Origin of the sequence: Bacillus sp. 3103sda1 (assembly GCF_024159135.1) — a bacterium.
Lineage (GTDB): Bacteria > Bacillota > Bacilli > Bacillales > Bacillaceae_G > Bacillus_A > Bacillus_A rhizoplanae.
The window spans coordinates 2,818,843-3,049,528 of the sequence record NZ_JAMYWS010000001.1 but is presented as its reverse complement, the minus strand read 5'-3'; the positions used below and the strand labels follow the sequence as shown (position 1 = coordinate 3,049,528).

General features: G+C 35.4%; 248 protein-coding genes and 10 pseudogenes. 193 read left to right on the top strand and 65 right to left on the bottom strand.

Going from position 1 to position 230,686, the window contains the following annotated elements; genetic code table 11:
• Positions 1–701 precede the first annotated feature (701 nt).
• On the top strand, positions 702–1,106 hold the full coding sequence (locus NKR74_RS15220) for a BsuPI-related putative proteinase inhibitor (RefSeq protein WP_253630142.1): 405 nt from the start codon (positions 702–704) through the stop codon (positions 1,104–1,106).
• 145 nt (positions 1,107–1,251) lie between these two features.
• Here the strand turns inward: NKR74_RS15220 and NKR74_RS24255 are convergent.
• Positions 1,252–1,910 (bottom strand): annotated as a pseudogene (locus NKR74_RS24255) (Tn3 family transposase); the annotation flags it as partial.
• 153 nt (positions 1,911–2,063) lie between these two features.
• Between NKR74_RS24255 and NKR74_RS15210 the strand changes: the two are divergent.
• Positions 2,064–2,636: a hypothetical protein gene (locus NKR74_RS15210; protein WP_253630141.1), complete on the top strand. Its 573-nt coding sequence runs from the start codon at positions 2,064–2,066 to the stop codon at positions 2,634–2,636.
• Positions 2,637–2,754: 118 nt separating this feature from the next.
• Here NKR74_RS15210 and NKR74_RS15205 read toward each other — a convergent pair whose 3' ends face one another.
• Positions 2,755–3,648: an endonuclease/exonuclease/phosphatase family protein gene (locus NKR74_RS15205; protein ID WP_253630140.1), complete on the bottom strand. Its 894-nt coding sequence runs from the start codon at positions 3,646–3,648 to the stop codon at positions 2,755–2,757.
• A 665-nt stretch (positions 3,649–4,313) separates the two neighbouring features.
• On the opposite strand from NKR74_RS15205, the gene NKR74_RS15200 reads away from it, so the two are divergent.
• Positions 4,314–5,567 carry an ATP-binding protein gene (locus NKR74_RS15200; RefSeq protein ID WP_253630139.1) on the top strand — a complete coding sequence of 418 codons (1,254 nt, stop codon included), beginning with the start codon at positions 4,314–4,316 and terminating at the stop codon, positions 5,565–5,567.
• A gap of 415 nt (positions 5,568–5,982) precedes the next feature.
• On the top strand, positions 5,983–6,570 hold the full coding sequence (locus NKR74_RS15195) for a DinB family protein (protein WP_253630138.1): 588 nt from the start codon (positions 5,983–5,985) through the stop codon (positions 6,568–6,570).
• A 208-nt stretch (positions 6,571–6,778) separates the two neighbouring features.
• Here NKR74_RS15195 and NKR74_RS15190 read toward each other — a convergent pair whose 3' ends face one another.
• Positions 6,779–8,128: an APC family permease gene (locus NKR74_RS15190; protein WP_253630137.1), complete on the bottom strand. Its 1,350-nt coding sequence runs from the start codon at positions 8,126–8,128 to the stop codon at positions 6,779–6,781.
• 503 nt (positions 8,129–8,631) lie between these two features.
• On the opposite strand from NKR74_RS15190, the gene ald reads away from it, so the two are divergent.
• The 9 genes from ald (at position 8,632) to NKR74_RS15145 (ending at position 17,112) form a co-directional block, all read left to right on the top strand.
• Positions 8,632–9,744 (top strand): alanine dehydrogenase, encoded by a 1,113-nt coding sequence (ald, locus tag NKR74_RS15185; RefSeq protein ID WP_253630136.1) that lies wholly within the window; start codon positions 8,632–8,634, stop codon positions 9,742–9,744.
• Positions 9,741–10,739, top strand: coding sequence for a bifunctional threonine ammonia-lyase/L-serine ammonia-lyase TdcB (tdcB, locus tag NKR74_RS15180; RefSeq protein WP_098309747.1), 999 nt, complete (start codon positions 9,741–9,743; stop codon positions 10,737–10,739). The genes ald and tdcB overlap by 4 nt, the downstream gene beginning before the upstream one ends.
• Positions 10,740–11,083: 344 nt before the next feature.
• Entirely contained in the window at positions 11,084–11,803 is a 720-nt protein-coding gene (locus tag NKR74_RS15175) for a YebC/PmpR family DNA-binding transcriptional regulator (RefSeq protein WP_253630135.1), read from the top strand.
• 362 nt (positions 11,804–12,165) lie between these two features.
• The gene (locus tag NKR74_RS15170) at positions 12,166–12,966 is read left to right on the top strand and encodes a tyrosine-type recombinase/integrase (protein WP_253630134.1); all 801 of its coding nucleotides are present in this window, start codon (positions 12,166–12,168) and stop codon (positions 12,964–12,966) included.
• A 383-nt stretch (positions 12,967–13,349) separates the two neighbouring features.
• A complete protein-coding gene (locus NKR74_RS15165) occupies positions 13,350–13,490 on the top strand; it encodes a hypothetical protein (protein WP_253630133.1) in 141 nt (46 codons plus the stop codon).
• A gap of 281 nt (positions 13,491–13,771) precedes the next feature.
• Positions 13,772–15,343, top strand: a complete 1,572-nt coding sequence (locus tag NKR74_RS15160) for a T7SS effector LXG polymorphic toxin (RefSeq protein ID WP_253630132.1) — start codon at positions 13,772–13,774, stop codon at positions 15,341–15,343.
• Complete coding sequence (locus tag NKR74_RS15155) at positions 15,327–15,941, top strand: immunity protein Imm33 domain-containing protein (protein ID WP_253630131.1); 615 nt, start codon at positions 15,327–15,329, stop codon at positions 15,939–15,941. The genes NKR74_RS15160 and NKR74_RS15155 overlap by 17 nt, the downstream gene beginning before the upstream one ends.
• A 248-nt stretch (positions 15,942–16,189) precedes the next feature.
• Positions 16,190–16,642: a YrhA family protein gene (locus NKR74_RS15150; protein ID WP_253630130.1), complete on the top strand. Its 453-nt coding sequence runs from the start codon at positions 16,190–16,192 to the stop codon at positions 16,640–16,642.
• A gap of 14 nt (positions 16,643–16,656) precedes the next feature.
• Positions 16,657–17,112, top strand: a complete 456-nt coding sequence (locus NKR74_RS15145) for an SMI1/KNR4 family protein (protein WP_253630129.1) — start codon at positions 16,657–16,659, stop codon at positions 17,110–17,112.
• A gap of 884 nt (positions 17,113–17,996) precedes the next feature.
• Here the strand turns inward: NKR74_RS15145 and NKR74_RS15140 are convergent.
• Positions 17,997–18,473 (bottom strand): hypothetical protein, encoded by a 477-nt coding sequence (locus tag NKR74_RS15140; protein ID WP_253630128.1) that lies wholly within the window; start codon positions 18,471–18,473, stop codon positions 17,997–17,999.
• A 328-nt stretch (positions 18,474–18,801) separates the two neighbouring features.
• Between NKR74_RS15140 and pepT the strand changes: the two genes are divergently transcribed.
• From pepT to NKR74_RS15125, 3 genes are all read left to right on the top strand, one after another.
• The gene (gene pepT, locus NKR74_RS15135; RefSeq protein ID WP_253630127.1) at positions 18,802–20,034 is read left to right on the top strand and encodes a peptidase T; all 1,233 of its coding nucleotides are present in this window, start codon (positions 18,802–18,804) and stop codon (positions 20,032–20,034) included.
• Positions 20,035–20,698: 664 nt separating this feature from the next.
• Entirely contained in the window at positions 20,699–21,145 is a 447-nt protein-coding gene (locus NKR74_RS15130; RefSeq protein ID WP_253630126.1) for a GNAT family N-acetyltransferase, read from the top strand.
• A 369-nt stretch (positions 21,146–21,514) separates the two neighbouring features.
• Entirely contained in the window at positions 21,515–21,940 is a 426-nt protein-coding gene (locus NKR74_RS15125) for a GNAT family N-acetyltransferase (RefSeq protein WP_253630125.1), read from the top strand.
• Between the two features lie 273 nt (positions 21,941–22,213).
• Here NKR74_RS15125 and NKR74_RS15120 read toward each other — a convergent pair whose 3' ends face one another.
• Positions 22,214–23,119 carry a DMT family transporter gene (locus NKR74_RS15120; RefSeq protein WP_253630124.1) on the bottom strand — a complete coding sequence of 302 codons (906 nt, stop codon included), beginning with the start codon at positions 23,117–23,119 and terminating at the stop codon, positions 22,214–22,216.
• A gap of 110 nt (positions 23,120–23,229) precedes the next feature.
• Here NKR74_RS15120 and pdxR point away from each other — a divergent pair, with 110 nt between their 5' ends.
• Positions 23,230–24,621 (top strand): MocR-like pyridoxine biosynthesis transcription factor PdxR, encoded by a 1,392-nt coding sequence (gene pdxR / locus NKR74_RS15115; RefSeq protein ID WP_253631167.1) that lies wholly within the window; start codon positions 23,230–23,232, stop codon positions 24,619–24,621.
• Between the two features lie 268 nt (positions 24,622–24,889).
• Here pdxR and NKR74_RS15110 read toward each other — a convergent pair whose 3' ends face one another.
• Complete coding sequence (locus tag NKR74_RS15110; RefSeq protein ID WP_253630123.1) at positions 24,890–25,402, bottom strand: methylated-DNA--[protein]-cysteine S-methyltransferase; 513 nt, start codon at positions 25,400–25,402, stop codon at positions 24,890–24,892.
• 1 nt (position 25,403) lies between these two features.
• The gene (locus NKR74_RS15105) at positions 25,404–25,958 is read right to left on the bottom strand and encodes a bifunctional transcriptional activator/DNA repair enzyme AdaA (protein ID WP_253631166.1); all 555 of its coding nucleotides are present in this window, start codon (positions 25,956–25,958) and stop codon (positions 25,404–25,406) included.
• Between the two features lie 431 nt (positions 25,959–26,389).
• Between NKR74_RS15105 and NKR74_RS15100 the strand changes: the two genes are divergently transcribed.
• The 3 genes from NKR74_RS15100 (at position 26,390) to NKR74_RS15090 (ending at position 28,946) form a co-directional block, all read left to right on the top strand.
• Positions 26,390–26,695, top strand: coding sequence for a hypothetical protein (locus NKR74_RS15100; protein WP_098311221.1), 306 nt, complete (start codon positions 26,390–26,392; stop codon positions 26,693–26,695).
• Positions 26,696–27,128: 433 nt separating this feature from the next.
• Positions 27,129–27,668, top strand: a complete 540-nt coding sequence (locus NKR74_RS15095; RefSeq protein ID WP_098311219.1) for a DUF420 domain-containing protein — start codon at positions 27,129–27,131, stop codon at positions 27,666–27,668.
• 114 nt (positions 27,669–27,782) lie between these two features.
• Positions 27,783–28,946, top strand: a complete 1,164-nt coding sequence (locus NKR74_RS15090) for an iron-containing alcohol dehydrogenase (protein WP_253630122.1) — start codon at positions 27,783–27,785, stop codon at positions 28,944–28,946.
• Between the two features lie 320 nt (positions 28,947–29,266).
• Here the strand turns inward: NKR74_RS15090 and NKR74_RS15085 are convergent, their stop codons facing one another.
• Positions 29,267–29,509 carry a hypothetical protein gene (locus tag NKR74_RS15085; protein WP_098311217.1) on the bottom strand — a complete coding sequence of 81 codons (243 nt, stop codon included), beginning with the start codon at positions 29,507–29,509 and terminating at the stop codon, positions 29,267–29,269.
• Between the two features lie 194 nt (positions 29,510–29,703).
• Here NKR74_RS15085 and miaA point away from each other — a divergent pair, with 194 nt between their 5' ends.
• Positions 29,704–30,654, top strand: a complete 951-nt coding sequence (gene miaA, locus NKR74_RS15080; protein WP_098311216.1) for a tRNA (adenosine(37)-N6)-dimethylallyltransferase MiaA — start codon at positions 29,704–29,706, stop codon at positions 30,652–30,654.
• A 25-nt stretch (positions 30,655–30,679) separates the two neighbouring features.
• Complete coding sequence (hfq, locus tag NKR74_RS15075; protein WP_000813896.1) at positions 30,680–30,904, top strand: RNA chaperone Hfq; 225 nt, start codon at positions 30,680–30,682, stop codon at positions 30,902–30,904.
• A 374-nt stretch (positions 30,905–31,278) separates the two neighbouring features.
• Here hfq and NKR74_RS15070 read toward each other — a convergent pair whose 3' ends face one another.
• Entirely contained in the window at positions 31,279–32,259 is a 981-nt protein-coding gene (locus NKR74_RS15070) for a collagen-like repeat preface domain-containing protein (protein ID WP_253630121.1), read from the bottom strand.
• Between the two features lie 114 nt (positions 32,260–32,373).
• Positions 32,374–33,336, bottom strand: a complete 963-nt coding sequence (locus tag NKR74_RS15065; RefSeq protein ID WP_253630120.1) for a tyrosine-type recombinase/integrase — start codon at positions 33,334–33,336, stop codon at positions 32,374–32,376.
• 119 nt (positions 33,337–33,455) lie between these two features.
• Between NKR74_RS15065 and spoVK the strand changes: the two genes are divergently transcribed.
• The gene (gene spoVK, locus NKR74_RS15060; protein WP_098311111.1) at positions 33,456–34,412 is read left to right on the top strand and encodes a stage V sporulation protein K; all 957 of its coding nucleotides are present in this window, start codon (positions 33,456–33,458) and stop codon (positions 34,410–34,412) included.
• Between the two features lie 74 nt (positions 34,413–34,486).
• Here spoVK and NKR74_RS23970 read toward each other — a convergent pair whose 3' ends face one another.
• The 3 genes from NKR74_RS23970 to NKR74_RS15050 all read right to left on the bottom strand — a co-directional run bounded on the left by NKR74_RS23970 (position 34,487) and on the right by NKR74_RS15050 (position 35,731).
• Positions 34,487–34,621, bottom strand: a complete 135-nt coding sequence (locus NKR74_RS23970; RefSeq protein ID WP_255258187.1) for a hypothetical protein — start codon at positions 34,619–34,621, stop codon at positions 34,487–34,489.
• A 12-nt stretch (positions 34,622–34,633) separates the two neighbouring features.
• Entirely contained in the window at positions 34,634–34,771 is a 138-nt protein-coding gene (locus NKR74_RS15055; RefSeq protein WP_176524747.1) for a hypothetical protein, read from the bottom strand.
• A gap of 327 nt (positions 34,772–35,098) precedes the next feature.
• Positions 35,099–35,731, bottom strand: a complete 633-nt coding sequence (locus NKR74_RS15050; protein ID WP_098311110.1) for a trimeric intracellular cation channel family protein — start codon at positions 35,729–35,731, stop codon at positions 35,099–35,101.
• 91 nt (positions 35,732–35,822) lie between these two features.
• Here NKR74_RS15050 and hflX point away from each other — a divergent pair, with 91 nt between their 5' ends.
• From hflX to glnA, 4 genes are all read left to right on the top strand, one after another.
• A complete protein-coding gene (hflX, locus tag NKR74_RS15045) occupies positions 35,823–37,100 on the top strand; it encodes a GTPase HflX (RefSeq protein WP_141525103.1) in 1,278 nt (425 codons plus the stop codon).
• Positions 37,093–38,364 (top strand): methionine gamma-lyase family protein, encoded by a 1,272-nt coding sequence (locus NKR74_RS15040; RefSeq protein ID WP_253630119.1) that lies wholly within the window; start codon positions 37,093–37,095, stop codon positions 38,362–38,364. Before hflX ends, NKR74_RS15040 begins: the two co-directional genes overlap by 8 nt.
• 222 nt (positions 38,365–38,586) lie before the next feature.
• Positions 38,587–38,928 carry a MerR family transcriptional regulator gene (locus NKR74_RS15035; protein ID WP_098311113.1) on the top strand — a complete coding sequence of 114 codons (342 nt, stop codon included), beginning with the start codon at positions 38,587–38,589 and terminating at the stop codon, positions 38,926–38,928.
• 48 nt (positions 38,929–38,976) lie between these two features.
• A complete protein-coding gene (gene glnA / locus NKR74_RS15030; protein WP_098311107.1) occupies positions 38,977–40,311 on the top strand; it encodes a type I glutamate--ammonia ligase in 1,335 nt (444 codons plus the stop codon).
• Positions 40,312–40,411: 100 nt separating this feature from the next.
• Here the strand turns inward: glnA and NKR74_RS15025 are convergent, their stop codons facing one another.
• The 4 genes from NKR74_RS15025 to NKR74_RS15010 all read right to left on the bottom strand — a co-directional run bounded on the left by NKR74_RS15025 (position 40,412) and on the right by NKR74_RS15010 (position 43,706).
• Complete coding sequence (locus NKR74_RS15025; RefSeq protein ID WP_253630118.1) at positions 40,412–41,518, bottom strand: site-specific integrase; 1,107 nt, start codon at positions 41,516–41,518, stop codon at positions 40,412–40,414.
• Complete coding sequence (locus NKR74_RS15020; protein ID WP_253630117.1) at positions 41,515–42,000, bottom strand: ImmA/IrrE family metallo-endopeptidase; 486 nt, start codon at positions 41,998–42,000, stop codon at positions 41,515–41,517. Before NKR74_RS15020 ends, NKR74_RS15025 begins: the two co-directional genes overlap by 4 nt.
• A gap of 132 nt (positions 42,001–42,132) precedes the next feature.
• Positions 42,133–43,038 (bottom strand): hypothetical protein, encoded by a 906-nt coding sequence (locus NKR74_RS15015; protein ID WP_253630116.1) that lies wholly within the window; start codon positions 43,036–43,038, stop codon positions 42,133–42,135.
• Between the two features lie 263 nt (positions 43,039–43,301).
• Positions 43,302–43,706, bottom strand: coding sequence for a helix-turn-helix domain-containing protein (locus NKR74_RS15010; RefSeq protein ID WP_253630115.1), 405 nt, complete (start codon positions 43,704–43,706; stop codon positions 43,302–43,304).
• A 194-nt stretch (positions 43,707–43,900) separates the two neighbouring features.
• Between NKR74_RS15010 and NKR74_RS15005 the strand changes: the two genes are divergently transcribed.
• The 24 genes from NKR74_RS15005 to NKR74_RS14890 all read left to right on the top strand — a co-directional run bounded on the left by NKR74_RS15005 (position 43,901) and on the right by NKR74_RS14890 (position 55,720).
• Positions 43,901–44,155: a helix-turn-helix domain-containing protein gene (locus NKR74_RS15005; RefSeq protein WP_309247639.1), complete on the top strand. Its 255-nt coding sequence runs from the start codon at positions 43,901–43,903 to the stop codon at positions 44,153–44,155.
• Between the two features lie 30 nt (positions 44,156–44,185).
• The gene (locus tag NKR74_RS15000; protein WP_253630113.1) at positions 44,186–44,359 is read left to right on the top strand and encodes a hypothetical protein; all 174 of its coding nucleotides are present in this window, start codon (positions 44,186–44,188) and stop codon (positions 44,357–44,359) included.
• A gap of 130 nt (positions 44,360–44,489) precedes the next feature.
• Complete coding sequence (locus NKR74_RS14995; RefSeq protein WP_253630112.1) at positions 44,490–44,765, top strand: helix-turn-helix domain-containing protein; 276 nt, start codon at positions 44,490–44,492, stop codon at positions 44,763–44,765.
• Positions 44,756–45,067 (top strand): hypothetical protein, encoded by a 312-nt coding sequence (locus NKR74_RS14990; RefSeq protein ID WP_253630111.1) that lies wholly within the window; start codon positions 44,756–44,758, stop codon positions 45,065–45,067. The genes NKR74_RS14995 and NKR74_RS14990 overlap by 10 nt, the downstream gene beginning before the upstream one ends.
• Before the next feature lie 288 nt (positions 45,068–45,355).
• Positions 45,356–46,342 (top strand): DnaD domain-containing protein, encoded by a 987-nt coding sequence (locus tag NKR74_RS14980; RefSeq protein WP_253630110.1) that lies wholly within the window; start codon positions 45,356–45,358, stop codon positions 46,340–46,342.
• Between the two features lie 4 nt (positions 46,343–46,346).
• Positions 46,347–46,637 carry an AbrB/MazE/SpoVT family DNA-binding domain-containing protein gene (locus tag NKR74_RS14975; protein WP_253630109.1) on the top strand — a complete coding sequence of 97 codons (291 nt, stop codon included), beginning with the start codon at positions 46,347–46,349 and terminating at the stop codon, positions 46,635–46,637.
• A complete protein-coding gene (locus NKR74_RS14970) occupies positions 46,634–47,080 on the top strand; it encodes an MFS transporter (RefSeq protein WP_253630108.1) in 447 nt (148 codons plus the stop codon). Before NKR74_RS14975 ends, NKR74_RS14970 begins: the two co-directional genes overlap by 4 nt.
• 37 nt (positions 47,081–47,117) lie before the next feature.
• On the top strand, positions 47,118–47,480 hold the full coding sequence (locus NKR74_RS14965) for a cell division protein SepF (protein WP_253630107.1): 363 nt from the start codon (positions 47,118–47,120) through the stop codon (positions 47,478–47,480).
• Positions 47,481–47,579: 99 nt separating this feature from the next.
• The gene (locus tag NKR74_RS14960; RefSeq protein ID WP_253631164.1) at positions 47,580–47,765 is read left to right on the top strand and encodes a DUF3954 domain-containing protein; all 186 of its coding nucleotides are present in this window, start codon (positions 47,580–47,582) and stop codon (positions 47,763–47,765) included.
• Between the two features lie 29 nt (positions 47,766–47,794).
• Positions 47,795–48,046, top strand: a complete 252-nt coding sequence (locus NKR74_RS14955) for a helix-turn-helix domain containing protein (RefSeq protein ID WP_253630106.1) — start codon at positions 47,795–47,797, stop codon at positions 48,044–48,046.
• A 5-nt stretch (positions 48,047–48,051) separates the two neighbouring features.
• The gene (locus NKR74_RS14950; protein ID WP_253630105.1) at positions 48,052–48,573 is read left to right on the top strand and encodes a dUTP diphosphatase; all 522 of its coding nucleotides are present in this window, start codon (positions 48,052–48,054) and stop codon (positions 48,571–48,573) included.
• A 39-nt stretch (positions 48,574–48,612) separates the two neighbouring features.
• Positions 48,613–48,744 (top strand): hypothetical protein, encoded by a 132-nt coding sequence (locus NKR74_RS23965; RefSeq protein WP_301287708.1) that lies wholly within the window; start codon positions 48,613–48,615, stop codon positions 48,742–48,744.
• Positions 48,745–48,990: 246 nt separating this feature from the next.
• Positions 48,991–49,167, top strand: a complete 177-nt coding sequence (locus NKR74_RS14945) for a DNA strand exchange inhibitor protein (protein ID WP_253630104.1) — start codon at positions 48,991–48,993, stop codon at positions 49,165–49,167.
• Between the two features lie 34 nt (positions 49,168–49,201).
• Entirely contained in the window at positions 49,202–49,405 is a 204-nt protein-coding gene (locus tag NKR74_RS14940; protein ID WP_375337673.1) for a hypothetical protein, read from the top strand.
• Positions 49,406–49,524: 119 nt separating this feature from the next.
• The gene (locus NKR74_RS14935; RefSeq protein WP_253630102.1) at positions 49,525–49,686 is read left to right on the top strand and encodes a hypothetical protein; all 162 of its coding nucleotides are present in this window, start codon (positions 49,525–49,527) and stop codon (positions 49,684–49,686) included.
• 31 nt (positions 49,687–49,717) lie between these two features.
• On the top strand, positions 49,718–50,020 hold the full coding sequence (locus NKR74_RS14930; RefSeq protein WP_301287707.1) for a hypothetical protein: 303 nt from the start codon (positions 49,718–49,720) through the stop codon (positions 50,018–50,020).
• A gap of 132 nt (positions 50,021–50,152) precedes the next feature.
• Positions 50,153–50,851, top strand: coding sequence for a hypothetical protein (locus NKR74_RS14925; protein ID WP_253630100.1), 699 nt, complete (start codon positions 50,153–50,155; stop codon positions 50,849–50,851).
• Positions 50,852–50,909: 58 nt separating this feature from the next.
• Positions 50,910–51,032 carry a DUF3983 domain-containing protein gene (locus tag NKR74_RS14920; RefSeq protein WP_253630099.1) on the top strand — a complete coding sequence of 41 codons (123 nt, stop codon included), beginning with the start codon at positions 50,910–50,912 and terminating at the stop codon, positions 51,030–51,032.
• Positions 51,033–51,149: 117 nt separating this feature from the next.
• Positions 51,150–51,320, top strand: a complete 171-nt coding sequence (locus NKR74_RS14915) for a hypothetical protein (protein WP_253630098.1) — start codon at positions 51,150–51,152, stop codon at positions 51,318–51,320.
• 26 nt (positions 51,321–51,346) lie between these two features.
• A complete protein-coding gene (locus tag NKR74_RS14910) occupies positions 51,347–51,832 on the top strand; it encodes an ArpU family phage packaging/lysis transcriptional regulator (protein WP_253630097.1) in 486 nt (161 codons plus the stop codon).
• Complete coding sequence (locus NKR74_RS14905; RefSeq protein WP_253630096.1) at positions 51,829–52,371, top strand: site-specific integrase; 543 nt, start codon at positions 51,829–51,831, stop codon at positions 52,369–52,371. The genes NKR74_RS14910 and NKR74_RS14905 overlap by 4 nt, the downstream gene beginning before the upstream one ends.
• Positions 52,372–52,552: 181 nt before the next feature.
• The gene (locus NKR74_RS14900) at positions 52,553–53,863 is read left to right on the top strand and encodes a hypothetical protein (RefSeq protein WP_253630095.1); all 1,311 of its coding nucleotides are present in this window, start codon (positions 52,553–52,555) and stop codon (positions 53,861–53,863) included.
• A 261-nt stretch (positions 53,864–54,124) separates the two neighbouring features.
• A complete protein-coding gene (locus NKR74_RS14895) occupies positions 54,125–54,916 on the top strand; it encodes a restriction endonuclease (protein ID WP_253630094.1) in 792 nt (263 codons plus the stop codon).
• A gap of 585 nt (positions 54,917–55,501) precedes the next feature.
• On the top strand, positions 55,502–55,720 hold the full coding sequence (locus NKR74_RS14890; RefSeq protein ID WP_253630093.1) for a hypothetical protein: 219 nt from the start codon (positions 55,502–55,504) through the stop codon (positions 55,718–55,720).
• A gap of 49 nt (positions 55,721–55,769) precedes the next feature.
• On the opposite strand, the gene NKR74_RS14885 is transcribed toward NKR74_RS14890, so the two are convergent.
• On the bottom strand, positions 55,770–56,411 hold the full coding sequence (locus NKR74_RS14885) for a hypothetical protein (RefSeq protein ID WP_253630092.1): 642 nt from the start codon (positions 56,409–56,411) through the stop codon (positions 55,770–55,772).
• 127 nt (positions 56,412–56,538) lie between these two features.
• On the opposite strand from NKR74_RS14885, the gene NKR74_RS14880 reads away from it, so the two are divergent.
• The 20 genes from NKR74_RS14880 (at position 56,539) to NKR74_RS14785 (ending at position 75,165) form a co-directional block, all read left to right on the top strand.
• The gene (locus NKR74_RS14880; RefSeq protein WP_253631163.1) at positions 56,539–56,874 is read left to right on the top strand and encodes an HNH endonuclease; all 336 of its coding nucleotides are present in this window, start codon (positions 56,539–56,541) and stop codon (positions 56,872–56,874) included.
• 109 nt (positions 56,875–56,983) lie between these two features.
• Positions 56,984–57,295 carry a P27 family phage terminase small subunit gene (locus NKR74_RS14875; protein ID WP_253630091.1) on the top strand — a complete coding sequence of 104 codons (312 nt, stop codon included), beginning with the start codon at positions 56,984–56,986 and terminating at the stop codon, positions 57,293–57,295.
• Positions 57,292–58,977 carry a terminase TerL endonuclease subunit gene (locus NKR74_RS14870; RefSeq protein ID WP_253630090.1) on the top strand — a complete coding sequence of 562 codons (1,686 nt, stop codon included), beginning with the start codon at positions 57,292–57,294 and terminating at the stop codon, positions 58,975–58,977. The genes NKR74_RS14875 and NKR74_RS14870 overlap by 4 nt, the downstream gene beginning before the upstream one ends.
• Before the next feature lie 20 nt (positions 58,978–58,997).
• Positions 58,998–60,143, top strand: a complete 1,146-nt coding sequence (locus NKR74_RS14865; RefSeq protein ID WP_253630089.1) for a phage portal protein — start codon at positions 58,998–59,000, stop codon at positions 60,141–60,143.
• Complete coding sequence (locus tag NKR74_RS14860) at positions 60,140–60,862, top strand: head maturation protease, ClpP-related (RefSeq protein WP_253630088.1); 723 nt, start codon at positions 60,140–60,142, stop codon at positions 60,860–60,862. Before NKR74_RS14865 ends, NKR74_RS14860 begins: the two co-directional genes overlap by 4 nt.
• A 27-nt stretch (positions 60,863–60,889) precedes the next feature.
• Positions 60,890–62,050 (top strand): phage major capsid protein, encoded by a 1,161-nt coding sequence (locus tag NKR74_RS14855; protein WP_253630087.1) that lies wholly within the window; start codon positions 60,890–60,892, stop codon positions 62,048–62,050.
• Positions 62,051–62,078: 28 nt separating this feature from the next.
• A complete protein-coding gene (locus tag NKR74_RS14850) occupies positions 62,079–62,264 on the top strand; it encodes a termination factor Rho (protein WP_253630086.1) in 186 nt (61 codons plus the stop codon).
• A gap of 5 nt (positions 62,265–62,269) precedes the next feature.
• Positions 62,270–62,557, top strand: a complete 288-nt coding sequence (locus tag NKR74_RS14845) for a hypothetical protein (RefSeq protein WP_253630085.1) — start codon at positions 62,270–62,272, stop codon at positions 62,555–62,557.
• A gap of 1 nt (position 62,558) precedes the next feature.
• Positions 62,559–62,924 carry a phage head closure protein gene (locus NKR74_RS14840; protein WP_253630084.1) on the top strand — a complete coding sequence of 122 codons (366 nt, stop codon included), beginning with the start codon at positions 62,559–62,561 and terminating at the stop codon, positions 62,922–62,924.
• Positions 62,917–63,300, top strand: a complete 384-nt coding sequence (locus tag NKR74_RS14835) for an HK97-gp10 family putative phage morphogenesis protein (RefSeq protein WP_253630083.1) — start codon at positions 62,917–62,919, stop codon at positions 63,298–63,300. Before NKR74_RS14840 ends, NKR74_RS14835 begins: the two co-directional genes overlap by 8 nt.
• A complete protein-coding gene (locus NKR74_RS14830; protein WP_253630082.1) occupies positions 63,297–63,665 on the top strand; it encodes a DUF3168 domain-containing protein in 369 nt (122 codons plus the stop codon). Before NKR74_RS14835 ends, NKR74_RS14830 begins: the two co-directional genes overlap by 4 nt.
• 14 nt (positions 63,666–63,679) lie before the next feature.
• Positions 63,680–64,255: a major tail protein gene (locus NKR74_RS14825; protein ID WP_253630081.1), complete on the top strand. Its 576-nt coding sequence runs from the start codon at positions 63,680–63,682 to the stop codon at positions 64,253–64,255.
• Between the two features lie 73 nt (positions 64,256–64,328).
• Positions 64,329–64,661, top strand: a complete 333-nt coding sequence (gene gpG, locus NKR74_RS14820) for a phage tail assembly chaperone G (RefSeq protein ID WP_253630080.1) — start codon at positions 64,329–64,331, stop codon at positions 64,659–64,661.
• A gap of 2 nt (positions 64,662–64,663) precedes the next feature.
• Entirely contained in the window at positions 64,664–64,837 is a 174-nt protein-coding gene (locus NKR74_RS14815; RefSeq protein ID WP_253630079.1) for a hypothetical protein, read from the top strand.
• A gap of 12 nt (positions 64,838–64,849) precedes the next feature.
• Entirely contained in the window at positions 64,850–69,067 is a 4,218-nt protein-coding gene (locus tag NKR74_RS14810) for a phage tail tape measure protein (RefSeq protein ID WP_253630078.1), read from the top strand.
• Positions 69,067–69,888, top strand: coding sequence for a phage tail family protein (locus tag NKR74_RS14805; protein ID WP_253630077.1), 822 nt, complete (start codon positions 69,067–69,069; stop codon positions 69,886–69,888). The genes NKR74_RS14810 and NKR74_RS14805 overlap by 1 nt, the downstream gene beginning before the upstream one ends.
• Before the next feature lie 12 nt (positions 69,889–69,900).
• The gene (locus NKR74_RS14800) at positions 69,901–71,523 is read left to right on the top strand and encodes a phage tail protein (protein WP_253630076.1); all 1,623 of its coding nucleotides are present in this window, start codon (positions 69,901–69,903) and stop codon (positions 71,521–71,523) included.
• Between the two features lies 1 nt (position 71,524).
• The gene (locus NKR74_RS14795) at positions 71,525–71,716 is read left to right on the top strand and encodes a hypothetical protein (RefSeq protein WP_253630075.1); all 192 of its coding nucleotides are present in this window, start codon (positions 71,525–71,527) and stop codon (positions 71,714–71,716) included.
• A gap of 12 nt (positions 71,717–71,728) precedes the next feature.
• Positions 71,729–72,034 carry a hypothetical protein gene (locus tag NKR74_RS14790; RefSeq protein ID WP_253630074.1) on the top strand — a complete coding sequence of 102 codons (306 nt, stop codon included), beginning with the start codon at positions 71,729–71,731 and terminating at the stop codon, positions 72,032–72,034.
• A gap of 56 nt (positions 72,035–72,090) precedes the next feature.
• Positions 72,091–75,165 carry a right-handed parallel beta-helix repeat-containing protein gene (locus tag NKR74_RS14785; protein ID WP_253630073.1) on the top strand — a complete coding sequence of 1,025 codons (3,075 nt, stop codon included), beginning with the start codon at positions 72,091–72,093 and terminating at the stop codon, positions 75,163–75,165.
• A gap of 48 nt (positions 75,166–75,213) precedes the next feature.
• Here NKR74_RS14785 and NKR74_RS14780 read toward each other — a convergent pair whose 3' ends face one another.
• Positions 75,214–75,927: a hypothetical protein gene (locus NKR74_RS14780; RefSeq protein ID WP_253630072.1), complete on the bottom strand. Its 714-nt coding sequence runs from the start codon at positions 75,925–75,927 to the stop codon at positions 75,214–75,216.
• 56 nt (positions 75,928–75,983) lie between these two features.
• Between NKR74_RS14780 and NKR74_RS14775 the strand changes: the two genes are divergently transcribed.
• The 4 genes from NKR74_RS14775 to NKR74_RS24005 all read left to right on the top strand — a co-directional run bounded on the left by NKR74_RS14775 (position 75,984) and on the right by NKR74_RS24005 (position 77,596).
• Entirely contained in the window at positions 75,984–76,151 is a 168-nt protein-coding gene (locus NKR74_RS14775) for a hypothetical protein (RefSeq protein ID WP_253630071.1), read from the top strand.
• 82 nt (positions 76,152–76,233) lie between these two features.
• Positions 76,234–76,515 carry a hypothetical protein gene (locus NKR74_RS14770; protein WP_253630070.1) on the top strand — a complete coding sequence of 94 codons (282 nt, stop codon included), beginning with the start codon at positions 76,234–76,236 and terminating at the stop codon, positions 76,513–76,515.
• Between the two features lie 2 nt (positions 76,516–76,517).
• Positions 76,518–76,730: a hypothetical protein gene (locus NKR74_RS14765; protein ID WP_253630069.1), complete on the top strand. Its 213-nt coding sequence runs from the start codon at positions 76,518–76,520 to the stop codon at positions 76,728–76,730.
• The gene (locus NKR74_RS24005) at positions 76,730–77,596 is read left to right on the top strand and encodes a M15 family metallopeptidase (RefSeq protein ID WP_309247638.1); all 867 of its coding nucleotides are present in this window, start codon (positions 76,730–76,732) and stop codon (positions 77,594–77,596) included. Before NKR74_RS14765 ends, NKR74_RS24005 begins: the two co-directional genes overlap by 1 nt.
• A 35-nt stretch (positions 77,597–77,631) precedes the next feature.
• On the opposite strand, the gene NKR74_RS14755 is transcribed toward NKR74_RS24005, so the two are convergent.
• The 4 genes from NKR74_RS14755 to NKR74_RS14740 form a co-directional block, all read right to left on the bottom strand.
• Positions 77,632–78,639 (bottom strand): thermonuclease family protein, encoded by a 1,008-nt coding sequence (locus NKR74_RS14755; protein WP_253630068.1) that lies wholly within the window; start codon positions 78,637–78,639, stop codon positions 77,632–77,634.
• A gap of 171 nt (positions 78,640–78,810) precedes the next feature.
• Complete coding sequence (locus tag NKR74_RS14750) at positions 78,811–79,263, bottom strand: DUF4429 domain-containing protein (RefSeq protein WP_253630067.1); 453 nt, start codon at positions 79,261–79,263, stop codon at positions 78,811–78,813.
• A 92-nt stretch (positions 79,264–79,355) separates the two neighbouring features.
• Complete coding sequence (locus NKR74_RS14745; RefSeq protein WP_253630066.1) at positions 79,356–79,820, bottom strand: restriction endonuclease; 465 nt, start codon at positions 79,818–79,820, stop codon at positions 79,356–79,358.
• Between the two features lie 36 nt (positions 79,821–79,856).
• Positions 79,857–80,054 (bottom strand): helix-turn-helix transcriptional regulator, encoded by a 198-nt coding sequence (locus tag NKR74_RS14740; RefSeq protein ID WP_253630065.1) that lies wholly within the window; start codon positions 80,052–80,054, stop codon positions 79,857–79,859.
• A 140-nt stretch (positions 80,055–80,194) separates the two neighbouring features.
• Between NKR74_RS14740 and NKR74_RS14735 the strand changes: the two genes are divergently transcribed.
• The 4 genes from NKR74_RS14735 (at position 80,195) to NKR74_RS14720 (ending at position 82,537) form a co-directional block, all read left to right on the top strand.
• The gene (locus NKR74_RS14735) at positions 80,195–80,497 is read left to right on the top strand and encodes a hypothetical protein (protein ID WP_253630064.1); all 303 of its coding nucleotides are present in this window, start codon (positions 80,195–80,197) and stop codon (positions 80,495–80,497) included.
• On the top strand, positions 80,494–80,676 hold the full coding sequence (locus tag NKR74_RS14730; RefSeq protein WP_253630063.1) for a hypothetical protein: 183 nt from the start codon (positions 80,494–80,496) through the stop codon (positions 80,674–80,676). The genes NKR74_RS14735 and NKR74_RS14730 overlap by 4 nt, the downstream gene beginning before the upstream one ends.
• Positions 80,677–80,793: 117 nt before the next feature.
• Positions 80,794–81,978: an FtsK/SpoIIIE domain-containing protein gene (locus tag NKR74_RS14725; protein WP_253630062.1), complete on the top strand. Its 1,185-nt coding sequence runs from the start codon at positions 80,794–80,796 to the stop codon at positions 81,976–81,978.
• The gene (locus NKR74_RS14720; protein WP_253630061.1) at positions 81,920–82,537 is read left to right on the top strand and encodes a replication-relaxation family protein; all 618 of its coding nucleotides are present in this window, start codon (positions 81,920–81,922) and stop codon (positions 82,535–82,537) included. The genes NKR74_RS14725 and NKR74_RS14720 overlap by 59 nt, the downstream gene beginning before the upstream one ends.
• 106 nt (positions 82,538–82,643) lie before the next feature.
• Here NKR74_RS14720 and NKR74_RS14715 read toward each other — a convergent pair whose 3' ends face one another.
• On the bottom strand, positions 82,644–83,492 hold the full coding sequence (locus tag NKR74_RS14715) for a hypothetical protein (RefSeq protein ID WP_253630060.1): 849 nt from the start codon (positions 83,490–83,492) through the stop codon (positions 82,644–82,646).
• 1,046 nt (positions 83,493–84,538) lie between these two features.
• Between NKR74_RS14715 and NKR74_RS14710 the strand changes: the two genes are divergently transcribed.
• Complete coding sequence (locus NKR74_RS14710) at positions 84,539–84,961, top strand: YfmQ family protein (RefSeq protein ID WP_253630059.1); 423 nt, start codon at positions 84,539–84,541, stop codon at positions 84,959–84,961.
• A 37-nt stretch (positions 84,962–84,998) separates the two neighbouring features.
• On the opposite strand, the gene NKR74_RS14705 is transcribed toward NKR74_RS14710, so the two are convergent.
• Entirely contained in the window at positions 84,999–85,856 is an 858-nt protein-coding gene (locus NKR74_RS14705) for a peptidoglycan-N-acetylglucosamine deacetylase (RefSeq protein WP_253630058.1), read from the bottom strand.
• Between the two features lie 287 nt (positions 85,857–86,143).
• Between NKR74_RS14705 and NKR74_RS14700 the strand changes: the two genes are divergently transcribed.
• From NKR74_RS14700 to NKR74_RS14690, 3 genes are read left to right on the top strand one after another with little or no spacing between them, the layout of a single operon-like run.
• Positions 86,144–86,455 (top strand): PadR family transcriptional regulator, encoded by a 312-nt coding sequence (locus tag NKR74_RS14700; RefSeq protein ID WP_253630057.1) that lies wholly within the window; start codon positions 86,144–86,146, stop codon positions 86,453–86,455.
• Between the two features lie 3 nt (positions 86,456–86,458).
• Entirely contained in the window at positions 86,459–87,004 is a 546-nt protein-coding gene (locus tag NKR74_RS14695) for an HAAS signaling domain-containing protein (protein ID WP_253630056.1), read from the top strand.
• A 5-nt stretch (positions 87,005–87,009) separates the two neighbouring features.
• Complete coding sequence (locus tag NKR74_RS14690; protein WP_098311101.1) at positions 87,010–87,828, top strand: DUF4097 family beta strand repeat-containing protein; 819 nt, start codon at positions 87,010–87,012, stop codon at positions 87,826–87,828.
• A gap of 27 nt (positions 87,829–87,855) precedes the next feature.
• Here the strand turns inward: NKR74_RS14690 and lexA are convergent, their stop codons facing one another.
• A complete protein-coding gene (gene lexA / locus NKR74_RS14685; RefSeq protein WP_098311100.1) occupies positions 87,856–88,476 on the bottom strand; it encodes a transcriptional repressor LexA in 621 nt (206 codons plus the stop codon).
• A 141-nt stretch (positions 88,477–88,617) separates the two neighbouring features.
• On the opposite strand from lexA, the gene NKR74_RS14680 reads away from it, so the two are divergent.
• Positions 88,618–89,274 carry a YneB family resolvase-like protein gene (locus NKR74_RS14680; protein ID WP_253630055.1) on the top strand — a complete coding sequence of 219 codons (657 nt, stop codon included), beginning with the start codon at positions 88,618–88,620 and terminating at the stop codon, positions 89,272–89,274.
• A gap of 45 nt (positions 89,275–89,319) precedes the next feature.
• Complete coding sequence (locus tag NKR74_RS14675) at positions 89,320–89,559, top strand: DUF896 domain-containing protein (RefSeq protein ID WP_098311098.1); 240 nt, start codon at positions 89,320–89,322, stop codon at positions 89,557–89,559.
• 45 nt (positions 89,560–89,604) lie between these two features.
• On the opposite strand, the gene NKR74_RS14670 is transcribed toward NKR74_RS14675, so the two are convergent.
• Entirely contained in the window at positions 89,605–91,188 is a 1,584-nt protein-coding gene (locus NKR74_RS14670) for a bifunctional metallophosphatase/5'-nucleotidase (protein ID WP_253630054.1), read from the bottom strand.
• Between the two features lie 260 nt (positions 91,189–91,448).
• On the opposite strand from NKR74_RS14670, the gene NKR74_RS14665 reads away from it, so the two are divergent.
• Both NKR74_RS14665 and NKR74_RS23960 read left to right on the top strand, forming a co-directional pair.
• On the top strand, positions 91,449–92,183 hold the full coding sequence (locus NKR74_RS14665; protein WP_253630053.1) for a MerR family transcriptional regulator: 735 nt from the start codon (positions 91,449–91,451) through the stop codon (positions 92,181–92,183).
• Positions 92,184–92,730: 547 nt separating this feature from the next.
• Positions 92,731–92,865 (top strand): hypothetical protein, encoded by a 135-nt coding sequence (locus tag NKR74_RS23960; protein WP_301287706.1) that lies wholly within the window; start codon positions 92,731–92,733, stop codon positions 92,863–92,865.
• Positions 92,866–93,050: 185 nt separating this feature from the next.
• On the opposite strand, the gene NKR74_RS14660 is transcribed toward NKR74_RS23960, so the two are convergent.
• A complete protein-coding gene (locus tag NKR74_RS14660) occupies positions 93,051–93,512 on the bottom strand; it encodes a hypothetical protein (protein ID WP_253630052.1) in 462 nt (153 codons plus the stop codon).
• Positions 93,513–94,095: 583 nt separating this feature from the next.
• Between NKR74_RS14660 and NKR74_RS14655 the strand changes: the two genes are divergently transcribed.
• The 13 genes from NKR74_RS14655 (at position 94,096) to NKR74_RS14595 (ending at position 102,898) form a co-directional block, all read left to right on the top strand.
• Positions 94,096–94,383, top strand: coding sequence for a hypothetical protein (locus NKR74_RS14655; RefSeq protein WP_253630051.1), 288 nt, complete (start codon positions 94,096–94,098; stop codon positions 94,381–94,383).
• Positions 94,384–94,511: 128 nt separating this feature from the next.
• The gene (locus NKR74_RS14650) at positions 94,512–94,697 is read left to right on the top strand and encodes a hypothetical protein (protein WP_253630050.1); all 186 of its coding nucleotides are present in this window, start codon (positions 94,512–94,514) and stop codon (positions 94,695–94,697) included.
• 42 nt (positions 94,698–94,739) lie between these two features.
• On the top strand, positions 94,740–94,919 hold the full coding sequence (locus NKR74_RS14645; RefSeq protein WP_253630049.1) for a hypothetical protein: 180 nt from the start codon (positions 94,740–94,742) through the stop codon (positions 94,917–94,919).
• Positions 94,920–95,039: 120 nt separating this feature from the next.
• A complete protein-coding gene (locus tag NKR74_RS14640) occupies positions 95,040–95,501 on the top strand; it encodes an ArpU family phage packaging/lysis transcriptional regulator (protein WP_253630048.1) in 462 nt (153 codons plus the stop codon).
• Positions 95,498–96,040: a site-specific integrase gene (locus tag NKR74_RS14635; protein WP_253630047.1), complete on the top strand. Its 543-nt coding sequence runs from the start codon at positions 95,498–95,500 to the stop codon at positions 96,038–96,040. Before NKR74_RS14640 ends, NKR74_RS14635 begins: the two co-directional genes overlap by 4 nt.
• A gap of 167 nt (positions 96,041–96,207) precedes the next feature.
• A complete protein-coding gene (locus tag NKR74_RS14630; protein WP_253630046.1) occupies positions 96,208–96,483 on the top strand; it encodes a stage V sporulation protein S in 276 nt (91 codons plus the stop codon).
• A gap of 217 nt (positions 96,484–96,700) precedes the next feature.
• Entirely contained in the window at positions 96,701–97,012 is a 312-nt protein-coding gene (locus NKR74_RS14625; RefSeq protein WP_253630045.1) for an AbrB/MazE/SpoVT family DNA-binding domain-containing protein, read from the top strand.
• Positions 97,013–97,076: 64 nt separating this feature from the next.
• The gene (locus NKR74_RS14620; protein ID WP_253630044.1) at positions 97,077–97,841 is read left to right on the top strand and encodes a BppU family phage baseplate upper protein; all 765 of its coding nucleotides are present in this window, start codon (positions 97,077–97,079) and stop codon (positions 97,839–97,841) included.
• A 12-nt stretch (positions 97,842–97,853) separates the two neighbouring features.
• The gene (locus NKR74_RS14615; RefSeq protein ID WP_253630043.1) at positions 97,854–99,095 is read left to right on the top strand and encodes an SGNH/GDSL hydrolase family protein; all 1,242 of its coding nucleotides are present in this window, start codon (positions 97,854–97,856) and stop codon (positions 99,093–99,095) included.
• 34 nt (positions 99,096–99,129) lie between these two features.
• On the top strand, positions 99,130–100,659 hold the full coding sequence (locus tag NKR74_RS14610; protein WP_253630042.1) for a hypothetical protein: 1,530 nt from the start codon (positions 99,130–99,132) through the stop codon (positions 100,657–100,659).
• A gap of 63 nt (positions 100,660–100,722) precedes the next feature.
• Positions 100,723–101,457, top strand: a complete 735-nt coding sequence (locus NKR74_RS14605) for a hypothetical protein (protein WP_253630041.1) — start codon at positions 100,723–100,725, stop codon at positions 101,455–101,457.
• A 126-nt stretch (positions 101,458–101,583) separates the two neighbouring features.
• Entirely contained in the window at positions 101,584–101,844 is a 261-nt protein-coding gene (locus NKR74_RS14600; RefSeq protein ID WP_253630040.1) for a BhlA/UviB family holin-like peptide, read from the top strand.
• 1 nt (position 101,845) lies between these two features.
• Positions 101,846–102,898 carry an N-acetylmuramoyl-L-alanine amidase gene (locus NKR74_RS14595; RefSeq protein WP_253630039.1) on the top strand — a complete coding sequence of 351 codons (1,053 nt, stop codon included), beginning with the start codon at positions 101,846–101,848 and terminating at the stop codon, positions 102,896–102,898.
• A gap of 33 nt (positions 102,899–102,931) precedes the next feature.
• Here NKR74_RS14595 and NKR74_RS14590 read toward each other — a convergent pair whose 3' ends face one another.
• The gene (locus tag NKR74_RS14590; protein WP_253630038.1) at positions 102,932–103,402 is read right to left on the bottom strand and encodes a hypothetical protein; all 471 of its coding nucleotides are present in this window, start codon (positions 103,400–103,402) and stop codon (positions 102,932–102,934) included.
• A gap of 34 nt (positions 103,403–103,436) precedes the next feature.
• A pseudogene (locus NKR74_RS14585) lies at positions 103,437–103,735 on the bottom strand (hypothetical protein).
• A gap of 352 nt (positions 103,736–104,087) precedes the next feature.
• Here NKR74_RS14585 and NKR74_RS14580 point away from each other — a divergent pair.
• The 6 genes and pseudogenes from NKR74_RS14580 to NKR74_RS14555 all read left to right on the top strand — a co-directional run.
• A pseudogene (locus NKR74_RS14580) lies at positions 104,088–104,204 on the top strand (replication-relaxation family protein); the annotation flags it as partial.
• A gap of 270 nt (positions 104,205–104,474) precedes the next feature.
• On the top strand, positions 104,475–106,475 hold the full coding sequence (tkt, locus tag NKR74_RS14575) for a transketolase (protein ID WP_253630037.1): 2,001 nt from the start codon (positions 104,475–104,477) through the stop codon (positions 106,473–106,475).
• A 251-nt stretch (positions 106,476–106,726) separates the two neighbouring features.
• The gene (gene sirA / locus NKR74_RS14570; RefSeq protein WP_253630036.1) at positions 106,727–107,167 is read left to right on the top strand and encodes a sporulation inhibitor of replication protein SirA; all 441 of its coding nucleotides are present in this window, start codon (positions 106,727–106,729) and stop codon (positions 107,165–107,167) included.
• Positions 107,168–107,245: 78 nt separating this feature from the next.
• Positions 107,246–107,467: a YneF family protein gene (locus tag NKR74_RS14565; RefSeq protein ID WP_098309636.1), complete on the top strand. Its 222-nt coding sequence runs from the start codon at positions 107,246–107,248 to the stop codon at positions 107,465–107,467.
• 126 nt (positions 107,468–107,593) lie between these two features.
• Positions 107,594–109,345, top strand: coding sequence for an ABC transporter transmembrane domain-containing protein (locus NKR74_RS14560; RefSeq protein WP_253630035.1), 1,752 nt, complete (start codon positions 107,594–107,596; stop codon positions 109,343–109,345).
• Positions 109,345–111,108 carry an ABC transporter ATP-binding protein gene (locus NKR74_RS14555; protein WP_253630034.1) on the top strand — a complete coding sequence of 588 codons (1,764 nt, stop codon included), beginning with the start codon at positions 109,345–109,347 and terminating at the stop codon, positions 111,106–111,108. The genes NKR74_RS14560 and NKR74_RS14555 overlap by 1 nt, the downstream gene beginning before the upstream one ends.
• A gap of 240 nt (positions 111,109–111,348) precedes the next feature.
• Here the strand turns inward: NKR74_RS14555 and iscB are convergent, their stop codons facing one another.
• Positions 111,349–112,596: an RNA-guided endonuclease IscB gene (gene iscB / locus NKR74_RS14550; protein WP_253630033.1), complete on the bottom strand. Its 1,248-nt coding sequence runs from the start codon at positions 112,594–112,596 to the stop codon at positions 111,349–111,351.
• 260 nt (positions 112,597–112,856) lie between these two features.
• On the opposite strand from iscB, the pseudogene NKR74_RS14545 reads away from it, so the two are divergent.
• Positions 112,857–113,204: pseudogene (locus tag NKR74_RS14545) on the top strand (DUF2238 domain-containing protein); the annotation flags it as partial.
• A 340-nt stretch (positions 113,205–113,544) separates the two neighbouring features.
• Here NKR74_RS14545 and NKR74_RS14540 read toward each other — a convergent pair.
• Positions 113,545–113,751 carry a DUF3903 domain-containing protein gene (locus NKR74_RS14540; RefSeq protein WP_253630032.1) on the bottom strand — a complete coding sequence of 69 codons (207 nt, stop codon included), beginning with the start codon at positions 113,749–113,751 and terminating at the stop codon, positions 113,545–113,547.
• Positions 113,752–113,890: 139 nt separating this feature from the next.
• Here NKR74_RS14540 and NKR74_RS14535 point away from each other — a divergent pair, with 139 nt between their 5' ends.
• From NKR74_RS14535 to NKR74_RS14525, 3 genes are all read left to right on the top strand, one after another.
• Positions 113,891–114,292: an NUDIX hydrolase gene (locus NKR74_RS14535; RefSeq protein WP_253630031.1), complete on the top strand. Its 402-nt coding sequence runs from the start codon at positions 113,891–113,893 to the stop codon at positions 114,290–114,292.
• A 421-nt stretch (positions 114,293–114,713) separates the two neighbouring features.
• Positions 114,714–115,610: an acetoin biosynthesis transcriptional regulator AlsR gene (gene alsR, locus NKR74_RS14530; RefSeq protein WP_253630030.1), complete on the top strand. Its 897-nt coding sequence runs from the start codon at positions 114,714–114,716 to the stop codon at positions 115,608–115,610.
• 166 nt (positions 115,611–115,776) lie between these two features.
• Entirely contained in the window at positions 115,777–117,675 is a 1,899-nt protein-coding gene (locus NKR74_RS14525) for an FtsX-like permease family protein (protein ID WP_253630029.1), read from the top strand.
• Positions 117,676–117,686: 11 nt separating this feature from the next.
• On the opposite strand, the gene NKR74_RS14520 is transcribed toward NKR74_RS14525, so the two are convergent.
• Positions 117,687–118,292, bottom strand: coding sequence for a hypothetical protein (locus tag NKR74_RS14520; protein ID WP_253630028.1), 606 nt, complete (start codon positions 118,290–118,292; stop codon positions 117,687–117,689).
• A gap of 216 nt (positions 118,293–118,508) precedes the next feature.
• Between NKR74_RS14520 and NKR74_RS14515 the strand changes: the two genes are divergently transcribed.
• Positions 118,509–119,072: an FtsX-like permease family protein gene (locus NKR74_RS14515; protein WP_253630027.1), complete on the top strand. Its 564-nt coding sequence runs from the start codon at positions 118,509–118,511 to the stop codon at positions 119,070–119,072.
• Between the two features lie 146 nt (positions 119,073–119,218).
• Here NKR74_RS14515 and NKR74_RS14510 read toward each other — a convergent pair whose 3' ends face one another.
• Positions 119,219–120,127 carry an EamA family transporter gene (locus NKR74_RS14510; protein ID WP_253630026.1) on the bottom strand — a complete coding sequence of 303 codons (909 nt, stop codon included), beginning with the start codon at positions 120,125–120,127 and terminating at the stop codon, positions 119,219–119,221.
• 543 nt (positions 120,128–120,670) lie between these two features.
• On the opposite strand from NKR74_RS14510, the gene NKR74_RS14505 reads away from it, so the two are divergent.
• The gene (locus tag NKR74_RS14505) at positions 120,671–121,378 is read left to right on the top strand and encodes a cytochrome c biogenesis CcdA family protein (protein ID WP_253630025.1); all 708 of its coding nucleotides are present in this window, start codon (positions 120,671–120,673) and stop codon (positions 121,376–121,378) included.
• An 89-nt stretch (positions 121,379–121,467) separates the two neighbouring features.
• Positions 121,468–121,974 (top strand): CcdC family protein, encoded by a 507-nt coding sequence (locus NKR74_RS14500; protein WP_253630024.1) that lies wholly within the window; start codon positions 121,468–121,470, stop codon positions 121,972–121,974.
• A 25-nt stretch (positions 121,975–121,999) separates the two neighbouring features.
• Here the strand turns inward: NKR74_RS14500 and NKR74_RS14495 are convergent, their stop codons facing one another.
• On the bottom strand, positions 122,000–122,431 hold the full coding sequence (locus NKR74_RS14495; RefSeq protein WP_253630023.1) for a DUF2621 domain-containing protein: 432 nt from the start codon (positions 122,429–122,431) through the stop codon (positions 122,000–122,002).
• Between the two features lie 103 nt (positions 122,432–122,534).
• Positions 122,535–122,834: a hypothetical protein gene (locus tag NKR74_RS14490; protein ID WP_253630022.1), complete on the bottom strand. Its 300-nt coding sequence runs from the start codon at positions 122,832–122,834 to the stop codon at positions 122,535–122,537.
• Positions 122,835–123,091: 257 nt separating this feature from the next.
• Between NKR74_RS14490 and NKR74_RS14485 the strand changes: the two genes are divergently transcribed.
• Both NKR74_RS14485 and NKR74_RS14480 read left to right on the top strand, forming a co-directional pair.
• Positions 123,092–123,784: an aspartate/glutamate racemase family protein gene (locus NKR74_RS14485; RefSeq protein ID WP_253630021.1), complete on the top strand. Its 693-nt coding sequence runs from the start codon at positions 123,092–123,094 to the stop codon at positions 123,782–123,784.
• A 70-nt stretch (positions 123,785–123,854) separates the two neighbouring features.
• Complete coding sequence (locus NKR74_RS14480) at positions 123,855–124,445, top strand: AAA family ATPase (protein ID WP_375337672.1); 591 nt, start codon at positions 123,855–123,857, stop codon at positions 124,443–124,445.
• Between the two features lie 55 nt (positions 124,446–124,500).
• On the opposite strand, the gene NKR74_RS14475 is transcribed toward NKR74_RS14480, so the two are convergent.
• Positions 124,501–125,448: a class I SAM-dependent methyltransferase gene (locus NKR74_RS14475; protein WP_253630019.1), complete on the bottom strand. Its 948-nt coding sequence runs from the start codon at positions 125,446–125,448 to the stop codon at positions 124,501–124,503.
• A gap of 215 nt (positions 125,449–125,663) precedes the next feature.
• Here NKR74_RS14475 and hutP point away from each other — a divergent pair, with 215 nt between their 5' ends.
• The 6 genes from hutP (at position 125,664) to NKR74_RS14445 (ending at position 132,367) form a co-directional block, all read left to right on the top strand.
• Positions 125,664–126,104: a histidine utilization transcription antiterminator HutP gene (gene hutP, locus NKR74_RS14470; RefSeq protein WP_098306941.1), complete on the top strand. Its 441-nt coding sequence runs from the start codon at positions 125,664–125,666 to the stop codon at positions 126,102–126,104.
• Between the two features lie 106 nt (positions 126,105–126,210).
• Positions 126,211–127,728: a histidine ammonia-lyase gene (gene hutH / locus NKR74_RS14465; protein WP_253630018.1), complete on the top strand. Its 1,518-nt coding sequence runs from the start codon at positions 126,211–126,213 to the stop codon at positions 127,726–127,728.
• 16 nt (positions 127,729–127,744) lie between these two features.
• On the top strand, positions 127,745–129,403 hold the full coding sequence (gene hutU, locus NKR74_RS14460) for a urocanate hydratase (protein ID WP_253630017.1): 1,659 nt from the start codon (positions 127,745–127,747) through the stop codon (positions 129,401–129,403).
• Positions 129,404–129,415: 12 nt separating this feature from the next.
• Entirely contained in the window at positions 129,416–130,687 is a 1,272-nt protein-coding gene (gene hutI / locus NKR74_RS14455) for an imidazolonepropionase (protein WP_253630016.1), read from the top strand.
• Entirely contained in the window at positions 130,666–131,637 is a 972-nt protein-coding gene (gene hutG / locus NKR74_RS14450) for a formimidoylglutamase (RefSeq protein ID WP_253630015.1), read from the top strand. The genes hutI and hutG overlap by 22 nt, the downstream gene beginning before the upstream one ends.
• A gap of 163 nt (positions 131,638–131,800) precedes the next feature.
• Positions 131,801–132,367, top strand: a complete 567-nt coding sequence (locus NKR74_RS14445; protein ID WP_253630014.1) for an undecaprenyl-diphosphatase — start codon at positions 131,801–131,803, stop codon at positions 132,365–132,367.
• Positions 132,368–132,564: 197 nt separating this feature from the next.
• Here the strand turns inward: NKR74_RS14445 and NKR74_RS14440 are convergent, their stop codons facing one another.
• A complete protein-coding gene (locus NKR74_RS14440; RefSeq protein ID WP_301287704.1) occupies positions 132,565–134,502 on the bottom strand; it encodes a PAS domain-containing sensor histidine kinase in 1,938 nt (645 codons plus the stop codon).
• Positions 134,503–134,943: 441 nt separating this feature from the next.
• On the opposite strand from NKR74_RS14440, the gene NKR74_RS14430 reads away from it, so the two are divergent.
• Positions 134,944–135,318, top strand: coding sequence for a VOC family protein (locus tag NKR74_RS14430; protein ID WP_253630013.1), 375 nt, complete (start codon positions 134,944–134,946; stop codon positions 135,316–135,318).
• Between the two features lie 43 nt (positions 135,319–135,361).
• Here the strand turns inward: NKR74_RS14430 and NKR74_RS14425 are convergent, their stop codons facing one another.
• Complete coding sequence (locus tag NKR74_RS14425) at positions 135,362–136,171, bottom strand: YitT family protein (protein ID WP_253630012.1); 810 nt, start codon at positions 136,169–136,171, stop codon at positions 135,362–135,364.
• Between the two features lie 163 nt (positions 136,172–136,334).
• On the opposite strand from NKR74_RS14425, the gene NKR74_RS14420 reads away from it, so the two are divergent.
• From NKR74_RS14420 to NKR74_RS14405, 4 genes and pseudogenes are all read left to right on the top strand, one after another.
• Entirely contained in the window at positions 136,335–137,138 is an 804-nt protein-coding gene (locus tag NKR74_RS14420) for a protein phosphatase 2C domain-containing protein (RefSeq protein WP_253630011.1), read from the top strand.
• An 11-nt stretch (positions 137,139–137,149) separates the two neighbouring features.
• Positions 137,150–137,617, top strand: a complete 468-nt coding sequence (locus tag NKR74_RS14415; protein WP_253630010.1) for a peptidoglycan recognition protein family protein — start codon at positions 137,150–137,152, stop codon at positions 137,615–137,617.
• Positions 137,618–137,757: 140 nt separating this feature from the next.
• A complete protein-coding gene (locus NKR74_RS14410; protein WP_253630009.1) occupies positions 137,758–138,003 on the top strand; it encodes a DUF2164 domain-containing protein in 246 nt (81 codons plus the stop codon).
• Between the two features lie 18 nt (positions 138,004–138,021).
• Positions 138,022–138,108, top strand: a pseudogene (locus tag NKR74_RS14405) (tryptophan 2,3-dioxygenase); the annotation flags it as partial.
• A gap of 44 nt (positions 138,109–138,152) precedes the next feature.
• Here the strand turns inward: NKR74_RS14405 and NKR74_RS14400 are convergent.
• The gene (locus NKR74_RS14400) at positions 138,153–138,956 is read right to left on the bottom strand and encodes a GNAT family N-acetyltransferase (RefSeq protein ID WP_253630008.1); all 804 of its coding nucleotides are present in this window, start codon (positions 138,954–138,956) and stop codon (positions 138,153–138,155) included.
• A 399-nt stretch (positions 138,957–139,355) separates the two neighbouring features.
• Here NKR74_RS14400 and NKR74_RS14395 point away from each other — a divergent pair, with 399 nt between their 5' ends.
• From NKR74_RS14395 to NKR74_RS14350, 10 genes are all read left to right on the top strand, one after another.
• Positions 139,356–140,639, top strand: a complete 1,284-nt coding sequence (locus NKR74_RS14395) for a phytoene desaturase family protein (RefSeq protein ID WP_253630007.1) — start codon at positions 139,356–139,358, stop codon at positions 140,637–140,639.
• Positions 140,640–140,656: 17 nt separating this feature from the next.
• Positions 140,657–141,529 (top strand): RNA polymerase sigma-70 factor, encoded by an 873-nt coding sequence (locus tag NKR74_RS14390; RefSeq protein ID WP_253630006.1) that lies wholly within the window; start codon positions 140,657–140,659, stop codon positions 141,527–141,529.
• Between the two features lie 542 nt (positions 141,530–142,071).
• Positions 142,072–143,085, top strand: a complete 1,014-nt coding sequence (locus NKR74_RS14385) for a S66 family peptidase (RefSeq protein WP_253630005.1) — start codon at positions 142,072–142,074, stop codon at positions 143,083–143,085.
• A 24-nt stretch (positions 143,086–143,109) separates the two neighbouring features.
• Positions 143,110–143,673, top strand: a complete 564-nt coding sequence (locus tag NKR74_RS14380; RefSeq protein WP_253630004.1) for a GNAT family N-acetyltransferase — start codon at positions 143,110–143,112, stop codon at positions 143,671–143,673.
• Positions 143,674–143,837: 164 nt separating this feature from the next.
• Positions 143,838–145,289, top strand: a complete 1,452-nt coding sequence (locus NKR74_RS14375) for an RNA-guided endonuclease InsQ/TnpB family protein (RefSeq protein ID WP_253630003.1) — start codon at positions 143,838–143,840, stop codon at positions 145,287–145,289.
• Positions 145,290–145,394: 105 nt separating this feature from the next.
• On the top strand, positions 145,395–146,822 hold the full coding sequence (locus NKR74_RS14370; protein WP_253630002.1) for an amino acid permease: 1,428 nt from the start codon (positions 145,395–145,397) through the stop codon (positions 146,820–146,822).
• 93 nt (positions 146,823–146,915) lie between these two features.
• Positions 146,916–148,529 carry a long-chain fatty acid--CoA ligase gene (locus NKR74_RS14365; RefSeq protein WP_253630001.1) on the top strand — a complete coding sequence of 538 codons (1,614 nt, stop codon included), beginning with the start codon at positions 146,916–146,918 and terminating at the stop codon, positions 148,527–148,529.
• Between the two features lie 119 nt (positions 148,530–148,648).
• Positions 148,649–149,209: a biotin transporter BioY gene (locus NKR74_RS14360; RefSeq protein ID WP_098306970.1), complete on the top strand. Its 561-nt coding sequence runs from the start codon at positions 148,649–148,651 to the stop codon at positions 149,207–149,209.
• A 39-nt stretch (positions 149,210–149,248) separates the two neighbouring features.
• The gene (locus NKR74_RS14355; protein WP_253630000.1) at positions 149,249–150,712 is read left to right on the top strand and encodes an acyl-CoA synthetase; all 1,464 of its coding nucleotides are present in this window, start codon (positions 149,249–149,251) and stop codon (positions 150,710–150,712) included.
• A complete protein-coding gene (locus tag NKR74_RS14350) occupies positions 150,705–151,799 on the top strand; it encodes an acetyl-CoA C-acyltransferase (protein WP_253629999.1) in 1,095 nt (364 codons plus the stop codon). Before NKR74_RS14355 ends, NKR74_RS14350 begins: the two co-directional genes overlap by 8 nt.
• A 115-nt stretch (positions 151,800–151,914) precedes the next feature.
• On the opposite strand, the gene NKR74_RS14345 is transcribed toward NKR74_RS14350, so the two are convergent.
• Positions 151,915–153,123 (bottom strand): alanyl-tRNA editing protein, encoded by a 1,209-nt coding sequence (locus tag NKR74_RS14345; RefSeq protein WP_253629998.1) that lies wholly within the window; start codon positions 153,121–153,123, stop codon positions 151,915–151,917.
• Positions 153,124–153,262: 139 nt separating this feature from the next.
• Between NKR74_RS14345 and NKR74_RS14340 the strand changes: the two genes are divergently transcribed.
• Both NKR74_RS14340 and NKR74_RS14335 read left to right on the top strand, forming a co-directional pair.
• Positions 153,263–153,655 carry a hypothetical protein gene (locus NKR74_RS14340; protein ID WP_253629997.1) on the top strand — a complete coding sequence of 131 codons (393 nt, stop codon included), beginning with the start codon at positions 153,263–153,265 and terminating at the stop codon, positions 153,653–153,655.
• A gap of 87 nt (positions 153,656–153,742) precedes the next feature.
• Positions 153,743–154,975 carry an MDR family MFS transporter gene (locus tag NKR74_RS14335; protein ID WP_253629996.1) on the top strand — a complete coding sequence of 411 codons (1,233 nt, stop codon included), beginning with the start codon at positions 153,743–153,745 and terminating at the stop codon, positions 154,973–154,975.
• A 291-nt stretch (positions 154,976–155,266) separates the two neighbouring features.
• Here the strand turns inward: NKR74_RS14335 and NKR74_RS14330 are convergent, their stop codons facing one another.
• Positions 155,267–155,650 (bottom strand): Hsp20/alpha crystallin family protein, encoded by a 384-nt coding sequence (locus NKR74_RS14330; RefSeq protein WP_098307002.1) that lies wholly within the window; start codon positions 155,648–155,650, stop codon positions 155,267–155,269.
• A 159-nt stretch (positions 155,651–155,809) separates the two neighbouring features.
• On the bottom strand, positions 155,810–155,956 hold the full coding sequence (locus NKR74_RS14325) for a small acid-soluble spore protein P (RefSeq protein ID WP_098307004.1): 147 nt from the start codon (positions 155,954–155,956) through the stop codon (positions 155,810–155,812).
• Between the two features lie 206 nt (positions 155,957–156,162).
• Between NKR74_RS14325 and NKR74_RS14320 the strand changes: the two genes are divergently transcribed.
• Entirely contained in the window at positions 156,163–156,426 is a 264-nt protein-coding gene (locus tag NKR74_RS14320) for a hypothetical protein (RefSeq protein ID WP_098307006.1), read from the top strand.
• 91 nt (positions 156,427–156,517) lie between these two features.
• On the top strand, positions 156,518–157,198 hold the full coding sequence (locus tag NKR74_RS14315; RefSeq protein WP_375337703.1) for a polysaccharide deacetylase family protein: 681 nt from the start codon (positions 156,518–156,520) through the stop codon (positions 157,196–157,198).
• Positions 157,199–157,232: 34 nt separating this feature from the next.
• On the opposite strand, the gene sspO is transcribed toward NKR74_RS14315, so the two are convergent.
• Positions 157,233–157,382, bottom strand: coding sequence for a small acid-soluble spore protein O (sspO, locus tag NKR74_RS14310; RefSeq protein WP_098307008.1), 150 nt, complete (start codon positions 157,380–157,382; stop codon positions 157,233–157,235).
• Between the two features lie 285 nt (positions 157,383–157,667).
• Between sspO and acnA the strand changes: the two genes are divergently transcribed.
• A complete protein-coding gene (gene acnA, locus NKR74_RS14305) occupies positions 157,668–160,391 on the top strand; it encodes an aconitate hydratase AcnA (protein WP_253629995.1) in 2,724 nt (907 codons plus the stop codon).
• Positions 160,392–160,795: 404 nt separating this feature from the next.
• Positions 160,796–161,446, top strand: coding sequence for a 2OG-Fe(II) oxygenase (locus tag NKR74_RS14300; protein WP_253629994.1), 651 nt, complete (start codon positions 160,796–160,798; stop codon positions 161,444–161,446).
• Between the two features lie 384 nt (positions 161,447–161,830).
• Here NKR74_RS14300 and NKR74_RS14295 read toward each other — a convergent pair.
• A pseudogene (locus tag NKR74_RS14295) lies at positions 161,831–162,264 on the bottom strand (SMI1/KNR4 family protein).
• A gap of 175 nt (positions 162,265–162,439) precedes the next feature.
• On the opposite strand from NKR74_RS14295, the pseudogene NKR74_RS14290 reads away from it, so the two are divergent.
• From NKR74_RS14290 to NKR74_RS14275, 4 genes and pseudogenes are all read left to right on the top strand, one after another.
• A pseudogene (locus tag NKR74_RS14290) lies at positions 162,440–162,628 on the top strand (IS66 family transposase); the annotation flags it as partial.
• 171 nt (positions 162,629–162,799) lie between these two features.
• Positions 162,800–164,569: a sensor histidine kinase gene (locus NKR74_RS14285; RefSeq protein ID WP_253629993.1), complete on the top strand. Its 1,770-nt coding sequence runs from the start codon at positions 162,800–162,802 to the stop codon at positions 164,567–164,569.
• Positions 164,544–165,284: a LytR/AlgR family response regulator transcription factor gene (locus tag NKR74_RS14280; protein ID WP_098307039.1), complete on the top strand. Its 741-nt coding sequence runs from the start codon at positions 164,544–164,546 to the stop codon at positions 165,282–165,284. Before NKR74_RS14285 ends, NKR74_RS14280 begins: the two co-directional genes overlap by 26 nt.
• Positions 165,285–165,421: 137 nt before the next feature.
• A complete protein-coding gene (locus NKR74_RS14275; protein WP_253629992.1) occupies positions 165,422–166,624 on the top strand; it encodes an L-lactate MFS transporter in 1,203 nt (400 codons plus the stop codon).
• Positions 166,625–166,718: 94 nt separating this feature from the next.
• Here NKR74_RS14275 and NKR74_RS14270 read toward each other — a convergent pair.
• A pseudogene (locus NKR74_RS14270) lies at positions 166,719–166,979 on the bottom strand (IS66 family transposase); the annotation flags it as partial.
• 64 nt (positions 166,980–167,043) lie between these two features.
• Between NKR74_RS14270 and NKR74_RS14265 the strand changes: the two are divergent.
• Positions 167,044–167,205 (top strand): hypothetical protein, encoded by a 162-nt coding sequence (locus tag NKR74_RS14265; RefSeq protein ID WP_253629991.1) that lies wholly within the window; start codon positions 167,044–167,046, stop codon positions 167,203–167,205.
• Between the two features lie 493 nt (positions 167,206–167,698).
• Positions 167,699–168,790, top strand: coding sequence for a DUF3626 domain-containing protein (locus NKR74_RS14260; protein WP_253629990.1), 1,092 nt, complete (start codon positions 167,699–167,701; stop codon positions 168,788–168,790).
• Positions 168,791–169,156: 366 nt separating this feature from the next.
• Here the strand turns inward: NKR74_RS14260 and NKR74_RS14255 are convergent, their stop codons facing one another.
• Positions 169,157–169,684, bottom strand: coding sequence for an HXXEE domain-containing protein (locus NKR74_RS14255; RefSeq protein WP_253629989.1), 528 nt, complete (start codon positions 169,682–169,684; stop codon positions 169,157–169,159).
• 535 nt (positions 169,685–170,219) lie between these two features.
• On the opposite strand from NKR74_RS14255, the gene NKR74_RS14250 reads away from it, so the two are divergent.
• Genes NKR74_RS14250 through NKR74_RS14235 form a run of 4 tightly spaced genes read left to right on the top strand, consistent with a single transcriptional unit; the run spans position 170,220 to position 174,813 of the window.
• The gene (locus NKR74_RS14250; protein WP_253629988.1) at positions 170,220–171,536 is read left to right on the top strand and encodes an NAD(P)/FAD-dependent oxidoreductase; all 1,317 of its coding nucleotides are present in this window, start codon (positions 170,220–170,222) and stop codon (positions 171,534–171,536) included.
• Between the two features lie 13 nt (positions 171,537–171,549).
• The gene (locus tag NKR74_RS14245; protein WP_253629987.1) at positions 171,550–173,022 is read left to right on the top strand and encodes an aldehyde dehydrogenase family protein; all 1,473 of its coding nucleotides are present in this window, start codon (positions 171,550–171,552) and stop codon (positions 173,020–173,022) included.
• Between the two features lie 45 nt (positions 173,023–173,067).
• Positions 173,068–174,486, top strand: a complete 1,419-nt coding sequence (locus NKR74_RS14240; RefSeq protein WP_253629986.1) for an MATE family efflux transporter — start codon at positions 173,068–173,070, stop codon at positions 174,484–174,486.
• A gap of 45 nt (positions 174,487–174,531) precedes the next feature.
• On the top strand, positions 174,532–174,813 hold the full coding sequence (locus tag NKR74_RS14235) for a cupin domain-containing protein (protein ID WP_253629985.1): 282 nt from the start codon (positions 174,532–174,534) through the stop codon (positions 174,811–174,813).
• A gap of 410 nt (positions 174,814–175,223) precedes the next feature.
• On the opposite strand, the gene NKR74_RS14230 is transcribed toward NKR74_RS14235, so the two are convergent.
• Together NKR74_RS14230 and NKR74_RS14225 are read right to left on the bottom strand one after the other, a co-directional pair.
• On the bottom strand, positions 175,224–175,781 hold the full coding sequence (locus NKR74_RS14230) for a TetR/AcrR family transcriptional regulator (protein WP_253629984.1): 558 nt from the start codon (positions 175,779–175,781) through the stop codon (positions 175,224–175,226).
• A gap of 758 nt (positions 175,782–176,539) precedes the next feature.
• The gene (locus NKR74_RS14225) at positions 176,540–178,141 is read right to left on the bottom strand and encodes an amidohydrolase (RefSeq protein ID WP_253629983.1); all 1,602 of its coding nucleotides are present in this window, start codon (positions 178,139–178,141) and stop codon (positions 176,540–176,542) included.
• A 463-nt stretch (positions 178,142–178,604) separates the two neighbouring features.
• Between NKR74_RS14225 and NKR74_RS24155 the strand changes: the two are divergent.
• Positions 178,605–178,727 (top strand): annotated as a pseudogene (locus NKR74_RS24155) (helix-turn-helix domain-containing protein); the annotation flags it as partial.
• A 1,105-nt stretch (positions 178,728–179,832) separates the two neighbouring features.
• On the opposite strand, the gene NKR74_RS14220 reads toward NKR74_RS24155, so the two are convergent.
• The 5 genes from NKR74_RS14220 to NKR74_RS14205 form a co-directional block, all read right to left on the bottom strand.
• Positions 179,833–180,075, bottom strand: a complete 243-nt coding sequence (locus tag NKR74_RS14220; protein ID WP_253629982.1) for a hypothetical protein — start codon at positions 180,073–180,075, stop codon at positions 179,833–179,835.
• 192 nt (positions 180,076–180,267) lie between these two features.
• Positions 180,268–181,092, bottom strand: coding sequence for a class I SAM-dependent methyltransferase (locus tag NKR74_RS14215; protein ID WP_253629981.1), 825 nt, complete (start codon positions 181,090–181,092; stop codon positions 180,268–180,270).
• Between the two features lie 157 nt (positions 181,093–181,249).
• Positions 181,250–181,690, bottom strand: a complete 441-nt coding sequence (locus NKR74_RS14210; protein WP_253631161.1) for a MarR family winged helix-turn-helix transcriptional regulator — start codon at positions 181,688–181,690, stop codon at positions 181,250–181,252.
• A 292-nt stretch (positions 181,691–181,982) separates the two neighbouring features.
• Entirely contained in the window at positions 181,983–182,105 is a 123-nt protein-coding gene (locus tag NKR74_RS23955; protein WP_301287702.1) for a hypothetical protein, read from the bottom strand.
• Positions 182,106–182,435: 330 nt separating this feature from the next.
• Positions 182,436–182,663 (bottom strand): hypothetical protein, encoded by a 228-nt coding sequence (locus NKR74_RS14205; protein ID WP_253629980.1) that lies wholly within the window; start codon positions 182,661–182,663, stop codon positions 182,436–182,438.
• A 250-nt stretch (positions 182,664–182,913) separates the two neighbouring features.
• Here NKR74_RS14205 and NKR74_RS14200 point away from each other — a divergent pair, with 250 nt between their 5' ends.
• The 5 genes from NKR74_RS14200 to NKR74_RS14180 all read left to right on the top strand — a co-directional run bounded on the left by NKR74_RS14200 (position 182,914) and on the right by NKR74_RS14180 (position 187,476).
• Positions 182,914–183,792, top strand: coding sequence for a methyltransferase domain-containing protein (locus NKR74_RS14200; RefSeq protein WP_253629979.1), 879 nt, complete (start codon positions 182,914–182,916; stop codon positions 183,790–183,792).
• Positions 183,793–184,189: 397 nt separating this feature from the next.
• Positions 184,190–184,396 (top strand): DUF3311 domain-containing protein, encoded by a 207-nt coding sequence (locus NKR74_RS14195; RefSeq protein WP_098311182.1) that lies wholly within the window; start codon positions 184,190–184,192, stop codon positions 184,394–184,396.
• A 16-nt stretch (positions 184,397–184,412) separates the two neighbouring features.
• Complete coding sequence (locus NKR74_RS14190) at positions 184,413–185,867, top strand: sodium:solute symporter family protein (RefSeq protein WP_098311183.1); 1,455 nt, start codon at positions 184,413–184,415, stop codon at positions 185,865–185,867.
• Positions 185,868–186,228: 361 nt separating this feature from the next.
• Positions 186,229–186,774: a GrpB family protein gene (locus tag NKR74_RS14185; RefSeq protein WP_253629978.1), complete on the top strand. Its 546-nt coding sequence runs from the start codon at positions 186,229–186,231 to the stop codon at positions 186,772–186,774.
• 27 nt (positions 186,775–186,801) lie between these two features.
• Positions 186,802–187,476, top strand: a complete 675-nt coding sequence (locus NKR74_RS14180; protein ID WP_253629977.1) for an HAD family hydrolase — start codon at positions 186,802–186,804, stop codon at positions 187,474–187,476.
• Between the two features lie 63 nt (positions 187,477–187,539).
• Here NKR74_RS14180 and NKR74_RS14175 read toward each other — a convergent pair whose 3' ends face one another.
• Positions 187,540–187,899 (bottom strand): winged helix-turn-helix transcriptional regulator, encoded by a 360-nt coding sequence (locus NKR74_RS14175; RefSeq protein WP_098311186.1) that lies wholly within the window; start codon positions 187,897–187,899, stop codon positions 187,540–187,542.
• A gap of 145 nt (positions 187,900–188,044) precedes the next feature.
• Here NKR74_RS14175 and NKR74_RS14170 point away from each other — a divergent pair, with 145 nt between their 5' ends.
• From NKR74_RS14170 to tnpA, 3 genes are all read left to right on the top strand, one after another.
• Entirely contained in the window at positions 188,045–189,064 is a 1,020-nt protein-coding gene (locus tag NKR74_RS14170; RefSeq protein WP_253629976.1) for a zinc-binding alcohol dehydrogenase family protein, read from the top strand.
• A gap of 309 nt (positions 189,065–189,373) precedes the next feature.
• Positions 189,374–189,940 carry a hypothetical protein gene (locus NKR74_RS14165; protein ID WP_253629975.1) on the top strand — a complete coding sequence of 189 codons (567 nt, stop codon included), beginning with the start codon at positions 189,374–189,376 and terminating at the stop codon, positions 189,938–189,940.
• A 100-nt stretch (positions 189,941–190,040) separates the two neighbouring features.
• Entirely contained in the window at positions 190,041–190,274 is a 234-nt protein-coding gene (gene tnpA, locus NKR74_RS14160) for an IS66 family insertion sequence element accessory protein TnpA (protein ID WP_098311189.1), read from the top strand.
• A 74-nt stretch (positions 190,275–190,348) separates the two neighbouring features.
• Here the strand turns inward: tnpA and NKR74_RS14155 are convergent, their stop codons facing one another.
• Positions 190,349–191,260: a DMT family transporter gene (locus tag NKR74_RS14155; RefSeq protein ID WP_253629974.1), complete on the bottom strand. Its 912-nt coding sequence runs from the start codon at positions 191,258–191,260 to the stop codon at positions 190,349–190,351.
• A 97-nt stretch (positions 191,261–191,357) separates the two neighbouring features.
• On the opposite strand from NKR74_RS14155, the gene NKR74_RS14150 reads away from it, so the two are divergent.
• Entirely contained in the window at positions 191,358–192,227 is an 870-nt protein-coding gene (locus tag NKR74_RS14150) for a LysR family transcriptional regulator (RefSeq protein WP_098311191.1), read from the top strand.
• 133 nt (positions 192,228–192,360) lie between these two features.
• On the opposite strand, the pseudogene NKR74_RS24250 reads toward NKR74_RS14150, so the two are convergent.
• Positions 192,361–192,522: pseudogene (locus tag NKR74_RS24250) on the bottom strand (IS66 family transposase); the annotation flags it as partial.
• A gap of 150 nt (positions 192,523–192,672) precedes the next feature.
• Here NKR74_RS24250 and NKR74_RS14145 point away from each other — a divergent pair.
• The 6 genes from NKR74_RS14145 to NKR74_RS14120 all read left to right on the top strand — a co-directional run bounded on the left by NKR74_RS14145 (position 192,673) and on the right by NKR74_RS14120 (position 197,111).
• On the top strand, positions 192,673–193,197 hold the full coding sequence (locus NKR74_RS14145; RefSeq protein WP_253629973.1) for a GNAT family N-acetyltransferase: 525 nt from the start codon (positions 192,673–192,675) through the stop codon (positions 193,195–193,197).
• A 99-nt stretch (positions 193,198–193,296) separates the two neighbouring features.
• On the top strand, positions 193,297–193,839 hold the full coding sequence (locus NKR74_RS14140) for a hypothetical protein (protein WP_253629972.1): 543 nt from the start codon (positions 193,297–193,299) through the stop codon (positions 193,837–193,839).
• Between the two features lie 168 nt (positions 193,840–194,007).
• On the top strand, positions 194,008–194,562 hold the full coding sequence (locus NKR74_RS14135; protein WP_098311193.1) for a GNAT family N-acetyltransferase: 555 nt from the start codon (positions 194,008–194,010) through the stop codon (positions 194,560–194,562).
• A 57-nt stretch (positions 194,563–194,619) separates the two neighbouring features.
• The gene (locus tag NKR74_RS14130; RefSeq protein ID WP_253629971.1) at positions 194,620–195,036 is read left to right on the top strand and encodes a YkvA family protein; all 417 of its coding nucleotides are present in this window, start codon (positions 194,620–194,622) and stop codon (positions 195,034–195,036) included.
• Positions 195,037–195,324: 288 nt separating this feature from the next.
• Positions 195,325–196,218 (top strand): mechanosensitive ion channel family protein, encoded by an 894-nt coding sequence (locus NKR74_RS14125; protein WP_253629970.1) that lies wholly within the window; start codon positions 195,325–195,327, stop codon positions 196,216–196,218.
• 527 nt (positions 196,219–196,745) lie between these two features.
• Positions 196,746–197,111, top strand: coding sequence for a hypothetical protein (locus NKR74_RS14120; protein ID WP_098311199.1), 366 nt, complete (start codon positions 196,746–196,748; stop codon positions 197,109–197,111).
• A gap of 679 nt (positions 197,112–197,790) precedes the next feature.
• On the opposite strand, the gene NKR74_RS14115 is transcribed toward NKR74_RS14120, so the two are convergent.
• The 3 genes from NKR74_RS14115 to NKR74_RS14105 form a co-directional block, all read right to left on the bottom strand.
• Positions 197,791–198,009 (bottom strand): helix-turn-helix domain-containing protein, encoded by a 219-nt coding sequence (locus NKR74_RS14115; protein WP_176524649.1) that lies wholly within the window; start codon positions 198,007–198,009, stop codon positions 197,791–197,793.
• 10 nt (positions 198,010–198,019) lie between these two features.
• Positions 198,020–198,505 carry a DUF2975 domain-containing protein gene (locus NKR74_RS14110; RefSeq protein ID WP_098309927.1) on the bottom strand — a complete coding sequence of 162 codons (486 nt, stop codon included), beginning with the start codon at positions 198,503–198,505 and terminating at the stop codon, positions 198,020–198,022.
• Positions 198,506–198,967: 462 nt separating this feature from the next.
• Positions 198,968–200,347 (bottom strand): aldehyde dehydrogenase, encoded by a 1,380-nt coding sequence (locus NKR74_RS14105; RefSeq protein WP_253629969.1) that lies wholly within the window; start codon positions 200,345–200,347, stop codon positions 198,968–198,970.
• A gap of 809 nt (positions 200,348–201,156) precedes the next feature.
• Between NKR74_RS14105 and NKR74_RS14100 the strand changes: the two genes are divergently transcribed.
• Positions 201,157–201,987 carry an alpha/beta hydrolase gene (locus tag NKR74_RS14100; RefSeq protein WP_253629968.1) on the top strand — a complete coding sequence of 277 codons (831 nt, stop codon included), beginning with the start codon at positions 201,157–201,159 and terminating at the stop codon, positions 201,985–201,987.
• Between the two features lie 184 nt (positions 201,988–202,171).
• Complete coding sequence (locus tag NKR74_RS14095; RefSeq protein ID WP_253629967.1) at positions 202,172–202,348, top strand: hypothetical protein; 177 nt, start codon at positions 202,172–202,174, stop codon at positions 202,346–202,348.
• A gap of 69 nt (positions 202,349–202,417) precedes the next feature.
• On the opposite strand, the gene NKR74_RS14090 is transcribed toward NKR74_RS14095, so the two are convergent.
• Positions 202,418–202,756: a hypothetical protein gene (locus NKR74_RS14090; protein WP_253629966.1), complete on the bottom strand. Its 339-nt coding sequence runs from the start codon at positions 202,754–202,756 to the stop codon at positions 202,418–202,420.
• A gap of 276 nt (positions 202,757–203,032) precedes the next feature.
• Here NKR74_RS14090 and NKR74_RS14085 point away from each other — a divergent pair, with 276 nt between their 5' ends.
• The 5 genes from NKR74_RS14085 (at position 203,033) to tlp (ending at position 205,449) form a co-directional block, all read left to right on the top strand.
• Positions 203,033–203,608, top strand: a complete 576-nt coding sequence (locus tag NKR74_RS14085; RefSeq protein WP_253629965.1) for a peroxiredoxin family protein — start codon at positions 203,033–203,035, stop codon at positions 203,606–203,608.
• Between the two features lie 138 nt (positions 203,609–203,746).
• Positions 203,747–204,637: a 3'-5' exonuclease gene (locus NKR74_RS14080; RefSeq protein ID WP_253629964.1), complete on the top strand. Its 891-nt coding sequence runs from the start codon at positions 203,747–203,749 to the stop codon at positions 204,635–204,637.
• A 158-nt stretch (positions 204,638–204,795) separates the two neighbouring features.
• Positions 204,796–204,939, top strand: a complete 144-nt coding sequence (locus tag NKR74_RS14075; protein ID WP_098309921.1) for an FbpB family small basic protein — start codon at positions 204,796–204,798, stop codon at positions 204,937–204,939.
• Between the two features lie 42 nt (positions 204,940–204,981).
• The gene (locus NKR74_RS14070; protein WP_098309920.1) at positions 204,982–205,116 is read left to right on the top strand and encodes an acid-soluble spore protein N; all 135 of its coding nucleotides are present in this window, start codon (positions 204,982–204,984) and stop codon (positions 205,114–205,116) included.
• A gap of 105 nt (positions 205,117–205,221) precedes the next feature.
• Positions 205,222–205,449 carry a small acid-soluble spore protein Tlp gene (gene tlp, locus NKR74_RS14065; RefSeq protein WP_098309919.1) on the top strand — a complete coding sequence of 76 codons (228 nt, stop codon included), beginning with the start codon at positions 205,222–205,224 and terminating at the stop codon, positions 205,447–205,449.
• 17 nt (positions 205,450–205,466) lie between these two features.
• Here tlp and NKR74_RS14060 read toward each other — a convergent pair whose 3' ends face one another.
• Positions 205,467–206,756: a glycoside hydrolase family 18 protein gene (locus NKR74_RS14060; protein WP_098309918.1), complete on the bottom strand. Its 1,290-nt coding sequence runs from the start codon at positions 206,754–206,756 to the stop codon at positions 205,467–205,469.
• 109 nt (positions 206,757–206,865) lie between these two features.
• On the opposite strand from NKR74_RS14060, the gene NKR74_RS14055 reads away from it, so the two are divergent.
• A complete protein-coding gene (locus NKR74_RS14055) occupies positions 206,866–207,285 on the top strand; it encodes an acyl-CoA thioesterase (protein ID WP_253629963.1) in 420 nt (139 codons plus the stop codon).
• Between the two features lie 24 nt (positions 207,286–207,309).
• Here NKR74_RS14055 and NKR74_RS14050 read toward each other — a convergent pair whose 3' ends face one another.
• The gene (locus NKR74_RS14050; RefSeq protein ID WP_098309916.1) at positions 207,310–207,600 is read right to left on the bottom strand and encodes a HesB/YadR/YfhF family protein; all 291 of its coding nucleotides are present in this window, start codon (positions 207,598–207,600) and stop codon (positions 207,310–207,312) included.
• Between the two features lie 108 nt (positions 207,601–207,708).
• Positions 207,709–208,311, bottom strand: coding sequence for a glycerol-3-phosphate 1-O-acyltransferase PlsY (plsY, locus tag NKR74_RS14045; RefSeq protein WP_253629962.1), 603 nt, complete (start codon positions 208,309–208,311; stop codon positions 207,709–207,711).
• Positions 208,312–208,642: 331 nt separating this feature from the next.
• On the opposite strand from plsY, the gene NKR74_RS14040 reads away from it, so the two are divergent.
• The 15 genes from NKR74_RS14040 (at position 208,643) to NKR74_RS13970 (ending at position 227,889) form a co-directional block, all read left to right on the top strand.
• Positions 208,643–210,499 carry an anaerobic ribonucleoside triphosphate reductase gene (locus NKR74_RS14040; protein WP_253631160.1) on the top strand — a complete coding sequence of 619 codons (1,857 nt, stop codon included), beginning with the start codon at positions 208,643–208,645 and terminating at the stop codon, positions 210,497–210,499.
• Positions 210,496–210,948, top strand: a complete 453-nt coding sequence (gene nrdG / locus NKR74_RS14035) for an anaerobic ribonucleoside-triphosphate reductase activating protein (RefSeq protein WP_253629961.1) — start codon at positions 210,496–210,498, stop codon at positions 210,946–210,948. The genes NKR74_RS14040 and nrdG overlap by 4 nt, the downstream gene beginning before the upstream one ends.
• Before the next feature lie 15 nt (positions 210,949–210,963).
• Positions 210,964–211,641 (top strand): response regulator transcription factor, encoded by a 678-nt coding sequence (locus NKR74_RS14030; protein ID WP_253629960.1) that lies wholly within the window; start codon positions 210,964–210,966, stop codon positions 211,639–211,641.
• 173 nt (positions 211,642–211,814) lie between these two features.
• Positions 211,815–213,023, top strand: a complete 1,209-nt coding sequence (locus NKR74_RS14025) for a S1C family serine protease (protein ID WP_253629959.1) — start codon at positions 211,815–211,817, stop codon at positions 213,021–213,023.
• 72 nt (positions 213,024–213,095) lie between these two features.
• The gene (locus tag NKR74_RS14020) at positions 213,096–213,509 is read left to right on the top strand and encodes a CoA-binding protein (protein WP_098309911.1); all 414 of its coding nucleotides are present in this window, start codon (positions 213,096–213,098) and stop codon (positions 213,507–213,509) included.
• Between the two features lie 506 nt (positions 213,510–214,015).
• The gene (parE, locus tag NKR74_RS14015; RefSeq protein WP_253629958.1) at positions 214,016–215,980 is read left to right on the top strand and encodes a DNA topoisomerase IV subunit B; all 1,965 of its coding nucleotides are present in this window, start codon (positions 214,016–214,018) and stop codon (positions 215,978–215,980) included.
• Between the two features lies 1 nt (position 215,981).
• On the top strand, positions 215,982–218,405 hold the full coding sequence (gene parC, locus NKR74_RS14010; RefSeq protein ID WP_253629957.1) for a DNA topoisomerase IV subunit A: 2,424 nt from the start codon (positions 215,982–215,984) through the stop codon (positions 218,403–218,405).
• A 141-nt stretch (positions 218,406–218,546) separates the two neighbouring features.
• Positions 218,547–219,755, top strand: a complete 1,209-nt coding sequence (locus NKR74_RS14005) for a branched-chain amino acid ABC transporter substrate-binding protein (protein WP_098309907.1) — start codon at positions 218,547–218,549, stop codon at positions 219,753–219,755.
• A 67-nt stretch (positions 219,756–219,822) separates the two neighbouring features.
• On the top strand, positions 219,823–220,809 hold the full coding sequence (locus tag NKR74_RS14000) for a branched-chain amino acid ABC transporter permease (RefSeq protein ID WP_098309906.1): 987 nt from the start codon (positions 219,823–219,825) through the stop codon (positions 220,807–220,809).
• A gap of 9 nt (positions 220,810–220,818) precedes the next feature.
• Complete coding sequence (locus tag NKR74_RS13995) at positions 220,819–222,102, top strand: branched-chain amino acid ABC transporter permease (protein WP_098309905.1); 1,284 nt, start codon at positions 220,819–220,821, stop codon at positions 222,100–222,102.
• 10 nt (positions 222,103–222,112) lie between these two features.
• Complete coding sequence (locus tag NKR74_RS13990) at positions 222,113–222,889, top strand: ABC transporter ATP-binding protein (RefSeq protein WP_253629956.1); 777 nt, start codon at positions 222,113–222,115, stop codon at positions 222,887–222,889.
• A gap of 113 nt (positions 222,890–223,002) precedes the next feature.
• Complete coding sequence (locus NKR74_RS13985) at positions 223,003–223,704, top strand: ABC transporter ATP-binding protein (protein ID WP_253629955.1); 702 nt, start codon at positions 223,003–223,005, stop codon at positions 223,702–223,704.
• Between the two features lie 248 nt (positions 223,705–223,952).
• Positions 223,953–225,359, top strand: a complete 1,407-nt coding sequence (locus tag NKR74_RS13980) for an RNA-guided endonuclease InsQ/TnpB family protein (protein WP_253629954.1) — start codon at positions 223,953–223,955, stop codon at positions 225,357–225,359.
• Between the two features lie 167 nt (positions 225,360–225,526).
• Positions 225,527–226,555, top strand: coding sequence for an oxidoreductase (locus NKR74_RS13975; RefSeq protein WP_253629953.1), 1,029 nt, complete (start codon positions 225,527–225,529; stop codon positions 226,553–226,555).
• Between the two features lie 194 nt (positions 226,556–226,749).
• Complete coding sequence (locus tag NKR74_RS13970; protein WP_098309932.1) at positions 226,750–227,889, top strand: branched-chain amino acid ABC transporter substrate-binding protein; 1,140 nt, start codon at positions 226,750–226,752, stop codon at positions 227,887–227,889.
• Positions 227,890–227,920: 31 nt separating this feature from the next.
• On the opposite strand, the gene NKR74_RS13965 is transcribed toward NKR74_RS13970, so the two are convergent.
• Positions 227,921–228,511 (bottom strand): TetR/AcrR family transcriptional regulator, encoded by a 591-nt coding sequence (locus NKR74_RS13965; protein WP_253629952.1) that lies wholly within the window; start codon positions 228,509–228,511, stop codon positions 227,921–227,923.
• A 161-nt stretch (positions 228,512–228,672) separates the two neighbouring features.
• Between NKR74_RS13965 and NKR74_RS13960 the strand changes: the two genes are divergently transcribed.
• Positions 228,673–229,563 carry an ABC transporter ATP-binding protein gene (locus tag NKR74_RS13960; RefSeq protein WP_253629951.1) on the top strand — a complete coding sequence of 297 codons (891 nt, stop codon included), beginning with the start codon at positions 228,673–228,675 and terminating at the stop codon, positions 229,561–229,563.
• Positions 229,560–230,366 (top strand): ABC transporter permease subunit, encoded by an 807-nt coding sequence (locus NKR74_RS13955; RefSeq protein ID WP_098309900.1) that lies wholly within the window; start codon positions 229,560–229,562, stop codon positions 230,364–230,366. The genes NKR74_RS13960 and NKR74_RS13955 overlap by 4 nt, the downstream gene beginning before the upstream one ends.
• The last annotated feature ends 320 nt before the right edge of the window (positions 230,367–230,686 follow it).

Here is a 230,686-nt window from a genome sequence, read left to right as displayed (position 1 = left end):
ACACATTAAGAGTTTTTTAGCCGTTTTCACCATGTTTTAAATTGTGTTGTGTTAGCAATCAATTTAAATATTTTTTCTCATTTTAATGCAACACAAATCAAAAAAGCATGGCAATTTTATGTCATGCTTTTTGTTAGTTATTCGTAATTTATAGGTTCAATGTTTCGTGGTAACGTATAGAGCCTACTAATGGTAGAGTGATTCTTCATGTAGATTGTGACACATTTTAAGCTTCTGTAGAATCTGTATATAATCCATTCCTTTTAGCTATTGCAGACAATCTTAATGTCGCTTTTTTTATCCGATCTCGTTTTTCTTGTTTTCTCAATGGCCATGTGACATTCTGCTCTGTTTAAATGGATAGGGTGTCCTTAATTCATACATTGTTATGGAAGGGTTTCAATGTCTATATAAATTCTTATCCAAGATGGCATCAAAGAAGGAAAAAAGAAGAATTTAGTCATCTATTTTAGAATATTTTTACCATGTAAAAAGAATGATTAAATTGACGATTCGAATTTGTTAACAAACAATGTATAAACTTAAAAAGTCTATGGGGTTTTCATAAAGTAATTAAGCAATACTAAAGGGATACATCTATGAATTAGGAAGGAGTATCACCTTTGAGAATAGCTATCTTTTGTTTTTTGATGATTTTTGTTAGCGGGAATCAATTAATCTTAGCTCAGGAGGTTAGAGACATGACAGATTGGAAATGGGATGTGGATGTCATCGCAGACGCGGAACAAGCCACATTTACTTTTACGTTTAAAAATAATAGTGATCAGCCCATGCTTATAGAGTTTCCAACAAGCCAGTCTTATGATTATACCGTGTATAATGCACAAGGAGAACAGGTGTATCATTTTAGTAAAGGGCAATTTTTTTTACAGGTGATTCAACATAAGTCGTTAAACAGCGGGGAACAAATCCAATGGAAAAGTACGTGGAATTACAAAACGAATGAGGGCAAGAGAGTACCTGCAGGAACGTATACAGTTAAAGCCATATTAAATGTATGGAAAATAAATGACAAACTTGTTCATTCAAAGCCAGTTACTTCCTTTACATTCAATATTCAGCCTGAAAATACAGCCATTCGATAAGTGAAAATTGCAGGAAAAGAATGGAACTATATTGTAACAGGAGAGACCGAGGTAGGGGTACAGCAACGATTCCTTCTTTTTGGAGCCACTCTCAAAGTAAAGCAAGAAAGGAGGTTATATGAATTTTCCTCCTCTCTTGCTTAGATTAACCAGCTACTTCAATTGGAATCGGTGATACAGGTATATCAAATTCAATATCTGGAGGACGTCGATTAGAATCTAGTCGGTATTTTCCAAAGCGGTTCACATAAAGTGAAACTTTAATCAGTGGGGAGTTTCTCCATCCCCCACTGATTATTAGTTGAACCAATCGGGCTTTTACGGGCAGTTTATCTCTCACCTAACTTCTTTGCTTTCGCTGAATTTTGAGGTGGGAGTATTACTGCCCGTTAATGCGGGATGAAATGTTAAATACGGACTCAGATTAGCCAATACTTCCGTATCAATTTTATTTCCCTCTTGTATATATTCATGAAAAATCCGTGTAAGTTGAAATACATTGTAAAAAAATAAGCAATTAGCGATTAAATGGTTATATTTAATGATTTTTCTTTGACGTTCTCGATTATTCTCCGCAATAATTCCTTCTCCATCAAAGAATAACTATTTCGCAAACCCATTAAAAGATTCGCTTTTATTTGTACCTGCTTGAATTGTACTTCTCAATTTTTCATCAGATAGGTAATTTAACAAAAATAAAGTACGAATTGCACTACCCAACTCTCGAAAAGCTTGATATAACCTGTTCTTTTTACTATATGTATTTAACTTATTTAAAATCGTGGAAGAATGAATCCGTCCCATAAATTAAACCTATATAGGCTTAGCTTGATGGGCATGGGGAGTAGTACGCATTCCAATTGATCGAAAAGAATGACTAACAGGTAATACTGCATAAAATATAAGGCAATGAATAGTATAGGAAGTGGCAAATGGGATATTTGAGGGGGGATTTCAATGAAACCGTTTGTTCGTTATTGGTGTCAATCGATGATGGAGATAGGTTCAAATTCTCTTCATGTAAGAAAGATGGCCCTTGCAACCCGGTTGGTAATTACAGCCTTATTGAGTACATTTGCTGCCATGTTTCAATCAGCAGGTGGCTTTATGCCTGGTATAGGCTTTCTGATTAGTATTTTAGCGACATTACCTATTTTTTTAGCTACTTGCTTTTCTATCCGTCAAGGAATCCTTTCTTATACCCTTACGATTTTCCTCTTATTTATTATCCAGCCGAGTGAACTTATTATCTTTCCCTTTACTACAGGTTTATTAGGTGTGACGCTGAGTGTGGCTTTTTTACAATTGAAGAGGAGAATTGTGGTCGTTTCTTTTTCAGCAGCATGTTTACTCGTGGGGATTATGATTATCCTGTACGTATTCCGTTTTCCGGTGTTAGGTCCTACGGTTGATACAACTATGGATCCAAAAGTTATTGCATTCATATTTATATTAAGTTTTCTTTACTGCTGGATTTTCGCAGAGATTTGTAGAATGTTCATAAATAGGTTGTATCAGGGGCTGGCCTAAAATTTGGATGGAGATTTTTTGAACAAATAAGCGTTGTAATAAACTAGAAAAGTCCCTTCAAATCTGAAGGGACTTTTCATTCTTATAATCAGTGTTATCAGTAGTTCCATGTTAGGGATTAGTTGTTGCCTACTCCATTATTAAACGGTGCTTTTTTTGTCAGTACGAGCTCTGCAGTAATTGGTAAATGATCAGATGCAAGAGTATCTATGACTTCTCCAGTACGAATTTTGACATCTTCAGAAGTAAAAATATAGTCGATGCGGCTTGTCGGTTTATCTGAAGGAATAGTATAGTCCTCATTTTGACCGAGTTCGGCAAATACGTCTGTATATTGTGCAGTCATCTTCAGAATTTCTGCGCTTTTAGGGACGGCATTGAAGTCTCCCGCAAAGATTTTTGTTCCTTCTTTTTGTTTTGCGATGTCAAGTATTTCTCTTATCTGCAGATCTCTTTGTTCTGCTCTCCTATGATCAAGGTGAGTGTTGTAGAAGTGAATCTGGTTTCCTTTCACGTTAATCACAGTTTCTAAAAGACCGCGCTGCTCTGTTGGGTTTACTGGATATGGAATATTAGTGAGCAAATGATTTTGGGATGAAAGGATTGGATATTTGCTTAACACGGCCGTTCCATATTGGCGACGGTGGTCTCCTTCTTGTAAAGGTTCATAGTCAAGATTTGCAGCATACGCATAGTGCATTCCTAAATAATTTGCCAACCATTTTGCTTGATCTTCGAAATTACTGCGCTGTGAAAAATGATTATCTACCTCTTGCAAACCGATAATATCAGCATCTGATTGTTTAATAACTTCTGCAATTCTTTTTAAGTCTAAAATAGCATCTGTACCTTCTCCATGATGAATATTATAAGACATGACTTTAATTCCAACTTCATTGCCTCTTTCAAATACGGGAGGTTCTGCCGCAAGCGTTTTACTGTTGTACGAGAACATAGGAATCATCAATAAAATAAAAGCGACAATAAATGATTTTTTAAACAAATTTAACATCCTCTCATTGTTTTTTATTAAATGCCTCTTAAAGAATAAAATATTTTTATTGTCAAAATATAAGAATTTTGTAAAAACATCGTAAAAATTCCTTGAATTTGAGAGATAGAAAAAACTCATATGTAAATAAAAACAATATTATTTTTTAACAGAAATTTTCTAATGAATACCATATACATGTAAGATTTCCATGACATCTCATTATCAGTAGTGAATCCATTTAGAAATATAGAAAATTCTCCTTAGAAAATCTGAAGTGAATTTTCAATTTTACATAAAAAATAAAACCTTCTACAATTTAGCGCAAAAAATGACTGAAAAGATAAAATTTTCTGTTTTTTTGTTGTAACATGACGATTTTCATGTTACTATAAAAGCAATCACACGATAGGTGGTGATATCCCCTTAAAATTAACAGAATATTCAAAAAAAGTTAGTAGTCAAGAGTCGTTATCTTTATTTACTTTCTTCTTGCATTTCTCTACAAAAAAATATTTTCAAGATCCTTTTTGTAGGGAAATAAAAAAACATTCCCTTTAAAGAATGTTTTATTGCCATCAACTCTAAATAAGCAGTAAAAAAGCACTTGAAAAAGTGCTTTTTTACCTTTCACGTAACAAAAATAAACATAAATCTTCTTATAAAGAATTAGGGAGGTATCAAACATGTGGATCTCTACACTACTATTAAATGCATTTATTATTATAATTTGTATCCTTAGTTATCAAGTGTTTTGGTTAGACAAAACTGAAAAAAAAGCACGTAACAATATATTCATTTCTTTTCTTGCATCCATTGCAATTATTCTTTGTATGACCTTCCCAATTCATTTTCACGCTGGGTATATTTATGATCTGCGCTTTATTCCTATTCTTTTAGTTTTACTATATGGAAACACAGGAAGTATAATTTTTATCAGTATTGTATATTTTTCATATAAATTTTACTTAGGTGGAACTGGTTTTTTTTCATCAGTTATTATATATAGTATTTTTATAATTACTATTACAATATTTCATCATTTTCTCCGCATTCATTTCGAAAGAAAAAAAACGGTATTCAACATGCTACTTATTTTAATTTGTACCAGTTTTCTTTCAGTTTTTGCTGTAATAAATCAAATTGAAATAATTGGTAAAATACAATTTGATTTTATTAAATTATTAGCTAATTATATAGTAATTAATATTTTCACAGGATTATTATCTATTTATTTAGTAGAAGGAATGATAGAAAAGTTTAAGATGAAAGAAAAAATTCAAAGAGCAGAGAAATTTTGTCTAATTAGCGAGTTAGCTGCATCTATTGCACATGAAATCAACAACCCAATCACTACTGTATACGGATTCGCTCAATTACTTCATAGAAGTGAAACCTTAAAAGCATCTCAAGATAACTACTTGGAAATTATGTTAGTTGAACTAGAAAAAGTACAGTGCATTATTAATAATTATTTATCTTTAACAAAACCACAAAATATAATAAGAGAATCGATAAATATTAAGCAACTTTTTCATCAAGTAAAAAATAGTATTTTACCACTTGCACTCTCACATAATGTTGAAATAAAAAGCAATATCACGAATTCTATATACATAAATGCTAATCCGGAAAAATTAAAACAATGTTTAATTAACATTGCACAAAACGGAATTGAAGCTATGAAAAATGGTGGAGTATTACAAATTAATATACAAAAAATAAAAAATAATATTGTAATTGATATTATTGATTCAGGAATAGGAATGTCTTCTCAAGAAATGAAAAGAATTGCCATGCCATTTTATTCAACTAAAGAAAAAGGAACCGGACTTGGCACTATGGTCGCTTATAGCATCATTAAAGAATTAAACGGAGATATAGAAATAAAGAGTGAAAAAGGAAAAGGAACCCATTTTTCTATCATTATACCTTGCTAACATAAAACTAAGTTTATAACGTAGAGTAACGATCTAAATCGCATAGGTTTTATACTCGTTTTTTATTGTTTTATTGTGTTTCAACTATCAAAATAGCAGCTGTTAATATGTTAATGATTTCTATTGTCATATTTGAATTGAATGTGTAATTTATGATGTAAATTTAGATATTAAGAATAAGAGATAATAAAAATCAGGAAATTTATGTTAAAATATTTATGAGATTATGAAGATATTAATTCAACAAACGGACAGGATTGTTGAATTAAGTAGTATCGGTTATTGAAGGAGTATAAGTGTATATGAAAAGAGTAGATGTTGCATATGTACTTCTCATTGATGAAAATAAGAAAATTACTGTTTAGAAAGATTTCACTGGAGTAATTCTTATAAAATAAAATGGGGGAGTTAATAGATGAGATCGGAAAGTATGACACACCATTTTCAAACATTAAGACAGCAACGGCATTGTTTTTTTCAAAAAATACAATTTATCTCAAATGATAAACTATGGAATCAAAAAGAAGGAAAATGGTCTATTGGCGAGCACATATACCATCTATATTTAATTTTAAGAATGGTTAAAGTTGCAACAAAATTTTCTTTTGTTCTTATTCCGTATGCAAAAATGAGAAGAAAGAAATCATTTGCTAATCAAATACATGATATTTATGCAGAATATAAAGAGAAACATGGAAGAGGGATGAAAGCGCCTTTCATTTTAGTGCCACCGAAAAAAGTACTTCATACTATGGATAAAGAAGAGTTAAAGAGATTGCTGTTAAATGAAACGGATAAATTGAGAGAGTTAGTTATAAATATTGAAGAAGACATTGCTGGACATATTGTGTTTTTTGATCCAATGGCCAACTATCCTAACTTAATTCAGGCTATTCAACTTTTAGCAATACATGAAGAGCACCATTATAAAATCATTGAAAGTTATTATAGTGACGTAATTAAAGAATGTGGTGCTGAAGATAAGAAAAAGGTACAATTTTGAAATGTTCCCAAAGAAGTAACATAAGTGACGTATATGTATAACATAAGTCGTGAAAACGAATTTTTTCACACCAGCTTTTTTAATCGCTTTAGAAAAATGATTGTGCATATAATCTGGATTGAGAGGACCATCTGTTTCATTTGTTGTGTAACATACAAAACAGCATGGCAGTAAAATACCATGCTGTTTTGTATGAGATAAGGCATTACTAGTCATTATTTTTAACTTGAACATGTTTGTTACGCATTGCAAAGTAAATTGGAAGACCTAAAGCAGTTAAGCCTATACCACATAATGCTAGCAACGTTTGTGTGAAAAGAGTATTAATAACGATAAATGATCCGCCTATAATAGATATCATCGGTATAACAGGATATAGAGGTACTTTGTAAGGACGCACAAGTCCTGGTTCTCTTTTACGTAAAATGAATACCGCTACAAAGGTCATTGTATAGAATATCCATATAACAAACACTAACATATCTGTTAATGTATTAAATCCACCAATCACCATCATGATGATAGAAACGCATAAGATAAATAGTCCAGAATTATAAGGAATTCGACTATTTTTAGATAATGTAGCAAACCACTTACTAAAAGGTAGTTTGTTTTCTAATGCCATTGCATAAGGAATACGCATTCCTGTCATGATATATCCATTGATTGTTCCAAATACGGAAATTAAAATACCGATTGTAACTAATTTTCCACCCATTGCTCCAAACAGAATTGTCGCTACTTCAGATGCAGGGGTATCAGTTCCTGCAAGCGCTGTTGCAGACATAACCATAAGGAAAGCAATATTAATAAGTAAATAAACAACCATAACAGTAGATAATCCGATTACGATTGCTTTAGGTAAGTCTTTTTTAGGATTTTTCATTTCCCCAGCGATATTTCCTACATGAATCCATCCATCATAAGCAAACATTGTTGCAAGTAAGCCAGATCCAAGCGCAGAGATAAATGATTTACCTGGTCCTGCTTCAACTGGAAACAGTTGTAGAGTTACGTCGCCTTTGTGGAATAATCCAAAAATAATAAGCAATGCTAAAGGCAGTAGTTTACATATAGTTGATACAGTCTGAATTCCTCCGGCTGCTTTCGCGCCTAAGAAGTTCATCAAGGTTACGAATGTTGCGGTAACAACAGCAATTCCAATAATCATCATTTTATGTTCATTCGCATTTAATCCAAATAAACTAACTGCTTGTGTTCCGAAAATAATAGCAAGTGCGGCAATATTAGCTGGAAAGTAAATGACTGTTTGTGCCCAGCCCAGTAGGAAAGCAGTTAAGTTTCCATAAGTACGCTTTAAATATGCCATCATTCCACCTGTTTCAGGAATAGCTGCCGATAGTTCAGCAGCAGTTAAACCTGCGCAAACAGTTAGTATTCCACCGATTACCCATGCGAGTAATCCTAAACTCGCTGTTCCGGTTACACTGTATAATGCGGTAGGCTTAAAAAATACACCTGCCCCAATAACGGTACCAATAACAGTGGTTAATGCTGCAAAGAAGCCAATCTCTTTTTTAAGTTGTGTTTGTGACATAATAATCACTCCTGTTTGGAAAAATACATACAATCTCTGATGAATTCATTTTTATTTCAATTTTAATAGTATATCCTCTCATTTTTTTAATAGTGCTTTATGAAAATTTAATTTTGTTTGTGATATAATTCGCAATTTTATAGAAATTAATACAAAGTATTTCTATGTCTATATGTGAAAGAATTCACAAAAATAATTAAAAAAATAAAATTGCATTTCATTTGAATTCATAAGAGATGTTATTCGTGACAAAGTCTAGCATACCTTGAAAACGGATTCAATGCTTATTTGAGCGAAAAAAATTATTTTAAAATAAAAGAAAACATTTTGTGAACTATTTCACAAAATGTTGACTCATCATTTTTCTGAGTGCTATCTTGTAGGTGTAAACAGCTGATTCAGACAAATGAGGAAATATAGAAACGTTTCATATATTCCGCAATTTTATTTGGATCGTATAACAAATAATGTGATTTATATTACATTAAAAAGGATGTGTCAGCATGAAAATTGGCGTAGTAAAAGAAATTAAAAAAGGTGAAGCACGTGTTGGGATGACACCAGAAAATGCTCGGAAATTAATTAAAGCTGGACATGAAGTCTTAGTCGAAAAAGACGCTGGTGTAGGATCAGGTTATACAAATGAAGAATATACAAATGCCGGTGCTACTTTAGTAAATCAAGAACAAGCCTGGGATGTTGATATGGTAGTAAAAGTAAAAGAACCTTTAGCAGAGGAATATAAATATTTTAAGAAAGATTTAATTGTTTGGGGATTTTTACATCTAGCAGCTTCAAAAGAATGTGTTGAAGCGATGAGAAAAGCGGGAACAACCGCTATTGCTGGAGAAACAATTAGTGAAAATGGAGTTTTAACGTTATTAAAACCGATGAGTGCCATTGCTGGGCGCCGGGCAGTATTTATGGGAGCTTATTATTTAGAAAAACAACATCAGGGAGAAGGTATTTTATTATCAGGAATAGATGGTATTCCTGCTGGTAATGTTGTCATTTTAGGCGGAGGCAATGCAGCAATTAATGCTTGTGATATGGCTGTTGGAATTGGTTGTCATGTAACGATTTTAGAGTTAAATAAAACACAGATTACTTATTTACAAGAAAAATATGCAAATGCTCCAGTTGAAATCATGGAATCTAATACTGAAAACTTAGAGAAAACAATTAAAAATGCAGACTTATTTATTTCAACCATTTTAATTCCAGGTTCTAGACCACCAAAAATTGTGAAAGAGTATATGGTTCAGTCTATGAAACCAGGAAGTGTTATTGTTGATATTGCAATCGATCAAGGCGGGACAGTTGAAACGATTGATCACTATACAACACATAATGATCCTATATTTATTAAGCACGATGTCATACATTATGCTGTGCCAAATATGCCTGGGGCAACTCCACGTACTTCTACTATGGCATTAGCGAATGGAAATATTGATTATTTATTAGCGATTGCTAACAATGGTTTAGAAGAGACAATCCAAAATAAACCTGCATTAGCATATGGTATCAATATTTATAAAGGAACCATTACCTATGAAAATTTAGGAACAACGTTAGGGTTAGATTATAAACAATTGAAAGAAGTGTTAATATGATTACTAAAACTTTACCACTAACCATTGTTGATATAAAAAAAGCCAAACAAGTTCTTGATAGAAATGCTCGTAAAACACCGCTTGTTAAATCCTTTTATTTAACAAGCAAGACAGGTGGGGAAATATATTTAAAATTAGAAAATATGCAATTAACAGGATCATTTAAATTTCGTGGGGCGTTTAATAAAATTTCTAATTTAACAGATGAAGAAAAAGCTCGTGGAGTTATTGCTTGTTCAGCTGGAAACCATGCACAAGGTGTCGCACTATCTTCACACTTACTTGGAATTAAAAGTAAAATTGTGATGCCAACTTCTGCTCCAAAGGCGAAAGTTGAAGCAACGAAAGGATATGGTTCAGAAGTTATTTTATATGGTGATACGTTTGATGATGCGAAAGCAAAATGTGAAGAAATTATAAAAGAAACGGGAGAAACATATTTACATCCATATGATGATGTAGAAGTAATGGCAGGTCAAGGAACAATTGGCTTGGATATTCTTGATGATATGTGGGATGTTGATACAGTACTTGTACCGATTGGCGGCGGCGGAATTATTGCTGGAATCGCGGTAGCACTTAAATCTTTTAATCCGTCTATCAATATAATTGGTGTTCAAGCTGATAATGTTCATGGAATGAAAGCCTCGTATGATAAAGGCGAAATCGTAGAGCACTATGAAGCACCTACTATAGCTGATGGGTGCGCAGTAAAAATTCCAGGAACCTTAACTTTTAAAATTGTGAGAGAGTTAGTAGATGATATTGTAACTGTATCAGAAGAAGAATTAGAAGTAGCTATGAAAGATTTATTACAACGTGGAAAAGCTGTTGTAGAAGGTGCGGGAGCATTAGCGACAGCTGCTCTTCTTGCAGGTAAAGTTGATCCATATATAAAAGGGAAAAAAGTAGCAGCGATTATTTCTGGTGGAAATGTTGATTTAACTCGTATTTCTAGTGTGTGTGAGCATTTCTTTGCGAATGAAGTAAAGTAGTAAAATACAAAATGAGACTGAGCGATAGGCTCATAGAATATGAGAAGAGCTAAGAGAGAACCTCTTAGCTTTTCTTCGTAAGAGGGGACACCAATAGTAATTGTAATAGTTCAATATTTTTACATCAACGGATGAGAACTATTTGTCTTTCTTTGATTATTAAACTTGTAATGAGGTATAATACAATATAGTGAATAAATGCGACTTCTTCAATTCATATTGTTTGTCAGTAATGTGAAATATAAAGAACTTTTTATATTTAGTTTGAAAAAGTGTTGAAGAAGCAGCCTATTTCATATTACTATTTTTATGTAGATTCAAAGCTGAAAGAGAGTGAAACAAGTATGGGCCGTAAATGGAACAATATTAAAGACAAAAAAGCGTCAAAAGATGCAAATACAAGTCGTATCTATGCAAAGTTTGGACGTGAAATTTATGTAGCAGCAAAACAAGGGGAACCAGATCCAGAATCCAATCAAACTTTAAGAGTGGTACTTGAGCGTGCAAAAACGTACAACGTACCGAAAACAATTATTGACCGTGCGATTGAAAAAGCAAAAGGTGGTTCAGAAGAAAGCTATGACGAACTTCGTTATGAAGGCTTCGGACCAAATGGATCAATGGTAATTGTAGATACATTAACAAATAACGTAAACCGTACTGCAGCAGATGTACGTGCTGCATTTAGTAAAAACGCTGGTAACATGGGAGTAAACGGATCTGTAGCATATATGTTTGATGCAACAGCTGTAATTGGTCTTGAAGGTAAAACAGCAGATGAAGCACTTGAAATCTTGATGGAAGCAGATGTAGATGCACGTGATATTTTAGAAGAAGAGGAATCTGTTATCGTTTATGCGGATCCTGATCAGTTCCATGCAGTGCAAGAGGCATTCAAAAATGCTGGTATAACTGAATTTACCGTTGCAGAATTAACAATGCTTGCGCAAAGCGAAGTAACACTTCCAGAAGATGCACAAGTGAAATTTGAGAAAATGATTGATGCATTAGAAGATTTAGAAGATGTTCAGCAAGTGTACCACAATGTTGATTTAGGTGAATAATATAAAAAAGCAGACCTTTGTTTTGTAGCAAAGGTCTGCCAGTCTTATTAAATCAACGTATATAATCAAAGTGTAAGTATTTTAAAGTGGTAAAAAGACGTAAAGTATAAACAGTGTTTTTTAGAGTTACGATATACATTTTGAAAATCTCTTGAAAAACCTGTGATAAACTTACCTTTTCCATTTTGAGAAACAAAACACATAGAAACTCACTTTTTGTATGAAAACCATTCATATAAGAGGTGAGTTTTTTGTTATTAGAGGATATTTACAAGGAATTTTTATACGATTTGGAAATAAAAAATTTCTCCATCCGTACAATTAAAGGGTACAGAAACAACAATCGAGCATTTTAAAATTTTTTGAAGAATGAGTTTGATATTGACGAAGTCGATGAAATAACAACTAAACACATTAAAGCGTATCTCATGAACCTGAAAAACAAAGGATTGACTGAATCGTATATTAACGGAATCCACAAAAATATAAGGTCGTTTTTTAGATTCTGTGTTGAAGAGGGATATATTGCCCAAAAGAGAAATCCAGTGCTTGGTGTCAAATGGATGAAAGAACCTAAAGTTATTATTAAGACATTTACTGATGATGAAGTTAAAAAGATGATTAGCGTATACAATGGTAACACCTACTTAGAAATGAGAAACAAATTAATTATTATGTTTTTCGTAGATTTAGGTATTAGAAATTTAGAATTAAGCTCACTAACTCATTTAGATGTCATGGATACTATAATCAAGATACAAGGAAAGGGAAACAAAGAAAGACATCTTTATATTTCACCGCTATTAAAAAAATACATGATTAAGTATGAACGGATTAAAGAAATGTATTTCAAGGACAAGATGATGACGGATTCCAATTACTTTTTATCTCGTAATGGTAAAATACTAACAAATACAGCGGTTGAAATAGTTGTAAAAACAGCAGGTCAAAAGGCGAAAGTTAGAAAGATAATTCGTTGCAGTCCACATACTTTAAGGCATTACTATGCACAAAAACAATTACGTTTAGGCTTGGATGTATATAGTTTAAGTCGATTGTTAGGGCATGAATCAACTATCATTACTAATCGATATTTACAGTCCTTGCAAGATGAAAAAATTATCGAGATAGCAAGGTCAACAAGTCCTTTAATGAATCTCTAAACAAAAAACAAACATATAAAATCAATGTTAACATTTGTTTAATACATTGTTAGTAGATAATATTATCTTTATGTTTAATTTGCAGTTGCAACTCCGTTACCCTGCACTTTCCTTGACAAGCAAAATTGAATGTAAAAAGCCTGTTCCTAATTGGGATGGGCTATTATTATTGTCTAGGCTTTGTTAAAAAAATTTGTTGTTTTTCTTCTTCAATTACAGGACGGTATTACTCAAGAAGAGTTGTTGTTATTCAATTGGTGAAAATACATACAGACCGCATATAGAACATTAATATCTATCCACACGTATTAGTGAGCTTTTACTACTCATAAAGACCCATCCCAAAAATATATATAAGTAAACAATTTGAGGAGTGGTGCTAAATGAGTGAAATTAAGTGTTTGGTTTGTGGAGGAAAGCATTTTCGTAAAGGATACTATGATGTAGATGTAAATGTTGAGATTTACTCCACTGCTTATAATGACGTTGATGTTAGAAGCAGAATAGAATTTAATGGAAATTGACTTTATATATTTCTCAATATTTGTTTGACAATTTGAGTTTTAAATTTAATAGCAAAATACAATTTTTTATAGGGATTTTTATTAATTCTTTGCATTATAGTAAGTTCAAGGGTTTGATACGGTGAAGTAGTTTCATATGGTATAATTTTATTATGAAATAATTGGAAAAGGAGTTACTATATGGTTCAAATGAAGATACCTCCTGAACGTTTAGAAGTAGTAGAAAGTTTAGAAAATGCCCTTTACTATCAACAGCAAAACCTAGTATGGGAGGTCAATTCATGAGTTTAAACATGTATCTAGGAGAAGTACAATCCCAAACAGAAAGTATGAATGCTTTTTGTGTTGCTACTATTCAAGGTATGGAACAAGCCATCAATTCAATTGATGCTTTTGTAGGCGATGCAGTTCTTCAAGGACAAACTTATGACAGTGCAAAAGCCTTCTTTGCACAAACCTTCCGTCCTTTAGCACAAGGAATCATTTACTTGTGTGAAGAACTAATCCGTCAAAATAATGCCTTTCCAAATGATTTTCAATCACAAGTAGCTACAACAGATGTTATTGAACAAGAAATTCGGGAACAAATTCGAGAAATTGACCGAATGAAAGCAGGTATTGAAGGAATTAGTAATGTCCTTCCAGCTATGCAAATTATGATGGGTATTTTTGATACGATGAAACGAAAGCTACAAGAAAAACTAGAACATCTATATGAATTTAATTATACTTCTAGTAGTAACTATGATACAGCACTCCAACTAGCTGCAAGTATTGCTCAAGGTCTTGCGGAAGTTCAAAGTGGGAAAGGTTTTAATACCGCCAGCGGTACATTTAGTACTCAAGGATTGAACATGGAGTGGACGGCACCTATTCAAAAAATTGCAGAAGAGAAAGCCCGTGAAGCTGATAAACTTAAAGCTGATAGTTTGCTTGAAGAAGAATCGGTTGAAAAATCCAACTTAGAGAAATTTTTGAGTGGCGTGTGGGATGGTGCAGGACAAGCTGTTGGAGATACAATAGATGGATTTAAAGCATTAGGTCATTGGGAAACATGGGAGAACATGGGTTATGCTGTAACACACTTGGACGAGACATTACCTGCAATGTGGAATGTATTGTCAGATTCATTTATTAATGATGTAATAAATGGTGATTTAGAAAGTGGTACAAGGTGGTTTAGTTACACCCTAACGCAAATAGGAATAGGAGTGCTTGGTGACAAAGGTCTTAGTAAAGTATCAAAGGTAGCGACATCTGCAAATCTAGCAAAAGGTATGTCCAAAGTAACTAATTCTGCTACGTATAGAAATACATTAAATAATTTTAAGTTGAACACTGGAAACCGTTTTGCTTATGCTGATGTTGGGGGAAGTTCTATAAAATATGAACTTGATGGGGCATACCAAGAAGCGAAAGACTTATTAAATCAATTTGCGGTTTCAAAAGAGGACTATAAAGATTTAAGGAAGAGAACACCCAACGATAGGGTAAGAAAAAACGTAAATACAGATGTACCCAAAGTTGACCCTGTATATGGTTATGAAGTTGAAAAACTTGAAGCTGACCATATTGTTTCAATGAAAGAAATAACGGACATGGAAGATTTTGACCTATTACCGAGAGAACAACAAATAGAAGTGCTTAATATGAATGAAAACTTTGTTGGACTTGGGAAACCAACAAATGCTTCTAAGGGTGCAAAAGATTGGAGTACATGGCCGGGGCATCCTAAATACGGTGAGGTTCCCGAAAATATAAGACTGGAAATGTTAGAACGTGAAGCAGTGGCTAGAGAAGCTTTGAAAAAATCAATAAAAGAGAGGTTGCAGTTCATTGAAAACAATAGTTAAAAATATAGGTGGTAAAAATATAATAGCTACAGCAGAAGAACATTTAAGCCCTCAAATAGAAAAGTTATTATATTTGCTAACTAAAGTAGAAGATAACAAATTAGTTGATGGATTTTCTATACAAGTTGGCTGGTCTATTTTTATTCTATCCAAACGTGAAGATGGGTATCATATTATTGTCCCAGATTATACAAAAAATCCTTTTAAGGATACTACAGAGGATTTAACAATTGCTTTATGGGTGCAATTAGAACAAGTACATTGTTTACGTCAGTTAAATATTGATGGTGAAATGATAAAGTTTAGTGATAAAATAGTGACTGCAAAAAATGTGTTACAACTAGATGAGGTTTATTTACAAAGGGCTAGGGATTGTGAAAAAGGTGATTCTGGTTGGTATATCGGTTCTGTCGATGAAACAGAAGAAACAGAAGGTGAATTAGAAGCATTTTACGCATATCAGCTATTAAAAATTAGACCTTCAATTATTCAAGTTTTAACCTTACCTTATGAATATCTGGTAGTTTTTGAGAAAGATAAAATCAAAGCAATTTTAGATGATAACGATGTCGATGTTTGGAATGGAGTTACAAACTGAGATTGGTTAAATTCTAAAATAATTGATAGGAGTTAACAGCATGGACGCAAAAGCTTCGGAAATTCTAGGAATGTTAGACGATTATGAGGAAAATGAAAAAGTAATTTTTGAAATGATAGAAGCTGAAGCAATGGTTTACATTAACTAGACACTTACAAGATGGAGATAGTGCAGACATAAATTGGCCTATATCCAAATATAATACCTATCCTAAAGGAGAATAAATACTCTTAGAAAGAGGTTTTTATATGTGGAAAAATCTTGTTTTAGAAATTGAAAAAATAGAGAAAAGTTTTAATGATAAATTGAATACACCAGCAACAGATAATGAAGTTCAGAAATTAAGAGAACGTGTGAAAGAGAGTTTTAATGTTGATTTACCGAGTGAATATGAGGAGTTTCTTAAAACTATAAATGGTTTAGATTTTAACGGATTAGTACTTTATGGAATTGACCCTTATTTACTAGAAACAGAAAAAGATGAACAAATTTGCGGATTTATAGAAACGAATGAGATTTGGTATGAGAATGAGTGGCAAAAAGAGTACCTTTTCCTTGGAGATTCAGATATTGCATGGTTTTGTAAAAACCTATCTGAAGGTACTTACTTAGAACTTGATAAACCATCTGGTACAGTGATGGAAACATATAATGATTTCAATACAATGCTTGAGGAATCATTGAAACCAACGCTTCTTTAGTACGGTGTATTAAAATGAACAATATTACATGGTCCTTCATGAGTAAAACACCAATTACAGATGAAGAAATCCAAAGAGTAGAACAATATTTTAATATTAAATTACCTAATGATTTTGTTGAATGCGTGAAGAAGTATGACGGAGGATATCCTCACCCAAAAGTATTTGATGTACCAGGACAAGATGAAAATGTATTCAGTGACCTATTAACCTTTCATATAGAAGATAAATATTCAATTGTTCAAAACTATGAAGGCGTAAAAGATAGATTAGTCGATAAAGTATATCCTTTTGCTAGAGATCCATTTGGAAATTTATTATGCTTTGATTACCGAAATAATCCTGAAGCCCCAACGGTTGTATTTTGGGAACATGAGGAAGAAGAGATGGAAAAAGCAATCTATCCTGTTTGTTCATCTTTTACAGAATTGCTTAATAGCTTACGTGATTTTGAAGACGAGGACGAATAATTAATTATGAGTAACAAAAAGCTTATGTATAACTTGCATAAGCTTTTATGATATAATTGAACTAATTCGTACAGAGTTTAAGCTATTAATATGTGCTATTTATGAATTAAGTAATGCAGTCACATATAAATAGGAAAAAACAAGCTAAATAATATTGTTTTAATCATGTTTTTAGAAAAATTCTATGAGTCGTACAGACCGTATTGCAAAATATAAGGAATAAATGGTCGGATTTGGAACATGTATGAGACAAAGTTACTCCTACTGTAAATAAACATTGTAGGCACTCATAAAGAGTGTCTTTTTGTTTTTAATAAGGAGATACCTTCAAATAATTACGCTAATCTAATAGTTAAATTATGTAATAGCTATATCACTCTCATAACTAATCATGTTGAGAGCTATTGCAGTTAGAAAAAACTAGGGGTAAGAAGGTTGTGGTAAAAAGTGATGTACAAAGATTTTGCAATTGTAAAAGCTCATAAAGTGCGTTACGATATACATATATAAATTCATACAAAAAGTGAGAAATATAAACGTTGATATATTAAATATTCACCTTCAAATTTAGAAGATGTTCAGCAAGTGTACCACAATGTTGATTTAGGTGAATAATATAAAAAAGCAGACCTTTGTTTTGTAGCAAAGGTCTGCTTTTTTAGAGTGTGCATTGAAATTTAAAGGCCCTTTTCGTATAGATTGTTGTTTTTTTGCGATAAAAATAAGACTTCAGATTAAATCTAGGTCTTAGGTATTTATGAACGCTTTCTTCGTATGGTGATATTAATCTTCATCACGATTTCCAAGTCCAAGCAATAACTCAAATAAATGCACAAGATAGAATCTGAAAATCAGCTTCGTGAATGTGAATATTTACTAAAATTCTATTTTTTGTGCACATTCGCATTTAGAATATTTTTACATTTTCTAATTTCTCGTTTGATTTGCCGATTTTCAAAAAAATAAACCTCTGTACCTGCCCAAATAAAAACCCAACACACAATGCTTAATACTCCTGCAGTATAGGCATGAGTGCTTGAAAGCTTCAAGTATATTACCCCAATAATAATCCCAATCACAAACAAAACAATAGCCTTTTTGACATTTCTAGCATATGTATATTCCTCTTCGTTCAAGAGGTTAGAAAAGGTGTTAAATGTGGCAGTCTTCAATGACTTTTCATCAAAATCATTCTGACCTAAAAAAAATATTTCTACTTCTTTTCTTTTGCCACTGTGTAGCTTTGACAAAAGAAAATCTTCAAGGTCAGAGCTTAGGTGAACATCATCAGAGCTATAATATCTTGAAAACGGAGTATCAGTTTCATCTAAATAGATATTTATACTTAATTCATCTTTCATGTTAACCCTCCTTTAACTCCAGTTTACTAGTTGAAAGTCAACCTTTTATCCCGCTATTCGCGGGCAGTAAGACCCTCACCTCAAGATCCAAAGAGAAACGAGGAAGATAAGTGGGGGGCAACTGCCCGTAAAAGCCCGATTTGTTCAACTAACCATCAGTGAGGGATGAAAAAAAACCACTGATGGAAGTTTCACTTTATCAGTATGGTCAAGATAGCAACAATTCTTACGAAAACAGCGAATTTAAAAGATAAAGTCAAAAGAAATAAAAAAATGTGTAATAAGGGCGTATAATAAATAAAGATGTATAAAAAAGGAGTGTAGTAGAATGAAACAGGAAATTATAGAACGCTTTACAAGATATGTTCAGGTGGATACACAATCTGATGCAGAAAGTCATACTGTACCATCAACGCCTGGCCAAATTGAGTTTGCAAAGCAACTAGTAGAAGAGTTGAAGTCGATCGGATTATCAGAAGTAACGATGGATGAGAATGGCTACGTAATGGCAACGCTTCCTGCTAATACGGACAAGCAGGTTCCTGTAATCGGTTTTTTAGCTCATTTAGATACAGCTACAGATTTTACGGGGAAAAATGTTAAGCCACAAATTCATGAAAATTTTGATGGTAAGGCAATTACGCTAAATAAGGAACTTGGTGTTGTTTTAACACCAGAATTATTTCCAGAGCTCCCATCTTACCAAGGGCATACATTAATTACAACTGATGGAACAACACTTCTTGGTGCAGATGATAAAGCGGGAATTACAGAAATTATGACAGCAATGAATTATTTATTACATAACCCACAGATTAAACATGGGAAAATTAGAGTAGCATTTACACCTGATGAAGAGATTGGTCGCGGTCCATCCCACTTTGATGTAGAAGCTTTCGGAGCTTCAGTTGCTTATACAATGGATGGAGGCCCACTAGGTGGATTAGAATATGAAAGCTTTAACGCTGCTGGTGCTAAGCTAATTTTTAAAGGGAATAGCACTCATCCTGGTACAGCTAAAAATAAAATGGTCAATGCAACCAAATTGGCAATAGAATTCCACAGACAACTACCAGTAGAAGAAGCGCCAGAACATACAGAGGGATATGAAGGCTTCTACCATCTTATTTCTCTAAATGGTGATGTTGAGCGAAGTCAATCTAACTATATTATTCGTGATTTTGACCGCGCTCATTTTAATACTAGAAAAGAGAATATAACAGCTATTACAAAACAGATGCAAGAGAAGTATGGTGAGGAAAATATCATTCTTGAGATGAATGATCAGTATTACAATATGCTTGAAAAAATTGAACCAGTGAAAGAAATCGTTGATATTGCTTATGAAGCAATGAAAAATCTAGATATCGAGCCGAATATCCAACCAATTCGCGGCGGAACTGACGGTTCCCAATTATCATATATGGGTCTGCCGACACCAAATATTTTTACGGGCGGAGAAAACTATCACGGTAAATTTGAATATATTTCTGTAGATAATATGGAAAAAGCTGTTCAAGTTATTATCGAAATCGCACGATTATTTGAAGAGAAAGCTTAAGAGAAATAAAGTGAAACTTCCGTCAGTGGGGGGCTTCGTCCCACACTGACGGAAAGCTCTCACCAATCGGGCTTTTACCGGCAGTTATTCCCCAACTATCTTCTTTGCGCTTCTCTGAATCTTGAAGTGAGGGTCTTACTGCCCGCGAATAGCGGGATAAACCCGGATAGCGATCTTTTTTATTTAGGTTCAAGAAATTTGAATCAATCTTTGGTTTAACAAGAATAGACATATAATGTTACACATTATATAAGAATAAAAGAAACGGATAGTGACAGGCAGAATAATTCTGTATGTTCTATCCTTTTTTTGTACCACAAATGACCTCATTTACCACAATATTTGTATTGGCTGTCCACTTGTTATCAAGTTAATGCTCTCATTGGCTTTTATAAGCCTTTTAATGACTTCATCGACCTTTTTGTCTGAAAAATAAACAAAATCACCTCTCGTGATAGAATTAATGTTCTGTGAAGCGGAACAAAAAAACGGGATAGTATTAAATAATATATTCGAATATAATAAAAAAGGAGGAATTAACACCACAGAAGATGTCTTGACACTCTCACCCATAAAAGGGCAAGTTGGCTAACATCAGTGGGATGAAAGTATCGCAAAATCTGTAATAGAGGTAGCAACAACAAAAAATGTGGAGGGGTCCTTAGTGGAGATAAGAAAATATAATTCTGATGACATCAAACAATTTACAGATTTAATGCCAGATTTAGGTTATCCTAGTTCATTAGATGAAATGAAAGTAAGAATGGAACGTATCGAATCTAATCCAAATTATTACACTTTTGTTGCAATAAATAATAATAACTTAGTAGGGATGATAGGAATAACAATTCATACAACGTACACAAACAACGATGAAAAGATTCAAATAACATCGCTAGTTACAAAGAAAGAATATCGCGGTCAAGGTATTGCGAAAGCGTTGATTAAATATGTGGAAGAATGGTCTTTGAAAAGAGGATCTGATTTTATTTATCTTCTAAGTGGAAAAAGTGAAAGAAGGGTAAAAGCACACGAACTATATAAATTCCTTGGTTACGAAGTAACTGGTTATAGGTTTGTAAAGCGTTTTGGAAAAATGAATACTATTTAACAATTGGAGCGAAATTGTTAAATAATTAAATCCCAACTCAAAAAAACTTTTCGACTTCGTCAGTCGTCAGCGGGGGAATAAATTGTCATTCCCAACCCGTTAGCGTGGAACATAGATGATTAGCTATCAATTTCTTGAAATTATACTATGATATGTAAATGATGAACAAGGTGTATATGGGGTGATCCCCTATAAGCTCATCCTTTTTTAAATTTTTTTACGTTTCCTAGCATAGATGTTCCTTCTACTTCAATGAGGGATTATGTTAACTTTTGCATGAATATGATATATACTTAAATCTGAACATTCGGAAGAAAAAGAAGTGCAAAAATGCTAACTTGAAATTATAGAGAGATAGGGGGAGGACTTATGGAAAGACAATATACAATCTCAAATTATGCACCAACATTAGAAGAATATAAATATTTATGTTCAGTTGTGGATTGGGAAGATTATATGAACTTTGATGTTGCCGAAATATCATTAAAAAATTCTGTTTTTGCCGTTACAGTTAAGGATGAGAGTAAGGCCATAGGAATGGGAAGAATTGTTGGGGATGGAGCTATTTACTTTTACATTCAAGATGTGGTAGTTCATCCAGATTATCAAGGAATGGGTATTGGCAAAAAAATTATGAATGCGTTAGTAGAGTATCTAAAAGAAAACGCACCAAATAAAGCGTTTGTAGGATTATTTGCATCAGAGGGAAAAGAAAAATTTTATGAAAAATATGATTTTAAGAATTACTCACCTAATATGACAGGAATGTTTACTGTAATAACGAAATGTGATTAAAAAATTTATATCGGGGTCCCGCCCCATCGCTATCAAGCTAACAAAACAAAATTCCCCCTAAAATGAAAAAAACGCCATCCTTTCTGTATATTTCTACAAAAAGAATAACGCTTTCTATGAATTATGGATATAAATTCCTCTTAGGTTGATAGTAATGTATGGTGACCCCTATAGTCTATATTCCATTTGTTTAAGTGTTCATGCATTCTTGGTCAACAATCTGAGAACCAAATAAATGAGCTCTATTTTCAAGTTCACAAGACTTATTCCTTCTTAATTAGCTCTTTTTAGAGATAATTTCGCATTTTGCTTTCGAGTTCCAAACCCTAATGCGATGGCAGCGCCAGTACAGCTAGAAAAGCAACCAGCAAACAAATACAATGATGGATCTGACTCACCGATTAAAACGGAAGCTATTCCTCCAATTACCGGGAAAAGTGCAACCATATAGCCACTTTGAGCTCCTCCAATTTTTTCTACAAGCTTCAAATAGAATAACCATGCTACAAATGAAGCAACCAGAGTTAAATATAGCAACACAGATAAGTATGAAAACGATGTTGGAAATATAAATTCTTGTCCTTGAAATAATACAATTACTCCCATCAATATACTGCCCACTGTAAATCCAATGGCATTTGCGTAGAGAGGATTCACCTTGTGACTTGCATTTCGTGCTGAGCTGGCATCACCTACTGCTGTAAGAAGCGTACCTAAGATCGCAACCATAATTCCTTTTATGTCATTGGACCCTTGAAAGTTGTTCAAATTCGGATAGATGAGAATACATACGCCTAATACACCCAAAATCCCCCCAAACAAAACGCGTGAATGTAACTTTTCTTTTAAAAAAATCCGGAGAGTAATCGGGGTCAAAATCACCTTTAATGAAAAAACCAATGTTACGATTGCTGCAGAACTCAAAACTGTGGCGTAATAAAGGCATAAGTAGCTTAATGCAAAGTTACATACACCAAAAACTATTACAAATGGGATATCTTTTCTTGTTGGCCTCCCTCTTGGTTGAAGGAACCAAACAAGAATCAAAAATAAAAAGGCTGTCATAACTAAACGATAAGTTAAGGATAATTCCAAGCTGACAGGAGTTCCTTGAATTTTTACTGCTATAAAGTTGAGTCCCCATACAATCAAACAAAATATGTACATAAATATTGTCATAAGTTATCTCCCAAATCAAAATTTTTTCTAAATTCATTATTCATTTATACTGTCATTTCTAAAAGGTACAGTTTACAATAAACACAAATGACAGATGAGGTATTTCAATGATGAATGAACTAATATTTAATATCAATCGAGAAAGTAACACTCCTATGTACCAACAAGTTTATCAATACATACGTACTCAGATTTTATCTGGTAAATTAGAAAGGAATACAAAGTTGCCATCGATTAGACAACTTGCTCTCCAATTAGAGGTCAGCAGAAACACAACTCAGGTAGCCTATGAACAATTGCAATCGGAAGGATATATTCGAAGTGAGAACAAAAAGGGGTTTTTTGTAGAGGCAACTATATCGGATGAGACGCTTAATTATGAACCCATTAGAGAACAGCATCATGAAAAAAATCAAACTGACATAAAAACTATTGACTTTAAGATCGGGACAGTGGATCAAGAGAACTTCCCTTTGAAAAAATGGAGAATGCTTACAAACAAAATCGTTAAAGACTCTAGCATGTTTTCATACGGAGAAAAACAAGGCGATATTAAATTAAGAAAGGTACTAGCAGATTACTTGTTTCAATCAAGAGGGGTTAATACTTCTGCTGAACAGATTATTATTGGCAGTAGCACACAACACTTGTTATTACTTTTGTCGCTGTTGCTAAAGCAAGACTATCATTATTTGGCAGTAGAAGACCCTGGATATGATGTGGCAAGGGAACTATTTGCTCTGCAGTCATTTATCATTGATCCGATCCCGGTAAAAGAACAAGGCATCCAAGTCGATCGCCTTTTAAAGTCGCCTTCTAGACTTTTATATGTCACTCCTACTCACCACTTTCCATATGGAGTAGCTATCCCCGTCAATGAAAGATTAAAGTTAATTCAATGGGCGAAAAGGGTGGAAGGATATATTATTGAGGATGATTACGATAGTGAATTTCGATACATCCATCAACCTATACCGTCTCTTCAAAGTTTAGATTCTAATGATAGGGTGGTTTATTTAGGAACTTTTTCAAAAGCACTGCTACCTTCTATCCGTGTCAGTTATATGGTTTTACCTAGGAGGCTAGTAATTGAATATAAAAAGATACTCCCTTTTCTTGAGCAAACATCCTCATCTATTCATCAGAGAACACTGGCGACCTTTATGAATGAAGGATATTGGTACTCACACTTAAGGAAGATGAAAGCTTTGTATAAACGTAAAATGAATCTATTGAATAGTGAATTACTAAAACACTTTAAGAATTATGTTGAAATAAAAGGTGGTAGCTCCGGAATTTTCGTTATTATTGAAGTTAAAACAAAAATGAGTGAAAAAATGCTAATTGAAAGGGCATATGAACACGGAATTGCAGTTTATCCTTGCTCAAAATATTTCTCGAAATATGTACCACAATATCCGCATATTCAACTTGGATTGGGTAATTTATGTGAAGAAAAGATAATAAAAGGAGTATCTCAACTAGCAAAAATTTGGTTGTAATCTTGATTTTCTCCCTAAAAAAGTTTTTTCGTTTCTCCTATTAGGGGTAGCACCACATCGCTATCAAGCTAAGATTTTAAAGTACCCCCTAAACGAAAATTTTTTGTTTTTTATAGCACCGAAGTTCATTTTTATCGTTTTGGGACAACCTGTTCTGTTAGGTTGATAGGCATGTGGCGAGACCCCTAATACAAATTTGAAAATATTCGGGTTTTTATACTTATATAATACGGGTATCTCTTTTATTGGTATTTTTATCATTTTTCATTTACTTTTCAAGCATTAGTAGCTGCTTCTTCATTTCTAAGCCACCTCTAAATCCAGTTAATTTTCCATTCTTTCCAATGACGCGGTGACAAGGAATTACAATTAAAACGGGATTAGTTCCGATTGCGGTACCTACTGCACGTACTGATTTTGGTTTTTGGATTAACTCTGCAATATCCGAATATGAATAAGTTTGTCCATAAGGAATGTCACATAATGCATTCCAAACTGTTAATTGGAATGGTGTTCCGATAATATGAACAGGACATGAAAAAGTCTTGCGTTGTCCCTTAAAATACTCTATTAATTCATCAACATATGGTTGTGATTTTTGGTCGTCTTGTACCAAAGTATACTGCGGTAATCGTTTATTAACCCAATTTGATAACTCTTCAAAAGATTGATTTTGAGAGCCTATATAACATAGTCCTTTTGATGTCGCTGCAATATACATACTCCATTTTCCATAAACAAATGATGTCCAATAGATTGTTTGATTTGTTTTTGATGTCATTTTATTTCACCTCTTTTGTGCGATTCATTCTTCGATAATCTGTAGGTGTATATCCTGTTTTCTTTTTAAATAGGGTTGCAAAATGTGCGGTATTCGGTATACCTACAGCAAAACTGATCTCCATAATTGTATGATTCGTATGAGTAAGGTATTGCATAGCTTTGGAAATACGTGTTTGTTGTATATATTCAATTGGAGTTATTCCTTTAATCTTCTTAAATGTGCGCTGTAAATGATAAGGGCTACCGTGACATGTATTTGCTAGTATTATAAGCGTTAATTTTTCGCAGTAATGGTTATCAATGTATTCCGTAATTTGCGCTATCCAGTCTTCTTCAGGTAGCCTTAGTCTATTTGGCTTACATCGTTTACAAGGACGAAACTTTTCTGAGAGAGCTTGCTGTGCATTAAGAAAAATTCGTACATTGTTTCTGTTAGGTACGCGAGACTTGCAAGACGGGCGACAAAAAATACCTGTTGTTTTTACAGCGTAATAAAATTTGTCATCATATGATGGATTATTGTGTACAATCGCTTGCCATCTTTCATCTGTCATTAAATCTTGATACTTGGGAGTTTCTCTTTGAATATTTTCATGGCGTGTTGATCTTTCGCTTTTCATATAACCACCTCTGAAATCAGTATATCCTGAATGGGGTACGTATGTACGGATTTATGAATGTAAGAGCAAGATTACAAAGATGAAATATAAAATGTTATTCGAAGAAAAAAGATGTATGAGTAATAGTGATTTTTCTTATTATTGAAATTTTACAATTATAATCAAAATAATCGTCTTCTAGGCTTATATGTGTAATGTAATAAGGAAAGTGAAGGAAATGAATTTCAATATTGACTAAGTGGAGATCAAGCGATTAGGGGATACCATTATATGTAATCCCTATTGTCATGGTGAATATAAAATATTTTTCTTGACTTTTTATACGAACACGAGGAAAATAGGGAAAAAAGAAGGGAGGGGTAACGTTGGAGGAATATGTGCTAGATATATATAATTTTTTGAGTACAACTGATTGGGAAGATATCATTTCAATTGTAAGTATTTTATTATGTATCCAATTCGTCTTTTTATATGCGCGAATGAATGGCGCTGATTTTTCTTTAACGTCCCCATCCGACGTACAAGGGAAAATATCTCTAAAACAGACAAATATAAAGCATGTATATTTCCCTTTAATTATTATATTCTTTATTCGTTACATTACTGCTGTTGTAAAGAAAAAAGAAGGAGACGACCACTGTAATCCGATTTGTCATTTAGATTTTAAATGAATGATAAAAGGAGGAGATTCGTATGTGGATTCGTTTTCTATTAATTGGATTCTTTTCATTAACAGCAATTTCTCTTATAAGCTATCAATTAATTGAGATGTTTCAAGCATATAGCGATATGTTTTTAAATAAAAACTAAAAAAGACATTATAATTTGAAATTTTTAGTGTGAAACGATACAATCCTTCTTAAGTGGTAAAAGACTTAAGGAGGATTTTTTATTTTTATCCTGCATTTGTAGATAGTAGGTCCCTTGTCTTAAGGGTTTGAGAAAACGAAAAATATAGGTGAAGATAACTACTTGTATTCGTTTGATTGATGAAAGCTTCACTTTATATAATTATTTCAAACATTTGTCACATTTACACTGTTGATAATATGTTAAAATAATGAAGTTACTATATACTTTAAGAAGAATGAGGGAGTGAACAATTTGACTGATCGTTCTGTTAAACAGAAGAGCTATGCTCCTGTTGTAATAACGCTTTCTGTGGTCGTCAATGCAATTATTTTGTTCTTATTTTTTGGACCGATTGGTTACAAAGGAGAAGTACATTTTGATGTGAAAATTTTGCCGATGTTAAATGCGATTTTTAATAGCTTTACATTTGTGTTTTTAATCGCAGCATTGTATTCAATTATTAAAAAGAATGTAAATCTACATAAGGGATTTATTCTTGCAGCATTTACAACAACATTGTTATTTTGTGTTTCGTATTTAACGTATCATTATTTAGCACCAGCAACGCATTTTGGCGGAGAAGGAATCATTAAATATGTATATTTCTTTATTTTAATTACACATATTTTCCTTGCTGCTATTATTGTACCGCTTGCATTATTTTCTTTAGTATTCGGATTTACAAATCAACTGACTCGCCATCGTAAAATTGTACGTTGGACGATGCCGATTTGGTTATATGTAAGTCTTTCTGGTGTTATTGTATACTTAATGATTTCACCTTATTATTAAAAGGGTCTCAGTTTTAACTGAGATTCTTTTTTTGTATAAGCAAATATTTTTGTAAAAAGCTAAATATATGATATATAAAAGTATAGTTACTTTTTTAAAGGAAGGATGAAAAGTATGCAAAACTTTGTGTTTCGTAATCCAACAAAGCTTATTTTTGGAAAAGGTCAATTAGAGCAATTGAAAACAGAGGTGCCACAGTATGGGAAAAAAGTTTTACTCGTATATGGTGGTGGAAGTATTAAACAAAATGGAATTTATAATAACGTGATATCTATGCTAAAAGAAATGAATGCCGAAATTTTTGAGTTAAGTGGTGTCGAACCCAATCCACGTTTATCAACAGTACATAAAGGTATTCAAATTTGTAAAGAAAATGATATCGAGTTTATATTAGCTGTGGGTGGTGGCAGTGTAATAGACTGTACAAAAGCTATTGCGGCTGGCAGCAAATATGATGGAGATGCATGGGATCTTGTTACGAAAAAAGTTATTGCAACAGAAGCATTGCCTTTTGGGACAGTGTTAACTCTTGCGGCAACAGGTTCTGAAATGAATGCAGGGTCTGTTATTACAAATTGGGAAACAAACGAAAAGTATGGCTGGGGTAGTCCAGTGACATTCCCGCAATTTTCTATTTTAGATCCGAATCACACAATCTCTGTACCGCGTAATCAAACAATTTACGGTATCGTTGATATTATGTCGCACGTACTAGAGCAATATTTTCACCAAGGTACCAATACAGTGCTGCAAGATCGATACTGTGAATCTATTTTACAAACGGTTATTGAGACAGCGCCGAAGTTACTGCACGATTTAGAAAGTTATGAGCACCGTGAGACTATTTTATATTGCGGTACAATGGCGTTAAATGGTATTTTAGCGATGGGTGTACGCGGAGATTGGGCAACGCATAATATTGAGCATGCTGTTTCAGCAGTGTATGATATTCCGCATGGCGGCGGCTTAGCAATTTTATTCCCAAATTGGATGAAACATGTTTTACATGAAAACGTAGATCGTTTTAAACAATTTGCAATTCGAGTATTTCATGTTCAAACAGAAGGTAAAACTGATGTTGATATAGCGTTAGAAGGTATTGAAGCATTACGTCAATTTTGGACATCTATCGGAGCACCAGCTCGTTTAGCGGATTACGAGATTGCTGAAAATCAAATTGATGTCATGGCTGAAAAAGCAATGGTATACGGTGAGTTTGGACAGTTTAAAAAGTTGAACAAGCAGGATGTTTTAGATATTTATCATGCATCGTTATAAACAAACAAAAAACACTTCTTTTGAGAGGTGTTTTTTGTTTGTTAATTTTCCTACCAAGATATGTTTGCGTTGGTAGAAAGCGCACTGACAACTGTTACGGAAGCGCTTATTGTAATAGAAATAGCCTAATAATGAAGATTTATTAATATCAAATTAAAGATGGATGAAAAAACGGAAATTAGCGGAGAGAAACCTTTTGTTGAGAGCATTATTGTAAGTTATGCGTATGAAGTGGCAGAAGGGTACAAGATGAACCTAAAAGCCTCTTAAAAACTGTCGTGGACGAATTCTTAAACAATTAGATCAAGCTGGAAGATTATTTAGAATGGATATATTGTTCGGCCTGTCAAGATGTTATATGCGGTGTAAAACTGTGTTTGTATATATTCAGTCGTTTTTATATCTGTTTCTTCAGCTGTAAGTATTGGATGAAACGAACGCAGTAAACAGCTTAGTGCAAAGTATAATTCTTCCTGAGAGCAATTTTTTTCTTTTGTTGCTGTTGCTAAAATTAAATCTTCTAGTAACGAGCGAAAATCAATAGTAGCTTGTCCAACTTTCATAGTATCATCTCCGTTTTCGTTTTTAACATGTATATGAAGTGGTTGGACAAAACATGCAAAATAGATTATATTTTTTAACAAGTGTATATAATTTCAATTACCGTAATGGGATAACTTGCATTTTGACTGTTAAAATTGGTAAGATTGGGTATAATAATCAGATGGATAACTTTACATAAAGAGAGTTGAAGTGTATGGGAGAAGAAAAACGGGACAAAGTTATTGTTATTATTGGACCAACTGCAGTTGGAAAGACAAAGCTTAGCATTGAACTGGCAAAAGCGTTAAATGGAGAAATTATTAGTGGCGATTCAATGCAGATCTATCGTAATATGGATATAGGTACGGCGAAAGTTACGGAAGAAGAAATGGATGGAATCCCGCATTATATGATTGATATAAAAAATCCAGAAGATCCATTTTCCGTTGCTGAGTTTCAAGAACTTGTGCGCGGTCATATAGCAGATATTACAAAACGTGGTAAACTACCTATTATTGTTGGTGGAACAGGTTTATATATACAATCTGTGTTGTATGATTACCAGTTCTCTGATGAACCGGGAGATCATATGTACCGTAAACAGCTAGAACAAGAGGCGGAGGAATATGGTGTAGAGTATATACATAGGAAGCTAGAAGAGGTTGATCCGATAAGTGCAAAGCGTATTCATCCAAACAATGTGAGACGTGTGATTCGTGCTTTAGAAATTTTTCATACAACAGGGAAGACAATGAGCGATCAATTAGAACAACAGGAAAATGAGTTGCTATATGATGTTGCTTTAATTGGTTTAACAATGGATCGAGATTTATTATATAGTCGCATTAATTTACGTGTAGATATTATGATGGAGCAAGGCTTATTAGCTGAAGTTGAGCGTTTGTATGAAGAAGGAGTTCGTAATTGTCAGTCTATTCAAGCGATTGGTTATAAAGAACTGTATGAGTATTTTGAAGGGAAAACTTCGTTAGAAGAAGCTGTGATGGCTTTGAAAACAAATTCACGTCGCTATGCAAAACGGCAGTTAACTTGGTTCCGTAATAAAATGGATGTTAATTGGTTTGACGTTACAAGCGGTGAAAAAAACATAGAAATTTTAGAGTATATAGAAGGAAAGCAACAACTTAAGTCGAATAATAAGTAAGTAGAGAAAAAGAGGAGGATTCGACATGAAGCAATCAATCAATATTCAAGATCAATTTTTAAACCAACTCCGTAAAGAGAATACGTTTGTCACGCTGTACTTATTAAATGGTTTCCAACTTCGTGGTCTAATTAAAGGTTTCGATAATTTTACTGTACTGTTGGAAACGGAAGGTAAGCAACAGCTTATTTATAAGCATGCAATTTCTACATTTGTTCCACAAAAGAATGTTTCAATCGAATTAGAATAGTAAAGAATTGTACATAGCAAAAAGAGCGAATCATTCGCTCTTTTTTTATGCTCAAAATATACAGGAATCCTAATGCGAAATCTTTTAATGGATACATAAGATAGAGAGTCTAGCTGTTGTGTCATCTATTTCGATGATTGGGAATGGATCTTTTTGATTGAAAATTTATCCCGCCCGTAAAAGCCCGATTGGTTCAACTAACCATCAGTAGGGGGCTTCATCTCCTACTGATGGAAGTTTCACTTTATGTTGAAATGGATATTTTGAGCCGGCTTTACAGATTGTAAAGGTGTTGGCTTTTATTATACAGGTCGATGTTGAGGAATTAGATCCTGTTGGTCCTCGTTCCTTCGAAGTTTCTTATCTTCATGCCCTTATTTTCCTAAAAGTTCGAGTCCATTCTGAAGTCCGAGTTCTTCTGAAAGTTCCTGTTCGTCTAAAAGTTCGAGTCCATCCTGGAGTCCGAGTTCTTCTGAAAGTTCCTGTTCGTTTAAAAGTTCGAGTCCATCCTGGAGTCCGAGTTCTTCTGAAAGTTCCTGTTCGTCTAAAAGTTCGAGTCCATCCTGGAATCCGAGTTCTTCTGAAAGTTCCTGTTCGTCTAAAAGTTCGAGTCCATCCTGGAGTCCGAGTTCTTCTGAAAGTTCCTGTTCGTCTAAAAGTTCAAGTCCATCCTGGAGTCTGAGTTCTTCTGAAAGTTCCTGTTCGTCTAAAAGTTCAAGTCCATCCTGGAGACCGAGTTCTTCTGAAAGTTCCTGTTCGTCTAAAAGTTCAAGTCCATCCTGGAGTCTGAGTTCTTCTGAAAGTTCCTGTTCGTCTAAAAGTTCGAGTTTACCCTGGAGGTTGAGTTCGTCTAGAAGTTCATGGTTACCTTGAAATTGGCCATTCATTCCGATTGGCGTAATTTGTAGTAAAGTTATTTGTAATTCTTCTGTTTGCTCAATGATATTTTCGAATCCATGATGATTCATCATAGATAATTTTGTAATATGCAGTGAAAAGTTGAGTAAATTTTGTAATTCAATATATACTGTATTTGCTGCAAAAGGTTTCTCGTTCAAAATGGTAATTAAATTTTCGACAATCGCAATGCCAGTTTCTTGCTGTGTAAGTGTTAAGTTTAAACGTTTCAGCCCCCCTTTTAGTATTTCTAATATGTTTATAAGTTTCTTCATGTTAGATTGTGATGGGTTCGAAAATGCAGTTGGAATTATAGCAGTTAAGTCATTTAGTGTTTTTGAAAAAAGGTTGCCGTACGATTCTGGAGCAGGGGGGTAATGAACAGCTGGAAGTCGGTCAGATTGTTTTGGAAAATAAGGTTTTGAGATTTTTTTCTGATTGGCTTTAAAATAAGACATTGAAAGTCTCCTTCCTAATTGTGATAGTGAAAAACCTATCATAGTAGATGCAAGTAGCATATAAAAAGGAATAGGAGAACGAGCAGTTTCTATGAAAAATAACAAAAACGCCTATTATGAGGCGTTTTCTTTTTGCTTTGCATAGTTATAATATCTTTTTAATGAAATCTTTGATTTGAAACCAATTCGCTTCATAATTTCTTGTTCTGGAACATGGTTTTGGATGAGGCGTAAAATAAATGTATTTCGTAAATGTTGACCAGAAATTCCTTTTCGCAGCCCGGCGCGTGCTACTTCAAGCCGAATCATTTTTTGTACAGCAATTTCTGTTAATGCTTTTGGAGCGTCATTTTCGTATACCCAGCGGAATGTATTTCGGTTAAAATCAAAAGCTACAAATAATGGATCTGTGCTATGGTATTTTGGACGTACTGGTTCGGGAATTTTCTTGTAGTAATGATATAACTTTTTTTTATCTTCTTCTGTTAATGTAATGATTCGTTCTATTCCGGATACAGCTGGAATAGATAATGTATTATTTTCAAAATGAACGTGATGCATATTTAGTGAAACGAGCTCTTGTAGTGATAAACCGTAATCAAGCAAAATCATAATAATACATACGTTTCGATCCATGAGTAACGGACGTACAGGACGTTGTTTGTCTGAAAGCCCTTCTAAAGAAGTTAAAATATATTTTAAACGCTGTTCTTCTTGTGTTGAAATGAAATCTGCATCTCGTAATGCTCGATCTGGCTGTATAACAAGTTCCATATCTTTAAGTGGGCTAGGTAGGTTTAAAAAATCATACAGTCGATTTAAGACAATAAAAACACGGTGCATTGTTTTTTCGGAGTAATGACGTTTCATTTTTAAGTCTGAAAAATAATCTTCATAGTCTTTTGTACAAAGAGTCCCCCATATATTATTAGAAGAAATTTTTTTGTTCTTTTGTAACCAATGAACAAAATCTTCAATGTCATAGACGTATCGCTTAATAGTTGAAGGCTTCCGACCCTTGTTGAATAAATAAGCAGAGAAAGCTTGTACTGTATCATCAAGTTCTTTTGTTGTCATAGTCCCACCACCCTAGTTTTCTTACATTATACCAAAAATTTTCAGAAAAAGTTTATTTCTTGGGAAAGCGCAAATTTTGACAATAATCGTCAGTGAAATGATAAAGGTGAGGTGATTGTATGGAACAGTCGATGCGAAAGAAGAATAATAATCAAATTAACATTGTGCTAAATCACCGAAAGAAAATTTCTGTTTCTTCGCCAGAACAAAAGCCAAATCTTTCAAACGAAACTGTTACAAAACATGAAATGTTACAACGGATTGAAGAAGAAATGAGCAAGCTTGTTGGAATGCAGGAAATTAAAAAAATTATAAAGGAAATTTACGCATGGATTTATGTAAATAAAAAACGGCAAGAAATGGGGTTGAAATCAGAGAAACAAGTCCTTCATATGTTATTTAAAGGTAATCCAGGAACGGGGAAAACAACTGTTGCTAGAATGATTGGGAAATTATTGTTTGAAATGAATGTTTTATCAAAAGGGCATTTAGTTGAAGCGGAACGGGCGGACTTAGTTGGTGAATATATTGGGCATACTGCACAAAAAACACGTGATCTTATTCGAAAAGCAATGGGCGGGATTTTGTTTATTGATGAGGCCTATTCGCTTGCGCGTGGCGGTGAAAAAGATTTTGGAAAAGAAGCGATTGATACGCTCGTTAAACATATGGAAGATAAGCAGCATGCTTTTGTACTTATTTTAGCAGGGTACTCACGTGAGATGAACCATTTTCTATCACTAAATCCAGGGTTACAATCCCGTTTCCCTTTCATTATTGAATTTTCTGATTACACGGTCAATCAATTATTAGAAATTGGAAAACGTATGTACGATGAACGGGAGTATCAATTATCAAAAGAGGCAGAGTGGAATCTTCGTGATCATTTAAATGCGGTAAAATATTCATCGCATATTACTTCTTTTAGCAACGGACGTTATGTTCGTAATATTGTGGAAAAGTCCATTCGTACACAAGCGATGAGATTACTTCAGGAAGAAGCGTATGATAAATATGATTTAATTACGATTTCAAGTAGTGATTTAACACTTGAAGAAGAAACACACGGTTTATAAAGTGAAACTTTTACTGCTTAAAAGTAGCAGGATAAATTGCTTAAAATAAAACACGAAGCGTAACGCTTCGTGTTTTATTTTGTATTCTTTGTTTTTGCGCGTTGTTCTAATTTACTTTTTGGGCTTTGATCTGCTACATCTGATGCAATTCCTTGTGGGTTAACGCTACTGTGTTGTCCTCGGTTGCTTTTGTTATTTCCTTTTGCCATCCTATATCACTCCTATTCTTCTTTGACTTTTTGTTGGTACTCTCTATGATATTTCTCCATTTTTTTGCTTTTTTCGTAAGCTGAATTTAAATCATGTCCAGATTGATCTACGGAACTTCTTTGTGCACCTTTATTTACGTGTTTTGTCATTTATCTCACCTCTCTTTAAGAAATAGTATTTACGGATAGGTACAAAAAACATGCAATAAAGTACAACTTCTATTAGTGGCATTTTTTTGTCACTATTGATGGTCAGCACTTTTAATTAAGATTTCATCTCTGGTTAGAGCGAAGGGAAATAGAAAAACCCTTTACAGAAGTAAAGGGTTGATTTGTTATTTATCCGGCATTAACGGGCAGTAAGACCTCCACCTTAAGGATCAAAGAAAATAAAGAAGACAGGTGGAGATAACTGCTGATATGTGCCTGATAGGTTCAATTAATGATCAGTGGGGAATGGAAGATCCTCCTCACTGATTAAAGTTTCACTTTATCATTGAAATGTTCTATCTTTTCTACACTGCGATGTGGCAGATGCCATTTGTAATGAATAGAAATCATACGGAAACATACGATAAGAACGAATAAAACGTATAATGCCCAGTCACTCGTAACGATTTTAGCTCCAATTAAAAAACCAGCTAAAATCGTCCAAAATGCATAAACCTCAGCTCGTAGTACGAGCGGTTTACGACGTGCCAATAAATCACGGATAATACCGCCGCCAATTCCTGTTAACACAGCTGCAACAATCGTTGCACTGATTGGTAAGTTTAGTTTTTGTGCATATAATGCACCTTGAATTGCGAAAGCGGATAAACCGATTGCATCAGTGATATTTTCCCAGCGTTTCCAATGTTTGATAAGTTTGTTTGGGAATAAAAATATAATAGTCATTGATAAAATTGCAATTTCAAATAACATATCTTGTTTCCAAAACGCATCAATTGGATAACCGATTAATAAATTACGCAGTGCTCCTCCCCCGAATGCAGTTGCCATTCCTAAAATATAAACCCCAAAAATATCGTATTCTTCTTCCATCGCGATGATTGCTCCGCTTAAAGCGAAGGCAATTGTACCAATGATGCTAAATAAATCCCATGCCATGAAATTCTCCCTCACTAACTAGATGAAATGTTCTTACTCTGCTATTATATTAGAAGGTTTAATTTTCGAAAAGGATGAGTGAGCATATTTGATAGAAGAAAAAGAAAAAGTGATACTAGTTGGCTGTCAATTGCCGCAAGATGATGATGAACGTTTTGAACACTCGATGGAAGAATTAGCATCATTAGCGAAAACCGCACAAGCAGAAGTGTTGGTTTCAACGACGCAAAAGCGTTCTAAGTTTCATCCGGCAACGTATGTTGGGAAGGGGAAGTTAGAAGAACTTTCTCTACTTGTAGAAGAACTAGAACCAGATGTTGTTATTTTTAATAATGAATTAACACCGAGTCAAATTCGAAATTTATCAGCACAGTTAGACGCGAGAGTCATTGATCGTACACAGCTTATATTAGATATTTTTGCTCAGCGCGCGAAATCAAGAGAAGGTAAATTACAAGTGGAACTTGCGCAGCTTCAATATGCGTTGCCTCGTCTTGTGGGACAAGGACAAGCTTTATCTCGTCTTGGTGGCGGTATTGGTACAAGAGGTCCAGGGGAAACGAAGTTAGAAACGGATCGTCGTCATATTCGCTCTCGTATCGATGAGATTAAAAGGCAGCTTTCTGGTGTGGTAGAGCACCGCAAGAGATATCGTGAACGTCGTAAAGAAAATCAAGTCTTTCAAGTTTCTTTAGTTGGATACACAAACGCTGGGAAATCTACGTTGTTTAACAGATTAACGGCGGCTGATACATTCGAGGAAGATTTATTGTTTGCAACACTTGATCCGACGACGCGTAAAATGCAGTTGCCGTGTGGATATACAGTTTTATTAACAGATACAGTTGGATTTATTCAAGATTTACCAACATCGTTAGTTGCAGCGTTTCGTTCCACGCTAGAAGAAGTAAATGAAGCGGATGTTATTTTGCATGTTATCGATTCAGCTGATCCAAATTACATTGGGCATGAGGAGACAGTGAAAAAATTACTGCAAGATCTTGAGTTTGACCACATTCCAATTATTACAGTGTACAATAAAAAAGATAAGTTACATCCGAACTTCATCCCATTCCCAAAGAATGATTTTATTATGACGAGTGCTTTTGATGCGGCGGATTTAGAGAAATTAAAAAAAGTTGTAGAAATAGAAATGATGAAGCGGATGGATTCATATGAATTAAGGATTCCGGTAAGCGAAGGCAGATTGTTGACACTTTTAAGAACAGAAACAGTATTAACAGAAATGACGTTTCAAGAAGAGAAGCAAGTATACGAATGTACAGGGTATATTTTTGCTCATTCTCCGCTAAACGGACAGATCAATAGATATTCAGCCAGAAAAGGAGAAGAGAAAGAAGATGTTTAATCGATTGAAGAATGGGGAAAAGATTGCTCCAATTGTAAAAGAAGTTGAAATACAAATTGCAGACATACATAAACGCATTGATGAAGTAATTGAAAGTAATCAATTTCGTGTATTAGAAAGTTTTCGTAGTCATAAAATTAGTGACTCACACTTTATTCCGACAACAGGGTACGGCTATGATGATATCGGTCGTGATACGTTAGAAAAAGTGTATGCTGATGTGTTCGGGGCAGAAGCAGGTCTTGTACGGCCGCAAATTATTTCTGGAACTCACGCAATCTCTACAGCGTTGTTTGGGATTTTACGCCCTGGTGACGAATTGTTATATATAACTGGGAAGCCGTATGATACGTTAGAAGAAATTGTTGGTGTTCGTGGGAAAGGTGTTGGCTCATTTAAAGAGTATAACATCGGTTACCAGGCAGTTGCTTTAACAGAAGAGGGACGTGTTGATTTTTCTGCAGTGCAAGCGGCGATTCATGAAAATACAAAAATGATTGGAATTCAGCGTTCGAAGGGATATGCAACTCGCCCGTCATTTACAATTGCCGAAATTAAAGAAATGATTGCATTTGTAAAAGAAATTAAGCCTGATGTCGTTGTGTTCGTAGACAACTGTTACGGAGAATTTGTAGAAGAGCTTGAACCATGTCATGTCGGTGCGGATTTAATGGCGGGTTCACTTATTAAAAATCCAGGTGGCGGCATCGTGAAAACGGGCGGTTACATTGTTGGGAAAGAACAATATGTGGAAGCATGTGCATATCGTTTAACATCTCCAGGCATCGGAGCGGAGGCTGGTGCATCTTTATATAGTTTACAAGAGATGTATCAAGGATTTTTCTTAGCGCCTCATGTTGCTGGTCAAGCATTAAAAGGTGCAATCTTTACAGCGGCCTTTTTAGAACAGCTTGGTATGAATACATCGCCAACTTGGAATGCACCGCGAACAGATTTAATACAATCTGTTCAATTTGATGATAAAGAACGCATGATTGCATTTTGCCAAGCGATTCAATATGCATCACCAATCAATTCGCATTTTACGCCGTATCCGAATTATATGCCTGGATATGAAGATGATGTGATTATGGCTGCAGGTACATTTATTCAAGGTGCGAGTATTGAATTATCAGCAGATGGTCCAATTCGTCCGCCTTATGTTGCGTATGTACAGGGGGGCTTAACGTATTCGCATGTGAAGATTGCGATTTGTTCTGCTATTGATGCGCTTATTGAAAAAAATCTATTAGTAATTTCTTAAATGAAAGCTGCCAATTTTGGTAGCTTTTTTGTATATAAGTAGGTAATTGAGACATTTTAATAAGTGTGAAAAAATTTTTAAAAAAATCATGTAAGAAAAGCTAACATCTGTTGACAGGATACATAACATAATATAAAATGAGAATCAAGTTAAGGCGAAGGAGGAACTGAAGTGACACAACATGATCGACGTTCTGCCCCGCTGTTTCCAATAAGTATAGTTATGGATTTAACACAATTATCTGCGCGTCAAATTCGTTATTATGAAGAACATAAATTGATTTCCCCAACCCGTACAAAAGGAAATCGTAGATTATTTTCATTTAACGATGTAGATAAATTGTTAGAGATTAAAGATTTGTTAGATCAAGGTTTAAACATGGCTGGTATTAAGCAAGTACTACAAATGAAGGAAAATCAATCAGAAGTGATACAAGTAAGAGAAGAAGTGAAAGAAATTTCGAAATCTGAGCTTCGTAAAATTCTTCGAGATGAACTGCAACATACAGGCAGGTTTAATCGAACGTCTTTACGACAAGGTGATATTTCAAGGTTTTTCCATTGATGATTGATAATTTTCAAGATGTTTAGAGGGACTAAGGAGGAATTTAAAATGGCAAAGTACACAAAAGAAGATATTTTCCGCTTGGCGAAAGAAGAGAATGTAAAGTATATCCGTCTACAATTTACGGATCTTTTAGGAAGTATTAAAAACGTAGAAATTCCAGTTAGTCAGTTAACAAAAGCTCTAGATAACAAAATGATGTTTGACGGATCTTCTATTGAAGGATTTGTTCGTATCGAAGAATCTGACATGTACTTATATCCAGACCTAGATACATGGGTAGTATTTCCATGGACTGCTGAAAAAGGAAAAGTAGCACGATTAATTTGTGATATTTACACTGCGGACGGTACACCGTTTGATGGTGACCCACGTAATAACTTAAAACGTATGTTAAAAGAAATGGAAGCACTAGGCTTCACTGATTTTAATCTTGGACCAGAGCCAGAGTTCTTCTTATTTAAAGTTGATGAAAAAGGAAATCCAACATTAGAATTAAATGATAACGGTGGATACTTCGACCTTGCACCAATGGATTTAGGAGAAAACTGCCGTCGTGATATCGTTCTTGAACTTGAAGAAATGGGCTTTGAAATCGAAGCATCTCACCATGAAGTTGCACCAGGGCAACACGAAATTGATTTCAAATATGCAAGTGCAATTAGAGCGTGTGACGATATTCAAACATTTAAACTTGTTGTAAAAACAATCGCACGTAAACACGGTTTACACGCAACATTCATGCCAAAACCGCTATTTGGTGTAAACGGTTCTGGTATGCACTGTAACTTATCACTATTCAAAAATGGTGAGAACGTATTCTATGATCAAAACGGTGATTTACAATTAAGTGACGATGCTCGCCACTTCATCGCAGGTATTTTGAAACACGCATCAAGCTTTACAGCGGTAACAAACCCAACTGTAAACTCTTACAAACGTTTAGTACCTGGATATGAAGCACCTTGTTACGTAGCATGGTCTGCACAAAACCGTAGCCCATTAATCCGTATCCCTGCATCTCGCGGTGTAAGTACACGTGTAGAAGTACGTAGCGTTGATCCAGCTGCAAACCCATACTTAGCAATGGCTGTATTATTAGCAGCAGGTCTTGACGGAATTAAAAATAAACTAGCGGTACCACCTGCAGTAGATCGCAATATTTATGTGATGACACCAGAAGAACGTGAACAAGCAGGTATCATTGACTTACCAGCTACATTAGCACAAGCATTAAATGAATTAAAATCAAATGAAATTATTTGCGGTGCATTAGGTGAACATTTACTTGAGCATTTCATCGAAGCAAAAGAAATTGAGTGGGATATGTTCCGCACACAAGTTCACCAATGGGAACGCGATCAATATATGACTCTTTACTAATATTTAAGAAATAAATGTCAACAAACGTTGATGTGACGCGGTTTCTGTGTAAGCAGAAACCGCGTTTTTTATATGTTTGCAAACGAATTGCAAACATTGGTTATCCGAAGATGCTTTTTCCGAAGTTTTTCACTGCTTCTTCTTGTACTCCGGGTAAAATATGAGAGTACTTGTTCAAGGTAATTAATACATCTTTATGACCTAAGCGTTCGGATACAATTTTTGGGTGTACACCTTGTTTCAGTAATAGTGTAGCGTGCGTATGACGTAAATCATGGAAGCGAATTACTTTTAATCCAGCTTTTTCGATATACGTTTTAAAGTTTACATGAAATTGCGAGCGAAACACTAAATTACCTAACTGGGAACAGACAACTAAATCAAAATTGTGATAAGCAGGGCCGGCTTTTAATTTTTCTTGTTTTACACGTAACTGATGTTTTTGCAAAGCGTCTAAAGTTCCATCATCAATCGGAATAAGCCGCTTAGAATTTTTAGTTTTTGTGTCTAAAATTAATTTGCAATCATGGGATAATGTTTGATTTATTGAAATGGTCTTATGTTTGAAATCAACGTCTTGCCATCTAAGCCCTAAAATTTCACCCATGCGCATACCAGTAGTGATTGCCAATACATAAGCAATGTGATATCGTGATTTTTGAGATGCTTGTATAAAATGTTTCACTTCTTCCTCATCCCACACTTGGAATGAGGTTTTTTCTTTTCTTGGGCTTTCTACCATTCTTGCAGGATTAAAAGGAATTAGCTTGAATTTCACTGCTTGATTCAAAGCTGTACTTAGAACTGTATGAACTAAATTAATCGTGTTTGCAGCCATACTTTCACTTAATTTACTATAGAATCTTTGAATGTGCATAGCGTTCAATTTTTCAAGCTTTATCTCACCTAAATGAGTGACTAAGTGATTTTTTATAATGCCCCTATACTCATCATAGGTGCTTTTCTTTACGTTAATCTTTTTTGCTTCAATCCATTCAATTAAAAAAGTTTTAACTGTAACTTTTGATGGCTCAACAAAAGTTCCTTCATTCAACTCGGTAATTTTTTTTGCAACATCAGCTTCCGCTTCTTTTTTTGTTCTATACCCAGAAAACCACTTTTGACGTCGTTTCCCCGTCTCTGGATCTGGCCCGATATCAATAACGATACAATATTTTGAACCTCTTTTTCGAATATGTCCTTTCATGCTGAATGCTCCCTCATTTGAATTTTGTTGTGAATATGTGCAAGGCGCTTCTTGCATAATTCTGGAGTTACTCCAAACATCTCAGACATATCAGCGACAATAGTGTCTTTTTCAAGACGAATATATTGTAACATGTGTGCTGGAATGGCAGCATACTTGGTAAAATGTACCGCATCCCATTCTTGTAGCTCGCGAAAAGCTGGAGGCATCATTCCTTGCATGCCAGCATGACGAAGCACATGACATAGTTCATGAAAAAATACTTCACGTTGTTTTTCTTTGCATAATCGAGAATCAATCACAATCATTTGCATGTAGTCATTCGTTATGTAGTATGATTCTACTGTTTCTTTTAAAAGTATGATATTGCATTGATGTGCGATTTTATCGATACATAAATCACTTGGTTTCCATATACCGAGATTTCGATAAAATGCAGTGATCCAATCTTCGAGTAGGGTAGTTTGATACGACCATCCCATGAACTTCACCTCATTGTTAAAAATAGGAACGTTTGTTCTTATTTTACTGCAAAAAGAAAAGCCCGTGAAGAGGGCTTTTGAAAAAACCGTTATTTTAATAAAAGCAATCTACTTTAGCGTCTTACTTCAAAATTATTGTACTGTAACAAACTTCTTAAAAAATTCCGCACGCTTTGCTTTATCATATACATACGGATCACTAAACTTTTTCTGCCAAGATTGGTCTTCTGGTTTTAAACTTTCAATTTTGAATCCAATGTATTTATTTAATGATTTTCGATCTAAGTTTATGCTGTATGTTTTCCCATCGAATGGGAGAGTCATTTTAAGTGCATTTAAGTCAGGGAATTGTCTTAGTAACCTAGCTGGTTCGCTTACAAACATTTTTTCAATAGCGTCTCCAGTTGCGAAATATTGTTTATATGTATCTTCTGTCACATTGGAGTCAGGATTTTGAGACTTATAAGATGCATAAGAATCATAAAATGTAATTTCAGCTTCATTATTAGTCATCTTTATGTCTTTAATAAATGATCCGCCTTTAATATTTTGCGCATAAGCAGAAAATTCTTCTTGCTTCTTTTGTTCTGCTAATTTCTTTTCCTCTTCCTGTTTTTGTTTTTCTTCTTGTTTTTTCTGCTCTTCCAGTTTCTTTTCTTCTTGTTTTTTCTGTTCCTCTAGTTGCTTTTCTTCCTCTTGTTTTTGTTTCTCGTCTTGTTTTTTCTGCTCTGCTAATTTCTTTTCTTCAGCTTTTTGTTTTTCCTCAGCCTTTCTTTTTTCTTCGGCATTTTTCTTCTCTTCTTCTTTTTGCTTTTCTTTTTCTTGTTGAGCTTCTAAGGCCTTTTGTTTGTCTTCAGGTGTCATTGACATATTGAATCCTACAATTGAGATAATAGAGACAATGAAAGCTATACCTGTATACTTTAAAAGTTTCTTTGCATTTTGCTTTTTTAAAAAACGAAACACAAATGATGTAATTAATAAAATTACGGTGGTTATAATTCCTAGTGCGAATAAAAGTGCAAAAAAAGTATTCATTTTCTATTACTCCTAATCTGAAAAATGTAATTTTGTAATGTTTATATAATTAAATGAAAACACGTAGTTAAAGCGTGTTTTCATTATAATTTGGCTGTGCGTATGATTAAGGTAGATGTGGAGTGCTGAATATATCCAATGTTACACATATCAACAATAATTATAGTCAATTAATAGTTCTAAAAAATTCCACCATACAAAGTGCATTTATTATTACTTATTTTTGAAAGGATAAAAAATAAGTAATAATAAATGTTAAGTAATCACTTGTTACGTTTCTCAGCTAATTCTACAACCATATCAAAATGACGTTTAATCATTTCCACATCCTCTGGTGAAAGGTTTTTCCACTTTTCTATATCAAAGAATCCCATATCGTTTATGCCAAGTTGTTTAACGTGCCTAGAAATTTCTTTGAGGGAATCATAGTGCTTTTCATTTGTTGAAGAAAGGGGGATTTCCTCTTCCTCGCCAGTAATAATAAAATGTGTTGAACAACCTAAAATATTTGATAAAACAACTATGTCATTAGGATCAGGATATGTGTACTCTCTTTCCCAGTTGGAAATTACTTGAGGTGATACTTTCATGTGAATAGCTAATTCTTTTTGAGTTTTATTTATTCGTTTCCTTCCTTCACGAATTCTTTCTCCAATTCCATTTTTCAAGATAGTTCACCTCTCTATGCTTTTGTATACGAATAACTGTATAAGTTAGTTAGTTACACACCAATACATTAATTTTAACTAAAACTAACGAATTTCGATACATAACTAACGGTATTTGAGAAAATAATAAAAAAGGGAATTGACTATAACGGAAATCGTTAGTATATTAGATATAACGGATAACGTTACTTAAGGTGGTGTTTAAGATATTAGTTATAGAAAATGTAGAAAAGATTCGAAAGGCAAGAAGAGTTACTAAGACTTTTATAGCAAATAAAACTGGTTTATCTCTTCAGGGGTATAGACATATTGTAAACAAAGATGTTCGTTTAGATGTAGAAAGATTAAAGAAAATATCGAGCGCTTTAAATGTACCAATATGTATTTTTTTTGACGATGAACTAACGGAATCCGTTATGAAGAGGATAGCAAATGAATTTGTAAATTAACACTGATTTACAGAAAGGAGAGCTGACAATATGAATCAACTTCAAGAATGGTATCGCATTATACATCTTCAAATGAAACTGATGGATATTACGTATGCGCTAGACAACGATTCGAATTATTCAAAAGAAGATGCTGTGCAAGAGTTGTTGGAGCTTATTCAATATTTAGATGGTGAAAAAACATATATTCACGAAAAGAAGTGAGGTGCAAACGTGGATATCTCTTCAGTAGAAAATACGACAAACCTATGTGTTTTTACTCTCAGTTCTGCACTATTTTTTGTAGCAACTTATATTATCGGTACTTATTTAGAAAAGAAATGGGGGATGGATGATGAGCATTGAGCAAATCATCAAGGAATCAATTCGTGAAGTAATTCGCGAAGAGATCCAATCAGCATTGGCTGATTTTCAACACCAAGCGCAACCGAATAGAATCATGCGCACGAAAGAAGCGGCAGCGTATCTCAACATCGCTCTTAGCCGTATGTATGAACTAGCAAATCATCCGCAGTTCCCAACAATACGGGATGGAAGAAAGTTATTGTTTCAGCAAAAAGATTTGGATATGTGGCTGGAAAGTCAAAAGGAGGATACATCATGGCACTAGTTTTAAAAAAAGACGCTGAAAAAGCGAAAAAGCTAAATGAATTTCTGAAAATTTGCGATAAAAAGCAAAGCGAAGCGTTAGATGCACATAACGAAAAAGAATTTTACATCTGGGTAAAGGAAGCAAGGCTTGCTAGAAGGGAACTTGCAGCAATGTATCGATCAAGGGAAAGACACGATGAGGAACTTGCAAGAGATAAAACACACATACAGGGTATCATTCGTCGCTTACGAAGCCAAGGCATCGATGCATCAGTCGTTGAAAGAGCCCATTACATAACGCTTTGTGAGGGGATGGTGTAGATATTTGGTAGTGCTAATAAATAAAAAAGACCCACGGCAATGGGTCCTTAAAAAGATACTTGTAGTTAGTATATCACGGAAAGAGAGGAAATAGTACATGCAGATAGATCATGTTAAGTGCAATGTACTGTTACCTCAGAAGTTTTGGAAAGAATCAAATAGCAAAGATGAATTGAAACAAAAAATTGAACGATATTTCAGTATTAGTTATCCCAATTATTCTGTTAAACGAATTGAAAAAAGTGGAGAATCATACATTGCGCTATGCACGAGGGAGGAATAAAGAACATGGCTATTTTTAGACAAGTTCAAGTATCGTTTTGGCAAGATGTAAGGGTCATTGAAGAAATGACATCAGAAGATAAGTATTTTTACCTTTATCTACTTACAAATCCATGTACTACGCAAATCGGTATTTACCAAATCACAAAAAAACAAATAGCTTTCGATATAGGTTATTCACCAGAAGCTGTTAATGCACTAATTGATAGATTTGAAAAGCACCACAAGTTAATTAAATACAATGCAGAAACAAGAGAATTAGTTGTAAAGAATTGGGCCAAGTACAACTTGAATAGAGGTGGAAAACCAATTATTGATTGTGTTACCAAAGAACTTAAAGATGTAAAAGATAGAAATCTGTTGCGTTTAGTAATTCCAAATATCAGTAATGAATCAATTAAAAATGTATTTCTTACATTCATTGACGATACGCCACACGATACGTCTAACGACACGTTAACGCCAAGTGGGGAAGAAAAAGAACAAGAACAAGAAGAAGAAGAAGAAAAAGAAAAAGAACAAGAAGAAGAAGAAAAAAAAATTAAAAATTATCCAGTAGTAGAAAATCTCGCAATCGATTTTTACATGAAAAATTTTGGGGTTATTTCTCCATTCATGGGAGAAGAAATAAACAATTGGGTAGAGGATCTTAATGAAGACCTAGTTGTTAAAGCGATGCAAATTACTTTAGAAAACAATAAACGGAATTGGTCGTATGTAAAAGGGATTTTAAAAGACTGGCATAGTAACAATTTCAAAACAGTTCAAGATGTAGAAGCAGCTCAAGAAGCATTTCGTAGACAGCAGCAAAACAAAAAACGCATAGGTACAGGTTATAAAAAAAGACAAGAAGTTGTACCAGATTGGCTTCATCAACAAGAAGAACAAGAGAGTGAATCTCAACAACAACAAAATGAAAGTCCAGATATAGAGGAAGAACGTAAACGATTAGATGCTGTATTACAAAAATATAAGCATAACAGAGGAGAATGATGTTATGAAAAACACAGGCATTGTAAGAAAAGTGGACGAGCTTGGTCGTGTAGTTATTCCAGTTGAAATTCGTAGAACGTTAGGTCTTGTTGAAGGTACGCCACTAGAAATACATGTTAATGACAAAGACATTGTTTTAAGAAAACATGAGAAAGCTTGCCTAGTTACAGGTGAGCTTTCTGAAGACAATGTTGAGCTATTGAATGGAAGAATCACTCTAAGCTCAAAAGGAGCAAAAGTGTTAATTGATCTTATCCTTGAAAAGGGAGAAGAGAAGGGGTGGCTTGGTAAATGACTCTACAATTCAAGTTCAAAATGCAAACAGTATTTGAACATTGGAGATGCCCACATGTAATTGTTGCTGAGTCAGAAAAAGATGCTAAGTATGAATACTATCGAACATTTAACAGAGGATTTTTCGAAATGGAGTTTCAAGAGTTTGTAAAGTATATTGAATGCAACAATTTAGGAATAGCAGATATAAAACAGTTCTTTGGAAATGAAGAAAGATTCCGTAGAATGTGCAAAAAAAGAAGAATCACATTTGCTTATTTAGGAATGAGAGTTCAAATTCTAGGACGGATGGGAACAATTGTTGGCAATTATAAAAATGATTTATACGTATTGTTTGATGGAGATACCCTTCCATATAGTTGTAATCCAATGTTCGAGATAGCGTATTTCGATAAAGATAGACGGGTTATCAAGGATACAAGAAAAGGCGTTTATGCAGTTTAAGATTACTAGTCTTATAAGGTAAGGAGAGTATGAAGAAATGGTGAAGCAGTTAAACATTTTCGATGTGGAGCCTGAAATCATGCAGTTTGATATTAGTAAAGCAAATGTAAAAAGAAGAACTGGCAATATTACATACACTGATGTACGCGTACAGATTCCTTCTAATGCTAAAAGTATTGATGAACTACCTCGTACAACTAAACAAGATGATCGTTATGAAATTTTTGAAGAGCATGCAATTGGAATATGGCGTTTCCAACGTGATCGTGACAACTCTTTTAATTGGGAAGCAGCTGAAGAATTATGCAAAGCAGCAAGGGATCATAAAGAAGCTATTCCAGTACGTGTGTATTTAGGAAGTGGATTTTGTCCTGTAAATGTTGTGGAGTATTTGAGATAAAAAAGACCAGGTAGATTCCTGGTCACATAGGGTACTCATCGATAGATGAATATCCTAATTATAACTAAAACAAAGGGTGGGGCGTCTGTGCAAAAGGAAATCTTTACAAAAACTAAACAATTAACAGCTGAAATAGATATTTCTCAGAATCAAATCTATGTTGTGAAAGATGGCCGTGTCATCTCAGTGGAACCACCAGTAAGCGGATATGGTGAACAAGTGGCAGTATGGGTTAATGGAAAAGTAGATCGAGTGGATACTAAGTTTACTGAAAAGATAAAATAATCCTTTGTTAAGGAAAGGAGATAAGTAACATGGCGGTAGCATGGCAGCACGAATCAATGAAAGAATCACGTTTGAAAATATACGTTGCTTTAGAAGAAGCGAATTTCCTCTGGGACGAAAGGGATGTCGTTCTTTTTAGAAAGTTATGGAATGAAGGAATGAGTTTACCGGAATTAGCAAAACGTTTGAGAAGGCATCAAACAGAAGTTGCTCTTCTTATTTTAGATCAGGCAGATAAGTATCAAATTAAAAGTAGACCGCTTGGCTTAGGGGTTTGTTAATAAAAGTGAAGGGAGCAGGAACAATGTTAAACATTCAAAAGATTTTCGAAGCGCAGGAGCGACTGGATCGCAAGGTTGTAGAAGTACACGGTTTGGAAGATAAGAACTTAACTGGTGATGTAACACATGCGCTATATACAGAATTAGGTGAGCTTTCAAACGAGAATGGATTCTTCAAGTACTGGAAAAAGAATAAGAGTGATGACAAGGTGCGTCAATATGATGAGTGGGCAGATTGTATGCACTTTGTAGCTTCGCTTGGTAATAAATATGGACATGTTGAATTGATAATCGGTTCAGATAGGCATTTGAGATTAGCAAATAAATTCAAAGATGCCAAAAGCAGTTTTCATGAATTGTTTGGAGTTATGTACAAAGCTGATTACTCATGTATTTTTGATTACGCTAAAGCATTAGGAGCTTTAATTGCTATTGGATACAAGTTAGGAATGAATCATCAAGATATGATGGATTCGTATTTTGCTAAGAACAAAGTTAATTATGAACGGTTAAGTAACGGATATTAGTACCAATTTTGAATTTTGGAGGAAAGTGAGGTAGTAAGAATGGAACAATGTCCGGGGTGTAAAACGTTTTTAGTAAGCTGTCCTTGTTGCGAAGAAAGTTTCTGTCCTGATTGTGGTATTCCTGAGGGAGCATTAGAAACAATGGTGGAAGAAGGAGATTTCGAAGATTAATACAAAAGCGTTATTTTAAAGAAAAAGAACAGCTAGCAAAAGCTAACTGCTGTACTTAATTTATGGCTTATTCCAAAAAAGTGACATACCACCAAAATATAAAATTATTAAAAGGAAAAGTGCTATGAAAATGATTAAAGAAATCTTTATCCATGAAATTTTCATCAGTAAACCTCCTTTATTAAGAATATTAACATCTATTTAAAATTTGAACAAAATAGTTATTTGAGAGAAAGGAAGAATGGCGTGAGCGGAATACTAGCGAAGTTTTCATATAAGCAATTACACACAATGAAACACGCAATATTGAAATATATGATGCGCGATGGAAGTACGGAAGATGATTTTAAAAGTGAACAAGCGTTATTACTTAAAATCAATTATCTAATTGAAGAGATGAAAGAGCGTAACAATATCAAGTAACAAAAACACTATTTCAGAGCAAGGGGGAATGAGAGTGATTCCATGGGACAAGCGGATATATGCTTTGTATCAAGGTGATCAGTTTATTACAGAAGGAACTATATTGGAAATTAGCGCTGGAACAAATAGGACGTTATCGTATCTAAGGTATTTACTTACTCCGTCTTATGCTAAAAAGTGTGGGAACAGTACAAGCCGGATTAGGTTGTTTCAATTGGATGAGGGGGATGAAGAGTGAACGAGTTTTATTTTCAAACTATCGAACGTGAAGAACGGTTTTTCGTTTATAAAAATCGTGATGAATATAAAAAGCATCGTGACGAAATGGAAGCGGATGGTTATGAGATTAAATGAAATATGGGTATTGAAGAAAGAGTTGATGATCTGCAAAAGCTACATGATTTATATGGAGATATAGAGGTTCATGAAAGTGAGGACCTTATGGGATGGAAAGGGACATACTTTTATCGTGTTGGTTACTACAGAGAGCGCTTAGTTAAAAAGAGTGTAACATTATAAAAATTTCATTTTGTAGTAAAGGGGAATCGTGATGAAAGTATATAAATTTAGTGATTGTGATTGGGTTTGTGCAGAAACGGATGATCAAGCAAAAACGTTTTATAAAGAAGAGACGGGTTTTGACGATGATGATATAAACGAATGTTTCGAAGGTGAAGTAAGTTTACAAGAAACAATGTATGTGGACATAGATGAACTTCCGGAAAGCGAAAAGAACAACTTCCAATTTGGTAAACCATATGGAGATAAAATATTTGTCCACAAGACTTTTGAATGGGTAATTAAACACGAGAATATTACTGAACCTTGTATCATCGCTTCTACAGAACATTAAAAGAGCAGCTAGCAAAAGCTAACTGCTCACCCTTGGAGAGGGGAGAATAGGCCTACAGATTGTGAGTTCTAGGAGTAGCCTGTTTGTAGTATGTGCAGATGGTGAAATATTATGCGGAGGGGAATAGAAGTAATGAGTGCAAAAGTGAAAGATTTAACTGGTAAACGATTTGGACGATTGACAGTGATTAGAGATACAGGTAAGCGTACAACAGGTAATAGTACAAAGTATCTTGGTGTTATATGGGAATGCGTGTGTGATTGTGGAAAACATACAGAAGTATTTGCTGGGAATTTAGGAAAATGCACTCGATCATGTGGGTGTCTAAACAGTGAAATGGCCAGAGAACGTTCAAAAGAGAATTTAACAGGGCAGAGATTCGGAAGGTTAGTAGTTATTAAAGAATCTCAAAAACGAACAAAGAGATCGATTTATTGGGACTGCATATGTGATTGTGGTAATTATAAGGCGGTACAACCGAGACACTTGAAAAGCGGCAGGATAGCATCATGCGGTTGCTTACAGAAACAGTTAGGTGCTGAAAAAATAAAAAGAACAATTGAACACAATAGAAAAAATGTATTTGTTGAAAAAACTTCTTTGAATGCACTTACATCAAAAGTACCTTCTGATAACACTTCTGGCGTAAAGGGAGTGCGCCCTGTCAAAAAAAGCGGTAAATGGAAAGCGTATATAACAATTAATAAGAAAAATATAACCTTAGGGATATTTACTGAAAAAGAAGATGCTATAGCAGCTCGAAAAAAAGCTGAAGAGAAATACCATAAACCGATTTTGGAAAAGTACGGAATTACTGCACAAAACAAATAATGTATGTTGTTGTATTAATTCTTAACAAAATAATCCTTTTAAAAAGGAGATTGATAGTATGTCTAAATTAAAGAAAAAGAAGATGAGAAAAGCTATTATGCGTCGCGCTAAGGCAGTTGATAACCATCGGGTTGCAAAGGCATGGAGAAATCTATTTGTAAAAGATGGAATTTTAAAATAAAGGAAACAAAATATGGTCTGGCTAGAAAACTAGAGGACATCAAATCATTAAAGCAGTAGCTTATTTGCTGCATAGTGGTTGGTGTCCTTTTTATTTTTATAAAGGGAGATGTGGGGAATGAAGGCATTAAAAGACCAATTACGTGAGTGGAAAAAACAATCGCAACAGATTAAAAAGAAAAATAAGAAAAAACGAAAGGAGCAGCTGAGTAAACGTGACATCGAAGATTTGATGGGGATTCGCGGGCCACGATATGAACGTAGACGCGGCGCATTAAGACAAAAGTAATTAAAAATAAAAAGGAGTGGTCTTACATGACTAAACAATTATCTTTCTTACCAAAAATCGATAGAGCAGCTACACAGGAAAAGTTGGAAGGTGTTCTTGAAAGTGTACGTATATATAGACAGTTTGGAATGATTCGTAGAGAAATGAAAGTCACTCCTTCTTATGTAGTTAGAGAACATGGTCCTACACATGCAGTTGGTAACCCGTTAGAAGATGTTGTAGTAGCAAATATGCAGCAAAGTGAACGAGAAGAGTGGCTTGAGAAAATGTCATTCCGTATTGATCAGGCATTGAGTCGTTTTGGTAACAGCCAAGCCGGAAAGAATCAAAGAGACATTATTATCAAACGTTATTTAGAAGATGAAGATGTATGTGACTACATAGTTTATAACGAAATTGGCATGAGCGAACGTACTTATCGACGTGTTAAAGCAAGAGCGTTCTATAAGCTTGCTTTTGCTCTTAGATTAGAAGTTTATGAGCAAGAACAAACTGGAGGTGATGAACAATGAACTTTGTTCAACCTCTCCGTGATCCAGAGCAGATACAGCAAATAAAGGAGTATCTGAAAGAGAAGAGTGAACGCAATTATATCCTGTTTGTAATAGGAATTAACACAGGGTTACGTATTAGTGATATCTTGAAACTGAAGGTTGGTGACTTGAAAGGTAGTCACATCTCAATGCGTGAAATGAAAACAGGTAAGCAGAAACGGATTCAAATTACTGCAGCATTAAGAAAAGAATTGAAATGGTTTATTGAGGAAAGAGAAGATCATGAATACTTAATTAAAAGCAGACAAGGTAGTAACAGACCAATAGGCAGGAGCATGGCATATAAGATACTTAGAACAGCGGCAGCTGAGTTTGGGTTAGATGAGATAGGCACACATACATTACGTAAGACATTCGGATATCATATGTACATGCAGACAAAGAATATTGCGTTGCTAATGGAGATATTCAACCATTCATCGGAAAGAGTAACGCTTAGATATATAGGAGTAAACCAAGATGCAATGGATAGAGCGATGACTAGATTTAAAATCTAATTATCGCTTTTTCTTTTTTATTTCTTACAGTTAACCATTTTTATTGTGTTGTGTAACTCAAAATAGAAATGCTTATAAAGTTGCTGATATCAAGGGGTTCAGCGTTTAGGACAGTTACACAAAATATAAGATATGGATAACTAAATGTAATATATGTTATAATTATACAAGATTTGTAATAATGAAGAAAAAATGGGGAGGAGATCGTTTGAATTTAAATTGGCATAATACTTTAAAAATATTAGATACATATACTCAATATAGACATTTTCAAATTCTTTTTGATAAGTTTAATTTAAAGAAAAGATCATCTAGAGATGATATGGTTAAAGTACTTCAAGATACGGTTACAAATGTTGGGCTTTTAGGACCAATAATCCCTGAATCATTTTTAGAAGAATGGTTAGCATTACATCAAATTGATGGGAATAATTATACGTATGTATATAATTTGCAGGAAAGTATAAATAAAGAAACATTAGAGGGTTTATATAATAACAGGAAAAATCTAGTGAGTATGAAGTTGTGGGAAATCGACCCTAATAATGAATCAGAAGATATCAGTCAAGTTATGACTAATTTAAACGACATTACTTTGACGGGTATACATAGGAACGAATTAAACGGTAGCTATGTATTTTCATTTGTTTCACCATGTGAAGTCAGTAGTTCAAGACAAGATGGATCTAATAGAATATATAAAAAAATATTTTTTAGTCATTTCGTTTGCTTCGACAACGTTAATGATTGTAAGATAATTTTTAACCCAACGAGTAATCTTTTAAACGTAAATGGTGTGAGAAAAGATAAGAGGCATGACTGGACTCCAATTGCTAATATGATTTTTGAAAAAGTGAAAGAATATATTGGAGAAGTATATATAAAAGCACCAACTTGGATTCCGCAAGCTTTATATGAATTAGCTGAAGACGCAACGAGTCATAATAATCCTAAGATTACCGCAGCCTCATTTAATGCCCAATCAAAGATTGTTGACTTTGCAACTAAGCTATTGAAAGAGGCTGATATCGATACCGATAATGAGCCAGCTTTAGTTAATCGTTTAATTCAGGATATTCAATTGTCATTTGAAGTGCAGTTGTTGGAGAATTATGGGCCTAGTGATGACGATGAGGAAAACTCATTTACAATATTTAAGCAAAGATCTGATGGAGTAACACATATAATTAGTGTAGAATCAACTGAGGATGGTTTTACAAGTGGTCCTGCGGCACAAGCAGCAAAGCGATCTAGACAAGATGGGGATATAGATTTATTAGGTGTAAATCTAAAAAAAGGTGATAGGGTACATAAATTTTTAGTCGAACAAGGAAGAGATGCGTATTTAATTAGGGGTACAAATACCTTTATTGAAGAGGAAGTGGTAAACATTGTTATCCGTAGACTTAACCAATATAGAGAACAAATACAAGTTGCCACCGGAAATAATACAGAAAATCCAGAAGGAACTTCTGTCACTCAGGCCAAATGACATTTTAACTAAAAACAAATTAGCAAGAGTTGCTACACTTGATTTAGATAGTGCAGAAAAAATATTGATTGAATTATACAAAGAGAAATATTTACAGATTGTTATTCGTGTCAATTGTAATGGAGAAGAATACGAGCACTTTGTATGGTTTAATTCACTTAAAGACTATTATTCTGCACCAAAAGATTTTATTTGTAATGAGTGTGGATCTTCTTACGATTGGAAAAATGCAAAAGTGGGATTTAAAAGGGGAATCTACAGATGATGAACTTAGAAGCCTTTACTGATTTGCAGAATGTTATAGCACAAATGGATGCACCTGAGTTTGACAATATTTTTTGGCAGCCAATTGATAATAATGAAGATTTAAAAATATTTGATGCGCATATTAAAGAAATTGAGGAAAGTAAAGATTGGCCTAGAAACTTAAATTGGAAAAAAGGTGGAGTACTCGAAGATTTTGCTATGTTCCTTTTTAAAAGGTTTCAAGATGTTGAAGTTTCCAAAAACAAAAGACCAGGTGATAATGAAACTGATATTGAGACAAAATTAAGTGAAAAAGTACTTCCGACTTTTATGCTTCAATGTATTGGTCCGAAAATTATATGTGAATGTAAGAATTATAAGAGTAAATCAGTTGATGTGGGAATGGTAACAAAACTTGCTGAGATACTACCTACTAGAGATTCTTCTTTCGGAATTTTCATTTCACAATTAGGAATTGGTGGACAGGGTTGGAGATATGGAGAAGGTAAGAGAAAAAAGATTATGTATAAAGATAGATTGCCTATAATCTCTTTTACTATAGATGAGTTAAAAGAGTTAAGGGATGGGGAAAATTTCTATACAATGATTAGACAAAAATATTATCAACTAATTGATGAAGTTGATGATGAAACAGCAGATCTTCCTGATGAATTTCATCCTGAGTATAATAAGAGAATACAGGAATATGTTAGCCATTTTTATAAATGTGGTTTATTAACAGCTAATGAGTTTGAAGTATTACAAAAAAAAGTTGAAGAACGATATGGTACTATATTGGAAGATTAATTGTTTTGTGTTTTAAATTTATTTATTGGCAGAGTCGTGACCGTTTTTTGACCGCAAATGTGCCGGTTGATTTTGGATTCATCGTGTTATATTTGTATTGTGAGAAGTGGCGGAGATAACACGACTCATAAGGATATTTTTATAATTAAAACGGTCCTTTTTGTATCATGATTAAGACCTTGATTTCCGCCAGCTTCGATGTTGCTGGTTGAATGAACATTGAAGTATTGAAGAGCTTTTGTTCTTCTTCCAGTCACTTGATGTCGTATCGTTCAGCGTGCAACAGTATAAATTGATATCAAGTGATTGAGAGAAGGGTAAAACTTCACATACCGTACATTAATTAAATAAAAGAATAGTAGAAGTTAGAGCATCCATTTGGGTGCTTTTTCACATTTTCCGAAGGACGAGCATATACTGCTTGTACACCGTTTAACTTGAATATCGTAATCCAAATCCCAATGAAGAGTGCTTGCGGAAACAGGTGCTCTTCTTTTTATTGTGTAGAAGTTTGCCGATTTTAATTAATAAATTACATTACAGCATCTAGTCGGGTGCTGTTTGTTTTGAAGGAGCAAAGTGACTATGAAATTTGAAGAAGCATTCCCTCATATGCGTGAAGGTAAGATTATTAAAAGTAAAAGTACTAAATATGGTCTGAAGTTTAATTATGAAACATTTGGCTGTGAAGATAATAATGACCGTATGATGATTGCACATGTGAATGATGAAAAGAAAATTATTTGTTATTCTAGTCTAGAATCTGAAGATTTATTAAAAGAAGATTATGAAGTTATAAAGTAAAAGCTAGGACTAGATGCCCTAGCTGATAGAGAAGTAGTATTATAGTGAATTAGTATTTATATTCTACAATAAAGTCAGGGTCATTTTGCCAGAAGTAACTTACAACTGGTTTACCATTCGCAACATCATCTTGATCAGCTGTAAGAATTTGTTGATTAAGGTCTTTACCAGTAGTGTTGATTACTGTTGAACCTGTAGGAAGAATACTAATAAAACGAACTTGACTTGTTGCAGGCATATTAAATCCTTTAAATGGAACTGTAGCATATAAGAAGTAAGAACCATTTTCATTAGGATAAACAGAGTATTCATAACTTACTCTGTAAAAATAATCTGAACCAATTTGTTGAGGTGTTACTTTAGTAAGATATTTTCTTACTAGACCGAGCATTGCGTCTTCTGTAGTTTCTTGTTCTCTACTTGGATCGCTAGATTCTGTTGCAAAATCACTTAAAGCTTGCGTGATGTATGATTCTGTCATCGGTGCTAAATTCACATGACTTAATTTTAGCATTTCGAATATATGTGGAGGAATTAGTTCCATTTCTGGTGGAACTAACAGTGCATCATTTTCAGTGATAGGCTCACTTAATTGAAAAATTGCTTCCACTCTTGCTTTGTCATAAGGCTGACCATGTCTAGAAGTTGGAATGATAGTGATTAGGGTTTCTTGATTAATACAATTGTACATGTTTTACCACCTTTGTTGTTTATTTACTACTTCTCTTCAATTTGTTAATTCGTCAAAATGGAACACATTTCCTCCTGATTCAACAAAATATATCTTTATTAAGATAATTTAACATGAGGTGGTTGATATAGCTAAAGAGTACAAAACCAAACAACAGAAGCGTAAGTTCTATGATAGTGGCGAGTGGAAGATTCTACGTGAACAAGTAAAGAAGCGTGACAACTATGAATGCCAAGAGTGTAAACGTAATGGTCGTGTTCGTATTGATACCAATGAGTACAGCAAACGTGCAAAGCGTAAGAAGATACAGTTAGTTGTCCATCATATCAAGGAGCTGGAGCATAATCCGGAACTTGCACTTGAAAAAAATAACCTTGAAACAGTCTGTGTGGATTGCCATAACAAAGAGCACGGAAGGGTTTTCGAAGCGAAAGAGTCAAAATGGAATGACGAGAAGTGGTAAATATACCCCCCGGGTCAAAAGTTTTAACTCTTGGGGGAAGCTGGCACCGGAGGAGGGCTTAACTGTCAGGTTTTTTTCGATTTTACGCGCGTAAGGGGGGTGGGTAAATGTGGCTGTTAGCATTACAAAATTGAAAGAGCAGCTAATGAACAGTATTGATATTGCGGATTTAGTCGAGGTCGAAAAAGTAGAACGATATATTGATCTAGTTAGGGCTTTTAGAAAAATAAACAGCACTATTAAAAAAGAGGGTGAATCCGTAACAATCAAAAATGGATCTCAGTTGTTTGTGAAGGCCCATCCTCTTATAAGTGAAAGAAATAAAATTAACAGTTCTTTAATTGCATTAGGAAGAGATATAAAATTCGCTCCTAAATCTAACACTCCTAATGTGGGCTATAGCGCAAGTGATTTAACATGATCAGGCAAAAGTACGTTGATGAATATATCGAACTTTATCGAACTGGAAAAATAAAGTTCAACAAAGAAAGAGAACTGTTAATTGAATATCTAGAAAAATACGTTTTAAACAGAGACGATTTGTATTTTGATGATGAAATGATTGAGAGCTGTATCCGCTTTGGTGAGAAGTGGTACTTTCCATTACAGTCATTTCAAAAATTCTTAATAGCATTCGTCTTTTTATTTTATAAGAAGAATGACCGGGTGTTTTATCGTAAATTCCTGTGGATGTTAGGGCGCGGCGGCGGAAAGAACGGGTTAATATCTGTTATTATTCACTTTTTAATTAGTGAATTACATGGTATTCCAGAGTACAACATTTCCGTTGTTGCAAATAGTGAAGAACAAGCAAAGACAAGCCCCGATGAGGTTCACAAATGTGTTAAAAGAAATGAAATTTTAAAACAAGCTTTCAAAACAACCTTGACACAAACCATTTCAAAAGCTACTGGCAGTGTATTGAAGTTTAGAACATCAAACGGAGACACAAAAGATGGTCTGCGTGATGGTGCAGTTGTATTTGATGAAATACATCAATATGAGAGTAATAAAGATGTCCGCGTCCACATCAGCGGCTTGGGAAAAAAGAAAAACCCGCGTGAATTTTATATCGGTACAGATGGATATGTACGAGATGGCTTTTTAGATAAGTTAAAAGAAAAGGCTATGAAAGTTTTAAATGGTGAAGCTCGACCAAATGCTGTATTTCCTTTTATTTGTAAACTTAATGATGAAAGTGAAGTTGATGATCCAGATAATTGGGAGCTTCCAAATCCTATGTTTTCAAAACCGTTAAGCGAGTATGCTGAAGGGTTATTTGAAACGATAAAGGAAGAATATGAAGACTTAGAGGATGACCCAAGCAACCGTGAAGAGTTCATGACGAAGCGAATGAACTTGCCTATTACTGATTTAGAAAGGTCAGTTGCAAAATGGGAAGAGATTGCAGCAACTAATCGTGAAATGCAGGATTTACGTGGCCATGAATGTATTGGTTCAGTCGATTATGCCAGTATTCGAGACTTCGCATCATGTGGATTGTTATTTAGAAATAAGGGTGATTATTTATTTAAAACACATTCTTATGCTCGTAAGGAATTTGTTGATAAATACTATAGTTATTCAAAAAAACAAGATGCTGAGACAGCTGGTAAGAAGAAATTCGCTCCTATTCGAGAGTGGGAAGAACAAGGCCTTCTTTCAGTTGTGGAAGGAGAAACAATTGACCCAAATACCTTAGTAGCATGGTTCGTTGAAATGCGAAATCATTATGAAATTAAGAAAATTATTATCGATAATTTCCGTGCGGACTTGTTACGGACACTTTTTGAAGATGCTGGATTTGAGGTTGAAGTGATTCGAAATCCTAAAGCTATTCATAGTTTGCTTGCCCCTAGAATTGAAGTTGCCTTTGCTCATCGTCAAATAGTATTTGGCGACAATCCATTAATGCGTTGGTATACAAATAATGTCCTTGTTGTTATCAAAAAAGATGGTAATAAATTTTACGAAAAGAAAGAGCCAGTTCGTAGAAAAACAGATGGTTTTCAAGCGTTTGTACATGCTATGTATCGAGCTGATGAAGTAAGAGAAATGGATATTGGTGCCGCGCTAGACTTACTGAATGCTTTGGATTTTTAAGAAGGGGGTGAGAGAAAATTATGAGTTGGTTGTCTGATGTACTTGGTAAAAATAAAGAGATTAATAAAATGTTAAATGATTATGATTTCTTCGGTATTGAAACAAGTCAAAGAGCATATTTGAAAAAAATGGCTTTAGAGACTTGTATTAATTTTATTGCTCGAACCATTTCATTATCTGAATTTCGAATAATGAAGGGTGATAAACGTCAATACAACGACTGGCACTATTTATTGAATATCAGACCGAATACAGATCAAAGCGCAGCTGATTTTTGGCAAGATTTCGTGTATAAACTGATATTTGATAATGAAGTATTGGTCATTCTTACAGATCAAAATGATTTGTTAATTGCAGATAGTTTTGATCGTATCGAATATGCTGTATTTCCTGACGTTTTCAAGAGTGTCACTGTAAAGGATTTTACGTTTCAAAGGTCTTTTCGAATGGATGAAGTCATTCATATTACTTACAACAACGAAGAATTGACAAAGTTTATGAGTGGAATGTTTGAAGATTATACGCAACTCTTTAGTCGTATGATTGAAACCAATATGTTTTCAAATCAAATTCGTGCAACAGCTGAAATTGAAGCAATTCAGAATTTGGAAGGGGAAAACCGTACCAAGTTACAAAGTTTTATGGATAAGCTGTTTGGTGCTTTTCGTAACAATGCTTTCGCGATTGTTCCAAAGCTAAAAGGTTTTAATTATGAAGAAATAGCAGATGGATCAAATAGTGGAAAATCAGTAGATGAACTATCAAAATTGAAAAAAGATTTGATAGACCATGTTGCCAATATTTTAGGGATTCCTACCGCTCTGGTACGTGGTGATATGGGTGATTATGAAACAGCAATTAAAGCTTACATTAAATTTTGTATCAGTCCTTTAGTTAAAAAAATTGAAGATGAGTTGAATGCGAAACTAATTGAAAAAAAGAGTTTTCTAGCAGGGGAAAAAATTGAAGTGACAGGTGTTAAAGAAAAAGACATTATCGATCATGCTGAAGCAGTAGATAAATTAGTAGCAAGTGGTGCATTTACACGAAATGAGGTGCGAAAATTGTTTGGTGCTGAACGTTCTCATAATCCAGAACTGGACAAGTTTGTAATTACAAAGAATTATAAATCTGCTGATTCTGTTAAAGGAGGTGATGAAAAGTGAAAAATAAAATCCAACACATACCGTATCAGTTTTCCAATCAAGCAATTGCAGATAATGATGAGCATGAGATGGTGTTATCAGGATATATAGGAAGAAGTAGCTGGTGGTATGAAGCTATTAGTGCTGAAAGCGTTAGAAATGCTTTGAAGGATGTTAAATCATCTACGCTTAGAATTAAGTTAAATAGTGGTGGTGGCGATGCAGATCAAGGAGTTGAAATTTACAATTACTTAAAGGATTTAGACAAAAAAGTAATTGTGGAAGTCACATCACTAGCAGCGTCTGCAGCATCAATCATTGCGATGGGTGCCGATGAAGTAATTATGCGTACAGGCTCACGCATGATGATTCATGAAGCTTCAACAATAGCGTATGGAAACAAACAAGATATTCAAAAAACGTTGAATGCACTGGAAGCATACGATGAGTCGATTGTATCAATTTATCAACAAAAAACTGGTAAAAATCGTGAAGAGATTACAACCTTGCTAGAAGCTGAAACGTGGTTTACGGCTGAACAAGCAGTAAAAGAAGGTTTTGCTGATAAAGTGGAATTCGAACAAGAAGAAAATGATTCTGGTATTACTGATGACCAAATGCAAAAGATTATTGATCAAGTAACGAATAAGTTACAACAAAATATGAATTTATCAAATGAACCTAATCCGGTATCACCTCCCCCTGTGGAAGGAAACCAAAAACGGAAAAGGTTTTTTTAATGCTTAAAAATTAGGAGGAAAACATTTATGACTATGAAATTAAAAGGTACAATGGAAAATTTCAAAGCGAAAAAGCAAGCGTATATGAATCTAGTAAAAGCAGAAGATACAAAAATGGAAGATTTATCTGCAGCATTTGATGATATGTTTGATACGCTTGTGACAGATTTAGGTGAAAAAATCTCAGCAGAAGCGCGTATTGAAGCACAAGATGCTCAAATTTTAGCATCACGCGGCCAAAATGTTTTAACTTCAGAAGAACGTAAATTCTTCAATGCTGTTGTTCAAGATGGAGGATTCAAAGATGACTCTATTTTACCTGTAACAACTCAAGAACGTGTATTTGAAGATTTAATTGCAGCTCATCCTTTACTTGATGCAATTGGTTTACAGGACTTAGGGGCTGTTACTCGTTTTATTTACTCTGATCCAACAAAAACCTACGCATGGGGTTCTTTGTTCGGAGAAATTAAAGGTCAAGTTAATACTGCATTCCGAGAAGAACAAATTGGACAATTGAAGCTTACAGCTTTTGCAGCTATCCCAAAAGATATGCTTGAATTGGGACCAGAATATGTTGAAAGATATGTTCGTACCCTTTTGGTGGAATCATACTCTGTAGGTCTTGAATACGGATTAGTTAATGGCCGTGGTCCGGCTCAAAGTGAACCAATTGGTTTAATGAAAAATGTTGATGCTGATACAGGTGCTGTGACAGATAAAACTTCATCAGGAACACTAACTTTTGCTCCATCTGAATTTGGTCAAGTTGTGTCTGGTGAATTACATGATGTTATTAAAGCATTATCTACTGATGCTAAAGGTAAATCTCGTAAAGTTTTAAATAAAGTAGTTATGGTTGTGAATCCTGTAGATGCTATTAGCGTACAGGCTCGTAACACTATTCAAACAGCAAATGGTCAATGGGTAACAGCATTACCATATAACATTCAAGTGGTTGAATCAGAAGAAATTCCATTAAAGAAAGCATTATTCTTTGTGAAGGATGCTTATATTGCAGCTCTTGCTGGTGGTTACAAAGCTAACAAGTTTGATCAAACATTGGCGATTGAAGATGCAATGCTTTATACAATCAAGCAATTTGCAAACGGAAAGCCAAAAGATAATAAAGCAGCATTATTATACGATTTAGATATTAAATTCGCTGTAACCGTACCAGCTCCTTAATTTTGGATAGTCTTAGGAGGTATTTAAATTGACTCAATACAAAGTAGTAAGTCGTTTCAAAGAGACTAAGCATGCAGGACATATTTATGAAGTTGGAGATATGTATCCTGCAGATGGTAAAAAGGCAAGTAAAGCAAGATTAGAAGAATTGTCAACGACAAAAAATAAATACCAACAGGTTTTTATTGAAGAAGTAAAAGAAGATGGAGAGTGATGTGAATGAGCATCACAACTGAAATATTAGATCAATTTAAAGAAAGGATGCGCTTAGGTGATGATGAAGATGAAAACCTAAAACGCATCCTTTCTGCATCGAATCAAAAATTAATCAAAGTATGCGGAGCTTATGACATTAATACCGATGAAGTGTTCAAGGAGTTAGTCTTTGAACGATCGCGGTATGTTTATAACGATGCTCTTGAGTATTTCGATAGAAATTTTTTAAGCAATATCAATAGCCTTAGTATTGAAAAAGCGCTGGAAGAAATCATATTGAGTGGTGATTGATATGAAGCCTTTTAAATATAAACAGTCATTAAGCGCAGCGAAGTTAAATAAACGAATCACTTTTCAATCTAGAGAAAGTGTACAAGATGCCGAGGGCAACTGGACAGAAGGTGAATGGAAAGATGATTTCACTGTGTGGGGATCCATTGTTGGTGCTGGAAGCATGAGAAGTCCAGAGGTAACTGTAGCTGGTGCTCTAGGTGTAAAATCACCAAAACGAATTACTATTCGTGTAAATAAGAATTTAAAACATAATATGAGAGCGACCTATAAAGGTCGTCTTTTTGATGTTTTAGATTTTGATTTCGCCAAGGATTCGGATTTATATTATGAAATCATCTGCAATGAGGTGGGAATCAATGGCTAAGTTTGAATTTGACGGCATTGATGAACTTGAACAGATGTTTGAAGAAATCGGCGCAGATATAGATGAAACTGATCAACGTGCTTTAAAAGTTGGTGGTGAAATCATTGCTGAAAAGCAAAGAGATTTAGTCAATCGTTCTGGTAAGAATCAGCCACACATAGAAGACAACATTCGTGTCTCTAAGGTCAAAAATTCTGAAGAAGGCAAATTTGTTGAAGTTGGTCCAAACAATAAAGTTGCTTGGCGTGCCCATTTTCTTGAGCTCGGAACAAGTAAGATGCCAGCATATCCATTTATTGAAAAGGGTGGAGATGAGGGTGAACAAGAGGCTGTGCAAGCGATGGAAAACGTGTATATGGATGTGTTGGATAAATGAGTTTTGATGCAAAAAGCGAGCTGTTATCCAGCTTGAAAGCCAACATTAACCTAGTTACTTTGTGCACTGGTGGGTTTCATAATCGCAAGGCGAAAGATGTTAATGCTTATCCTCGTTTAGTTTATACAGAAATTAATAATGCGGATGATGAGTTTGCTGATAATGAAGCAATTTCATCTGAAGTTCGTTTTCAAATAAGCATTTTCACAAATGAATCTAATGTTTCCAAAGAAACACCCATTGCGAAAGAAGCGGATAAGGTGATGAAGGAATTGGGTTATTCTCGTTACAGTTCAATAGATCTGTATGAAGAAGATGACCAAGTATTTCACAAAGCTGTGAGATACGTAAAAACATTTAATTAGGAGGATTTTTATTTATGGGAAAATTACTTTTCGGTTTAGATATGTTCCATATCGCTGAATTAACTACAGATACGTTAACAGAAGCTTTATTCGGAACGCCTGAACATTTACCTGGTGGCGTTAGTGTTAAAGTCGATCCAAAAACAGAAAGTGAAACATTTTATGCTGATAACGGTGCATATGCGGTGCTTAACAACATGGGTGACATTGATGTTGAGATTGAGGTGGCTGATTTACCGTTGGTTCTGCAAAAGAAAATCTTCGGTCAAACAGAGGAAAATGGCGTGTATTTCTCTAGTGTGAATGATGTCACGATGGAATTAGCGCTCGCATTCCGTGCGAAGCTGTCCACGGGCGGATACCGTTATTATTGGTTCTTGAAAGGTAAATCAGAACTTTTACCGATTGAAGGGAAAACGGCCGAAGGAAAAGTAACACCACAAACTTCTAAATTAAAAATGAAGTTCATGCCATTACAGCATAATGGTCGTTGGAAAGCTGAAGCAGAAGATGGAGGGACATTTACAAAAGGAGATAACTGGTTCAAACAAGTGGTGTATAAAGAATCAGTTCTTACACCAACACCTTAATAGATTGAGAGGTTCTATATAGGCCTCTCTTTTTTATGTTTAAAAATGATGAAATTTGAAGGGAGAAATACAAATGGAGAATTTAACTCTTGTATTAAAAATAAATGACGAAGATAAACGTTTTGTTTCACCAGACTTCATTAGTGGAAAATTGTTCCGACAAGCTTCGGATATCGCGACAGCATTTGAAAGTGGGAATGGTGAAAAGTTTGAACTAGATAAAAACTCCAAATTTGTTTGTGATGTGTACGGAAATCAGTTTACTGTTGATGAATTTGAGGAAGGAACTGATTCTCGTAAGATGATGAAAACAATCTATGCAGTAGTGAACTATGTTATCGGAAATATCGAGAAAGCTAGCGCTTTACTTGCAGCAGAAAGTGAAAATACAGAAGAAAAAAACTAACGATGAGTGAAGCTGTAATGGATATGTATAACGCCTTAATCGATTGTGGCTTCACTCAAAATCAAGTTGACGAGATGGACATTGTTCATCATTTGAAGTTACTGGCTAGACGTAAGCAACAAAAGAATAAAAAAGAACAAGAAGATGTTCTGTATATTGATCAAGTCTTAGGGTAAGGGGGTGAATGAATGAGTAAGAAAATAAAAGTTGAGTTATATTCTAATTCCACTGAGTTTAAAAATGATATGAAAGCTGTCGGCGATCAAATGAAACTTCTTAGAAGTGAGTTTCAAGCAAATCGTACAGCTGTGGGTACTTGGGGAGACGAGTTCAGGCAATCAGAAGTTAAGATGGATTTTTTAACGAAACAGATTGAGTTGCAAAAACAAAAAGTAGAATCATTGACGAAGGCTTATATTGATTCGGCTAATAAAAAAGGGCAGGATGCGAAAGAAACCCAAAATCTTGCTCGGCAATTAAATTATGCAACGTCTGAATTAAACAAGATGCAAAATGATCTGACTCAAACAAGTCAAAAGCTAGATAGACTTACTGAAGGCAAGCACCTCAATGAGTTCAAGAATGATATGTCTTCACTTGCACTTGCTATGAAGAAGATAGATTCTGAATTAAAATTAGCTTCTTCTTCCGCAGAGAATTTTGGTAACGAAATGAGACAAACTGTTCTACATGGTGAAGCTCTTACATCAAAATTAGAAGTGCAACAACAAGTGGTTAATAGATTAGAAAACGAGTATGAACGTCTAGTACAAGCGGAAGGTCAAAATTCTAGAGAGGCGAAGCAACTTGCTATACGTTTAGATGAAGCAAGAGCAAGTATGAACGGCTTACAAAACGAGCTAACACAAACCGAACAAAGATTAGAAAGCCTAGACAATGAGCTTCGACAACAAAGTACAGCTTGGGGTAGGTTCACAGGTAACATGGATGCAGTCGGTAACAAGATGATGCATATCGGTGGCTCTGTTGCCGCGACTGCCGGTGTTGGCTTTGCCACTATGACGTATGCGATGAAAGATGCGGTCTCGGTGGGCATGGAATTCGGTGCGCAAGTAAGCCGTGTTGGTGCTATTGCTGGTGCGACAACAGACCAATTGAATAGCTTGAAAAATCAGGCGCTTGAATTGGGCGCTTCGACTTCTAAAAGCGCATCTGAAATTGCGAAAGGTCAAGAAGCATTAGCCGCTTTAGGTTTCACTGTGGATGATGTTCTTGGAGCAATGCCTGGAGTTATTTCTGCAGCTGAGGCATCTGGATCTGATATGGCGCAGACCGCTGGGGTTATGGCTTCCACATTAAATATTTTCAGTATGGAAGCTAGTGAAGCTACAAGGGTAGCAGATATTTTGGCGAAAACAGCAAATATTTCGGCGGCAGACTTAACAGACATGCAATATGCCTTGAAGTATGCTGGACCACCTGCAGCATCACTTGGTATTAGTTTAGAAGAACTAGCGGCTTCTATTGGTATTATGACAAATGCTGGCATGGAAGGTGAACAGGCCGGTACAACTCTTCGTACAGCGTTACTTCGTCTTATAGATCCACCAAAAGAAGCCAGCACAGAATTAAAAAAACTCGGAGTGACAGCAACTGATTCTAATGGAAAGTTCGTTGGTTTAGAGTCAATAGTAGAACAACTATCCAAGGGTATGAACGGAATGACTGATGCTCAAAAAGCAGCAGCACTTTCTACTATTTTTGGCACAGAAGCAGTATCGGGAATGTTATCTCTTATTTCAGCTGGGCCAAAAGAAATTGATGAAATGACCAAATCTCTTGAAAATAGTGCTGGAGCATCTGCTGAAGCAGCCAAACAAATGAAGGATAACCTTGCTGGTGCCGTGGATGAAATGAGCGGAGCAATTGAAACAGCGAAGATTAAATTTACAGAAGGACTTACACCCGCATTAGAAGGAGCAGCTAAGGTTATTACGGATTTAGTACAGAAATGGAACAATCTTGACGAGGGAACGCAAGAGGTTATTGCTACGTCAGCAGCATTAGCAACCGCACTGCTCGGAGTGACAGCTGTAGTTGGTGTACTAACATTAGGAATTGGTGCGCTTCTAACCTTTGCTGGACCACTTGGTCTTGCAATTGTGGGAGGAACCGTAGCATTAGGAGCACTGGGAATTGCCGGTTATGCGACAGTTGCATCCCTCAATAATGTTGCGAAAGCACAAGAAGAATCGAAAGAAAAGGCACTCTTATATGGTGATGGTGTTTCTAATGCAACCGTTAAGGCTTCTAAATCTTATGTAAAAATGAGAGAAGAAGCTGAATTACAAATGTTTCAGCTTTCTCGTACAACTGGTGAAGAAGCCGACAAGATGGCGACAAAAATAGTTGAAACTTACTCTAAGATGTCAACTGATGTTATTTCTACATTAGAGACATTCAAAAAAGATGTTTCCGTTGTTATGGAGCAGTTATTCCAAGATACAGAAGGAAAGTTCGGTGAACAGCGTCAAAAGATCGAGCAAGAAGCTATAAATGCAATCGATAAGGATATTGGCAAAACAAAGCAAGCATTAGATACGATTAAGAAGTATCAACAAGAATTTAATCTTGATACTTCGAAAATGTCCGCAAATCAGCAAGTGGAATTACAAAATGCTCTTAATGTTTTCCAAGAAATGACCAGTGCTTTTGCGAAAAATCAGAAAGACGCGTTGGCAATACAGCAGTCTATTGTATCTGAAAATGGAAAGCTTTCTTATAAGCAAGCGAAAGAATACAACTCTCAAATTAATAACGTTTACAAAGAAGGACAGGATGCCGCTAAAAAAGATTACGAGTATCGTAAAGATATTATTTCTAAAATGGATGTGGATTCTGATACTCGTAAAACATTGATGGCAAAAAATGATGCACAATATCAGCAAACTTTAGCTAAAAATACTGCAACGTATAAACAAAACGCAGAAGCATTATTTAACGAAATGTCACGAAGTGGGAAGTTGTTAGACCTTGAAACTGGTAATCAATTTGAACGATTAAAGAAATGGGATACTAACACTAAAACCATGCTGAATGAAAGTGAAGCAGACTATCAAAAACGATGGGCCGAACAGCAGATAAATTATTTCCAAAAGCTTGGTGAAAGCAAAGAGTCTGCTATGCAGAAAACTCAACAAGCACTAATTGAATTTTATACAGGTATGGGTTTGACTTTAGATCAAGCGAAACAAGAAGCTTCTAAAGTTGTAAATGGTGTGAACGAAGAATTAAAAAAAAGTAATCCTGAAGCAGAACAAGCTGGTAAAGACAAAGGTGACGCACATAAAAAAGGTGTGGAAAGTACAGAGCCTGGAAATAAAGCAGCGGGAGAAAAAGTTTCTAATAGTACTGATGAGTCTTTAGGTAAGAAAAAAGAAGAAGCAGGAAACCACGGTAAAGAAAAGGGTAATAAACATAAACAAGGGGTAGAGAGCACAGCAGGTGGAAATAAAAGCGCTGGAGATAACGTTTCTAATTCTACCGATTCCGGTTTATCACAGCAAAAAGGTAATGCTCAAAAGCATGGTAGCGATAAAGGTAACGCGCATAAACAAGGTGTTCAATCAACACAGGGAAGTAACGGTGCTGTTGCTCAAGCTATAAGTTTTGTTGTTTCTAGAGTGTTAGGGTCAACAACTGATGGTGGCGGTGGTCAAAAAGCTGGTTCGATGTTTGGTAGAGGTGTAGGATCTCAAAAAGGAAATGCTCAAAATGCAGGAAGAGATGTAGCCAAAGGTGCAGAGAGTGGACTTAAAAGTGGTGATTCTTATCCAATTGGTTCAGCAATAGCAAAAGGGATGGCATCAGGTATTACAGGTGGTAGAAGTTCTGTTATTTCTTCAGCTATTGATTTGGCTACAGGTGCGATTTCAGCAGCAAAAAGAGCATTAGGAATTAACTCACCCTCGCGTGTTGCGAAATACGAGCTGGGACATTGGGTTCCGGCAGGGGTAGCCGAGGGAATGAATGATAACATCGGAGTCGTACAAAAAGCAGCGAATAACCTTGCTAAAGCAGCTATTCCGGATGTAGCAGATATAGAAGTTAAAACGAAAACAACTTCGGATTTCTCTTCTTTAGCTTCAACAATTGGAAGTGCGGCTGAAGTTATAAAAACAAATCGTGAGACATTTACAGTCCACAATATTATTCAAACACCTAATTTAGAAGCAAAGCTTGAGAAGTTACTAAGTTTCTTTGAAAAGTCTATGCAAGTTATGACTAATCAACAGGAACAAGATCAAACGACTCAATCTCAAGGAAATACAACAATTCAATTAGTTGTGGATAAGCAAATATTAGCTGAGGCTGTGGCTGAACAAATTGATCTTATTCAAGGTAAAGCGATTAATACAAGTTTATTCTTCACAGGGGGTGTATGATGTATCTAACAATTGAACGAATGAATGGAAATAAATATATCCTTTCTAAAGAGACAGGATACTTCATACTGTATTTTCGCCCTGAATCATTACAAGTGAATGTGAATTATGAATATATAGATGGGAGAGATATTCCCGTTGAGGTATCGTCACAGCCGCAAAGAAGAAAAATTCCTATGGCATTGTTGATAGAATCATATGATTTCCCCGACTTTGCATTAAAAAGAAATGAGTTCTTTCAAATATTAGATTCAAGGGAACCTTTTTATGTAACAGTTGACACTGAACCAGGAAAACGATGGTTGGTACGTGCTGATTCGTTCACACCGGACCATATAACAACTAAAGTCGGTAGATGTAATATAACCTTGCAATGCGTATCTCCTTATGCGGAAAGTATAGGTACTACCCTAGATCCAATGACCTTCGACAGTGAACTTTGGCAAATAGGACAAGGTTTGATTGCTGAAGATATGCTTTATAAATTTTCTGTAACTTCTTTCCAAGTATACAATGCTGGAGATGTTGCAATAAATCCAAAAGAACCAAGAATGCCACTTGTTATTAGAGTATACGGTGTAACTCAGAATCTCTCGATTACAAATAGGACGACAGGAGATGTTTGGCAATATACGGGGGAAACAACCGCTAGCGATGTTATCGAATTGAAAGGTGTAAGGTCTCTAAAAAACGGAGTGAGTATTTTTGGGAATACAAATTACAAACTCATAAATATTGCAACAGGATGGAACGATTTTGTCATCGGCGGGGTTACAGGCCCGTTTAATATAGAATTCGATTTTAGATTTTATTACTTGTAGAGGTGATTAGTATTGTTAGTGGTAACAGGAATAAATGGCCAATCAGAAGGTTTAGTAGATTATAAAGAAGTAAAGAGAAAAAGACGTGTGAATGGTGAACACTCTATTTCTTTTTATTTATTAAATACTGAAAATGTAGCGCATGCTTATCACCTCGCGGATAAGCGAGCGAAAATCAAAGATAGATATGGGGATGAATACATCGCATTAGGCATAAACAAACGTGGTCATTATGGAAAAACGATTACAGCTCCGCATATCTTCTTTGATGACATGATGGATTGGCAATATAATCTTCTGAATGGATATACAAATTTTAATCAATGTATGGATTTCATTTTTAAAGATACGGGATGGAATTGGGTAAACCAAGGGGCATTTTCTGCAACAACATTTGAAAATTTTGGTGACGACACTAGATCATCTCTATTACAGACAGCTTTAAATCGCTATGGAGCTGAAATGAAAATCGACATTAAAAATAAAACAATTATCTTTAAAAATAAAATTGGTGTAGAAACTGATGCGCAATTTCGATATGGTCATAATCTTAAAACATTTGATGAAGATACAGATATGACAAATTTCGCAACGTATATTCGCGGGTATGGTAAAGATGAATCTGGTAATGAATTTATGGTGGAATACGAATCACCAATGGCAAAAATATATGGGCGTCTTCCACAAAAACCAATTCGTGACGAGAAATATAAAACACCTGAAACGATGTTGGAAGCATGTAAAAAAGAAATTAACGATGTTATAGATACACGTTTTAAAGTAAGTATTGCTAATTTAATTGAAAATGGATTAGATCCCCTTCACAAATTTGATCTTGGAGATTACGTATACATGTTGTATGAAGAAGCAGGAGTTTCTGTGAAAATCCGCGTGATCCAAATTGAAGATGACCCAACGGACCCAACAAAGAGTCCGATTGTTGAACTTTCTACATTTACAAAGTTGAGAACAGCAAGTGCGATACAGGCGCAGTTTCAGCAGACACAAAGGCAAGTGCAACAATTGTTGGATGATGGTGGAAACTTAAATCTTTCTTTGAAACGTCTCTATATGAATACCGAGACTTTCGCAGATAATACTGGAGTTTGGTATGTAGATCCGTATGACTCAAATGCGTATGTTCATATCGGCGCAGGTGGCATTGATGTTCATAAAGGTTTAATTCGTATTGAACGAGCAGACGGGACATCTTATATCGTAGACGGTATTCCGAATTCAGAGTTTGTTATTCAGGGAGCTTCGCCTCCTTTTACTGCTCTAGAAGTAACAACAGAAGGGTATTGGTGGGCAACAATTTCAACTAATCAAGTAGATTGTCAATTTTATACTTTCAAACAAACGAATCGGTATTTAAAAGTACAAGTAGCACAATATACAACAGCGGGAGCAACAAGCTATATCAGTGTGGAAGAAGGCGGGGATGAAGTTCCAATTACAGTATTAGCTGTGGCTTCTTCTACTGAAATAGACCCGAGCGCTGAAGCTACAGGAAAAGTCATTACAGTTGACTTAGGAACTCCTACAAATGTAATGAGATCTCTATATGTCCGTTTAAAAAGCTCAAATGGTCAAAAAGTTTACGGTCGAGTAATTCGTATGTGGCTGGAGGGATAAGGTGATTAAGCTATTTGTAAACATAGATAGTGAAGGAAACATTATTAATAGTGTAGCTGGTGAAACCGTAGTCCCGAATGTGGAATACGGTTTTTATTTTGAGGTAGATTCTTGGGAAATACCTCAAAACATTGGGAATTATAAAGTTGTAAATAATGAATTAGTTTTAAAAAACGAATTTTATATAAATTAGGAGGAATTAATTATGAAACCAGTTCAAATTTACCTAGGAGTACCACAAATCGATAAATTATTAGTATTTGATGTACAACAAGGGCAACAACTTACTGTTAGACAAATGATTTTTACTAACACAGATGTAGCAGATTCAAAAATTACGGTTACTGTAAATACAGTTGATATTATGAAAGATTTCGTAGTAACAGCTGGTGAGACAAAGATTATCGATGTAGCTATTGTGTTAAACCAAAACGATAAACTATTTTTACAACAAGAAAAACTTAACGCAATCAACGTTATGCTTACAGGTACTTCTGAACCAATGTATTAAAAAACTGAAGAGAGCGCGATATGCGCTCTTTTTTGTCTTATTTTGGAGGTGATAAAGTGGGCAGATATAGATTGTTGGATAATAATTTTGATCGTATTTTTCGTAATAATTTAAACGAAAACTTTGAAGATGTTGATAAAGATATTCAAGCAGTAGAATCCCGCGTATCAAATATAGTTTCTGATTCAGGTGATAGTAATATAGAAATTGTAGATGCTCGGCAAGGGAAAGATGGTGAAATCTATACAAGTTTACGAGATCATACAAATGCAATTCATACAAAAATAGATGAAAAAGCAGAAAAAACCGAATTACAAGCAGTAGCAAGCGGTTCACCAAAAGGTGTATATCCGACTCTTTATGCATTACAGTCATCGTTACCGACTGGTGGAAACGGTATTTATGTAGTAACAGCTGACGGTAATTGGTACTACTGGAATGGTTCTTATTGGGCAGCTGGAGGAATTTATCAAAGTACTGGATTATCTCCTAAATCAGTTGATGAAACGAAGTTTTCTGATTCTGTTTATACGAAACTATCAAAAAACCAATCGGCGCAACAATTACAAACAGGAACAACAAACCTTGTTTATGGTTCGGATGGGTCAAAAACAATAGAGGAAATAAAAGCTTATAGAGATACGTACGTTGCAATGCCGACAATTGGAACAACCGTTTCTATTACACCTGAAAAAACTTTTCAAATAACATCCGATTCTGTACAAGCTTATTTTTTTAGAAAGTTTAATTGCGTTAATGATTTAGCACCAGGGAAAAAAATTTCATTAGCAGTAAAAGTGATAATTGATAATGCAGGATTAAGAAAAGAATATCGGTTCCTAGATTCTACAAATACACCTATACAAATAGGTGGCGTTTCTTTGATCCAACTAGAAAATGTCGGAGATGGTTGGTTTATTGGTCAAGATATCACTGTACCGCCAAACGCAGTAACACTTGAATTGCGAATGGATTACCGTACAGGAGCAACAGGGACAAGTATTGTATATACAAATTCAACTGTTATGCCAGGTCGGTATTTAAGTAAAGTCGATCAAAAAATGAAAGATGATATCGCGGCGGCGCAAGTAATGGCGGCAGACGCTCTTACAAAAGCCGGGGCCGTAAATCTTTTTCCCGATCCACTCATAAAGAGTATTGATTGGGGAACAAATCTTTCCCCTAGTTCCGTTGGATTTGGTAAAAGAGAAGTTGTGAATGGAAAAGGGTTATTCGTACTTCAAAACGTAACAATAGCATACAAAGAAGCGTTTTACACTGATTTAAAATTAAGCGATTACCCAACTATTTTACCGGGAGATACAGTTCGATTTGAAAACAACATTTACGCTCAAACGGTTAACGGATTGCGCCCTGGTGATAATTTAATGTTAGTTATTGCTTATGATGCAAATAATGTTGAGTTAGGAAGAAAGGCTACTTCTCCAATAACGACAACGGGTTCTTATAAAACTGATTTTGTAATTCCTGCAAATACATCTAAATTACGTTTGCGGTGGGATTTGCAAGTTGATACAGCGGAGCAAATGGCAAGTGTATATTACAAGATTGATTATATTTCTCTTTCTAAAGTTCAAAATGGAGCGAATTCACAGTTACTAATGGCGGACATGTACACGACAAGAGCCATGATTGATAAAGCGGTTAGTGGAGTTGGGGCAGGGGCGACTTTTCATGTTTCAACAACTGGTGATGATACAAAGGATGGAAAAACAGAGGGCACAGCATTTGCGACATTCTCTAGGGCAATTGCGGCAGGGGCAACAATTATCATTGCAGAACGCGGAGATTATTACAACGTAAGCTTTAGTGCAACCGGGTTAAAAGAGATTACTATTTTACCAAGGGATCACGCGACGTTTGACCAGGCAAAACCGGACGGTAAAATGATAAATCTGTATGGAGGGGAAAAACTTTCACCCGCTTCATGGGTAACATATAACGCTATTTATAAACAACCATATGCGGGTAACACTTATTATACGGATGTATTCGTTAATAAAACATTACCAATTGACACCGGAGGAACTAGACCGAGCTACAACGCTTTCTTATGGGAGGACAATAAAAAGTTAGTTCCAAAATTAACAATTGCAGAAGTTGAAGCAACGCCGGGATCATTCACATACGATGGAACAAACGTTTATGTAAATCCTTATGCCGGATCAATACCAATTGCAAGCCGGGTTTATGTTGCAGTAACAAAAGGAAGCGTGGTAGATGTATCCAAAACTAGAAAAGTTGTTTTACAAGATGTTGAAGCGAAGTTCGCCACAAAAACGACAATTGTTGCGCAAAATATAAAAGACTTAAAAGCGCAAAATTGTGCCGCTAATTATAGTGGTCAAGCGAACGGGTGGTCTTTAGATAGTTCAAATGGATTGCTAATTGATTGCGAGGGTGCTTGGAATCGAAATGACGGTTTTAACATTCATGATTACGGGGATACAGTATATGTAAATTGTTCGGGTCATGATAACGAAGATGATGGAATTTCACATCACGACGGATGCACCGGTTATATTTACGGTGGTGAATGGTACAATAATGGTAAAGGTGGAATTATCCCGACATATGGCGCGATTGTTCATACAGAAAACGCAGTTTGCTATAATAATGTTTATGGTGTTTATTACGGTGGAACAAAAGGGGTTACACCGAGAAGAAGTGTACATGTTTCAAATATTCTATGTTATGGTAACAAAAACGCCGGGTTGTATGTATCACATGAATATGATGTAAAAGCATATAATTGTGTACTAAAAGACAACGTTAACGGGGCGTACGCCGAAAGCAACGGATCACTAGAGTTATATAGTTCTGATGTTACGGAAAACACTTCACTTGGTGTCGCTAATGCCGGAGAATTAACGGTAAAAGTTAAGGATTGCAAGCTATCAGACAACAAACGGAACGCACAAATGAGCGGAACCGGAGAATTAAAGCTTTCAAGAAATCAGATATTGTACGGTACAACGTCCGGTATTCAGTTAGTTTCTGGTAATATCATTATGGAAAAACGAAACAATGTATACGGAAATTCAACTGCTTATGAGGGTTCAATTTCACAAAATGAGAAGGACAAAAATGTGTCAATACCAGCTATTTAAATAAAGCAAAATACGAATTTAAAGCCAAAAGAAGGGGCGCGCAGCCCCTTAAATAATCTGTTCAAGATCGTTAATCACGTAAGTAGCGCCATCATAAATGTAGTCTAGAGTAGCCAGTACTGATTGTTGAATGTCTTGGAAGATGAAATCAACCCAAATAGTAGCCTCAGCACTTTTGAGACTTTGTGCATTTATAGGTAACTGTGTGCGTTGATCAAACCTTATAGACTGTCCGTCAATACCTATTGAGTCCATTTGACAGTCAATCATGACTATGTTACTACCGTGCTGACCTACTAATCTAACTTCTCTAGATTCAGTTCGTTTTTGTTTTGAAAGCTTCCTGTGCTTATTATTATTCACAAGAAAATTGAACCTAGTTAACCAATTTGATCCACCGGACATAAAGGGTTGATGTTTTTCAAATGAAAAAACGATATCAGGACGTTCTGTTCTTAGACCTAGAAACCAAGTGTCTATATACTTATCGAATTCTTTTTTTGAATGTCTGAGAGGAAAATTAATTCGTTTTTCATATGTACTTAATTTCTCTTGCGGAACATTTTTAATACAAAAGCGTGAAAAAATATCGAAAGCCGCGTAATCTAACGCTGATTCAATATTATTTAGAAAGTTTCTAATCTTATTTTGAAGTTCCCTGGGAATGTATTCTTCGGAAAGATACTTCTCGTACGATTGATTAATTTCATTTAGAAGTTGCTTTGAGTCCTGTAACATGAATTTAGATTCTGATAATGACAATGAATTCACCTCCTTTATTTTAATTAGATTTTATAATGCGGATAGGAGGAAAGACAATGAATAAAGAAAAGTTAGTAGAAGTTTTTAATGAACTTTTAGGAGAATGGGAGGGCGCTGAAGGTACTGTAATTCATGACAGAGGCTGTATAGATGATTACCCTGATTTAGAAAAGAGAAGGGAAGAATATAAACAAAAATTTTTCAGAGCATTGGATGAAGTATAACGAAATATGCGGATTTGAATAGATTTATAAATTGAGAGAGGCGAATATCGTCTCTCTTTTTATTTTGAAAGGAGAGGAATTTGTGACAATTGAAATTGGAGTACTTATCGCAATATTATCACTAGCTATTAGTTACTTTGCTTATTCGCTTAATAGAACAAAATCAATAAAATTAGATGGTCAACAGAGTGCTGAGATGAAGGCAGAATTAGGATATATCCGCAAAGGTGTAGATGATATTCGAATTGATTTAAAAGCGAATGAAAAACAAATGATTGCGCTTGGAGAACGAATTACACGAGTTGAAGAAAGTTCCAAGCAAGCACACAAAAGGATTGATACTTTAGAGAAGGAGATGGGGTGAAAATGAAATTTACAAAAGAGAATATCGTTAAACGTTTGCGCAACTGGAAAACATGGGTTGCGCTTTTTTCATGCGCTGGATTACTCCTACAAGTTTTCGGTGTAACTGGATTCGAAGGTAACTTAGAAAAGATTCAACAAGCTGTATATATGATTGGGATTGTGTTAGGTATTTGGACTGATCACGATGAAACGTCAAAAGGAGATGTTGAGTAATGAAATATCATAATCGTAATGTAAATAATTTAAATAAGTTAGCGGACCATACGAAAGCGGCGGCTTTCCAGTGGTATCATTATTGCGTGGATAAAGGAATCGAAGTATTAATCTATGAAACAATCCGTACGATTGAGCAGCAACGTCAGAACGTAGCGAAAGGCGCATCGCAAACTATGCGTTCTTATCATTTAGTTGGACAAGCTTTAGATTTTGTTCCGATCAAACCAGATGGCACGGAAGATTGGGATGGTTATAGAAAGGAGCCTTGGGCGTCTGCTATTCGTTATGCTAAAAACATTGGATTTGAATGGGGCGGTGACTGGAAAGGCTTTGTCGATTCCCCTCATTTACAATGGAATTACAAAGGATATGGAACAGATACGTTTAATGTTGGTGCTGTCGCGGATTGTGAACCAGTTAATTCTAATGAACGTGGTACAATAGATCTACCAAGCGATTGGCAAACGAAAAATCTTGGATACATTACTGTTACGGTAGATGTAGCAAATGTCCGCGAGAAACCTTCTACTGACTCAGCTATCAAAGGTAAAGTTCGCAGAGGTTCTGGCCATGTCTATTTAGACTGGTATTATGACGGAGTTTATTTTTGGTACAAAATTGCCAACCACAACTGGTTACGTTCCGATGTTTGTCAAATCAATAAGGATAATAAATGGTGCGGAGTCATTTGGGTTGACGGAAGCAATGTAAACGTACGCTCTGGATCAGGCACACAGCATGCCAAAGTTGATAAAATCAATCAAGGATCATATGAGATTGATGGACGCGAAGGGGATTGGGTTCATATTAAAGACCGCGGTTGGATTTACTTCGATGCGTCATATGTAAAATGGATTAGATAAAAAAAGCCGGCTCTCGTTATGAGCCGGCTTTCTTACTATCTCATTGATTTTCGATATCCTGCAGCCTGTGCCTCTGATTCCGAACAAAACATTTCCTCAGGATTTGTTCTATCATAGAATTGTTGTCCTGGCATATGATAAATTTTTTCCCCTTTACTATTTTTATTCCCTTTAATATTACAAGAGCCATTCGGTGTAGGTTGTGTTTTTACTTCTGGTTTCGTTTCTGGCTTCGTTTCTTGTTTTGGTTGAGGAGCTGGAGTTGACGCTGCAGTTTGTTGTTTTGGTTTTTCAACATCTTCATTAAAACCATTATCCGTTGCATAATTCTCGATACTCCATATTCCGGTCTTACTATTTCGGGCAGAATCTTGAATTTTACGGAATTGATCTACGTATTTTGTGTTTGGTGGAAATACTGCAACACGTGCATAACCTTTTTCTAAAAGCGTGCCGTTAAATAATTGATTATCTAACCAGACATAGGCTAAGAGACGACCGTATTTATCGCGTTCTTGCGCGTCCAGTTCTAAACCGATTTGTTTTCCGCTCAACTCTTTTTTTGTAAAATCACTAGCTTCAGGTCCAAAAGGTTGTACCGGCTTAGAAGGGTGTTTAGTTTCTGGAGTATCAACAAGAATCATACGGACAGTTTCTTCTTTGCCATCCAATTTTACTTTGATAGTGTCTCCATCGATTACTTCTAAAACATTAACTGTTTTGACATTAGGTTTTACAATAGATACACCGTTTAGCTGATATGTAATAGGTTTAACGGCCTCTTGTTTAGGTTCTTCTTGTTTAGTTTCTTCTTTCTTAATTTCTTCTTTTTTTACTTCTTCTTTAGGTTTTGCAGAAGTGACGGTATCAGTTTTTGTTTCCTCTTTTTTATTAAACAAATTAATGATTACTACTAGTGCGAAAAATACAGAGACAATGATTCGTACAATCTTTGGAAACTGCTTATATTGCCACATGCGATACAAACCTATCGGAAAGAACAAAATGAGCCAAAATATTGTCCATCCGTTTGACTTTTTCATAAATATCCCCCTTGAGTATAAAATATTACGATATTAAGTATATCAGATGATATAGGGGGATTTTACATAAACTTGCATTTGCATAATTCTTTTTGTAAGAAAATGAGATATGTAGAGAAATACATTTTAAGATAGTGAATAACCCAGCTCCTTTGTGGGCTGGGTTATTTTTTATATACCAAGTAGCTGTTTCTTCTTCGCATCAAATTCTTCATTTGAAAGAATACCACTGTCACGTAAGTCAGCTAATTTTTTGATTTGGTCAGCTACGTCAACAGGAGCGTGAGCGGGTGTAGGAGAATGGAATTCATCCATTTTTTGTTCAATCAGTGATTTCAGTTTGTCAAAATTGGATTGTTGCTTCTTATTGAACATGATTGTATTTTCGTCTTTTGTAGCATCAAATAGTCCGCCTTTATTCTCTTTTCCTCCAGAGAAAGCGAATTGAATATATCCGTTTGTAAATGTACTAGCTGGTTTGAATTGAATCGAAGAGAGTTGTTTAATTAGTATTTCTTTATCTCCTTTTAACCCTTGAGTCATTTTTGCGAGCATCCCTTTTCTTTTAATAACAATTTTGTTTCCTATAACTTGTAATTGTCCATTTACTCCAGTAGCTTCCATGATAATCCCCCTAGAATATGTATTAATATTACAAAAATAATTATAACAAATATAAAAAGCCGATCCTATAAAAGAATCAGCTTATCTATTGCTTATGAGCTCATCATTTTGATGAGTGCATCACCATCGATTAACTCAATATTTTTATTTGCTGCATATTTTCGTGCGTTTTTATTAAAGTTACTCAGTGTTACAAAATACCCTCCAACAGCATCAGCATCTATGATGGCGCTATGAAGCTTCTGAATCATCGGTCTTCCAATCGTGCTTTTCGTATAACGTTTTACCTCAACGAACTTCATTTCTTTTCCTTTATGCAAAATAATATCTTTTCCACCGTCATTAGATCCGGATGTAACTTGTGCTTTGTATCCAAGAGAGCGGAACAAGTCGGCTACCACATATTCAAATTCTCTCGGGTTTATCTCTTCTAAATATTTTCGATTTGCTTCTATATTCATTCGATTAGTACGAATCTCTTCTGTAGATATTTCTGGATTTTTCGTTATTGCACCGATTAGAAAAACAAGTAAAAGCAATAATATAGCCCAAATCATGCAATTCACCTCAGTATGAGTATGCCCAGGTGATGTTTATTCTAAATCTTCTTCTATCCAAATATCCTCTAATCTCATTTCCAACGCACGGGCAATTCGGTATGCAACAGGAAGTGTTGGAAGACCGCCGTTAACCAGTTTAGACATTGTGGATGAGGCAATTCCAGCTTTGGTAGCAATAAAACTATACTTTATTCCGCGCTCATCTAAAATTTCTTTCAAACGACTTTTCATACAATCATCCTTTTTTTGTTTGTCCTACGAATTTTTTCTCGAAGGACAGGCAAATTCCTTCTTTCCAGGTCATATACCTTTATCAAGACCACGAGGAATACCAAGTGGAACCTAGGACATCAAGAAGGGAGCTGGCTTATATGCGTTGGCAATATGCACATCTGAATGAAACACCTTACCTTTATTCTTCAAGGGAATTAAGAAAAATGTATAGGGATTCTAACGGGAAGAAAGAAACAAATGCGATTGTGGGGCACATGGAAAGATATGAAGTTTTTAATAACAGGGAGTACAAAGGATACTATCGGTTATCGAACGATATTATGGATGATTTGTATGAAGATGAGGACGAAATCCTTGATTGGGGAGAAGTTATAGATCAGTACCAACCAATTATGACATCGAAAGGCTTGCAACTAAAAAGAAGAGAGGGATTTAGATGACAATCGTAGGTGAAGCAGTGGTAATTTGGACAGCAACAGGCTTATCCGTAATTACAATGAAGGCAGCTGAAAAAATGGGTCACAGTATTCCACGTTGGCTTCCAAAAGTAACTATGTACACGACGCTTGCAGGCTCGTTTATCTATCTTCTACGTTACCTTCTAATTTCGTTTCTATGAGGGAATACAATGTGGAAATAGCACATGATAGGCGGTGCAAGAGATTCAGCTTGTATCGCTCTATTCCAAAAACAAGGGATATATACCCTTATAAAGGGTATATGGGGAGTGGTGAAAATGATTGAATTACTACTTGTTCCAACAGCAGCGTTAGTTTGTGCGTATTACGGTGATAAATTCAAAAGTAAAAATGATGATAGAAAGAAGATACAAGTGTTTTTTGAAGTCAGTGGAATTGCAATTAAACGAGAAGATAAGCTACAGTATCCAACCTTCATTGAACAAAAAGATGATGACCGCAGTACAACGTATGTATATCGGTTGCCGCTAGGAATGCCAAGTAAAATCATTCAAAAGGTTGAAGATGTTGTAAGTGAAGGGTTAAGTAAACCTGTACGGATCCAATACGATAATTATAAATTAAACATTCGTGTGTTTCGCAGAGAAATACCAAAGGATTGGCCGTGGTCTATCGAGTTAGTACAGAAAGGTAAATGGCGTGTTCCGATAGGTCAGAGTTTGGAGAAATTAATTTATCATGATTTTGATGAAACTCCACACATGGCTGTAGGTGGATTGATTCGTATGGGGAAGACGGTATTCCTTAAAAACTTGTTTGCTACTTTGTCATTAGCGAATCCAAACCATGCTCATTTTTATCTTATTGATTTGAAAGAGGAAGGGTTGGAATTTGGTGAATATAAAGACTTGCAGCAAGTAGAAAGAATTGCAGAAACACCAGAGCAAGCGCATGGGATGCTCTTAAAAGTGATGGAGAAAATGAAAGAACGTGGAAAATACATGAAAGAACGAGGCATTAAAAATATCGTTCATACAAAAGAAAGAGACCGATATTTCATTGTAGTAGATGAAGGGGCAGTACTTGCACCAGCAAAAGGATTGCCAAAAGGTCAAAATCAAATGCTAGAACAGTGCCAGTATATGTTGAGTCATATTGCGAGGGTAGGTGGTGCGCTTGGTTTTCGTATTATATTTTGTACACAATATCCAACCGGTGATACATTACCACGCGTCATAAAACAAATGGCTAATGCAAAACTTGGTTTTCGTTTACCTACACGCACCGCATCAGAAGTCGTTATTGATACATCCGGACTAGAAAATTTACCTTCCATTCCAGGTAGAGCGATATATATGAAAGAAACCTTCACCGAACTACAAGTACCAAACATCGATGACGAAAAGATGTGGGAACATCTAAAAGAATTCGAGGTGGAAAAACATGAGCATCCAGAGCCACTTGAAGATCAATCGTCAGATGTCGATACTTGCGACGATTAGAAAACTGCAGTTCGCAACTCGTCGTCACTTAATGTGTGTGCATGATATGGGGGGAATACGTAACGCCAATAGAATTATGAGTGATTTAACACCATACGTCAGCAAAACCATGTATGGAAAGGAATATGTATACTATCTAAACAAAGATGGCCATGATCTGTTTGGTGATGATGGAAAGGTTGTATCACGAGGAAAATTAGCTCATGCCCTTTTAAGAAATGAAGCATGGCTGAATCTTTATTGCCCTGACGATTGGCAAATAGAAACGGAAATGCTCTACACAAGAAATGGAGAGAAAAAACGTATCATTCCAGATGTAAAATTTAAAGACGATGAAGGTATACTCCATGCAGTCGAGATAGATCGGTCGCAAAAAATGAAAGTGAATGAAGAGAAATTAAAGAAGTATGAAGAGTTTACCTTTATATATAAGAAGAAATACGGAAAAGTTCCTGTGATTCATTTCTTTACAGTTACGCCTTTTCGAGAGAAGAAGTTAGAGCAAATGGCAGCTAAGTATGAGGTGTTTGCGAAGGTTTATATAATACAGGAATTGTAAAAAATAAACGATTAATGAAGATAGGGGAGCAAACATAATTAAATACCAAAAGGTATCAGTAAGCGGTGTGAATAATAAGACTGATACCTTTTTAGAATATATAGAATTAATTTTGTTTCATTACAATGTTAATATCGGGATGTACTTTTAAATCCTCTAAAACTTCCTGGAATTTTTGGAAACTCACAGGGTTCACCTTATAAACACGTTTTTTTAGATCTTCTTCGTTATTGAATTCAAATAAAGCAGGTCTATTTCCGCCATTATTTTTAATTAAGTAATTTAAAGTATGTAAAGAATGAACTAGTTTAGGTGCAATTGTATATACAAAATGTTCATATAGATTATTTATAAATAAAAATACAACTTCAACATGTGCTTCTAAAGCTATTACATTAGGCATTTTTTCTATATCTGATTTTACATGTTTCCATTTTTTAAATTGGAGTAAGTGTTCTTTTGTAGTAAATATTCTATAACAATTAGAATGATCATTTTCTAATGTAGTTAAAGGAAAGTCGTAATGTACTACAAAGTTTCTCATTAGATTCATAAAGCGATACGAAACATGACCATCGTAAAATTCACTAGATCTTTTATTAAAGTCATGCATTGCTTCTATCCCGATAGCTTTCTTTATATTTTTTTCTCCATAATCAATAAACATGCCAAATGTATTTAGAAAATTTATAAACAAACGATTCGCTTCCAGTAAAATTGATTCGTCCGAATAATTTTCAGGTTTCTCAGTGTCGCTCTGGAGAAATGCCATAAAATCAAGAAATATTGCATGATTAAATTTTACTAACTGAAACATCTGCTTCATTCTTGAACATAAATTTATATCACTCAAATCTTGGACATATTGATCGTATTCCGGCTTAGTTAAATGTTTTTGAATAACCGCATCATAAATATCACCATTTCTTTTTATATATCCAATACCAAACTTCATTCACATCATATCCCCTAACTATTTTATAATTTATAGATTTTAAACCGCATATTATAAATTTAACAGTTTTATAATAAAAAGTGCTAACAAGTTTGCAAACGAACTTGCTAACACCTACACAAAAAAGATATAAAATGTCGCTGATATATCCTTTGTTAAAAGTTTCATTTCCTTAGTTCTTACAAATAAACATAACTATTTGAAACGTACTTACTAAAATATGACTCTTTACTAAGAGTTTCAACCCCTTGATACATTAGGTATTAGGGGGTTTTTGGTTGCAAAAAATGGTGTGCTGAAGGTTGAAAAAATTTCTTGGTGAATTGATGTTTTATCATATCTGGCGAGAAGACCCCCACCTCAAACGTGAAGCGGTAGGTGGGGGTAGTTCAATTACTATTGGTGCATTTCTAGGTATTTGGACAGATTATAAGACAAGCCTTGTATATGATGCGAGAAGAGTGGATGGGCCTTTTTTTTATGTTCTTTATTATAGTAGAAGAAAAGATAGTTTCATTTCTGTATATAGCAGAAGTTAGCATTGTAGAGTTAGTAAGTATAATGATAGGGGAACGAACTAACAAATATTTTACGAGCTTGTTAGTTTTATGAAAGTAAATAGAGTTTAATCATTTAGATTTTACTTTCATCATTTACTTCAATTGATATCAATTTTCTCGTTGGGGGTACCTGTTTTCATTAGGTTGATGAACATGTGGCGAAACTCCTAAAAGCGATTCGCGATAGCTTACGATAAATTATATTTTTTAGACACCTGAAAGAGTGCTTTTCTACGTGAGTTTATACCGTATTATAGGAATAAAAAGATTTAATTAGGATCCTCATTTGCCGTTGATACTTCCTCATAACTTTAACAAGTTTCACATAATGTACACAAATTTACCATTTGCACTATGATAATATAGAAATTGTAAGCAGTTGGTAAATAATGTGTTATTATGCCCTATTTTTATATGTCGATCGGCTGATCCCCGATATGAGTTATGTAATAATATTATTTTAGAATGTAACGGAGATGATACAATATGACGACCTGGTTTATACTTTCGTTGATTCTTTTTTTTGCTATTAAATTAATAGTGACGAGTCTTCCAACCTCTGTTGTGGAATCGTTTGTCAGCAAATTTGAATTGCATCCAAAACTTAATGAAGCTGCTGTCACCGTAACCATCGACGGAAAACGCTTAGAAGGTGAAGATAAAATTCAAGTTATTAATCATTTTAACGAAGCGTTATTTTTAGAGAAATATTATTTTCCTCCACAGAGCAGCGGGACTCCATTGGTCATTGATACTAAGAGGGGCAAAAAGGACGTTAGGTTTTCTATATACAGTTACAACGATCACGTTGATGTGTTCAAACAGAACAAGAAGAAAGTAGTTGCGTATAGCCTACGTTCCAATAGCCTTCAAAAAAGTCCTATGTTAGTAACGGGGGATGTAGTTTAAAAGGATCGTCAAAGACGGTCCTTTTTAAATAGAAATTTTATTTTCTTTGTTTTGAAGTATTAAACATTTTTGGAAGAGTCACAAAGCGCGCCCCTTTAGATGTAAGGTCAGGAATAAATCGGTCAAGGGCATTTACAGAACCTTGTAGTTTCCCACCTGGTGCAGAGTGTTGCAAGAGAATACTTCCAGGGAAGGTATTTCCTAATACTGTGTTAGTAATTACCTCAGCGTTTAACCCTTTCCAATCTAATGTATCGACACTCCATTGAATAATCATAAAGTTTTGTTCAGTAGCCCACTTAACTTGATCTTCATTTATAATGCCATAAGGCGGACGGATTAGTTTCGGAGAATATCCTATTAGTTTTTGTAATATGTTTTCTGTTTTTAAAATTTGTTCATGATATTGCTCATCACTTATTTTTGCCAAGTTAGGGTGGTTATAAGTATGATTCCCCACGATGTGTCCCTCGTTAACAATTCGTTTTACAACTTCAGGATATCTTTCGGCATTTTCACCTAGCAAAAAAAATGTAGCTTTTACACTATGTTTTTTTAATTTGTCTAACACTTGTGGAGTATATAAGAGATCGGGACCGTCATCAAACGTGAGAGCCACTTCGGATTTATTATAAGGTCCTGAAAAAGCGTATGCATATTTTTCAACCCAAGGAAAAGGAGTCCATGATCCTCTCGTTGCTTCTTCCTTAGATTGAATCTGAAAAGGAAACGGGGCTTGTGATGAAGTAGGAACTGATTTCGTATAATCTAAAGTATAAAATGGATTTTGAATTGATGAATATGAAACCATTGAAGGAAGAACACAAGGCGAAATATGATTGTAGGGAGTGCTCTGAAAGGGAAATACCACTTTGGGTGGATAAAAAGAATACATGATTGAAATACCTCCTTAGAAAAGATAGAAATCTCTCTAAAACTTTTATATGCCAATGATTACAGTTTGGTTAGGGAAGAAAAAAGTGTGAGTAGTTTGTTTTTCATCCGTATTAATGGGTTATATCTCAAGGGGGCGGGAGAGATAAAGAAATCCTCATCTGCCTAATTTTCACTTTATTTTATAAAATTTGGAATAGTACCTTGTAATATTCAGTACTGAATGGTATATTATGGTTAATTAAGTACCTTGCATTAAATAGTACTGAATGGGAAGGAGGATTGCCCTTGAACGTTCAATTTAAAAAAGGTGTATTGGAGCTTTGCGTTCTTGCGCTTGTAAGGAAACGAGATTGCTATGGCTATGAATTAGTTCAGCAAATTTCAAATAAGTTTTTAATATCAGAAGGATCAGTGTATCCATTGTTACGTCGTCTAACGAAAGAAGGGTACTTTCATACATATTTAAAGGAATCATCGGAAGGGCCTCCGCGGAAATATTATCAGTTAACAAATCAAGGTGCAGAGCAACTCTATGCGCTTGTGACAGAGTGGCGTGATTTTGCAAGGGGAGTACAAGAAATTATTGAAGAGGTGTAGCGAATGACTAAAGAACAATTTCTTCATGAATTATCAGAACACCTTAGAAAGCTGCCAGAAGAAGAACGGAACGATATTTTATATGATTACGAGGAACACTTTCAATTTGGAATAGAAGAAGGGAAAACAGAAGCGGAAATTATAAAAGCTCTTGGTTCGCCAAAAACAATTGCTAAGGAAACGTTAGCGTCTCATCGCTTAGAGCAGGTGAAGCATAATCCAACTTTTTCTAATGTAGCAAGAGCGATTGTGGCAATCATTGGACTCAGTTTTTTAAATTTAGTTGTTGTATTAGCCCCGTTATTAACAATCGGAAGTCTTATTTTAACACTTTGGACAGTTAGTGCTGTATTTGTTTTATCACCTTTACTTGTGTTAACAAAAATTATTTTTGCTCAAATTTTTATTTTATCTGATGTATTCGTTTCTATTTTACTCTTAGGTATTGGTTTACTTTTAGGGATTGGTGCTTATTATTGTACAGTTTGGTTTAAAACGCTTTTTGTCAAATACGCCAATTGGAATTTAAAAGTAATTAAAGGGGAGTAGATAAAATGAGGAAAATTGTATTCATAGCACTTGTTTGTATTGTAATTGGAGGAATTGGTTTATTTTTTGCAGGATCAGCTTTTTTTATGAAATCTGTGAATGGGTCAGCGGGAACAAAGAAATTGGAACAGAAACAATTTAAAAATGATCAAATTAAAAATATCAACGTTGACACAGATGTAGGAGATGTTGTAATTGAAAAAGGAAAGACTGATTCATTTGAAGTTCGGTATAATGGTGATCAGGAAAAACGAAAGTTAGACGTAAATGAGAAGGGCGAAACGCTACAAGTGGAAGTGAAAACAAAAAAGAAACATATATTTGATTTTTCTTTTTTTTCATTTGGTTTCAAAGGTGAAAGTTTAATAGTCGTTGTACCTGAACGCGTATACAATCAAGTTGAAATAGAGACAGAGGCGGGAAATATTCAAGTGCGAGACATTCAAAGTGAAAATGTATCCGCACATACAGCAGCAGGTGAAGTAGAAATGAAGCAAATAAAATCGAATAACGTGAATACTTCATCTAGCGCGGGGGATATTGTTTTGCATAAAGTAGAAGGAAAAGTACTTGCAGAAGCAACAGCAGGAAATATAGAGGTAACGCAGCATAACCCGCAATATAGTATTGAAGCGGAGTCAGCAGCAGGAGATGTCAATATTCAGCTACAGGAAGTACCGAAAGATGCCGTTGTAAAGGGCTCTTCTCATGCAGGAGATGTAAAGATTTTCGGGAAAGAAAATAAAGAAATTACATTAGGGAACGGAAAGGTACAGATTAGCGGGGAAACAGCAGCAGGAAATGTAAAAATCAAGACGAATTAAAAACAGACCAGCTCAGCTGGTCTGTTTTTAGTGTAAATGACGATAGACACCAATTACTTTTCCGATAACAGAAACGTTATCTAAAATGATAGGCTCTAAAGAAGAGTTTTCTGGCTGCAAACGGAAATGATCTTTTTCTTTGTAAAAACGTTTTACCGTAGCTTCATTGTCCTCTGTTAAAGCGACAACGATCTCACCATTGTAAGCAGATTGCTGTTGGCGAACAACAACTAAGTCTCCGTCAAAAATACCGGCTTCAATCATACTATCTCCGGAAATACGTAACATAAATACTTGATCTGAGCCTGAAACGAGGTTTGCCGGAAGTGGGAAATGTTCTTCTACACTTTCAACTGCTGTAATTGGTGAACCAGCTGTAACTTTCCCGACAATCGGTACGTGAACGACTGGTTGTGTATCCGTTTCGATGTTATCGTTTCCTAAAATTTCAATGGCTCTCGGTTTTGTTGGATCGCGGCGAATGTATCCTTTTTCCTCTAAGCGAGATAAATGTCCGTGCACAGTAGAGCTAGAAGCAAGACCGACTGCTTGACCGATTTCACGTACGGAAGGCGGATAACCTTTTTCTTGTACTTTTTGTTTAATGAAGTCGAGAATGTCTTGCTGTCGTTTCGTTAACTTCTCCATGTTTTTTACACCTCGTTTTCTTTAAATTTTCTTACTTGTATTATAACATGTGAAAAAATATTCTACAAACATAAGTTCGAATAAATGCTTAGTTTGTGATACACTATGATGTGAAAAGTGAGATAGAGAAGAGGGTATGAAATGAATGCGATTATTTATGCACGTGTGAGCACGACGAAAGAAGCGCAGGAAACATCATTAACACGCCAAAAAGATGAATTATTGCATTTAGCTAAACAGTATCAAATGAATATTGTAAGAGTAGTAGAAGAAAAAGCGAGCGGATATAGCATAGAACGAGATGGTATTTTAGAAGTGTTAGATACCATTCGTGATGAACATGTTGACGTGCTTCTCATTCAAGATGAAACACGTCTTGGGAGAGGGAATGCGAAAATCGCCTTAATGCATTGTTTACAAAAAGAAGGAGTAAAAGTATATACACATGCACATAATGGCGAATTACAGCTTTCTGACGCAGATTCAATGGTACTTGATATTATTGGTATAGTAGAAGAATACCAGAGGAAGATTCATAATTTAAAGATTAAACGTGGAATGAAGCGAGCTGTAGAAAATGGATTTCGTCCAGAGAAAAATTTAAAGAATCGTCATTTAAGCACAGGTCGGGAGAAAAAAGAAGTGCCTATCGAAGAGATTATTCGTCTGCGCCGCAATGAATTAACATTTGAAGAAATTGCAGCAACGCTTCGTGGTTTTGGTCATGAAGTATCAAAAGCGACTGTACATCGCCGGTATGTAGAGTATACGAAGCAATTGCTTGATAAACAAGAGTAACTATTGTATGATAATAATCAGTTTTTAGTAGAAAGGGGATTCGAGATGCTAAGTCACGAACTCATTGAACGCATTAATTTCTTAGCGAAAAAAGCAAAAGCAGAAGGTTTAACGGAAGAAGAGCAACGTGAGCGTCAATCGCTCCGTGAACAATATTTAAAAGGTTTTCGTCAAAACATGTTAAACGAATTGAAATCAATCAAAGTTGTTAACGAAGACGGTAAAGACGTTACGCCGAAAAAGTTAAAAGAATTAAAAAAACAAAATAAAGCAAAGTTAAATTAAAAGATGGGCGCAGCCCATCTTTTTTAAGTTTGATAGGAAAATTCATTATTTAACAACTTTCCAATTATGATTAGTCATCGCTTCGATTGTTTTTCGTTCTAATATGTAATTTGCAATGAGCTCAGACATATCAATTGGTATATCTTTTATAATGGGCTTATTTTGATACATTACGTAATTTCCGCCACCACTTGCACGATAATTGTTCATGACAACGTCATACTCTTGATGCAAGTGAAGAGGAGACCCTTCATATTGTAGGGAAACGACTCTTTCCCCAACTGGTTTTGAAATGTTTAATATGTATGAAATTCCTTCCCACATATCGTAATTATAATGCTGCGGTTTTGGTTTGATATATGAAGGGTTTACAATGATATTTCCATCTGTATCTAACGAGAAATATTTGGCAGATAGCTCAAGGGCCTCTTTTATATCTTTTCCTGTAACACGAATGACCTTTAGGGTATTGGGATAAATATAATTCGAAACAATATCTCTCATTGTAATGAGGTTTGGAAAGCCGGAAGATTCATTATGAAACAAGCTTGTACAAGAAATATTCACTCCAGCTACATCCATCTGTACTTTATTTATAAATTCGATGAAGGGATGATCTTGCAAACGAGTTTGCATCGCATCGCGAATCAGCATATCACCAATAATAGTACCAATGGGTTGATCTAACCAACGCTGAGTTTGGTTTTCGTATGCAGATGCCAGTGAAAGTACCATTTCGTCTGCTGGAACATTTTCCGCAGATAACAATTCAGAATAACATTCCTCAACAATCCACTCGGTATTATCCTTTTTTAAGGAGACGTGTACTTTTCCTAATGATTTCCCATTGCTGCCCGCCTGTAAGACGGTCACTCCATTTATTTTTGTATGAGCAATATAGCGATGTTGGTGTCCTGTTAACAATACATCGATTCCTTCTACTTCTTGACATATTGCGTATCCTTGATTTTCCCCAGTTAAAACTTCTGTTGGCTCTCCAGTTTGCAAATCTCGTTCAAACCCTCCGTGATATGACACAATAAGTAAATGAGGTTGTTCCTGTTTACGAATATAGGAAATCCATTTTTTGGTTGATTTTAATGCATCTTCAAAAGTTAAATTTTCAATATGTTGTGGTTGTTCCCAGTTCGGGATATAGTGAGTTGTAACCCCTAGTATCGCAATTTTTATATTAGGATGTATATATTTAATGATATAGGGTTTTCCAAAGTAGGGCTCCATTGTTTTTTTATCTAAAATGTTACCAGCTAGGTAGGGCATCTTTGCATTTGTAATTGCTTTGTTTAATATGTCCATTCCATAGTTGAATTCATGATTGCCAATAATCGCTGCATCATAGCCGATATGATTGGCGATGATGGACATGGGGTGTTTTTCATGTTGCATATATTTGGCGTAGTAATAAGTAAATGGAGTTCCTTGTATGAAATCACCGTTATCGATCAAGATTACATGTTCATTTTGGGTACGTTCTTGCGCAATACGTGTTGCAAGTTTTGCTAATCCGAATTCTGCTTTTTCGTTATTTTGATAGTGAATAGGGTAAACCGTACCGTGTACATCACTTGTTAGTAAGATAGTTATATTTACTACGTTATTCAGATTCAACAGTATCACCCTTCTTTATTGTTAACTTATGATAAATCATAACAAATAATTTTAATAAAATATTTATGGTTATTATTATTGATTTCATTCTTAATTCAATTCGCAAATAGATTGTATAAATAATTTGTATCCTACTTGAAAAACGTCTTCTATTTTGGGTTAATATCTGAATAGAAAACGTTTTTTATATTTTTTATCTTTTTGTGTTGACTCTAACGTTACGTCATACTTTATCGTATGTACTAAGGGAGGGCAAAATGATGACAATGAAAGTAAAAGAAGTAGCAGATTTAGTTGGTATTAGTGTGCGCACACTACATCACTATGATGAAATTGGGTTATTAACTCCTGAGGAGACGACCGAATCTGGTTATCGCCTTTATTCCAACGATAATTTGGAGACATTGCAACAAATCCTGTTTTTTAAAGAACTTGGCTTCCCTTTAAAGAAAATTAAAGAAATTATCAATGATCCTTCATTTAATCGAGAAGAGGCACTCGTTTTGCATCGTAAAATGCTGCTTGAGAAGCGCTTTAGACTCGATAAAGTGATTGCAACGATTGATAAGACGATTCAACATACGAGAGGAGAAATTCAAATGACGAACAAAGAAAAATTTGAGGGCTTTGATTTTAGTCAAAACCCATACGAGCAAGAAGCACGTGAAAGATGGGGAAATGAAGCGGTAGACAAGGCAAATAAAACAGCAGCAAACATGACGAGAGAGAAACAAGAAGAATATAATGCAATCTATAGGAAACTTGCGGCACTTCGTAATGACTCACCTGAATCAGAGCAGGCTCAAAAAGCGATTAAAGAATGGTATGACTATTTGCAGAATTTTGGTCAATACTCATTAGATGCATTTAAAGGCCTAGGACAAATGTATGTCGATGATGAACGTTTTACAAAAAATATTGACCAATTCGGTGAAGGTTTAGCGAAATTTATGCGTGATGTGATGGCAGTGTATGCAGATCGTAATAAGAAGTAAAGTGTATGCTTGCAATTTTAAAGGTCCTATTCTTCATTTGGAGAATAGGACCTTTTGATTGTGAAATAAAAAAACTTGGCTTCTATATTAGAAAGTGTGGTTATCAGTTGTAATCAAAATACGATATTTAAAATCATGAATAAAAAATATGTGTATCATTTCGAATGCAATGTTTAAAGATAATGAGGGGTAGCATGTAATTATTGATTAGTGACAAGAAATAAAGAATTCAAGGGTATAAGAAAGGTTTGGACATAAGAGTATAGCTGATATACATTGTGAATTTTAGTACGTTTTTTGAACAAATCCGAAAAAACATAAACATATTTGTCCGTACATGTTGTATCTGCGTGGTGCCATGGGGAACTTAAAAATCTCCGAGAATGTAACATTATCATCTTATAGTGAGTATCTAGATCTCACGTTCAAGTGGCACAGGAAAGATGAAATATTTGATCAATGCATTGAATTTGGTGGAGATGATTATAGTTATGGCGTGAGGATACCTGTAAAAACCTATAAATGATAGGGAAAGGGGCGTTTAACCATGTCTTACACTGAATGGTATGAAAATACGTTTGGTGACAAATGGACAGACAATCATGCTGTTTTGATGAGTTTGCTAGATGAATATGAAGCGTATTGTAAAGACAATAATATAAAACCGATATGGAACGGATAAGAAACTGAACAAAAACGCTATTTGAGTATGGAATCGAAAAAGAGCACTAAATAAAAGTGCCCTTTCAAGAATTTATATTTTTGTTTGTTCAATATTAATAATTACTAACAAAAAGAAATTGGAGTTTGCTTACTGCTGTATAAGATACAGAAAAATTACTATTGTATGGATTGTTAAGAATGCGCTTATTGAAATTGTTGTTGACCGCCCATTTGTTGGCCTTGTTGACCGCCCATTTGTTGGCCTTGTTGACCGCCCATTTGTTGGCCTTGTTGACCACCCATTTGACCAACTTGTGATTGAGCCTGAGAAATAGCTTGATTTACTTGGCTTAATGTCTGATTAGCTTGTAGATACTGTAATCCTTGATTTAGTGTTTGAATAGCTTGTTGAATAGTTTGTTGTAATTGTTGATCAGCTTGTTGCATTTGTTGTTGAGACTGCTGGCTAAATTGTTGAAGCTGTTGCATCAGTTGGTTAGCTTGTTGCAATCCTTGTTGCGGTTGTTGTTGACCTTGAGATGCTTGAGATAAAGACTGCTGAAACTGCTGAATTTGATTTTTAAGACTAGTTAATTCTTGTGAAACTTCTAAATCAGCAGCTTTTCGTGCCACAGCTTCAACTTGTTTCTCTGTTTGTTTGTCCATTTTAAAATCCTCCTTTTGTACCCACATAGTAGTGAGCACCATTTTTTATAATGTACAAACTTTTGCTTTTAATACTAAATAAAAAATAAATTTAAATGTAGAGAATCGGGAAAAGTGGCATTAAGATAAAGCTTTAATTACAAATAGGACAAGCGAAATTGCTTGTCCCATGAGGAGTAAAATAACTTAGGAAGATTTTAAAAACACCAAAATGACTCGTATTGGTAAATTGAATCATGAATAGTATGTGTGAATTGGAAAGGAGTATACAAAAAAATAACAGACAACTTTTTTAGTTGCCTGCCTGTGGGTCTCATGAGTTTGAGAGATCAACTAATCGCTTACTCATTGAAAGAAAGAGTGAAGCAGCTAGTTCGAACGGCTTATGGATAGTGTGTGCATCCTTTTTGAAAATATGTAAAAAAGAAGATGTCTATTTAAAAAATCAAAAAGAGCACTAAACAAAAGTACTCTTATCAGGGCCCTCAGAGAGTGGAATATGGCACACATGATAATATATGCCAGTTACTCATCGAGGTGTAAATATCTAATAAAAATTTCATTTTGTAGTAAAGGGGAATGGATGAATATGTACGATAAAGAGAAAGTTTATGATGATGAAATTGCACCGTTAATGCAGCAGATTTTAGAAATTTGTAAAAGAGAAGAACTTCCGATGGTCGCACAGTTTTATTTAGCAGAAGAGTCTCCATACAGTGATGCTGTTCAACCGTTATATTGTTCGTCAGTAATCGTTCCAGGTAAACGTAATGAAGAAGAAGGAATTCAGCAGTTACAATCAATTGCTCAAATTATGAAATATGGAACAAATGGACCGCCAGTAGTAATGACGGCAATGATTCGAAAATAAAAGAGCAGCTAGCAAAAGCTAACTGCTCACTCTTGGAGAGGGGAGAATAGGCCTACAGGTTGTGAATTCTAGGAGTAGCCTGTTTGTAGTATGTGCAGATGGAGAAATAGTATGCGGAGTGATGATGGATGAGGAAATTCGAACTGTTCTTAGCTGATATTTTCTTTCTACTAGGGACAACCTTCACAATTATTTCTGGTCGGTTAATGCGTCACGGTGACGCGGTAGATCAGATGAAACGTATGCGGAATAACTGGTTAAAAACAGATGCTTTCAAGTTAACAGAAGACAGCTGGCAGGGATATAAGGAATAAAAACTCAACAAAATAATCCTTTTATAGACAGGAGAAAATAGTTTGCAATTATGTACAGCGTGTGAAAAAGCACTTAGTAAAGGATATTATTGTGAATATGACAATACATATTATTGTAATATGGAATGTGTTAAAGCAGCCATGAAGCCAAGATGTTATAATAGATTATTGAAAGAGCAAAATTTATATTGGACAGTTTGTAAGAAGGAAGAAGAAAAATAAATATTGTCCTACCAGAATAACTGGCGGACATCAAATCATAAAGAGCGATATTAATATCGTTCTGTGGTTTGGTGTTCGCTTTTTTTATTTTATTAAAATAGACAAGGAGTGTTTATATATATGACGCAATTAACTTTATTACCAGAAATTGATAGTAAAGCAACACAGGCTCGTTTAGAAGCAATTCTTGAAAATGTTCGTATTTATAGACAGTTTGGGATGATTAGAAATGAGATGAAGGTCACAGCTTCTTGTGAGGTAAGATATCACGGCCCAACAAATGTTGTTGGAAAGCCAGCAGAAGATGTTGCTTTAGCAAATGTAGAATTGAGTGAACGGGAAGAGAAGTTACAGCACTTATCCTTTCAAATTGATAAAGCATTAAGTCGATTTAGTAAGAATCAAAGAGAAATAATTGTAAAGCGCTATTTAGAAGATGAAGATGTTTTTGATTATATGGTTTATAACGAGATTGGCATGAGTGAACGTACGTATAGACGTAATAAAGCTAATGCTTTTTATAAGCTTGCATTTGCACTTAGATTAGAAGTTTATGAGCAAAAGGAAGGTGAACAAGAGTGAATTTTGTTCAGCCCATTCGTGATCCAGAACAAATACAACAGATTAAAGAGTATTTAAAAGAGAAGAATGAACGCAATTATATTCTCTTTGTAATGGGAATTAATACGGGATTGCGTATAAGTGATATTTTAAAATTGAAGGTTGGAGATTTAAAAGGCAGTCACATTTCTATGAGAGAAAAGAAAACAGGGAAACAGAAGCGTATTCAAATAACTCCAGCATTAAAAAGAGAGTTGAAATGGTTCATTGAAGAAAGAGAGGACAAAGAGTATTTAATAAAGAGTAGACAAGGTAGTAACAGACCGATTGGTAGAAGTATGGCATATAAAATACTTAGAAGTACAGCAGCAGAGTTTGGTTTAGATGAGATTGGCACGCATACATTACGTAAGACATTCGGATATCATATGTACATGCAAACAAAGAACATAGCCTTGCTTATGGAGATATTTAATCATTCATCAGAAAGAGTAACACTTAGATATATAGGGGTAAACCAAGATGCAATGGATAGAGCGATGACTAAGTTTAAGATTTAGTAATTCGCTTTTTATTTATGTAGATGGGCAGGTACAACATAAAAAATATCGAATAAATACATTCAATAGTATTGTTTGCTTTGGATATGAATATTAGTTAAAGGTACGTTAATTACATTCCAGTCAGTAACCAAAAAGACGATTAAATAACAGAGGGAGCAAATTACATGGAAAATATATTAAAAGTATCATCAAAATCAAATCCCAATTCAGTTGCAGGCGCAATTGCAGGCGTATTAAGAGAAAGCGGTAATGCAGAAATTCAGGCGATTGGAGCTGGCGCTATAAATCAAGCAATTAAAGCCATTGCTATTGCAAGAGGATTCGTAGCTCCTAGTGGTATTGACTTGGTTCTTATTCCAGCATTTCAAGAGATTTCAATCGATAATCAAGAAAGAACAGCAATCAAATTAATTGTAGGTCCTAGAAAATCTAGGTCTTAGAAGAGACCAACAATATAAGAATATTTGAAAAGACCGATAGAAGTCGGTCTTTTTCTTTTTTACTTATAGTTAACCATTTTTATTGTGTTGTGTAACTCAAAAAAGAAAGTGTTATAAAGTTAATAATAGAGTTGGAGAACAAGGATGGGGCTTTTATACGCGCGGCAATAACCAATGGTATAAATTTGCAAACGGATAAACTATTAGGAGTGATAGAATGCAAGAACAAATAGGGAGTCAATATTTAGGAAGTTTATCTGAAGTACAAGATTCTGGACAAGGTGATGGTAGTGTTATCATTACTATTCCGCGCCAGTACGTTGAAGCAATCGGTGTTCAAATAGGAAGACGTGTAGAGATTACAGCAAATACCGATTGCATTTTTATTGGTTCGATTGATCATCCATGTGATTTTTGTGGTACGAAAACAGAACTGAAGTTAGTTACATTACAGAACGGTGTTGTAAAAGAATTATGTCCAAGTTGCGCAAATTTATTTCCGCAACCGAATCCATTAGAGGAGCAATAATTGCTGCTCTTTTTTATTTAGAAAGGTGAAGGAAACAAAAATAAATAAAAAAAGAGGGAAAAATATGATAGTTAAAACATATGAAATTAATCTTGACCTAATTAATAACACATCTTTATCTTCTAATATTAGATTTTCACAAAATGATCAAAACACAGCTAAAATTATTTTTAATGTAAAAAACAACGGTGAAGGAGTTGATTTGTCTAACTCAACAACAGTAAGAGTTTCATTCAAGAAACCGGACGGAACTCGTGTTTTTCAAGAAGATTGCGAACCTATCAATCCATTAAACGGTAAATATCAAATTATCTTAAAAACACAAACATTAGCAGCATTAGGTAACGTTATTGGACAAGTTCACATCGGAGAAGATACAAGAATGGCTGATACACAAAAATTCATGTTTCTTGTTGATGAATCATTATCTAGTGATGAGGCGATTGAATCAACAAACGAATTTAACGTTATTCAAAAAGCAATTGAGGCAGGGGAAAAGTTCGAAGGTGTAGACGTTGATAAGATTATTGAAGCAGGAGAAAAAGCGACTGCTACACAGGATCAAATTGACAAAAATACAAGTGGAATCAGCACTTTGAATGGAATTAATGAAAATAAATTCTCTTATACTTACAAAGCTGATGGATCAGTTGATGTTATCACTGAAAAAGATAAAACAAATGCAATTGTGAGCACAACTACATTTACTTATCTTGCAAGTGGTGACGTTGATACGAGCGTGAAAGTAATGAACGGACAAACAGTAACAACTAAGTATAACTATGATACAAATGGAAATTTAACTAGTACTGTCAATACAAAAGCGTAAGGTGGTGATAGTGTGAGCGATTTAGGTTTAGTCAATTCAATGAAAGCATTGAAAGAAGTAAAGAAAGTAAATAACAACTCAGCAAAATTAACAAACGGACTTCAGTTAGGGTCTAGAATTGCGTTAATGTCTGACTCAATAGGACAATCTCCATTTTATGTAGGCAATCCCGGAGGAAATAACGACAATATACGAATGCGTGGGGAAACATGGATTGCTACAGCTTCTATTCATTCAGGGGGGCTAATCCGAATCGGTATTAATGCCGCAGTAGCAGGAAATACAACACAACAAATGTTAGATAGAATTGATACTGATTTAGGATTGCGGGTAAATGAGTGGGATACACTCACTATTTGCGGTGGCGTTAACGATGCGTTGTTACAACCTACAGAAACGGCTAAAAACATTGAAGCAATGGCTATAAAGGCATTACAGTGGGGTAAAAACGTTATTTTTTGCACTTTATTTCCTGCAAATGCACATAATGAGCGGACTAGAATAAGAAAAATAAATTATTTAGTATCAGCACTCGCTGCAAAATATCATGCTCCTTTGATTGATTTTCATAATGAATTTTTAGACCCGGTAACTGGGGGATGGAAAACAGGTCTAAACTATGATTCTATTCATCCTAATTTAGCGGGAGTAAATAAAGCTGGTAAATTTTTTGCCGATAAGATAAAACCACTAATGCAAACAGCTACATCATTTATTGCTTTAGATAATTTAGATACTAGAGTTCTTATAAACGGTAATACATTCAACCCGTTATGGTTGATAGATAGCAACGGTGATTCTATCCCGGACGGTTTTTCTGTGAGTGCCAATCCTGGCGGATATGTATACGAGTTCTCGAATAATCCTACTTTCGATGCTGATGCCGTACGATGCAAAATTACATCAACAGGAAGCGAAACAGGTTCATTCAATGTAAATGCATCATTCCTAAATGATAAATGGGCTGTAGGTGACTTATGTCAAGTTGCATTAAAAATCAAATTTATACCGGGAACTGTAGGAATCGCAGCACCTAAGTTTACACTTCGCGTAGTAGCAACAGGGTCAGTGGAAGGATACGCTTTTCAGCAAGAGTTACAAGCAAATCATAATGGCATAATTGTATCAGAACCATTTGCAATCCCTAATGGAACAACTGCTTTTTTGTATCGTATGGAAGTCTCGGGAGGAGCTTTTGATACGGAATTTTCAAGACCTACTTTAATCAACCTTACAAAACAAGGAATGATTTAAAAAACAACATTTGAAATATAAAAGAGGTGAAATCATGAGTGATTTAGGTTTTGTGAATTCGATGAAAGCACTGAAAGAAACAAAGAAAATGGATAGTAAATTAGAGTTCGGAAATTCAATTCCAAAAACATTGATCTCATTCTTTCCGACACTATCAACTGATTTTTCACAGTATTGGAATGCTAATGGAGATGTTTTTATCCCGACACAAACCACATCAATGGTGCATACTACGGAATCAAACACATTGTCTAATATTGACGGAATACGGCTATCCTTTAAAATTTTCGTTGATACAGCTAAAACTGCAGGGGTAATGATTGGGTTTAAAGACTTTACAAGCGGGCAGCGTTTCTTGGTAGGATACGAACCAACAAACAATGCAATATGTATGTATCATGAAAATGGTGGATTCAAAAATATTGTTACTACTGGATTGAATGGTGAACATGAAATTGTCATAGAGCGGAATTCACTTTCCGAAATTTATGTGTACGTTGATAAGAAGCGTTACAATGTCAAAGATTACTATCCATCAATTGTTATGAGTTTCCATAAAGTGAGAACGCAATTAAAATCAACGAATCTAGTTGAATGGGTTGCAAAAGAACTACGGCTTGTTTCTGTACCTGCCATTGGTTTGAATGGAGCGAAAAAACTTTCAACACAAGGTGCTACACAAGGGAAAAATGTATATATTTATAAATTTGGCGGAAAAGGTAACGATTGGTGTTTTGTTCGCACTCCTGCTAATTATGACCCGAACGGGAAACCTCACCCTTTTGTTATTTGTAACCACGGGAACGGTTGGAATATGGACGGCACAGAAGCAACCGCAAATTGGACAAGCAAAACACAATTCGGGGTAGACACACAAAACAACAATGCTTATATGGACACGAATAATCCGTATTATAAAAAATACTCAAATGAAACAATTGAGAGACTATTAGAAGCCGGATATGTAGTATGCGGAGCAGAAAACTACGGTGATGGTTTATATGGAAATGATAATTGTCGACAAGCATGTGTTGACTTCTTCTATCATATGAGAAAAAACTATAATGTTGAAGAGAAATGTTTTATGATTGGCGCTTCAAATGGAGCTATGACATCATTGAATGCTATGTATTTACTTGGTGGGATAACAAGAGTGAAAGCGATGATATTACAATATCCACTCACTTGTTTATGGAAACATTACAATGGCTATCCATCACATCGGGCACCTATTGAAACAGTATATGACATTTCAACAGGATTGACAGAAGCACAGTTTGAGAAAGCTACGCGAACGCATGATCCTGAGAAAGTGAATACGTTGCTTATTGACGGTGTACGAATGAAAACAACGGCTATTTCACCAATAAAATTTTATTATTCCTTAACTGATGGTGTAACAGACCCGGTTAACAATACATTACCTCTTATGAAAGTCTTAGAAGATAGCAATATGGTGAATGAAGGTGTGCAGGTAGATGCTGATTTAGTTACTCGTCCACATGGAGATTGGAAGCATTTTGATCCTGTCGCTTATTTGGCATGGTTTGAGAAGTATCGTTAAGATATATAACAGGATATTCGCCTCATATTGTTGTATTTTGATATAAATAGGAGGCGAGAAATAATGTATGTTAAACATGTAGATTTTAATGGTATCGAAAATGAGAATATGAAAATTTGGAGGTATATGGATTTTGCAAAGTTTGTTAGTCTTTTAAATGAACAATCCTTGTTCTTTACCAGAATCGATAAATTCGAAGACCGTTTTGAAGGATCGTTTTCTGTAGCAAATGAACAGTTAAGACCTGCAGTTTATGGGGGGAATCCTCCATCTCAGGCGATGTATTATGCAACAGAAAAGATTTTTAATGAAACGAAGCCTTTTATTATTGCTAACTGTTGGCACATAAACCCGCATGAATCAGCTGCAATGTGGAAGCTCTATTTAAAAAGTAACGAGGGCATTGCGATTCAATCAACATTTAAAAGATTGGCAGACAGCTTTACAGAAACATCTAAGGACGTATATATAGAGAAGATAAGGTATATTGATTATGAGAAAGACTGGATGCATGAGGGAAATGTGTATTATCCATTGCTTCATAAACGTAAATCTTTTGAACACGAAAAAGAACTAAGAGCTTTTATTGATGAATCATATATGGATGAAGAGGATAAAATCTGTGGCCCTAGTATTAGTGGAGGAATCAACGTTTCGGTAAACGTTGAAACGTTGATTGAAAATATCTATGTTTCACCTGATGCACCTAAGTGGTTTTCGGATTTAGTGAAATCTATTACTAATAAATATGGAATTCAAAAACCGGTAGAACAATCGAAATTGAAGGTATTGTATTAAGGTAATTTAGATGTTTGAGAAGAGAACTGATTAGGTTCTCTTTTTCTTTATAAAATATGGCTTATATAACAAAATGAAGCGTGCTTATTGCAGGCTTTTTTATTTTTCATAAAGGAGATGATAAAAATGGAAGAGCAAGTTTTCAATGTAATGCTATCACAGGGCGCTTTTGGCGCTCTTTTTGTTTGGCTTTTATTCTCAACACGAAAAGAGAGTAAAGAGTTATTAGAAGCGACACGAAAAGAAAACAAAGAACGTGAAGACAAATATCAGCAAGTCATTGAAAAGAACCAAGAAGTCATCGAAGAACAAGCAAAATCATTCGGTTCACTTTCTAAAGATGTATCAGAAATCAAACAAATTCTTGGTACGAAAGGTGATAGATAATATGAAAAAATCAATTAAACTCGTTTCCTCTGTATTTATGACTCTAACGCTCCTGTTCAGCTTCGCAACAGGGGCTTTTGCTGATAGAAAGCTTATTATTGATGATTTACCTAAAATGCCATACCATTATGGTGTAGGGGCATATGAAGGCGTTGTAGCGCATAGTACAGCGACACCAGAGGCTCCGGCAATCAACATCCAAAAATATGAGTCTCGTACATGGTATAACGCTTTCGTTCACTATGCAGTAGATTGGAACGAAACAATTCAGATTGCTGACACGAATTACATTGCGTATGGAGCAGGACCAGCGGCAAACAAAAGATTCGTACACGTAGAGCTTTGCGAAACATCTGATTACGATAAATTCAAGCGTTCATACGATAAATATGTGAAACTACTCGCTAAAATCTTAAAAGATAACAATCTATCTGTTGAAAAAGGACTGTGGACGCATTCAGACGTAACTCATCAATTAGGCGGTACAGACCATGAAGACCCGCTAGACTACTTGCGTAGCCATGGTGTATCAGAAGCGCAATTCCGAGCAGACGTACAGAAAGCATATGATGGAGAAACTGTTACAGTTAAGCCAAAACCACAAGAACCTTCTTCAAGTGTTGTAGGTGCGACAGGGATTGCTTATATTGAAGGTTATAACGTAAACCTTCGTTCTGGACCATCGACAGATAATGGTGTTATTCGTAATCTTAAAAAAGGGGAGGCTTACAAAGTATGGGGTAAACTAGGAAACTGGTTAAACCTTGGAGGAAATCAATGGATTTATTATGACCCGTCTTATATTCGTTACAATAACAGTGAATCTTCTTCTGTAGCTGGCAAACGAGTAGTTTCCAATGTTGATAGTCTACGATTCTACTCTAAACCTTCCTGGGCTGATAGAGATGTTGCTGGAACAGTAGATGTAGGATTAGGATTCGAGATTGTAGATAAAGTATCTGTGAATGGTTCACCACAATATAAAGTGAAAAATAGCAGGGGTAATATGTATTACATTACTGCTAATCAGTATTATGTGAAAATTAAAGAATAAAATAAAAAGTGCCGGCTCTTACATAGAGTCGGCTTACCTTTTTATTTTGTAATTGTTCTTGTATAAAAAGAGATCTAGCTTAATAAACATGCGTTGAAGTTCTTTAAGGTTTATTTTTAAAACACTAGTTTTATTTTCATTTTTTAAAGTATCAATGAGATTTACAACATACTTATTAATAATCTGTATCGATAAACTTCGATTTGCAGAATTTACCACAGTGACAATTCGTCTTTCATCATCTTCTAATGCAGGATTATATGTACCATAAAAAACATTACTATTCTCTAATCCACGTTGTTTTTTTAACGAATCATTCACACATTTTTTTACTAACTCTTCCATTTTGACACATTCATCATAAGTCATGTTAATTTCATTAATTTCTTGAGTCTTAAAATATTCTTGAGTAATTCGAATTGTTTTTTGTTCTGAATCAGTTTCTAATAATATTGTTTGGTAAGTGTTTTCTTTGAATATCCCTTTTCTTTGCAATTTAATCACCGATATCCTTATGTTTTTATGAAAAATCTGGAGTTTATTTTAAATCAGATATACTTCTAACTTCTTTTTCTTTCGCCTTAAATTCCTTTTTATATTGCTTAAATTCAGCTTTATCCACTCTGAACTTTTCACCAGTAGCCATATTCTTAACTAAATATGTTTTAGCTGTAAATTCTTTTATTATGAAATAAATTGTAAATAATATAAGAGATAATCCCAGTGTTAAAATTGATGAAAAAACTGCAGTTAGAGTCAATATAGTATCTAAATAGCTACTCGTCTTAAAATTAATCTGTTTCCAGCGGCAGCTTCCGCTTGTTGTAGCTGTTGCATGCGTTACAATGACGCGACTGTATCATAATCCATGAAAATTCCCCTCAAGTGATATAATAAATCCATTATATCAAACTTTTGGAAATTTAATATTTATATTATTCAATGTACATAAATCAAATTTTCTCATATAAAAATGAGTTTTCATCTATTTGCGCTAATTTGTCTCGCATCATATACTCAAATTGCTTTACTTGTCATTTTGTAGGAGAGGCCTAAGCCACTCCTATCTTTTAACATATAAATTCAAATGGATATAGCTTGGAGAATTAAATCAGTTTAACTTTTAATACTGAACACATCAAAGGGCTATATTATAAAAGATAACGGAAACTAAACAGGATAAGGTCTAGTGGAGAATGAGATTTTATTTACAATTTGTAAGTTACAGTTTGCGACGCGAAGGCACTTAATGGCTGTGCATGATATGGGTGGCATTAGAAATGTAAATCGAACACTATATGATTTGTTAGATAGGTTTTTTGTTATGCAGGACAAATTTTAATTTGACCACATTGACCACATTTTTGACCACATTCTTTTTAAAAAAGTGTGAAAATCTAAAAAAAGTATAGCAAATTGAAATCCTATACATTGTAGATTTTAGTACGTTTTTTGAACAAATCCGAAAAAACATAAACATATTTGTCCGTACATGTTGTATAATCTTGCAAGGAAAGATATCATATAGATGTGTAAAACGAAAACGTTTACTACTATAAACGAAGGGAAGAATATCATGTCACATTCAATCGAACAACTTTCTATCAACACGATTCGCACATTATCCATTGATGCGATTGAAAAAGCAAACTCTGGTCACCCAGGAATGCCAATGGGTGCAGCACCAATGGCATATACACTATGGACGCAATTTATGAAACATAATCCAAATAATCCAACATGGTTTAACCGTGATCGTTTCGTATTATCTGCAGGGCATGGCTCAATGTTACTATACAGCTTACTTCATCTATCTAGTTATGACGTAACAATGGATGATTTAAAGAATTTCCGCCAATGGGGAAGTAAAACACCAGGGCACCCTGAATTCGGTCATACACCAGGTGTAGATGCAACAACAGGTCCACTTGGACAAGGTATTGCAACAGCTGTTGGTATGGCAATGGCTGAAAGACATTTAGCAGCGAAGTACAATCGTGATGAGTATAACGTTGTTAACCACTATACATATGCAATTTGCGGTGATGGAGACTTAATGGAAGGCGTTTCTGCTGAAGCATCTTCATTAGCGGCTCACTTAGGATTAGGCCGTCTTGTTGTGTTATATGATTCTAACGATATTTCATTAGATGGTGATTTAAATCGTTCTTTCTCTGAAAGCGTAGAGGATCGTTATAAAGCATACGGCTGGCAAGTAATCCGTGTTGAAGATGGGAACGATATCGGAGCAATTGCGAAAGCGCTTGAAGAGGCAAAAGTTGACGAAAAACGTCCAACATTAATTGAAGTAAGAACAACAATCGGATTCGGTTCACCAAACAAATCTGGAAAATCAGCTTCACATGGTTCTCCGCTAGGTGTAGAAGAAACGAAATTAACAAAAGAAGCATATACTTGGGCATTTGAACAAGATTTCCATGTACCAGAAGAAGTATATGAGAACTTCCGTAAAACAGTACAAGATGCTGGACAAACAGCAGAAGCTGAGTGGAATGCAATGCTTGATGGTTATGCAAAAGCATATCCAGAATTAGCAGCTGAACTGCAAACAGCAATGAAAGGTCTTCTTCCAGAAGGTTGGGATAAGAACTTACCAACATACGAAATGGGTTCAAAAACAGCAACTCGTTCATCTTCAGGACAAATTATTAATGCAATTGCTGAATCTGTACCATCATTCTTTGGTGGATCTGCGGACCTTGCTGGTTCTAACAAAACATACATGAACAAAGAAAAAGACTTCACAAGAGAAGACTACAGCGGTAAAAATATTTGGTACGGTGTACGTGAGTTCGCAATGGGTGCAGCAATGAACGGTATTGCACTTCATGGCGGTTTAAAAACTTACGGTGGTACGTTCTTCGTATTCTCTGACTACTTACGTCCAGCAATTCGTCTTGCTGCGTTAATGCAATTGCCAGTAACATATGTGTTCACACATGATAGTATCGCAGTTGGAGAAGATGGACCAACGCATGAGCCAGTTGAACAGCTTGCAGCTCTTCGTGCAATGCCAAACGTATCTGTTATTCGTCCTGCTGATGGTAACGAATCTGTTGCAGCTTGGAAGTTAGCGTTAGAATCTACAAAAACACCAACAGCATTAATCTTAACTCGTCAAGATCTTCCAACATTAGAAGGTGCTAAAGACGATACGTATGAAAAAGTTGCGAAAGGTGCATACGTAGTTTCTGCAAGCAAGAAAGAAATTGCTGATGTAATCTTACTTGCAACTGGATCTGAAGTAAGCTTAGCAATTGAAGCGCAAACAGCATTAGCACAAGACGGTGTTGACGCAGCTGTTGTCAGCATGCCGTCTATGGACCGCTTTGATGCACAATCTGCTGAATATAAAGAATCTGTATTACCAAAAGCAGTAACAAAACGTTTCGCAATTGAAATGGGTGCTACATTCGGATGGCATCGTTACGTTGGTCTTGAAGGAGATGTGCTAGGTATCGATACATTCGGTGCTTCTGCTCCTGGTGAAAAGATTATGGAAGAATACGGATTCACTGTAGAAAACGTTGTTCGCAAAGTAAAAGAAATGCTTTAATGATTTTGGAAAAATCTCTCCGGCATGGAGAGATTTTTCTATGTAAAAAGATTTATCCCGTATTAACGGGCAGTAAGACCCCGATTGGTGAGATTTTTCCATCAGTAGAGGATAAAGAAAATCCCCTACTGATGGGAGTTTCACTTTATTCGACAGAAAAAGTTTTTTCTTTCTCCGCAGTCAGACAATCATTGCATATTTGTTTCTATATAATGAAGGGAAATAAAGTTGTCCAATGCGGGAGGGAAAGTATGAGAACGTATGAACTATACTTAATTCAAGAAGATGTTACGAAGTCGTATTTTGGTCGTGAGTTTTTATTGTTTGATTTGTTTGCTCGTTTTGCACAGTCTCGTTCCCTTTCAGAAAAGAAAGTGCTATATAAACAAATAAAGTATATTACGTTGCCCTTACAAGTAATGAAATTACATCATAAAATGGAACAGGCACTGCGAACATATGGGAAATATGAAAGAAATGAGCATACCCATATAATATCTAAAGGAAATGTGTATGGGGAAGTGAGTATTAAGCCACAGTATATTCGAATGCATACTTCTGAAAATGTTGAAATGGAAACAACCATTTTTGAAGTACTTAGAAAATGTGAATTAACATTTCTTGCGATGGATTATGAGAGTAAACAATACGGATGGTTAAATCCTCTTAAACAAGTGCGTACTTATATATAAAAAATGTCGAATACAATCTTGTCTTATTGAAAAGGTTTTAGTACACTGTAAGGTAGACAACATGAAGGAGGAAAATATATGTCAATTTGGGTAGTTGTTCTAGTGGGCGTATTAGCACTAGTAGCAGGCGTTGCGTTAGGATTTTTCATCGCACGCAAATATATGATGAACTATTTACAAAAAAATCCACCAATTAATGAACAAATGTTAAAAATGATGATGATGCAAATGGGACAAAAACCATCCCAAAAGAAAATCAATCAAATGATGAGCGCAATGAATAAACAACAACTGAAATAAGCGCTATAAAAGGCACTCGAATAGGGGTGCCTTTTTATTTTGTTTTCTAAAGTTGTTTTAAACTTTAAAAAATTCAGTAATTTTGATAAACTGAAAACATCGCTCATTTGGGATAGGAGGTATATAATGAAAGTTTTTTTAGACTTAGCATGGTTTTTTAAACAAGAGAAACGAGCGTACATAACTGGTATTTTTTTATTGTTTGGCGTTGCTCTTCTTGAGCTTGTGCCACCAAAAGTGATCGGCATCGTTGTTGATGAAATTAGCAATCATTCATTAACAGCTGAGAAGCTATTACAATGGGCAGGAATTTTAATTGGTGCTGGGGTGACGATGTATATTTTGCGTTATGTGTGGCGCATAATGATTTTCGGTTCTTCTTTAAAGTTAGCCCGTCAATTACGTCAAAAACTGTATAAGCACTTTACTAATATGAGCCCATCATTCTACCAAAAGCATCGTACTGGTGATTTAATGGCACACGCAACAAATGATATTCAAGCAGTTCAGCAAACGGCTGGTTCGGGGGTGTTAACGTTTGTAGACTCATTAGCGGTGGGTGGATGTGTCCTTGCTGCGATGGGGTTTACGATTAGTTGGAAGTTAACATTACTCAGTTTAATTCCAATGCCAATCGTAGCGATTGCGACAAACTATTATGGAACGTTGTTACATCGTCGTTTTCATAAAGCGCAGCAGGCTTTTTCAGAGATTAATGATAAAGTTCAGGAAAGTATGAGTGGAATGAAGGTAATTCGTTCACTTGGTCAAGAAAAAGAAGATTTACAAGCATTTCGCGATAAATCGGAAGATGTAGTACAGAAAAATATTCTTGTTGCCCGTATTGATTCATTATTTGACCCAACAATTTCTTTAATTGTAGGTTTTTCTTTCTTAATTGCAGTGTGTTATGGCTCTGTATTGGTTGTTCGTGGTGAGCTTACGATAGGAGAACTTATTACGTTTACTTCTTATTTAGGAACGCTCGTATGGCCAATGTTAGCGTTTGGTTGGCTATTTAATATTATGGAGCGTGGGCGTGCTTCTTATGATCGTATTCAAAAATTATTCATGCAAGTATCAGATGTTGTGAATAGAGAAGAGGCAAGCGAAGAAGTAGCAAGTGGTAATATCGAGTTTGATATTGAGGCATTCTCGTACAAGAAAAATGAAGTGATAAATCTACAAGGGATTCATTTTTCTTTACAAAAAGGGGAAACTTTAGGGATTGTAGGACGTACTGGAGCAGGAAAAACAACATTATTAAAGTGTTTAATTCGAGAATATGATCATTTTGATGGGGCGGTACGAGTTGGAGAAACCGATATTCGAGATATGACATTACATGCTATTCGTTCCGCTATTTCGTATGTACCACAAGATCATTTCTTATTTTCTGCAAATATAGGAGAAAATATCGCATTTGGAAAACCGGATGCTACCTATAAAGATATTGCACATGCAGCTACCATTGCATGTATTCATGAGGATATTACGAAATTTCCAGAAGGATATGAAACAGTGGTTGGTGAACGCGGCGTTTCTTTATCAGGTGGCCAAAAACAGCGTATTTCGATTGCGCGTGCATTATTAACAAATGCTGAAATTTTAATTTTAGATGACTGTTTATCAGCAGTAGATGCAAAAACAGAAGAAACGATTTTAGCGGCGTTAAAGCGTGAACGTGAAAATAAAACGACTATTATTACAGCGCACCGCCTAAGTGCTATTCAGCATGCGAATTTAATTCTCGTTATTGACGATGGGAAGATTGTACAGCGTGGAACGCACGAAAGTTTGATGCAACAAGACGGCTGGTATAAAGACATGTATGAAAGTCAACAATTAGAAGCACTAGTTGAGAAAGGAGGGGTATAATGAACGAGAAAAAACGAAGCGATCTATGGCGTCTATTATCCTATATGAAGCCATATAAAAAACTGCTGACACTAGCGTTTTTATTTTTAGTTGGTGCAACTGTAGCGGAAATGATGGGCCCTTTTTTAATTAAGGAATTTATTGATGAACATTTAGTTCCGAGGAATTTTGAGCAAAATGTATTAGTGACGTTATTTGTTGTGTATATAGTTTTTCATTTATTAAAAGTACTCTTTACGTATTTGAATTTATTATATTTCCAAAACATTGCCTTCAAAATTGTGCAAGATATGCGTGTGGAAGTATATGAACATGTTCAAAGTTTATCGCTTAGCTTCTTTGATCGTACACCAATTGGAACGCTCGTTTCTCGAATAACGAACGACACAGAAGCAATTAAAGATTTCTTTGTAAGTGTATTATCTACTTTTGTAAAAAATATTGTGTTTTTAATCGGTATTTTAATATCTATGTTTCTACTTAACGTGAAGCTTGCCTTATTTTCATTACTTCTTATTCCAACTATGATTACCATTATGGCTTTTTATCGTCGCAAGAGTTCAGTCTTTTATTTAGAACTTCGCAATCAATTAAGTGTATTAAATGCAAAATTGAATGAATCTATTCAAGGTATGAACATTATTCAAGTATTCCGCCAAGAAAAACGGATGCGTAAAGAATTTGAAGAAGTAAATGAAAAACACTACGGAGCAGGCCGTCGCAATTTGAAATTAGATGCACTGCTTTTACGTCCGGCGACCGATCTTGTTCATATTTTGGCAATTGTATTGGTGTTGACGTTGTTTGGAATTGATGCAATGCATAGTCCTGTTGAAGTTGGTGTATTATATGCTTTTGTTAACTACATTCATCGTTTCTTTGATCCAATAAACGAAATGATGATGAAATTGTCTTTCTTTCAGCAAGCAGTTGTGTCATCGTCGCGTGTGTTTCATTTAATGGATGAAAAAGATTTAGCACCAGTACAACAAGGTAATGGAACTCCTTTCATGACGGAAGGGGAAATTGAGTTTAAAAATGTTACTTTCTCTTATGATGGAAAACGTGACGTACTGAAAAATGTATCTTTTCATGTAAAACCTGGGCAAACTGTTGCTTTTGTTGGGCATACAGGTAGTGGGAAAAGCACAATTATGAACTTATTGATGCGTTTTTATCATGTTAATCAAGGAGAAATTGTAATTGATGGGGTTCGGTTAGAGAACTTTCAAGAGATGGAAATACGAAAACGTATCGGTCTTGTATTACAAGATGCTTTCTTGTTTGCTGGAACAGTTAAACAAAACATTCGCATGTACGATGAAAATATTACAGATGAAGAAGTGGAAGAAGCTGCAAAATTTGTGCAAGCAAATACATTTATTGAACAGCTATCAGATCAATATGATACAGAGGTAGTTGAAAGAGGAGCGGCGTTTTCAAGCGGTCAAAGACAGCTTGTAGCATTTGCGAGAACTGTTGCTACAAATCCGAAAGTATTAGTGCTAGATGAGGCAACAGCAAACATCGATACAGAAACAGAAGAAGCAATTCAAACAGCATTGCAGCGTATGCGAAAAGGGAGAACAACCATTGCGATTGCACATCGTTTATCGACAATTCAAGATGCTGACCAAATCTTTGTGATGCATGATGGTCAAATTGTTGAGAGAGGAACACATCAAGAATTGTTGACGCAACAAGGGTTATATTACAATATGTATTTGTTGCAGAATAAAGGAAGCCTTCAGAAAGCCTTGTAGGAACAAGGTTTTGAAGGCTTTATTTTTGTTGAGATGTGCATATTGAATTCAATACCGGATTTTTAGAGAGTTTTTATATAATGTTTAATAGAATTTAAATATTTGTTTTCTGTTCATTCATTACTTAACAATAAGGATTGCATGAAATGGGGTAATTTGTATTTTAACGTATTTCCGAAATTTATCCCCATCTTCAAGAGCCCAGCGGTAAGGTGGGGATGAATTTCGGTTAGACATAGCCTAACTGATTTGTAAGAACTGCCAATTGTTCGTATGGTGTATACGTTCCATATCTGACATCTTCACTTGCTTATAGGATTTAGAAGGGTTTTGTATATATTGTCCATGTATATCTTGTACGTATACCATTTTTCCTGTAAATCCTGTCACAAATCCTATTTGTCCAAATACCTTTACTTTATCACCTAAATAGATTCCATCTATATGCGGTGTATTTTTCTTGTTCCGTTTTGCACTTGTATTCTTTGTTTTCCTTCCTTTTCTTGCGGTTGCTTCATGCAGGGAGCGTTTTTTCTTTCTAAATTGCTTAATGCGAAACTCACCGCTTTGATCATATTCTTGTATTTGTGTTGGATGGGCAATCGCAATCGCGTCATTTACATGTGTTTTTGATAAACCTAATTCTTTTCGCTTCGGTGTGGTGTAACTGTCGTGCGTAATGTCACAATCTAAATGATTCATGATTTGTAAACGCAATATATTCATAAAAGCAGTCTCTTTATATTGTTTTGGTTTTTTGAAACTGTGTTTGATTTTCCCTTGATGAAATTTTTGATGGCATTCATCGTGCACTGTTACAAGATTATCTGCCATATCTGAACCGCCACTGCATCGTTCAATGATATGATGTGTATGCAAAATACCACCTTTCTTCTTACAAATTTGACAGGTGTAATTGTCTCTTGCGAATACATAATATCTCGTATTCCAAAAGCCAAAGGTATCCCCTTGTTGGTATTCTGTTCCTTGTATATCGGGATTTTTTAGTTTTTGTGCATCAAATTTTCCTACTTCGACAATCACTTTTGGAGATGGTAATAACGAGCGAAATATTTCAATCCAATGAATTTGGTTATCCACTCTGCTTTGAATCGATGGTGGCAACCATCCTTCTTTCTTTTTCCGATTGAGAAAACGTGCTTTTCGATATCTTGTTTTTCGTTGTCTTCTACCTCTGCGTAATGTAGCTCTTAGTGTAAGATTTTCTTTGACGTCTTGACGCAACTCAATGGTTCCTTTTGCTAGCACTTTGTCTTCAGTGGTAATCGCAATGCCGATATGCTTTGCTCCGCTGTCAACACCGATTGTGACGGGTTGCACCACTTCACCTGTGGCATATTGTAATTGAATTGTAAACGGAGTGTATCCAATAATCTTTGCTTTTCCTTGTTTGAGAAGAAGCCGTGCCTTGCGATGACTGCAAGGCATGAGCGGTTCTCCTCTTACATTCTCGACAAATACACGCATGTTTTGTCCCTCCTAAGAGTTTGTTTCCCTTCGCCAATGTTTGTAGGTGTTAGCAACTTCTTATACAAGAAGGCATGTGGTTGACCGTTCCTTCCCAATCAGAACTGTTACAGAGCCACCATAGAGCCAAGAACTAGGGAATCATTCTTGGGTATGCAACCTACGAACGGAGTCCACGAAAGACCGAGGCTAGACAACCAGGGCTTTTTTCAGGCCCCCACTTCAAAACGTGTTAGCGTTTAAGTGGTGGGTAGTTGACTTGGTTACGTGATACGTTTCATTTAGAAAGAAATTATTATGACCGCGTAGGCCATTTTGCGCAAGGTTTCGTTCCTGCTCTTTTAACACGGGAGGTTCTCATTAGAGTGGTAGAAATTCAAAAAAGAGGATGGTTATCAATCCTTGTAATTGCTGTGTGTCTAGCATTTAGTGCGCTATATGAATTACTGGAATTTTTAGTTGCAAAATTAACAGGAACGGCAGCAGATGCCTTTTTAGGTACGCAAGGAGATTCGTGGGATACACAGTGGGATATGACCTTCGCGCTAATAGGTGCAATTTTAGCTTTATTGTTGTTTAGGAATGTACAAGATAGAAAGATGGAATAAGAGATATTAATATGTATTACATATTAATTATATATGTAATACATATTTCCCATATAAAGAAGATTACTATACTATATTAGATGTAACATTCGAATGTCTGATGTATTACCGGTAATATCCCTATCCCTTTTCTAAAAATGCGAACTAGATTTACCCTTTTTCCGCATAATTTTTCATAGATTGTACGGAAATATTGTTCGATATCCATTATGGAACGTACATAATGGAAAAATCCCGATTTCTTAGAAGATGCCCCTAATCTTCATGTGATAATGTGTACGGAAAAAACATGAATGTTTTCTCCGTTTACGATCGGAAAAAGGAAAGCTGGCCATTTTGGTCAGCTTTCTTTTTTTCCTGCAATGATGTCCTCTTTTATAATCTCTGTTTTCAATAATAATGCTTTTCCAAAACGACGCTGACATTCTTCAGTTATTTTTTGAACTGCCAATGTGTTAGAAGATGCAGCAACAGTTACGAATGTTTGTCGTGCTCCTCGATTTTCCTCACAAAACACACAATCCACAACATACTTAGAAACTTTCACAGAATCCTTCCTTTCTGTTTTTTAGGAATGCGCTGTCTTTGAAGTTGTTGAAAGTATTCGATAGATTATAAGTTTTTTCCTCTTTTTTCGAGGTGAAATTAGGTAAAAGACAGAATAATATGTATGGGAGGGATAGAGGATGAAGCGTTGGATTGGAGCAGCGGCAATCTGTATAAATGACAATAAAGAAGTATTAATGGTATTACAAGGGAAACGAGAAGAAGAAAAACTTTGGTCTGTACCTTCAGGTGGGCTGGAAAAAGGAGAAACGTTAGAAGAGTGTTGCATACGTGAAGTATGGGAAGAAACGGGGTATCGTGTTGAAGTCATTGAAAAAGTGCACGAAAAAACAGGTGTTACATTCAATATTCCTGTACAAGTACACTATTATGTTGTGAAAATAGTAGGGGGAGAAAGAAAAATTCAAGATCCGGATGGATTGATTTATGAGATTGAGTGGAAACCACTTCAAGAACTTAAAAATATTCCCCTTTCATTTCCGGAAGACTATGAGTTGTTGTGTCAGTTGTGTATATGCTAGGGAATGATTGAGGCGAGAAATGAGAAAATGTATATAGGGGGATAAAAGAAAATGTATATTAGGTTATTCTTGTATGCGTTTTCTTTTATTTTTGCGCATTTCGAAACGCGATTAGAGAGCTGAACTTGTTTCTAATGTTAATAACATTGATAATCTTACAATCTATCGGTAAAAAGTTTGGAAATTTTATCTCGCTATTCGCGGGCAGTAAGACCCCCACCTCAAGATGCAAAGAAAAGCGAAGAAGAAAGGTGGGGGACCCGTAAAAGCCCGATTGGTTTAACCATCAGTGGGAGAGGAAGAAAACCTTCACTGATGGTTAGTTGAACTTTATCGTGGGATTTTTTTAAAAGTATTTGTCTAATATATAATTCTTATGTTATTAATTTATTATATATATTAATAAAAAAGGGTGTTCTATATGGAATTACGGCATTTACAATACTTTGTTGTTGTAGCAGAAGAGCTTCATTTTGGAAGAGCGGCAGCTCGCTTACAGATGACGCAGCCACCGCTTAGTCAACAAATTCAACAATTAGAACAAGAAATGGGAGTTACACTATTTTCAAGAACGAAACGAAGAGTAGAGTTAACAGAAGCAGGGGAATTGTTTTTAAAAGAAGTGAAAAAAGCTTTTATACAAATTGATAAGGCAGTCGAAGTTGCCCAACGAGCACAAAGAGGAGAAATTGGATCGCTGTCTATTGGTTTTGTTGGGTCAGCAATGTATGATATTTTGCCGCCAATCGTTCGAGAATATCGAAAAAAATTTCCGAATGTATCTGTTGTCCTGCATGAATTATCTACACCAGAACAAGTAGATGCACTTCATGATAATCGAATTGATGTCGGACTATTACGGCCACCTATTACAAGTCAGTTATTACAATTGGAGACAATTCAGCATCTTCCTTGTACACTTTGTTTACCGAAGGTGCATCCGCTTGCGAATAAACAAGCAATATATATTGAAGATTTGCAAAAAGAACCTTTTGTTTTTATTACACGAAATGTTTGGCCAACATTATATGATAATATTCTCTCTTTATGCCGTGATGCAGGGTTTAGTCCGCAAATTGTACAAGAGGCGACAGAGTATCAAACAGTGGTCGGACTTGTTGCTGCTGGAATTGGGATAACGGTAATACCAGTGTCTGCAAATAATTTATATCAATCAGAAGTTGTATACAAAGAAATATGTGATTCTAATTTTGTTGCGGAACTAGCAGTAGCGTATCGAAAAGCAAATATAAATCCAGAATTACAAGAGTTTTTGAAAATAGCGAAAGCAAGAGAAACGAACGAATTTACAAAATGACGAGAAAAATGACAAAACTGTAAGACTGTACTAAAGCATGTAAGGAAGTTCGATGTTTTCCTCATTCTTTTTTTATTATAGTAAAAGAGAAGAAAGAATAAGGAGATGTCATAATCATGATAATACATATGTTTATAGAAATAAAAAAACGTGGGAGGGAATGTAGATGACGTTTTCTCAACTCGCGTTTAAAAACGTTAGTCGAAATATGCGCGCGTATGCTGCTTATTTTTTAAGTAGTGCATTTTCAGTTATGATTTTCTTTTTATATGCTTTTTTTATTTATCATCCTAACATTGATGGAAGTGAAGGGATTCCAGGAGCAGTTCGGCAAGGAATGTTTGTTGCAGAATACATTATTTATTTTTTTTCTTTTTTCTTTATTTTTTACTCTGTTAGTTCATTTTTAAAAGTTAGGAATAAAGAGTTTGGGATTTTTGTTATTCATGGTATTACAAAGCAGCAATTAATTCGGATGATCTTCTTTGAAAATATGATTGTTGGTATAAGTGCTCTCATAAGTGGTATTGTTTTAGGTCTTTTATTTGGGAAGTTATTTTTTATGTTAGCAAGTACTATGATGAACTTAAAAAGTTTGCCGTTTTATATGCCGTGGCAAGCAATGAAAATTACAGCTGTTGTGTTTTTTTCATTGTTTTTCATTGTTGCTTTTGTGACAAGTTTATTTGTGCAAAGTAAAAAAGTGATTACGTTATTAAAAGGGAATAAGAAGCCAAAGCCTGAACCGAAAGCTTCTATTTTATTATCTATAGTAGCAGCAAGTTTGATTGCAATTGGATATATTTTATCTATGACAGCAACTCCTGGTACTATCATGTTTTTATTGTTACCTGTTACAATACTTGTCATTACTGGTACTTATTTTTTATATGGACAGCTTAGTATATTTATCATAAGACTTTTAAAAAAATCAAAGAATTTATATTGGAAGAAAACGAATTTATTATCATTTTCTATGCTAGCATACCGTATAAAAGATAATGCACGTATGTTCTTTATGGTGACGATTGTGTCGACTGTTGCTTTTTGTGCCATTGGAACGTTTGCTGCTTTTGTAACAACACAAAAGAATGAAACGATCAATAACATACCATTTGCTTTTAGTTTAATGACTTATAATGAACATCAAGCACAGAAAGAACAATACGAAAAAGAAATTGAAGCTACTTTTCAAAAGGAAAAGATTACCTATAAAAAGGTCAGTGCGCAGTTGAGTTTTCAAGCAATTTCTAATCAGACGCAACCAGCCGTTATTATGAATCAGGCTGATTATAATACATTTGCAAAGCAGCTTGGTTATGAAACGGTGGCATTATCAGGGAATGAAATAGCCCGTGTTCCTTCTTTTGGGCAAAGTAATTTTATTGATATTGCTAAAGAATCAAATGTAACATTGCAAGAAAGCGGAACACAACTTCATGTTTCTCGTGTGGTGCAACATAATATTTTCTCTGGTGGTGTATTTCCAGGACAAATTCTTGTTGTTTCTAATGAAATGAAACAATTGATTACAGAAGGACAGAAAACAGTAAGTTATACAGCGTATGAAGTGAAGAACTGGGAAGGAACGACGCAAGTAGCAGCGCAATTAGAGAAACAAATAAACCAAAAAGGGCAATATGAATTTTCATCACGCATTACAACTTATAATGAGATTAAACAATTGACAAGTATAATTTTATTTATCGGTTTGTTTGTCGGAGTAATATTTTATTTATCTGCTGTCAGCTTTTTATACTTTCGTTTATTTACTGATTTAGAAACGGATAAACATTATTATCAATCGCTTATGAAACTAGGTATGGGCGAAGATGAAATGAAGCGAATAATGACCGTACAAATGGGAGCATTATTCTTTATTCCGATTCTCATAGCGGTTTTGCATACGAGTGTTGCTTTAATGACGTTGCAAAAATTATTCGTAACAGAGATTCTTTGTTCCTCACTTATTGTTATTGGGTTATTTTTATTTGTGCACACATGTTACTTTTTACTATTAAGAAGACGATACTTTTTACAGTTGAAAAAGCAAATTGTGCAATGAAAACGGCGATGTTACTTTGTAACATCGCTGTTTTTAACTTCAATACAATATGTATATACGTGTTCATTTTCTTTGATAAGACGTTGTATAGAACGATCATCTTCAAGAGAAGTTGCAGATCCTTCTATTTTATTTGTGTTAAAAATCCATGCACCAAGAATAACCTTTTCGTTGTACTTTATTGTTCTTCCTTCATGAATTGATGTGAAAGTAGATACATTGCTTTCTGGAAATATCCCTTCAAAGAATTTATACGAGCCTCCAGAAATATTCATAAACCACTGCTGAACTTCACGTGTTCCGTTCTCATATTGAAATATTTGCTGCCCGAAAGAGAGTTTTATTTTTTCTTTTTCAAAATGGGATGAAGAAAGTCCGCCGATTTCTTGTACTTTTGTTCCGTCTTTATAATACTCAATGGTTGTACGAATTTCGTCTTGTTTGTTTGGAAGGGTGGCTTCATAGATATATATGTTTCCTTGTTGAATGGGAGTTAAGTTTAATATTTGCGCTTCTTGTTTTGTTAATTTGTACGGCTTAACAAATGGATGCGTATGATTTGTACAACCGCCAAGGAGTATCAGCAGTATGGAAAGAAGAAAGAATTTTTTTTTCATGTCATCACCTCAGCTTAATATATTATACGTACTGTGAAATATTTCCTTTAACTAGATAATAGAGATGTTGCAATTATTAATACATATATCGAATAAATATATGTATTTTCATCTAAGTCTTAAGGCTTAGATATAATTCCTATTGGAGTTCGATGCGAAGGTATATATCATTTTATATACTAACTTGGGTATAGGAAGTTGTACGGAGGAGTTGTTATGTCGTTATTTCAATTAGCAAAGAAAAGTATACAGGCACATGCGGCAGAACGGTTACAGCATTTTGTTTTTATAGCTTGTAGTGTGATTGTATATTTTCTTTTAGTATCCATTCAATATAATGAAGCAGTTGTAGGGGCAATAAAGCACAAATCATTTTTATATTATGGATCAACAATAGCCTTCAGTTTTTCATGTCTTTTCATACTGTATGTACATGCTCGTTTTATGAAAAATCGTCAAAAAGAATTACAATCGTATCGATTCACTGGTATGAAGCGAAGGCAAATAAGTCTTATATTGTGCTATGAACAACTTATGATAGGGGGAGGAGCACTTGTTTTTGGGCTTCTTCACGGTATGTTATTTTTAAAGTTATTTACTGTTATTATTATGAGATTAACGGGTAGTCATGGAATAAGTAGTGCACCGATTACAATATATGGCCTTTTGTATACAGCTATTTTATTTATTATTATGATTTTACTGACGGCGGGGCAATGTTATCGATGTGTGTATCAGTTGACTGTTGTAGATTCATATAACGTGAATGACAAAGTATGAATGCTTTATATGTAAAACATGACATAAAGTGAAACTTCCATCAGTGTTTTTTTCATCCCTACTGATGGTTAGTTGAACCAATTGCTCTTACTGTCCGTTAATGCGGGATAAAATGAAAACCGGGCTTCCTAGAGAAGTCCGGTTTTTTATGCTGCCACTTTTTTATGTGTATGCTGCCTTGTGGATCGTCCACGTATTTTATATGCAATTTGAGGAATTGTAATTCCTACAAGGATAAGTGCAACACCAAGCCATTGTGAAGTCATTACAGCTTCTTTTAAGAAAAGCACCGACATAACGGTTGTAACTGGTAGTTCAGCGGCGCCTAAAATTGTCGCTAAACCAGAGCCGATTTTTGGAATTCCAATTGTAAATGTAATGGTGGGAATCACGATACTAAATGTCCCTAATGCTAACCCGTATTTCCATAATCCATTTGTAAGTGCACCACTGTATATAAACGTTGGTGGGAAAGCAATCATTACTAATGTTAATGCGCCGGCCATAAGCAATACGCCGCGAGGTAATGATGGAACTTCTACTGCCACTCTTCCGCTCACGAAAATATAAAAAGCAAATGCAATTGCTGATAATAATCCAAAGAAGATACCTTTCATATCAAAGCTTCCTGCTGATTGCTCGAGTAATCCGCTTGAAAGAAACGTTCCGGTTAGTAAGAAAAGTACAGAAATCAATTTCTCTCTAGAAGGAAATGTTTTTGTTGCAACTGCTTCAATGATAATCCCGATCCAAACGAATTGAAATAGTAAAACAATAGCGATAGAAGCTGGTACAGTTTGTAATGAACCGTAATAAAAAATACCTGTTAAGCTAGCTGATGTGCCTGCGATAAATAAAATAATCATTTGCTTTAATGGTACACGATGCCTAGAGATTAATAATGTAATCGCAAGTAAAATGAGCCATCCGAACAAATATTGACTTCCGATTACTTCTCCTAGTGTAAATCCTTCACTGTACGCAAATTTAACAAAGATTGCTAAAATACCGTAACTGCATGCTCCTAATAAAACGAGTAATGAATAACGAAGCACCCTATATTCCTCCAATCTATTTTATTAGTAACTATGTTCCAGAACGAACAAATATAGCTAGATGGAAGTATACAAAATTAAAAATGTAGGGTCAACTGAAAGAAAAGTGTGACATTTTATAGAATAATAATAAAAGTATGATATTTATGCATAATGATGAAAAAAGAGGGATATATTGCTTGAGAATATAAGAGGAATATGAATATAACTTTCATTACAAAAAAATATTTTATAATAATAAATGAAGTGAAATATATAAATCAAAATTAAAAAACGACCTAAAAGCCTCTTTCCTTTTAGGTAGGCAAGAGCATCTAATGCATAGCAGCGACTTATATGTTGAAAAATCAAAATGGATTTATCCCGCATTAACGGGCAGTAAGCCTCCCTACTGATGGAAGTTTCACTTTATATAAACAAAGCAAATAGCAATATTACGAATAGAATTTTATGATATTCATAGTGATAATAGTAAGTTCATGAATTTTTCATGGTATTCGCTGTGAATTTTGCTACAATAAATGAGAAGAGAGGAGGCGGAATATGCAAGACATTAATATCTTTTTAGCGTTTGGGGCAGGTTTTTTATCATTTATTTCTCCATGTTGTTTACCGCTCTATCCAGCATTTTTATCGTACATAACAGGGATGTCTATTTCTGATTTAAAAGAGGAGAATGCCATGCTTCGTAAACGGAGTATGTTGCATACAGCATTTTTCTTAATTGGGTTTTCGATTATTTTTATTGCAATCGGTTTTGGAACAAGCTTTGTAGGGACATTTTTTGTAGATTATCAAAATCTAATTCGCCAATTAGGAGCTATTTTTATTGTTGTTTTCGGTTTCATTATAACAGGAGTGTTTAAACCAACATTCTTAATGCAAGATAAAAAAATTACATTTAAAAGTAGACCGAGTGGTTACTTTGGCTCTACTTTAATTGGAATCGCATTTGCTGCGGGATGGACACCTTGTACAGGACCGATTTTAGTGTCAGTTATTGCACTTGCTGCGACAAATCCACAATCAGCGATGTTATATATGATTGCTTACATACTTGGTTTTGCGATTCCATTCTTTATTTTGTCGTTCTTTATTACAAAAATGACTTGGATTAAAAAACATAGTGCATCGTTCGTTAAAATTGGCGGTTATATTATGATTGTAATGGGTGTATTACTTTATTTTAATGGTCTTACAAAAATCACTATATTCTTTTCGAATTTATTTGGTGGATTTAAAGGATTTTAGTTTTTTTTATAGAAATGTTGGAAATACTAAAAGTAGAGCATATACTGAGACTATATTTTCGATATTTCCAAAACAAAGGGTGAGTACGAATGAATTTAGCTCTTTTATCAAGTATTATGGCGATTTGTATGGCTGTCGGAGTCATGTTTATTCGCATAAAAGCAGCAAAAAAACCAGCAACATTGAAAAAAATTGTACTTCCACCAATCTTTATGAGCACGGGAGCAATTATGTATCTTCTCCCAGAATTTCGCCTAACAGCGCAAGAAATATTAGAAGCAATTATTGTAGGGTTAATTTTTTCTATTTTTCTTATTAAAACGTCAAAATTTGAAATACGAGGACAAGAGATTTATTTAAAACGCTCTAAAGCGTTTATCTTTATTTTAATTGGTTTACTTGTTGTTCGCATTGCGTTTAAATCGTATTTAAGTGCGACGATTGATGTAGGACAATTAAGTGGAATGTTTTTCTTACTTGCGTTTGCGATGATTGTATCATGGCGCATTGCAATGTATCGTTCGTTTACGAAATTACAAAAGGAAATGGAAAAACAATCCGATTTTTATAATGAAAAAGATATAAAGTTAACGTAAAAACCTCAAGAATTCTTGAGGTTTTTTATTTTGCTAGTAATGATTGATAACGTGAGTAGTCAATTTGCTTTTCTTTTAATTTTTTTATTAAAAACTTATGATCCCGTTTTGGTGTTGCTAAAATATATCCTTTAATGATTAAATCTTCTGTTATTTGTGATGCTTGTTCTTCTAAAGCGAGTGCACCAATTTTACCAGCAATTTTAGACCGAGCGACGTCGCGAAATAGTTCTGGAACAGGGCTGACAAGTTCTTCTAATAAAGCTTTTTGCTCAGCTTTCCATAAATGTCTCGTTTCATCGATATAATGTTGTTCCCAATCTAAAATGGACAGGCCATCTTCTTTTGGTAGTCGTTTTAAGAATTTTCGGAACATAAAATATCCACCAATGGACATGAGTCCTAGTAAAATAACTGTCCATATGACAATAAACCAACTGAACCATCCTTCAAGCAACATAATTCCCCCTTTATGTTATTAGAAACCGATTCTTTTCTTTTTATTATAAGCAGTGAGATTCATAGAAAGCAAGAAAGCTTGACCTATTGGCCAAGCTTTCTTATACAAAGTATAATTGTTCAATTCGGAATGTTTCTGTATCATCTTCGAAATATTCGATGATTAGCGTGCCAACTTTGCGATTTTTATCCTCGGTAGTGAAAATAGAATAAGAAGTAAAGCGTGCTGCTGATAAGCCGCTAATATGTGTAGGGAGGGTAATATATTCGTTGTTTTGAAAGAAAGTCATAAGTTCAATGTCTTCAAACTGCTTGCGATTTTCAATCGCTTCTCCAGTATAACGCTTTTGTAATTGTTTTAATGTTTCGTTCCATGATCGTACCTGTGTGTCGTATACCATTGTTCAAGCTCCTTACTGTATGTAGTAAAAAGAACATATGTTCCTATATAGTATACTCCTTTTAAAAGAAAAGGAAAAGCAAAAAATAATGTAAGCTTGGTTTTTCAAGCTTACATAACGGAAAAATACGTTCAATTTAATCTCTGTTTTTTATTATAAGACAGATAGAAAAAGGAAACAAGGAGAGAAGTATCTTGCTTATAATTTTGAAAATTCCATATAATTAATGAAGAAGATTTTTTGTAGGGAGGGAAATTATGAAAACGATTGGGCTTATTGGTGGAATGAGCTGGGAATCAACTGTAGAGTATTATCGAGTTATTAACGAAGAAGTAAAAAACAAATTAGGAGGGTTACATTCAGCAAAGTGCCTTTTATATAGCGTTGACTTTGAAGAAATTGAACGTTATCAATCAGAGGATAACTGGAAACAGGCAGGTGAAGTGCTGGGGAAAGCTGCATTTTCATTAGAAAAAGGTGGGGCTGATTTCATTATTATATGCACAAATACGATGCACAAGGTTGTAGATGACGTAAAAGAAAAAATCAATATTCCTATTTTACATATTGCCGATGCTACAGCTAAGCAAGTGAAAAAACAAGGAATTAACAAGGTAGGTTTACTTGGGACAAAATATACGATGGAGCAAGATTTTTACAAATCACGATTAGAATCCAATAGTATAAAGGTTATAGTACCAAATGAAAATGATAGAGAAATTGTAAATAAAGTAATTTATGAAGAATTGTGTTTAGGAAAAGTGTGTCAAAAATCAAGAGACTACTACAAAAAGGTAATTGAACGCTTAGTTGATAACGGAGCTGAAGGAATTATATTAGGTTGTACAGAAATTGGGTTACTAGTTAAACCAGAGGATTCTAGCGTTCCATTATTTGATACAGCTTTCATACATGCCATTAAAGCTGTTAATAAATCTTTAGAAGATTGAGTGAATCTAACTTTAATAAAAGAAGGCATTGGATTAATGATTGAACAAAAAGGGCATTGGAATAAAAAGGATGAAGGAAATGAGGAACATTATATCGTTACAAGGGCCTATGGCAAGCGGAAAAACAACATTAGCGAAAAGGTTAGAACAAAGAGGGATACGGATTGTATACGAAAATCCGTATCCAATTGTCGCGAAGAGAAAAGAAATGCGATTAGATATCGGCACAAAAGAAGGATTTATCGCAAATCAGAAGCTTTTTATTGAGGCGAAAATAGAAGAATTTCAGCAGCTACCTAATGGTATTACCATTTTTGATCGTGGACCAGAAGATATTGAGTTCTATACCTTATACTATCCAAAATTAATAGGGAAAGATTGGGATATGGAAAAGGAAATGATAAATGAATTAAGGGAGTTACGGAAATGTCGTTCACAAGCCATTTTTTATTTAAAAGCTTCAAAGGAAGTATTGCAAAAAAGAAAAGAATCTGATGATATAAGACAACGAAGTACATTTGAAGAACAAATGAAATTAATAGAAATAGAGAAAAGTTGGTATGAACAATTTCCAGTCACGTATTTGAATGTGGATGCAAAGTTAGTAGAGGAAGTGGAGCACTATTTTATAAAATGGTTAGGAGAGCGTGGAGGGGCATAAAAGAAAGCTGTCTTTTTCTAGAAGAAACAGCTTTGCTAGTATAGTACTATTTTAATTATTTTCTACAGCGATAAACCGCTACAGCCTTCGGATCGCGCCATATGCCATTATGATGTGATAAATCCTGTTCTATTTCAACTTGTAACCACTTTTTCATCTCTGTATGTAAGCTAAAATCATCTGGAATATTTAGCGATGGAAACATACTTGCTATATAATTTACAATAGGTGCAGATTCATGGAAAAGAAGAGAGTTGTGAATAACAGTTTCCTCAACAATAGGAAAAACTGCGCTCAATAGTTCTTTACCGTTTTCTAAACAAAATGGACTAGCCGTAGGTGACTTTTCAGGTAATTCAAATGCAAGTAACATTCGGTTACACATGTCTTCTATGCGTGGTAATGATGCATAGGAATTTGTTGTAGCTAGAAAACCACCATCTGGACGGATAATATTTTTAAACCCTCGAATAGTCTTTTCGACATCAGGTACATGATACAACATGTGACGTGCAATAACCCAATCGTAAAAATTATAGGGAAAAGGGAGCTTCGTCGCGTTTCCAATTACCCATTCAATTGTTCTTTTATTGCTACTATTCTTTTTTGCTTCTTGAATCATAGCGGGGGATTGATCTAGCCCTGTAAGCGGACCTTGGTGCCCCTGATGGTGTAATGTTATAAGAAATTTTCCAGTTGCACAGCCAATATCTAATATTTTTTCTTGTCCTGTTAATTGCAATTGAGAGATTACTATTTTATCTAAATCTACTTGTTTTTCTTCATATTTTAGATGTGTATCGATTCGTACTTGCAGATGGTCATTCACTGTATATTGACGTTTTACATCATTTAACTTTTGTGATTCCACTTGTATGCAAAAATTTCGAATGGCATGAGTTAATACTTCTGTTTTGTTAAGATCTTCATATGTCAAAGCTGCATCAAATCTTTCTAACAATTCTTCACAGATTCTAAAGTGAATATCTTTTCTTTTTACCATAGGACCCTTCCTGTAATCAGCTAAGGAGAATATAGCATGCGTCAAATTTCGCTGTAAATAAATTGTGTACACAATTACAGGTTGTTTTTGTGGAAAATTGTGTGATAAATATTTTTTATTAAAATTCTTATAGTAAACCATTGACGATTTAAACGTTTTTATGTATTCTTAAATTAAGAAATATTTAAACAATTCAAAAGAAAAGAGAGAGTCACATGCTTCTTCATGGAACACAACGAATTGGTCGCATGGCGATGCTGCTTGCACTTGCGGAGGAACACGAGAGTCCGATTTTATCTCTTCCGAAAGGTTGGAAATATTGTACGGGCAAAGTTGGTTCAATGAATTCGCAAAAAGTTGTTGCTGCAATGGAAACAGCTGCACGTAGTAACCATGTTATTGAAACAGACGTTTACAGAGAAACACATGCGCTTTATCATGCAATTATGGAAGCGTTGTACGGAGTAACGAGAGGACAGATTCAGTTAGCAGACGTTCTTCGTACAGTAGGGCTTCGATTTGCGATTGTGCGCGGCACACCATACGACGGTGAAAAAGAAGGCGAATGGCTTGCTGTTGCACTATATGGTACGATAGGTGCGCCTGTGAAAGGATCAGAGCATGAGGCGATTGGATTAGGTATTAATCACATATAAAAAACTGCCCATAGTTAATTAGTTAAGAGGGGGCCTTACTTTTTAGGACATTAGTCTGTCTTAAAAAGCTAAGGTCCCCTTGTGCTTTTTTAAAAGGAGGAAAATCATGATTACATTAACTGGACATTCATTAACATTGAAGGAAATGAAACGAATACTGTTTGAAGGAGAGCAGGTAACTGCTTGTCCAAATAGCATGCAAAAAGTTACAGAATGTAGGCAAGCTGTAGAACAAATTGTTGAAGAGGGTAAAGTCGTTTATGGCATTACAACAGGCTTTGGAAAATTTAGTGATGTACTAATTCAAAAAGAAGACGTGAAAGCGCTTCAACATAATTTAATCCAATCTCATGCATGTGGTGTTGGCGAACCTTTCTCTGAAGAAGTGTCACGCGCTATGCTTGTGTTACGTGCAAATACAATGTTGAAGGGTATTTCCGGTGTTAGACCACTTGTTGTAAATATGCTTCTTGAACTCGTGAATCGTCAAATTCATCCCGTTGTTCCGCAGCAAGGTTCACTTGGAGCGAGCGGAGATTTAGCACCGCTTTCTCACCTTGCTCTTGCTTTATTAGGAGAAGGGGAAGTGTTTTATAAAGGTGAGCGTGTTCATACGATGATCGCTTTAACAAAAGAAGGATTAGAACCAATCACATTAGAAGCAAAAGAAGGTTTAGCGCTTATTAACGGAACACAAGCAATGACTGCACAAGGAATTGTAGCGTATTTAGAAGCAGAAGCAATCGCTTATCAAGCAGAATTAATTGCTTCGATGACAATTGAAGGATTACAAGGCATTATTGATGCCTTTGATGAAGATGTTCATCTTGCACGTGGATATAAAGAGCAAGTAGAAGTTGCAAGTCGTATTCGTAATGTGCTTCATGATAGCAAACTTGTTACGAAACAAGGGGAACTTCGTGTACAAGATGCATACTCACTTCGTTGTATTCCACAAGTGCACGGAGCATCTTGGCAAGTGTTGAATTATGTGAAAGAAAAGTTAGAAATTGAAATGAATGCTGCAACAGACAATCCGCTTATTTTTGACGGTGGTCAAAAAGTAATTTCTGGTGGTAACTTCCACGGACAGCCAATTGCGTTTGCAATGGACTTCTTAAAGGTAGGAATGGCAGAGCTTGCAAATATTTCTGAACGTCGTATTGAGAGACTTGTTAATCCGCAGTTAAACGATTTACCACCGTTTTTAAGTCCAGAACCAGGTCTTCAATCCGGTGCGATGATTATGCAATATGCAGCAGCAGCACTTGTTTCAGAAAATAAAACATTAGCTCATCCAGCGAGTGTAGATTCTATTCCATCATCAGCAAATCAAGAAGATCACGTAAGTATGGGAACAATTGCGTCGCGTCATGCACATCAAATTATTCAAAATGTACGCCGCGTGTTAGCAATTGAAACGATTTGTGCGATGCAAGCAACTGAGTACCGCGGTATTGAACAAATGAGCACGCAAACAAAAGCATTTTATCACCAAGTTCGCCAAATTGTACCATCTATTAAAAACGATCGTATTTTTTCAACAGATATTGAAAACACGGCTCATTGGTTAAGAACAACAAATTGGACAATGGACCGTATGAATGCAAATGCAACACTATAATAAGGGAGAGATTACAATGGAAAATGTAAAACAAACAATTCGCGCGCCAAGAGGTACTGAATTAAATGCAAAAGGTTGGGTACAAGAAGCAGCACTTCGTATGCTTATGAATAACCTTGATCCAGAAGTAGCAGAAAAGCCAGAAGAACTTGTTGTATACGGTGGTATCGGCCGTGCTGCTCGTAACTGGGATAGCTATCATGTAATTGTAGAATCTCTTAAAAATTTAGAGAGTGATGAAACGTTATTAGTTCAATCTGGGAAGCCAGTGGCAATTTTTAAATCTCATGAAGATGCACCGCGTGTTCTTCTAGCAAACTCAAACTTAGTCCCAAAATGGGCAACTTGGGAGCATTTCCGTGAACTTGATCAAAAAGGCTTAATGATGTATGGCCAAATGACAGCAGGTAGCTGGATTTATATCGGTACACAAGGGATTTTACAAGGAACTTATGAAACATTTGGTGAAGCAGCACGTCAACACTTTGGTGGTTCATTAAAAGGAACATTAACAATTACTGCTGGTCTTGGTGGTATGGGCGGAGCGCAGCCACTTGCTGTTACGATGAACGGCGGTGTTGTGATTGCAATTGACGTGGATAAACGCAGCATCGATCGCCGCATTGAAAAGAGATATTGTGATATGTATACAGAATCTCTTGAAGAAGCATTAGCTGTTGCAAAAGAATATAAAGAAAAGAAAGAACCAATCTCCATTGGATTATTAGGTAATGCAGCTGAAATTTTACCAGAGCTTGTAAAACGCGGCATTACACCAGACTTAGTAACAGACCAAACATCTGCGCACGATCCGTTAAATGGTTATGTTCCAGTTGGTTATTCATTAGAAGAAGCGGCAGTGCTTCGTCAAGAAGATCCAGAGCGCTACGTACAATTATCAAAGGAAAGTATGACAAAGCATGTGGAAGCAATTCTTGATATGCAAAAGAACGGTGCAATTGCGTTTGATTATGGTAATAATATTCGTCAGGTTGCATATGATGAGGGCTTAAAAAATGCATTCGATTTCCCAGGATTCGTTCCAGCATTTATTCGTCCGCTATTCTGTGAAGGAAAAGGACCATTCCGCTGGGTAGCACTTTCTGGTGATCCAGAAGATATTTATAAAACAGATGAAGTTATTTTACGTGAATTTGCTGATAATGAGCATTTATGTAATTGGATTCGTATGGCACGTGATCAAGTGGAATTCCAAGGACTTCCATCCCGTATTTGTTGGTTAGGATATGGAGAGCGTGCGAAATTTGGTCGTATTATTAACGAAATGGTAGCAAACGGTGAATTATCTGCACCAATCGTTATCGGTCGTGATCATTTAGACTGCGGATCTGTTGCTTCGCCAAACCGTGAAACAGAATCAATGAAAGATGGCAGTGATGCTGTAGCTGACTGGCCAATTTTAAATGCGTTAATTAACAGTGTAAACGGCGCAAGCTGGGTATCTGTTCACCATGGCGGCGGTGTTGGTATGGGATATTCTCTTCATGCGGGAATGGTTATTGTTGCGGATGGAACGGAAGCAGCAGCAAAACGAATTGAGCGCGTCTTAACTTCTGACCCTGGAATGGGTGTTGTTCGTCACGTTGATGCTGGATATGACCTTGCAGTGCAAACAGCAAAAGAAAAAGGCGTTAATATTCCGATGATGAAGTAAGGGGGAGAAACCATGCTAGACATTTTATTAACGAATATCGGTCAATTATTAACAATGGATCAAGAAGATGGATTACTAAGACGGGAAGCGATGAATACGCTTCCTGTCATTGAAAACGGTGCAGTAGGTATTGAAAATGGTGTTATCACATTTGTAGGCACAATGGAAGAAGCAAAGGAATTACATGCAAAAGAAGTTGTGGATTGCGAAGGAAAAATGGTTTCACCAGGTCTTGTCGATCCACATACACACCTTGTATTTGGCGGCTCTCGTGAAAATGAAATTGCTCTTAAATTACAGGGTGTACCATATTTGGAGATTTTAGAAAAAGGCGGCGGAATTCTTTCCACTGTAAATGCTACAAAACAAGCAACAAAAGAAGACCTTGTTGAAAAGGCAAAATTCCACTTAGATCGCATGTTATCTTTTGGGGTAACAACAATGGAAGCGAAGAGTGGTTATGGATTAGATGATGTAACAGAGTGGAAACAATTAGAGGCGGCAGCGCAGGTTCAGAAAGACCATCCAATTGATGTTGTGTCAACGTTCTTAGGGGCTCATGCAGTGCCAAAAGAATATAAAGGGAAATCGAAAGAATTTTTACAGTGGATGCTTGATTTATTACCAGAAATTAAAGAAAAGCAATTAGCAGAGTTTGTTGATATTTTCTGTGAAACAGGAGTATTCTCTGTTGAAGAATCAAAAGAATTTTTACGCAAGGCGAAAGAACTTGGTTTTGATGTGAAAATTCATGCGGACGAAATTGATCCCCTTGGCGGTGCGGAAGCAGCTGCTGAGATTGGTGCTGCATCAGCTGACCATTTAGTGGGAGCATCTGATAAAGGGATTGAGATGCTAGCAAATTCCAATACAGTTGCTGTACTACTGCCAGGTACAACATTTTACTTGAATAAAGAAAGTTTTGCTAGAGGCCGTAAAATGATTGATGATGGTGTAGCAGTAGCTTTAGCGACTGATTTCAATCCTGGCAGCTGTCCGACAGAAAACATTCAACTCATCATGAGTATTGCGATGTTAAAGTTAAAATTGACACCAGAAGAAGTATGGAATGCTGTAACAGTAAACTCAGCGTATGCAATTAATCGCGGTGATGTAGCTGGAAAAATCCGTGTTGGACGTAAGGCGGACATCGTATTATGGGATGCATACAATTATGCGTACGTACCGTACCATTACGGCGTTAGTCATGTAAATACAGTGTGGAAGCAAGGAAATATTGCGTATACAAGAGGTGACAAGGCGTGGAGCAAGGCCACTATTTAAAGAAAAATGCAAAGTTTATTGACCGTGAAGTAACGAAATGGAGCGATATGATTAAGAGATGGGATGAAAGCGAAGAAATCTTCGGAGCAGCATTAATTGGTGCTCCGCTGTCAAAACCATCCATTAGTCATTCGGGCGCATGCTTTGCACCGAACACAATTCGAGCGATGTTAGATGCTTATAGTACGTATGCAATTACAGAAGAGCATGATATGAAAGATAGCGTTCTGTATGATTGTGGCGATATTACGATGCATGTCACGGATTTAAAAGAAAGCCATGCTCGCATTGCAAAAACGTTAGAAAGTCTTACAAAGTCGAACCCACAGATGGTACCGATTGTTCTTGGTGGAGATCATTCCATTAGCTTTCCAAGTATAAGTGGTTTTGCAAGTAGTAAAGGGAAAGTTGGGATTATTCAATTTGATGCTCATCATGATTTACGTAACTTAGAAGATGGCGGACCTTCAAATGGGACACCGTTTCGTAGTTTATTAGAGAATGATGTTATTACAGGGAAGCAACTCGTGCAAATAGGGATTCGAAACTTTTCTAATGCCCGTACGTACCATGAATATGCAAAAGAACATGGAGTAACGGTATATACGATGCAACATGTTAGAGAGCGTCATATAAAGGACATTATTACAGAAAGTATTGAATTACTGCGCCATCAAGGTGTTACATCTATTTATATTTCTGTTGATATGGACGTATTAGATCAAGCGTTTGCACCAGGGTGTCCGGCAATTGGGCCAGGCGGTATGGATAGTACTACGTTACTTGATGCAATGACAGTGCTTGGGCAAGAACCTCTTGTGGCAGGTATGGATATTGTGGAGATCGATCCAACACTTGATTTTCGTGATATGACAAGCCGCGTGGCAGCACAGGTAATTATGAGCTTTTTATTGGCTCGCGAAACGGTGCGTAAACAAATAAATATATGAGAAAAGAGAGTTAACTCAAAGTTTCGTTTTAACGGAATTTTGACCGTTAGCTCTTTTTTCTTTTGGGTTACACTTTAATCGTATTGGGCCATAAGTACATAGTTCCTTGGTATATAGAAATACTAAGAATAATATTTGAAGTGAAATGGAAGGAGATGTTCTTATGGACTACAAAATATTTAGATTTATTAACCAGTTGGCTGGTCGTTATCCATCTGTGAATGCCATCATGATTATGATTTCTCAAAAAGCGCGCTATGTGTATGCTTTTTTATTAATCTTAATGTGGTTTCGGAACAGGTTTTATAAAAAAATTACGATACAGGCAACACTCTCTGCGAGTATAACATTATTTATTAATTTTTTTATAAAACGATTCTATTTTAGAGCTCGTCCTTTTTTGGATCATAATGCGCACATATTACCCCCAATTCCACCAAGAATGAATTCTTCATTTCCGAGCAAACATACGATGCTCTCATTTGCCGTTGCAACGTCTATCCTTTTTTATAAACGTATGCTTGGGTGCTTTATGTGGCTATTAGCATTTTTAACAGGATTTTCACGTATTTGGAGTGGGCAGCATTATCCATCTGATATTATAGGAAGCGCCTTAATAGGGAGTCTAACTAGTATTGTTGTTAACGTTATTTTATGGTTATGGAATTCTTTTGTTCTATGTATTATGCATAGCTACAATCGTCTTTGTACCTTCGTAAGATTGCGTTAATCATGAATGGAATATGAAATGCGTATTATCTTGTTAGAGTAAATTCTAATTATTAGGAAGTTAGTGGAGTATGAATAATTGAAATATAAAAAATGATAGATAAAGCATTGCTTACTAAAAGAAGAGCAAATAGGAAAGTAACTTTTCTGTTTGCTCTTCTTATTTATCCCGCTATTCTTGGGCAGTAGGCCCCCACCTCAAGATTGAGAGAGAAGCGAAGAAGTTAGGTGGGGGTAGTTCAATTTGGACATAATAGGTAACCGAATATCTACAGTTGTGCCCTTATTTAATTCACTTGTAATGTGTAATTTTCCATTATGTTCTTCAATTATTTTATAACACATCATTAACCCTAATCCAGTTCCTTTTTCTTTCAAACTATAGAAGGGTTCACCTAAACGTGAAATGCGATCTTGTGGAATTCCGCAGCCTTCATCTGTGATGTTGATTAATATAGAATGATTTTCTGCCTGCATAGTTTCAATGAAAATATTACCTCCGTGAGGCATTGCTTCTATCGCGTTTTTCAAGATATTGATAAATACCTGTTTTAGTTGATTTCCATCACATTGCATTGTTGGCAAAATGGACGCGTGATTCATGATGATATGTACATTTTGCATCATTGCAGTTGGTAAAATGAATGTTACCACTTCTTCAATTAATTTTTGAATTTGGCAAGATTGTATAGATACAGTTTGTGGTTTAGACATTGCCATAAATTGATTCGTAATCGATTCCATTTGAGCAATCTCACTTAACATGACATCAACATACCATTTGCTATTTTCACTAATATCAGGTTCTAGCAATTTTAAAAAACCTTTTAAAGAGGTTAATGGGTTTCGTATTTCATGAGCAATTCCAGCAGTTAGCTGTCCAACAACTGCTAGTTTCTCAGATTTTCTCAATAATTGTTCTGTTTTCTTTAAATCTGTAACATCTTGTCCCATAATGACGATTCCTTTTCGAGATCCATCAGGATGAAAAAGAGGTATTTTTATAATATCAAGGATGAGCGGGCCGGAGCTAGAATCTATAATCATTTCTTCATCACGTATGCTCTCTTTTTTTTGCCATGCAAATTCATCAGATTCTTCACAGTATAGGAAGGAGTTGCGATATAGTTCATTATATTGGATTAACTCGCTATCTTTTTTGCCGCGATATGGCACATTTTCAAAATTTAAACTAGAAATAGCGTAATCATTTGCTTCAAGCCATCTGCCTTCTTCATCTTTAAAAAGAATAAAAGCTGGCATCGCATTTATTAATGTTCGTAAGCGTTTTTCACTCTCTTTTAATGCATGCTCCATTTTTTTGCGTTCTGTAATATCTCTTAAACTACTTACAAAAGCTACTACTTCTCCGTATGTATTTACAATAGGAGAAATAAAGTTACTTACATTAATTAAATTTCCGTTTTTGTGCTGTCTAAGTGTTTCTTGTGATGTGAAAAGTTTGTTATTAGCAAGTTCTTGATAGATCTTGTTGTATTTTTCTTTTGAAAAATCTGGGATAGTAGGTATTGTTTCTCCGAGCATCTCTTGTTCAGTCCAGCCGAAAAGAGTTTCAAAAGCTTTATTTGCTTTCATTACCCGAAGTTTTAAATCAAGAACAACAATGGCATCTACGGTGTTTTTTAGAAGTGAGTCTAGTTGTTGTTTTGTTAATGTAAAATCTTCTTTTATTTGTTTTGTTTTCATGATATCTTTCATTATCACATATGCTCCGACGAGCTTATTATCTACAAAAAACGGTGAGTTTTTTATAATCATATCCATGAGGTACCCATTTTTATGAATCATAGATAATTTATATTCTTGTTGCTTACCATTCATTATATTTTCAAAAGGTTGTAAATTTTGTTCTGTATGTTGTGGAGTAATGAAAGAATAGAGTGTCATCTTTTCCAATTCTTTAACTGTATATCCTAGCATTTTTTCGGCTGCAGGATTAGCGTGTAATATACTACCTTGTAAATCGACAGATAAGATACCATCGGGATTATGCTTGAAAAGAGATGTGCAATGCTCTTTTGTATTTATACATTCTGTCATTTTATTTTTTGTAATAGTAGAGCGTCTTTTTGGATGTATACTTTTTTTAAAAGACGTAAACTGTTTCCTTCGCATTCATTATTCCCCCGGATTATATTCTGTATATGTATGATGATTTTAGATAGATGATATACTATACTACATGTTTTATTTTAAATATATAACACTACTAATGTTATATCCTTTAAGAGTATAGACATGCTAATTATGAATAGTCAATTTTTATTGTATATTTCTAAATTATAAGTTTTATTTTTTGTTAACGGTTAGTAAGTCTTTCTCTTTAAGGTTATGAGAAAACAAAGAAGATAGGCAGGGGATAATTACCTGTAATCGTCCGATTGATAGGAGTTTTTCATTAGCTTGGATGAAAAAACAATCTAATGGAAGATTCACTTCATAACTGAAAATACGAGATGTTCTTTCGTTTTTCTTATATATCTTCATAATAAGTATGTAAGTTATTTATAAAACACTCTTTGATATAATAAGGATAGTAAAGGGGAGGGGATTATTATGACGTTTAAGATTCAAGGGATTGATCATGTACAATTAGCAGCACCAGCAGGATGTGAAGAAAAAGCACGCACATTTTATGGAGACATACTTGGATTAGAAGAAATTCCAAAACCTGAAGAACTAAGAAAGCGAGGAGGCTGTTGGTTTCGATGCGGAAATCAAGAGATTCACATTGGAGTAGAACAAAATTTTTCTCCTGCAAAAAAAGCCCATCCTGCTTTTTATGTTCAGCACATTGAACGTTTTCAAGATGATCTAAAACAAAAAGGGGTTTCTGTTATAGTCGATACAGCACGTCCTGATGTTACAAGATTTTATGTATCAGATCCATTTGGAAACCGCATTGAATTTATGGAGCAAAAAGGAGTATGAATTTGGTATAAAAAAGCGAGATGGATAATATTCCATCTCGCTTTTAACCTCTTCTAAATAACCCTAATACTTCCACTGTTTCTGTAATGTTTACAAACGCTTGCGGATCAACTTCAGAAATTATAGATTTCATTCCAGCTAGTTCTTCTCGAGAAATTACGGTCATTAATACATGTTTTTTCTCATTTGAGTATGCACCTTCTCCGTCGAGTAAGGTAATTCCGCGCACAAGACTGGAAAGGAGCTTTTCTTTCATTTTTTCTGCGTGACTTGTTACAATCATTAGAGTAATTTTTCGATGTTTTGTGTGAACAGCATCAAGTACTTTTCCTGTAACAAAAATAGATAATAAGCTGTTTAAGGCAGTATCCCAATCGAAGAAAAATCCAGAAATAATGATTACAATAGTATTAAGTACGATTAAGATTCCGCCAAGCTGAATATCTTTTTTACGTGAAAGTAACATACCGATAATATCAAATCCACCTGTTGAACCAGCGCAGTTGAAAACAAGTCCAATACCTGCACCGGCAATTACACCACCAAATAACGAAGAAAGTAGTGGGTCGGATGCGACTGCATGCACAGGAATAACGTATAATGCTGCCGAAAGTGTGATAACTGATACGATTGTGTAACCGATAAATCGTTTGCCAAGTCCAATATACCCTAAAATAAGAATAGGTAAGTTTAATAAAAAGTTTACTATTCCAGTATTAAATGGGGTTAAGATTCCAATGATAATTGCAATTCCACTAATCCCACTGCTTAAAATCTTGTGGGGGATAAGGAAAAGATTAAAAGAAAGTGCTACAACTAAAGACCCTAAAATCACTCCAAGTAATCGATACATATCTTTCCCGTCCTTCACTAAAAATGCTCTATATACAAACTCACATTAATTCAAAATTATATATGAGTTTGTAATATTTGAGGGAAAACAGTTTATTTAGGGAAATTAGATTAGTTTGAAAAATGGAAGCGATTTCTGTTCTTGGAAAGGGGAGAGGGTAAATATGAAAATTCAAGCGTTTCAGCAAAAGAGTCCGTTGAAAAGAGAATGTGAAGATGCGCTGATTTGTAATGAAGGTTTGAAGCTATATGGTGTGTGTGATGGGGCGACGCCGCTTATTGAGTTTCAAGATGAGAATGGGCATAACGGAGCATATTTAGCTTCGCATTTGTTTCAGCAACACTTTGAATCTATTTCAGATGTGGATTTCTTGCAAAATGAAGTTGCTAAAGCAAATCAGTTGTTGCAAGAAAAAATGCAATCCTATCATATTGATACAACAAAAAAAGATCAACTTTGGTGTACGTGTATTGCCGCTATTTATATAACAGATAAAACGATAGAATATGCGCAGCTTGGAGATTGTATGATTGTTGCTAAGTTTTTTGATGGAACAGTTCAAGTACTTACGGAAGACACTGTGAAAGGGATTAGTAAACGGGCAAAGCAAAAGCGTGAAGAAGATCGTCAAAAAGGACTTTCTGTTCCGAGTGAAGCAATATTTGATGATAGAAAGGAGCAATTAAGCTACAATCGTTATATGGCAAATATTCCAAACGGATATTCTGTTGCAAATGGGATGAGTGAAGTAGTCCTGTTTATTCAGCAAGGGAAATTTTTACGACAAGAAATTACAGATTTATTTATTTGTTCAGATGGCTTGTTTCACCCAGAGTGGCAGCTAGAAAAAAGTGCACAATTTGTGTGGGAACATGGTATTACACAATACGTACAAATAATAGAGGAATTAGAAGCGAAACAGTTTGTTCGTCCAGATGATAAAACAGCAATTATCATTCGTCTGTAAAGGGTGAGACTATGCATATTCAAAAAGCAAATCTATCTTTTCGTGATCCGCTGCAACCATTGCAAGCTGTTAAACAAATTATTATTCATCATACAGCGGAAAATGGATGGGATATATATAAAACGCATGATTTTCATCAAAATAATCAAGGTTGGAGCGGAATTGGCTACAATTATTTTCTTGAAGAAGATGGTACTATTTATGAAGGTCGAGGACTGTATATAGGAGCTCATGCGAAAGGATATAATACTGAGAGTATAGGGATTTGCATGTCTGGAAATTTTGATGTCTATGACCCAGCACCAGTACAAATGCTTTCTTTGCATTGGCTATGTAAACAGTTAATGCGTCAGTTTTCTTTGTATAGTGACCAGGTTCTTGGTCATTGCGAGTTAGATGGGGTAACAAAGACGTGTCCTGGAACACGTTTTTCAATGACAGAATTGCGCAGCATTCTATCCCGCATTAACGGGCAGTAAGTCAGAGAGATGCGAGGAAGATAGGTGGGGGAAACTGCCCATAAAAGCCTGATTGGTTCAACTAACCATCAGTGGGGGATGAAAAATCCCCGCTGATGGAAGTTTCACTTTATCTAATAATGAAAAAGGAGATTTATAGCATGATATTTATGAAATTACCAAATGAGAAAAAAGAAGCACTTGTAGAACATATTCAACAGTTTTTTGAAGAGGAAGGGCTAGAAGAGATTGGTCGTTTTCAAGCGGAACGTTTAATTGAAGAAATGATAAAAGAACTAGGGCCGCATATATATAATAAAGCGATAGGAGACGCTAGAAAGCTTGTCGCAGATAAACTTATAAATTTAGAAGAAGATTTATATGTATTAGAAAAGCCAGTTAAGTAGCCAGTTGAATACATTTAATTTCGCGATTCACTCGGTCAAGCATCCGGGTTTCAATTTTATCAATATCGAATAATTGAATTTGCGCTTGATTATAAGACACCACATGTAAGTTTACACAAAGGAAAGAGGCTAACTCACATTTTAGTGAGTTAGCCTCTTTTTGTCCAAATTGCCTTTGTATAAGCAATTTTCATTCCAGTTCGTTCCATATTATTTTGGCTAATGCTTCCGAAGCGTGCTTGCCCAACGACTAACTCGCAACCTAATTGTTTGGCTGCATTCATTCGGTGTTTAAGTAAAGCGGTTTGACAGCCGTTTCCTTGTAAATGAGGTAAAGTAGCTGAAGCTGCTAGGGAAGCAATGCCTTTATTAGTATATAAAACACCAATTGCAGCTGGGGCGTTTTCAATAAGAGCTAAATAAAAATGCCAGCCTTCTTGTCCATATAACACTTTGTTATTTTGACTAACACCGTCTATGGTGAAAGTAGGCATGCCAAAGCTTTTTACATAAATATCTCCGAAGATGTGAAACTCATATTCTTCTAAATCTCGAACGATGAGTTTATTTGAAATAGTATTTTCCGTTACGTCTCCATAAAGAGTGGTATGAAAGTCCGTTTGATAAAACCCTTTTTTGGACAAATACTCAAATAGTTCAGGAGTTGAATGAGCAGGAGTTATTTCAAAGCGACAAGGAACGTCTTGTTTTTTGTAATAATCGATTATCTCATCTATTTCCTTTTTATCAGTAAATGTTACACCTTTTACAGTATTGAAAGAAGGGCCTGGGATTCCTTTTGCTGAAAAGGCCATTGCACTTCCAAAAGTTTGGATATCGATGCCCATTGGGTTATTTTCTTGTTCTTGAATGGTTTTCAATCTCGAATACATCATGTCTATTTCAGATTGCTCTAATCGTTTTGCTAACTCTACATTCATAACATGTTTCATATTTTTATTTATTCACCTTTCCTGATTATTAGAGATTTTGTTCACTATGTACCTAATACGCCATATTTTTTCTGCTTCCTTTTTAATTGTGTGGATTGTGAATAAAGTTTGATTAAAACCCTATAATTTAAACAGGATTTTTCTTTTTATGTTCTTGTCGATGATGTAAAATTCCAGTTTGTTACTTTACTATAGGCCCTTTGTTGAATAAGAGTTGTTCTAGTAGGGGGAAATGTAGCATCTGCGAATTGTGCTACCACATGTCCAATAATGAATATAGCCCACGGGTAAACTGGTTCGTATATTCGGCTAAAAAAAGGTTTTCATAAATTAAGTTTTTTTGTCACAATTGAAACCCTCTATTCGTCTTGATTAATGAAAAGAATAGGAGGGATTTAAATGAATAAATTTGATGTCGCCATTATTGGTGGTGGGTTTGCTGGATTAACAGCTGCTCTTTTTCTAGCAAAGGAAGGTAAGAAGGTAGTGGTGCTTGAGAAATCAGACCGATACGGAGGACGGTCGATGACCATTAATAAAAATGGCGTTCTCATGAACCTAGGTGCACATGCCCTTTATAGAGGCGGTGAAGCAATGAAGATATTTGATGAACTCGGGATTACAATCAAGGGAAATGAACCGTCTACGGGTGCACATGTTATTTGGAAAAATGAGGTTTATCAAGTACCGATGGGTTTACGTTCCTTATTTTCGAAGCAATTTCTTAATGGTTTAGGGAAGGTCCGTCTTGCAAAGCTTATGTTTCATCTCAGTAAAATGGATGTGAATTCGGTTTCAAATGAAAGCGTGCAAGCTTGGGCAGAAAGGGAAATCATTGATCCAATGGTACGCCACTTCTTTTATGCACTATGTAGATTAACCACTCTAACATATGCTCCAAGTATACAGCTAGCTCGTCCAGTTTTGAGACAAATCCAGAGGGGTATGAAAGAAGGTGTTCTCTATGTCGACCATGGTTGGGAATCTATTGTAACCGAATTAAGGTCTAAAGCTGTTAGTTTCGGTGTTAAACTTCTTGAATCTATGAATGTGAATAGTATTGACCATAATGGCCAAGTTGAACGAGTGAGTTGTGCGAATGGAGAATCGTTTGATGTAGAAAGTGTGATTATTGCAACATCTCCTAACGAAGCATGTCGTCTTGTACCCCATGTTGAAAAAACCTCGCTGTATCATTGGAAGGAGGAAGCAATTCCTGTAACCGCATCCTGCTACGATTTAGGATTAAAAACCTTGCCTAATATAAATCATCAATTTGTGCTGGGGCTTGACCAACCAGTGGCCTTTACAAATCAATCTAGGGCAGCGAAGCTGAGTAATAACGGAACATCTGTAGTTAGCTTGGTTAAATATCATGATTTGAATAGAATTTCGATAGATTCTCAAACAGATAAACAGCAATTAGAACATACAATGGATTTGCTTCATCCAGGCTGGCAAAAAGAAGTGGTCGAACAGCAATATTTACCTAAAATAACCGTTGTGCACAATTTTCCTCATACCGGTAGAACGGAAAAACCAGGTCCAGCAGTTCCAGAAATAAAGGGCCTTTATATAGCAGGAGATTGGGCAGGAGACGAGGAATTATTGGTCGATGCAGCTGTTGCAAGTGCGAAACGTGCAGCATTACACATATTGAAAAAAGATTGGGTGTTAGTATGAATCAAGAGAAAAAGAAGATGGAATTAGAACAAATTTATCAAGATTACAAGCCACTGCTTTTTTCTCTAGCATATCGAATGCTAGGAAGTGTGATGGATGCAGAAGATATTGTTCATGAATCATTCGTTACTTTTGCAAAACTTAAAGATTCCAAGTCCATTACAAGCGTAAAAGCCTATTTGTGTAAAATTACGACCAATTGTTGTATTGATCACTTAAGGTCTGCTGCCCACAAGAGAGAAACTTATGTGGGCACATGGCTTCCTGAACCGATTGTGGAAGATTACCTTGATGATCCGGCTAATTCATATTTTATGAAGGAATCTTTATCCACCGCCTATATAATGTTGTTGCAACAGTTATCTGAAGTTGAAAGAGCGGTGTTTCTTTTACGAGAAGTCTTTCAATACGACTATGATGAGATCGCCTCTATGGTGGATAAAAGCAGCACAAACTGTCGGCAAATATTTCATAGAGCAAAGAAAGGCCTTGTATATGAACCGAATGTTTACCAACAAGATTATCATCAATTTAGTCACTATGTAGAAAGGTTCACTGCGGCATTGCAAAACGGTGAAGTTTCAGAAATGATTCAAATGCTACAGAAAGATGCAACCTTTTATGCAGATGGTGGTGGTAAAGTTACAACTGCACTTAAACCTATTTATACTGCGGATCGAATTTCACACCTATTCTTGAATGTAATTAAAAGGTTACCTGAAGGTGCTTTGTTCAAATTTAAAAAGGTTAACGGTGGACCAGGAGTTGTTGTTATGATTAACGGTTACCTGGCCTACGTAATTTCATTTGAGTTTAAAGAAGGGAAAATCAATTCCATTTATATGGTGGCGAATCCTGATAAGCTTAGCCGTTTAAACGAAAATATCTAAGGGGTTATCCAAAACATCAATAAAAAATGATGTTGGGTCAACCTTGTAGTCTACGTACTTCATGATTTCGGGAGACCAAAGAGCTACTATCAGATGCAAAGTGTGTTCAAAACCTTATAGTGTACCAAATCTAGCAAAATTGGCATTAGTAGTAAGATCCTTATTCAAAAAAGGGGCACTTTAATGGAATAAGGATTACAGAAATGATCAAACTTTTTTATAAAAGAATGATTCAATTGAATATAGAAAAAGCGTGTTTTGATCAATCTTTTTTCAAAATACGCTTTTTCTATCTGCTCTTTTATCAAGGTTTATAGGGTTAATTTAATCAAACTTTATTTAAAGGTTACAAATTGTTAGACTCGTTTAGTTGTGTTTGGATATATAAATGTAAGATTGTTTCCAATTAAGCTATATGGATAGGCCGCTTTAAGAGTAAGAAACAATGATTTGACACAGTTTCGATTGCTTGAAATGAAGGATTTTCATAATAGTCGAACGAATGTAAATCTAGATATATAGAAAAGGATGGGGAAATATATATGATAAAATATCCGTTTTTACAAAAAGGGGCAACGATTGGTGTAACAGCACCTTCATCTGGTGTAGATGTAGCGTTACATAATATGTTTAAACAGTCTTGTGAAAGTATGGAAAGAAAAGGTTATACAGTCGTTTGTGGAGAAACAGTTTGGACACAAGAGAAAGCTAAATCCTCTAGTGCGAAAAAGAGAGCAAATGAATTTATTGAAATGATGCAAGATGAAAACATTGATATGATCATTCCTCCTTGGGGTGGTGAACTATTAATTGAAATACTAGAAGAAATTGATTTTGAAAAGATGAACAAGAAATGGGTACTAGGGTATTCAGACACAAGTACTTTATTATTAGCGATAACTTTAAACACAGGAATAGCGACTGCTCACGGAACAAATTTAGTAGATTTAAGAGGCGAATACTCCGATGATACAACAGCGATGTGGCAAACTGTTTTATCAACGGAAACAGGCGCTTCAATTATCCAATACTCCTCAGAGAAATATCAAAAGAAATGGCAGCATAATAATCCATCTCCGTGTGTTTTTCATTTAACAGAAGATACAAATTGGAAAACAATTTCGAATGAAAATGTGAAGATTACAGGTCGATTGCTAGGTGGGTGTATCGATGTTATTAGACATCTCATTGGCACTCCATTTGGTAGAGTGCAAGAGTTTAGGAAGAAACATTGTAATGATGATCCATTTATTTGGTATTTTGAAAACTGCGAGTTAACTACTACTGATTTACGACGTTCATTAGTTCAGATGAAACTAGCAGGTTGGTTTGATAATTGTTCAGGTATCTTATTTGGTCGCAGTGCTGCAAACCATCCAGTCAATGATTATACTGCTGAAGACGTATATAAAGAACTTACTGACGAACTTCAAATTCCAATTATTTATGATATAGACTGTGGACATATGCCTCCGCAAATTACATTTATAAACGGAGCATTTGCAGAAATTGAAGTGGAAGCTGGTAAGGGGGTAATTGTACAGCATTTTAGGTAGCAATGTGGAAGGGAAATGGTGTGAATGGAATATAAAAATATTGCGGAAAAATATCCAACACTCATTACAGAACGATTACGTTTAAGACCGTTAACAATACAGGATGCTGCTGATGTATTTGAATATGCTTCAGATCCAGAAATTGCGACGTATACAGTTTGGTATCCGCATGAAATATTACAGGACTCACAAATATTCGTACAGTCAATCCTAGATCAATATGAAAAAGGAGAAATGGCGGCTTACGGAATAGAACTGAAAAAGGAAAAGAAAATTATTGGAACGTGCGGTTTTATCGAATATGACAAGAATCATCATAAAGCAGAATTGGCGTATGCATTATCGAAAAACTATTGGCGACAAGGGTTTGCAACGGAAGCGGCGAAAGCATTTATAGGTTATGGCTTTGAAACATTACAGTTAAACCGTATTGAAGCAAGGTGTCATGCTAGTAATGTTCAATCAGAACAAGTGATGAAACGCTTAGGAATGCAATATGAGAGAACGTTGCGAAAAGATATGTACGTGAAGGGGACATATCGAGATACGAAAATATATGCGATTTTGCGAGATGAATACAATACCTAAACGGAAGAGTAATATAGAGCTTACTCTTCCGTTTGTTTTTAAAGGTGAAGACAAGAAAAAATGTATAAATATTTATCTAAATTTTCTAAAAATATTAACGAATATACCGTTCTTTTTCGGTGTTTTGTAGTATCATGAAAGAAAGAAAGAAGGAGGTGGAAATTATGACGAAAGAAAAAGAATATGCAACCTATCAAATTTGGATCAAGAAAGGTCATAAGTTATACTCTTACTTCCTAGAAATGTGTCAAAACGCAAAAAATCTATACAATACAACAAACTTCTACATTCGCCAAGTGTATACGGCTTTACGTACGGATCAACCATTACAGCCACTTCAACAAGAAGTTCTCCATACATTACAAGCACATATTGAAATCATGAATGAAAATCAACTTTGTGCCTACCAAAAACGTATGCAAAAACAGAAAGAAAAACCTGTAGAAAAGCGAAAAGAAATGAAATGTAACTTGTTTACATTCCCGACAAAAGAGAAATCGTTCCTATCGTATCATTTCTTAGATTGTTTGTTTAAAACAATGAAACAACAAGATTATATGAATTTGCCAGCGCAAACGAATCAAGCAGTTATGAAGAAGTTATATCAAAATTGGAAATCATTCTTCGCTTCTATGAAAGCATATCAGAAACATCCTTCCACTTTTACGGGTAGACCTTGCATTCCAAAATATATTAAATCATCTACGAAAGAAATTGTATTCACAAATCAAGTATGTAAGCTCCAAGATAAGTACATTCGTTTTCCAAAAACAAGCATAAAATTAAATATCGGTAAATTGTTTGGGCGAGTTGGCAATCTCAAAGAGGTACGTGTTTCTCCTGTTTACGGGAAGTTTAAAGTAGAAATTGTGACAGAAAAATCTGAGCCAACACTTGAGCATGTAGATAACCGTCGTTACATGAGTATTGATTTAGGGATTAATAACATTGCAACTATTGTAACAAATACAGGGACTAATCCTGTCTTAGTAAAGGGCAATGTTATCAAAAGTATCAATCAATACTACAACAAGAAAAAGGCTTATTTAATGGGTATTCTTCGTCATGGGAAAGAACCAAAAGAAGGACCACACACATCGAAGCGTTTAGAGAGTCTTCATGAAAAACGCTCTCTTAAAATAAAAGATCTCTTTCATAAAGCGAGTTATCACATTGTCCAGCTGGCGATTCAACAGGAGATTTCTATGATTGTGATTGGGAAAAATACATCATGGAAACAAAACAGTGAGATGGGGAAACGACAGAATCAATCCTTTTGTTATATCCCACACAATCTACTCATTGAAATGATCATCTATAAGGCAAAAAGAAAGGGTATTGCTGTACAAGTCGTGGAAGAATCCTATACAAGTAAAGCATCCTTTCTAGACAATGATACGATCCCTACTTACGGTCAGGAAAACATTCCTATATTTAGTGGAAAACGGGTCACGCGTGGATTGTATCGTACGAGAGAGAATCTTCTACTAAACGCAGATGTGAATGGATCCTATAACATCTTAAAAAAAGCAGTTTCAAAGGCGTTTGCCGATGAAATAGAGGGGTTGTGCCATCAGGCAGCTGTGTCAACTCCACTTGTGTTAAGCATCTTTTGAAGGTGATACACGAGAAACCCCCACTTCAAGATCCGAAGGAAGGAAGCGGAGGGAGTTTTCATACTTAGCTAAGTTTTTACTAATTAGTAGGAATGGAGGGGCTATATGGAGAAGGAAGAAGCGCATTTTCAAGAAATTATAGAAAGAGAGAAAGGCTTGCATCGTGGACTATCTACGAGGCAGCTGTCTATGATTGCAATCGGTGGAGCAATTGGAACAGGTTTATTTTTAGGGAGTGGCATGGCTATTGGCTTGGCTGGTCCTAGCGTAATACTTAGTTATGGGATTGGAGCCATTATTGCTTTTTTATTAATGGGGTGTCTAGCAGAAATGACAGTAGCGCATCCTACTTCTGGGTCATTTGGAGCATACGCTGAGCATTATATAGGTCCTTGGGCAGGTTTTACTGTGCGTTATGCATATTGGGCAAGTATTGTAGCAGCAGTTGGAACAGAAGTAACAGCAGTTTCAGTGTATATGAAATATTGGTTTCCTACTGCACCAGGTTGGATTTGGGTTATCCTCTTTTCAGCGTTACTTATTTTTGTAAATGCTACTAGTGTAGGGTTATTTGGAACGATTGAATATTGGTTTTCGATGATTAAAATAGTAGCTATTGTTGGTTTTATTCTTTTGGGTGCTTACGTTGTATTTGGTACTAACACAAATCCAGAAATAGGAATTCAAAATTATACAAATGCCGGTGGATTTTTACCAAATGGTTGGTGGGGCATGTGGGTTGCGGTTTGTGTAGCTTTATTTAGTTATTTAAGTATTGAAATGATTGCTGTAACGGCTGGCGAAGCAAAGGATCCAGAAAAAGCAGTTCCTAAAGCACTTCGTTCAACCATTTATCGATTAATTATTTTTTACATTTTAACATTGGCTTTTATGTTAATGATTGTTCCTTGGAAAGCTGCTGGTGTTGATAAAAGTCCTTTTGTTAAAGTAATGGAGCTATTAAATATTCCAGGTGCATCTGGCATTATGAACTTTGTTGTTTTAATCGCAGCTTTGTCTGCAATGAATAGTCAATTATATATTACAACGCGAATGATGTTTTCGCTATCTAGAGCTGGTTATGCACCAGCAAGGTTTGGTCAACTAAGCCAGAGAGGAGTTCCTGTTTCAGCCTTGTTCTTCTCAACAATTGGTATTGCACTGGCAACGGTTTTAACAATTGTTTCACCGGATCAAGCATTCATGCTCATGATGGGCATTTCAATGTTTGGAGCTATGTTTACATGGATGATGATCTTTATTATTCATTTATATTTTCGAAAAAAGTGGGTGGCATCTGGAGGAAGAAATTTACCAGTTCGGATGTGGGGATATCCATATTTAACTGCATTAGGAGCAGTGTTAATGTTTGCCATTTTAATAACAACTTGGTTTACTGACTTGTTTAAATCAACACTTACAACGGGTATCCCGTTTTTAATCGTAGTAACAGTAGGATATTTTGTTTGGAAAAAAGCAAATGAAAGAAAAATATTAGTGAACAAAGATGAAGTATCTGGTCATGTAAAGTAACAAGTAAAATAATAGTTGTGGTTTCTATTTTTTATAATTGTTGCTATAAAGTTTTTAAAAAATGAAAGCGCTTTTAAAGAGGGGAGAAAAACTATGATGATGGATGTACCACTAACAATTAGCTCGATGTTAGAAAGGGCAGAGAAGTTATTTGCAAAGAAAGAAATTATTTCTCGTACACATAGTACAATTACACGGTTAACGTATAAAGAGCTAGGTGAGCGAACGAGACGCTTGTCTAGTGCATTGCAAAAGTTAGGTGTGAAGCAAGGGGAACGAGTGGGCACACTAGCATGGAATCATCATCGTCATGTAGAAGCATATTTTGCGATTCCTAGTATTGGTGCTGTACTACATACGATTAACATTCGTTTATCTTCGCAACATATTTCTTTTATTATTAACCACGCAGAAGACCGCATTTTACTCATAGATGAAGATATGGTACCGCTTGTTGAAAAAATTCAAGGGGAATTATCAACTGTACAAGCTTATATCATCATGACCGATAAAAAAGAACTTCCAGAAACTTCACTTCAACCTGCATACCATTATGAACAACTTCTTGAAGAAGGGAATCCTAATTTTCCGCTTTTAAAAGATATCGATGAAAATATGCCAGCTGGTATGTGTTATACATCAGCTACAACAGGCAATCCGAAAGGCGTCGTTTATACACATCGCAGTACTGTTTTGCATAGTATGTCGCTTGGACTTGCAGATACAACGGCACTTTCTGAAAGTGATGCTGCTATGCCGGTTGTTCCTATGTTTCATGTAAACGCTTGGGGATTACCGTTTGCAGCAACATGGTTTGGATCAAAGCAAGTTCTTCCTGGACCGATGTTTACACCGAAGATTTTATTAGAAATGATGCAGGAAGAAAAAGTAACAATAGCAGCGGGTGTCCCAACAATTTGGCTTGGTGTGCTGCAAGAATTAGAAAAGAATCGTTATGATTTATCAAATATAAAACGAATTTTATGCGGCGGTGCAGCTGCACCGAAAAGTGTCATTGCTGCATTTGAACAAAAATATAATGTCCCATTTGTGCATGCGTATGGGATGACAGAAACAAGTCCACTAGTCACACTTGCACGTTTAAAAAGTTATGAATGTGAATTGCCATATGAGGAACAACTTACGATTCGTGCGAAGCAAGGCTATTTAGTACCTGGTGTTGAAATGAAAGTTATTGGGGAAAACGGAGATGTAGCATGGGACGGACAAGAAATGGGTGAGCTATGCCTGCGTGCTCCGTGGATTGCAGCAAGTTATTATAAAGATGAACGAACAGTAGAGGGATTTCGAGATGGATGGTTATATACAGGAGATGTCGTTACGGTTGATGAAGAAGGATGTATTAAAATTGTGGATCGAACGAAAGATGTGATTAAAAGCGGGGGAGAATGGATTTCATCTGTTGACTTAGAAAATGCTTTGATGGCGCATAAAGCAATATTTGAAGCAGCTGTTGTTGCAGTACCGCATAAACAGTGGCAAGAACGTCCTGTTGCATGCGTTGTTGTAAAACAAGATCAATCTGTTACAAAAGAAGAATTATATGACTTTTTAAAACCACAATTTGCAAAATGGTGGCTGCCAGATGAGGTTGTCTTTATGGAAGAAATTCCGAAAACTTCAGTCGGAAAGTTTTTAAAGCAAGCACTTCGAAAAGAATTGGAGCAATATTATATAGAAGATTGAAAGTGAATGTTAACTATAGTTATATTTTAGTTGACAATATAAAAAGAGCAGGGTAACATATCACATATGATATGTTACCTTATTTTGATTTATAGTTTACAAACAGGAGAAAACATAATATGAATACAAGAAATTTAGTTTTTGTAGCTTTATTTAGTGCCATTATGGCAGTTTTAGGGTTTATACCACCAATTGCTTTATCATTTACACCTGTACCGATTACATTACAATCACTTGGTGTCATGCTTTCAGGCGGTTTGTTAGGATCTCGTCTAGGGGCTCTTAGCCAATTAGTATTTTTACTTGTTGTAGCAGCGGGTGCGCCGCTGTTAGCTGGAGGACGCGGTGGATTTTCAGTTTTTGTGGGACCAAGTGCCGGTTATTTAATGGGATATGTAATTGGAGCATTTGTTATTGGATATTTCGCAGAACGTCTTCGCAACGTATCATTTCTGAAAGTATTTTTAATTAATATTATTGGTGGTATTCTCGTTGTATATTTCTTTGGTGTTATCGTACAAGCCTTTGTGATGGATATAAGTGTAGTAAAAGCAGCAAAATTAAGTGTTGTATTCTTACCGGGAGATATATTGAAGGCTGTATTTGCGGCAATTCTTGTTACAAGACTACAACGTTCATTGAAACGAACAATTTATAGTACAAATTATGAAACACGTTAAAACGTGTTTCTTTTTGTTATAGAAAAGGAAGTGGGATAGGTGGGAATTACAAAATCTTATGCAGCACATGCTCATTACCGTCCGAACAAAATTGCAATAAAAACAAAAGATAGAACCGTTACATATAAAGAATGGTATCGGTCTGTTTGCCAAGTTGCAAATTGGCTTCACGAGGAAGAATCAAGTAATAAAAAGATTGCGATTTTGCTTGATAATAGTGTGGAATTTTTACAAATTTTTGCTGGGTCTGCAATGGCAGGATGGATTTGTGCACCACTTGATTCAAAGTGGAATAGTTATGAACTTGAGGAACGACTACAAATCGTACAGCCTTCTATTATAGTTGTAGCGCAGCATAAACGTAACCAGTTGCCTCAAACAAATAGTAAAGTATTTTCTATCAGTAAGTGGCCTGAAAGAATAACAAATGCTTCTATTACAGCAAATTGTGTAGAAAAGGTAGGAGAGTTACCTTTTTATATGGGATTCACATCAGGATCAACCGGAAAAGCAAAAGCGTTTCTTCGTTCACAACAATCATGGGTAGAAAGCTTTGCTTGTAATGTTTATGATTTTCATATGGAAAAAGAGGAGGCAGTATTGCTTGCAGGAACATTTGTTCATTCTCTTTTTTTATACGGTGCAATGAGTGCTTTATTTTTAGGACAAACGATACACATGACAGAAAAGTTTATTCCAAACCGTGTTCTTTCAATATTAGAGAAGGAATCTATTTCTGTTATGTATACAGTTCCAACGATGCTAGAATCCCTATACAAAGAAAAAAGAGTTATAGAACGAGAGATAAAGATTATTTCATCAGGTGCAAAATGGGAAGCTGAAGCAAAGCAAAAAATAAAACAGATCTTTCCAAAGGCAAAGCGATATGAATTTTATGGGGCGTCTGAATTAAGCTTTGTTACAGCACTATCACATCATGATAATGAAAATAAACCATCTTCAGTTGGAAGACCATGTCATAATGTAAAGATTAGTATTCGTAATGGGAACGGACAAGAAGTAGAACAAGGAAAAGTCGGTACAATTTATGTGAAGAGTGAACAGTTTTTTATGGGGTATATAATAGATAATGCACCAATTTGTCACGTAACGAGTGATGGATGGATGACAGTTCATGATGTCGGTTATGTTGATGAAGATGGATTTTTATATATTGTAGGAAGAGAAAAAAATATGATTATTTATGGCGGAATTAACATCTTTCCTGAAGAAATTGAACGTGTATTGCAGATGCATCCAAATGTTGATGAAGCAGTGGTGGTTGGCAAGAAAGATGTGTATTGGGGAGAAAAACCAGTAGTGCTGGTTAAAGGAGCGGTATCAAAACAAGAGCTGAAGCAACTTTGTTTAGGAAAGTTATCTTCTTATAAAATTCCGACAGAATGGTATTTTGTAGATGCAATTCCTCATACAAGCAGTGGAAAAGTTGCACGGGCAGAAGCGAAAGAAATCGTTGAAAAGCAGGAGCTTATGTATGAATAGAGCAGTAATTGTTGAAGCAAAACGCACTCCGATTGGAAAGGTAAATGGGATATTTAAAGATTATTCTGTTGAAAAATTAGCGGCCCCTTTACTTACATATATAAGTAAAGGTATCGAAAAAGAAATCGATGATGTTATATTCGGAAATGTTGTCGGTCCTGGTGGAAATGTGGCCCGGTTGTCAGCGTTGGAGGCGGGCCTTCCATATACAGTACCAGGTGTGACGATTGATCGTCAGTGCGGAGCTGGACTGGAAGCAATTCGTATGGCATGCTATCTGATTCAGGGCGGAGCTGGAACTTGTTACATTGCAGGTGGAGCCGAAAGTGTAAGCACTTCACTATTCGAGAAAAGAGCACGCTTCTCACCTGAACATATTGGTGATCCTGATATGGGAGTTGCTGCAGAGTATGTAGCCAAGCGTTTCGGAATTACAAGGGAGATGCAAGATGCGTATGCATGTTTGAGCTATAAACGAACGTTAGGGGCATTAGAAAAAGGGTATTTACAAGAAGAAATTGTACCAGTTTCTCACATTACAGTAGATGAAACGATTAAACATGGTATAAATTATGAAAGGATTATAAAACGAACACGCCCTGCCTTTTTACAAGAGGGGACAGTGACGGCAGGTAATTCATGTGGAGTGAACGACGGAGCGTGTGCACTTCTTATTATGAATGAAAGGCAAGCTGAAAAGCTTGGTTATAAACCGGTGCTACGATTTGTGCATAGTGCCGTTGCTGGTATAGACCCTCATTTTCCAGGCAGTGGCCCGATATTTGTAGTGCAAAAGCTATTACAACAGACGAATCTTACAATGGAGGACATTGATTGTATTGAAATGAATGAAGCGTTTGCTTCTAAAATAGTTGCGTGCGCGCAAGAGTTAAATATTCCTTATGAAAAATTAAATGTGAACGGCGGAGCAATTGCTCTTGGACATCCGTACGGTGCATCGGGAGCAATGCTCATGACAAGATTATTTCATCAAGTACAAAGAGAACAGGTGAAATACGTGATTGCAACGTTAGGCATTGGCGGAGGAATTGGACTTGCGCTTTTATTTGAAAAGGTAAAAAGCTAGGAATCACAACATATGCTTTTTAAACTTAACGATTCAAGATGCGGATTATTATGTTCATTCGTATCATCAGTTACTTCATATTCTGAGAGAGAAGAAAAGAAACGCAAGAAGCTATTTATGCTTTTTGCGTTTCTTTTTGTATTTGAATGAGATGATTTAAAAATGCTTTGCCTGTAACAGTTGCTTTTCCACCGCCGCGTGCGCTTTTTTGATTACCTCCACCTTTTCCTTCTATAAGAGGAAGAGCTGTTTTTAAAAGAGTGTTCATGTCTTGCTCAACGGCTTTACCGCATACGCAAATGCATTGTAAATTTTCACCGTTTTGTGTAACAAAATATGTAATGATATGTACGTCTTGCTCTGTAATTATAGCTGCTAATTTAGCCAGTTCCTGCATAGAACGGTCTGTAAAGTTCACCGCAATTTGTTTTCCAAACGAAGTTTTCTCTGCTTGCTGCAGTAATTCATTTGCTTCTACAGTGAGTAGTTTTTCGTTCGCTATTTGCAGCGCTTTTTCATTTTCTTTTTGAGAGGAAAGAAGCTGATTTATTTTGTTTGGAATAGCGTCTTCTTTACTATGTAATTGCTGGGCTGCGCTTTTTACGAGAGCTTGATTGCACTTCATAAGTTCGATTGTACGCCAGCCGCAAACGAATGTAAGACGAATATTTCCTTTATGACGCTCCCAATCGATAATTTGAATCGGACCAACTTCACCAGTTTGTTTTGGATGTGTACCGCCACAGCCGTTATAATCAAGATTTTCAATAATCACAACACGAATGTTTTCTGTTACAGTCGGTTCCTTGCGAAGGGGAAACTGTTTTGCTTCTTCTTGGTTTACCCATTGAACTGTAATGGGACGATTTTCAAATACAATTTGATTAGCAAGGTAAACAGCTTCTTCGGCTGTTTCCAAAGAAAGGTCGGAAGTTTCTAAATCAATTGTTACGATCTCTCTTCCTAGGTGAAAACCAATTGTTGGAATATTAAAGTGATCCCAAAATATGGCAGACAAAATATGTTGTCCAGCGTGTTGCTGCATATGATCAAAGCGACGTTCCCAAGAAACATATCCTGTTATTTCATTTACATGTATCTCTTCCGTAATGTAATGACGAATTTCTCCATCTATTTCCTCCACATTTATAACAGGAATTTGATTTAATTGTCCTGTATCATGTGGCTGACCACCGCCCGTTGGGTAAAAAGCTGTTTCTGTTAATACAACATATATATTACCATCGTTGTCGCGTGCTTGTTTTGTAATTTGAGCTGTGAATGTTTGTAAGTATGCGTCTTTGTAATACAGTTTTTGGTTCACGTCTATACTCCTTTCAAATGTAACTATTTTCATTGTAAAACAATACGTATCACTTTCCTAATATTTCATAAGAAAAATTCTCTTTTTTAGAATTTTCTTGCTATAATAAGGGAAAGGTAACATAACGGGGGTGGATGATATGTTATATGAAAATGGGGTAAGTAAACTGATTCATCTAAGTACAAATATATCTGAGCTATACCGAGAATTGCATGAAATGACCCGTCATTTAACAGAATGTAACCAAGAAAGTGTCACGTTTGATCGGTTATATGTGAAAGAATTGCTATGGAAGAAAGAAGATGTAGTCTCTATGTATGATCAGCTACTTATTCAAATTTGTATTAATGAATGTTTTGATATGAAAAGTTGGATAGCTGGAGAATATAGCTACACACATGAAGAAGTAGAGAGTTGGGTGGCTGAATTTAACAGTAAACATAATGTAGACATTGTATTAGAGGCAGTATTAAAAGAATTACAGTTTACATATGGCATTGACATGGAGCTGAAACGAACAGCTCGTGTTTAGGGAAATGAAAATCATGTTTTCAAAGGAAGCTGCTTTTCAGCTTTCTTTTTCTTTGCATTGCATTTTTAGATAGAGAAGGTGAAAGAGATGAAGGGGAAGTTACAATACATTCATCCTATAGGGATGAATATTATTATTGGAACATTATTTGCAAGATTTGCAACATCGATGAGCATTCCATTTTTAGCAATTTACTTGACGAATGCAAAAGGAATATCAGCAGGAGTTACAGGGGCCATTATTGGAACGAGCGCATTAGTGGGTGTATTTGCAAGTTTTATTGGTGGGAATTTATCAGATCGTTTTGGGCGAAAAAAGATTATGCTATCTTCTATTATTGTTTGGATTCTTGTATTTATTGGATTTGGATTTGCAGAGCATGTCGTTGCATTTTTTCTGCTAAATGCACTAAATGGGATGTGTCGTTCATTTTTTGAGCCAACGTCTCGTGCTTTATTATCTGATTTAACAAAGCCGGAGCATCGTTTAATGGTGTTTAACTTACGTTACGGTGCTATTAATGTTGGTGTTGCGATTGGGCCACTTGTTGGTCTTCAAATTGGCAGCGCTGAATCAACAACACCATTTTTTATAGCCGCTATTATGTATGCTCTTTATACAATTGTGCTCGCATTACAATTTCGAAAGTATCGCATTGGAGAAGAAAAAACAGAAGAGACAGAACGAGTTACTTTTATGGATTCCCTGCGCATTATAAGAAAAGACATTGTCTTTTTAGTTGCGTTAATTGGAATTATCATTAGTATAGCAGGATATGCACAGTTTTCATCAACGCTTTCTCAATATTTTGCGAACTCTCATCTATTTGAAAATGGAGTGAAATTGTTTTCTTATGCATTAACATTAAACGCAATTACTGTAGTAATCGTTCAGTACCCACTCATTCAAATTTGTAAAAAGTATACACCACTCGTATCCATTATGATTGGTACATTACTTGTTAGTGTAGGATTATGTGGATTTGGATTTGCTGGGTCAATGTGGACTGTTTTCGTTTGTACGATCATATTTACAATTGGAGAAGTATTAATGTTTTCCATGACAGATGTGTTTATTGATCAAATTGCTGTTGCAAATTTAAAGGGAACATATTTCGGGGCAATGGGATTCTCAGGAATCGGAGCTGTTATTGGGCCATGGTTTGGCGGACTTCTGTTAGATTATTACGGTTATCATAATGGTTTTACGATTTTTACAATTTTGGCGGTGCTTTCAATGCTTGCATTTCCAATTTTGTTGTTGACAAGGAGTTTGCTACGTAAAAGAACGATAGAAGAAAAATGGGAAGCACAAATGTAATACGCGTATGTACGAAATAAGGTTTTATGAATAAAGGAGGCTGATTATTTTAAGAATCAGCCTCCTTGTATTATTGCCAGTGCAATAGTAGTTCAAAGGTGTTAATCGCTTTCAAATCTTCCGTTACTTTCTGCTTTATGCCGCTATTCGCGGGCAGTAAGACCCCCACCTCAAGATGTAGAGAGAATCGAAGACGATAGGTGGGGGATGAAAAAAACCCCCACTGATGGAAGTTTCACTTTATTTTGCAGAAAGGATATGTCTTATATCATGTGTTAGATTTGCATATGACTATTCTGTAAAGAGGACAGTTCGTTCTGTTAATTGTGCTGTTTCTGTTTTAGAAATGTGAATGGTAAGAAGACCATTTTCAAGAGAGGCTACCATTTTTTTATATATGATATTGGTTGGTAAAAAAATCATATGCTGTAAGGCAGAATTATTATAAGATATGTTAATTTGTAGGCCTGTCTCCATCTTTTTAATTAGAATATTTCGCTCTACTATGTTCGGAATGTCGGCTTCTAAAATATATTCTTGTTCTGTTTCAAAAAGGTCAACGTGAATATCGTTTTGAGAGGGGGAATTTGCGTATAAATCGGAGCAAAATTGATTCATCCATTCTTCAAAGCCATCAACATGAAAAAGGCAGTCTTTTTTCTTTTTATTGCCCATTGTAAGAAAACCTCCATAAAAATTCATTCATATTACGATATTCACTTTGAAAATAGAGGTGAAAAAGAAAGAGGAAATGTGCTTAAAAAGAAGAGGAGATATTAGAAATATATGATAAATATATGATAAAAAGACAGTGCGCATGCACTGTCTACTTTGTTACATATCGTGGTGAGCATGATTTTTTTGACGCGTATGTTTTTGGTTTTTTACTTTGTGTGATCCGCTTAACGGTTCTGGTTGACCACCAGAAACTTGCCCTTGCGGAGAATTTTTACGAATGGATTTGCTGTTGTTTTTCTCCATTATAATACCCCTCTTTTTCTTGTGCTCTAGCGGTTATTCAAATGAACGGTAGAGCTCGATTAGCGAAATGAATTAGCTGAAGGAAAGTACCTAGTCTAAAGTTTCGCTCTACATTAGGATGAGAAAACTTCATAAATTTATACGAGAATGTTTTTTGAGGTAAAGGTAAAAGATAATGGAGAGTAATAAAAGAAAGGGGAATGGTTATGCCGTATCACAAAGATAAGCAACAAGCATTTCAAGCTGCACAGCAAGGAACAACGGATGCAGAAAATGTATATAACAACATTGTAAAAAACGATCCAAATTATGCACAGGATTTAAAACATTTACGTCAAGAAGTGCATGAAGCATATGAACAAATCCAAAATGCATTAGAAGTTGCTTCTGAAACACAGCGAAAGCAATTGCAACAATATGAACAAAATTTACAACATATTATGCAAAATGTGGAGGAAGTACGTGATTAATAGGTTGTTGAGTGGTCTCAGCAGCCTTTTCACATAAGACAAGCTAATGATGATTAAGAAAAAATGTATTATAATTAGTTGTTTTATTGTTATGTTAAGTATGATAGGAATTGAACATGTTGATGCAAAAATGTTAATGAGAAAAGAGTTAGAACCAACTGGCTATGTAACATGGGAAGTACCAACTCATGAAAAAATAATGGCAATCACTTTCGATGATGGCCCGGATCCTACATATACACCTCAAATTTTAAAGATATTACATCAATATAATGCTGAGGCAACCTTTTTTATGATTGGATTCCGAATTCAGGGTAATCCATATTTAATTGAACAGGTGTTAAAGGAAGGACATGAAATTGGTAATCATACAATGAATCATTTGTACGCACGCAGTGAAGCTGGACAAAAACTCGAAAATGATATTCTAGATGGGAAACGGTATTTACAAAAATGGGTAGATAAACCCCTCCTTTTTCGTCCGCCTGGTGGGTATATTAATGAATCGGTGTTTAAAACGGCAACAGAAGCAGGATATCAAATCGTGTTATGGTCTTGGCATCAAGACCCGAGAGATTGGTCTAATCCTGGAAAGGATAAGATTGTAAATCACGTTCTAAAAAACGCGAAAAGTGGTGATATTGTCTTATTGCACGATGGAGGAAGCGATAGAAGCCAAACTGTCGAAGCTCTAAAAGAGATTTTACCAGCCTTGCAAAAACAAGGGTATCGATTCGTGAAAGTGTCAGAGTTATTAAAGTACAAGCATTGAAAAATCCCAAAAGATTATCTTTTGGGATTTTGTATTATTGATTCTTTTTACGTTTTTTATTGTTTTGGCGCTGAGCCGCTGTTAATGGCTCATTTGAAAATTCCTCATTATACCCTGTACCTTGTCCTTGTGCAGAGGCTGCGTTCATTCCTGGAATGACATGATTGGCTTTACGTTTTCCCATGATTATACCCCCTAATTGACTATAAGAGCCTGAAGAGTTCCATTTACTTTTTATAAAGAAAAACGCTTTCTAAAAAGCAGTTTCACTTTATAGAAATAGTATCTGTTAACGAGTAATTTACTATGCAGTAACGAAGTTATAAAGAAAACTTATGAAAAACTATAAGTTTCTTCTTATTTACTTATCCTTTAAGTTGTAATAATATATTATCGTAAGGTATTGAAAAGTTTGTCTACATTTTATATTCAGACAATTTCAGTCACGTTTAACAGGGGGGTAACCATAATGGTAAAACACAATCCATTTCACGCTCGTGCAACATTTGAAGTAGATGGAAACACGTATCATTATTATCGTTTGAAAGCGCTTGAAGATGCAGGGGTAGGTAATGTTTCTAAGTTACCTTATTCAATTAAAGTATTGCTTGAATCAGTACTTCGTCAAGTTGATGGCCGCGTTATTAAAGAAGAACATGTTGAAAATTTAGCGAAATGGGGAACGAAAGATATTCAAGATATCGATGTACCGTTTAAACCATCTCGCGTTATCTTACAAGACTTTACAGGGGTTCCAGCAGTTGTTGATTTAGCTTCTCTTCGCAAAGCAATGGCAGATATGGGCGGAAATCCTGATAAAATCAATCCAGAAATTACAGTTGATCTTGTTATTGACCACTCTGTACAGGTTGATAGAGCGGGTACACCAGACGCGCTTCAATTTAACATGGACTTGGAGTTTAAACGTAATGAAGAACGTTATAAATTCTTAAGCTGGGCACAAAAATCATTTGATAACTACCGTGCAGTTCCACCAGCAACAGGTATCGTTCACCAAGTAAACCTTGAGTATTTAGCGCCAGTTGTTCATGCAGTGAAAAATGCTGAAGGTGAACTTGTTGCATACCCAGATTCATTAGTAGGAACGGATTCTCATACAACGATGATTAACGGTATCGGCGTTCTTGGATGGGGCGTTGGTGGTATTGAAGCAGAAGCTGGAATGCTTGGACAGCCTTCATACTTCCCAGTACCAGAAGTAATCGGTGTGAAATTAACGGGTACACTTCCAAGTGGTACAACAGCAACAGACGTTGCACTAAAAGTAACACAAGTATTACGTCAAAAAGGTGTAGTTGGAAAATTTGTTGAGTTCTTCGGCAGCGGTTTACAAAGCATGCCATTAGCTGACCGTGCAACAATTTCTAACATGGCACCAGAGTACGGTGCAACTTGTGGATTCTTCCCAATCGATGATATTTCATTAGATTACTTACGTTTAACAGGAAGAAGCGAAGAACAAATTCGCATCGTTGAAGAATATTGTAAAGCAAACGGCTTATTCTATACAGCTGATAGTCAAGATCCAATTTATACAGATCTTGTTGAAATTGATTTAAATACAATTGAGTCTAACCTTTCTGGTCCGAAACGTCCACAAGACTTAATTCCTCTTTCTAACATGAGAGATGAGTTCCGTAAAGCTGTTTTAGCGCCGGTTGGTAACCAAGGATTTGGCTTCTCAGAGCAAGAATTTGATAAAGAAATGAAAGTAGTATTACAAGATCAAGAAGTAACGATGAAAACAGGTGCAATTGCAATCGCAGCGATTACGAGCTGTACAAATACATCTAACCCATATGTGTTAATTGGTGCAGGCTTAGTTGCGAAAAAAGCAATCGAAAAAGGACTTAAAGTACCTAGTTACGTAAAAACATCATTAGCACCAGGATCTAAAGTTGTTACTGAATACTTAGATAAGTCTGGATTAACAGCTTATTTAGATCAATTAGGTTTCCAAACAGTAGGTTATGGTTGTACAACTTGCATTGGTAACTCTGGTCCATTAGCACCAGAATTAGAAGAATCAATTGCTGCAAATGACTTATTAGTAACATCTGTTTTATCTGGTAACCGTAACTTTGAAGGTCGTATTCATCCGCTTGTAAAAGCAAACTATTTAGCATCTCCACCACTAGTTGTGGCATATGCACTTGCTGGTACAGTTGATATCGACTTGAAAAACGATGCAATCGGTAACGATGTAAACGGTAATCCAATTTACTTTAACGACATTTGGCCAACAGCGACAGAAATCGAAGAAGTTGTACAAAATGTTGTAACATCTGAACTATTTAAGAAAGAATATGCACAAGTATTTAACAGCAACGAACGCTGGAATGAAATCCAAACTTCAAATGAAGCTTTATATACTTGGGATAATGATTCAACATATATCCAAAATCCACCGTTCTTCGAAGGATTATCAAAAGAGCCAGGTGAAGTGGAAACACTTTCAGGACTGCGCGTAGTTGGTAAATTTGGCGACTCTGTAACAACAGACCACATTTCACCAGCAGGATCTATCGGTAAAAACACACCAGCAGGCCGTTACTTATTAGAAAATGGTGTGCAGCCAGTTGACTTCAACTCTTACGGTTCTCGCCGTGGTAACCATGAAGTAATGATGCGTGGTACATTTGCGAACATCCGTATTAAAAACCAAATCGCACCAGGCACAGAAGGCGGATTCACAACGTACTGGCCAACAGGCGAAGTGACATCTATCTATGATGCTGCAATGAAATACAAACAAGACGGAACAGGTCTTCTTGTTATCGCAGGTAAAGATTACGGTATGGGAAGCTCACGTGACTGGGCTGCAAAAGGTACGAACTTATTAGGTATTAAAGCAGTTATCGCAGAAAGCTTTGAGCGTATTCACCGCAGTAACCTTGTGTTAATGGGTGTATTACCACTACAATTTAAAGATGGTGAAAGTGCAGAAACACTAGGTCTTACTGGTCAAGAGTCATTTGAAATTCAAGTTGATAAAACAGTAAAACCACGCGACCTTGTAAAAGTAGTTGCGACTGACTCAGAAGGAAACGAAAAACAATTTGAAGTAGTAGCACGCTTCGACAGTGAAGTAGAAATCGACTACTACCGTCACGGCGGTATCTTACAAATGGTTCTTCGTGAGAAATTAGAAGAGTCTAAGGTATCTAACTAAGTTGCAAATTTATTAGTTCTAAATGAACAATATTTTGTATAAAAATTGATTTTTACCAAAAAAGAAGATGACTTTCGTCATCTTCTTTTTTCTTATGATTGTAAATTCTATTTCAAGCGATGTATATGGGAATGATGTTTGCATCTGCAAGTGCATCCTGGCTATTGATGGGGGGACAGACATTCTTAGCTATGGGCATGTTATGTGCAACTGCCAGTTTCCTAGTACTCCAAATTGTTCGTTTCTTAGTAAAAGAAAGCTCGGCTCCCGTTTGAGTCGAGCTTTTTTCCCATGTTAAAACATACAACGGAAAAGTTCTTGTTATTATTTTCAGAATAAAGTGAATAAGGGGAAATATATGATATATTCATAATATCCAATCATTTTTAAGGGAGATGGGGAACATGACAAAGGAAAATCAAACAGCTGAAAATAAGGAACTAACGATTTTTAACCACATTGGAAACACAATTGTAACAGAAGATAGAGAAATCCAAATTATTTCAAGATTAGAAGAGCCTCTTATTGTAGTGTTAGCGAATGTATTAAGCGATGAAGAGTGTGAAATGTTAATTGAAATGTCTAAAAATAAAATGAAACGTTCTAAAATTGGTGTTTCGCGCAAAATAAATGACATTCGGACGAGTAGTGGTACGTTTTTAGAAGAAAGTGAGGCCGCTACTAGAATCGAAAGACGAATCGCTTCAATCATGAATGTTCCTGTTGAACATGGAGAAGGGTTACATATTTTAAAGTATACAGTTGGCCAAGAATATAAAGCGCATTATGATTTTTTTGCAGAAAACAGTGCGGCAGCAAATAACAATCGTATTAGTACCCTTGTTATGTATTTAAATGATGTAGAAGAAGGCGGAGAGACTTTCTTTCCAAAACTCAACGTTTCTGTATCTCCGAAAAAAGGAATGGCGGTATATTTCGAATATTTTTATCAGGATGCATCATTAAACAAGCTCACTTTACATAGCGGTGCACCTGTTATCAAAGGTGAAAAATGGGTTGCGACGCAATGGATAAGAAGAAGACCTTTGTATTAAGATACCACTCAATTACGAGTTTTTTATGGTATTATACTGTTACATTTAAAAGTATACTGTGACAAAATTAAGTATATTGGAATGAAGTGCGGGTTTAGCATTGTAATTCATTAAAGTGTATAAAAGTTAATTTACAGCATAAAAAAAAGGAGGATGATGAAAGTTATCTTCCTTTTTTTATGCTTGAAAATCATATTTCAAGCAATATATTCGTGATCAATGGATATCCTTAGATGGCTCGTGATTCCATATATCGATATCGAAATAATAAAAAATCTGAAATTCCGTCAGATCTTCTTTCGGTTATACCGTAGTAAATCATTTCTTATCCTATCTTATTTACTCGTCATTTAGAAAATGGAATTAGCACAGAAGAGATCACAATTAAACAGTAATGGTACCATCATTCCACCATTCAATAAATGTCTGTAATGATGGGGCAACCCATGTTCTGCTATCGTTTTCGTGATTCCAAACATATACATCATCTTTTTGTATGGCTCCATTTAATATTGCATATCCGAACAAATCACCGTTTCCTCCATCTGCAAAAAAAACAGGCAATCAAAGGGCATATATAAATCCTTAAAATCATCAAACTTTCTGACATTCAAATTTTCTTCAAGGATTTGTTCAATTGACCAAATGAAAGGACAGTCATATTCATCGAACACACCATTCGTTTCATTCAATAGACTGGATAAATCGTTCGGTAATTCAACATTAAGTTTTTCTTTTATTTGGGATATTTCAGCTTTCTTTGCAGGGGATTTAAATTGAAAATCTGTTGAAATAGTACTGATAAAAGTCTTCCACATATTTAGCATCCTCACTTAAAAGTTTTTCTGTATGTATGTTAATTTTACTTGAGAGTTTCATTATATGAAACTTCTATATTAAATCAATAAGGATATCAACAATGTTCATTAACAGAGCTAAAAATATAAAATGGTTTAATAAGAGAAAAGCGTCCGATTTGTTCAACGAAAAATCGGTGGGAGAAAAAATTGGATGTTTTCAAATACACCACGAGGTGCTAGAGGAAGTGCCATCATGTATAGTGTGGTTGAAACCGTAAAAGAGAACAATTTAAGTTCTTATCATTATCTTCGTTATTTGTTTGAAACGCTCCCTAATATCGATTTAAATAATAAAGAGGAAATTGATAAAGTCTTGCTGTAGTCAATGGATTTATCATCTAGTTGCAAAGGCCGAAAAAAGTGAAGTAAACAAAAGGTAACTCTAAAATCAATCTCTATGGTATTTCTTGGATTCTATTAACATTTACGGTATAGACATAATGATGTAATATATTGAATGAAATGAAGTAAATACATGAAGGATGGACATAAAATGGGAGATTTATTATTGATGATGATTGAACGCGTTGGTTTAATCGTTATTTTAGGATATTTACTTTCGCATATTAAGGCGTTCCGTTGGCTACTGTATAAGCAAGATAGCTATAAAGGTAGCTTTATGTTAATTGGCATATTTTCATTATTTACAATTGTAAGCAACTACACAGGGATTGAGATTTCTGGTAATACGATTATGAATGATAACTGGCTGCGGGGCGTCTCTTCTTCTAGTACGATTGCGAATACGCGTATTATGGGAATTGGGATTAGCGGGTTACTTGGAGGTCCAATTGTTGGAATAGGAGTAGGATTGATAGCCGGCATTCATCGTTATGTGCTAGGAGGAACGACTGCATTGAGCTGTGCAATCTCTTCTATTTTAGCTGGGGTTGTGACAGGTTATATTGGCTATTTATATCAAAAACGGAATCGCGTTGTCACCCCTAAGTTTTCTGCGGTGCTTAGCATCTGTATGGTATCGCTGGAAATGATTATGATTCTTTTCATGATCGATGATGGCTGGAGTATTGTGAAAACAATTGCAATCCCAATGATTCTCGTAAATGGTTTCGGAAGCTTTATTCTATTGTCAATGATTCAGTCCATTTTACGACAAGAAGAACATGCGAAGGCATTACAAACGCATAAAGTATTGCGCATTGCTGATAAAACGCTTCCGTATTTCCGCCAAGGATTAACGGAAGAATCATGTACGCATGTGGCACAAATTATCCACAGCTTTACAGGAACAGATGCAGTATCTTTAACAGATACAGAGAAAATATTAGCACATGTTGGATTAGGATCTGATCATCATATTCCTTCTCATAGCTTAATTACTGAATTGTCAAAAGAGGTATTAAAGACCGGGAAAATTATGAAAGCAAAGTCGCGCGAAGAGATTAATTGTCAGCATGAAGAGTGTTTATTACAAGCGGCAATCGTGATTCCACTCACATCTCGTGGAAAGACCATCGGTACGTTAAAGCTTTATTTTAAAAATCCCAATTCATTAAGCCCCGTAGAGGAAGAGCTGGCAGAAGGATTAGCGAAAATCTTTTCAACGCAGCTTGAACTTGGAGAAGCAGAACTGCAAAGTAAATTGTTGCAAGATGCGGAAATAAAGGCGCTGCAAGCACAAATTAACCCGCATTTTCTCTTTAATGCGATTAATACAGTCTCTGCTTTATGTCGCACAGATGTAGAGAAAGCAAGGAAATTATTGTTACAGCTAAGCGTGTATTTTCGCTGCAATTTACAAGGTGCAAGGCAGCTTCTCATTCCGTTAGAACAAGAATTGAATCATGTGCATGCGTATTTGTCGTTAGAACAAGCAAGATTTCCGAACAAATATGAGGTGAAAATGTACATTGAAGACGAGCTGCATAATATTTTGCTTCCACCGTTTGTGTTGCAACTATTAGTGGAAAATGCTCTTCGTCATGCATTTCCTAAAAAACAGCCTCTATGCCAAGTTGAAATTCATGTTTATGCCAAGAAAAACAGCGTACATTTCAAAGTAAGAGATAACGGTCAAGGGATTGAACCGGAGCGATTAGAGCAGTTAGGAAAAGCAATTGTATCGTCAAAAAAAGGAACGGGAACAGCATTATATAATATTAATGAACGGTTAATGGGGTTGTTTGGAAAAGATACAACGCTTCATATTGTCAGTGAACTGGAAGCAGGGACGGAGATTTCCTTCACGATTCCAATTCAAAGAAAAGGAGGTAGCGATATTGAAAATATTAGTAGTCGATGATGAAATGTTGGCGCGGGACGAATTAAAATATTTATTATATCGAACGAAAGAGGTCGATATAATTGATGAGGCAGACAGTGTAGAAGAAGCGTTAGAGAAGTTGATGGAAAGTAAACCGGATCTTGTTTTTTTAGATATTCAGTTGTCGGATGATAATGGATTTGAGATTGCTAATATACTAAAGAAGATGAAAAATCCACCTGCTATTGTATTTGCAACGGCCTATGATCAATATGCCATTCAGGCATTTGAAGTAGATGCTTTAGATTATATTTTAAAGCCGTTTGACGAAGAGCGCATTGTCCAAGCGATTAAGAAATTTAAAAAACGAAAACAGCATGAAATGGAGGAGAAACAAGAAGTACATGCGTCAGATGTATCTAGTAGAATGAAAAAATTAGCGCTGCCGATTGATGAATCGATTGTATTAGTGAATATAGAAGATATCGTATATGCTGGATTGTTGGACGGAAAAGTAATTGTGAAAACGATTTGTGATACGTATGTGACGTACGATACGCTTGCCATATTAGAAAAGAAATTGCCACAAATGAATTTTCTGCGTGTGCATCGCAGTTTTATCGTAAATGTAAATCATATTTCTGAAATCCAGCCATGGTTTAACTCTACGTATAATTTAATTATGAAAGAGGATTCAAAAGTACCTGTAAGCCGTACTTATGCAAAAGAATTAAAGAAGCTGCTTCGTATTTAACAAGCAGCTTTTTGCATTTCATCCTTCTTTTTCTGTAACTGATTTCATATATTTGACGCTCTGTGTTGTAAGTGCTCACGGAATCGTTTACATCCTATACAATAAAGCTATCAAATCGAAAGAGGTGCAAGGATGGTATGAAAAAATCATCTGTTAATCCGTGGCTTGTTGTCCTCGGTACAGTCATTGTACAAATGGGACTTGGAACGATATATACATGGAGCTTATTCAATCAGCCTTTAGTGAGTAAATACGGCTGGGGTCTTAACGCTGTTGCTATAACCTTCTCAATTACTAGCTTTTCTTTAGCATTTTCAACTTTGTTTGCAGGTAAATTACAAGAGAAATTGGGACTTCGTAAACTCATTATGATAGCCGGATTAGCTTTAGGAATTGGCTTGATGCTTAGTTCGCAAGTTTCCTCATTACTAATGCTTTATATACTAGCAGGAGTTGTTGTAGGATACGCAGATGGTACAGCCTATATTACTTCACTATCCAATTTACTGAAATGGTTTCCAGAGCGTAAAGGTTTAATTGCTGGTATATCTGTCTCCGCATATGGCTCGGGTAGCCTAATTTTTAAATACATTAACGCAAAATTCATTGATTCAGTTGGTGTATCACAAGCGTTTTTATATTGGGGCTTAATTGTTACAGTTATGATAGTGGTAGGCGCTTGTCTTATCCATCAAGCCGCTGAACAAGATACAGTTAATGAAACAAAAAATCGTGACTATACAACAAGAGAAATGCTAGGTACAAAACAAGTTTATCTGTTATTTATCATGCTATTTACATCATGTATGAGTGGCTTATATTTAATTGGTATGGTAAAGGATATTGGGGTTCAACTCGTAGGGCTTAGCGCAGCAACAGCAGCTAATGCTGTCGCTATAGTTGCGATCTTTAATACGGTTGGCCGAATCATTTTGGGACCACTGTCAGATAAAATCGGTCGTTTAAAAATTGTTACCGCAACGTTTGTCGTTATAGCTACGTCTGTCTTTGTTCTTAGTTTTGTGGATTTAAATTATGGCATTTATTTAGCCTGTGTAGCAAGTGTTGCTTTTTGTTTTGGTGGAAATATCACTATTTTCCCAGCCATTGTTGGTGATTTCTTCGGTCTAAAAAATCATAGTAAAAACTACGGAATCGTGTATCAAGGCTTTGGTCTTGGAGCACTTGCAGGTTCCTTTATCGGTGTAATTCTAGGTGGATTTAAACCAACTTTTATGGTGATTGGCGTATTGTGTGTCGTGTCATTTATTATCGCGATTTTCATTCAACCACCTAATCAGCAAAAAGAAAAACAAGAAAATTATCGCAGTGTAGCGTAAGCATTTTAAATTTTTATTACATTCTAATAGTAAACGTAAAGTAACTCCAAAATATATAATAAAAGTTGATTTTGGAGTTATTTTTTGTTTACTTCACTTTTTTTCCCTTCTGTGAATCAGGTAAAGCCTTTAAGGCTTCATCAAACTTTCGTCTGGCATGTGCCCAACATCCTACAAGGGTAACATCTGGTACTTGATGATAACCACTATATCCATCTACTTGTAAATACCCTTGAAAACTAGCTAAAAAACGTTTCGGATGTTCCACTGCTTTTGTAGGTTGATAGTCATAGAGAACGATAGGGATGTCTCCTGTACGGTATAACCACAGATAGGACTTGGTTGTTGCAGCCCTCTATACAATCACTGCCATTACATTTTATTTTGTGATTGGCTATTTTTATCAGGACGTACCAGTAATGATATCATTTCAAGAACAAGCAGTTGCATATGCGACTTGGTACGGAGCGTCAGCTATTGGCGGTATTTTAGGCGGAGTTTCAGGATTTTTTATGAAAAAACATCGTATGCATACTACCTTTAGCTATAAGGTTAATCTTACAATTATTTGTAAACGGTAAAAGTAGCTGGAGTGACGTTGTTGGTATTGAACAAAATATTACCTATTGTCTAATGATAGGAAGCATTGTTATGTATGTAGTCATTGTGAAATGTAATGCGGTGCCTGTAAAAAGAAAAGAAGAGCGGATGTAGTTATCTTTGATTTAGCTCAAATTATAAAACATACAACAATAAGAATTTGATTCTTTTCACAATTGTTGGACTTATTGGTTTCATAAGTTGTATATATCGAGATAGGGAAGGCGCATTTCGCCTTCCCATTTCTTATGTTTGCAAATCATGTTTTGATAGATATGTTTATGTTCTTACATAATGATATCCTAATTTTACTTCTCTATTGTAGCGATATCTAAACAATAAGCTCTGTTAAAGCACAATGTTGATTTTTGCCTTTTTCTTGTTCAACGAAGCAGGTTAGTTGAACAAGAAGGAAAAAACAAACTTTGAATTGAAATTATTAGGGTCAATTTCAATGAAAGGAGAGATCTGTTCATGGAATTATCAAGGTCTCAACTATTGGCTTTAGAGCATATTGCAAAGTATGCAAGGAACTATAAACATGAGGCTAAAGCAACAATTAATCACATACTTAAAATGTCTAATATCTCGGATAAAATATTTGAAAATGCTGTTGTAAATTTAAAGTCTCACGCAAAGATTGGTCTACATTTTCATCCAGATAGACCAGATTCGACTATGAAAAGCGTTGCTGAAGCACTGCTTGAGCAGGGAATATATAAGAGCCAGTTTGAAACATTTTTATCTAATGGCAGCGTATCCGCTTACCCTGGTGGTGAACGCGACCTTTGGGAGAAGAGAATTTTTGGAGGAGCATATCAACTGGAGGGCGTAACCAATAACCAACGGCCTAAATATGGGGCGCTAAATTTGATGTTACATCCAGATGGGCCTGCTCCGCGTTTTGGATCATGTTATTTTCTTCTATCTCCTGAGGCCTCTTATCGTTCCACATACACGTATTTGGATTCGCATCAAGACCCAAAAGAAAAGGGTACTTATGAAGAATTTGACATCATTTTGGCTGCTCTCTTGGAAGAGGTGTTCTTAAGAGATTTTGCTATTGGTGAAAGAAACCTGACGCCAGCAAGTTTAATCAATCACTTGCTGGTTAATCTGGAAAGGCCGTTTACGGACCTAGCAAACAAAGAGCCAAATCGCAATCTTAACCACTATATTGAAGCCCAGGTTCATGGGGATATTTCTCTTAAAGAAGACGTGGAAATGCTTGTTGCAGATCCTTCATTCAAGGACACCCATGTAGGGAGAACCCTGGAACAAATATGTCTTAAGTATTCCATTGATCTTTATTGGCACATGGGCTTTGTACTTATGGTAGACGAGGTTCCTGCGGATTTTAGAGGTCCAACAATGCCTTCCTTGGCAAAACGCATTGCACGAAATAATTTTATCGATGCGAACATAATTGGAACTGCTGTAATGGACTTGAAACGCAATCCAGTATCTTGGAGCGATCGCGGAACTTATAGGGAGGTGCTTCAGGAATTAAAACTATTGTGGCACGTTTTAGTGAGATATGGAAAGCCGAATCGAAAATTGAATTAAAGGGTGCGTTAGTTCAAGAAGACGTAGAAAAGGAACAAAAAAATTGGTCCTTTTCTTTTTTATGAAATATCAACAATAATCTTTAACAGAGCGAAACAATAAAAATTTAGAATGAAATTTGTGTCTGTTAGAAAATCAGGAAACATCTAATCACGACGTTTCTTGTATTTCGCTAGATTTTCTTTTATTTATACCAGGAACTATTGATTACAATATTTTCCATTATTTTCAAAAAAGAGACCATGTATCTTTTGATTTCATCTCGTCTTACAATTTGTACAACGAGTTATAACACTACTCTTACTCTCCACACTTTATGTGGCTTCTAAAATATTTGATCTAAAACTTAGATTATGCTCATTCGTTTTACTGTTCATATTGAGCTAACCATTTGTTGAATATATCCATAACCTTGTGAATCATAGCTAAATTGACCACCATAATTATAAAGCCTAAAATTGAATACAAGACAATTGTATCTAATGGGAATAACTGTACGATATGCTTAATGATATAAATACAGATAGGTAAACAAATAATGCTTGTAATAATAGCAGGGACATATTTTCTTATGATCAATGTTTGAAAGCAATGTATTACTAGATGTAAAGTAAATGCAATAAACAAACCTACCCATAGGCTATACCAATTCATCACATAGGAAACAATTGTAATTATACTAATTAAAATAAATTCTTCTGCCACTCCAAGGGCGAAAGATGATGTTGTAATATTATCAAAATGAGGTAATAGCCTTTTTGATAACGTAGGAAATCTTTCACATAAATAGCTTCTGTTTTTCCTTATCCATGGTTGTATGAAAATTATTTCTTCAAAATCGTGAAAAATAAAAAGTATTGGAAAAAGCCATACCATCACTTCTATATTATTCATTGTCATCCCCCCTAAAATCCTATTATATAAATCGTTTTTACGTTTTATTACAAATGTGTAGTGCATTATGGTTTGTTTATAGGTTAGTTATAATGTTAATTTCAATATAAAATAGAATTGCTTTCATAACTGAAATCTATATAAGGGAGATATTCTTAAACTTATTAATTTTTCAGCATCAGTTGGTTGGGATTATGATGAGAGTGAAATCAACACCATTGTGTCAGTAGGTACTGTGTATGGGCATAAAACAGAACATGGAAGAGTCAATCATTCGCTTTAAAGCAGCAACACTGTGACCAAGCTCGAATGGAATGATTGAAGCTATTAAGAAGTCAAACGGCATCCTTAGCCATACTATATTGTTACAAAAAAAGTGTTGAATAATTCAGTATATTCAGTATAATTAACTTGTAACTAAAATAACATTTTTAGTTACAATGGTTATACCGCTTGATTTCTAATAGAAGATTCCCAGTAAATCAAGTAGTGGAAAAAATTTTGTACACCTTTGCATTCGGTATCCCTCACTAAAATGTTTCTTTCAAATAAACAGGAAGAAGGAAGTGATAAGATGAATCAAATGAATACACTCTCTCTATGGACGGCGACTGCAAACAGCTATGAGAAAGGAAAAACTCTAGAAGGAAATGAAGAGGCGGATGTTGTTATTATTGGCGCTGGTTTCACAGGTCTTTCCTCCGCTTATCATTTGCAAAAGTTAGGAAAGAATGTCATTGTCCTAGAGCAAGAAACGATCGGATACGGCGCCAGTGGTCGTAACGGTGGGATGGTATTGCCAGGCTATAAACCAACGATGCAGCAGCTTACCAAAAAGTATGGTCCCGACGAGGCTAGACAGCTAAACGATCTCTCCTTGTTTAGTATTGAACTGGTAAAAAATATTATTGACGAACATCAAATCAACTGCGACTTTAGAAATACCGGTCACATTGTAGCGGCTTACAAAGCCAAACATTTTGAAGAATTGAAACTTGAAAGCGAATATTTAAACAAAAGTTTCGGGTACGAGTCAAGAGTGCTTGATCGAAGTCAATTGCATCAAGAGATCGATTCCCCAGTTTATTATGGTTGCTTAGTCGACGACGCGAGTTACTCGTTCCAGCCACTGAATTATGCAATTGGTTTAGGAGAAGCAGCTAAATCGATCGGTGCAAGAATCTTTGAGCATTCTAAAGCATTATCCATCGAGTACGGTCAAAATAGTGTGAAAATTGAAACAGAAAAAGGTTCTGTTATTGCGAAAGACATTATTGTGGCGACAGATGGTTACTCTGGAAAAATCATGAGTGAACTAAACAAAGGTGTACTGCCAATTTCGGCGCGTATTATTGCAACTGAACAGCTTCCAGAGTCATTGTTGAATATTGTTATTCCTAAAGATCGCATGGTTTTTGATACGAGTAGTTTCCTTTACTATTTCCGTCGTACACCAGATAATCGAATCGTATTTGGCGGTGGCGATATTCGTCCAAACTTAGATGACGGTGTGTATCAAAAAGTTTACGATGCGATGGTAAACTTGATGCCAAAACTGGCAGGAAGCAAAATTGAATACCGTTGGGGTGGATTTATTGGGGTTACAATTGATACATTCCCGGTTATCGGCAGATCCAAAGAAGGCGCATATTTCGCAACAGGTTATACGGGCCACGGCGCTTCTCTCTCGACATTGTTTGGTAAGTTATTGGCACAATGGATTGTTACGGGGAGTGCAGGCGGATATCGATTTGAAAAGGAACGTCTAAAATCATTCCCGTTCCATAATCAGAAAACTATGCTTGTAAATCTAGCGCATATTGGTTTCAAACTGCATGATATTTTTGCGTAAAGGAGAGGTACTTGTGAAAATTAACATGTTCATTGATGGGAAATGGGTAGAAGCGTTATCCGGTGCTAGAAGAAACGTTATTAATCCTGCAACTGGAGAGGTGATCGCATCGTCTGCTGATGGATCAGAAGACGATGCGAAGGTGGCAATTAAGGCGGCGCGCAAAGCGTTTGACAGCGGGATTTGGTCGGATTTATCGGCTGATGAAAGAGCTGAATATCTCTATAAAATTGCGGATCGTCTTGAAGAGAAAGCGGCTGAAATTGCACGTTTGGAAACTGCAAATAACGGAAAAGTTATTCGTGCAACAACCTATGTGGATATTCCGGTGTCGATTGAATGCTTCCGCTATTATGCTGACTTGATCAAAGGTATGAAAAAAGAATCTTACACTCGTGCTGATTCTTCAGAAACAATTATTATTCATGAACCGATTGGTGTTTGTGGGCTTATTGTACCTTGGAACTTCCCACTTATGTTAGCTGTTTGGCAAATTGCTCCTGCACTCGCTGCTGGAAATACAATTGTAATTAAGCCTGCTGAGATTACTCCTGTAAGCGTATTCAAATTATTTGGAATTATTGAGGAAGTCGGGCTTCCGGCCGGAGTGGCAAACTTGGTATTGGGACCTGGATCAAAAGTTGGAAATGAGCTTGCCGAGAGCCATGATGTTGATAAGATTGCCTTTACTGGCGGAACAAAAACGGGCCAAAGCATTATGCGCGCAGCTGCGGGAAATATGAAAAAAATTACACTTGAACTAGGGGGGAAATCTCCACTTATTGTGTTCGATGATGTGGATTTTGAAACTGCAGTCGAGAATGCGATGTTCGGTATTTTCCACAATGCTGGGCAAGTTTGTTCAGCTGCATCCCGTCTGCTTGTACAAGAGACAATTTACGATAAGTTTGTTGAAAGACTGGCCGAGCGTGCAAGCAAAATTGTAGTTGGCAACGGGGAAAGCGAGAACATTGAAATGGGAGCCATTACAAACGAGACTCATATGAATGACGTTTTAGATTACATCAAGAGTGGAATCGAAGAAGGTGCAAAATTAGTTTGCGGTGGTAAGCGCTTAACAGAAAACGGGCTTGATCGAGGATTTTTTATTGCACCAACGATCTTTGCTGATGTTAACGCGAATATGCGTATTGTTAAGGAAGAGATTTTTGGTCCAGTCCTTGTTGTAGAGAAATTTAAAGATGAGGAAGATGCCATCCAAAAAGCTAATGATTCCATTTATGGATTAGCTGGTGCTGTATTTACTGAAGACATGAATCGAGCGAAACGTGTCATTAGTAAATTACGCGCGGGTATTACTTGGATTAATAGTTATCACCTCGCTTATGTTGAAGGGCCTTGGGGGGGATATAAACAAAGTGGAATCGGCAGAGCGTTAGGTACTACTGGGCTGGAGCACTTTATGGAAATGAAGCAAATCAATATCCACCAGCATGCCAAGCCTGTAGGCTGGTATGCGAACTAATTTGGCTTAACTTACTGGATAAACTATTTTTAGGAGGGCATGAGCATGGAAATAGCAGGAAACCGTCCCTCATCGAAGAAAGAAAAAGCAGAAATGATGAATAAGCCAGTAAATGATTCAACACTGGGAACCAAAAGTATTCCTTTACTATATTTACGGTTTGCTTTAGCAGGAATTATGGCGAATGCGATTCTTGGAGTGGTATCGATTGTCGATGGCTATTTCGTCAGCGGCTTTCAGGAGCTGGAAGTGGAAGGAATCGGAATTGGATTTACAATCATGGTTATTACCCGCATGCTTGGCGTTCTTTTTGGTATAGGAGCCGGAGCGGTCATTGCGCTTCGGCTTGGAAAAGGGAAAATCGAAGAAGCTAGGAGTATTATGGGACAAACTTTATGGTTTACTCTTCTCATCTCCACTTTGCTAGCTGTACTTGGATTGGTCTTTGAAAATCAAATCATGACTTTATTCGGAGCAAGTCATGATGCACTTCCATATGCGGTGAAATATAGCCGACTATTGTGGATTTCATTGCCAATAACGATATTGGCGGTTGTACTAAGTATTTTTACCAATATCGATGAAAAACCTGTATTATCAATGAACAGTTGGTTAGTTGCAGCGGTTGTTGCCGGAATTACAGAATGGATTATGGTAGTGAAATATGACATGGGCATGATGGGTTCCTCGTGGGCGAATACAATTTCACAATCGATCCCTGCTTTACTCATCTTTTATTTTTGGTTCGGTAAAACAAAGCTTAAGCCAAAAATAAAAGATATGATGATTAATCTTAAGACAATTGGTGAGGTGGCTTGGACAGGCTTTGCATCTTTTTCGAGTCAGTTCATGATGTTTTTTGCCATTATTTTCTTCAACAACTTACTGCAAAGCTACGGTGGTGGGCTGCACGTTGCTGCTTTCACGATTCAAAACGGTTATATTACAAATCTGCTCGCCTTAGCAGCACTCGGTGGGATGACGGGACTTCAACCGATCATTAGTTATAATTATGGTGCGGGCAATCTTGCTCGCGTTAAACAAGCAATTAAGATTGGACTCATTTTTACGGTTGCCTTCTTTTTGATTGCGACAGCTTTACTAATCATTTTTGCAGATCCGATTGTATCATTTTTTTCCGGCGGTAATCCTGAATTGCAGAAACTGGGCATTTGGACGACAGTTGTATTCAACTCTTTGTTTATGCTTAATGCAGTCAGCTTGCTTATATCCGGTTATTTCGAATCCCAAGAGAGAAACTGGACCGCAACGTTTATTAATGTTAGCAAAATGCTGTTGTTCTTATTCCCGTTTCTCTATGTTTTCCCGAAATTCTGGGGTGTAGAAGGTATATGGTACGCAGGTCCTGCTGCAGAAATTCCAGGCGTTCTCATTGCCATATACTTTATGAAAAAAGAGTTCAAACGTTTAAAAGATATGAATGTTAAGACAGTACGTTTATAGAACCTATTCCTTCAAAATTACTTAAAAGAAAGAGAGATGATTATCATGTTTTTTGCAAAAAAACTTACAGCAGAAGAAGTACAACAATTAGGCGTTGACACTTGGGAAGCATGGGTAGGCGAACCTAATAAAGGAACTTGGCATGTAGAAGAGCAGGAAGTTTTCTATGTGACAGACGGTGAGGTGTTTATTACTGTTGATGGAGAAAAGTATCATATTACAAAGGACTGGGTCGTTTCTTTGGCTAAAGATCTTGTTTGTGAATGGGATTGCCCAGAATTTTTGAAAAAGAATTATAAAATGAACCATGAGATCAATTTGAAATAATGTGAAATTAGGAGCGGCATCCAATCATTACAGCCGTATACTTTTCCTAAATATTTGTGGGTTATGGTACACAGCGCCGTTATCCGACCTTGTGACATATGTGATTGCTTCTTATTTTACGTAAAAAATTCAGAATATTTAAACGATTGTTGTTATTTGCTAATGAATATAAATCCAAAATTCGACATTGCTATCTCAAGTAATGCTGTTTTTACAGGCCTTACGGATAAGCTCATCCCTACTTATATCCGCTATTATTAATAATAAGATCGCAGCCATTGGTTCCGAAATCTTAACGATGGTTGGTTGATGGAGCTATCGTTTTTCAAGATGATGCAAGAAGGCCCACTTATAAAGACAAAAAACGGGTGGAACAAACGTTCTTTTCCCGTTTTTTAATTAGACCATTATTATGATTTATTTTTGACTAAGCCGAACAATAATACGTCTACAATAGAAGAGAGTGCTTCCGGTAAGGTAATATTATTTTCCATGTAAAAACGTTGATCAAAGATTGAATTTGTAGCATCTATAATCAACTTTATGGCGAGTGCTGTATTGATTTCATTGAGTTCACCTTGTTGAATACCTTCTTCGATTAATAAACGCAGAGCTTCCCACTCGTTCAAAGCAGCATTCACTTTTGTCCATTGTTCGGGGTAATACCGTTTCATTTGTTCTAATACTTTAAAGTCATAAAATTCAAAATGGGAAGGCATTGCAGTACAAACCCCTCTGATTTTCTCAATCAGGCTTAAAGATGTGTCTGCCATAATTTGTTCTGTTTTTTCGGTTACTTCGGATAATGTTTGGTCAATGATTAACTCCAAAATTTCAACCTTCGAAGAAAAATGTTGATAGAGGTATCGCTTGTTTACACCAATACGGTTTGCTAAATCATCCATTGTAAACTTCATGCCTTTATCATGAATCTCTTCAATAAAAGCTTTTATAATGCGTTCTCTCATTCCTAGTACTCCTTAAATTAGAAATTTGTTGAAAAGGTTATCTAAACTAAGTTACTCAACTTTCGCACCTTGAAAATTATTTTTAACCCTTGTCTATGTCTGTGCCATATTCTCTATTGGGACATTTCCCTTATTGACACATAACACCTTTTTTAGCAGGATGGAAGCAACCAAGCGCCCAATTAAAAATGGAAAGGTACATATCTTCCATGATACAGCACAACTTCCTGTCCGAAAAGGCACTTAACTCTACTATTTCATAACGCAGGATCCTTTTTTGAGCCAATTTGGCATTGCATATCGTTCGAGAATGCGAGGTTAATCACGTCATCTTCGTAGGTACACGTCACGGTTCAATATACTGTCAATCTAATCAAACACAACACGCCGGTCACGTTCCCGGAAGGTCTTCCGTGCAAATGAGAGATTCTGCATTACATCAATAGGGCGTATAAAAACAATATTGAACTGGAATCCCCCTCGACCGATACATTCTTCACCACTAAATCAAAACAGCTATCCGGGTAAAAGTCCCGTGGTAGCTGTTTTGATTTATCCTTCCAATTCTGGCACCCGGTTGTTTGTTTGCATTTTCATGATAGTTGGATATATCTCTTGAACAAACAATACATCGATGGGTACAGTATAAGGATACTTGGTTCACCAGAGACAGATAAAAATGTTTACCCTGTCCGATCACCTATCGATCGAACAAGATAAACATTTACTTTTACGCCTAATGCTTCGTTGCCTTGGGACTATCCAGCTTGATAGACAATCTCTCCATCAATGATCGTCATGTGGACAGGAAGATCAGCGATATCGGCAGGGTCAGCTTGCAAAATGCTTCCATCCAGGATTACTAGATCGGCTAGTTTTCCAACTTCGATGCTCCCTTTGTGTTGTTCGTCAAAGCTCGCGTAAGCTCCATTCCATGTGTAAGCCCGGATCGCCTCTGTTACGGAAACAGTTTGATTGCTTCCAATCTCCTGTCCCTGCTTGCTCTTCCGGTTCACCGCCGCTTGAATTCCGAATAGCGGACGATAATCGGTCACTGGGCTATCGGAGCCCGCTGCTGCAATGATGTTATTTTTAAAAAAGTCACGAAGTGGATACATTTGATTCACCCGCTCTCCGTAGTTATGGACGTATCCATTTCCATATTCATAGAAGAAAGCAGGGTTAGGTATCGGGATGACGCCAAGCTGTTTCATCCGTTCAATTAGATCCGGTTCTGAAATCCCTGCATGTTCAATACGTGGTCGGGCATCTGGGCGAGGATATTCCTTCAGGGCGGCCTCTATACAATTCAATACCATTTCAATTGCACGATCTCCCTGCGCATGGGCTGTAATCTGGAATCCTTTCTTATGAGCCTCTACTAGTTGTCGGTTTAGTTCTTCCTGTGTATAGTACAAAATACCGTAATCCTCTGGGTTACTTGTATACGGCTTACGGGTTGCAATGGTCGGACCGCTGCTGCTGCCATCCGTGAACAGCTTTGCAGGTCCGATTTTAAACCGGTCATTCCCTAGGCCTGTTACCATTCCAGCGTTAATCATACTTTCCAAAAATAATTCGGGGTTGTCTAATGCGCAGACCATCGCATAAATGCGCACTTTGACCAAGCCTTGACGAACCGCCTCATGCATCGCTCGAAACCCCTCGGAGTCATTGCAACCTGCATCATGGATACTGGTAATCCCAGCTGCTACAAAATCGGCAGACGCTAACGCAAAGGCTTGGGCTATTTCTTCTTCGGAATAGGTTACTTTATTGGCAATTTGGAAATGAGCCGTTTCAATTAAACGACCTGTAAGCTCTCCCTCGGCACTATGTTCAATCATCCCACCTTTAGGATCGGGTGTATCCTTGTGAATACCGAGGATTTCCAGTGCTTTTGAATTGACCACCGAAATATGGTTACACGCGCGTATAATGATAATCGGGTGTTCCCTTGAAATCTGATCCAATTCTTCTCTAGTCGGATACCGCTGTTCTGCGACTTTGGTCTCATTGAACCCCCAAGCCCGCACCCATTTTTCTGCCGGGAGCCCGGACGCTTTTTTACGTAAATCTTGAAAAATATCCTGCAGGGAATGAATATGGGTAGCTTTGCAGCTTACCCCCAGCTTGTCTATGCCATACGAGGAAATGTGCAAATGTGAGTCGATAAATCCCGGCAAGAGGCTTTTCCCTTTCAAATCAATTACCGTTGTCTGCGGACCGATAAGACGCTTAATCTCCTCTGAGGTACCGACGGCGATAATCCGGTTCCTTTTTACCGCAATCGCTTCTACTATTCGATTCTGTTCATCTACCGTAATAACCTCGCCATGAAGAAATACGATGTCTGGCATTCTTAAACCCCCTTATTCTCTTGGAAAACCGCATTATTATCATTGTACAACTCATGCCAATATTTAAATTATTATGTCTTAGATTGGTGTATTGTTCTTGAGCGTCCTCTAGTTTCTCATCAATCATATTTGCGATAATAGGCAAATTGCTCTTCCTGTTTATTTGAAAGAAACATTTTTGTGGGGGATACCGAATGCAAAAATGTACAAAAATTTTTGCTACTACTTGATTTACGGGGAATCTTCTATTAGAAATCAAGTGGTATACCCATAGTAACTAAAAACGTTATTATAGTTACAAGTTAATTATACTGAATATAAAGAATTATTCAATACTTTTTAGGTCTGGTGCAAGGAATCTAACAAACTTAGACATACTGTGTAGATTTACAATGAAAAGTGACCCATCCCTAAAATAAAAAATACAATTCTCTTATAACGAAATGAGAGGAGTTTAAGCAAGGGGGCAACCATTCGAGCACTAAAACAAGAAGGACATTCTATTCGATCTATTATCAAATTATTAAATGTCTCAAGAAATACAGTAAGAAAAGCATTAATAGCAGAGAAAGGCCCTATTTATTAAAGGAAAGAAAAAGAAGATAAGTTAATTGTTCCATTCGAAGAGATAATTCGAAAATATGTAGGTGAAGGATTAATGGGAACTGTTTATTCGGATCTACTTATCATAGTGTGAGAGTTTTGAAAATACTTTTTATATGGGTTAAAAGGTAATAAGAGAATTTAAGTTGAATAAAAAGAGAGTGTAGAATTTTCTATTCAAAACAATTTTCATCAATTTACTTATATACCAAAACTCGGTTGGTTAACCTGGTAAAAGGAAGGTGTAATTTTGAAGAAATTTATCTTAGTGCTACTACTCTTGGTTAATGTTTGCTATATGGCAATTTATTTTACTAATTTCGAAGTTTTTGCTCCCAACTCTGTATGGATCGTCTTTTTTATCATTAGTTTATGTCTATCTATTCTTTATTTATATCGTTCGAGAAAACAATCTGGCTATAATCCATATTTAGCAATTGCAGTTTTAGTTACAGGTATTAGTTCTTTAGGTGCTTATGGTTTTCGATATTTTTTATCTCATCTTATGGGGTAACAGTTATTCAACTATCGAGTGCTGAATTTAATAGTAAAGGCATTTAAAAAAGTTTGCGGTTAAATTTATCGAAAGCTTTTTTGTGCTGTTTAGTGCGTAATTCTTACTGAGGATTTATATGCTAAAGAAGTTTATTATGTTTCTTCATAGAAAAAAGCAATCGGTTGAATTATAAAATTTGAAATCAAACCCCATACGCCAAACATAACGAATTTATTAGCGGTTTCAATGGAATTCATAAAAATTAAAAAACAAATTAGTACATAAACAAGAAAGTATATTAGAAAAGATTTTTTTGTTACATGTAATGTTGTATTGCAGTGTGTACAAACAAGCTTGTAGGAGTTGTTTCGTAAAAAGAGGGTTTTCTTCTCTATTTTGTTACGGCATTTGGGACATGTCTTCATTTTTATTTCACCTCATCGCTGCCTAATTTAAAAATCGTAGGATTCTTTGTATAAATGGGAAAAGGGCAGAATAGATTCATTCATTTCTTTCAAATATATATAATAATTATAACTGAAAATTCTAACTTAATAAAAATGAAGCCTTTACTAAAGGCTTCATTTTTGTATCATAAGAAGTATATTTTTCCTAGTAGGAGGAGCATAAATATAGCCACCCAAAAGGTAAGCATAAATGTAGCTTTTTGTTTTATTTGATAAGCTCTAACTGCTTGAAGTACGGTCATTACAAATAGTAGAATCATTAAAATATTGGAGCTGATTGATTCGGTGATAAGACCATAAACAGAGACAACAAGAACAGCTACAGCACTTAATAATGACAAGGTTTGAATCAGTTTTGATAATGTCATCATATATCCCCTTTTTGATAAATGATTCCATAATATATATTCAATTAGACAAATCCATATCCCTAAAAGATATTTATGATAAAAAACATGGCAAAGAGCCATGTTTTTTCATTATTTCCATTATCAATATTCCATCAATGTATACTGGCATTTTTCATACTTTGTAATCTTATTAGGTCTTCAGAGTTACTTTCATCTGTCCTCAAAGCGTAGATGGACGAATTTCAGCATCTTTATAAGATCAACGATTCGTACCATTACACGTGTGCTGCCTTCCCATTGTTTTTTTGTAGGTATTCCTTTAAAGAATGATTCACAGCTTAATACCTTTATTTTTGGTGACCATTTTTCCAAAGCTTTTGGATTATTAACGTAAAAGTACATCATGGCGCCTTTGTTGCCAGCCTTTTGAACTGTGCGGTTTGAAAGCCCCAGCGCAAATTTTGATTCCGCGTCGAAATATAATTCGCCGCCAGGAAAGCGCTGCGCCATGGCAGAAAACATTTCTTTAAGTTGATTTTCTTGAAAGTAATAAAAAACTCCTGCTGAGACGAAGAGTATTCCATCATTCTCATTAAACTTAATATCGTCAAACCACGAAATATCAAAAAAAGATTTGGCAATACTGATATTTCTCGGGGAATCTGCAATTAAGGTCTTACGAAAAGCTATTGCATCGGGCAAATCGAGATTATACCAATTGATTGTACCGTTGTCGATTCTTGGAAAAGTGGTATCTAACCCAGAGCCGATGTTCACAATGGTAGCCCGAGGGTGCTTAGTGATAAAATTTCGGATTGTGTCATCAATTTTACGAGCACGAACGATGTAGGTTATCCCGCCGTATTCACCAAAGGTTTTGGCTATATCTGTAAAATTAAAATCAGATCTTTTGATAATGTTAATAGCTTCCTTGTCATCCAAAATTTCTGGATTTTTCTCACTGCCAATGGCACGTCCCCATAGGGGGATGAGCATTGTGCCTTGAACTGATTGTAAATCTATCATTTTTTCCATAAAAATCCTCCGTTTCAAACTGCTGTATCAGAACTCCTGTTGTACTAGAAGATAAATCAATAATAGTGTTATTTGTGAAAATAAATTCAGCCTATTCTTACGTAAGGGATTTTGTGTCAAATTCCATTAATCGAAACGCGTTCTCTTTACTTCATGATTAATTATCCTCGACCATTTTTGCTAGCATTCTATTTGTTTTATGTAATCCGTACAACAAGTCACGCCGATCTTCATCTGATAGTTTTTCAAGATTATCCGTGAAATTGTTATATATCTGTTTCCAGCGTTCATGTTGCACATCTTCTGCTTTTTTCGTTAGCGAAATTAAAATTGCTCGTTTATCTGAATCATCTTGTTTCTTAGTTATATAGCCATCTTTCTCCAAGTTACGTACTGTTACACTGAGTTGTTGCTTAGGTATATTTAAATCATGAGCTATCGTTTTCAAATTTACAGGCTTACTTTGCTGGGAAACATACTCAACTACATGTTGTTCTATATGCGTAAATTCTGATGATTTTTCGGATAATAACTTGAAAGTTCCAAACATATTCATCAACAGATTCAAGTATTCGTTTAATAAATCTTTATCGTCCATCATTGTTCTTCCTCCATCAATTTAGTAAGTATTATATTACTATTTTTCGGTAAAATAAACGTTTTCTTCTGTTTATTGTAAATGATTGTTTACAAAATGGTAAAGTAATATAATGAGCTGCTACATTAACTTCACATGAATACAATATATTTTTTCTGTGTATTACATGATAAAATGGAATATAAAGGAATGAAAGGGGTGGATAAGTAATGGAAGTGCTCGTAGAAGTTCTGAAATACGTTACATATGTATTAGTCGTATTTAGTGTTGTATTTGTTATCATACGTAGGAATTATCTATATCCGTCTAACTCTTTGCTTCTCTTTTTTGGATTGGGAAGTGCCATAGCATCAGCAAGTGGAAGCTCGATGTTTAATATATTTTTTATGCTTCTTTGTGATACTGTTGTTTTCATATCTGTCCTTTTTATCATGAAAGATATACGAAAGTTTCGTAACAAGGCAGCTGAATAGAACTTTTCTTCAGGTGTGAGGGGTGTTATACATACTCTCATTTTTTTGTTTAGTCTTATATTAGAGGTACAGTTAACTAAATATCACATTTTCTACGTTAAGACATTTACTGGAAGTGGCATTCTTGATTTTCTTACGATTAGGATTTTTTTCACCATAATCTCTCGTTTTTAGTGGAATTAAAGATACGTTTTTTCTTATAAATAAGAACATGTTTTGGTTAATCTTTTTATATTAAAAGAGAAGAGGAGATAAAACGGAGTAAATCTATATTATTTTTTCTTAAAGTCTTCTAAAGGGCTCTCATCGCTTAGTTCAACGAAGAAAGGAAAAAGGAATAAAAAGAGGCCATGTATAATGTCACTTGAAAAACGAAAGGTTTCGGCTGAAATATATTGTCTTTGATTACAATACGGACAATCTTTACCATCATTTTGGAAAAATAGAGACCATACATCTTTTGCTTTCCATTTCGCCTTACAATTTGTACAACGAGTCATAACATTCCTCCTATTCTTTTAACCCATTTTTTAGATTACAATTCGTATAGTTTCCGAAATATACCATTTAACTATACATAAAATGGTAAGTTATGTTAATTGAATATATATAGCATACAACTAAAATCTCTTCTATTTAGTCTTACTTTTTGATAAGGGCGTGGATGATTGAGTTCTCTTATCTTTTATAGGTTCTTTCTGTCTTGGTATATTGTTTGCGGTATTCAACAGGAGAAAGGAGCTTGTTATATTGGAAGATTATTATTGGGATAAAAGGTTGGATTATTTAAGGAATACAAGAGATTTATATTATAACGATGACTATTTAGGGTTTTTAGTGAATTCAGTTTGGAAAATTTCTAAACCCGTACATATCATTGACTTTGGATGCGGGTATGGATATTTAGGACTTAAACTGTTACCCCTGTTACCACTAGGTTCAAGATATACAGGTATTGATAAAGGACAGCAATTGATTCATACAGCAAAGAGTCTGTTTCAGGACCTTCCATATGAAGCTGAATTTATTGTAGCGGATGTTACTGAAATTGAATTAGAGAGTAAGTATGACATAGCAGTATGCCATGCCTTTTTGTTACATATGGCTGATCCGATAAAAATGTTGCAGAAAATGATTCATTCAGTCATTGATGAAGGTAATATCATATGTTTTGAACCGCACTGGATTTCCAATATGTCTTCGTACAACCTTAACAAACACGACCAATCAGAAATTATTCAGCTTGGTTTTCTTCAAAAACTGTTCGAGGAAGATACAAAACGAAATGGAAAAGATGGAAACATCGGGAGTAAGTTACCGATCTATCTGAGCGAATTAGGTGTAAAAAATATTGATTGCCGAGTTAGTGATAAAGTTAATTTTCTAGACTCTAATATAAACGAAACAGATAAACAGAGATTATATGATTCACTCAAAGAAGAAGGATTAGGTGCAGCTCCTACTGAAAGGAAAGAGTTTATTGAGAACTTAATAAATCGAGGGGCTACATTTACTGAAGCACAGGATCAGTATGAAGCAGAACTACGATTTTCTAAAGCATTTAATATTAATTCCTCTTTAATCTACGCCCCAAGTATGAAAATTACTTTTGGAGTGGTAAAAAAATAAGAAACATAGGTTTTAGAATTCAAAATGAAGAAAACTGCTTATTTATCATATCTGGCGAGAAGTCCCCATCTCAAGCGCGAAACGGTAGGTGGGGGTAGTTCAATTTATCTATCAAGACTGGATGGACGAGGCCCCTATGATCTTAATTCGCACTAATGTGCTATTTTCCCTATTTTTAGCGTCACTTGGCTTCTTATGTTTCGATATCACCAAAATCGTGTAAGATAAGTTATGACTTTACAAATAGCACGGCCGATTTTACTTGTCGGCCGTGTTTTTATATGTTTTGGTCTATATTCATTGTTATTAATTTTGAATCAAAAAAGGAAATTACCATTTTATGTAGAAAATGATAATTCTATAAATTGTCATATTATTTTGAAAGGAGGTGTACACTATGAAGTTCGGCAGTATTCTTATTGGAATGATTATTCCGTTTGCAGCTATTGTTGGTGTCTTACCATTTATTGCATCATCTGATATAAGCATCATGGGGTTCCCAATCATTTATTTTTGGATTTTTCTATGGCTGCCGCTTACCTCGCTTTGTCTTTGGTTATCTTGGATGTTGTATGATCGTCATAATCTGAAGGGGGATTTATAGAAAAGGGGGATACCGTATGTCACTTATTATTTTTTCTGTTATCATACTTTCTACTATTCTGTATGCTGTATATTCAAGACAGAAGAGTGAGCAAATCAGCGTAGAGCAATATTTAGTAGGAGGCCGACAATTTAACGCTATATTGCTATTTTTCTTAGCTGTGGGTGAAATCTACGGTGTAGGTACGATTTTAGGATTTCCAGGTGGTGTATATGCAAAAGGGCCAAGTTATGGAATATGGTTTTTAGGGTATATCTTATTGGCTTATGCTGTCGGCTATTTCTTTGCACCTTTAATTTGGAGGGCAGGTAAGCAGTACGGTGCTATGACCATAGCGGATATTTTTAAAGGTCATTACTCGCACCGAGGTCTGGAATTGACTGTTACCATAACAGCCCTTATTTTTTTGATTCCATGGGCTCAATTACAATTCGAAGGGCTGGTTGTTTCTTTAAATGCACTGGGGTTTCACTTATCAGCTCCTGTAGCGACTATTATCGCTGGAGTTATGGCTTATATATACATATCGGTATCAGGTGTCAAAGCACCGGCTATTATTTCTATCGTAAAAGATATCCTGATGTTTCTTGCTATTGTGATTGTAGGCGGAGCAGTTTTACACAAGGTTGGCAGTGTGTCCCACCTATTTGAAATGGCGAAACAACAGGGGGCTTTAGTCAAAGTTGACAAACCAATGGATATGAACTTTGCCATTTCAACTATCATTTTTCAAGCATTTGCATTTTATGCAGTTCCTCATGTTACAGGTGTATTTTTTACTGGTCGTTCTGAACGAGCGGTAAAAAAAGCACAGATTGTCATGCCGCTCTATATGTTCATGTTTCCGTTTTTAATTATCATCTCGTATTTTGCTCTGGCTACAATACCAAATCTAGACAAACCTAACAGTGCATTTATGGCTACGGCAATTTCTCTGCTGCCTCCATGGTTAATTGGCGTCATTGCAGCAGGAGCAGTGTTATCAGGCATTGTAGTACTATCTATGATTAGTCTCGTCATTGGTGCCTTAGTTTCCCGTAATCTTATAAAGAATATTTCGGAACAAGCGCAGCTAAAATCAATTAAAGCTGTAGTCATCTTATACTTACTGCTATCTATGGCCATAACGATTTTTGCTCCTAGCTTAATGATATCTCTTGTTAATACAGCTTACTATGGATTTGGACAGATTCTTCCAGGATTTATCGGTGTTTTCTTTATCCGTAAACTTACTCCAATTGGAATTGCTGCAGGTATTCTTGTCGGAGATGTGGCGGTACTTGGAATGAGTATAGGGAAAATTAGTATTTACAATATAAATATCGGCCTTATTGCTCTTATATTAAATGTAATCGTTGCATATGCAGTCAGTGTGTTATTTAAAAGTAATCCAATCTTCGTATCTCCTATCACAAAACAAGAAAATTCTAGTCAGCCTTCAATTTCGTCACAAAAACATGTGGGGAGCTAATCTTAAATATATTTTTTAAAATTATAGGAAGCTGATATAATGCAGCTTCCTATTTCAATTTAATTTTGTATTGGTATATGCTTGATTTTCTAAAATATATTCCAATCAGAGAAATAATGATTAAGGCAACCATAAAAGGACAAAACACCAATTGTATCCAATTAATCTCCATTCTCCAGCCCCCTTCAATAGCATGCATATTTCTATACTTCAATTTACAGTTAAAATCCTTTAGGTATGATAGAAATGTATTTTTTACTCCTGTGAAATTCATATTATTAGGATTGTCTATAGTAAAATATTGATATGTAATAGGAGATATATAATAAGAATCTGATAACGGGTTTGGGGAGGGATTTGAATGTCAGATAAAATTATTGTAGTACCTTATAAAAGTGAATGGCCAAGAGAATTTCAAGATCTAGGTAATTCGCTAAGAGTTGTTTTAGAGGACGTTGCGATAAGAATTGACCATATTGGTTCTACATCAATACCTGGTTTAGCGGCAAAACCAATTATTGATGTACAAATTTCTGTAAGAACATTAGAATTATTGGATTCCTTTAGGGAACCTCTAGAAAGTTTAGGGTTCATTCATAGGGCGGATAATTCAGATTGTTCTAAACGTTATTTTCGTGAAGCCCCTGGTAACAAGAGAACGCATATACATGTGAGACGCGAAGGGAGTTGGCCTGAGCAACTTGCGCTCTTATTTAGAGATTATATGCGCAATCATCCAGAAGACTGTAAACGATATGAAGACTTAAAATATAAACTAGTTAAAGAATACGTAAATGATCGAGGTATGTATACGGAAGCAAAAGATCCTCTAATTTGGGAGATTCTTAGAAAAGCGGATAAATGGAGTCAAAATACGGGATGGATGCCTCCAAAATCAGATGCGTAACAATCGCTTAAGTAAGGGGGCGAAAGAATGGTTAAAGCTGTTATTTTCGATTTAGATGGAACTCTATTAGATAGAGATAGTTCTCTTAAACTCTTCATTAAAGATCAATATAAGAGGTACATCAATGAACTAAAACATGTACCTGAAGAGCTATATGTAAATCGATTTATTGAATTAGATAATAAGGGCTATGTTTGGAAAGACAAAGTATATGAGCGATTACTCCAAGAATATGTTATCTCTAGTTTAACTTGGGAGCAGCTGTTAGAGGATTACATAAGCAACTTTCAACATCACTGTATTCCTTTTTCTAACATGGAGCACGTATTACAAGAGCTTAAAAATAGCGGGATATTATTAGGTATGATTACAAATGGATTCACTGAATTCCAGTTACTGAATATTCGTGCTCTAGGGATTGATAAGTACATGGATATCATATTAGTTTCAGAGCAAGAAGGCCTTAAAAAACCTCAAGCTGAAATCTTCCTAAGAGCTTTAGAAAGCTTAGGTGTCAGTCCTGAAGAAAGTGTATATGTAGGTGATCATCCAGAGAATGATGTAGTAGGAGCTCGGAATGTAGGAATGCATGCAATATGGAAGAAGGATGTATTTTGGGGAAATCAGTTTACAGATGAACATGTAATTGATGATTTAAAAGAGTTATTATCCATAGTTAATATTGTTACTAGGGAACTGTGACAAAGTTATTTGACAAATGCCCATTTTGTATTAAAAAATAGGAAGCTGATATAATGCAGCTTCCTATTTCAATTTTTCTGATTTCTCCATTAATCTCGATTGATATGTTTTTCCCCAATTCCTCATTTGGACAATAATCGGCTCTAGCGTTCTTCCGAAATCAGTTAAAGAATACTCGACTTTAGGGGGAACTTCCGGATAAACTTTTCTATGTACAATTCCATCGTTTTCTAGTTCGCTTAATTGTAAAGATAACATTCGTTGTGTAATGCCGGGGATTAATCTTCGTAACTCATTGAAACGCTTTTTTTCATCTAATAGATGATACAAAATAACACCTTTCCATTTTCCGCCGATAACATCTAGTGTTATTTCAACAGGGCAACCCTCCTGGCAACCATAACCGCTTTTTCTATTCCTCATAAAACAGCACTCCATAGTAATATTTATTGATGGTAACAGTAACACTAATGATACTATACTACATGAATGTGCCTTCTTACATAATTTAATTTTGCAATTTATAATGCAAGGAGAAGACAAATTTTATTAAACGGAGGAAATGAACATGAAAGCAATTGGTTTATTAGAATATTTACCAATCGAAAATGAGAACAGTTTGATTGATATTGAATTACCAAGACCTATACCGAAAGGAAGGGACTTACTCGTTAAAATCCATGCCATTTCTGTTAATCCCGTTGATACAAAAGTTCGAGCGCCAAAAGATAAGAAAGAAGAAGAGCCAAAAATACTTGGATGGGATGCTAGTGGCGTTGTTGTAGAAGTTGGGGAAGAGTGTACATTATTCCAACCGGGTGATGAAGTTTTCTATGCAGGGAGTATTACAAGACCTGGTACATATAGTGAATATCATGTAGTAGATGAAAGAATTGTTGGAACAAAACCGAAAAATTTAACTCACGCACAATCAGCTGCTATACCTTTAACAGCTATTACAGCATGGGAAGGAATGTTTGAACGTTTAGCAATTGATTTTAATAATAAGGAAAAGAACAAATCCAAAAATATTTTAATCATTGGCGGCGCAGGTGGTGTAGGATCTATTGCGATACAATTAGCGAAATGGGCGGGCCTTAATGTCATTACAACAGCCTCTCGAACTGAAACGAAAGATTGGGTGAAAAGCTTAGGTGCTGATTATGTGATCAATCACCATAAATCATTTAAAGAACAATTGTCACGGATTGAAATAGCAGAAGTTGATTACATTTTTTGCTTAAATAATACAGATCAACATTGGAATGGCATGGCAGAAGTAATCAAACCACAAGGTGGGATTTGTTCTATTGTAGAAAATGAGAAACCATTAGCATTAGGTTTATTAAAAAGTAAAAGTGCTACATTTGTTTGGGAATTCATGTTTACACGACCTATGTACCATACAGAAGATATGATTAATCAACACCTTTTATTAAATCATGTTAGTGAATTGCTTGAGCAAAATACGATTAAGACGACATTAAACAAGACGTTATCGCCAATTCACGCTGCTAATATTAGAAAAGCGCATGCGATGATTGAAACAGGAAGTACGGTTGGGAAAATCGTATTAGAAACATTTTGAAACTATAAATGAATAGTGATATATGGAAAATGGAGCTGTATGTATTATGGCTCCATTTTTACATGGATAAAAATTGATTATGTTTATCTTTTCCGAAAATAAACGGTCTGTTCTTTTCTAATTTTATAGGATCGCTCATATGTATATTATTTTAGAGAAAACACCTTATAAGTAATATTTAATCACTGTAGAAGAGTGAGTTTCTTCACTTTCAAAATTTTTATGGTAGTAAGGAAGGAAAACAAGGGGGCGGTGAGAAAGAGCGTTATAAGGGGTGCAATTTACATATATCAAGCGGGAGGGAATTGTATGTATATTTTTATCGGGATTGGAATTTTAATTGTGATCCTTGTTTTTTTATTAGCAGAAAAATTCGCTCCAAATTCAGCTATGATGGTAAGTTTTCAAGGGAAACAACTGAAAAAATTTCTTCTAGGACTTACGATTATTTCTATCTTTTGTACAGCTTACGGAATATATCATAAAATGACGTATAAACTCCCGTATATTGATATTACAGTAAATAATGAGAAACATACTGTTTTTGGAAACATTGGAGAGTTAGGGTATTATTCGGATACATTGATTAAAAAAGGGCAAGAAACGCAAATGTATATAATACTTTGGAAAGATATTCACCCAGCAGATGTTCGAATGTTCATCACGTATCCATCTGGAAAAGAAGAAGTTTGGGAACCTAAAATGTCTCTGCTTACGGCTAGATCTATACAAGACTTGAATCAGAAATTTAAAATAAAAGAAATTTATGAACTGTCTCCTTATACGTTTAAAGAATCTGGAAATGTAAAAATAACTTTAAAAAATGGAGCAAATGTGATTGGAAGTATGCCTGTGAAAGTGAAAGAATCAAAATAATGATTCTTGAATTAACTGTAAGCGTCAAATATTCCCCACCTACAATTTGTCATTAACTCCTGAGATAATCTCCTTACATACTACATGTGGAGGTTTTTTTATGAAAAGACACCTATTAAAGAAAGAATGGGAAACTTATATTCAAGACTATAAAAGCAGTGGATTATCAAACGTTTCCTGGTGTCAAAAACAGAACCTACCAGTTCATTGGCTATATTACTGGCTGAAAAAATTATCACCTGAAACTGAAGATCAAAATAAAAATGAGCGTGTGAATTGGATTTCTATGAATGTCCCTGTCGTAGAAGAAAACATACACATCGCGAGGTGCTAGAGGAAGTGCCACTATGTATAGTGTGGTTGAAAGCGCCTATGTTGAAAAATAGGCGCTTTCTTTAATAATTTTAATTAACATTTTTTAGGTTCAACTTGTTGTTTAATTGTAAGTGATTTAGGCTTCATATTCACACAACAGATGCTCACAACAATGAATAAGAGTCCAACAAAAAGACTAAGGGTAATTGCTTCATGTAAAAAAATAGCACTCGTTATAATCGCAATAAGTGGAATGAGAAATGTATAGGCTCCCACTTTGCTTGCCTCTCCTGAGCCGATAAGTGTAAAGTAAGCTAACCAGCCCAATGCAATAACAAAGATAGAGACAAACAATAATATGGATGTAAATGGCACGTTCCAAACAATACTAGACCAGCTTTCAAATTCTGATCCAAACCCGATTAAGAAAAAGCCACCAATAATCAGTTGAAGTGTAACCATCCAAATTGCGTTTACACGATTACCGGTTTTTTTAATGAACACCGTACCAAGTGCCCAGCCAAGGGAACAGCCTAAAGCGAGTAATATTCCAACGATAGAAATATGACCACTTAAACCACTCGAACTTATAACAGCCACACCGGAAAATCCAAGAATCAAGCCGAAGATTTTTAATCCATACATTGCTTCTTCGAGCCAAATCCAAGAGAAAATACCGAGCAGCACTGGCTGAAGGAAAACGATAGCTGAAAACAGGCCAGCTGGCATATATTCAAGTCCTATAGTCTGAAGTCCATAAAATAATATGTTATTAAGTAAAGCGGAAATAAAGTATAAATGCCATGTTTTCTTTAAGTTCAACTCTTTATATTTTGGCAAGGCAAAAATAAGTAGGATGAATCCGCCTAACACTGTTCTCATTCCCGCAAACAACACTGGCGGCGTATAATGAAGAGCGAATTTTGACAAAGGCCAATTGATTCCCCACATGATGACAAGAAATGTGAGAAGTAAGGCCATTCTTGTTCGCGAAAGTTGTGTCACGTTATGACCTCCTTGTTGTATTTCATTTCACTATGATATGATATTGGACATAATAAATAAAATGAATCTTTTTTATAAGGAGTATAAGTAATTAGTTATGACCATTACGCAACTTCAAGTATTTGTAAAAACCATCGAAATGGGAAGTTTCACGAAAGCTGCTCAAAGTCTGAATATGACACAACCAGCTGTGAGCCACGCTATATCTAGTATTGAATCAGAATTAGGCGTTACACTAATCATTCGTGATAAGAGAAAAGGATTAATTCTTACTGATGTCGGGAAACGCATTCTTATTCATATTCGAGAGATTTTGAATGGGATAGAAAAGGTGGAACAAGAAGTAGCTGCAGAAAAGGGGCATGAAGTAGGGACAATTCGTATTGGAAGTTTTCCGAGTGCTTCCGCATATTTCTTACCTAAAATCATTAACATCTTTCGGCAGAAATATCCGAACTTAGAGCTGATCCTTTATGAAGGAACACTTAAGGAAGTAGAAGGTTGGTTATTGTCTCGCGTCATCGATATCGGGATAGTTATCCTTCCAAATGAAGAAATGGAAATTATCCCATTGACCAGGGGGAAAATGGTTGTGGTTCTACGAGATGATCACACCCTATATAAGAAATCAGCTATTACAATACAGGATTTGAATAATGAACCAATCATTATTTTTAAAGGGGGATATGAACCTCCGATTATCGATATGTTTAAACAAGCCGGAGTACCGCTTCGCATTGAATATGCAGTTTCTACCGTAACGACATCACTAAATATGATACAAGAAGGGCTAGGGTTGGCCATCTTAGCTGAATTATCCTTATCTAATCTCCCCCCGAATGTTCGAACTCGAGAGCTAGAACCACAAGTTTGGAGAGAAATTGGTCTAGCTGTCCCTTCATTAAAGGAATCATCGCTTGCAGTCCAATTATTTATTGAAGAGGTGCAAGAGCTGTTTTCTTTGTAAAATAGGCTTATCCCTTATATGAAGGGGGAGCCTTTTCTTTATAATTTTCTGTCCAAATTGTACGAGAAATGGAAGTTTAAAAGTAAACGTCAAGTAGCCCTAAAATATAATACATGAGTGGAGTATTTCGGGCCTACTTTTTGTTTGTTTCATTTTTTATTGGTACTCTGCATATAGACGGTAAATCAGATGAACACGGCAAGACTTTGTCTATTTCTTCTTTATTCATTAGATCTATGTTTGGTAGAGTTTCAAACAAATAGTGGAGATAATGATAGGGACTTAAATCGTTCTCAATTAACTGTGGATACAATTTGCTTCTTTTTATACAGCGTCTTCTTTTTAACAGGAGTCAGTGAATTTACTGTTGAATTTACAGGAAGTAGGGATTGCAAACGTACGGTGTTACTTAAAATCAAGGGAAAATAGAAATGAGAAGAAGGGAATGAATATTGGAGGGATTGGATTGTTCATAAGAGAGGCAACAGAAAAAGACGCAGAATGCATTTTATATATTCGAAAAAGCATTATATCTCAAAATGAGTTTTTTCTAGTTACAAGCGAAGAATTTCATGTAGATATTGAAATGCAGAAACAGAGAACAATAACAAATAGTCAACAAGGCGGTGTAACATTTGTTGCAGAAGACGGTGAACGTATTGTTGGTTTTTTAGTGTTTACTAGAAACTCAATGAAGCGCTTAAATCACACCGGCTCATTTGGAATAGGCATTTTAGATAATTATCGTAATCAAGGTGCAGGAACAAAAATGCTTTTACAATTAATAGATTGGGCAAAAACACAAGATGGCATAGAAAAAATTTGTTTAGGTGTTATATCAACAAATGAAAGAGCGATAAAAGTTTATGAAAAAATAGGCTTTAAAGAAGAAGGAAGAGAGAAGCAGCAAATTAAATTTGAGAACGGACAATATGCAGATAATATTATAATGGCATTGCATTTACAATAAAATCGTTTCATTCACTTCATCGGCGTATTGTGCCATATGCTAATTTTTACATAGTTTATTTCGAAGTATTGTATTATTTAGCTAGGAGGGTGATTTTATTTGGAAATCAAGATAAAAAAACAAGATTTTGATTTATTAACATGTGCTGATCTTAGTCAAAGATGCTTTGAACCTCTTATTAAAACTTATAAAAAAAGAGTAGTGGAACAGACTACCTTGAGTAGTTATCAGATTAAACAACAGTTTTATGAGCAATTAACTGAAGGTCAACGAGCGTTATTTATGTTCTATGCGTACTATAATCACGTAAGTAAATCACTTACCGAATTCTACTGGTGGAGCGCATATTTTATGGCTCAACCTCAAAGTTGGGCAGCACTCAAAGCTGGAATAAGGTATTTTAAGGATGAATCAATGCTTTCACTCTTAGAGAAAATTGAAAGAGAACTAAAGCATTATAATCATCCTGAGACATTAGAAGACTTTTCAATCACACGTGAAGAACTAGATAAAAACAAAAGACTTCAGGCATCTATCGAATCTCTACATATTATATTTGAAAATACTTCTCCATTTACCGTAAAAAAAATAAACAACCATATTGAAAAAAATTTACAAGATTTTGTTGAGATTAAGGGTTAATTTTTTAATAGAATTTTAAATATCTTTATTGCCACTAATCACATTGTATTACAATATATTCAACTCCCTTCTTTTTTAATAATGTCACTATGTAAATATATATTCTTTTATTTCAATTATCTTAAATATAGTTATTAATATAATGATGAAAAATAAAGGAGGATTTCAATGACATTCCCAACTCTAGAAACCGACCGTTTAAGTTTAATTGAGATAAATCAAACGTATAGCCAAAATATATATGATATTTTTTCACTTGAAGAGGTAACACGTTATTATGGTATGAATTGTTTTCAAGAGAGGGAGCAGGTTGTTCGAATGATTGATTCTTTTTCGAAAAATTTTCAAGAAAAACGTGCAATTCGTTGGGGAATCGTTGTGAAGGAAACGGGGGATTTTGTCGGTACAGTAGGTTATAATAATTTACAACTTTGGAGTAAACGAGCTGAAATTGGTTACGATATTCATCCTTCTTTTTGGAGAAAAGGATATGCATCTGAAGCTGTTAAAGCGGTTTTAGAATATGGTTTTCAAGAATTAGATTTATTTCGTATCGGAGCTATTACCTATCCTGAAAATGAGGCATCATCTCATTTATTATTGAAAATAGGTTTTCAGAAAGAAGGATTATTGAGAGGTTATATTTATCAAAATCATCATTCAAATGATGCTTTAGTTTATTCAATTTTGAAAACAGATGGGGAGAAAGAGAGGAATCTCTAATATTAATCTTTCTCTGAGAATAGAAAACTACAAAAAATGAAAAGAAGAGGAGATATTTTGAGTCAAAATAAACAAGTTCAAACAGAAAAAGGGTTATCAACTATACAGAAAATGAAAAAATGGGCTAAAAACTTAAAGAAACAACTTCTTGTACTGTATTTAGCATATCGAGATGAAAGAGTCCCTTGGTATGCTAAGTTATTTACAATGCTTGTTGTTGCTTATGCTTTCAGTCCTATTGACCTAATCCCAGATTTCATTCCAATCTTAGGGTATCTTGATGATCTCATTCTTGTTCCTTTAGGTGTTTACTTGGCGTTAAAGCTTATCCCTGAAGAAGTATTAGAGGATTGTAAAAGGAAAATAGAAGGACAATCATCTATGAATAAACCTAAGAATTGGATAACAGGATTTCTTATCATTATCATTTGGCTAATTGTTTTCGTATGGATTGTAAACCTTGTTTTATCCTAGTTTTTTGTTGATTCCTTGTTACTAATAGATTTAATTAGATATCTAACACGAGTAAATATTACTTATGTGGATTTGAAATAAAGTCGTACCGTTTATAAAAAATTGCACCTTTATACCCCTTTAGATAATCTAAAGGGGTATATTTATAGTAAAAAGGAAAAGAACATCTGGAATTGAAAGATCGATTAAGGAACTGTTGAGTGACAATAAGTTGTTTCGTTAAAGGTTCATATTGTTGAAGATGAACTGTGAATAAAAATCAAAATACATAGTTAAGGAAGTGGATGGATGAATTTATTAACTGTTACTGAGGAATTTTTTAATTATGTAAGGGAGTTTTTACTTTTAAGATTTATACTATTTGCTTTGGTCCTCATGACTTTGTCCTTTGTCATAAACCGTATTATTGATTGGTTCTTTAGGAAGTCAAGCTTTTTTGATGAAGAAGTAGAACAGACGATTCAAAGTGTAATTCGTTCAATTTTAAGGTATGGAATTTTAATCAGTCTTGTTTTTTATCTAATTAGTCAATTTGTAGATATAAAAGGTATTCTTGCAGGTGCAGGGATTGCCGGAGTTGTCATCGGTTTTGCTGCACAACAGATGCTAAAAGATGTTATATTAGGGTTCGCAAGATTAACGGACAAAGAGTTTCGTGTCGGCGATTTTGTTACTTTTAACGGAACAAGTTCAGGTACCATTGAGGAAATTGGTATTCGCTTTATGCAAATTCGTGAATGGTCGGGAAAACTCCTTACCATCCCACATGGAGAGATTAGAACGATACAAAATTTTAACAAAGGCTGGATGCGGGTTCTTGAACGGATTACGGTAAGTTATCAGGAAGATCCTACAAGAATAAAGGAATTGTTAGAAAAAGTATGTGTTATCTGCAATGAAAAATTGGAACAAAGCCTATATAGGATAGAGGACGAGGCTGTTGAATCATTTCAATATGTTGGTGTTACAGACTTAAATCCAAATCTTAAATATGTTGGGTATGAATTTTGTATTGTAGGTTTGGTTAAACCTGAGGAGTATTTTGAAACCTCCAGGCAAGTAAGGTTTGAACTAATGTCTATATTCCATGAGAATCAAGTACAAATGCCAGCAGCGAATATGTTCGTTCATACTGAAAAATTACAGGAGATTCCTGGAGAGCAGCTTTCACCAAGCAGGTAAAGAAAACTAGCTGATTGGAGAACCTAGGTCAGTTCATGAGGTGTGATTGGAAATTATATTTAGAATTTGGGTTTGTAGACCGGCAGATTTCGATGAGCTTAAGGGGTTAAACAATTCCTCCTAAAAAAAAGTAACTTCCGCACTCGGGCGCAATTCTGTAGCGAGAATTGTGCTTATTCTTTATGTATCGGGACAAATTCTTGAATAACTAATTGTGGAAAAAATAGCAATTTGAGATGGTGCGTTAGTGGAATAAGGAACATTATGTTAAGTGACAAAAAGTTGTTTAATTTACAATAAAGTCGCTTAAAAAATAATAAAGTTGTTTACTTCCTATTGGACTAACAGGCAGGTTAGTTGAAGAGTGTTAGTTAACTTGTGTTCAACAATTGGGCCAGTTTGTTGAGAATCTCGCTCAAAGAGAGTTGGTTATTTATGTTAAAATATTGCGAGTGAAATCAGGTTCTTAACGATTTTATCAAGTATCAAGCAAAATAATTCAGAAACGAAGAAGGGACAGTACTAACATGGAAAACATATCAAATGTAGATAAATTGGAGTCAATAAAATCTTTACAATCAACAATCAGTAAACTCGAAAATGCCTTGTCACAGATGACTCAGAAAGGCGCAAATACTACCTTAGTAAAGAAACGACTCAAAGCTGTTTGCATCGGCTTAGCAATGCTAGAAAACGTTTGGAATCAAAGACCCCATCATTACACCCAGGAAGATTTAACAGAAGCTCGCAATGTTCTTACTGGTTTGCTTCCATCAATTGAGAACATTTATGTTAAGTCAAAGGCTGGTAGTCCCCAAAGAACGCTTTTAGAAAGAAGAATAAAAGCATTGAAACTAGCTATTCAAGTGATTGACAATCTTTCTAATAAATAACTTATCTAACTAAATAGAGTAACGGGTGCTTTAGTTCAATAAGAATTTCCGTAGTCTTTTCAGAATAAATTAGTTTAAAAGAAAAGACTACATACTATACGCGAAAGAGTATAAAACAGAGGAATTATATAAAGGGTTAATTGGTTTTGGAGGAGGACATAGCCCATAGCGGGAGGCGTATCCGCAGATGTGAAGCATCGAGGATCTTAAAAATAAGAATAATCGACTAAACAAAGGATTATAAATTAAGTAAAAATAATCAGCTATCTAGACAAACGAGTGAGTTATTGACTAATATATGTTTCATTCAAAAAAAGTTTTAGACTAAAGAATAAAGTAATAGACTGTTAAAAAATAGTTGTAGATGTTAACGAATAATAAAGTTGTTTAAAAATATGGTACGGAATTGGATTTTTCATACCATATTGTCTTTTTGTGTCCTATAATAGAAATATTTTGATATTTGTTTAGTTAACAAAAAAGAGAGACCAAATGTTCATAACGGGTTCCCTTTTGAGGTGCAAACATTGCAAATCACATCACATTTTTTGTCACTAATATCAATGCAATTCTCAATGGAATTCTCTGAGTAAATAACATCAATAAACGCAAAGAAGGGATAGACATTAAGCTATCCCTTAATTTCACTGTCGACTCCCGGTAGTTTTGTTGTCTGTTTTTATAGAGTATCTTCGTCGCTTTTGTACTCCAAAATATCACCCGGCTGACAATTCAAAGTCTTACATATCGCTTCTAATGTTGAAAAACGAACCGCTTTTGCTTTCCCATTTTTCAGAATGGAAAGATTCGCCATAGTAATTCCAACCCTCTCCGAAAGCTCCGTTACGCTCATTTTTCGTTTTGCTAACATCACATCAATATTAATAATAATTGTCATATCCTCCACCTCAGACCGTCAAATCATTTTCTGATTTTATGTTAATCGCTTCTTGTAGAAGCCGTTGGAGGATAGCAGCAAAAACGGCGATAACCAACGAAGCAAAAATGATGATGAGTCCCATTAATGCAATAGGAGGGTCAACTTTCTTCGCTATAAAATGAAAGAGTGGCAAACCTAATACATACAAACCACTGATTGTAATCGCACAGCACTTTATGTTCTTTAACGCCTTTACAGATAATTCCGAGAACGCTGTGTTCTCGTCAATGTACCGTAAAAGATTGAAAGCCTGATAGAGAGCAAAGTAAAAAGGCACAGCCGCTCCATACATCACGATGAAAACGAGATATTTCATTGGGGCAATATTTGGATACGATTTTGCTGCGAAATTCGCCATATGGGGCACTAAAAATATACATAAAGCAAGAACCGGTAGTCCTATAATAAAAATAATGACTTTTAAGAAAGTCGTTGAACCTCGTTTAACATTCATTTAAAACACCTCACTTATTTAATGACAACATGATTTTAACATATGATTTATCGTTCCACAATAAATTAATATTGTTTCTTATTATATTATTATTGTTATTGAAATATCCTTTTAATTTTGACAAAAATAAAAAGCATTTCTCATTACAAAGAAATGCTCTTACTTTAAAATGTTAAATTTACAACTTGTTCAACAAAACTTCCAAATAGTTTAATAAGGTAAATCAACAACGAATGAGGACAAACATTAGGACAATGAAGAAGTTATTAAAAAACCCACATAAAAAATCGAATACGCTAAAACCACAAAAGGCATCTGCTGTTTCTCAGTGGATGCCTTTTTAGTATTAAGAATGTGGGGACAGATTTCATAAATAATAATGGCAATAGTTAAATTAGGTATTCCACTCCTATTTTACTTTTGGTTGCCATACCCTATGTTCAGTAAACAGTTTCTTTCTTATTATTTAAAAATCTTTCGCAAAATTTTAATTTTGTTCTTATACGGTGGAAATACAAGCCCTAAGTCTATCTTTGAGCTTTTCTTTAAAATGCTTTTACGATGTGTAAAAGTATCAAAACTATGTTTTCCATGATAAGCACCGAACCCTGCATTTCCTACTCCACCAAAAGGCAAGTGGAGATTCGCCATATGTGACATTGTATCATTGACGCATCCTCCCCCAAAAGAAATTCGTCCTAATACCTGTTTTTCAACATTTTTATTTTCAGTAAACACATACAAGGCTAACGGTTTGGGATGGTTGTTAACCATATGAATGACCTCATCTAAATCATTGTACTCGATAATTGGTAAAATTGGTCCGAAAATTTCTTCTTTCATAGCTGCATCATCCCATGACTTTACTTCAAGAAGTGTTGGTTCAATATATAAATGACTTCTAGATGAATTTCCACCAAATACAATATTATTTTGGTCTTGTTCTACTATAGAAATAAGTCTATCGAATTGTCTCTCATTGACAATTCGACCATAATCATTGCTTTTTGATACATCTGATCCATAAAAGCTTGTGATGATTTCTTTCATTTTTGAAATCAGTTTTCCCTTGATAGATTTGTGTGCAATAACATAATCAGGTGCAATACAGGATTGCCCAGCATTTATGAATTTTCCCCAGATAATACGTTTGGCTGCTATATCGAGGTTAGCTGTTTTATCGACAATAGCTGGTCCTTTTCCACCAAGTTCTAATGTTACTGGTATAAGATTTTTCGCCGCAGCTTCCATGACAATTTTTCCAACTGGAACGCTACCAGTAAAAAAGATATAGTCAAATGGTGCATGAATTAATAAAGAAGTTGTTTCGATGTCTCCTTCAATTACACGAATATATTGCTTATCAAACGTTTCACTTATTATTTTGTTAATTACAGCTGAAACGTTTGACGCATTTTCTGAAGGTTTGAGGACTACACAATTTCCTGCCGCAATTGCCCCAATAAGAGGTTCCATTAATGATTGGAATGGATAATTAAAAGGTCCAATAATTAGCACTGTACCATATGGCTCTTTTATTATGTAACTTTTGGAAGGCGCAAAATGAATAGGTGTTTTTACTTTTTGAGGTTTCATCCATTGTTTTAGGTATTTCATAATAAAATTGATACTGTTAAATGCGAAACCAATTTCTGCAGCATATGCTTCAAACTCGCTTTTGTGTAAATCTTGATATAATGCGCTCAGCACTTGATTTTCATATTTTTGAATAGAATTTTTTAATTTTTCTAACTGTTCAAGACGGAATTGAAGACTTCTTGTATAATCATTATGGAAAAATTGTCTATGCTCTTGAATAAGTTGTTGAATATTATCAACCATTAGGGAAATCCCTCCAATAGCAAGTAAGTAAATCTTGAACCATACTATTATTTTCTATGCTCATCATCTCCATAGTTTCTTTAGTATGGGAATCCTAAAGCCTAATTTACTTATTTGTAGTTCTTTTCAATCCAATTGATAAAAAGATATTGCATACTTATTTCAATAACTATTAAGAAGATGTGAAATGAATAATGATACATAATAAAAAGGTACAATGCACTAAATGGTACGCTTAAAAGAATACTGCCGTATTAAATAGCCGCTCCGCAAATCATTCCGATAAACAATGATTCCAGGGCTACAAATAGAATGGAGTCTCTGTAGTAGAAATCTAATATGTAAGTAAATTGGCCTGGAAAGTTTGCGTAAAAAATCCAAAGTAAGATAATTCATGTATTTATAGTAATAATAAAATCTTTTCCGAAATGTACTGTTATAAATGTTCTCCAGTTGCGATATTGTAAAACTCTTACAGTTCTTATTACGAGAAATATAAGAGCGAAGAATCCAGCCCAAGTAATCAGTATTTGTGTGATTTCTGAAATGGGAATCACTCCTTTTGGGTATATGTCACATATGTAACGATTGCTATTGCATTAATGAACATCATGGTTCGAAGTAATTTGTACATGTTTCTTGAAAGTGACTCTCATTTTACAAAAAATGTATTCGATAGATGGGATAATTTTTCCTGCTCTAATCATGTATTGAAATATGAGTAAATACGAAAGAATAGAATGAATATTCACTCATTTATGGTAATATATTGTATAATTTGTAATATAGAACTGCTAAGGGAGAAAATTATGATGCATGAACATTTTGTAAGGGTTGTGGGAAATGGTCAACCAATTATCTTTCTGCCAGGAACAGGTTGGTCAGGTGATATAGGATTGCATATAGCTGATTCTGTAAAAGATTTTTACCAAGTGCATATGATTGATTTGCCTGGTATTGGACAAAGTCAAGGCTTGGATGGAGTTATAAAACTAGAAGATGCTGCTGCATGGTTACATCGTTATATTACTAAGCTGAATATGGAAAAAGTTATTTTAATTGGACATTCATTGGGAGGAGCCATCTGTTTGGCTTATGCTTCTTATTATCCATCTTTAGTAGAGGGACTTATGTTATTAGACATAGGGTATGATAAAATACCGCTGTTTCCTGTGGAGATGTTTGGGAAATTAGGATTTATGGTTCCGTTTATTAGTTTTTTACATAGGCATTTTGGTAAGAAGGTATTAGGGAAAGAAGAAAATGCAACGTCAAGAGAAGACAGAAGAGAGAATAAAAGCCCAAATAGAAAACATGGATTTCCAGATAATGAGTACATAAGACAAGCGATAAAAAATCAACAACCAGCTAATACAAAGGGTATTAGTTTACTGTTAGCACTATATCGAGCAAATCTTCCTAAAATGTTAACCTCTGTACAGGTTCCGAGTATATTGCTTTATGGAAATCGAAGTCAAGAGCCTGTGAATTTACAAAATAAGATTAAGAGGAATATTGCGCATGTTAAGAAAAAGCACCCTCGTATTGTTATTCAAGAATTAGATGGTGGACATTATGCTCATTTGCAAGATGAACTTGCGTTAAGTAAAATGAAAGCTTTCATTCACTCTTTGGAATAAACATGAGATTACTATATTTAATTGTCTTAAAATACAATTGCATGTGCCAAAAGGGAAGGGAAACAATGTTAGGAAAGATTTTTAATGAATTAGGGTAAAACGAATCTGTTTTTGATAGATTATAGAACTTGCTTTAAAAGGGAGCAAGTACATAATTTTATAAACGGGAGAGGGAGAAAGCGGTATGTCGACAAATAGAAAAATTGGTGTAAGTTGTTTATTGCTGAGCAGCTGTGCGGCACTAAGTAGTTTCTTATTAAAAGGTATCCTTCCTTATTCAGGGATTATTGGTTGGACGTTATCTGTTGTTTTTATTTTAGCTAGTGCTCATTTCATTGGGAAGGATGTAAGTGAGTCGTAGCTTGTAATATTTATCTTAGATTTACGTCTTTAAAAAAAGAGATCCTTACTCGATCTCTTTTTTATACTTCTATTCACTTTGACTTAATTGATATACATATTTGAAGGAGTTTTCAAAGTTGAATTCTTTTACTTGGGTTATTTTGTTTATTTTTGGATTATATGTAAAAATTTTAACCGTATTGTAACCGCCGCTTTTAGGATCGGTGTTTCTAACAACGAATGTATTCTCTCCAATTTGGATCATATTGTTTCTGTCATATACTTCATTATTTGTAGGTGGAACGTCGTGATGGTTTGAAGAAGTCTTAATCACTTTGACTCCACCCGAAAATAATGTAATGATGATGAGTATAACAAGACATACCCTTATCATTCGTAATTCTTTAGTAATTGGATGCTCTTCCATATGGTTCACTCCTCATACTTTCTAGATTTATTAATATGTATGACATTGTTTTAGAAATAAGTATTCGTATGTAATGAAGTGCGGTATTTGATTGAGTAGAACTAGAAAACATCTGCTTTTTCTTATTGTGAGGATTGTAATCTTAATTTTTTTGTATAATATACTTTCTTTTCCATAGAGAATATTTCCATCTTTGTCCGTATAAGCTAAAATAAAGTAAAAACTTTCATCAGTGAGAACCTTGGGGACAAAGATAAAATATAAGGAATGGTGCATATGTGGCGAAAAATATCGATTGTTGTTGTGTTATTATGTTTAGCTGGTTATGCAATTTATGAGCAGTTTGGAAAAGAGAAAGTACAAGTAACAGACAATCAAAAGCAAAGTACAGAGGATGCAAAAGAAGCAATTGCACAAAATGGCATTGAAATTGGGAAAATAGCGCCTGATTTTGAATTGTCCAAGCTTGATGGTACAAAGGTGAAGCTTTCTGATTTAAAAGGCAAGAAAGTTATTGTGAACTTTTGGGCAACGTGGTGTGGTCCATGTCAGCAAGAAATGCCAGATATACAAGCATTTTATGATAAGTATCAGAAAGATGTAGAAGTTTTAGCGGTGAATTATACAGTGTCAGAAGGGGCTGAAGGAAAAGAGAAAGTACGGAAATTTGCAGAAGAGAAAGGGCTTACTTTTCCGATTCTTCTTGATACAGATATAAAAGTAACGACTACTTATAAAGTCATTACAATTCCAACATCATATTTTATTGATACAAAAGGAGTTATCCAGGATAAATTTATCGGACCGATGACGGTGAAGGAAATGGAGAAAAGAGTCGCGAAATTAAAATAAAGTGAAATTTCCATCCGTGGGGATAAAAGATGAAAATAGGAATGGTATATGTGCCATTCCTATTTTCTATTTAAAGGCTAATTGAGCTTCTTTCATTATGTTAAGTTATAATGTAAATAAAAAGTTAAGGAGAAGATTATGGGGAATTTTACAGGTAATTATGTTGTAATCGATTTTGAAACAACAGGATTCAATCCTTATCAAGATAATATTATTCAAATGGCTGCAATTCGGTATCGAAATCATATATGTACTGATCAATTTGTTTCGTATGTGAATCCAGAAAAGATGATTCCGAGCCGCATTACAATGTTGACAGGTATTCAGAATTTTGATGTTGCAAGTGCTCCGACAATTGATATTGTATTACCGGAATTTATTGCATTTATTGGAGAAGATACGATCATTGCTCATAATGCTTCTTTTGATATGAGGTTTTTAAAGAGTAATATGGAACGATTAGGACTCGGTACACCAAAAAATATAGTGCTGGATACACTTAGTTTAGCAAAACGATATATAAAACATGTACCAAACCATAAATTAGAAACACTGAAACGATTTTTACATATTCAAGTACGCTCTCACAATGCATTAGATGATTGTTTCACTTGTGCGGCCGTATATCAAAAATGTGTAGAAGAGAAGAACGGAAAAGAGAAGAAGGTGACTTCTCAAAGTCTAACAAAGGAAGAAGGAAGAGCCTATGAGATCGTAAAAGAAATATTGGAAAAGCATAACAAAGATACAACGGTTATTCGTCATGTTTGTGTTGGCAATTATTTGGATATCAAAGCACTTTATTCATTTGTAAGAATTAAGCTAAAGGGAAGAAAAAAATACGTATTAACGAATAAAGGACAAGAGGAGATAGTAGCTGTGTATCCGACTGTTACATGTGAACCTGCTACGAAAAGTGAATTGGGTGTTACAAGAATCATGATTGATCAGCCTGAGGATTTGATTGCTTTTGAAGTCCTCATTCTTGCCGCGTATGAGGAGGGATTGCAAACTTTGCAGCACTCATAAAGTGAAACTTCCGCAAGTGTGGGAATTCCACACTTGCGGAAGTTTGTATTGTAATTAAATGGATTAACTATGCTAAAAAATAAAATTTTCTCATAAATCTGATTAGGGAGTTTTTTAACTGTTCATACTAGTAACACGAAAGAGAAAGGGTGAACAGTATGAGAAGAAATCGACGAAGAACGTTTGAAGAACTTGTGATGGAAAATAAGCGGCAGCTACTTAATGATCGTGATGCAATTGAACGGATTGAAGAAAAATTAGAGAAGCGATTTGAAACGCGTATTTTCAAACAGGCTGAATAATTCTTATAGCTAGTATGATACTAGTTGTAAGGAGGCGATATTATGGGTAATCCAAAGAAACATCCACAAGATTTTGCTCCAAACCAGATTGGAACACAATCGAGAGCAGCTGGTGGTAATAAAGGAAAACAAATGCAAGACAAATCAGGGAAACAACCGATTGTTGATAACGGTTAAAGAGAGGGAGAATGGAAGCATTCTCCTTCTTTTTTTGCATACATAATTAAAGATATTTTTTACAAACTAATGTTGTATGTATTTTCAATAAAGGAGGAAGACATGATGCCAGAACAAAACAAAGCAAATCCAGATGATCGTAGCGATAACGTTGAGAAATTGCAAGAGGCGGTATATAACACAATTGAAAATATGAACGAAGCAAGGGAAGCTGCTGAGTTTTCTAATGCGCAAGATCGCGCAGCAATCGAAGCGAAAAATGAGCGCCGCATGGAAAGTATTGAAGGAATGCGAAAAGAAATTAAAGAGGAAGCTGCATATCGTAATAAGTAAGAAAAGGCTGACAATTGTCAGCCTTTTTTTGTGATAGAAAAATTTTCTGTAAGAAGACGCCAATTTTGCGGGAAAGGTAAGCCGATTTTCCAATAACTGATACCGCGAATTCCTTGTTCTTTTATTAAATTAAACTTACTTTGAACAGACCTAGCATCTTCAAACCATACTTCATGCTTCACTCCGTTTTCATCGTAATAATTGAAATGCGGAGCTTGGGAAGTGAAATCGTATTGAATTGGGACATTATATTTCCGGGCAAGCGCAACAGCAGCAACAGAGCTAACTGCTTTTGCAGGAGGATTTCCTTCTTTGAATGGAAGAATCCAATCAAATCCGTATAAGTTTTGTCCCATCATAATTTTACGTGGCGGCATTTGCGATTTTGCGTATTGAATGACTTGTTTTACAGGACCAATTGGAGAAACTGCAAGGGGCGGTCCACCTTGCCATCCCCAGTCGTATGTCATAATGATAACGAAATCAACAATTTCACCTTGTGCCTTATAGTCCTGAGCTGCAGCTGCACCTTTTTGAGTTGAACTTGTTTTTGGGGGGAGAGTTGTACTGAGCGTATATCCTTTTGGTAGACGTGTTTTTACTTTGCGTAAAAATTGATTATATACTTCGCGGTCTCCTGGTGCAAGGTTCTCAAAATCAAAATGAATGTCACGCATTCCATATTTTTGTGCTGTTTGTAAAATATTTGTAATGAGCGTATTTTGAATTGTCTCATTGCGTAAAAAAATGCTTGCTAATTCAGGGCTGAAACTTCCATTTTCAAGATTTGTAATAACAAGCATCGGAATCGTTTGCCCTTGTTTTGCAATTGTGACGATTTCAGATGCTTGTGTAGGTTCTTTCAGTGTTCCGTCACGCTTTGCCTCAAAGCTAAAGTAGGCCAAGTAGGTTAAATATGGATTGATAGCTTTGGTGGAAGTAACTAAGCTTTCTTTAATCGGAATTGTAGATGGCTGTAAGTAGGCAATAGATTCAATAATTTTTTTTGTCCCTTTTGGTACATATAGCTGCTGTCCGACTTGGAGTGCGGATTTTAATGATAAATGATTCACTTTTGCTAAACTGGCGAGAGGTACATTGTAAGTTAAGGCAATTTTATATAAGCTATCGCCAGGCTGTACATAATAAGTATTTCCTTCCGTATTCACGATCAATGCTTGCCCGATGACGAGTGTTTGAGCTGGATTTAGTCCATTATCTTTTACAATTGTTTCTGGTGTGGTTCCGTACTTCTGTGCTAATTTATATACGTTATCACCGCTTTGTACAGTTATAATTTGTAGCATATGCTCACTCCTTTAAGGAAAAAGATCCGCCGCTTCTATTTTATTTTCAGTTTCTCTGTATTATGATTAAAGGTGTAGAAAGAAATGCAAGCGAGAAGGAGACAAAACTATGTTTGTAGCAGAACACGAAATTGACATTCGTTATGCAGAGACGGATCAAATGGGTGTCGTGTACCATGCGAATTATTTAGTATGGCTAGAACTTGGGCGTACGAAATTAATTCAAGATTTAGGATTTTCATATGTTGAAATGGAGAATGATGGGATTGTATCTCCTGTACTTGATTTGCAAATTACATATCGAAAAGCAATGCGTTATGGAGAAAAAGCAATTGTGAAAACGTGGGTGGAGTCTGTCAGTCCACTACGTGTTGTTTACGGCTATGAAATTTATAATGAAAACGGCGAACGTTGTATTACAGCATCTACAACAAATATTTGTGCAAAAAAAGAAGGATTTCGTCCGGTATCCTTTAAAAAATTGTATCCAGAGTGGTATGAAACATACGAGAAGATAAAGAAACAATGAAAAAACGTGGCTTAGGCCACGTTTTTATTTTTCATAATGAAATTGTGGGAAATCATCATCATTACTGAATGTAACAGATAAATCATGTCCGTCAAAGAACCATTCATCATCGCCTTCAATAAAGAAAGTAATACCATCTTCTTGAATTTGTACAGCAGGAGTAGCTGGCTCATCTTTACGAATTCCTAATGAAAGACCTTTTTGAACAGTGCTACATCCACCATATTGTACGAAAAAGCGAAGGGCATCGCCTGTTTGTAAACCAAGTTCGTTTTTGTACCAGCTTACTGCTTCTTTTGATACTGAAATGTTCATCTAGTGTTCCTCCAACATAATCACTTTTTCTTTTAGTATAAAAAATAACGCAAAAAGACGCCATTTATATGCTTTGCGTTTTCTTTTTGCGTTATGTGGGTTACAATCTTACTTTTGTTTTTGTTGTTTCTTTGTTAAATTTGCTTTTGGTTCTGTTTTATTTATAATTCGTCCAATATTTGCACGGTGTCGATAAATAACCATACCAGCTAATAAACACATCGCAACAATGAAGATTTTATTCCCGTTTATAATTGCTGCAAAAACAGCGGCAACAGCTGTTAACATAGAAGAAAGTGAAACGTATCTCGTCGTAAATAGTAGGGTGAAAAAGATAACAGCTAGTACCACAAAGGTAATTGGCGCGTAGCATAATAGTACGCCAGCAGAAGTAGCAACTGCTTTTCCACCGCGGAACTTTGCGAAGATTGGGTATACATGACCAAGTACTGCAGCTAATCCGAACCATAGAGGATGGATATGTAAACCGAAAATTATCGGTAGAGCTGTAGCCAATGTTCCTTTTAGAATATCAGCAATTGTAACAATGAAACCCGCTTTTTTCCCTAACGTACGAAATGTATTCGTTCCTCCTAAATTTCCGCTGCCATGCTCGCGAATATCGATTCCATAACCAATCTTTCCAACGACAAGCCCAGATGGAATCGAGCCAAGTAAATAGGCAACGATCAATAAAAGATATGTAAGCATAAGTTCAGTCTCCTTTATTCAAATGTGTTGATAAAGGGTAAAAAGAGTTTTTCCCGTATATTGTACCATACATTTGTAAAGAGCACATTTCTTTTTTATAAAGTGAAATTTCTATTAATAGTGGGTTTCTCATTTTTCACTGATAGAAAGCATTCACTAATGAAGCTCTTATTTATTCATAAGTTGAGGGATAAATAAAAAAGGTTCGATGAATGTTTAAAAAATTTTCACAGAATGTTACATTTTTCACATATCCGTCCTTACTATATGTAGTATCATTTGGATAGTGAATTAACAAGATGTTGTTGGGGGTTAAGAAATGAAGCAAGTAATGGAAAAGAACAATGAATATGAAGAGAATCTAAAGGATATTTTTACGAAAATTGTTTATGCAAATGAACAAGATTTAATGCAAGAAAATGCGAATGTTGACGGTCGGTCTCCGATGGGAGTGATGGGGAAATTTGCATCTGAGAGTGCAAAGTATTACGCGGTCGAACAATTACTTTCTGAAGAAGTGAAAAAAGCAATTAATCAAAATATTTTATATCCGCATGATTTAGATTTTTATGCAACAGGTACGACAACTTGTTCGCAAATCCCATTAGCTCAAATGCTTGAAAATGGGTTTCATACAGGGCACGGATATATGCGACAGCCGCAAGATATTAAAAGTGCGTTGGCACTTTCTTCTATTATTTTTCAAGCGAATCAAAATATGCAGCATGGTGGTCAATCATTTGCGCTGTTTGATATAGATTTAGCACCGTATGTGAGAAAAACGTTTGAAAGAAATAAAAAACGTTTAGCTACATATCCATTAACAGTTAAGCAAGTAGAAGAGTTTGCGTGGAAAGAAACAGAAAATGATACGTATCAAGCATGTGAAGCATTTATTCATAATTCGAATAGCATGCATAGCAGGGGCGGTGGACAAGTTCCATTTATTTCAATTAATTACGGAACGGATACATCAAAAGAAGGAAGATTATTAATTAAACAATTGTTACGAGCGACGCAAGCTGGATTAGGAAAAGGAGAAACGCCCATTTTTCCTATCCAAATATTTAAATTAAAAAAAGGTGTGAATTTTGAAGAAAAAGATCCGAACTATGATTTATTTGAACTAGCATTAGAAACGACAGCAAAACGACTGTTTCCCAACTTTTCATTTTTAGATGCCCCATTTAATGCTATGCATTATGATGGTCGTCCCGAAAGTGAAGTGTGTTATATGGGATGCCGTACTCGTGTTATGTCCAATATTCATGGAGAAGAAACAGCGATTGGAAGAGGGAATTTATCATTTACATCTATTAACTTAGTGAAATTAGCGTGTATGAGTGGATCAAAAGAAGCATTTTTTGAAGCTTTAAATTACTATGTTGGCCTTGGTATTCGTCAATTATTGGAAAGATTCTCTTATCAATCAACGAAAAAGGCAAGAGATTTCCAATTCTTATATTCACAAGGAGTATGGCGTGGTGGTGAAAAACTTCAGCCTGAGGATTCTGTTGCTGAAATTTTAAAGCAAGGTACATTAAGTATTGGTTTTATTGGCCTTGCAGAATGTTTAGTTGCTTTAACGGGAAAACATCATGGGGAAGATGAAAAATCATGGAAGCTCGGATATGAAATTATTGAATGTATGAGAAAGAAGATGGATCAAGCAACGGAAGAACATCAGTTGAATTTTTCATTAATTGCAACTCCTGCAGAAGGATTATCAGGGAAATTTATTAAGAAAGATCGAGCTGAATTTGGAACAATTACAGGTGTAACAGATCATAACTATTATACAAATTCATTTCATATTCCCGTTTATTATCCTATTCAAGCCATTGATAAAATTCGTTTAGAAGGACCGTTTCACGCGCTTTGTAATGGTGGACATATTACGTATATTGAATTGGACGGAGCGGCTGTTCATAATCAAAAAGCATTACAGCAAATTGTGAAAGCAATGGCACAGTATGGTGTAGGATATGGATCTATTAATCACCCAGTCGATCGCTGTAAATGTTGCGGTTATCACGGGATAATTGGGAATGAATGTCCAAGCTGTGGGAATGAAAATGAACGTGACTTGGAAAGAATTCGCCGCATTACAGGATACCTTGTAGGAGATATGTCAAAGTGGAACAGTGCGAAGCGTAGTGAAGAAGCGGATCGGGTGAAACATAAATGAGAGTAATGAATATCATTCATGATAGTATTGTAGATGGGGAAGGATTGCGGACAGTCGTATTTTTTGCGGGCTGTCCGCATCGTTGTTTTGGCTGCCATAATCCACAGTCTTGGAATAATAATAATGGAACTGAGGTTACAAAAGAGGAAATAATAAAAGAGATTGAAAAAAATCCTCTTACGGATGTAACATTTTCAGGTGGAGATCCATTTTTTCAAGCTGCTGAAGTAAAAGTAATAGCAAAAGCGGTAAAAAAAATGAAAAAAAATTTATGGATTTATACAGGCTATACATTAGAGGAGATACAAAATTCACGAAATAATGATATGATAGAGTTGTTACAGTATGCAGATGTATTAGTAGATGGAAGGTTTGAGCTAGAGAAACGAGATCTTACACTACCGTTTCGCGGAAGTTCAAATCAACGTATTATTCGATTGAAGGAGTAAAAGGACGGGATAGAATTGAATAAAACAGTTTTACTTGTTGAAGATGAAAGAAGATTGCGAGAAATTGTTAGTGATTATTTTCGTAATGAGGGCTTTGAAGTGATTGAAGCTGAAGATGGAAAGAAAGCATTAGAACGTTTTGCTGAGCATACAGTGGATTTAATTATATTAGATATTATGCTACCAGAAATTGACGGCTGGTCTGTATGTAGACGTGTAAGAAAAGAATCAGCGGTACCAATCATTATGTTAACAGCTCGTTCTGATGAGGATGATACTTTACTTGGTTTTGAATTAGGAGCAGACGAATATGTAACAAAACCGTTTAGTCCAAAAATTTTAGTTGCACGTGCCAAAACATTATTAAAACGTGCGGACGGTGCGTTAGGTCAAGCTGAAGAGAATATACTTTCCCTTGCAGGTATCGATGTGAATCGTTTGTCGCGTACTGTAATGGTAGACGATGAAGAGATTACGTTAACGCATAAAGAATTTGAGCTGCTTGTTTATTTAATGGAGAATAAAGGGATTGTATTATCTCGTCAACATTTATTAGATCAGCTTTGGGGATATGATTACTACGGAGATGATCGTACAGTAGACACTCATATTAAGAAACTTCGTAATAAATTAGGAGATAAAGCAACTCATATTGGTACAGTTATTCGTGTAGGATACAAATTTGAAGAGTAAATATTTGTTTCTATTTATACATCTTTATAATTAAATGTACAATTTTTATGTACTTGACAATTATGAAATATAATAGTATTTTTTTGTTTGGATTTCACGATAAGTTCACAGAAAGAACACAAACCGTGATTATACTAAAAATACGATTTAAGCAGAGAGGGGATAAGTAGAATATGGGATACTATGATCAAAAAGAGATGAATGAAGCCTATACAGAAACAGTAAAATCACGCAGCAAAAAAGGATACTTTTTTACAGGAGTTGTCGGTGCTGTTATTGGTGCAGTTACGATTAGTTTTGCAGTACCGTATATGCCTTGGATAAATAACAGCGTGGTTTCACAATCAAAAATAGAGGGAACAGCAGTTCCTGTTTCTAATAAAGCAAAGGGTGAAACAGACCTTGCAGGTATGGTTGAAGGAGCAAAAGATGTAGTTGTAGGTGTAATTAATTTCCAAAAAAATGTAGATCCATTTTCGCCTCAAGCAGGCGGACAAGAAGCTGAAGCAGGTTCAGGATCAGGTGTTATTTATAAAAAAGTTGGAGATAAAGCACTTATTGTAACGAATAACCACGTTGTAGAGGGTGCAAATAAATTAGAAGTGAAGTTAAGTGATGGAACGAAGGTTGACGCAAGGCTAGTAGGAAAAGATCCATGGTTAGATTTAGCTGTCGTTGAGATTGATGGAAAGAATATTAATAAAGTTGCAACTCTTGGAGATTCAGATAAAATTCGTGCGGGAGAACCTGCGATTGCAATTGGTAATCCGCTTGGCTTCGATGGAAGTGTAACAGAAGGTATTATCAGTAGCAAAAATCGTGAAATCCCAGTTGATATTAACGGGGACAACCGTGCTGATTGGCAAGCACAAGTTATTCAAACGGATGCTGCGATTAACCCAGGGAATAGCGGTGGTGCATTATTCAATGAAAATGGTGAAGTAATCGGTATTAACTCTAGTAAAATTGCACAGCAAGAAGTAGAAGGAATTGGCTTTGCGATTCCAATTAATGTAGCAAAACCAGTACTTGACTCTCTTGAAAAATATGGTGAGGTAAAACGACCTGTTATGGGTGTTCAAGTAATGAGTCTTGATGAAATCCCAAGTTATGCATTATTACAATTTAAATTACCAAAAGATGTAACAAATGGAGTTCTGTTAAGACAAGTTGATCCAGCATCACCGGCAGAAAAAGCAGGATTGCAGCAATATGATGTTGTTGTTGGCTTGGATGACCAAAAAATAGATAATGCAGTTGAATTCCGTAAATATTTATACGAGAAGAAAAAAGTTGGCGATAAAATAGAAGTGACAGCATATCGAAATGGTGAGAAAATCAAGAAAACAGTAACATTAGCTGATAAAAGTGGAACGAATTAATAAAGAAAGTCTCTTTCATGTTGAAAGAGACTTTCTTTATCGGCTATACTAAATTAACAGGAGGGATTACATATGACAATTGAAAATCCAACTCGTGCGGAAATTGGAGAGATTTTAAAGAATAGTAAGACTATTGCAGTTGTCGGATTATCTGATAATCCAGATCGTACTTCTTACATGGTGTCAAAAGCGATGCAAGATGCAGGGTACCGTATTATTCCTGTTAATCCAAAGGTTAGTGAAGTATTAGGAGAAAAAGCGGTAAAATCATTGGCTGAAATAAAAGAGCATGTTGATATCGTCAATGTATTCCGTCGTTCTGAGTTTTTAATGGATGTTGCCAAAGAGTTTGCTGAGATTGAAGCGGATATATTTTGGGCACAATTAGGTATACAAGACGAAGAAACGTATCGTTTTTTGAAAGAAAAAGGCTATACTGTCATTATGGATCGTTGCATTAAAGTTGAACATGCAATGACAAGATAAAGTGAAACTTCCATCATTGGGGGCGGTTCGCTTCCCAATGATGGAAAGCTCTCACCAATCGGGCTTTTACGGGGAGTTATTCCCCGCCTATCTTCCTCGCTTCGGGGGGATACTGCTCAAGAATAGCGGGATAGATCGTATTTGTGAAGTTTATTGAGCTCCTATTCATTAGGGAGGAGCAGATGGACGAGGTGTTCATCGTGAAGTTTTTTAAAGGTTGTTTTTGGGGATTGTTGCTTGTCACTCCATTTTGGATTATTATCATTTTGTTGATTATAAAATGGTGGAGTATGTAGTTGTTTTTGGAATACATATCCATGTTTCGTTGACAAACGATTACTTTTCTGAAATAGTAGCGTAGAGGAATCCTTGTGACAAGCAAGGATTTTTCTTATGAAAATAGTATATAAAAGAAATAACGTAACTTGCCAAAAGTGAGTAAAAGGCGTTATTCTATAATAGAAAACATATGTTCTGATTTTTTGGGTAGGAAAGGGGCAAGGAGTTTGGCTAAGCGTCAGTTTCAATATGATGAAAATGCAATTCAAGTGCTAGAGGGTCTTGAAGCCGTTCGGAAACGCCCGGGTATGTATATCGGGAGTACGGATAGCCGCGGATTGCATCATTTAGTATATGAGATCGTAGATAACTCCGTTGATGAAGCATTGGCGGGATTTGGCGATGAAATTAAAGTCGTAATACATAAAGATAACAGTATAAGTGTAGTAGATAAAGGGCGCGGTATGCCGATAGGAATGCATAAGCTTGGAAAACCGACACCAGAAGTCATATTAACTGTACTCCATGCTGGTGGTAAATTTGGACAAGGCGGTTATAAAACAAGTGGTGGTTTGCACGGTGTTGGCGCATCAGTTGTAAACGCGTTGTCCGAATGGCTTGTTGTTACAATTAAACGAGATGGTTACGTATATGAACAACGATTTGAAAATGGTGGTGTTCCGGTTACGACACTTGAGAAAATCGGAAAAGCAAAAGATAATGGAACAACGATTCATTTTAAACCGGATCGAACGATTTTTAGCACAACGAACTATAATTATGAAACGTTATGCGAGAGATTACGTGAATCAGCATTTTTATTAAAAGGTATGAAAATTGTACTTCAGGATAAACGTAACGATTTGGAAGATATTTTTCATTATGAAACGGGGATTGAAGCGTTTGTTTCATATTTAAATGAAGAGAAAGACTCTTTACACCCAGTTGTATATTTTACTGGAGAGCAAAACGGAATTGAAGCAGAATTAGCTTTTCAATTTAATGATGGGTATTCTGAGAACATTCTTTCCTTTGTGAATAATGTACGTACGAAAGATGGCGGTACGCACGAAGCTGGATTTAAAACAGCGATGACACGCGTATTTAACGAATATGCACGTAAAGTTTCTTTGTTAAAAGAGAAAGATAAAAATTTAGAAGGAACGGATATTCGTGAAGGATTAGCTGCAATTGTTTCCATTCGTGTTCCAGAAGAATTGCTTCAATTTGAAGGGCAAACGAAAGGAAAGCTTGGAACAAGTGAAGGGCGTTCAGCTGTTGATGCTGTTGTGTCAGAGCATTTAGAGTATTTTTTAGAGGAAAATCCGGATGTGGCAACGCTTCTTGTGAAAAAAGCAATTAAAGCAGCGCAAGCCCGCGAGGCAGCGCGAAAGGCGCGTGAAGAAGCACGCAGCGGCAAAAAGAAAAAACGTTCAGAAGGAACATTGAGCGGAAAGCTGACACCAGCGCAATCACGTAATCCACAAAAGAACGAGCTATATTTAGTAGAGGGTGATTCTGCAGGCGGTTCTGCAAAGCAAGGCCGTGATCGTCGCTTCCAGGCTGTTCTTCCACTGCGTGGTAAAGTTATTAATACAGAAAAGGCAAAGCTTGCTGACATTTTTAAAAATGAAGAAATTAACACGATTATTTATGCGATTGGCGGCGGTGTTGGAGCGGAATTCTCGGTTGAAGATATCAATTATGACAAAATTGTTATTATGACGGATGCCGATACAGATGGTGCGCATATTCAAGTACTGCTATTGACATTCTTCTATCGTTATATGAAGCCGCTAATTGAGGCAGGTAAAGTATTTATTGCACTCCCTCCTTTATATAAAGTGAGTAAAGGAAAGGGGAAAAGTGAAGTCATTGAATACGCTTGGTCTGATGAAGAGCTTGATGGTGTCACGAAAAAGGTCGGAAAAGGTTATATTCTACAGCGTTATAAAGGTCTTGGTGAAATGAATGCGGACCAATTATGGGAAACAACGATGAATCCAGAGACGCGCACGTTAATTCGCGTTAAAATTGATGATGCTTCACGAGCAGATCGCCGGGTTGCTACATTGATGGGGGATAAAGTAGAACCGCGCCGTAAATGGATTGAGCGCAATGTTCAATTTGGTATGCAAGAAGAAGGAAATATTTTAGAAAATGAAATGATTATAGCAACGGAGGTGGAATAACATGCAAGCAGAGAAGTTTCATGACCTCCCGCTTGAAGATGTGCTTGGTGACCGCTTTGCACGTTATAGTAAATATATTATTCAAGACCGTGCACTTCCAGATGCACGCGACGGTTTAAAACCAGTACAACGTCGTATTTTATATTCTATGTATATAGAAGGAAATATAAATGATAAGCCATTTCGTAAGTCTGCCAAAACAGTTGGTAACGTAATTGGTAACTATCATCCGCATGGTGATTCGTCCGTGTATGAAGCGATGGTACGTTTAAGTCAAGATTGGAAAGTACGAAATGTATTAGTTGAAATGCATGGAAATAATGGTAGTGTCGATGGTGATCCGGCAGCGGCGATGCGTTATACAGAGGCTCGTTTATCACCAATTGCTTCTGAGTTATTACGTGACATTGATAAAGAAACAGTAGAATTTGTTTCAAACTTTGATGATACAAGTGAAGAGCCAGTTGTATTACCAGCTATGTTTCCAAATCTTTTAGTGAACGGATCTACGGGAATTTCAGCTGGTTATGCAACAGAAATTCCACCACATCATCTTGGAGAAGTTATCGATGCAACAATGTTGCGAATTGATAAACCAAACAGTACTGTAGACGATTTATTAACGCTGATTAAAGGGCCAGACTTCCCGACAGGGGGGATTATCCAAGGGCTTGATGGGATTAAGAAGGCGTATGAAACAGGAAAAGGGAAAATTATCATCCGCGGAAAAGCGGAAGTTGAGACGATTCGTGGTGGGAAGCAGCAAATCGTAATTACAGAAATTCCTTACGAAGTAAACAAAGCAAATCTTGTTAAGAAAATGGATGAGCTACGTTTAGATAAAAAATTAGATGGAATTGCTGAAGTTCGTGATGAAACGGATCGTACAGGTCTTCGTATTGTTGTCGAATTGAAAAAAGATGCAAATGCAGAAGGTATTTTAAATTATTTATATAAAAATACAGATTTACAAATACCATATAACTTCAATATGGTAGCAATTCATAATCGCCGCCCTACATTAATGACATTACCAAAGATTTTAGATGCATATATTGGGCATCAAAAAGAAGTTGTAACACGTCGTTCGCAATATGAATTGCGAAAAGCGGAAAATCGTCAGCATATCGTGGAAGGTTTGATGAAAGCTTTATCAATCTTAGATAAAGTCATTGAAACAATTCGTGCTTCTAAAGATAAACGTGATGCGAAAAATAATTTAAGTGCAAGATTCTCCTTTACAGAAGCACAATCAGAAGCAATTGTATCACTGCAATTGTATCGTTTAACAAATACAGATATTACAGCATTAGAAAAAGAGGCCGAAGAGCTACAAACGAAAATTACAGAATTACAAGCGATTTTACAAAGTGAAAAAAGACTTCTTCAAGTGATTAAATCGGACTTAAAGAGAGTAAAGAAAACGTATAGTGATAATCGTCGTGCTGTAATTGAAGAAGAGATTGAAGAAATTAAAATTGATGTGGAAGTGATGATTCCACATGAAGATGTCATCGTTACTGTAACGAAAGAAGGATATGTAAAGCGAACTGGTTGGCGCTCGCATAATGCATCGAACGGAAAAGACTTCGGTATGAAAGAGGGCGACATCTTACTCGAACGCTTCGATACAAATACAACCGCGACAATTCTTTTATTTACAAGTAAAGGAAACTATATTTATCTTCCGGTATACGAAATGCCAGATATTCGTTGGAAAGATCTAGGTCAGCACGTTGCGAATATTGTGTCGCTTGACCGAGATGAAACACTCGTCTTTGCAACTGTTGTTCCGAATTTTGATGAAGAGAAGCGATTTATTACGTTTGTTACTAGAAACGGAATGATTAAGAAAACAGAATTAAATCAATATAAAGTGCAGCGTTATTCACGTGCATTTGTCGCGACTAATTTAAAGAAAGATGATGAAGTCGTCGATGTTTTTGTTACAGATGGAACACAAGATATTCTTCTTGCAACGCACGGCGCATATGCACTTGTTTTCAATGAAGAAGAAGTGAGTCCAGTTGGCGTACGGGCAGCTGGTGTAAAAGGAATGAATGTGAAGGAAGATGACTACGTTGTATGCGGTCTTCCTATCAGTTCTGAAAAAGATCAGCTCGTTCTCATTACGCAAAGAGGTGCAGTAAAACGATTAAAAGCGACAGAAATTGAAAAATCGACGAGAGCAAAACGGGGTCTTGTGATCTTTAAAGAATTGAAAAAGAATCCATATCGCATCGTCGGTGTAGAAGTTGTTCGTGAAGATGAAGTTGTTTGTATGCGAACAGAAAAGCAGATAATAGAAGAAATTGATCCGAATACACTTCGTAATAAGGATCGTTACAGTAACGGAAGTTTATTAATAGATGTAAGTGATGTTGGTCTTGTTGTGGAAACATGGCCACAGAAAAAAGAAAAGTAAGAAAATGCCCGACTCATTATATGAGTCGGGTGTTTTTGTCTAAATTTGTCTGAAGAATAGTAGTTGTACAAATAAAACACTTCCATTATTATTTAACTAAATATTTTAAATATTTAGAAAAACTAAAATGGGGGTATATGGGTGATAAAAAAGAAAAATTTTGCTTTTGTTCTTTCTGCAGTGTGTATGTTTGGCTTATTAACAGGATGCAGTGATAAAACAAATGGTAATGCTGATACAGCAAGTACGGGAGGTGGGGGTGGAAAGGTAATAAAAATTGCGACTCAATCACCGCTCTCTGGTGGTTCTGCAACGCAAGGGGAAGCAATTAAACTTGGTGCACAACTGAAAATAGAAGAACAAAAAGAAGAGTTTAAAAAATTAGGATATGAACTAAAATTTGTGCCATATGATGATCAAGCTGATCCGAAAAAAGGTGTTGCGAACGCACAGATTATTGGTGCGGATAAAGAAATACTTGGTGTCGTTGGACATATGAATTCAGGAGTTGCAATTCCATCTTCTGAAGTGTATGAGAAAAACAATGTTGTTATGGTATCACCTACAAATACTGCTATTGAAGTAACGGATCGTAATTTGAAAGTAGTAAATCGTATATGTACAAGAGATGATTTTCAAGGCCCTGCCGGGGCAGAGTTTGCGTTGAAAACACTGAAGGCAAAAAACGTTTTTATTATTGATGATAAAACAGCTTATGGAACAGGTTTAGCTAAAGCATTTAAAACAGAAGTTGAAAAATTAGGTGGAACAATTGCAGGCTATGAATCTATTACGGTCGGAGAAAAAGATTTTAACGGTGTGTTAAATAAAGTACTCGCGAAAAAACCTGATTTAATTTACTTTGGTGGTCTATATGCAGAAGGTGGACTGTTAGTGAAGCAAGCACGTGAAAAAGGCCTTACAATCCCGTTTATGGGCGGTGATGGTATGGATTCAGCAACGATGGTAGAAATTGCAGGTAACTATATTGAGAACACGTATTACACTTCTATCGCTGCTGACCCGAAAACAACGGAAAAAGGAAAGAAATTTGCGGATGATTATAAGAGTAAATTTAATAAAGAGGTAGAAGGATATTCGGCTTATGGGTATGATGCTGCGGGTGTACTCCTGCAAGGAGTGAAAGATGCGATTAAAGCAAATAACAACAAAATGCCAACTCGAGAACAAGTACGCGATACTGTTCGGAAAACAAATAATTTTGAAGGAGCGGTAACAAACGTAGGGTTTGATGGCAAGGGGGATAATAAATTTGCAAAAGTATATATTTATAAATTTGCAGAGCAAAAATATCCAGGAAGACAAGAAGGCGAAGTAGAGAAAAAGTAAGGTGATATGGGTACGGTGCTTATGTTCCGTACCTTTTTTAGAGAAAAATAAAAAGGGAGGAATTTCTATGTTCGGTGAAATCATGCATACACTTCCTCAAGTGCTAATTGACGGATTAACACTTGGTGCAGTGTACGCAGTTGTTGCGTTAGGATATACGATGGTATATGGGATATTAGAACTTATCAATTTTGCTCATGGAGAAATTTTTATGACTGGTGCTTTTATTGGCACAACAATTTTTCTTGTTTTTATGGGATTTGGTTGGATGACGGTTATGCCTGCTCTGCTAGCATTGTTACTTGTTTTAGTCGCAACATCTCTTATAACGGGTTTTCTTGGGATGGGGATTGAAAGGGTTGCGTATCGACCGCTTCGAAAAGCACCAAAACTTATTACGTTAATCACAGCAATTGGTGTTTCTTTTCTGCTGCAAGATATCGTTCGTTTTATTGCTGAATTAAAAAAAGGAAATTACATTATAACAGGTCCTACTTTATTCAATGATCAAATTACAGTACAGACTTCAGCGATTATGTCTTCTTTTAATAATGCTCAACTTAAAACATCTTCACTTATTCTACTCGTTCTTGCAGTTATTATGATGCTCTCTTTAGACTTTTTCATTAATAAAACAAAGTGGGGAATGGCGATGCGTGCTGTTGCGCAAGATCGTGATACTGCTTCATTAATGTCAGTAAATGTGAATAAAGTGATTTCCCTTACGTTTTTTATTGGTTCCGCACTTGGCGGAGCAACAGGTGTACTGTTTGCTGTGCAATATGGAACAATAGATCCGTACATTGGCTTTATTTTAGGGTTAAAAGCTTTTACAGCAGCTGTTTTAGGGGGAATTGGTAATATTCGAGGTGCAATGGTTGGCGGTATATTGCTTGGACTTCTAGAAATGTTCGCGGCTGCAAATTTATCCATTTTATCTTCTGGAATATTGGGAGCTGAATATAAGGATGTATTTGCCTTTGGAATTTTAATTCTCGTTTTAATTTTTAAACCAGAAGGCATTTTCGGCAAAGCAGTTGCCGAGAAAGTGTAGGTGATCATAATGACAAAATGGTTAGAAATGATAAGGAAAAATACGAAGCTGCAACTTATATTATTAGTCCTTTATATTGGTATAACGGCTGCAAGTTTATATTTTGCACAAAAGTCAGTAACGGCATTTTTACTATTATTATTGTCTCTTTTATTATTGTATTACACAAATTTGCACGGTAAATGGAAATGGTTGATAGGGTTATTTGTATTAGTCATATTGCTTCCATTCACAGCAAGCGGCGGGCCAGCCTATCAGTCTTATATGGAAGTAGCGACATTAGTTGGGATTTATATAGCAATGGCGCTAGGATTAAATATTGTTGTCGGCTTTGCGGGATTGCTAGATTTAGGATTTGTCGCTTTTTTTGCAATAGGAGCTTACACATACGGTATTTTTGCAACAGCTCAAGCAAATAACTTTATGCCATTTGGTCAATATCCATTGTCAGGAGAAAGCTTTTGGATTTTTATTTTACTAGGCGGTTTTATTGCAGCAGTATTTGGAGTTTTACTCGGTATCCCGGTTTTACGTGTGAAAGGCGATTATTTAGCGATTGTGACACTTGGATTTGGAGAGATTATTCGTATTATTTTTAATAATTTAGATAAACCAATCAATATTACAAACGGTGCAATGGGTTTATCTTCTGTAAAGCCACCTTCTTTATTTGGGTTTACATTTTTGCAATCGAGTCAAGTGTATTATATTGTGCTCGGTATTTTACTACTCGTGATTTTTATTGTAAAACGACTAGAGTTTTCGAAAATAGGCCGTTCTTGGAAGGCAGTTCGTGAAAATGAAATTGCCGCTCAAGCGATGGGAATTCCGCTTGTGAAAACAAAGCTGCTAGCGTTTGCAATTGGTGCGTCATTTTCTGGAATGATGGGTGTTGTCTTTGCAGCAAAACAAACTTTCGTCGATCCAACAAGTTTTACGTTACTAGAGTCGATTACGATTCTTGTTATGGTATTACTTGGTGGTATGGGGAGTGTACCAGGAGTTATTTTAGGCGCAGCAGTTATGACGATTTTAAATTTACAAGTACTTACTGAAGTAACAAACTGGCTAAATCAATTGAACTTAAGTGGAACGATTGCGATCCCAGATGCACTTTCTCCAGCAAAGATGCAGCGCTTCATCTTTGGGGGAATTTTAATCTTATTTGCTTTGTATCGCCCGCAAGGACTCATACCTGCAAAAAATCGGAAATTTAATGAAGAGCAGCTGAAAAAAGGTAGGACAGAACAAATCGAATCGCAAACACAAAAAGAGAACGTATTTGGAGCCTAGGGGTGAGAATATGACGATTTTAACAGTTCAAAATATTACAAAACGGTTTGACGGGCTTGTTGCAGTGAAAAGTGTTGATATGAAAGTAAAAAAAGGATCGATTACAGCTGTAATTGGACCGAACGGAGCAGGGAAAACGACGTTCTTTAATATGGTAACAGGCGTGTATAAGCCCGATGAAGGGGACATTCTACTTGGTGAAAAAAAGATAACTGGTTTGAAGCCGCATGATATTTCAAAGCATGGTATTGCTCGTACGTTTCAAAATATTCGTCTTTTTAACAATATGACGGTACTTGAAAATGTGATGGTAGGGCTTCACAATCATTTGAAAAGTAATCTTTTGGGAATTTTGTTACATTTTCCAGGAGTAAAGAGAGAAGAGGAACAAGCGCAGCAAAAAGCGTATGAGCTTTTAGAATATGTTGGGTTAGCTCATTTGTTAAATGAAGAAGCGCAAAATTTATCGTACGGTGCACAGCGGCGCCTTGAAATTGCTAGGGCGCTCGCGGCAAAACCGCAAGTCTTATTATTGGATGAGCCAGCAGCTGGGATGAATCCAAAGGAAACGAAGGAGTTAACAGCACTTATTTATCGTATGCGTGAAGAGCTGGACGTAACAATTGTATTAATTGAACACGATATGAAACTTGTCATGGAGATATCTGAGCATATCATTGTGCTAGATCATGGTGAAAAAATTGCAGAAGGAAGACCGGAAGATATTCGTAACAATCCAAAAGTTATTGAAGCGTATTTAGGGAAAAGCGCAGTGTTAGAGAAGTAATGCGGGATAAAGTGAAACTTCCATCAGTGGGGGCCTTACTGCCCGTTAGTACGGGACAAAGCAAAGAGCATGCTACAAAATCGCTTGAAAAAAATAAAAAGGAGGGAAGTATTTTGCTAGAGCTTACAAATATTAATGCGTATTATGGTGGCATTCACGCGTTAAAAGGAATTAATATTTCTGTAGGAAAAGGCGAAATTGTAACGCTTATTGGATGCAACGGAGCTGGAAAATCAACGACATTAAAGACGATTAGTGGTCTTGTTATACCGAAGTCAGGAGAAATTTCATTTGAGGGGAAACAAATTACGAAACAATCCCCGCACGTAACAGCTTTATCTGGAATTGCTCATGTACCAGAGGGGAGACGTATTTTTTCACGTCTAACAGTAAAAGAGAACCTAGAGATGGGAGCATTTTCAGTAAAGGATAAAAGAATAGTGAAGGAACGGATGGAGCGTACCTTTCACTATTTTCCAAAGTTAAAAGAACGGCTAGAACAAAAGGGCGGTACAATGAGTGGTGGTGAACAGCAAATGCTTGCAATTGGACGTGCGCTCATGAGCCAGCCTCACATACTTATGTTAGATGAACCTTCAATGGGACTAGCACCAATTATTGTTGAGCAAATCTTTGAAATTATTTCAGAGCTTAATAAAGAAGGAATGACGATTCTACTTGTTGAACAAAATGCGTATCAAGCGTTGCAAATTGCACATCGTGGATATGTGATTCAGACAGGGGAAATTAAAATGGTAGGAGAAGGAAAATCATTGATGCATAATGAATTTGTGAAAGAAGCGTATTTAGCATAATATGAGGGCTACCCTAAGTAGGGTGGCTCTTTGTCATGTTAATCTATCATACCTTTCGAGAGGACTCCCACCTCTAAACATATGTGAAGGTGGTGAGGTGAATCGAAAAAAATATTTTATGTTCAAAAAATTACAGAAACATACGTTCTTATTTTGGTATAATATCCTTAACAAGGAGGTGAAAAATGACAATGGAAAATCAAACAAATTATAAAACTCTTTAGATTTGGATAAAAAAAGGGCATCGTATGTATTCTTATTTTCAAGAATCTTGCCAAAATGCTAAGAATATGTACAACACGACAAACTTTTATATACGACAAGTGTATACAGGTTTGACACAAGATAAGGAGTTGCAACCTTTACAAAAAGAAGTTTTGGATATAATTTCTAAAAACATTAAGAAGATGAATGATACACAACTTCTTGCCTATCAAAAGAAATTGGAAAAAGAGAAAATAAAACCAAAAGAAAAACAAAAAGAAGTGAAATGTAATTTGTTTTCAGAACCAACTACAGAAAAAACTTATGTAGATTATAATTTTCTGGATGCATTATTTAAAGTGATGATTCAGAATGATTATCGTGCTTTACCTACGCAATCTAGTCAATCAATCATGAAAAATGTATTCCAAAATTGGAAGTCTTTTTTTGCTAGTTTAAAAGATTATAAAAAGAATCCAAATAAATATACTGGAAGACCTAGAATTCCAAAATATATTCGTTCTTCTGAAAAAGAGATTCTATATACAAATCAAGATTGTGTCATTAAAAATGATAAGTTTTTAAAGTTTCCAAAGACAAAATTGCAATTAAACATTGGGAAATTAGGGTTTACTGAAGGTAATTTGAAGCAAGTTCGTGTCATTCCAAAATACAATGAGTATGTAGTGGAATTAATGGTAGATGTTCCTTCAGAACAACAATCCGTTGAAGAGAATGGGCGTTATATGAGTATTGATTTAGGTATTGATAATCTTGCAACCATTGTAACAAACACAGGTATGAAACCTGTACTTGTTAAGGGCAAACATGTCAAAAGTATAAATCAATATTACAATAAAATGAAGAGCCATTTTACAAGTGTTCTCAGGAAAGGTAAACAAACAAAGGAAGGACCTTTTACTTCTAAAAGAATAGAAAAACTTCACCAAAAGCGTTACCTGAAAATAAAAGACATCTTCCATAAAGCTAGTCATCATATTGTAAAACTAGCTCAAGAAGAGGAAGTTTGCAAAATCGTTATTGGTCAAAACAAAAGTTGGAAACAAGAAACGAATATGGGAAAGAAAAATAACCAAACATTTTGCCATATCTCGCATAGTGTATTGATTCAAATGATTACATACAAAGCAAATACAGTAGGCAGTCAAGTTATTGTAACCGAGGAATCTTACACATCAAAAGCAAGTTTTCTAGATCATGACTTTATTCCAACGTATGGAACAAATAACCAAAGTGCAACGTTTTCAGGAAAACGAATGAAACGTGGTATGTATCGTTCTGCAGAAGGAATCGAAATCAACGCAGACGTAAATGCCGCAGCTAATATTTTACGAAAAGTAGTCCCGGATGCATGGACAAACGGGATAGAGGGGTTAGGCGTAAAACAGCTCGCTAGTGTGTTAACTCCACTGACGTTAATCGTCCGTTAGGTCGAAACGTTAGAAACCCCCACTTCAAGCTTTGCTAAGTGGGGGAGTATTCATGTTACCGTTATTACTAAAGAGTAATTTATAAAAAAGCAAAACATTATGTAGAAAAAAGATAAGTTGATATAATAAAAGTTCATCATATTCCATACATAATTGGGAGGGGTTTTATGAACAAAATAGGTGTTGGTATTGTAGGTTACGGCTTTTCTAGTACAACCTTCCATATTCCATTGCTACAAACAATTGAAGACTACGAAATTCGTGCGGTTGTTTCTTCACAAGAAGAGAAAGTAAAAGCATCATTTCCACATGTAGAAGTTGTGACAACAATCGATGAGCTTGTTATGCAAGAGAGCATAGATCTTATCATTATTACATCTCCTAATACAACGCACTTTGAATATGTAAAAAAGGCAATTCTTCACGGTAAACATGTTGTTGTTGAAAAGCCTTTTGTTGTTACTGTTGAAGAAGGGGAAGAGTTAATAGCACTAGCGAAGCAGTATGGTATTGTGTTAAGTGTATATCATAACCGCCGCTTGGATAACGATTTCAGAACGATTCAAAAACTATTACAAGATGATAAAATTGGTAAAGTTTATACGTATGAAGCTCATTTTGATAGATTTCGTCCGCATGTTCGTGATCGTTGGCGTGAACATAAATTACCAGGATCAGGGATGTTATTTGATTTAGGCTCACATCTTATTGATCAAGCGTTACATCTATTTGGTATGCCGGAAGCAGTTTATGCAGATGTTATCAATCAGCGCCCAGGGTCGCAAATAGATGATTATTTTCATATTATTCTTCATTATGAAGAAATGCGTGTTATTCTTCATAGCAGTAGTCACGTTAAATATGCAGGTCCTCATTTTAGCATTCACGGTGAAAAAGGCTCGATTGTTAAATATGGAATGGATTCCCAAGAGGAGCAATTAAAGACTGGTAAGAAACCTGGTGATGTAGGCTATGGAGAAGATGCTATGCATATGTATGCTATTCTTTCTACAGAGGAACAAGAAATTCGTGTTCCAACAGAAATAGGGTGTTATGAGAACTATTATAAAGGTGTCCGAGATGCGATAATGAAACAAGGAATGCCACCTGTTACTGCTGAGGAAGCCCTAAATGTGATTCGTGTTATTACAGCTTGTTTACAAAGTAGTCAGCAAGGAATGATAGTGAAATGGTAGAGTCAGTGCATGCGCTGACTCTTTTTGTATGTTAGCAAATCATGTCGGAATTTTACGAGAAAACGCTAACGATTTTTATTGTACAACCTTTATGTATAGATTAATATTTTAAATATTAGAAATATTATAAATTTAGGGGGAGTACTGTGAAGAAAAAGATATCGCTTTTGTTATCAGGTGTTTTATTAGCGGGAATGATGGCGGGATGTAATGCGAATTCAGCTTCTACTAAAACTGAAACAAAGGAAAGTAAAGTAATTAAAATTGCTTCTGAATCCCCTCTTTCTGGTGGATCAGCTGCTTTTGGAGAAGCCATTAAGCTTGGAACGCAGCTTGCAGTAGATAAACAAAAAGAAGAGTTTAAAAAACTAGGTTTTGAATTGCAATTTGTTCCGCAAGATGATCAAGGTGACCCGAAAAAAGGGGTTGCTAATGCTCAGTCTGTCGCAGCTGATAAAGAAGTATTGGGCGTTGTAGGACATTTAATGTCAGGTGTATCTATTGCCGCTTCTGAAACATATGAGAAAGCAAATCTTGTTATGGTATCGCCATCGAGTACGGCAGTTGAATTAACAGAACGTGGATTAAAGACTGTTGCACGCCTTGTTGCAAGAGATGATTTCCAAGGTCCGGCGGCAGCGAAATATGCGCTTGAAACAGTAAAGGCAAAAAATATTTTTGTAATTCAAGATAAAACAGCTTACGGTACAGGGTTAGCTGATGCATTTAAAAAAGAAGCAGAAAAGCTAGGAGCAAAAATTGTCGGTTATGAAGGGATTACAGTTGGTGAGAAAGATTTTAGTGGTGTGTTAAACCAAGTTGTCGCGAAAAAGCCAGATCTTGTTTATTTTGGTGGTATGTATTCAGAAGGCTCCGTTTTAGTAAAACAAGCACGTGAAAAAGGGGTTACAGCACCAATTATGGGTGGTGACGGTATCGATTCTCCAACAATGGCAGAAGTTGCAAAAGATGGATTAAAAGATACGTATTATACAACAGTAGCGACAGCACCAACGGTAACAGAGAAAGGGAAAGCATTTGTGACAGAATATAAAGAGAAGTTCAAAAAAGATGTGGAGGCATACTCTGCATATGGATATGATTCAGCTGGTGTTATTTTACAAGGAATTAAAGATGCCATTAAGAAAAATGATGGTAAATATCCAACGCGTGAACAAGTACGCGATGCAGTTCGTACTATAAAAGAATATGATGGCGTTATTACGAAAGTAGCTTTCGATGATAAAGGTGATAACAAATTTGCAAAAGTTTATATTTATAAGTATGAGGGTGCGAAATATCCAGGAAGACAAGACGGAGAAGTAAGCAAATAATGAAAAAAAACCCGGCAGAGGCCGGGTTTTTTTAGTTTGGATTAGAAAGTCCATAGAAAAACATTGTGAGGATTTCTTTTGTTTGTTGTTCACGATGTTCACCAACTAAGTGTGCAACGAATTGATCACTCATTTTAGAAAACGTATTGATATATAACAAAATCATATCTTTTGAAAGATTGGGGTTAATTTCTTTTTTCTGTTGTGCTTCTTCTATAAAGTGAAGAAAAAGGGGAAGCGCTTTATCTTTTTGATATGTAAATAGAAAATTACGCAATTCTTCATCTGTTTGCATTGCTTGTTCAATCATTTCAGGATGTAAACGGTTCACACTTTGTAATTTTCGAGTCATAATACGATGTATTTTTTCTTGAAAAGATAAGTCGCTCGTTAACAGTTCTTCATAATAATGAACCTCTTGAATGGTAAACTCTTGAATGAGTTCGCGAAATAAAGCATCTTTACTTCCGAAATGATTATATATTGTAACTTGTGAAACGCTTGCTTGTTTTGCAATATCTTCTATTTTTACATCTTTAAATCCGAATTTAGAAAACAGTTCTAGTGCAGCGGCTTTAATAGCCTGCTTTTTCTTCTCTTTCACCTTTTCAAAACCGTTCATATGAATCACCTCCACTTAAATATACAAGATGATAAGAAAGGAAACAATGTTTTTGAAATATAGGCTTTATAAAATTTCAAAAAATGTTGATTCTCTTATAACAGAGGAGTATAATATTTTTGAAATATGGTATATAAAATATTTCAAAAAGAGGTGATCTTATGTTAATTGTTCAAAACGTCACGAAACAATTTTCAAACGGAAAAGGCTTATTCGATGTTTCATTTCAAGTAAAAGAAGGGGAAGTATTTGGTTATTTAGGACCAAACGGAGCAGGAAAATCAACAACAATTCGTAAATTAATGGGATTTATACAACCTACTTCTGGAACAGCGACGATGTTTGGATTGGATTGCTGGAAGGATGCGGCTGATATTCAAAAAAGGGTTGGATATTTACCAGGAGAGATTTCTTTTATAGAAGGAATGAATGGATTGGGATTTTTGCAACTTATGCAAGGAATGCGTGGTATGAAAAGTAATGGCCGACGTGATGAATTAATTGAGCGCTTTCAGTTTGATGTGAAAACACCCATTCGAAAAATGTCTAAAGGAATGAAGCAAAAAGTAGGGATTGTAGCAGCCTTTATGCATGATCCAGAAGTGCTCATTTTAGATGAACCAACTTCAGGTTTAGATCCGCTTATGCAGCAGTTATTTGTTGATCTTATATTAGAAGAAAAACAAAGAGGAAAAACAATTTTTATGTCGTCTCATATTTTTACGGAAATTGAACGGACATGCGATCGTGTAGGGATTATTAAAGACGGAAAGTTACTTACAGTAGAAAATATTCATGACTTGAGAGCAAAACAACGGCAAGTTCTTGATGTGACAGTATCTTCACAAGAACAATTGCAAGAATTACAGAAAACGGCACTACAAATTGCTAGTGTGCAAGGGAATACAGCTTCGATTATTGTACAGGGAAACTATAATGAACTTCTTCAAACTTTAGCGCAACATGATGTAATTGGTTTTCAGATGAGAACAATGGATTTAGAAAATGTCTTTATGCATTACTATGATGAGGAAGGAGCAGATCGGTTATGAGTAAAGCGCTATTTGTTGCTAGTTTAAAAGCAAATGCCAAAATGATTTTGAACTATGCTATTGGTTCAGTTCTTTATTTATGGTTACTAATTTGGATCTTTCCATCATTCTCATCTGTAAAGGGATTAGATGAAATACTGAAAGCGATGCCTCAAGGGGTATTAAAAGCAGTGGGATTTGAAAAAGGGATTGAACAATTGAATGATTTTTTAGCTGGAGAATATTATGGTTTAATCTTTGTATTATTGTTGATGATATATAGTATTTTAGCATCAACACAATTAGTTGCTCATCTAGTTGATAGAGGATCAATGGCTTATTTATTATCTACATCTGTTTCGCGTACAAAGGTAATTTTGACACAAGCATCTGTCTTAATCATAGGGCTATTTACGATTGTTATAGCTACTTATCTTGGCGGTTTAGTCGGGGCAGAATGGCTAATTGAAAAAGTATCTCTTGATAAAGTATTATTTTTTAAACTCAATCTTCTTGGTGGACTTGTATTTCTTGTTATTTGTGCATATTCATTTTTCTTTTCCTGTTTATTTGATGATGAAAAGAAAGCGTTAAGTATTTCTACAGGTATAACAGTATTGTTTTATGGATTTGATATGTTAGGGAAGTTGAGCGAGAAATTGGAATGGATGAGAAATTTATCTATATTTAGCTTGTATCGCCCGCAGGAAATTGTTGATGGAACCTATAATATATGGCCGACAAGTATTGGTTTACTTATAGCAGCTATTATTCTTTTTATAATTTCTGTTATTGTTTTTAAGAGAAGAGATTTGCCTTTATGATGATCTAATAAAAAGAAGAGGTGAATTGGCTTTTTTAGGTAGACAGTAAAAAGAGTTTATCTGATGTGGTGGACTGGTATTATCCCTTTTAGGTGAATATTATGAAACGGCAATTAAGAAACCTTACCGCTTTATTTAACGTATTTCAGAAAGAAGTCCCCATCTTCAAGCACGTAACAGGCAGTAGCCTAGCGGTAAGGTGGGGATGAATTTCGGTTAGGTACAGCCTAACTCATTTGTAAAAACAACCAATTGTTATTATGGTAGATACATTCTAATTCCAATATCTTCACTTCAGATTCGCTGGGAGGGACGAATGA

Excerpts from the sequence above, each read along its gene's own strand:
- hutI (WP_253630016.1), top strand. The coding sequence starts at position 129,416 with ATGCTAGACATTTTATTAACGAATATCGGTCAATTATTAACAATGGAT.
- NKR74_RS14430 (WP_253630013.1), top strand. The coding sequence starts at position 134,944 with ATGACGTTTAAGATTCAAGGGATTGATCATGTACAATTAGCAGCACCA.
- NKR74_RS14980 (WP_253630110.1), top strand. The coding sequence starts at position 45,356 with ATGGCTATTTTTAGACAAGTTCAAGTATCGTTTTGGCAAGATGTAAGG.
- NKR74_RS14965 (WP_253630107.1), top strand. The coding sequence starts at position 47,118 with ATGGTGAAGCAGTTAAACATTTTCGATGTGGAGCCTGAAATCATGCAG.
- NKR74_RS14145 (WP_253629973.1), top strand. The coding sequence starts at position 192,673 with ATGAATATTGGAGGGATTGGATTGTTCATAAGAGAGGCAACAGAAAAA.
- NKR74_RS15140 (WP_253630128.1), bottom strand. The coding sequence starts at position 18,473 with ATGAAAGATGAATTAAGTATAAATATCTATTTAGATGAAACTGATACT.
- NKR74_RS15110 (WP_253630123.1), bottom strand. The coding sequence starts at position 25,402 with ATGACATCAAAAACAAATCAAACAATCTATTGGACATCATTTGTTTAT.
- NKR74_RS14475 (WP_253630019.1), bottom strand. The coding sequence starts at position 125,448 with ATGGTAAAAAGAAAAGATATTCACTTTAGAATCTGTGAAGAATTGTTA.
- hfq (WP_000813896.1), top strand. The coding sequence starts at position 30,680 with ATGAAGCAATCAATCAATATTCAAGATCAATTTTTAAACCAACTCCGT.
- NKR74_RS14895 (WP_253630094.1), top strand. The coding sequence starts at position 54,125 with ATGATGAACTTAGAAGCCTTTACTGATTTGCAGAATGTTATAGCACAA.
- NKR74_RS14440 (WP_301287704.1), bottom strand. The coding sequence starts at position 134,502 with ATGCGAAGGAAACAGTTTACGTCTTTTAAAAAAAGTATACATCCAAAA.
- NKR74_RS14990 (WP_253630111.1), top strand. The coding sequence starts at position 44,756 with ATGGCACTAGTTTTAAAAAAAGACGCTGAAAAAGCGAAAAAGCTAAAT.
- NKR74_RS14930 (WP_301287707.1), top strand. The coding sequence starts at position 49,718 with ATGAAAGTATATAAATTTAGTGATTGTGATTGGGTTTGTGCAGAAACG.
- NKR74_RS14370 (WP_253630002.1), top strand. The coding sequence starts at position 145,395 with ATGGAGAAGGAAGAAGCGCATTTTCAAGAAATTATAGAAAGAGAGAAA.
- NKR74_RS14625 (WP_253630045.1), top strand. The coding sequence starts at position 96,701 with ATGCAAGAACAAATAGGGAGTCAATATTTAGGAAGTTTATCTGAAGTA.
- NKR74_RS14340 (WP_253629997.1), top strand. The coding sequence starts at position 153,263 with ATGTTATATGAAAATGGGGTAAGTAAACTGATTCATCTAAGTACAAAT.
- NKR74_RS14115 (WP_176524649.1), bottom strand. The coding sequence starts at position 198,009 with ATGACAATTATTATTAATATTGATGTGATGTTAGCAAAACGAAAAATG.
- NKR74_RS14925 (WP_253630100.1), top strand. The coding sequence starts at position 50,153 with ATGAGTGCAAAAGTGAAAGATTTAACTGGTAAACGATTTGGACGATTG.
- NKR74_RS14260 (WP_253629990.1), top strand. The coding sequence starts at position 167,699 with ATGGAATTATCAAGGTCTCAACTATTGGCTTTAGAGCATATTGCAAAG.
- NKR74_RS15195 (WP_253630138.1), top strand. The coding sequence starts at position 5,983 with ATGAGATCGGAAAGTATGACACACCATTTTCAAACATTAAGACAGCAA.
- NKR74_RS14970 (WP_253630108.1), top strand. The coding sequence starts at position 46,634 with ATGACTCTACAATTCAAGTTCAAAATGCAAACAGTATTTGAACATTGG.
- NKR74_RS14400 (WP_253630008.1), bottom strand. The coding sequence starts at position 138,956 with ATGAAACATGTTATGAATGTAGAGTTAGCAAAACGATTAGAGCAATCT.
- NKR74_RS14060 (WP_098309918.1), bottom strand. The coding sequence starts at position 206,756 with ATGCTACAAATTATAACTGTACAAAGCGGTGATAACGTATATAAATTA.
- NKR74_RS15205 (WP_253630140.1), bottom strand. The coding sequence starts at position 3,648 with ATGTTAAATTTGTTTAAAAAATCATTTATTGTCGCTTTTATTTTATTG.
- NKR74_RS14900 (WP_253630095.1), top strand. The coding sequence starts at position 52,553 with ATGAAGAAAAAATGGGGAGGAGATCGTTTGAATTTAAATTGGCATAAT.
- NKR74_RS14665 (WP_253630053.1), top strand. The coding sequence starts at position 91,449 with ATGACAATGAAAGTAAAAGAAGTAGCAGATTTAGTTGGTATTAGTGTG.
- NKR74_RS14885 (WP_253630092.1), bottom strand. The coding sequence starts at position 56,411 with ATGTACAATTGTATTAATCAAGAAACCCTAATCACTATCATTCCAACT.
- NKR74_RS14365 (WP_253630001.1), top strand. The coding sequence starts at position 146,916 with ATGATGATGGATGTACCACTAACAATTAGCTCGATGTTAGAAAGGGCA.
- NKR74_RS14105 (WP_253629969.1), bottom strand. The coding sequence starts at position 200,347 with ATGGTTGATAATATTCAACAACTTATTCAAGAGCATAGACAATTTTTC.
- NKR74_RS15055 (WP_176524747.1), bottom strand. The coding sequence starts at position 34,771 with ATGACAAAACACGTAAATAAAGGTGCACAAAGAAGTTCCGTAGATCAA.
- NKR74_RS23970 (WP_255258187.1), bottom strand. The coding sequence starts at position 34,621 with ATGGCAAAAGGAAATAACAAAAGCAACCGAGGACAACACAGTAGCGTT.
- NKR74_RS14285 (WP_253629993.1), top strand. The coding sequence starts at position 162,800 with ATGGGAGATTTATTATTGATGATGATTGAACGCGTTGGTTTAATCGTT.
- iscB (WP_253630033.1), bottom strand. The coding sequence starts at position 112,596 with ATGCGTGTATTTGTCGAGAATGTAAGAGGAGAACCGCTCATGCCTTGC.
- NKR74_RS14165 (WP_253629975.1), top strand. The coding sequence starts at position 189,374 with ATGTATATTTTTATCGGGATTGGAATTTTAATTGTGATCCTTGTTTTT.
- glnA (WP_098311107.1), top strand. The coding sequence starts at position 38,977 with ATGGCAAAGTACACAAAAGAAGATATTTTCCGCTTGGCGAAAGAAGAG.
- NKR74_RS14095 (WP_253629967.1), top strand. The coding sequence starts at position 202,172 with ATGTCGACAAATAGAAAAATTGGTGTAAGTTGTTTATTGCTGAGCAGC.
- NKR74_RS14840 (WP_253630084.1), top strand. The coding sequence starts at position 62,559 with ATGAAGCCTTTTAAATATAAACAGTCATTAAGCGCAGCGAAGTTAAAT.
- NKR74_RS14255 (WP_253629989.1), bottom strand. The coding sequence starts at position 169,684 with ATGAATAATATAGAAGTGATGGTATGGCTTTTTCCAATACTTTTTATT.
- NKR74_RS14175 (WP_098311186.1), bottom strand. The coding sequence starts at position 187,899 with ATGAGGAATAGAAAAAGCGGTTATGGTTGCCAGGAGGGTTGCCCTGTT.
- NKR74_RS14360 (WP_098306970.1), top strand. The coding sequence starts at position 148,649 with ATGAATACAAGAAATTTAGTTTTTGTAGCTTTATTTAGTGCCATTATG.
- NKR74_RS23955 (WP_301287702.1), bottom strand. The coding sequence starts at position 182,105 with ATGAAAACAACAGTATCACAAAGAAGCATAAAAAATATATTAAACATC.
- NKR74_RS14520 (WP_253630028.1), bottom strand. The coding sequence starts at position 118,292 with ATGAAAAAAAAATTCTTTCTTCTTTCCATACTGCTGATACTCCTTGGC.
- NKR74_RS15105 (WP_253631166.1), bottom strand. The coding sequence starts at position 25,958 with ATGACAGATGAAAGATGGCAAGCGATTGTACACAATAATCCATCATAT.
- NKR74_RS14325 (WP_098307004.1), bottom strand. The coding sequence starts at position 155,956 with ATGGAGAAAAACAACAGCAAATCCATTCGTAAAAATTCTCCGCAAGGG.
- NKR74_RS14075 (WP_098309921.1), top strand. The coding sequence starts at position 204,796 with ATGAGAAGAAATCGACGAAGAACGTTTGAAGAACTTGTGATGGAAAAT.
- NKR74_RS14660 (WP_253630052.1), bottom strand. The coding sequence starts at position 93,512 with ATGGACAAACAAACAGAGAAACAAGTTGAAGCTGTGGCACGAAAAGCT.
- NKR74_RS14740 (WP_253630065.1), bottom strand. The coding sequence starts at position 80,054 with ATGAAAAGTCGTTTGAAAGAAATTTTAGATGAGCGCGGAATAAAGTAT.
- NKR74_RS14725 (WP_253630062.1), top strand. The coding sequence starts at position 80,794 with ATGATTGAATTACTACTTGTTCCAACAGCAGCGTTAGTTTGTGCGTAT.
- NKR74_RS14655 (WP_253630051.1), top strand. The coding sequence starts at position 94,096 with ATGAATATGTACGATAAAGAGAAAGTTTATGATGATGAAATTGCACCG.
- NKR74_RS14185 (WP_253629978.1), top strand. The coding sequence starts at position 186,229 with ATGTCAGATAAAATTATTGTAGTACCTTATAAAAGTGAATGGCCAAGA.
- nrdG (WP_253629961.1), top strand. The coding sequence starts at position 210,496 with ATGAGAGTAATGAATATCATTCATGATAGTATTGTAGATGGGGAAGGA.
- plsY (WP_253629962.1), bottom strand. The coding sequence starts at position 208,311 with ATGCTTACATATCTTTTATTGATCGTTGCCTATTTACTTGGCTCGATT.
- NKR74_RS14835 (WP_253630083.1), top strand. The coding sequence starts at position 62,917 with ATGGCTAAGTTTGAATTTGACGGCATTGATGAACTTGAACAGATGTTT.
- NKR74_RS14555 (WP_253630034.1), top strand. The coding sequence starts at position 109,345 with ATGAACGAGAAAAAACGAAGCGATCTATGGCGTCTATTATCCTATATG.
- NKR74_RS14805 (WP_253630077.1), top strand. The coding sequence starts at position 69,067 with ATGTATCTAACAATTGAACGAATGAATGGAAATAAATATATCCTTTCT.
- NKR74_RS15160 (WP_253630132.1), top strand. The coding sequence starts at position 13,772 with ATGAGTTTAAACATGTATCTAGGAGAAGTACAATCCCAAACAGAAAGT.
- NKR74_RS14815 (WP_253630079.1), top strand. The coding sequence starts at position 64,664 with ATGAGTGAAGCTGTAATGGATATGTATAACGCCTTAATCGATTGTGGC.
- NKR74_RS15175 (WP_253630135.1), top strand. The coding sequence starts at position 11,084 with ATGGGCCGTAAATGGAACAATATTAAAGACAAAAAAGCGTCAAAAGAT.
- NKR74_RS14485 (WP_253630021.1), top strand. The coding sequence starts at position 123,092 with ATGAAAACGATTGGGCTTATTGGTGGAATGAGCTGGGAATCAACTGTA.
- NKR74_RS15200 (WP_253630139.1), top strand. The coding sequence starts at position 4,314 with ATGTGGATCTCTACACTACTATTAAATGCATTTATTATTATAATTTGT.
- NKR74_RS14070 (WP_098309920.1), top strand. The coding sequence starts at position 204,982 with ATGGGTAATCCAAAGAAACATCCACAAGATTTTGCTCCAAACCAGATT.
- NKR74_RS14335 (WP_253629996.1), top strand. The coding sequence starts at position 153,743 with ATGAAGGGGAAGTTACAATACATTCATCCTATAGGGATGAATATTATT.
- NKR74_RS14515 (WP_253630027.1), top strand. The coding sequence starts at position 118,509 with ATGTCGTTATTTCAATTAGCAAAGAAAAGTATACAGGCACATGCGGCA.
- NKR74_RS15090 (WP_253630122.1), top strand. The coding sequence starts at position 27,783 with ATGCAAAACTTTGTGTTTCGTAATCCAACAAAGCTTATTTTTGGAAAA.
- pdxR (WP_253631167.1), top strand. The coding sequence starts at position 23,230 with ATGAATGAACTAATATTTAATATCAATCGAGAAAGTAACACTCCTATG.
- NKR74_RS15065 (WP_253630120.1), bottom strand. The coding sequence starts at position 33,336 with ATGACAACAAAAGAACTTGATGATACAGTACAAGCTTTCTCTGCTTAT.
- NKR74_RS14525 (WP_253630029.1), top strand. The coding sequence starts at position 115,777 with ATGACGTTTTCTCAACTCGCGTTTAAAAACGTTAGTCGAAATATGCGC.
- NKR74_RS14535 (WP_253630031.1), top strand. The coding sequence starts at position 113,891 with ATGAAGCGTTGGATTGGAGCAGCGGCAATCTGTATAAATGACAATAAA.
- NKR74_RS14085 (WP_253629965.1), top strand. The coding sequence starts at position 203,033 with ATGTGGCGAAAAATATCGATTGTTGTTGTGTTATTATGTTTAGCTGGT.
- NKR74_RS13975 (WP_253629953.1), top strand. The coding sequence starts at position 225,527 with ATGAACAAAATAGGTGTTGGTATTGTAGGTTACGGCTTTTCTAGTACA.
- NKR74_RS14600 (WP_253630040.1), top strand. The coding sequence starts at position 101,584 with ATGGAAGAGCAAGTTTTCAATGTAATGCTATCACAGGGCGCTTTTGGC.
- NKR74_RS13980 (WP_253629954.1), top strand. The coding sequence starts at position 223,953 with ATGTATTCTTATTTTCAAGAATCTTGCCAAAATGCTAAGAATATGTAC.
- NKR74_RS13970 (WP_098309932.1), top strand. The coding sequence starts at position 226,750 with ATGATGGCGGGATGTAATGCGAATTCAGCTTCTACTAAAACTGAAACA.
- NKR74_RS14595 (WP_253630039.1), top strand. The coding sequence starts at position 101,846 with ATGAAAAAATCAATTAAACTCGTTTCCTCTGTATTTATGACTCTAACG.
- spoVK (WP_098311111.1), top strand. The coding sequence starts at position 33,456 with ATGGAACAGTCGATGCGAAAGAAGAATAATAATCAAATTAACATTGTG.
- NKR74_RS14845 (WP_253630085.1), top strand. The coding sequence starts at position 62,270 with ATGAGCATCACAACTGAAATATTAGATCAATTTAAAGAAAGGATGCGC.
- NKR74_RS15035 (WP_098311113.1), top strand. The coding sequence starts at position 38,587 with ATGGATTTAACACAATTATCTGCGCGTCAAATTCGTTATTATGAAGAA.
- NKR74_RS14225 (WP_253629983.1), bottom strand. The coding sequence starts at position 178,141 with ATGCCAGACATCGTATTTCTTCATGGCGAGGTTATTACGGTAGATGAA.
- parC (WP_253629957.1), top strand. The coding sequence starts at position 215,982 with ATGCAAGCAGAGAAGTTTCATGACCTCCCGCTTGAAGATGTGCTTGGT.
- NKR74_RS14620 (WP_253630044.1), top strand. The coding sequence starts at position 97,077 with ATGATAGTTAAAACATATGAAATTAATCTTGACCTAATTAATAACACA.
- tnpA (WP_098311189.1), top strand. The coding sequence starts at position 190,041 with ATGAAAAGACACCTATTAAAGAAAGAATGGGAAACTTATATTCAAGAC.
- NKR74_RS15000 (WP_253630113.1), top strand. The coding sequence starts at position 44,186 with ATGAATCAACTTCAAGAATGGTATCGCATTATACATCTTCAAATGAAA.
- NKR74_RS14560 (WP_253630035.1), top strand. The coding sequence starts at position 107,594 with ATGAAAGTTTTTTTAGACTTAGCATGGTTTTTTAAACAAGAGAAACGA.
- NKR74_RS14630 (WP_253630046.1), top strand. The coding sequence starts at position 96,208 with ATGGAAAATATATTAAAAGTATCATCAAAATCAAATCCCAATTCAGTT.
- NKR74_RS14650 (WP_253630050.1), top strand. The coding sequence starts at position 94,512 with ATGAGGAAATTCGAACTGTTCTTAGCTGATATTTTCTTTCTACTAGGG.
- hutH (WP_253630018.1), top strand. The coding sequence starts at position 126,211 with ATGATTACATTAACTGGACATTCATTAACATTGAAGGAAATGAAACGA.
- sspO (WP_098307008.1), bottom strand. The coding sequence starts at position 157,382 with ATGGGAAAACGTAAAGCCAATCATGTCATTCCAGGAATGAACGCAGCC.
- NKR74_RS14090 (WP_253629966.1), bottom strand. The coding sequence starts at position 202,756 with ATGGAAGAGCATCCAATTACTAAAGAATTACGAATGATAAGGGTATGT.
- NKR74_RS14935 (WP_253630102.1), top strand. The coding sequence starts at position 49,525 with ATGGGTATTGAAGAAAGAGTTGATGATCTGCAAAAGCTACATGATTTA.
- NKR74_RS14180 (WP_253629977.1), top strand. The coding sequence starts at position 186,802 with ATGGTTAAAGCTGTTATTTTCGATTTAGATGGAACTCTATTAGATAGA.
- NKR74_RS15150 (WP_253630130.1), top strand. The coding sequence starts at position 16,190 with ATGTGGAAAAATCTTGTTTTAGAAATTGAAAAAATAGAGAAAAGTTTT.
- NKR74_RS14810 (WP_253630078.1), top strand. The coding sequence starts at position 64,850 with ATGAGTAAGAAAATAAAAGTTGAGTTATATTCTAATTCCACTGAGTTT.
- NKR74_RS14680 (WP_253630055.1), top strand. The coding sequence starts at position 88,618 with ATGAATGCGATTATTTATGCACGTGTGAGCACGACGAAAGAAGCGCAG.
- NKR74_RS14790 (WP_253630074.1), top strand. The coding sequence starts at position 71,729 with ATGAAACCAGTTCAAATTTACCTAGGAGTACCACAAATCGATAAATTA.
- NKR74_RS14735 (WP_253630064.1), top strand. The coding sequence starts at position 80,195 with ATGCGTTGGCAATATGCACATCTGAATGAAACACCTTACCTTTATTCT.
- NKR74_RS14350 (WP_253629999.1), top strand. The coding sequence starts at position 150,705 with ATGAATAGAGCAGTAATTGTTGAAGCAAAACGCACTCCGATTGGAAAG.
- NKR74_RS14870 (WP_253630090.1), top strand. The coding sequence starts at position 57,292 with ATGATCAGGCAAAAGTACGTTGATGAATATATCGAACTTTATCGAACT.
- NKR74_RS14690 (WP_098311101.1), top strand. The coding sequence starts at position 87,010 with ATGAGGAAAATTGTATTCATAGCACTTGTTTGTATTGTAATTGGAGGA.
- NKR74_RS14825 (WP_253630081.1), top strand. The coding sequence starts at position 63,680 with ATGGGAAAATTACTTTTCGGTTTAGATATGTTCCATATCGCTGAATTA.
- NKR74_RS14915 (WP_253630098.1), top strand. The coding sequence starts at position 51,150 with ATGAAGGCATTAAAAGACCAATTACGTGAGTGGAAAAAACAATCGCAA.
- tdcB (WP_098309747.1), top strand. The coding sequence starts at position 9,741 with ATGATTACTAAAACTTTACCACTAACCATTGTTGATATAAAAAAAGCC.
- NKR74_RS14250 (WP_253629988.1), top strand. The coding sequence starts at position 170,220 with ATGTTTCTTTCAAATAAACAGGAAGAAGGAAGTGATAAGATGAATCAA.
- NKR74_RS14205 (WP_253629980.1), bottom strand. The coding sequence starts at position 182,663 with ATGACTCGTTGTACAAATTGTAAGGCGAAATGGAAAGCAAAAGATGTA.
- NKR74_RS13960 (WP_253629951.1), top strand. The coding sequence starts at position 228,673 with ATGTTAATTGTTCAAAACGTCACGAAACAATTTTCAAACGGAAAAGGC.
- NKR74_RS15050 (WP_098311110.1), bottom strand. The coding sequence starts at position 35,731 with ATGGCATGGGATTTATTTAGCATCATTGGTACAATTGCCTTCGCTTTA.
- NKR74_RS14020 (WP_098309911.1), top strand. The coding sequence starts at position 213,096 with ATGACAATTGAAAATCCAACTCGTGCGGAAATTGGAGAGATTTTAAAG.
- NKR74_RS14025 (WP_253629959.1), top strand. The coding sequence starts at position 211,815 with ATGGGATACTATGATCAAAAAGAGATGAATGAAGCCTATACAGAAACA.
- NKR74_RS14315 (WP_375337703.1), top strand. The coding sequence starts at position 156,518 with ATGTTAAGTATGATAGGAATTGAACATGTTGATGCAAAAATGTTAATG.
- NKR74_RS14220 (WP_253629982.1), bottom strand. The coding sequence starts at position 180,075 with ATGACATTATCAAAACTGATTCAAACCTTGTCATTATTAAGTGCTGTA.
- NKR74_RS14080 (WP_253629964.1), top strand. The coding sequence starts at position 203,747 with ATGGGGAATTTTACAGGTAATTATGTTGTAATCGATTTTGAAACAACA.
- NKR74_RS14695 (WP_253630056.1), top strand. The coding sequence starts at position 86,459 with ATGACTAAAGAACAATTTCTTCATGAATTATCAGAACACCTTAGAAAG.
- NKR74_RS14150 (WP_098311191.1), top strand. The coding sequence starts at position 191,358 with ATGACCATTACGCAACTTCAAGTATTTGTAAAAACCATCGAAATGGGA.
- NKR74_RS14300 (WP_253629994.1), top strand. The coding sequence starts at position 160,796 with ATGACAAAGGAAAATCAAACAGCTGAAAATAAGGAACTAACGATTTTT.
- NKR74_RS14410 (WP_253630009.1), top strand. The coding sequence starts at position 137,758 with ATGATATTTATGAAATTACCAAATGAGAAAAAAGAAGCACTTGTAGAA.
- NKR74_RS14230 (WP_253629984.1), bottom strand. The coding sequence starts at position 175,781 with ATGAGAGAACGCATTATAAAAGCTTTTATTGAAGAGATTCATGATAAA.
- NKR74_RS14000 (WP_098309906.1), top strand. The coding sequence starts at position 219,823 with ATGTTCGGTGAAATCATGCATACACTTCCTCAAGTGCTAATTGACGGA.
- NKR74_RS14775 (WP_253630071.1), top strand. The coding sequence starts at position 75,984 with ATGAATAAAGAAAAGTTAGTAGAAGTTTTTAATGAACTTTTAGGAGAA.
- hutP (WP_098306941.1), top strand. The coding sequence starts at position 125,664 with ATGCTTCTTCATGGAACACAACGAATTGGTCGCATGGCGATGCTGCTT.
- alsR (WP_253630030.1), top strand. The coding sequence starts at position 114,714 with ATGGAATTACGGCATTTACAATACTTTGTTGTTGTAGCAGAAGAGCTT.
- NKR74_RS14425 (WP_253630012.1), bottom strand. The coding sequence starts at position 136,171 with ATGTATCGATTACTTGGAGTGATTTTAGGGTCTTTAGTTGTAGCACTT.
- NKR74_RS14755 (WP_253630068.1), bottom strand. The coding sequence starts at position 78,639 with ATGAAAAAGTCAAACGGATGGACAATATTTTGGCTCATTTTGTTCTTT.
- NKR74_RS14125 (WP_253629970.1), top strand. The coding sequence starts at position 195,325 with ATGAATTTATTAACTGTTACTGAGGAATTTTTTAATTATGTAAGGGAG.
- NKR74_RS13955 (WP_098309900.1), top strand. The coding sequence starts at position 229,560 with ATGAGTAAAGCGCTATTTGTTGCTAGTTTAAAAGCAAATGCCAAAATG.
- NKR74_RS15165 (WP_253630133.1), top strand. The coding sequence starts at position 13,350 with ATGAGTGAAATTAAGTGTTTGGTTTGTGGAGGAAAGCATTTTCGTAAA.
- NKR74_RS14745 (WP_253630066.1), bottom strand. The coding sequence starts at position 79,820 with ATGATTTGGGCTATATTATTGCTTTTACTTGTTTTTCTAATCGGTGCA.
- NKR74_RS14605 (WP_253630041.1), top strand. The coding sequence starts at position 100,723 with ATGTATGTTAAACATGTAGATTTTAATGGTATCGAAAATGAGAATATG.
- NKR74_RS14380 (WP_253630004.1), top strand. The coding sequence starts at position 143,110 with ATGGAATATAAAAATATTGCGGAAAAATATCCAACACTCATTACAGAA.
- NKR74_RS14975 (WP_253630109.1), top strand. The coding sequence starts at position 46,347 with ATGAAAAACACAGGCATTGTAAGAAAAGTGGACGAGCTTGGTCGTGTA.
- NKR74_RS14855 (WP_253630087.1), top strand. The coding sequence starts at position 60,890 with ATGACTATGAAATTAAAAGGTACAATGGAAAATTTCAAAGCGAAAAAG.
- NKR74_RS14050 (WP_098309916.1), bottom strand. The coding sequence starts at position 207,600 with ATGAACATTTCAGTATCAAAAGAAGCAGTAAGCTGGTACAAAAACGAA.
- NKR74_RS14490 (WP_253630022.1), bottom strand. The coding sequence starts at position 122,834 with ATGGTATACGACACACAGGTACGATCATGGAACGAAACATTAAAACAA.
- NKR74_RS14715 (WP_253630060.1), bottom strand. The coding sequence starts at position 83,492 with ATGAAGTTTGGTATTGGATATATAAAAAGAAATGGTGATATTTATGAT.
- acnA (WP_253629995.1), top strand. The coding sequence starts at position 157,668 with ATGGTAAAACACAATCCATTTCACGCTCGTGCAACATTTGAAGTAGAT.
- NKR74_RS13995 (WP_098309905.1), top strand. The coding sequence starts at position 220,819 with ATGACAAAATGGTTAGAAATGATAAGGAAAAATACGAAGCTGCAACTT.
- NKR74_RS14120 (WP_098311199.1), top strand. The coding sequence starts at position 196,746 with ATGGAAAACATATCAAATGTAGATAAATTGGAGTCAATAAAATCTTTA.
- NKR74_RS13990 (WP_253629956.1), top strand. The coding sequence starts at position 222,113 with ATGACGATTTTAACAGTTCAAAATATTACAAAACGGTTTGACGGGCTT.
- NKR74_RS14720 (WP_253630061.1), top strand. The coding sequence starts at position 81,920 with ATGAGCATCCAGAGCCACTTGAAGATCAATCGTCAGATGTCGATACTT.
- NKR74_RS14235 (WP_253629985.1), top strand. The coding sequence starts at position 174,532 with ATGTTTTTTGCAAAAAAACTTACAGCAGAAGAAGTACAACAATTAGGC.
- NKR74_RS15210 (WP_253630141.1), top strand. The coding sequence starts at position 2,064 with ATGAAACCGTTTGTTCGTTATTGGTGTCAATCGATGATGGAGATAGGT.
- sirA (WP_253630036.1), top strand. The coding sequence starts at position 106,727 with ATGAGAACGTATGAACTATACTTAATTCAAGAAGATGTTACGAAGTCG.
- NKR74_RS14385 (WP_253630005.1), top strand. The coding sequence starts at position 142,072 with ATGATAAAATATCCGTTTTTACAAAAAGGGGCAACGATTGGTGTAACA.
- lexA (WP_098311100.1), bottom strand. The coding sequence starts at position 88,476 with ATGGAGAAGTTAACGAAACGACAGCAAGACATTCTCGACTTCATTAAA.
- NKR74_RS14170 (WP_253629976.1), top strand. The coding sequence starts at position 188,045 with ATGAAAGCAATTGGTTTATTAGAATATTTACCAATCGAAAATGAGAAC.
- NKR74_RS14135 (WP_098311193.1), top strand. The coding sequence starts at position 194,008 with ATGACATTCCCAACTCTAGAAACCGACCGTTTAAGTTTAATTGAGATA.
- NKR74_RS14110 (WP_098309927.1), bottom strand. The coding sequence starts at position 198,505 with ATGAATGTTAAACGAGGTTCAACGACTTTCTTAAAAGTCATTATTTTT.
- NKR74_RS14750 (WP_253630067.1), bottom strand. The coding sequence starts at position 79,263 with ATGGAAGCTACTGGAGTAAATGGACAATTACAAGTTATAGGAAACAAA.
- NKR74_RS14920 (WP_253630099.1), top strand. The coding sequence starts at position 50,910 with ATGTCTAAATTAAAGAAAAAGAAGATGAGAAAAGCTATTATGCGTCGC.
- NKR74_RS15120 (WP_253630124.1), bottom strand. The coding sequence starts at position 23,119 with ATGACAATATTTATGTACATATTTTGTTTGATTGTATGGGGACTCAAC.
- NKR74_RS23965 (WP_301287708.1), top strand. The coding sequence starts at position 48,613 with ATGGAACAATGTCCGGGGTGTAAAACGTTTTTAGTAAGCTGTCCTTGT.
- NKR74_RS14730 (WP_253630063.1), top strand. The coding sequence starts at position 80,494 with ATGACAATCGTAGGTGAAGCAGTGGTAATTTGGACAGCAACAGGCTTA.
- NKR74_RS15085 (WP_098311217.1), bottom strand. The coding sequence starts at position 29,509 with ATGAAAGTTGGACAAGCTACTATTGATTTTCGCTCGTTACTAGAAGAT.
- NKR74_RS14995 (WP_253630112.1), top strand. The coding sequence starts at position 44,490 with ATGAGCATTGAGCAAATCATCAAGGAATCAATTCGTGAAGTAATTCGC.
- NKR74_RS24005 (WP_309247638.1), top strand. The coding sequence starts at position 76,730 with ATGAAATATCATAATCGTAATGTAAATAATTTAAATAAGTTAGCGGAC.
- NKR74_RS14955 (WP_253630106.1), top strand. The coding sequence starts at position 47,795 with ATGGCGGTAGCATGGCAGCACGAATCAATGAAAGAATCACGTTTGAAA.
- tlp (WP_098309919.1), top strand. The coding sequence starts at position 205,222 with ATGCCAGAACAAAACAAAGCAAATCCAGATGATCGTAGCGATAACGTT.
- NKR74_RS15070 (WP_253630121.1), bottom strand. The coding sequence starts at position 32,259 with ATGTCTTATTTTAAAGCCAATCAGAAAAAAATCTCAAAACCTTATTTT.
- pepT (WP_253630127.1), top strand. The coding sequence starts at position 18,802 with ATGAAACAGGAAATTATAGAACGCTTTACAAGATATGTTCAGGTGGAT.
- NKR74_RS14565 (WP_098309636.1), top strand. The coding sequence starts at position 107,246 with ATGTCAATTTGGGTAGTTGTTCTAGTGGGCGTATTAGCACTAGTAGCA.
- NKR74_RS14210 (WP_253631161.1), bottom strand. The coding sequence starts at position 181,690 with ATGGACGATAAAGATTTATTAAACGAATACTTGAATCTGTTGATGAAT.
- NKR74_RS14865 (WP_253630089.1), top strand. The coding sequence starts at position 58,998 with ATGAGTTGGTTGTCTGATGTACTTGGTAAAAATAAAGAGATTAATAAA.
- miaA (WP_098311216.1), top strand. The coding sequence starts at position 29,704 with ATGGGAGAAGAAAAACGGGACAAAGTTATTGTTATTATTGGACCAACT.
- NKR74_RS14195 (WP_098311182.1), top strand. The coding sequence starts at position 184,190 with ATGAAGTTCGGCAGTATTCTTATTGGAATGATTATTCCGTTTGCAGCT.
- NKR74_RS14320 (WP_098307006.1), top strand. The coding sequence starts at position 156,163 with ATGCCGTATCACAAAGATAAGCAACAAGCATTTCAAGCTGCACAGCAA.
- NKR74_RS14420 (WP_253630011.1), top strand. The coding sequence starts at position 136,335 with ATGAAAATTCAAGCGTTTCAGCAAAAGAGTCCGTTGAAAAGAGAATGT.
- NKR74_RS14240 (WP_253629986.1), top strand. The coding sequence starts at position 173,068 with ATGGAAATAGCAGGAAACCGTCCCTCATCGAAGAAAGAAAAAGCAGAA.
- NKR74_RS14830 (WP_253630082.1), top strand. The coding sequence starts at position 63,297 with ATGAGTTTTGATGCAAAAAGCGAGCTGTTATCCAGCTTGAAAGCCAAC.
- NKR74_RS14505 (WP_253630025.1), top strand. The coding sequence starts at position 120,671 with ATGCAAGACATTAATATCTTTTTAGCGTTTGGGGCAGGTTTTTTATCA.
- NKR74_RS15020 (WP_253630117.1), bottom strand. The coding sequence starts at position 42,000 with ATGGGATGGTCGTATCAAACTACCCTACTCGAAGATTGGATCACTGCA.
- hutU (WP_253630017.1), top strand. The coding sequence starts at position 127,745 with ATGGAAAATGTAAAACAAACAATTCGCGCGCCAAGAGGTACTGAATTA.
- NKR74_RS14415 (WP_253630010.1), top strand. The coding sequence starts at position 137,150 with ATGCATATTCAAAAAGCAAATCTATCTTTTCGTGATCCGCTGCAACCA.
- NKR74_RS14100 (WP_253629968.1), top strand. The coding sequence starts at position 201,157 with ATGATGCATGAACATTTTGTAAGGGTTGTGGGAAATGGTCAACCAATT.
- NKR74_RS14375 (WP_253630003.1), top strand. The coding sequence starts at position 143,838 with ATGACGAAAGAAAAAGAATATGCAACCTATCAAATTTGGATCAAGAAA.
- NKR74_RS14040 (WP_253631160.1), top strand. The coding sequence starts at position 208,643 with ATGGAAAAGAACAATGAATATGAAGAGAATCTAAAGGATATTTTTACG.
- NKR74_RS14480 (WP_375337672.1), top strand. The coding sequence starts at position 123,855 with ATGAAGGAAATGAGGAACATTATATCGTTACAAGGGCCTATGGCAAGC.
- NKR74_RS14215 (WP_253629981.1), bottom strand. The coding sequence starts at position 181,092 with ATGGAAAAAATGATAGATTTACAATCAGTTCAAGGCACAATGCTCATC.
- NKR74_RS15040 (WP_253630119.1), top strand. The coding sequence starts at position 37,093 with ATGTTTAATCGATTGAAGAATGGGGAAAAGATTGCTCCAATTGTAAAA.
- NKR74_RS14330 (WP_098307002.1), bottom strand. The coding sequence starts at position 155,650 with ATGGGCAATAAAAAGAAAAAAGACTGCCTTTTTCATGTTGATGGCTTT.
- NKR74_RS14890 (WP_253630093.1), top strand. The coding sequence starts at position 55,502 with ATGAAATTTGAAGAAGCATTCCCTCATATGCGTGAAGGTAAGATTATT.
- NKR74_RS14055 (WP_253629963.1), top strand. The coding sequence starts at position 206,866 with ATGTTTGTAGCAGAACACGAAATTGACATTCGTTATGCAGAGACGGAT.
- NKR74_RS14905 (WP_253630096.1), top strand. The coding sequence starts at position 51,829 with ATGAACTTTGTTCAACCTCTCCGTGATCCAGAGCAGATACAGCAAATA.
- gpG (WP_253630080.1), top strand. The coding sequence starts at position 64,329 with ATGGAGAATTTAACTCTTGTATTAAAAATAAATGACGAAGATAAACGT.
- NKR74_RS14500 (WP_253630024.1), top strand. The coding sequence starts at position 121,468 with ATGAATTTAGCTCTTTTATCAAGTATTATGGCGATTTGTATGGCTGTC.
- NKR74_RS15190 (WP_253630137.1), bottom strand. The coding sequence starts at position 8,128 with ATGTCACAAACACAACTTAAAAAAGAGATTGGCTTCTTTGCAGCATTA.
- NKR74_RS13965 (WP_253629952.1), bottom strand. The coding sequence starts at position 228,511 with ATGAACGGTTTTGAAAAGGTGAAAGAGAAGAAAAAGCAGGCTATTAAA.
- NKR74_RS15125 (WP_253630125.1), top strand. The coding sequence starts at position 21,515 with ATGGAAAGACAATATACAATCTCAAATTATGCACCAACATTAGAAGAA.
- NKR74_RS14705 (WP_253630058.1), bottom strand. The coding sequence starts at position 85,856 with ATGTATTCTTTTTATCCACCCAAAGTGGTATTTCCCTTTCAGAGCACT.
- NKR74_RS14640 (WP_253630048.1), top strand. The coding sequence starts at position 95,040 with ATGACGCAATTAACTTTATTACCAGAAATTGATAGTAAAGCAACACAG.
- NKR74_RS14910 (WP_253630097.1), top strand. The coding sequence starts at position 51,347 with ATGACTAAACAATTATCTTTCTTACCAAAAATCGATAGAGCAGCTACA.
- NKR74_RS14445 (WP_253630014.1), top strand. The coding sequence starts at position 131,801 with ATGGACTACAAAATATTTAGATTTATTAACCAGTTGGCTGGTCGTTAT.
- NKR74_RS15025 (WP_253630118.1), bottom strand. The coding sequence starts at position 41,518 with ATGAAAGGACATATTCGAAAAAGAGGTTCAAAATATTGTATCGTTATT.
- NKR74_RS14395 (WP_253630007.1), top strand. The coding sequence starts at position 139,356 with ATGAATAAATTTGATGTCGCCATTATTGGTGGTGGGTTTGCTGGATTA.
- NKR74_RS14610 (WP_253630042.1), top strand. The coding sequence starts at position 99,130 with ATGAGTGATTTAGGTTTTGTGAATTCGATGAAAGCACTGAAAGAAACA.
- NKR74_RS14390 (WP_253630006.1), top strand. The coding sequence starts at position 140,657 with ATGGAATTAGAACAAATTTATCAAGATTACAAGCCACTGCTTTTTTCT.
- NKR74_RS23960 (WP_301287706.1), top strand. The coding sequence starts at position 92,731 with ATGTCTTACACTGAATGGTATGAAAATACGTTTGGTGACAAATGGACA.
- NKR74_RS14275 (WP_253629992.1), top strand. The coding sequence starts at position 165,422 with ATGAAAAAATCATCTGTTAATCCGTGGCTTGTTGTCCTCGGTACAGTC.
- NKR74_RS14190 (WP_098311183.1), top strand. The coding sequence starts at position 184,413 with ATGTCACTTATTATTTTTTCTGTTATCATACTTTCTACTATTCTGTAT.
- NKR74_RS15015 (WP_253630116.1), bottom strand. The coding sequence starts at position 43,038 with ATGAATACTTTTTTTGCACTTTTATTCGCACTAGGAATTATAACCACC.
- ald (WP_253630136.1), top strand. The coding sequence starts at position 8,632 with ATGAAAATTGGCGTAGTAAAAGAAATTAAAAAAGGTGAAGCACGTGTT.
- NKR74_RS14265 (WP_253629991.1), top strand. The coding sequence starts at position 167,044 with ATGATATCATTTCAAGAACAAGCAGTTGCATATGCGACTTGGTACGGA.
- NKR74_RS14710 (WP_253630059.1), top strand. The coding sequence starts at position 84,539 with ATGACGACCTGGTTTATACTTTCGTTGATTCTTTTTTTTGCTATTAAA.
- NKR74_RS14675 (WP_098311098.1), top strand. The coding sequence starts at position 89,320 with ATGCTAAGTCACGAACTCATTGAACGCATTAATTTCTTAGCGAAAAAA.
- NKR74_RS14765 (WP_253630069.1), top strand. The coding sequence starts at position 76,518 with ATGAAATTTACAAAAGAGAATATCGTTAAACGTTTGCGCAACTGGAAA.
- tkt (WP_253630037.1), top strand. The coding sequence starts at position 104,475 with ATGTCACATTCAATCGAACAACTTTCTATCAACACGATTCGCACATTA.
- NKR74_RS15220 (WP_253630142.1), top strand. The coding sequence starts at position 702 with ATGACAGATTGGAAATGGGATGTGGATGTCATCGCAGACGCGGAACAA.
- NKR74_RS15145 (WP_253630129.1), top strand. The coding sequence starts at position 16,657 with ATGAACAATATTACATGGTCCTTCATGAGTAAAACACCAATTACAGAT.